At 64.7% G+C, this 223,725-nt stretch carries 219 protein-coding genes, 5 pseudogenes and 1 riboswitch (2 of these 225 only partly in view); of the genes and pseudogenes, 90 read left to right on the top strand and 134 right to left on the bottom strand.

All coding sequences use genetic code 11. The features are described from left to right. The 11 genes from V5279_RS29575 to V5279_RS29625 form a co-directional block, all read right to left on the bottom strand. Positions 1–671: the 5' portion of an ABC transporter substrate-binding protein gene (locus tag V5279_RS29575; protein ID WP_338690643.1), read on the bottom strand. It extends 346 nt beyond the left edge of the window; only the first 671 of its 1,017 coding nucleotides appear in the window; the start codon lies at positions 669–671; the stop codon falls past the left edge of the window. A gap of 1 nt (position 672) precedes the next feature. Continuing rightward, positions 673–2,775, bottom strand: coding sequence for an adenylate/guanylate cyclase domain-containing protein (locus tag V5279_RS29580; protein ID WP_338690645.1), 2,103 nt, complete (start codon positions 2,773–2,775; stop codon positions 673–675). A 21-nt stretch (positions 2,776–2,796) separates the two neighbouring features. Beyond that, on the bottom strand, positions 2,797–3,816 hold the full coding sequence (locus V5279_RS29585; RefSeq protein ID WP_338690647.1) for a SphA family protein: 1,020 nt from the start codon (positions 3,814–3,816) through the stop codon (positions 2,797–2,799). Positions 3,817–3,865: 49 nt separating this feature from the next. Then, positions 3,866–4,894 carry a DUF1254 domain-containing protein gene (locus tag V5279_RS29590; protein WP_338690649.1) on the bottom strand — a complete coding sequence of 343 codons (1,029 nt, stop codon included), beginning with the start codon at positions 4,892–4,894 and terminating at the stop codon, positions 3,866–3,868. Between the two features lie 74 nt (positions 4,895–4,968). Continuing rightward, positions 4,969–6,318, bottom strand: coding sequence for a DUF1214 domain-containing protein (locus V5279_RS29595; protein WP_338690651.1), 1,350 nt, complete (start codon positions 6,316–6,318; stop codon positions 4,969–4,971). Between the two features lie 35 nt (positions 6,319–6,353). Beyond that, positions 6,354–7,295, bottom strand: a complete 942-nt coding sequence (locus tag V5279_RS29600) for an efflux RND transporter periplasmic adaptor subunit (protein ID WP_338690653.1) — start codon at positions 7,293–7,295, stop codon at positions 6,354–6,356. After that, on the bottom strand, positions 7,295–7,537 hold the full coding sequence (locus tag V5279_RS29605; RefSeq protein ID WP_338690655.1) for a DUF3302 domain-containing protein: 243 nt from the start codon (positions 7,535–7,537) through the stop codon (positions 7,295–7,297). The genes V5279_RS29600 and V5279_RS29605 overlap by 1 nt, the downstream gene beginning before the upstream one ends. Continuing rightward, positions 7,534–8,577 carry an HAD family hydrolase gene (locus tag V5279_RS29610; RefSeq protein ID WP_338690657.1) on the bottom strand — a complete coding sequence of 348 codons (1,044 nt, stop codon included), beginning with the start codon at positions 8,575–8,577 and terminating at the stop codon, positions 7,534–7,536. Before V5279_RS29610 ends, V5279_RS29605 begins: the two co-directional genes overlap by 4 nt. A gap of 51 nt (positions 8,578–8,628) precedes the next feature. Then, on the bottom strand, positions 8,629–10,341 hold the full coding sequence (locus V5279_RS29615; protein WP_338690659.1) for an arylsulfatase: 1,713 nt from the start codon (positions 10,339–10,341) through the stop codon (positions 8,629–8,631). An 86-nt stretch (positions 10,342–10,427) separates the two neighbouring features. After that, the gene (locus V5279_RS29620) at positions 10,428–12,230 is read right to left on the bottom strand and encodes an arylsulfatase (RefSeq protein WP_338690661.1); all 1,803 of its coding nucleotides are present in this window, start codon (positions 12,228–12,230) and stop codon (positions 10,428–10,430) included. Between the two features lie 27 nt (positions 12,231–12,257). Next, positions 12,258–13,259, bottom strand: coding sequence for a formylglycine-generating enzyme family protein (locus tag V5279_RS29625; RefSeq protein ID WP_166298123.1), 1,002 nt, complete (start codon positions 13,257–13,259; stop codon positions 12,258–12,260). A gap of 1,405 nt (positions 13,260–14,664) precedes the next feature. Here V5279_RS29625 and V5279_RS29630 point away from each other — a divergent pair. From V5279_RS29630 to V5279_RS29645, 4 genes and pseudogenes are all read left to right on the top strand, one after another. Continuing rightward, positions 14,665–15,054, top strand: coding sequence for a cupin domain-containing protein (locus V5279_RS29630; protein ID WP_166206948.1), 390 nt, complete (start codon positions 14,665–14,667; stop codon positions 15,052–15,054). Between the two features lie 117 nt (positions 15,055–15,171). Then, positions 15,172–15,684 (top strand): annotated as a pseudogene (locus V5279_RS29635) (hypothetical protein). A gap of 270 nt (positions 15,685–15,954) precedes the next feature. Beyond that, positions 15,955–16,572 carry a 30S ribosomal protein S4 gene (rpsD, locus tag V5279_RS29640; RefSeq protein WP_029081651.1) on the top strand — a complete coding sequence of 206 codons (618 nt, stop codon included), beginning with the start codon at positions 15,955–15,957 and terminating at the stop codon, positions 16,570–16,572. A gap of 92 nt (positions 16,573–16,664) precedes the next feature. Next, on the top strand, positions 16,665–17,732 hold the full coding sequence (locus tag V5279_RS29645; RefSeq protein ID WP_166298129.1) for a threonine aldolase family protein: 1,068 nt from the start codon (positions 16,665–16,667) through the stop codon (positions 17,730–17,732). Between the two features lie 44 nt (positions 17,733–17,776). Here the strand turns inward: V5279_RS29645 and V5279_RS29650 are convergent, their stop codons facing one another. The 5 genes from V5279_RS29650 to grxD form a co-directional block, all read right to left on the bottom strand. Continuing rightward, a complete protein-coding gene (locus V5279_RS29650; RefSeq protein ID WP_338690669.1) occupies positions 17,777–19,282 on the bottom strand; it encodes a serine hydrolase in 1,506 nt (501 codons plus the stop codon). Positions 19,283–19,303: 21 nt separating this feature from the next. Continuing rightward, positions 19,304–20,566 (bottom strand): serine hydrolase domain-containing protein, encoded by a 1,263-nt coding sequence (locus V5279_RS29655; RefSeq protein WP_338701436.1) that lies wholly within the window; start codon positions 20,564–20,566, stop codon positions 19,304–19,306. Between the two features lie 97 nt (positions 20,567–20,663). Then, positions 20,664–21,944: a serine hydrolase domain-containing protein gene (locus V5279_RS29660; RefSeq protein WP_338690671.1), complete on the bottom strand. Its 1,281-nt coding sequence runs from the start codon at positions 21,942–21,944 to the stop codon at positions 20,664–20,666. Between the two features lie 49 nt (positions 21,945–21,993). Then, positions 21,994–22,545, bottom strand: coding sequence for an O-acetyl-ADP-ribose deacetylase (locus V5279_RS29665; RefSeq protein WP_338701438.1), 552 nt, complete (start codon positions 22,543–22,545; stop codon positions 21,994–21,996). Further along, entirely contained in the window at positions 22,542–22,874 is a 333-nt protein-coding gene (gene grxD, locus V5279_RS29670; RefSeq protein ID WP_166298133.1) for a Grx4 family monothiol glutaredoxin, read from the bottom strand. The genes V5279_RS29665 and grxD overlap by 4 nt, the downstream gene beginning before the upstream one ends. Before the next feature lie 293 nt (positions 22,875–23,167). On the opposite strand from grxD, the gene egtB reads away from it, so the two are divergent. From egtB to V5279_RS29685, 3 genes are read left to right on the top strand one after another with little or no spacing between them, the layout of a single operon-like run. After that, positions 23,168–24,421: an ergothioneine biosynthesis protein EgtB gene (gene egtB, locus V5279_RS29675; RefSeq protein ID WP_338690674.1), complete on the top strand. Its 1,254-nt coding sequence runs from the start codon at positions 23,168–23,170 to the stop codon at positions 24,419–24,421. A 53-nt stretch (positions 24,422–24,474) separates the two neighbouring features. Then, positions 24,475–25,443 carry an L-histidine N(alpha)-methyltransferase gene (gene egtD / locus V5279_RS29680; RefSeq protein WP_338690676.1) on the top strand — a complete coding sequence of 323 codons (969 nt, stop codon included), beginning with the start codon at positions 24,475–24,477 and terminating at the stop codon, positions 25,441–25,443. Positions 25,444–25,477: 34 nt separating this feature from the next. Continuing rightward, positions 25,478–25,873: a DUF4345 domain-containing protein gene (locus V5279_RS29685; protein WP_338690678.1), complete on the top strand. Its 396-nt coding sequence runs from the start codon at positions 25,478–25,480 to the stop codon at positions 25,871–25,873. Positions 25,874–25,887: 14 nt separating this feature from the next. Here the strand turns inward: V5279_RS29685 and V5279_RS29690 are convergent, their stop codons facing one another. Both V5279_RS29690 and V5279_RS29695 read right to left on the bottom strand, forming a co-directional pair. After that, on the bottom strand, positions 25,888–27,069 hold the full coding sequence (locus V5279_RS29690) for a low temperature requirement protein A (RefSeq protein ID WP_338690680.1): 1,182 nt from the start codon (positions 27,067–27,069) through the stop codon (positions 25,888–25,890). Positions 27,070–27,099: 30 nt separating this feature from the next. Next, a complete protein-coding gene (locus tag V5279_RS29695; RefSeq protein WP_016843470.1) occupies positions 27,100–27,336 on the bottom strand; it encodes a BolA family protein in 237 nt (78 codons plus the stop codon). Positions 27,337–27,546: 210 nt separating this feature from the next. On the opposite strand from V5279_RS29695, the gene V5279_RS29700 reads away from it, so the two are divergent. After that, positions 27,547–27,906 (top strand): DUF427 domain-containing protein, encoded by a 360-nt coding sequence (locus tag V5279_RS29700; protein ID WP_338690692.1) that lies wholly within the window; start codon positions 27,547–27,549, stop codon positions 27,904–27,906. Between the two features lie 105 nt (positions 27,907–28,011). Here V5279_RS29700 and V5279_RS29705 read toward each other — a convergent pair whose 3' ends face one another. Beyond that, on the bottom strand, positions 28,012–28,185 hold the full coding sequence (locus V5279_RS29705) for a DUF1328 domain-containing protein (RefSeq protein ID WP_166298137.1): 174 nt from the start codon (positions 28,183–28,185) through the stop codon (positions 28,012–28,014). Positions 28,186–28,378: 193 nt separating this feature from the next. Here V5279_RS29705 and V5279_RS29710 point away from each other — a divergent pair, with 193 nt between their 5' ends. After that, positions 28,379–29,563: an acyltransferase gene (locus V5279_RS29710; RefSeq protein WP_338690695.1), complete on the top strand. Its 1,185-nt coding sequence runs from the start codon at positions 28,379–28,381 to the stop codon at positions 29,561–29,563. Between the two features lie 194 nt (positions 29,564–29,757). Beyond that, positions 29,758–30,018 carry a GlsB/YeaQ/YmgE family stress response membrane protein gene (locus tag V5279_RS29715; RefSeq protein WP_166298139.1) on the top strand — a complete coding sequence of 87 codons (261 nt, stop codon included), beginning with the start codon at positions 29,758–29,760 and terminating at the stop codon, positions 30,016–30,018. 169 nt (positions 30,019–30,187) lie between these two features. Here V5279_RS29715 and purL read toward each other — a convergent pair whose 3' ends face one another. After that, on the bottom strand, positions 30,188–32,407 hold the full coding sequence (gene purL, locus V5279_RS29720; RefSeq protein WP_338690698.1) for a phosphoribosylformylglycinamidine synthase subunit PurL: 2,220 nt from the start codon (positions 32,405–32,407) through the stop codon (positions 30,188–30,190). 249 nt (positions 32,408–32,656) lie between these two features. Here purL and V5279_RS29725 point away from each other — a divergent pair, with 249 nt between their 5' ends. Both V5279_RS29725 and V5279_RS29730 read left to right on the top strand, forming a co-directional pair. After that, on the top strand, positions 32,657–33,130 hold the full coding sequence (locus V5279_RS29725) for a PaaI family thioesterase (RefSeq protein ID WP_338690700.1): 474 nt from the start codon (positions 32,657–32,659) through the stop codon (positions 33,128–33,130). Between the two features lie 92 nt (positions 33,131–33,222). After that, positions 33,223–34,200, top strand: coding sequence for a DMT family transporter (locus V5279_RS29730; RefSeq protein ID WP_338690702.1), 978 nt, complete (start codon positions 33,223–33,225; stop codon positions 34,198–34,200). Positions 34,201–34,368: 168 nt separating this feature from the next. On the opposite strand, the gene V5279_RS29735 is transcribed toward V5279_RS29730, so the two are convergent. From V5279_RS29735 to purC, 7 genes are all read right to left on the bottom strand, one after another. Then, positions 34,369–34,638, bottom strand: coding sequence for a hypothetical protein (locus V5279_RS29735; RefSeq protein ID WP_338690704.1), 270 nt, complete (start codon positions 34,636–34,638; stop codon positions 34,369–34,371). A 102-nt stretch (positions 34,639–34,740) separates the two neighbouring features. Continuing rightward, positions 34,741–35,478, bottom strand: a complete 738-nt coding sequence (locus tag V5279_RS29740) for a tetratricopeptide repeat protein (RefSeq protein WP_338690706.1) — start codon at positions 35,476–35,478, stop codon at positions 34,741–34,743. Positions 35,479–35,677: 199 nt separating this feature from the next. Then, complete coding sequence (locus tag V5279_RS29745; RefSeq protein WP_338701440.1) at positions 35,678–36,637, bottom strand: tripartite tricarboxylate transporter substrate binding protein BugD; 960 nt, start codon at positions 36,635–36,637, stop codon at positions 35,678–35,680. A gap of 63 nt (positions 36,638–36,700) precedes the next feature. Beyond that, complete coding sequence (gene purQ / locus V5279_RS29750) at positions 36,701–37,402, bottom strand: phosphoribosylformylglycinamidine synthase subunit PurQ (protein ID WP_338690708.1); 702 nt, start codon at positions 37,400–37,402, stop codon at positions 36,701–36,703. Positions 37,403–37,406: 4 nt separating this feature from the next. Beyond that, on the bottom strand, positions 37,407–37,706 hold the full coding sequence (locus V5279_RS29755) for a hypothetical protein (RefSeq protein ID WP_338690709.1): 300 nt from the start codon (positions 37,704–37,706) through the stop codon (positions 37,407–37,409). 283 nt (positions 37,707–37,989) lie between these two features. Further along, positions 37,990–38,232, bottom strand: coding sequence for a phosphoribosylformylglycinamidine synthase subunit PurS (gene purS, locus V5279_RS29760; protein ID WP_029083848.1), 243 nt, complete (start codon positions 38,230–38,232; stop codon positions 37,990–37,992). Positions 38,233–38,247: 15 nt separating this feature from the next. Continuing rightward, positions 38,248–39,015: a phosphoribosylaminoimidazolesuccinocarboxamide synthase gene (gene purC, locus V5279_RS29765; protein WP_016843454.1), complete on the bottom strand. Its 768-nt coding sequence runs from the start codon at positions 39,013–39,015 to the stop codon at positions 38,248–38,250. A 351-nt stretch (positions 39,016–39,366) separates the two neighbouring features. Here purC and V5279_RS29770 point away from each other — a divergent pair, with 351 nt between their 5' ends. Next, positions 39,367–39,690 (top strand): DUF1476 domain-containing protein, encoded by a 324-nt coding sequence (locus tag V5279_RS29770; protein WP_029083849.1) that lies wholly within the window; start codon positions 39,367–39,369, stop codon positions 39,688–39,690. A 32-nt stretch (positions 39,691–39,722) separates the two neighbouring features. On the opposite strand, the gene V5279_RS29775 is transcribed toward V5279_RS29770, so the two are convergent. Then, entirely contained in the window at positions 39,723–40,667 is a 945-nt protein-coding gene (locus tag V5279_RS29775; protein WP_338690717.1) for a LysR family transcriptional regulator, read from the bottom strand. A 111-nt stretch (positions 40,668–40,778) separates the two neighbouring features. On the opposite strand from V5279_RS29775, the gene V5279_RS29780 reads away from it, so the two are divergent. After that, positions 40,779–41,606, top strand: coding sequence for an isocitrate lyase/phosphoenolpyruvate mutase family protein (locus V5279_RS29780; RefSeq protein WP_338690719.1), 828 nt, complete (start codon positions 40,779–40,781; stop codon positions 41,604–41,606). A 53-nt stretch (positions 41,607–41,659) separates the two neighbouring features. On the opposite strand, the gene cynS is transcribed toward V5279_RS29780, so the two are convergent. The 7 genes from cynS to V5279_RS29815 form a co-directional block, all read right to left on the bottom strand. Next, a complete protein-coding gene (cynS, locus tag V5279_RS29785; RefSeq protein ID WP_050629156.1) occupies positions 41,660–42,148 on the bottom strand; it encodes a cyanase in 489 nt (162 codons plus the stop codon). A gap of 62 nt (positions 42,149–42,210) precedes the next feature. Next, positions 42,211–43,137 carry an ATP-binding cassette domain-containing protein gene (locus V5279_RS29790; protein WP_166298146.1) on the bottom strand — a complete coding sequence of 309 codons (927 nt, stop codon included), beginning with the start codon at positions 43,135–43,137 and terminating at the stop codon, positions 42,211–42,213. A 204-nt stretch (positions 43,138–43,341) separates the two neighbouring features. Beyond that, on the bottom strand, positions 43,342–44,181 hold the full coding sequence (gene ntrB / locus V5279_RS29795; RefSeq protein ID WP_338690726.1) for a nitrate ABC transporter permease: 840 nt from the start codon (positions 44,179–44,181) through the stop codon (positions 43,342–43,344). A gap of 157 nt (positions 44,182–44,338) precedes the next feature. Next, positions 44,339–45,730 carry a CmpA/NrtA family ABC transporter substrate-binding protein gene (locus V5279_RS29800; RefSeq protein WP_166298148.1) on the bottom strand — a complete coding sequence of 464 codons (1,392 nt, stop codon included), beginning with the start codon at positions 45,728–45,730 and terminating at the stop codon, positions 44,339–44,341. Positions 45,731–45,836: 106 nt separating this feature from the next. Next, positions 45,837–46,715: a sulfurtransferase gene (locus V5279_RS29805; RefSeq protein WP_166298149.1), complete on the bottom strand. Its 879-nt coding sequence runs from the start codon at positions 46,713–46,715 to the stop codon at positions 45,837–45,839. Positions 46,716–46,766: 51 nt separating this feature from the next. Beyond that, positions 46,767–47,900 (bottom strand): acyl-CoA dehydrogenase family protein, encoded by a 1,134-nt coding sequence (locus V5279_RS29810; protein WP_338690729.1) that lies wholly within the window; start codon positions 47,898–47,900, stop codon positions 46,767–46,769. A gap of 36 nt (positions 47,901–47,936) precedes the next feature. Continuing rightward, positions 47,937–48,479, bottom strand: a complete 543-nt coding sequence (locus tag V5279_RS29815; RefSeq protein ID WP_225647260.1) for an OsmC family protein — start codon at positions 48,477–48,479, stop codon at positions 47,937–47,939. A gap of 267 nt (positions 48,480–48,746) precedes the next feature. On the opposite strand from V5279_RS29815, the gene V5279_RS29820 reads away from it, so the two are divergent. Continuing rightward, entirely contained in the window at positions 48,747–49,409 is a 663-nt protein-coding gene (locus tag V5279_RS29820; RefSeq protein WP_338690735.1) for a TetR/AcrR family transcriptional regulator, read from the top strand. A gap of 11 nt (positions 49,410–49,420) precedes the next feature. Here V5279_RS29820 and V5279_RS29825 read toward each other — a convergent pair whose 3' ends face one another. Together V5279_RS29825 and V5279_RS29830 are read right to left on the bottom strand one after the other, a co-directional pair. Next, positions 49,421–50,149: an SDR family oxidoreductase gene (locus tag V5279_RS29825; protein ID WP_338690737.1), complete on the bottom strand. Its 729-nt coding sequence runs from the start codon at positions 50,147–50,149 to the stop codon at positions 49,421–49,423. 102 nt (positions 50,150–50,251) lie between these two features. Beyond that, positions 50,252–51,142 carry a LysR family transcriptional regulator gene (locus V5279_RS29830; protein WP_338690739.1) on the bottom strand — a complete coding sequence of 297 codons (891 nt, stop codon included), beginning with the start codon at positions 51,140–51,142 and terminating at the stop codon, positions 50,252–50,254. A gap of 86 nt (positions 51,143–51,228) precedes the next feature. On the opposite strand from V5279_RS29830, the gene V5279_RS29835 reads away from it, so the two are divergent. Beyond that, on the top strand, positions 51,229–51,690 hold the full coding sequence (locus V5279_RS29835) for a PACE efflux transporter (RefSeq protein ID WP_338690741.1): 462 nt from the start codon (positions 51,229–51,231) through the stop codon (positions 51,688–51,690). 229 nt (positions 51,691–51,919) lie between these two features. Further along, positions 51,920–53,146, top strand: a complete 1,227-nt coding sequence (locus tag V5279_RS29840; protein ID WP_338690743.1) for an ABC transporter substrate-binding protein — start codon at positions 51,920–51,922, stop codon at positions 53,144–53,146. A gap of 75 nt (positions 53,147–53,221) precedes the next feature. On the opposite strand, the gene V5279_RS29845 is transcribed toward V5279_RS29840, so the two are convergent. The 5 genes from V5279_RS29845 to V5279_RS29875 all read right to left on the bottom strand — a co-directional run bounded on the left by V5279_RS29845 (position 53,222) and on the right by V5279_RS29875 (position 62,179). Then, positions 53,222–54,139: an MBL fold metallo-hydrolase gene (locus V5279_RS29845; RefSeq protein WP_338690745.1), complete on the bottom strand. Its 918-nt coding sequence runs from the start codon at positions 54,137–54,139 to the stop codon at positions 53,222–53,224. 327 nt (positions 54,140–54,466) lie between these two features. Next, on the bottom strand, positions 54,467–55,771 hold the full coding sequence (locus tag V5279_RS29850; RefSeq protein WP_338690747.1) for an adenylate/guanylate cyclase domain-containing protein: 1,305 nt from the start codon (positions 55,769–55,771) through the stop codon (positions 54,467–54,469). A 194-nt stretch (positions 55,772–55,965) separates the two neighbouring features. Further along, the gene (locus V5279_RS29855; protein WP_338690749.1) at positions 55,966–58,575 is read right to left on the bottom strand and encodes an Ig-like domain repeat protein; all 2,610 of its coding nucleotides are present in this window, start codon (positions 58,573–58,575) and stop codon (positions 55,966–55,968) included. Positions 58,576–58,613: 38 nt separating this feature from the next. Further along, entirely contained in the window at positions 58,614–59,873 is a 1,260-nt protein-coding gene (locus tag V5279_RS47110; protein ID WP_414645961.1) for an Ig-like domain repeat protein, read from the bottom strand. Between the two features lie 1,106 nt (positions 59,874–60,979). Further along, positions 60,980–62,179: a TrmJ/YjtD family RNA methyltransferase gene (locus tag V5279_RS29875; protein WP_338690756.1), complete on the bottom strand. Its 1,200-nt coding sequence runs from the start codon at positions 62,177–62,179 to the stop codon at positions 60,980–60,982. 316 nt (positions 62,180–62,495) lie between these two features. Here V5279_RS29875 and V5279_RS29880 point away from each other — a divergent pair, with 316 nt between their 5' ends. The 3 genes from V5279_RS29880 to V5279_RS29890 all read left to right on the top strand — a co-directional run bounded on the left by V5279_RS29880 (position 62,496) and on the right by V5279_RS29890 (position 66,188). Further along, positions 62,496–64,223 (top strand): alpha/beta hydrolase family protein, encoded by a 1,728-nt coding sequence (locus tag V5279_RS29880; protein ID WP_338690758.1) that lies wholly within the window; start codon positions 62,496–62,498, stop codon positions 64,221–64,223. Positions 64,224–64,436: 213 nt separating this feature from the next. Next, positions 64,437–65,651, top strand: a complete 1,215-nt coding sequence (locus V5279_RS29885) for an NADP-dependent isocitrate dehydrogenase (RefSeq protein ID WP_338690760.1) — start codon at positions 64,437–64,439, stop codon at positions 65,649–65,651. Between the two features lie 36 nt (positions 65,652–65,687). Continuing rightward, positions 65,688–66,188, top strand: a complete 501-nt coding sequence (locus V5279_RS29890; RefSeq protein ID WP_338690762.1) for a DUF3455 domain-containing protein — start codon at positions 65,688–65,690, stop codon at positions 66,186–66,188. A gap of 1 nt (position 66,189) precedes the next feature. Here the strand turns inward: V5279_RS29890 and V5279_RS29895 are convergent, their stop codons facing one another. Then, positions 66,190–67,440 (bottom strand): cyclic nucleotide-gated ion channel, encoded by a 1,251-nt coding sequence (locus V5279_RS29895; RefSeq protein WP_338701442.1) that lies wholly within the window; start codon positions 67,438–67,440, stop codon positions 66,190–66,192. An 11-nt stretch (positions 67,441–67,451) separates the two neighbouring features. Next, positions 67,452–70,142, bottom strand: coding sequence for an alanine--tRNA ligase (alaS, locus tag V5279_RS29900; protein ID WP_338690764.1), 2,691 nt, complete (start codon positions 70,140–70,142; stop codon positions 67,452–67,454). A gap of 201 nt (positions 70,143–70,343) precedes the next feature. Beyond that, positions 70,344–70,433, top strand: a riboswitch (glycine riboswitch). Positions 70,434–70,572: 139 nt separating this feature from the next. On the opposite strand from alaS, the gene gcvT reads away from it, so the two are divergent. The 4 genes from gcvT (at position 70,573) to V5279_RS29920 (ending at position 75,654) form a co-directional block, all read left to right on the top strand. Beyond that, a complete protein-coding gene (gene gcvT, locus V5279_RS29905) occupies positions 70,573–71,718 on the top strand; it encodes a glycine cleavage system aminomethyltransferase GcvT (protein ID WP_338690766.1) in 1,146 nt (381 codons plus the stop codon). Positions 71,719–71,738: 20 nt separating this feature from the next. Beyond that, entirely contained in the window at positions 71,739–72,104 is a 366-nt protein-coding gene (gene gcvH / locus V5279_RS29910) for a glycine cleavage system protein GcvH (RefSeq protein WP_029083871.1), read from the top strand. 22 nt (positions 72,105–72,126) lie between these two features. Next, positions 72,127–75,000, top strand: a complete 2,874-nt coding sequence (gene gcvP / locus V5279_RS29915) for an aminomethyl-transferring glycine dehydrogenase (RefSeq protein WP_338690768.1) — start codon at positions 72,127–72,129, stop codon at positions 74,998–75,000. Positions 75,001–75,216: 216 nt separating this feature from the next. Continuing rightward, a complete protein-coding gene (locus V5279_RS29920; protein WP_338690770.1) occupies positions 75,217–75,654 on the top strand; it encodes a thioesterase family protein in 438 nt (145 codons plus the stop codon). Positions 75,655–75,713: 59 nt separating this feature from the next. On the opposite strand, the gene V5279_RS29925 is transcribed toward V5279_RS29920, so the two are convergent. Continuing rightward, complete coding sequence (locus tag V5279_RS29925) at positions 75,714–76,697, bottom strand: hypothetical protein (protein ID WP_338690772.1); 984 nt, start codon at positions 76,695–76,697, stop codon at positions 75,714–75,716. 105 nt (positions 76,698–76,802) lie between these two features. Further along, positions 76,803–77,891: a recombinase RecA gene (gene recA / locus V5279_RS29930; RefSeq protein ID WP_166207076.1), complete on the bottom strand. Its 1,089-nt coding sequence runs from the start codon at positions 77,889–77,891 to the stop codon at positions 76,803–76,805. 600 nt (positions 77,892–78,491) lie between these two features. Between recA and V5279_RS29935 the strand changes: the two genes are divergently transcribed. Together V5279_RS29935 and V5279_RS29940 are read left to right on the top strand one after the other, a co-directional pair. Next, entirely contained in the window at positions 78,492–78,647 is a 156-nt protein-coding gene (locus V5279_RS29935; protein WP_338690777.1) for a hypothetical protein, read from the top strand. A gap of 532 nt (positions 78,648–79,179) precedes the next feature. Next, the gene (locus V5279_RS29940) at positions 79,180–79,383 is read left to right on the top strand and encodes a hypothetical protein (RefSeq protein ID WP_338690779.1); all 204 of its coding nucleotides are present in this window, start codon (positions 79,180–79,182) and stop codon (positions 79,381–79,383) included. Between the two features lie 571 nt (positions 79,384–79,954). Here the strand turns inward: V5279_RS29940 and istB are convergent. Then, positions 79,955–80,797 carry an IS21-like element helper ATPase IstB gene (istB, locus tag V5279_RS29945; RefSeq protein ID WP_176535476.1) on the bottom strand — a complete coding sequence of 281 codons (843 nt, stop codon included), beginning with the start codon at positions 80,795–80,797 and terminating at the stop codon, positions 79,955–79,957. After that, a complete protein-coding gene (gene istA / locus V5279_RS29950; protein ID WP_422389058.1) occupies positions 80,794–82,326 on the bottom strand; it encodes an IS21 family transposase in 1,533 nt (510 codons plus the stop codon). Before istA ends, istB begins: the two co-directional genes overlap by 4 nt. Positions 82,327–83,124: 798 nt before the next feature. On the opposite strand from istA, the gene V5279_RS29955 reads away from it, so the two are divergent. Continuing rightward, complete coding sequence (locus tag V5279_RS29955; RefSeq protein WP_338690781.1) at positions 83,125–83,346, top strand: hypothetical protein; 222 nt, start codon at positions 83,125–83,127, stop codon at positions 83,344–83,346. 549 nt (positions 83,347–83,895) lie between these two features. After that, positions 83,896–84,102 carry a hypothetical protein gene (locus V5279_RS29960; protein WP_338690783.1) on the top strand — a complete coding sequence of 69 codons (207 nt, stop codon included), beginning with the start codon at positions 83,896–83,898 and terminating at the stop codon, positions 84,100–84,102. Between the two features lie 75 nt (positions 84,103–84,177). Here V5279_RS29960 and V5279_RS29965 read toward each other — a convergent pair whose 3' ends face one another. The 3 genes from V5279_RS29965 to V5279_RS29975 form a co-directional block, all read right to left on the bottom strand. Beyond that, a complete protein-coding gene (locus V5279_RS29965; protein ID WP_166207085.1) occupies positions 84,178–84,408 on the bottom strand; it encodes a hypothetical protein in 231 nt (76 codons plus the stop codon). 95 nt (positions 84,409–84,503) lie between these two features. Next, positions 84,504–84,806: a hypothetical protein gene (locus V5279_RS29970; RefSeq protein ID WP_338690785.1), complete on the bottom strand. Its 303-nt coding sequence runs from the start codon at positions 84,804–84,806 to the stop codon at positions 84,504–84,506. 74 nt (positions 84,807–84,880) lie between these two features. After that, positions 84,881–85,012: a peptidylprolyl isomerase gene (locus V5279_RS29975; RefSeq protein ID WP_338690787.1), complete on the bottom strand. Its 132-nt coding sequence runs from the start codon at positions 85,010–85,012 to the stop codon at positions 84,881–84,883. Positions 85,013–85,168: 156 nt separating this feature from the next. Between V5279_RS29975 and V5279_RS29980 the strand changes: the two genes are divergently transcribed. Together V5279_RS29980 and V5279_RS29985 are read left to right on the top strand one after the other, a co-directional pair. Beyond that, positions 85,169–86,644, top strand: coding sequence for an amidase (locus V5279_RS29980; RefSeq protein ID WP_338690789.1), 1,476 nt, complete (start codon positions 85,169–85,171; stop codon positions 86,642–86,644). A gap of 45 nt (positions 86,645–86,689) precedes the next feature. Continuing rightward, positions 86,690–87,151: a PaaI family thioesterase gene (locus V5279_RS29985; RefSeq protein WP_166207109.1), complete on the top strand. Its 462-nt coding sequence runs from the start codon at positions 86,690–86,692 to the stop codon at positions 87,149–87,151. 85 nt (positions 87,152–87,236) lie between these two features. Here V5279_RS29985 and V5279_RS29990 read toward each other — a convergent pair whose 3' ends face one another. The 4 genes from V5279_RS29990 to V5279_RS30005 all read right to left on the bottom strand — a co-directional run bounded on the left by V5279_RS29990 (position 87,237) and on the right by V5279_RS30005 (position 91,611). Further along, complete coding sequence (locus V5279_RS29990; protein WP_166298175.1) at positions 87,237–87,530, bottom strand: HdeA/HdeB family chaperone; 294 nt, start codon at positions 87,528–87,530, stop codon at positions 87,237–87,239. A 199-nt stretch (positions 87,531–87,729) separates the two neighbouring features. Beyond that, positions 87,730–89,754, bottom strand: a complete 2,025-nt coding sequence (locus V5279_RS29995) for a pyrroloquinoline quinone-dependent dehydrogenase (protein WP_338690795.1) — start codon at positions 89,752–89,754, stop codon at positions 87,730–87,732. Between the two features lie 72 nt (positions 89,755–89,826). Next, a complete protein-coding gene (locus V5279_RS30000; RefSeq protein WP_338690797.1) occupies positions 89,827–91,266 on the bottom strand; it encodes a caspase family protein in 1,440 nt (479 codons plus the stop codon). A gap of 114 nt (positions 91,267–91,380) precedes the next feature. After that, positions 91,381–91,611 (bottom strand): hypothetical protein, encoded by a 231-nt coding sequence (locus tag V5279_RS30005; RefSeq protein WP_166207121.1) that lies wholly within the window; start codon positions 91,609–91,611, stop codon positions 91,381–91,383. Between the two features lie 181 nt (positions 91,612–91,792). Between V5279_RS30005 and V5279_RS30010 the strand changes: the two genes are divergently transcribed. Beyond that, positions 91,793–92,224 carry a hypothetical protein gene (locus V5279_RS30010; RefSeq protein ID WP_338690799.1) on the top strand — a complete coding sequence of 144 codons (432 nt, stop codon included), beginning with the start codon at positions 91,793–91,795 and terminating at the stop codon, positions 92,222–92,224. Between the two features lie 143 nt (positions 92,225–92,367). Next, entirely contained in the window at positions 92,368–93,552 is a 1,185-nt protein-coding gene (locus V5279_RS30015) for a GNAT family N-acetyltransferase (RefSeq protein ID WP_338690801.1), read from the top strand. 66 nt (positions 93,553–93,618) lie between these two features. Here the strand turns inward: V5279_RS30015 and V5279_RS30020 are convergent, their stop codons facing one another. The 5 genes from V5279_RS30020 to V5279_RS30040 all read right to left on the bottom strand — a co-directional run bounded on the left by V5279_RS30020 (position 93,619) and on the right by V5279_RS30040 (position 100,718). After that, positions 93,619–95,088, bottom strand: a complete 1,470-nt coding sequence (locus V5279_RS30020) for an HlyD family type I secretion periplasmic adaptor subunit (RefSeq protein ID WP_166298180.1) — start codon at positions 95,086–95,088, stop codon at positions 93,619–93,621. After that, the gene (locus V5279_RS30025; protein WP_338690804.1) at positions 95,088–97,265 is read right to left on the bottom strand and encodes a type I secretion system permease/ATPase; all 2,178 of its coding nucleotides are present in this window, start codon (positions 97,263–97,265) and stop codon (positions 95,088–95,090) included. Before V5279_RS30025 ends, V5279_RS30020 begins: the two co-directional genes overlap by 1 nt. Next, entirely contained in the window at positions 97,237–98,568 is a 1,332-nt protein-coding gene (locus V5279_RS30030; RefSeq protein WP_166298182.1) for a glycosyltransferase, read from the bottom strand. The genes V5279_RS30025 and V5279_RS30030 overlap by 29 nt, the downstream gene beginning before the upstream one ends. Positions 98,569–98,598: 30 nt before the next feature. After that, positions 98,599–99,336 carry a hypothetical protein gene (locus V5279_RS30035; protein ID WP_224496859.1) on the bottom strand — a complete coding sequence of 246 codons (738 nt, stop codon included), beginning with the start codon at positions 99,334–99,336 and terminating at the stop codon, positions 98,599–98,601. 257 nt (positions 99,337–99,593) lie between these two features. Next, positions 99,594–100,718: a calcium-binding protein gene (locus V5279_RS30040; protein ID WP_338690812.1), complete on the bottom strand. Its 1,125-nt coding sequence runs from the start codon at positions 100,716–100,718 to the stop codon at positions 99,594–99,596. A gap of 1,044 nt (positions 100,719–101,762) precedes the next feature. On the opposite strand from V5279_RS30040, the gene V5279_RS30045 reads away from it, so the two are divergent. Beyond that, positions 101,763–103,070: a glycosyltransferase family 4 protein gene (locus tag V5279_RS30045; RefSeq protein WP_338690814.1), complete on the top strand. Its 1,308-nt coding sequence runs from the start codon at positions 101,763–101,765 to the stop codon at positions 103,068–103,070. 207 nt (positions 103,071–103,277) lie between these two features. After that, positions 103,278–104,053: pseudogene (locus V5279_RS30050) on the top strand (IS5 family transposase). Between the two features lie 140 nt (positions 104,054–104,193). Here V5279_RS30050 and V5279_RS30055 read toward each other — a convergent pair. The 3 genes from V5279_RS30055 to V5279_RS30065 all read right to left on the bottom strand — a co-directional run bounded on the left by V5279_RS30055 (position 104,194) and on the right by V5279_RS30065 (position 106,486). Beyond that, positions 104,194–104,832, bottom strand: coding sequence for an NIPSNAP family protein (locus V5279_RS30055; protein WP_338690816.1), 639 nt, complete (start codon positions 104,830–104,832; stop codon positions 104,194–104,196). A 101-nt stretch (positions 104,833–104,933) separates the two neighbouring features. After that, positions 104,934–105,599 (bottom strand): DsbA family oxidoreductase, encoded by a 666-nt coding sequence (locus tag V5279_RS30060; protein ID WP_338690818.1) that lies wholly within the window; start codon positions 105,597–105,599, stop codon positions 104,934–104,936. Positions 105,600–105,661: 62 nt separating this feature from the next. Further along, positions 105,662–106,486, bottom strand: coding sequence for a helix-turn-helix transcriptional regulator (locus tag V5279_RS30065; protein ID WP_338690820.1), 825 nt, complete (start codon positions 106,484–106,486; stop codon positions 105,662–105,664). A 94-nt stretch (positions 106,487–106,580) separates the two neighbouring features. Between V5279_RS30065 and V5279_RS30070 the strand changes: the two genes are divergently transcribed. Continuing rightward, positions 106,581–106,805: a hypothetical protein gene (locus tag V5279_RS30070; protein WP_338690822.1), complete on the top strand. Its 225-nt coding sequence runs from the start codon at positions 106,581–106,583 to the stop codon at positions 106,803–106,805. A 33-nt stretch (positions 106,806–106,838) separates the two neighbouring features. Continuing rightward, the gene (locus V5279_RS30075) at positions 106,839–107,237 is read left to right on the top strand and encodes a hypothetical protein (RefSeq protein ID WP_166306140.1); all 399 of its coding nucleotides are present in this window, start codon (positions 106,839–106,841) and stop codon (positions 107,235–107,237) included. Positions 107,238–107,294: 57 nt separating this feature from the next. Here V5279_RS30075 and V5279_RS30080 read toward each other — a convergent pair whose 3' ends face one another. Both V5279_RS30080 and V5279_RS30085 read right to left on the bottom strand, forming a co-directional pair. Next, positions 107,295–107,453 carry a hypothetical protein gene (locus V5279_RS30080; RefSeq protein WP_338690825.1) on the bottom strand — a complete coding sequence of 53 codons (159 nt, stop codon included), beginning with the start codon at positions 107,451–107,453 and terminating at the stop codon, positions 107,295–107,297. After that, positions 107,450–107,911, bottom strand: a complete 462-nt coding sequence (locus tag V5279_RS30085) for a group III truncated hemoglobin (protein WP_338690827.1) — start codon at positions 107,909–107,911, stop codon at positions 107,450–107,452. Before V5279_RS30085 ends, V5279_RS30080 begins: the two co-directional genes overlap by 4 nt. A gap of 84 nt (positions 107,912–107,995) precedes the next feature. Between V5279_RS30085 and V5279_RS30090 the strand changes: the two genes are divergently transcribed. Continuing rightward, a complete protein-coding gene (locus V5279_RS30090) occupies positions 107,996–108,421 on the top strand; it encodes an RrF2 family transcriptional regulator (protein ID WP_029085440.1) in 426 nt (141 codons plus the stop codon). After that, positions 108,418–108,708, top strand: a complete 291-nt coding sequence (locus V5279_RS30095) for a DUF6522 family protein (RefSeq protein WP_338690832.1) — start codon at positions 108,418–108,420, stop codon at positions 108,706–108,708. The genes V5279_RS30090 and V5279_RS30095 overlap by 4 nt, the downstream gene beginning before the upstream one ends. Before the next feature lie 93 nt (positions 108,709–108,801). Here the strand turns inward: V5279_RS30095 and V5279_RS30100 are convergent, their stop codons facing one another. Continuing rightward, positions 108,802–109,473 (bottom strand): SET domain-containing protein, encoded by a 672-nt coding sequence (locus V5279_RS30100; protein ID WP_338690834.1) that lies wholly within the window; start codon positions 109,471–109,473, stop codon positions 108,802–108,804. Between the two features lie 163 nt (positions 109,474–109,636). Between V5279_RS30100 and V5279_RS30105 the strand changes: the two genes are divergently transcribed. Then, the gene (locus tag V5279_RS30105) at positions 109,637–110,239 is read left to right on the top strand and encodes a hypothetical protein (protein WP_338690836.1); all 603 of its coding nucleotides are present in this window, start codon (positions 109,637–109,639) and stop codon (positions 110,237–110,239) included. 22 nt (positions 110,240–110,261) lie between these two features. Here the strand turns inward: V5279_RS30105 and V5279_RS30110 are convergent, their stop codons facing one another. Then, the gene (locus V5279_RS30110) at positions 110,262–110,984 is read right to left on the bottom strand and encodes a TetR/AcrR family transcriptional regulator (RefSeq protein ID WP_338690838.1); all 723 of its coding nucleotides are present in this window, start codon (positions 110,982–110,984) and stop codon (positions 110,262–110,264) included. Positions 110,985–111,096: 112 nt separating this feature from the next. Between V5279_RS30110 and V5279_RS30115 the strand changes: the two genes are divergently transcribed. From V5279_RS30115 to V5279_RS30130, 4 genes are all read left to right on the top strand, one after another. Further along, positions 111,097–112,500: a carotenoid oxygenase family protein gene (locus V5279_RS30115; RefSeq protein WP_338690839.1), complete on the top strand. Its 1,404-nt coding sequence runs from the start codon at positions 111,097–111,099 to the stop codon at positions 112,498–112,500. Between the two features lie 323 nt (positions 112,501–112,823). Beyond that, positions 112,824–113,399: a hypothetical protein gene (locus tag V5279_RS30120; RefSeq protein ID WP_338690840.1), complete on the top strand. Its 576-nt coding sequence runs from the start codon at positions 112,824–112,826 to the stop codon at positions 113,397–113,399. A gap of 55 nt (positions 113,400–113,454) precedes the next feature. Then, positions 113,455–114,009, top strand: coding sequence for an inner membrane-spanning protein YciB (locus V5279_RS30125; protein WP_029085433.1), 555 nt, complete (start codon positions 113,455–113,457; stop codon positions 114,007–114,009). Between the two features lie 179 nt (positions 114,010–114,188). Beyond that, positions 114,189–114,485 (top strand): hypothetical protein, encoded by a 297-nt coding sequence (locus tag V5279_RS30130; RefSeq protein WP_029085432.1) that lies wholly within the window; start codon positions 114,189–114,191, stop codon positions 114,483–114,485. Between the two features lie 83 nt (positions 114,486–114,568). On the opposite strand, the gene V5279_RS30135 is transcribed toward V5279_RS30130, so the two are convergent. From V5279_RS30135 to V5279_RS30150, 4 genes are all read right to left on the bottom strand, one after another. Beyond that, entirely contained in the window at positions 114,569–115,150 is a 582-nt protein-coding gene (locus tag V5279_RS30135; protein WP_166306110.1) for a hypothetical protein, read from the bottom strand. 25 nt (positions 115,151–115,175) lie between these two features. Next, the gene (locus tag V5279_RS30140) at positions 115,176–115,718 is read right to left on the bottom strand and encodes a hypothetical protein (protein WP_338690841.1); all 543 of its coding nucleotides are present in this window, start codon (positions 115,716–115,718) and stop codon (positions 115,176–115,178) included. A 158-nt stretch (positions 115,719–115,876) separates the two neighbouring features. Further along, a complete protein-coding gene (locus V5279_RS30145; RefSeq protein ID WP_338690842.1) occupies positions 115,877–116,551 on the bottom strand; it encodes a DUF429 domain-containing protein in 675 nt (224 codons plus the stop codon). 9 nt (positions 116,552–116,560) lie between these two features. Further along, on the bottom strand, positions 116,561–118,216 hold the full coding sequence (locus V5279_RS30150; RefSeq protein WP_338690843.1) for a fumarate hydratase: 1,656 nt from the start codon (positions 118,214–118,216) through the stop codon (positions 116,561–116,563). A 233-nt stretch (positions 118,217–118,449) separates the two neighbouring features. Between V5279_RS30150 and V5279_RS30155 the strand changes: the two genes are divergently transcribed. Together V5279_RS30155 and V5279_RS30160 are read left to right on the top strand one after the other, a co-directional pair. Next, complete coding sequence (locus tag V5279_RS30155; protein WP_338690844.1) at positions 118,450–118,764, top strand: Kazal-type serine protease inhibitor family protein; 315 nt, start codon at positions 118,450–118,452, stop codon at positions 118,762–118,764. A 176-nt stretch (positions 118,765–118,940) separates the two neighbouring features. Then, the gene (locus tag V5279_RS30160) at positions 118,941–119,402 is read left to right on the top strand and encodes a hypothetical protein (RefSeq protein WP_338690845.1); all 462 of its coding nucleotides are present in this window, start codon (positions 118,941–118,943) and stop codon (positions 119,400–119,402) included. 4 nt (positions 119,403–119,406) lie between these two features. Here V5279_RS30160 and V5279_RS30165 read toward each other — a convergent pair whose 3' ends face one another. Together V5279_RS30165 and V5279_RS30170 are read right to left on the bottom strand one after the other, a co-directional pair. Continuing rightward, positions 119,407–119,847: an SRPBCC family protein gene (locus V5279_RS30165; protein ID WP_166306092.1), complete on the bottom strand. Its 441-nt coding sequence runs from the start codon at positions 119,845–119,847 to the stop codon at positions 119,407–119,409. Continuing rightward, the gene (locus V5279_RS30170; protein WP_029085424.1) at positions 119,847–120,173 is read right to left on the bottom strand and encodes an ArsR/SmtB family transcription factor; all 327 of its coding nucleotides are present in this window, start codon (positions 120,171–120,173) and stop codon (positions 119,847–119,849) included. The genes V5279_RS30165 and V5279_RS30170 overlap by 1 nt, the downstream gene beginning before the upstream one ends. A gap of 150 nt (positions 120,174–120,323) precedes the next feature. On the opposite strand from V5279_RS30170, the gene V5279_RS30175 reads away from it, so the two are divergent. Next, positions 120,324–120,998 (top strand): isoprenylcysteine carboxylmethyltransferase family protein, encoded by a 675-nt coding sequence (locus tag V5279_RS30175; RefSeq protein ID WP_338690846.1) that lies wholly within the window; start codon positions 120,324–120,326, stop codon positions 120,996–120,998. A gap of 9 nt (positions 120,999–121,007) precedes the next feature. Further along, the gene (locus tag V5279_RS30180) at positions 121,008–121,367 is read left to right on the top strand and encodes a GFA family protein (protein WP_338690847.1); all 360 of its coding nucleotides are present in this window, start codon (positions 121,008–121,010) and stop codon (positions 121,365–121,367) included. Positions 121,368–121,418: 51 nt separating this feature from the next. Here V5279_RS30180 and V5279_RS30185 read toward each other — a convergent pair whose 3' ends face one another. Further along, positions 121,419–122,126 (bottom strand): glutathione S-transferase, encoded by a 708-nt coding sequence (locus V5279_RS30185; protein ID WP_338690848.1) that lies wholly within the window; start codon positions 122,124–122,126, stop codon positions 121,419–121,421. Positions 122,127–122,282: 156 nt separating this feature from the next. Here V5279_RS30185 and V5279_RS30190 point away from each other — a divergent pair, with 156 nt between their 5' ends. Continuing rightward, complete coding sequence (locus tag V5279_RS30190) at positions 122,283–122,678, top strand: DUF3606 domain-containing protein (RefSeq protein WP_338690849.1); 396 nt, start codon at positions 122,283–122,285, stop codon at positions 122,676–122,678. Positions 122,679–122,743: 65 nt separating this feature from the next. Here the strand turns inward: V5279_RS30190 and V5279_RS30195 are convergent, their stop codons facing one another. From V5279_RS30195 to flgB, 9 genes are all read right to left on the bottom strand, one after another. After that, positions 122,744–123,421, bottom strand: a complete 678-nt coding sequence (locus V5279_RS30195; RefSeq protein ID WP_338690850.1) for a lectin — start codon at positions 123,419–123,421, stop codon at positions 122,744–122,746. A 151-nt stretch (positions 123,422–123,572) separates the two neighbouring features. Then, the gene (locus V5279_RS30200; RefSeq protein ID WP_338690851.1) at positions 123,573–124,535 is read right to left on the bottom strand and encodes a Tim44-like domain-containing protein; all 963 of its coding nucleotides are present in this window, start codon (positions 124,533–124,535) and stop codon (positions 123,573–123,575) included. Between the two features lie 312 nt (positions 124,536–124,847). After that, the gene (gene cckA / locus V5279_RS30205; RefSeq protein WP_166308508.1) at positions 124,848–127,424 is read right to left on the bottom strand and encodes a cell cycle histidine kinase CckA; all 2,577 of its coding nucleotides are present in this window, start codon (positions 127,422–127,424) and stop codon (positions 124,848–124,850) included. Between the two features lie 140 nt (positions 127,425–127,564). After that, positions 127,565–128,638: a flagellar biosynthesis protein FlhB gene (gene flhB, locus V5279_RS30210; protein ID WP_166306074.1), complete on the bottom strand. Its 1,074-nt coding sequence runs from the start codon at positions 128,636–128,638 to the stop codon at positions 127,565–127,567. Between the two features lie 9 nt (positions 128,639–128,647). Further along, positions 128,648–129,418: a flagellar biosynthetic protein FliR gene (fliR, locus tag V5279_RS30215; protein WP_338690852.1), complete on the bottom strand. Its 771-nt coding sequence runs from the start codon at positions 129,416–129,418 to the stop codon at positions 128,648–128,650. A gap of 18 nt (positions 129,419–129,436) precedes the next feature. Next, complete coding sequence (fliQ, locus tag V5279_RS30220) at positions 129,437–129,700, bottom strand: flagellar biosynthesis protein FliQ (RefSeq protein ID WP_024580945.1); 264 nt, start codon at positions 129,698–129,700, stop codon at positions 129,437–129,439. Positions 129,701–129,835: 135 nt separating this feature from the next. Next, positions 129,836–130,156, bottom strand: coding sequence for a flagellar hook-basal body complex protein FliE (gene fliE / locus V5279_RS30225; protein WP_338690853.1), 321 nt, complete (start codon positions 130,154–130,156; stop codon positions 129,836–129,838). Positions 130,157–130,182: 26 nt separating this feature from the next. Next, positions 130,183–130,608 (bottom strand): flagellar basal body rod protein FlgC, encoded by a 426-nt coding sequence (gene flgC / locus V5279_RS30230; RefSeq protein ID WP_338690854.1) that lies wholly within the window; start codon positions 130,606–130,608, stop codon positions 130,183–130,185. Between the two features lie 108 nt (positions 130,609–130,716). Next, positions 130,717–131,127 (bottom strand): flagellar basal body rod protein FlgB, encoded by a 411-nt coding sequence (gene flgB, locus V5279_RS30235; RefSeq protein ID WP_166306062.1) that lies wholly within the window; start codon positions 131,125–131,127, stop codon positions 130,717–130,719. A gap of 351 nt (positions 131,128–131,478) precedes the next feature. Between flgB and V5279_RS30240 the strand changes: the two genes are divergently transcribed. The 4 genes from V5279_RS30240 (at position 131,479) to V5279_RS30255 (ending at position 135,364) form a co-directional block, all read left to right on the top strand. Then, positions 131,479–132,438, top strand: a complete 960-nt coding sequence (locus V5279_RS30240) for a flagellar biosynthetic protein FliO (RefSeq protein WP_338690855.1) — start codon at positions 131,479–131,481, stop codon at positions 132,436–132,438. Continuing rightward, the gene (gene fliP, locus V5279_RS30245; protein WP_029085410.1) at positions 132,435–133,187 is read left to right on the top strand and encodes a flagellar type III secretion system pore protein FliP; all 753 of its coding nucleotides are present in this window, start codon (positions 132,435–132,437) and stop codon (positions 133,185–133,187) included. Before V5279_RS30240 ends, fliP begins: the two co-directional genes overlap by 4 nt. A gap of 86 nt (positions 133,188–133,273) precedes the next feature. After that, the gene (locus V5279_RS30250) at positions 133,274–134,161 is read left to right on the top strand and encodes a hypothetical protein (RefSeq protein ID WP_338690856.1); all 888 of its coding nucleotides are present in this window, start codon (positions 133,274–133,276) and stop codon (positions 134,159–134,161) included. A gap of 51 nt (positions 134,162–134,212) precedes the next feature. Further along, the gene (locus V5279_RS30255; RefSeq protein WP_338690857.1) at positions 134,213–135,364 is read left to right on the top strand and encodes an aminotransferase class V-fold PLP-dependent enzyme; all 1,152 of its coding nucleotides are present in this window, start codon (positions 134,213–134,215) and stop codon (positions 135,362–135,364) included. Here V5279_RS30255 and V5279_RS30260 read toward each other — a convergent pair. The 6 genes from V5279_RS30260 to V5279_RS30285 all read right to left on the bottom strand — a co-directional run bounded on the left by V5279_RS30260 (position 135,361) and on the right by V5279_RS30285 (position 142,939). After that, complete coding sequence (locus V5279_RS30260) at positions 135,361–136,602, bottom strand: YbfB/YjiJ family MFS transporter (RefSeq protein WP_338690858.1); 1,242 nt, start codon at positions 136,600–136,602, stop codon at positions 135,361–135,363. The genes V5279_RS30255 and V5279_RS30260 overlap by 4 nt on opposite strands. 119 nt (positions 136,603–136,721) lie before the next feature. Then, positions 136,722–136,976: a 4-oxalocrotonate tautomerase family protein gene (locus V5279_RS30265; protein WP_338690859.1), complete on the bottom strand. Its 255-nt coding sequence runs from the start codon at positions 136,974–136,976 to the stop codon at positions 136,722–136,724. Positions 136,977–136,996: 20 nt separating this feature from the next. Beyond that, positions 136,997–137,707 carry an SDR family NAD(P)-dependent oxidoreductase gene (locus V5279_RS30270; protein WP_338690860.1) on the bottom strand — a complete coding sequence of 237 codons (711 nt, stop codon included), beginning with the start codon at positions 137,705–137,707 and terminating at the stop codon, positions 136,997–136,999. An 88-nt stretch (positions 137,708–137,795) separates the two neighbouring features. Beyond that, on the bottom strand, positions 137,796–138,755 hold the full coding sequence (locus tag V5279_RS30275) for a LysR family transcriptional regulator (protein ID WP_338690861.1): 960 nt from the start codon (positions 138,753–138,755) through the stop codon (positions 137,796–137,798). Between the two features lie 26 nt (positions 138,756–138,781). Beyond that, complete coding sequence (locus V5279_RS30280) at positions 138,782–139,018, bottom strand: hypothetical protein (RefSeq protein ID WP_166207248.1); 237 nt, start codon at positions 139,016–139,018, stop codon at positions 138,782–138,784. Between the two features lie 69 nt (positions 139,019–139,087). After that, on the bottom strand, positions 139,088–142,939 hold the full coding sequence (locus V5279_RS30285; RefSeq protein WP_338690862.1) for a tetratricopeptide repeat protein: 3,852 nt from the start codon (positions 142,937–142,939) through the stop codon (positions 139,088–139,090). Positions 142,940–143,232: 293 nt separating this feature from the next. Here V5279_RS30285 and V5279_RS30290 point away from each other — a divergent pair, with 293 nt between their 5' ends. Continuing rightward, complete coding sequence (locus tag V5279_RS30290; protein ID WP_338690863.1) at positions 143,233–143,406, top strand: hypothetical protein; 174 nt, start codon at positions 143,233–143,235, stop codon at positions 143,404–143,406. An 8-nt stretch (positions 143,407–143,414) separates the two neighbouring features. On the opposite strand, the gene V5279_RS30295 is transcribed toward V5279_RS30290, so the two are convergent. The 4 genes from V5279_RS30295 to fliL are packed head-to-tail and all read right to left on the bottom strand — an operon-like array spanning position 143,415 to position 146,391. After that, a complete protein-coding gene (locus tag V5279_RS30295; protein WP_338690864.1) occupies positions 143,415–144,227 on the bottom strand; it encodes a flagellar protein FlbB in 813 nt (270 codons plus the stop codon). After that, the gene (locus V5279_RS30300) at positions 144,224–144,688 is read right to left on the bottom strand and encodes a DUF6468 domain-containing protein (RefSeq protein WP_166207257.1); all 465 of its coding nucleotides are present in this window, start codon (positions 144,686–144,688) and stop codon (positions 144,224–144,226) included. The genes V5279_RS30295 and V5279_RS30300 overlap by 4 nt, the downstream gene beginning before the upstream one ends. Continuing rightward, positions 144,685–145,884 carry a flagellar motor switch protein FliM gene (gene fliM, locus V5279_RS30305; RefSeq protein ID WP_076858773.1) on the bottom strand — a complete coding sequence of 400 codons (1,200 nt, stop codon included), beginning with the start codon at positions 145,882–145,884 and terminating at the stop codon, positions 144,685–144,687. The genes V5279_RS30300 and fliM overlap by 4 nt, the downstream gene beginning before the upstream one ends. A gap of 18 nt (positions 145,885–145,902) precedes the next feature. After that, entirely contained in the window at positions 145,903–146,391 is a 489-nt protein-coding gene (gene fliL, locus V5279_RS30310; protein WP_338690865.1) for a flagellar basal body-associated protein FliL, read from the bottom strand. A gap of 382 nt (positions 146,392–146,773) precedes the next feature. On the opposite strand from fliL, the gene flgF reads away from it, so the two are divergent. From flgF to V5279_RS30345, 7 genes are all read left to right on the top strand, one after another. Beyond that, on the top strand, positions 146,774–147,538 hold the full coding sequence (gene flgF, locus V5279_RS30315) for a flagellar basal-body rod protein FlgF (RefSeq protein ID WP_029085396.1): 765 nt from the start codon (positions 146,774–146,776) through the stop codon (positions 147,536–147,538). Positions 147,539–147,554: 16 nt separating this feature from the next. Next, the gene (flgG, locus tag V5279_RS30320) at positions 147,555–148,343 is read left to right on the top strand and encodes a flagellar basal-body rod protein FlgG (protein WP_029085395.1); all 789 of its coding nucleotides are present in this window, start codon (positions 147,555–147,557) and stop codon (positions 148,341–148,343) included. Between the two features lie 2 nt (positions 148,344–148,345). Then, positions 148,346–149,401, top strand: coding sequence for a flagellar basal body P-ring formation chaperone FlgA (gene flgA, locus V5279_RS30325; RefSeq protein WP_338690866.1), 1,056 nt, complete (start codon positions 148,346–148,348; stop codon positions 149,399–149,401). 5 nt (positions 149,402–149,406) lie between these two features. After that, positions 149,407–150,159 (top strand): flagellar basal body L-ring protein FlgH, encoded by a 753-nt coding sequence (gene flgH / locus V5279_RS30330; protein WP_166207275.1) that lies wholly within the window; start codon positions 149,407–149,409, stop codon positions 150,157–150,159. 350 nt (positions 150,160–150,509) lie between these two features. Continuing rightward, positions 150,510–150,944, top strand: a complete 435-nt coding sequence (locus tag V5279_RS30335) for a hypothetical protein (protein ID WP_224741760.1) — start codon at positions 150,510–150,512, stop codon at positions 150,942–150,944. A gap of 96 nt (positions 150,945–151,040) precedes the next feature. Then, positions 151,041–151,334: an antibiotic biosynthesis monooxygenase gene (locus V5279_RS30340; RefSeq protein WP_166306027.1), complete on the top strand. Its 294-nt coding sequence runs from the start codon at positions 151,041–151,043 to the stop codon at positions 151,332–151,334. A 154-nt stretch (positions 151,335–151,488) separates the two neighbouring features. Continuing rightward, positions 151,489–151,827, top strand: a complete 339-nt coding sequence (locus V5279_RS30345) for a hypothetical protein (protein WP_166306024.1) — start codon at positions 151,489–151,491, stop codon at positions 151,825–151,827. Positions 151,828–151,872: 45 nt separating this feature from the next. Here V5279_RS30345 and V5279_RS30350 read toward each other — a convergent pair whose 3' ends face one another. From V5279_RS30350 to V5279_RS30380, 7 genes are all read right to left on the bottom strand, one after another. After that, a complete protein-coding gene (locus tag V5279_RS30350; RefSeq protein WP_338690867.1) occupies positions 151,873–152,376 on the bottom strand; it encodes an N-acetyltransferase in 504 nt (167 codons plus the stop codon). Between the two features lie 40 nt (positions 152,377–152,416). Further along, positions 152,417–152,848 carry a DUF1801 domain-containing protein gene (locus V5279_RS30355; RefSeq protein WP_166306018.1) on the bottom strand — a complete coding sequence of 144 codons (432 nt, stop codon included), beginning with the start codon at positions 152,846–152,848 and terminating at the stop codon, positions 152,417–152,419. 55 nt (positions 152,849–152,903) lie between these two features. Continuing rightward, positions 152,904–153,128: a hypothetical protein gene (locus V5279_RS30360; RefSeq protein WP_338690868.1), complete on the bottom strand. Its 225-nt coding sequence runs from the start codon at positions 153,126–153,128 to the stop codon at positions 152,904–152,906. A 34-nt stretch (positions 153,129–153,162) separates the two neighbouring features. After that, the gene (locus V5279_RS30365; RefSeq protein WP_338690869.1) at positions 153,163–153,594 is read right to left on the bottom strand and encodes an SRPBCC domain-containing protein; all 432 of its coding nucleotides are present in this window, start codon (positions 153,592–153,594) and stop codon (positions 153,163–153,165) included. Continuing rightward, on the bottom strand, positions 153,591–153,914 hold the full coding sequence (locus V5279_RS30370; protein ID WP_338690870.1) for a metalloregulator ArsR/SmtB family transcription factor: 324 nt from the start codon (positions 153,912–153,914) through the stop codon (positions 153,591–153,593). Before V5279_RS30370 ends, V5279_RS30365 begins: the two co-directional genes overlap by 4 nt. Positions 153,915–154,211: 297 nt before the next feature. After that, complete coding sequence (locus V5279_RS30375; protein ID WP_338690871.1) at positions 154,212–155,057, bottom strand: c-type cytochrome; 846 nt, start codon at positions 155,055–155,057, stop codon at positions 154,212–154,214. Positions 155,058–155,124: 67 nt separating this feature from the next. After that, positions 155,125–155,355 (bottom strand): hypothetical protein, encoded by a 231-nt coding sequence (locus V5279_RS30380; protein WP_338690872.1) that lies wholly within the window; start codon positions 155,353–155,355, stop codon positions 155,125–155,127. Between the two features lie 474 nt (positions 155,356–155,829). Between V5279_RS30380 and V5279_RS30385 the strand changes: the two are divergent. The 3 genes and pseudogenes from V5279_RS30385 (at position 155,830) to V5279_RS30395 (ending at position 158,441) form a co-directional block, all read left to right on the top strand. Further along, a pseudogene (locus tag V5279_RS30385) lies at positions 155,830–156,605 on the top strand (IS5 family transposase). A 597-nt stretch (positions 156,606–157,202) separates the two neighbouring features. Continuing rightward, complete coding sequence (locus V5279_RS30390) at positions 157,203–157,955, top strand: carbonic anhydrase (RefSeq protein WP_338690873.1); 753 nt, start codon at positions 157,203–157,205, stop codon at positions 157,953–157,955. Positions 157,956–158,084: 129 nt separating this feature from the next. Next, complete coding sequence (locus tag V5279_RS30395; RefSeq protein WP_338690874.1) at positions 158,085–158,441, top strand: ClpXP protease specificity-enhancing factor SspB; 357 nt, start codon at positions 158,085–158,087, stop codon at positions 158,439–158,441. A 36-nt stretch (positions 158,442–158,477) separates the two neighbouring features. On the opposite strand, the gene V5279_RS30400 is transcribed toward V5279_RS30395, so the two are convergent. Continuing rightward, positions 158,478–159,263 (bottom strand): 2-keto-4-pentenoate hydratase, encoded by a 786-nt coding sequence (locus V5279_RS30400; RefSeq protein WP_338701445.1) that lies wholly within the window; start codon positions 159,261–159,263, stop codon positions 158,478–158,480. A gap of 108 nt (positions 159,264–159,371) precedes the next feature. Next, positions 159,372–160,400 carry an aldehyde reductase gene (locus V5279_RS30405; RefSeq protein WP_338690875.1) on the bottom strand — a complete coding sequence of 343 codons (1,029 nt, stop codon included), beginning with the start codon at positions 160,398–160,400 and terminating at the stop codon, positions 159,372–159,374. Positions 160,401–160,512: 112 nt separating this feature from the next. On the opposite strand from V5279_RS30405, the gene V5279_RS30410 reads away from it, so the two are divergent. Further along, a complete protein-coding gene (locus V5279_RS30410; protein ID WP_338690876.1) occupies positions 160,513–160,923 on the top strand; it encodes a helix-turn-helix domain-containing protein in 411 nt (136 codons plus the stop codon). Between the two features lie 204 nt (positions 160,924–161,127). On the opposite strand, the gene V5279_RS30415 is transcribed toward V5279_RS30410, so the two are convergent. The 3 genes from V5279_RS30415 to V5279_RS30425 form a co-directional block, all read right to left on the bottom strand. Beyond that, positions 161,128–161,934, bottom strand: a complete 807-nt coding sequence (locus V5279_RS30415; RefSeq protein WP_338690877.1) for a phytanoyl-CoA dioxygenase — start codon at positions 161,932–161,934, stop codon at positions 161,128–161,130. Positions 161,935–162,171: 237 nt separating this feature from the next. Further along, positions 162,172–162,537 carry an RNA polymerase-binding protein DksA gene (gene dksA, locus V5279_RS30420; protein WP_170991616.1) on the bottom strand — a complete coding sequence of 122 codons (366 nt, stop codon included), beginning with the start codon at positions 162,535–162,537 and terminating at the stop codon, positions 162,172–162,174. Positions 162,538–162,771: 234 nt separating this feature from the next. Then, a complete protein-coding gene (locus V5279_RS30425) occupies positions 162,772–163,383 on the bottom strand; it encodes an NAD(P)-dependent oxidoreductase (protein ID WP_338690878.1) in 612 nt (203 codons plus the stop codon). Between the two features lie 103 nt (positions 163,384–163,486). Here V5279_RS30425 and V5279_RS30430 point away from each other — a divergent pair, with 103 nt between their 5' ends. Next, positions 163,487–163,873: a winged helix-turn-helix transcriptional regulator gene (locus tag V5279_RS30430; RefSeq protein WP_029085377.1), complete on the top strand. Its 387-nt coding sequence runs from the start codon at positions 163,487–163,489 to the stop codon at positions 163,871–163,873. A 57-nt stretch (positions 163,874–163,930) separates the two neighbouring features. On the opposite strand, the gene V5279_RS30435 is transcribed toward V5279_RS30430, so the two are convergent. Further along, positions 163,931–164,344, bottom strand: a complete 414-nt coding sequence (locus V5279_RS30435; protein WP_338690879.1) for a flagellar assembly protein FliX — start codon at positions 164,342–164,344, stop codon at positions 163,931–163,933. A gap of 264 nt (positions 164,345–164,608) precedes the next feature. On the opposite strand from V5279_RS30435, the gene V5279_RS30440 reads away from it, so the two are divergent. The 4 genes from V5279_RS30440 (at position 164,609) to V5279_RS30455 (ending at position 167,156) form a co-directional block, all read left to right on the top strand. After that, a complete protein-coding gene (locus V5279_RS30440) occupies positions 164,609–165,733 on the top strand; it encodes a flagellar basal body P-ring protein FlgI (RefSeq protein ID WP_166305982.1) in 1,125 nt (374 codons plus the stop codon). Continuing rightward, a complete protein-coding gene (flgJ, locus tag V5279_RS30445; protein WP_166207321.1) occupies positions 165,733–166,089 on the top strand; it encodes a flagellar assembly peptidoglycan hydrolase FlgJ in 357 nt (118 codons plus the stop codon). Before V5279_RS30440 ends, flgJ begins: the two co-directional genes overlap by 1 nt. 22 nt (positions 166,090–166,111) lie before the next feature. After that, entirely contained in the window at positions 166,112–166,609 is a 498-nt protein-coding gene (locus V5279_RS30450) for a hypothetical protein (RefSeq protein WP_338690880.1), read from the top strand. Between the two features lie 160 nt (positions 166,610–166,769). Next, complete coding sequence (locus V5279_RS30455; RefSeq protein WP_166207326.1) at positions 166,770–167,156, top strand: hypothetical protein; 387 nt, start codon at positions 166,770–166,772, stop codon at positions 167,154–167,156. 18 nt (positions 167,157–167,174) lie between these two features. Here the strand turns inward: V5279_RS30455 and V5279_RS30460 are convergent, their stop codons facing one another. From V5279_RS30460 to V5279_RS30470, 3 genes are all read right to left on the bottom strand, one after another. Beyond that, the gene (locus tag V5279_RS30460) at positions 167,175–167,540 is read right to left on the bottom strand and encodes a hypothetical protein (RefSeq protein WP_029085371.1); all 366 of its coding nucleotides are present in this window, start codon (positions 167,538–167,540) and stop codon (positions 167,175–167,177) included. A 24-nt stretch (positions 167,541–167,564) separates the two neighbouring features. After that, complete coding sequence (gene flaF, locus V5279_RS30465) at positions 167,565–167,930, bottom strand: flagellar biosynthesis regulator FlaF (RefSeq protein ID WP_029085370.1); 366 nt, start codon at positions 167,928–167,930, stop codon at positions 167,565–167,567. A 204-nt stretch (positions 167,931–168,134) separates the two neighbouring features. Beyond that, positions 168,135–169,310 (bottom strand): flagellin, encoded by a 1,176-nt coding sequence (locus V5279_RS30470; RefSeq protein ID WP_414645848.1) that lies wholly within the window; start codon positions 169,308–169,310, stop codon positions 168,135–168,137. Positions 169,311–169,673: 363 nt separating this feature from the next. On the opposite strand from V5279_RS30470, the gene flbT reads away from it, so the two are divergent. After that, positions 169,674–170,105, top strand: coding sequence for a flagellar biosynthesis repressor FlbT (gene flbT, locus V5279_RS30475; protein WP_166305970.1), 432 nt, complete (start codon positions 169,674–169,676; stop codon positions 170,103–170,105). A 142-nt stretch (positions 170,106–170,247) separates the two neighbouring features. On the opposite strand, the gene V5279_RS30480 is transcribed toward flbT, so the two are convergent. From V5279_RS30480 to V5279_RS30500, 5 genes are all read right to left on the bottom strand, one after another. Further along, the gene (locus V5279_RS30480; protein ID WP_338690882.1) at positions 170,248–172,128 is read right to left on the bottom strand and encodes a flagellar protein; all 1,881 of its coding nucleotides are present in this window, start codon (positions 172,126–172,128) and stop codon (positions 170,248–170,250) included. A 7-nt stretch (positions 172,129–172,135) separates the two neighbouring features. Continuing rightward, on the bottom strand, positions 172,136–174,013 hold the full coding sequence (gene flgK / locus V5279_RS30485; RefSeq protein ID WP_338690883.1) for a flagellar hook-associated protein FlgK: 1,878 nt from the start codon (positions 174,011–174,013) through the stop codon (positions 172,136–172,138). Positions 174,014–174,059: 46 nt separating this feature from the next. Continuing rightward, a complete protein-coding gene (locus V5279_RS30490) occupies positions 174,060–175,871 on the bottom strand; it encodes a flagellar hook-basal body complex protein (RefSeq protein ID WP_338690884.1) in 1,812 nt (603 codons plus the stop codon). Between the two features lie 292 nt (positions 175,872–176,163). Then, positions 176,164–176,664: a peptide-methionine (R)-S-oxide reductase MsrB gene (gene msrB, locus V5279_RS30495; RefSeq protein WP_029085364.1), complete on the bottom strand. Its 501-nt coding sequence runs from the start codon at positions 176,662–176,664 to the stop codon at positions 176,164–176,166. A gap of 76 nt (positions 176,665–176,740) precedes the next feature. After that, entirely contained in the window at positions 176,741–178,228 is a 1,488-nt protein-coding gene (locus V5279_RS30500) for an FAD-binding oxidoreductase (RefSeq protein ID WP_338690885.1), read from the bottom strand. A gap of 95 nt (positions 178,229–178,323) precedes the next feature. Here V5279_RS30500 and V5279_RS30505 point away from each other — a divergent pair, with 95 nt between their 5' ends. Together V5279_RS30505 and V5279_RS30510 are read left to right on the top strand one after the other, a co-directional pair. Beyond that, positions 178,324–178,866, top strand: coding sequence for a SixA phosphatase family protein (locus V5279_RS30505; RefSeq protein ID WP_029085362.1), 543 nt, complete (start codon positions 178,324–178,326; stop codon positions 178,864–178,866). A gap of 157 nt (positions 178,867–179,023) precedes the next feature. After that, positions 179,024–179,449, top strand: a complete 426-nt coding sequence (locus V5279_RS30510) for a universal stress protein (protein ID WP_166305952.1) — start codon at positions 179,024–179,026, stop codon at positions 179,447–179,449. Positions 179,450–179,472: 23 nt separating this feature from the next. On the opposite strand, the gene V5279_RS30515 is transcribed toward V5279_RS30510, so the two are convergent. Continuing rightward, a complete protein-coding gene (locus V5279_RS30515; protein ID WP_338690886.1) occupies positions 179,473–179,709 on the bottom strand; it encodes a DUF1127 domain-containing protein in 237 nt (78 codons plus the stop codon). 181 nt (positions 179,710–179,890) lie between these two features. On the opposite strand from V5279_RS30515, the gene V5279_RS30520 reads away from it, so the two are divergent. After that, positions 179,891–181,234, top strand: a complete 1,344-nt coding sequence (locus tag V5279_RS30520) for a PLP-dependent aminotransferase family protein (protein ID WP_029085359.1) — start codon at positions 179,891–179,893, stop codon at positions 181,232–181,234. A 21-nt stretch (positions 181,235–181,255) separates the two neighbouring features. Here the strand turns inward: V5279_RS30520 and V5279_RS30525 are convergent, their stop codons facing one another. Continuing rightward, complete coding sequence (locus V5279_RS30525) at positions 181,256–181,867, bottom strand: hypothetical protein (protein WP_414645962.1); 612 nt, start codon at positions 181,865–181,867, stop codon at positions 181,256–181,258. Between the two features lie 83 nt (positions 181,868–181,950). Here V5279_RS30525 and V5279_RS30530 point away from each other — a divergent pair, with 83 nt between their 5' ends. Then, positions 181,951–182,385, top strand: a complete 435-nt coding sequence (locus V5279_RS30530) for a hypothetical protein (protein ID WP_029085357.1) — start codon at positions 181,951–181,953, stop codon at positions 182,383–182,385. A gap of 19 nt (positions 182,386–182,404) precedes the next feature. Here the strand turns inward: V5279_RS30530 and V5279_RS30535 are convergent, their stop codons facing one another. The 4 genes and pseudogenes from V5279_RS30535 to V5279_RS30550 all read right to left on the bottom strand — a co-directional run bounded on the left by V5279_RS30535 (position 182,405) and on the right by V5279_RS30550 (position 188,463). Then, a complete protein-coding gene (locus V5279_RS30535; protein ID WP_338690888.1) occupies positions 182,405–184,810 on the bottom strand; it encodes an EAL domain-containing protein in 2,406 nt (801 codons plus the stop codon). Between the two features lie 147 nt (positions 184,811–184,957). Continuing rightward, complete coding sequence (locus V5279_RS30540) at positions 184,958–185,413, bottom strand: alpha/beta hydrolase family protein (protein WP_338701448.1); 456 nt, start codon at positions 185,411–185,413, stop codon at positions 184,958–184,960. Next, a pseudogene (locus V5279_RS30545) lies at positions 185,301–186,965 on the bottom strand (alpha/beta fold hydrolase); the annotation flags it as partial. The gene V5279_RS30540 and the pseudogene V5279_RS30545, both read right to left, overlap by 113 nt. 79 nt (positions 186,966–187,044) lie before the next feature. Then, positions 187,045–188,463, bottom strand: coding sequence for an MFS transporter (locus V5279_RS30550; RefSeq protein WP_414645849.1), 1,419 nt, complete (start codon positions 188,461–188,463; stop codon positions 187,045–187,047). A gap of 614 nt (positions 188,464–189,077) precedes the next feature. On the opposite strand from V5279_RS30550, the gene V5279_RS30555 reads away from it, so the two are divergent. The 7 genes from V5279_RS30555 to V5279_RS30585 all read left to right on the top strand — a co-directional run bounded on the left by V5279_RS30555 (position 189,078) and on the right by V5279_RS30585 (position 198,084). Further along, positions 189,078–190,154, top strand: a complete 1,077-nt coding sequence (locus V5279_RS30555; RefSeq protein WP_029085353.1) for a lysylphosphatidylglycerol synthase transmembrane domain-containing protein — start codon at positions 189,078–189,080, stop codon at positions 190,152–190,154. Positions 190,155–190,257: 103 nt separating this feature from the next. Further along, positions 190,258–192,216: a hypothetical protein gene (locus V5279_RS30560; protein ID WP_338690889.1), complete on the top strand. Its 1,959-nt coding sequence runs from the start codon at positions 190,258–190,260 to the stop codon at positions 192,214–192,216. Between the two features lie 380 nt (positions 192,217–192,596). Beyond that, complete coding sequence (locus V5279_RS30565) at positions 192,597–194,186, top strand: ABC transporter substrate-binding protein (RefSeq protein ID WP_338690890.1); 1,590 nt, start codon at positions 192,597–192,599, stop codon at positions 194,184–194,186. Between the two features lie 60 nt (positions 194,187–194,246). Next, entirely contained in the window at positions 194,247–195,182 is a 936-nt protein-coding gene (locus V5279_RS30570; RefSeq protein ID WP_338690891.1) for an ABC transporter permease, read from the top strand. 67 nt (positions 195,183–195,249) lie between these two features. Next, positions 195,250–196,071: an ABC transporter permease gene (locus V5279_RS30575; protein WP_338690892.1), complete on the top strand. Its 822-nt coding sequence runs from the start codon at positions 195,250–195,252 to the stop codon at positions 196,069–196,071. Further along, positions 196,068–197,048, top strand: coding sequence for an ABC transporter ATP-binding protein (locus tag V5279_RS30580; RefSeq protein WP_338690893.1), 981 nt, complete (start codon positions 196,068–196,070; stop codon positions 197,046–197,048). The genes V5279_RS30575 and V5279_RS30580 overlap by 4 nt, the downstream gene beginning before the upstream one ends. Beyond that, a complete protein-coding gene (locus V5279_RS30585) occupies positions 197,041–198,084 on the top strand; it encodes an oligopeptide/dipeptide ABC transporter ATP-binding protein (RefSeq protein ID WP_338690894.1) in 1,044 nt (347 codons plus the stop codon). The genes V5279_RS30580 and V5279_RS30585 overlap by 8 nt, the downstream gene beginning before the upstream one ends. A 95-nt stretch (positions 198,085–198,179) precedes the next feature. On the opposite strand, the gene V5279_RS30590 is transcribed toward V5279_RS30585, so the two are convergent. Together V5279_RS30590 and V5279_RS30595 are read right to left on the bottom strand one after the other, a co-directional pair. Continuing rightward, complete coding sequence (locus tag V5279_RS30590; RefSeq protein ID WP_338690895.1) at positions 198,180–198,755, bottom strand: DUF2147 domain-containing protein; 576 nt, start codon at positions 198,753–198,755, stop codon at positions 198,180–198,182. Between the two features lie 125 nt (positions 198,756–198,880). Continuing rightward, positions 198,881–199,909 carry an NAD(P)/FAD-dependent oxidoreductase gene (locus V5279_RS30595; RefSeq protein ID WP_338690896.1) on the bottom strand — a complete coding sequence of 343 codons (1,029 nt, stop codon included), beginning with the start codon at positions 199,907–199,909 and terminating at the stop codon, positions 198,881–198,883. A 163-nt stretch (positions 199,910–200,072) separates the two neighbouring features. On the opposite strand from V5279_RS30595, the gene V5279_RS30600 reads away from it, so the two are divergent. Then, positions 200,073–200,534 carry a thioesterase family protein gene (locus V5279_RS30600; protein ID WP_338690897.1) on the top strand — a complete coding sequence of 154 codons (462 nt, stop codon included), beginning with the start codon at positions 200,073–200,075 and terminating at the stop codon, positions 200,532–200,534. A 6-nt stretch (positions 200,535–200,540) separates the two neighbouring features. Here the strand turns inward: V5279_RS30600 and V5279_RS30605 are convergent, their stop codons facing one another. Together V5279_RS30605 and V5279_RS30610 are read right to left on the bottom strand one after the other, a co-directional pair. Next, positions 200,541–200,861: a 2Fe-2S iron-sulfur cluster-binding protein gene (locus V5279_RS30605; RefSeq protein WP_029085343.1), complete on the bottom strand. Its 321-nt coding sequence runs from the start codon at positions 200,859–200,861 to the stop codon at positions 200,541–200,543. A gap of 158 nt (positions 200,862–201,019) precedes the next feature. Continuing rightward, a complete protein-coding gene (locus tag V5279_RS30610) occupies positions 201,020–201,397 on the bottom strand; it encodes an Hpt domain-containing protein (RefSeq protein ID WP_338690898.1) in 378 nt (125 codons plus the stop codon). Between the two features lie 380 nt (positions 201,398–201,777). Between V5279_RS30610 and V5279_RS30615 the strand changes: the two genes are divergently transcribed. Then, positions 201,778–207,837, top strand: a complete 6,060-nt coding sequence (locus V5279_RS30615) for a negative regulator of septation ring formation (protein ID WP_338690899.1) — start codon at positions 201,778–201,780, stop codon at positions 207,835–207,837. A gap of 193 nt (positions 207,838–208,030) precedes the next feature. Then, on the top strand, positions 208,031–208,537 hold the full coding sequence (locus tag V5279_RS30620; RefSeq protein ID WP_338690900.1) for a hypothetical protein: 507 nt from the start codon (positions 208,031–208,033) through the stop codon (positions 208,535–208,537). Between the two features lie 42 nt (positions 208,538–208,579). Here the strand turns inward: V5279_RS30620 and V5279_RS30625 are convergent, their stop codons facing one another. The 3 genes from V5279_RS30625 to V5279_RS30635 all read right to left on the bottom strand — a co-directional run bounded on the left by V5279_RS30625 (position 208,580) and on the right by V5279_RS30635 (position 211,464). Beyond that, on the bottom strand, positions 208,580–209,449 hold the full coding sequence (locus tag V5279_RS30625) for an MlaD family protein (RefSeq protein ID WP_338690901.1): 870 nt from the start codon (positions 209,447–209,449) through the stop codon (positions 208,580–208,582). A gap of 108 nt (positions 209,450–209,557) precedes the next feature. Beyond that, the gene (locus tag V5279_RS30630) at positions 209,558–210,328 is read right to left on the bottom strand and encodes an ABC transporter ATP-binding protein (protein ID WP_166305904.1); all 771 of its coding nucleotides are present in this window, start codon (positions 210,326–210,328) and stop codon (positions 209,558–209,560) included. A 2-nt stretch (positions 210,329–210,330) separates the two neighbouring features. Next, the gene (locus V5279_RS30635; RefSeq protein ID WP_166305901.1) at positions 210,331–211,464 is read right to left on the bottom strand and encodes an MlaE family ABC transporter permease; all 1,134 of its coding nucleotides are present in this window, start codon (positions 211,462–211,464) and stop codon (positions 210,331–210,333) included. 144 nt (positions 211,465–211,608) lie between these two features. Between V5279_RS30635 and dgcA the strand changes: the two genes are divergently transcribed. Both dgcA and V5279_RS30645 read left to right on the top strand, forming a co-directional pair. Then, entirely contained in the window at positions 211,609–212,610 is a 1,002-nt protein-coding gene (gene dgcA / locus V5279_RS30640; RefSeq protein ID WP_166305898.1) for an N-acetyl-D-Glu racemase DgcA, read from the top strand. Positions 212,611–212,781: 171 nt separating this feature from the next. After that, positions 212,782–213,557 (top strand): annotated as a pseudogene (locus V5279_RS30645) (IS5 family transposase). A 12-nt stretch (positions 213,558–213,569) separates the two neighbouring features. Here V5279_RS30645 and V5279_RS30650 read toward each other — a convergent pair. Beyond that, positions 213,570–214,742, bottom strand: a complete 1,173-nt coding sequence (locus V5279_RS30650; protein ID WP_338690902.1) for an MFS transporter — start codon at positions 214,740–214,742, stop codon at positions 213,570–213,572. A 75-nt stretch (positions 214,743–214,817) separates the two neighbouring features. Between V5279_RS30650 and V5279_RS30655 the strand changes: the two genes are divergently transcribed. Next, complete coding sequence (locus tag V5279_RS30655; RefSeq protein ID WP_338690903.1) at positions 214,818–216,089, top strand: hypothetical protein; 1,272 nt, start codon at positions 214,818–214,820, stop codon at positions 216,087–216,089. 107 nt (positions 216,090–216,196) lie between these two features. Here the strand turns inward: V5279_RS30655 and V5279_RS30660 are convergent, their stop codons facing one another. After that, entirely contained in the window at positions 216,197–217,123 is a 927-nt protein-coding gene (locus V5279_RS30660) for a DMT family transporter (protein ID WP_338690904.1), read from the bottom strand. A gap of 88 nt (positions 217,124–217,211) precedes the next feature. Here V5279_RS30660 and V5279_RS30665 point away from each other — a divergent pair, with 88 nt between their 5' ends. Further along, positions 217,212–217,814 (top strand): CGNR zinc finger domain-containing protein, encoded by a 603-nt coding sequence (locus V5279_RS30665; protein ID WP_338690905.1) that lies wholly within the window; start codon positions 217,212–217,214, stop codon positions 217,812–217,814. A 69-nt stretch (positions 217,815–217,883) separates the two neighbouring features. Here V5279_RS30665 and V5279_RS30670 read toward each other — a convergent pair whose 3' ends face one another. The 4 genes from V5279_RS30670 to thiD form a co-directional block, all read right to left on the bottom strand. Beyond that, the gene (locus V5279_RS30670; RefSeq protein ID WP_338690906.1) at positions 217,884–218,873 is read right to left on the bottom strand and encodes a threonine/serine dehydratase; all 990 of its coding nucleotides are present in this window, start codon (positions 218,871–218,873) and stop codon (positions 217,884–217,886) included. Between the two features lie 117 nt (positions 218,874–218,990). After that, positions 218,991–220,082 carry a glycosyltransferase family 1 protein gene (locus V5279_RS30675; RefSeq protein WP_338690907.1) on the bottom strand — a complete coding sequence of 364 codons (1,092 nt, stop codon included), beginning with the start codon at positions 220,080–220,082 and terminating at the stop codon, positions 218,991–218,993. After that, positions 220,079–220,891, bottom strand: a complete 813-nt coding sequence (locus V5279_RS30680; RefSeq protein ID WP_026193024.1) for a UDP-2,3-diacylglucosamine diphosphatase — start codon at positions 220,889–220,891, stop codon at positions 220,079–220,081. Before V5279_RS30680 ends, V5279_RS30675 begins: the two co-directional genes overlap by 4 nt. Before the next feature lie 356 nt (positions 220,892–221,247). After that, positions 221,248–222,045 carry a bifunctional hydroxymethylpyrimidine kinase/phosphomethylpyrimidine kinase gene (gene thiD, locus V5279_RS30685; protein ID WP_338690908.1) on the bottom strand — a complete coding sequence of 266 codons (798 nt, stop codon included), beginning with the start codon at positions 222,043–222,045 and terminating at the stop codon, positions 221,248–221,250. 181 nt (positions 222,046–222,226) lie between these two features. Between thiD and V5279_RS30690 the strand changes: the two genes are divergently transcribed. Further along, on the top strand, positions 222,227–222,472 hold the full coding sequence (locus V5279_RS30690; RefSeq protein WP_016845986.1) for an Lrp/AsnC ligand binding domain-containing protein: 246 nt from the start codon (positions 222,227–222,229) through the stop codon (positions 222,470–222,472). Positions 222,473–222,597: 125 nt separating this feature from the next. On the opposite strand, the gene V5279_RS30695 is transcribed toward V5279_RS30690, so the two are convergent. Further along, complete coding sequence (locus V5279_RS30695) at positions 222,598–223,530, bottom strand: cytochrome c (RefSeq protein WP_338690909.1); 933 nt, start codon at positions 223,528–223,530, stop codon at positions 222,598–222,600. Positions 223,531–223,695: 165 nt separating this feature from the next. Between V5279_RS30695 and V5279_RS30700 the strand changes: the two genes are divergently transcribed. Beyond that, positions 223,696–223,725 carry the beginning of a CHRD domain-containing protein gene (locus V5279_RS30700; protein WP_029085329.1) on the top strand. 393 nt of this gene lie beyond the right edge of the window, so the window shows 30 of its 423 coding nt (coding positions 1–30); it begins with the start codon at positions 223,696–223,698; its stop codon lies off the right edge, out of view.

Genomic DNA, 223,725 nt, shown 5'->3' on the forward strand with positions numbered 1-223,725 from the left:
CCGACGACGGCGGATTGCGGATAGTAGGCGGATGCGTCGACCAGCTTGACCGCGCCGGGCGCCTTTTCACGCACCGTGATATTGAACGGAACCCACAGCGCGACGGCGGGCACTTCGCCTGCGATGAACGCGTTTACCGCCGCGGACATGCTGCCGTTTGCGATTTCGACGTCGGCCGGCGCGAGCCCGTTGGCGCGCAGCGCGCGGTCGAGGAAGATGTGGGCGGTGGTCATCCTGGTGGTCGCAATGCGCTTGCCGCGCAGGTCGGCGAATGTCGTGACGCCCTTGTCGGGCCGCACCCAGAGCTGAGCGGTCGCGATCTCGATGTCGTTGACAAGGAACGCGGTGTAACCGCCGCGCGGCAGCAGGCTCGAGATGACGCCGCCGGCCGAGAGCACGTCGAGCTTGCCCGCGGCCATCGCCTCTACCACCTCGAAACCGGTGTTGAACTCGACCAGATCGAAATCGATCCCTTCCCGGTCGAACGAGCCGCGGTCGAGCCCGGTCAGGATCTGGCCGTCGACCGCGATGACACGGAGATAGCCGAGCCGCAGCCGGGCTCGCTCTCGCGCAATCGCAGGCGTCCCGAGCGCCGCGGCGCCCAGCGCTGATCCGATGAGAAAGCGCCGCCGGCTGGTCCTGCGAGACAATAGCCTGGCCCCGACCTGCATCTCAGTGCACCGGATGATCGAGCAGCGGTTGCAGGAAGACATCGCGCAGCCGCTCAGCGTGGTATTGCGCGACGCCATCCCCGGGATATTCGGCCAGGAAGTCGGCAATGTGCAGCAGCGCCGTGGCGGGCTCGGCGCCGCGGATCGCAGCGTAGACGGCCTCCCAGCACGCGCAGAACGTCAGCTCCGAATCGCCGCGCTCGCCGCAAAGCTCGTAGACGGTGATCGCCTCGGCAAAGCCCTTCGGCCGGATCTCGTCGACGCTGCGGAACGCGAATTTGTGTTCGGCGCGCGCCCGCACCGCGGCGCTGACCAGCACCTGCGTGCCGTAATTCTTGTTGAGGCCTTCGAGCCGCGAGGCGAGATTGATGGTGGCGCCGAGCGCGGTGTAGTTCATGCGGTCGGCGGAGCCGACATTGCCGACCACGGCGTCGCCGAGATGCAGGCCGAACCGCGTGGTGTAGGCCGGCCAGCCCTCGCTGCGGAACGCCCGGTTGAGCTCGGCGTTGCGCTGCAGGCAGTCCAGTACGGCCTCGCAGGCGTGAATGGCGTGATCGAGATCCTGGTCGGGCGCGTTCCACAGTGCCATCACGGCGTCGCCGATGAATTTGTCGATGGTGCCATGGTGTTTCATGATCGCCTCCGACATCGCGGCGAAATAGCGCGAGGTGAAGATCATGACCTGCGACGGATCGGCTTTCTCCGTCTTCGCGGTGAAGTCGGCGACGTCGGTGAAGAGCACCGTGACCTCGCGCCTGACGCCGCCGAGCTGCAGCGAGGCGCCGGAGGCCATCAGCTGGCGGACGATCGGCTGCGGAATGAAGCTGGAGAAGTTTCGCACGACGGTGCGCATCGTGAACACCGAACGGCCGAGCTCGTCGAGCTCGTCGATCGCCGATCGCATCCGCGGCCGGTCGGCGAGCTGAAAGCGCTGGATCTCGTCGGTCTGCCGCGCCAGCTCGCGCAGCGAGCGGGCGAGCAGCGAGCCGAGCCAGAATGCGAACGGCAGCATCGCGGCCACAAAGCCGAGCGCGATGGCGAACAGCGCGCGCCGCTCCGAGATGATCTGGGCAAAGAATTCGTCGAGCGGCGCGATCACCGCGAGACGGATGTTGGCGGCGCCGGCGGTCTCGATGCGGTGGAAGGCCGCCACCAAAGTCCGCCCGTCGGCATCGGTGAAGAACTGCTGCGCGCCCCCATCGCTGCGCCAGGACTGGATCGCCGCGGACAGGCCGGGAAGCTTGAGGGCGTCGACCCTGGGCAGCGCGTCGCGGCGTTCGGCCATCAGGTCGCGCATCTCGGGATGGCCGACGATCCGGTCGGCGTCGTTGAACAGGAAGGCCAGCCCGGATTTGCCGAGCTTCTGCCGGCTCAGCATCTCCTCCAGCCGGTTGAGCAGGAGGTCGGCGGCCACCACGCCGCGGCGGCCTTCCTTGAGCGGGATGCGCAGCGTGTAACCGGGCTCGCCGGTCGCATAGAACACATAGGGCCCGGTGAGCAGCGTCTTGCGATCCTTGAACGCCTCGACATACCAGGGCCGCTGCCGCGGGTCATAGCTGTCCGGCCCCGCCACCTCGCCGACCTGGATCAGGTTCTCCGACAGGAACAGCGTCACCGGCGCGGCCGCGGCAGCACCGGTGCGGGCGATCACCACAACGCGGTAGACCGCGTCGGCATCGACATTCAGCGCGGCGCGGAATTGCGGCTTGGCGCGATCGATGACGTCCATCTCCAGGAACGAGCCGTCTTCATAGCCGACATAGAGATTGAAGATCTGCGGATTGTTGCGCAGCATCGAGGCCAGCAGGGCGTAGAGCCGGCTGTTGTCGGCGATGTCGGCCTCCTGGATCGCCGGCAGCCCGGCCAGGATATCGAGATTGTCGCGCACGTTCTTGAACTGCGCGTCGATGCGGTCGGCGCCGAGCTGCCCCACCTTGTCGATGAAGGTGCTCGCGGCCATCTGCGTGATCGACGAGACCCGGCGGAAGCTGAGATAGACCAGCGTCAGACCGACGACCAGCACCGCGGCGATGAACACCGTGATGATCGAGGTGCGGAAACCGATCCGAACCGGCCTCCGGCTGGTCGCACGCGCGTCACTCATCGGGCTGGTTGTCCGCCTCCCCTAATACTTCCGTACGATCGGCTTCGCCGGCGCGGTCTGCGGCGCGGCGGTCGAGAGCTGGAATGTCACCCAGGCCGTCCATCCCTCCGCGCGGTTTTCGGCGGCGAAATCCTTGTAGCCCCGGAGGTTCAGATAGCCCTGATAGCCCTCGCCAACGGGAAAGATGAATCCGACCTGCGGGCCGATACCGGCGATGCGTCCCTTGAAATCGCCGAGCTTGGCGCCGGCGCCGCTGTCGCCGGTGAGCTGCTGGAAATAGTAGCCGGCGACGCCGACATGGACATTCTTGGCGACGAACTTCGACAGTCCCCAGTCGAGGTGGAAGTCGATGCCATTCTGGTATTGCAGATCCTTGTTCATTCCATTGTAGGTGACGCCGGCCAGCACCGAGAACTCCTGGCCGGATTCCGAATTGAGATAGGTGTAAGCGCCGCCAACGTCGATCGCGACAAATCCAAAGCTGAGATTGGCGAGGCGGGTGCTGTCATAGGTCCCGCTCGGGATGTTGCCGAAAATGTAGAACATCTCGTTGTTGACACCCTGATTCCATTTCAGGGTGCCCTGGTAGAACACGTCAGAGACCGTGTTGCGGTTGTCGGTTGCGACGCCCGAGATGGTGTTGCCGCGCGGGCCGGTCAGCGTCGCGTCGACGCCGACACCGATGTTCCCCGGCGCGGCCAGGAAGGTCACGGCCGCCTGCCCGCCAAGCACGGACTGCGCCCAGGTGTAGGTGAAGCCTTCAATCAGCACGTCCGCATGGGCGTTGAGACCGGCGACGACCGATCCCGGCACGCGGTTGCCGATGACGAAATTCTTGCTCGCGTTGGCGCTTTGATCCAGGTGGATATAGATCGTCTCATAGGCCCAACCGGGCATCGCCGGTGCCGCCGTCAGGCTTGCGAACGCGCCGGGGAGCCAGAAGCTCAGTCCACCGGCGTCGGCCAACGCTGCGCGCGGCATCGCCGACAGCGCCAGTGCGCCAACAATGCCGAGCACCGCACGCTTGTGACGTTTGACCATTGTCGTCCCGACCTCCCCACTTCGCTCAAGACATCGTAACGGATTCGCATCAGCTCGCTGGCTGCGGCTCCGGGAATTTCCACTTGCCGTTCAGGATTTCGGCGCGCGGCCGATAGAGCCGGACCGTGTAGTTCCAGCCCTTGGTGATCGGCAGGCAGTTCACAATCTTGCCGTCGCAGCCGCCAAACTGGATCGCGATCGCGCCGTCGTCACTGCGCCTGGCGGTGAGGTTGTTCAGCGTATAGGCGTTGTAGGAATTCTTCTCGTAATAGCCCTGCTCGTTATAGACGCTGACCGACCAGAAGCCGTCGACGGGCACGTCCTTGACCTTGAGCTTGTAGACGGTGGTGCCGTCGTTCTTCGCGGGCGTGATGTTGAGGTAGGTCGCGTCCTTGTCCGGATTGCCGCCCCAGCCGAGAGCCGTGCCAATCAAGTGCCGGATCGGATCAACCTGCTGTTTTGAGCCGAACGCCTTCTTGAAATCGGGGATCGTGGATCCCAGCACCAGCAGCGCGTCGCGAACCTTCTTCTGGCTGGCCGGATCCCAGTTCGGCACTTCGAACTTGCCGGCAGTCTTCTGGCTGACCTTGATGGCGTCCTGAAGCTTGTGGACCGCATCGACATCCTTGGCGTCCGTTGGATCGACCAGCGTGCGGATGGCGAAAACGACGTAGCGCGTGCCGACCTTGTCTTTCGACAAGGTCCGGGTGCCGGCGCCATAGTCAACCTCCACGACGTAGTGATCCTGATTGATCACCTCCATCGACATGAATCGCTTGCCTGCATCCGGCAGCGTAATCGAGACCGGTCCCGCGTCGAGATCGAAGACCGCGCCGGAGTAGAGCGTGTCGCGGTTGAGGCGGATGACAGCCTGCTTGTCGAGAGAAGCGGGTTCACGATTATGATTGAACCTGCCGAAGCCGTTCTCCCGGGCGATGTTGCCGAGATAGAGGTCCGTTTCGGCGCGAATGAAGTTGTCAACGGTCACCGGCACAGCGCCGCCCGTGGGCGGCTCAGCCTGTGCGCCCGTGATCAGGGTGAACGCCACCAAGCCAAAGCCAATCTTCCTGATCATCATGAACCAGCTCCACTACTTGCACGTAGAACGAGAATCTGCTCCGGGCGCCGGCAATCCGTCCGGCCCCCGAAAACTCAATTGACCTTTGTCAGAGCCGGCGGTGTCCATTCACACGTCCTTGCCGGCTCCTTCGGCACATATGTCCGGAATGTCAGCGAGAACGGTTTGCCGTCGGCGGCCGGCAGCCAGTTAGCCTCGGGAACGCCGGCCACCGGCTTCGCTCCGATGCCGATCTTCAGCGAACCATCCGCCTCCTTCACCAACGGCGAGTGATTGTTAAAGTTGTATCGTTTCAGGGGATTCTGCACCACACGATAGTCCGGCACGCCGACCAGGATGACGGACCAGTACGCATCGACTACCGATTGCGGCAGTCCATTGGCCGGAAAGTGCATGACATAGCTGTTGCTGCCATTGAGCGGCTGCTCATTGGCGTCGCGGGTCGCCGGAAAGTACACGACCTCGGCGGGGTTGTTCGCCCAGATCCCCGCATAGTTGGCCGACGAGCGCAATCGATAGCCTGCGCCATAGTTGCCACCGGACGACGCGCACAGCCAATGATTCACGTATGGCGCGGTCTTGGTCAGGGCATCCTCGCGAAACTGCGTCGAGACCTTCTTGAGCTGCGCATCGATCGATGCGCGCGCCTCCTTGCCGGACGCGACATAGGCCGCGACGGCGCGGACCTTCTGCTGCATCTCGGCGGCGTTCGGCGAGACATCGAGCGCGCTCCCGAGCTTGGCGTCGACGTCGTCGAAAATCTCGACGCCAATCAGGTCCACATTGCTGAACATCGGAATGGCCGGAGGCGGCGCAATCGCCGGCTTCCCGAGCGCTGTCACGGTGAACGCACGCTGAAGCTTCACGGCACCATCCGGATCGCCCTTCAACTCGACGCGGCCGAGCATTTTCGCCTTGCTGGAATGCAGCTCGATGCGGCCGGCGTCAGCGGGGATCTTTGCGGTGGAACCCGGCTTCACCAGAGCGAACTTGCCGTATGGTTTGGTCGGAAAGATGCGCTCGTTGATATTGGCGATGACCTCGCCCCACTCATCCAGAATCTGCGCGGTGTAGTAGCGCCCCTTGATCTCGGGTACCTCCAGGATGACAGGCGTCTTGTCGTCGACCGCGAACCACGCCTCCAGATAGGCAACATCAAAGTTCGGGTTGACGAAATCGGCCGAGCCGAGCGGATTGTACTTGATCTTGTTGTAGGCGAAGCCCTCACCCTTGCGATCTATGTGCTCCTGGCGGTTCACGAGGACGCGCCCGAGCAGATAGATATAGGCATCGGCGACGGTCTTCTCGTCTGGCGTCACGCCGAGAACTGTGGCCGCCTGCTGCGCGGCAGCCGGCGAACTCGGCGCAGCCAGAACCGTCGATACGCAGAATGCCGCCGTGATCGCTTTGGAAATGTGTCTCACCCGTACTGCTCCCTGCATTTGTCAATCCGCTCCCCTCAGAACGGATTGACGTAATTGACGATCGCGACCTGGCGCAGAATCACGCGCCGCACGACATGCGTCGGTTTGAGATGCTCCGTGTAGATCGCCGCCGTGCCGGTTGCGCCCGCGGGCAGCCGGTCGGCGAAGGCAGCATCGTCGAGCTTGACACGCACGACGAATGGCGCAGCCTCGATCGCCTTCGGCGCCACGGCCGTACCCGAGGTCTGGGTCTGACCGGTCGCGATCGCCTGCAACACACTTTCGACCTTGCCGGAATAAATTTGCCCGGGAGCGAACTTGAACGTGACTTCGGCCTCCTGTCCCGGCGCGACATACCGCGCATCGATCTGGTTGATCTCGACGCCGATGATCGTGCTCGAGGTGTCGATGAACGCCATCACCGGCGACAGCGGCAGGTTCGCCACCCGCGCGCCCTTGCGCAGAGCGAGGTTGGTGACGTAACCGTCGGCCGGCGCGCGGACCACCGTCTTGTCGCTGTTCCACTGTGCTGCCTCGAGCTGGCCGCTGAGCTGATCGACCTCGGACTGCCGCTGCTCGACGTCAAAGCCACGCCCGGCGTCGCGCTCGTAGAGCGTCGTCATCTGGGCGAGCCGCGTCCTGGACAGCTTGAGCTGCGCCTCGATCGCCTTGACCTGTGCGTCGTACGGCGTCGGATCGATCTTGAAGAGAATGTCGCCCGCCTTCAGCGGCGTGTTGGCGACGACGGGCACCTCGGTCACCTCACCCGCGACGTTGGGCACGATCGACACCGCATTGCGCACAACCAGCGCCGAACCCTGCGGCGCGCCCCAGCCCATCGGCACCAGCAGGCCGAACAGCAGGAGCACCAGCACGATGAAGGGCGACGCCTTCCAGAACAGGTTGAAGCGCACGATCCTGAAGTGCACCAGCAGGAACAGCAGCACCAGATAGGTGTTGAAGATCGCGACACCCATCACGCGTCTCCCGCCCGGCGCGGCGCCGGCACGTCGACATAAGCCCAGACGAAAGCCACCGGCCACAGTGCAAAGCCGCAGATCAAGGTGATCCAGCCCGCGACGGTCACGGCCTGCGCGTAAGGGTGATTGCGGGATTTCGCGATATGCCCGGGCAACCAGCCGGCGATGCAGAACATACTGATCGCGCTCGCGACCAGGATAAGCAGCACGATCCAGGCGAAGATGTCGTAGCCGCTCATGGCTTCGCCTCCTTCGCAGCACCTGTTGTGGCCAGGGGCGGAAAGACCTCTTTCCAATCCTGCTTCATGTCGACCACGGTCCAGCCGCCCGCAGTGGCCGCGTCGAGCGCCTTGTCGAGCTTGCCGATCTTCGATTGCCGGTCGTAGGCGTATTCGCGCTCAGCATCGGTGTGGTGCACGATGCCGGCGAAACGCGTGCCCTGCCCCGCCGCGGTCCATTGCAGCATTTGCAGATCGCCATCCGAATTGCCGAAGGCGAAGATCGGGCGGCGACCGATGAAGCGGTTGATACCGACCGGCTTGCCCGGGCCGTCATCGATGAACTCGACCTTGGCTTCCTTCATCAGCACGGGCTTGCCGTCAGCACCGATCTGGAATTTCACCACGCCCGAAGAGCCGACCACCTGCTCCGGCGGAATGCCGTAGACCCGCTCCGTCCACGGCCGCATGAACTCGACGCCGCCGCCGGAGACGACGAAGGTCTTGAAGCCGTTGGCCCTGAGATAAACCAGCAGCTCCAGCATCGGTTGATAGACCAGGCTGTCATAGGGACGGTTGAACCGCGGATGCCTTGCCGTCGCGAGCCAGTCGCGGACGGACTGCGCAAACGCCTCCGTGGTCATGCCGGCATGCGTGACCGCCAGGATTTGCAGCAGCCCTTTCTCTCCGCTGGCCGCAAGCGCCTTGGTGTCCTTCTCCAGCAGCGCCTTGAAGGGTTGCCGCGTCTTCCAGTCCGGATGCTCCGGCGCCATCGCCTTGACGCGGTCGAACGCGAAGGCGAGTTGGAAATAGAGTGGCTGCTCGGTCCACAGCGTGCCGTCATTGTCGAAGGTGGCGATGCGCTCGGCCGGCGGCACGAAATCCGCTCCGCCTTGCGTCGTTACGCGCACGACGAAATCGGTGATCGCCTTCTTCGCCGCGCCGTCGTTCCAGGACGGCAGCGGGTCGGTCTGGGCACGGGCACCGACAACGCTGCACAGCACGAGAGCGACGAGCGCCGCAACGGCCGCTCGTCGGTTCAGTCCTGTGCATCCAGCCATCACTGCAATCCGCAACGGATTTCCCCTACCGCCTCTCGTTGAGCTTCATGCCTATTGGGTCACCTCGAAGCTCTTCTGCATCTTCTCGACCAACTGGTCGATGCTGAAGCTCGATGGCCGCTGGCTCGGAGGATAATCCTTGAAAGTCGCGAGAAAGTCTCCGACGACCGCCGAGGACGCCAGGAATGCGCCGGCAGCGTCCGACATGAACCAGTCGTAGTAAGTGTTCGAGGTGACGTCCGCACGTTCGTACGGATCGGAACGCAGATTGAAGAATTTCGGCACCCGCAGCTTGGTGAACGGCTCCGCCCAGATCCGCATGGTGCCGTTGACGCGCTGCTCTTCGAACACCGCTTTCCAGTTCTCATAACGCATCGCCACGACATCGCCGTCGTCGTTGAAGTAGATGAATTCCTTGCGGGCGCCGCGATCCTGCTGGCCGGTGAGATATGGAAGCTGATTGTAACCGTCGAGGTGAACCTTGAATGTCTTGCCACCGACGTTATGGCCGTTGAGCAGCTTCTGCTTGATCTCAGTGTCGCCGGCCGCGGCCATGAGTGTGGGGAACCAGTCGAGTCCACTGATCATTTCGTTCGAGACCGAACCCGGCTGGATTCGTCCCGGCCAGCGGATCATGCAGGGCACGCGGAACGCGCCTTCCCAGTTGGTGTTCTTCTCGCTGCGGAACGGCGTCGTGCCGGCGTCCGGCCAGGAGTTCTGATGCGGGCCGTTGTCGGTCGTGTAGAGAACGATCGTATCATTGGCGACGCCGAGATCGTCCAGGGCCTTGAGGATCGTGCCGATCGTCGCATCGTGCTCGATCATCCCGTCGGCATATTCGGTCCGTGAAGTCAGGCCCGGCTTGTCGCGATGCTCCGCCCGCACATGGGTGCGGAAATGCATGCGGGTGGAGTTGAACCAGCAGAAGAACGGCGTGTTCGCCTGAACCTGACGCCGCATGAAATCGACCGCCGCGGCCGACGTCTCATCGTCGATGGTTTCCATGCGCTTCTTGGAGAGCGGCCCGGTGTCCTCGATGGTCTGCTTGCCAACCCTGCCCCAGCGTGGCTGCTCGGTCGGGTCGTCGCGGTCGGATGCCTTGCAACGCAACACGCCGCGCGGTCCGAACTTGTCGAAGAAGCCGGGGTCTTTCGGGTAGAACCGGTTCTCGGGGTCTTCTTCGGCGTTGAGGTGATAAAGGTTGCCGTAAAACTCGTCGAAGCCGTGCACCGTCGGCAAATATTCGTTGCGGTCACCAAGGTGGTTCTTGCCAAACTGGCCGGTGGCGTAGCCCAGCGGCTTGAGCACTTGGGCGATCGTGACGTCCCTGGCCTGCAGGCCAACGGTCGCGCCGGGGACGCCAACCTTCGAGAGGCCGGTTCGCAACGTGCATTGGCCGGTGATGAAGGATGATCGCCCTGCCGTGCAGCTTTGCTCGGCATAATAGTCGGTAAACATCATGCCTTCTTTGGCAACGCGATCGATATTCGGCGTGCGATAGCCCATCAGGCCGAATGAATAGGCGCTCAGGTTGGTCTGGCCGATATCATCGCCGAAGATGATGAGAATATTCGGCTTGCGCCCCGAAGCCGCCGCAGCGGCCGGACTTGCAGCCGGCACCGGGGCAGCCTTCTGCGCCTGTGCCAGCGCGTCTGATGTCAACGCCGCTGCTGCGACCAGCGAGGATGTACCGAGCAGCAGATTTCGGCGATTGATCGCCTGTTCCGCTTCGGTCTGGCTCTTGCTCCTGGTTTCATTGCTCATTCGACACTCCTTACTTTTCAGAAGGCCGTTGCGACGGTCGAGAAACTGCAGGCCGGCTCACCGAAGGATGAGCCGGGTGCGCAGAGTTAGCGATTTTGCAGTTGCTGCTGGATGATCCGGTTCAGTCCGGCGCGGACCTTGTCGACATCCATTCCTTCGGTTAGCGCCTTCTTCTGCTTGATCCCGTCCATCATGCCTTCCAGGATGTTGGCGGGATTGAAGCTCGGCGGGAAGGCGCGCGGCGGAAACTCCTTGAACGTCGCGACGAACTGGAACACCTCATCCATCATGCCGTAGGCGCTGCCGACATGATTCAGATTCCAGTCCCAGAAGGTGTTGGAGGTGATGTCGGCGCGCTCGAAGGGGTCCTGCATCAGGTTAAAGATCTTCTGCAGGCGGAGCGTGGTGAAGGGTTCGGCCCACAGCCCCATCGTCCCTTCCTTGCGCTGCTCGGAGAAGACGTATTTGTAGTCGCCCTGCCGGAAGCACACCAACAAGCCGTCATCGTCCGAGTAGAAAAACTTGTCGCGCGCGCTCTTGGTGCCGTTGTTGTTGGCGGCGGTCCCGCTGACGTTGCGGAGGAACGCCGACTGGTCATAGCCGTCGAGATGGACCTTGTAGTTGGTGCCGTTCGCGGTGTAGCCGGCCCTCAGCTTGTTGACGATGTCGGGTTCGCCGGCGATCGAACACAACGTTGGGATCCAGTCGTTGTGGCTCATGAGTTCGTTGCTGACCGTACCGGGCTTGATCACACCGGGCCAGCGGACAAGGCAGGGCACGCGGAAAGCGCCCTCCCAATTGGTGTTCTTCTCCGAGCGGAACCAGGTCATGGCACCGTCGGGCCAGGTGTTCATGTGGGGCCCGTTGTCGCTCGAATAGACCACAATGGTGTCGTTCGCGATTCCCAGATCGTCCAGCGCCTTGAGCAGTGAGCCGACGGTGTCGTCGTGCTCCATCATGCCGTCGATATACTCGCTGTCGCCGTGGGTGTAGCGGCCCCGATGGTCGGCGCGCACGTGCGTGCGCAGATGCATGCGCGTCGCATTGAACCAGCAAAAGAATGGTTTGCCGGCCGCCTGCTGCCGCTTGATGAAATCGATCGCCGCCGCGGACGTTTCGTCGTCGACCGTCTCCATGCGCTTCTTGGTCAGTGCGCCGGTGTCCTCGATGGTCTGCTTGCCAATCTTGCCGAACCGCGGATCGACCGTGGGGTCGTCGCTATCCGTCGCCTTGCAGCGCAGCACGCCGCGCGGGCCGAACTTGGCGCGGTAGGCCGGGTCCTTGGGATAGTCAGGCAGCTCCGGCTCTTCCTCGGCATTGAGATGGTAGAGGTTACCGAAGAACTCGTCGAAGCCGTTCACGGTCGGCAGCGACTCGTTGCGGTCGCCGACGTGATTCTTGCCGAACTGACCGGTGGTATAGCCGAGATTCTTGAGCAGACCGCTGACCGACGGATCGAGCTGGCTCATCCCCATTGGCGCACCGGGAAAGCCGACCTTGGTCAGACCGGAACGAATACCATGCTGGCCGGTGAGAAACGCAGCGCGGCCGGCCGTGCAAGACTGCTCGCCGTAATAATGCTGCATCTTGAGGCCTTCGCGCGCAATGCGGTCGATGCTTGGCGTCTCGTATCCCATCAAGCCATTCGAATAGGCGCTGATGTTCGCGATGCCGATGTCGTCACCCCAGATCACCAGGATATTCGGCTTGCGGCCCGAGGTCGCCGCAGGGGACGGACTTGCAGCCGACGAAGGCGCTGCCTTCTGCGCCTGCGCGAACGCATCGGACGTCAATGTCGCCGCGGCCACCAGGGTGGATGTGCCCAGCAAGAGATTGCGACGGTCGATAGCCTTGTCGGCCTGTTTGTTGTTGTCGGCGTCGTTGCTCATAAGAAACTCCTTACATTGCAAAGGCCTTCATTTCGGCGGGTGAGAAACGGCTGGCGACGACCGCACCACGCAGCGGAATCCGACATGGCTGGTCGAGGTATCGACCGGCTCGGCATGGCGCGCGGCCGGGCGATAGCGGCGGCAGTAGTTCGGCGCGCAGAGATGCGAGCCGCCTTTCAGGACCTTGCGGGGAATCCTGATCGCCGGCTGGGCGGGGTCGTAGCTCGCGCTCTCGCGGCCGCCGCGCGGATTCTGCGGAATGCAGCAAGGTTTCGCGGCATCGGCCTCATGGCGGGCCGACCACCAGTCGGCGGTCCACTCCCAGACATTGCCGATCATGTCGTGGACGCCATAGCCGTTCGGCGGGAACGCGGTCACCGGCGAGGTCCGGTCAAAACCGTCCTCGCAGAGATTCTGCAGCGGGAAATTGCCCTGCCAGGTATTGGCCATGTGCTTGCCGCCGGGCGTCAGGGCATTGCCCCAGGCATATTCCTCATCCTCGAGCCCGCCGCGTGCCGCGAACTCCCACTCCGCTTCGGTCGGCAGCTCCTTGCCGGCCCATTTGGCGTAGGCCAGCGCATCGGCATAGGCGACGTGGACGACGGGATGGCTGCCGAGCACGTTGATGTTGCTGCGCGGGCCATAGGGGCGACGCCAGTTCGCGCCCCGCAGGTAGGTCCACCATTGGCTCCAGTCGCGCAGGGTGTGGACGCGGCGCGGCGGAGAAAACACCAGCGAGCCGGCATAGAGCATGTGCGGCAGCGCGCCCGGATATTGCGCGGGATCGGGCGGCCGCTCGGCGAACGTGATGTGGCCGGTCTCCCGCACGAAGTCGCGGAATTGGGCGTTGGTCACCGGCGTGCGGTCGATCCAGAAACCATCGACCGACGCGCGATGCGACGGCGCTTCCTCGGGATAATGCTGGTCCGATCCCATGCGGAACGTGCCGCCGGGAATCCAGACCATGTCGTCGGTCTGCATGCGGTCGTCCGGCTCTGCTTCAGCGGAAGCGATCTCGGCCCGGGACATGGCGATACACCTGTTCGCGCATTACCGCGGGCAACAGTCCCAAAAACCCTGTGTTCTCGATGGGTCGGTGATTTCGTTGAGTGCTACGCGGAAGATCTTGCCGAAGATCGCAGGCTTGAAGATCGCAGGATTGGCTTCTCGGTGATCGAACGTCGTGCTCGATTGCATTGTCGCGCCCTTCCATTTTTTGATGCTGCACTTTTCGGCAGCGTTGATTGCGTCAGGCCTTCTTCCCTTTGTCTCCTCGTCGCCATCTACGCGAGCGCTCGCGTGCGCAGCCGCCCATGCGGCGCGTGATCCGTCCCGCCGGACGTTGTCACGAGCTGTTTCGCTTTGAGATCAAACGATAGCGCAACGTGTTATGCGTGGCATGTGCACTTTGTGCCAATCTCAACCCCAAGGCGTGCAGCCTTAACGAACGATGTCCCAATTCCATCAATCCGATGCCGCGGGCATCATTGCCTTCTTGGAAAAACAAGCGAAAATTTGCACGTCGGCAAATCCGCGCCACGATCTCGCCGTGCAAATCAAACCGGCGTTGTCGCGGGGGAAGTTCTTGTCCTGACTTCAAGCACTTGGTCTCGGCAGATCAATCGCACTCTCCAGTTGTGAACCTGAAAATAAGCGAGCACCTCTCGGTCAGCACCAGCGAACTCGTCGGCTTCGAAGGACTTCACGACGCCGCCAAAGGCTCGCACGTCGGGGCCATGCAGCTTGAGCGCGGCAGGCTGCGCGGCACATTGTCTCACGCGAATTGAACGCCCTGCACGAACCGGAACTCAGCGCGCCGCGGGTACCGCGCAGCGAGCCGGCGTCGTCCAAAATCGCGATCACTGAGTTGCCCGACGTGGCAAGACCCTTCGTCAAAAATATTTCTGTTTATCGGCACACCCAACTCAGTGTATAGATTTGCCCGTCTCACCCGATCGAGGGGCGCTTGCGCATCGTCACGGGTGTTGCGGTGAGATGCGGTGGACGCTGAGGTCACGACCGACGAAGCGTGATCGATGCGGACGGCGAAATCGTGTGGTCCTGACGCCCTAGCGGCAGGTGTCTCGTCGCAATATGCGAAAGCGTTTTGCGAGGGCGGTGAGAAGCAAGCCCAGTCTCGCCGGGGAGAGCACGTATAAGCCGTAACCCATCGCGCGGGGAAAGCCGGAGTTCCCGGTTACACCTGTGGTCCTACCTCCCGTGCTTTTTGTTGCACGGGACCCATGGGTGCGATCGGCACCTGGCTTTCCCTGCGCCCTCTGATAATCGAGGGCGGACAAATGATGCAGAAACTCGGGTGGTTCGCGCCGCGAGATGAACGGACTTATCCGAACGTCGCAAGCGCACATCACACTTCGCAGGCTTTCCGCCGCGAGTCCGCGCTGCTAGGCTTTGGCGCCTTGGGAGAAAATGCATGTTCAGGAAATTGCTGATTGGTCTCACCGTGATCGCCTTTGCCGGTGCCGGCGCTGCTGTTGCGCAGCAGAGCGGCATCAAGCGCACGCCGCTGCAAAAGGTCGATTTCCCGGCGGGCTACAACACGGTGACCGCGATCGCCGAGGTTCCGGCCGGGGGCGCGTCGGGGCGTCACAGCCATCCCGGTGCTGAAACCGGCTATGTGCTCGAAGGCGAGCTCGAACTTGTGATCGACGGCCAGCCGCCGTTGAAAGTGAAGGCGGGCGATTCCTACCAGATCCCGGAAGGTGCGGTGCACGACGCCAAGGCCTCCGGCGATAAGCCGCTCAAGGTGCTCGGGGTCTACGTGGTCAAGGCCGGCGAGCCCCTGGCAAAACCGGCGCCGTGAGCAGAACCAATTGGCTTACCGCCAGTTGGTTCATCTGAACTTCAGGTACGGCGAGCGACAATTTGCGCTCGCCGGACATTGATATTTTGCCGGTTTATAGGGACTTGAACTGAACGGATGCGCGGTCGATTTCGTCGAATTTCATTGCCGCGCCGTCCCGTCGCCGATCTGATGTACGCGTCGGCCGGCGTGCCGTTCGTTTCCCTGACACGCTCCCTGAATGTCCGCGCCGTGGTCGAGGCCCGCGCTGGCACCCGGCTGGGCCGCGATCTTCGTCAAGGCGTTCGCGCTGGTCGCCAAGACCGAGCCGACCCTGCGCACGCTGCACGTCAAATGGCCCTGGCCGTGCCTCTATGAGCTGCCGCGCAGCGTCGGCATGGTGGCGATTGCGCGGGTAAATTGCACGCGCTGAGGCCGGGCCCATTCCTGCTGAGCTATGGCGTGATCAAGCCGGATCACACCGTCGATGTGGTGCTGCGCTGGGACCATTTGGTCTGCGACGCGGCGCTGATCGCCCGGACGCTGGCCCGGCTCGAGCAGGTATTGAGCGGCGTGATTGCCCCCGAATTGGGCGCGATCCGGCCGGAAACCGGCACTCGGCCGGTCCGGGCGGCGGCAACCAGGCTTTGAGGGGCGAAAACAGCCGATTTTGGCGTCGATTCGGCCCAAACCGCCCCGCGTTTTGTTTGACAGACCCGGACTTTCTCCTTAAGATCACCCTTGCTCGCGGGCCGGTTTCGGCCCGCGATGCGTTTCGCGACCCGTGGTTCTCCCCGAGCTTTCGAGGCGGACCTGTCGGTACAGGCCTTTTGGCCGGTACACAGGAGGGCGCGTCTCCTCAAACCTGAAACTGACAAAACGCCGGGCGCGACGCAGCGACGGCTATACAAAGAGGACGCGATGACAAAGCGCAGTGAGGCGAAGTACAAGATCGATCGCCGCATGGGCCAGAATATCTGGGGCCGCCCGAAGAGCCCCGTGAACCGCCGCGAATACGGCCCCGGCCAGCACGGCCAGCGCCGCAAAGGCAAGCTCTCCGACTTCGGCGTGCAGCTCCGCGCCAAGCAGAAGCTCAAGGGCTACTACGCCAACATTTCCGAGCGCCAGTTCCACGGCATCTATGTCGAAGCCAGCCGCCTGAAGGGCGACACCGGCGAGAACCTGATCGGCCTGCTGGAGCGCCGTCTCGACACCGTGGTGTACCGCGCCAAGTTCGTCGCCACGATGTTCGCCGCGCGCCAGTTCATCAACCACGGCCACGTCAAGGTGAACGGCCGCAAGGTCAACATCGGCAGCTACAAGCTGAAGGTCGGCGACAGCATCGAGGTCAAGGAAGCCTCCAAGCAGCTCACCCCGGTGCTGGAAGCCGCCCAGCTGCCCGAGCGCGACGTGCCCGACTTCCTCGAGGTCGATCACGGCAAGATGACCGCGAAGTTCGCCCGCATCCCGGCGCTCGGCGACGTGCCGTTCCCGGTGCAGATGGAGCCGCATCTGATCGTCGAATTCTATTCGCGCTGATCACGGCACGCATGCGAGATCCGAAAGGCCCCGGTTTTGCCGGGGCCTTTTTGTTTGGCTAAAGTCAGCACACATCGACCGAGAGAGACATCATGCACTACACCCCTGCCCCGCCCGATCCGAAGGCGCCGCCCGTCCGCATCAACCTGCTGTCGGACACCCAGACCAGGCCGACGCCGGCGATGCGCGAGGCGATGGCGAAGGCTGAGGTCGGCGACGAGCAGGTTGGCGACGATCCGACCACCAATGAGCTCTGCGCCCGCGTCGCCGATCTGCTCGGCAAGGAGGCCGCCGTGTTCATGCCGTCGGGCACGATGTGCAACGTCGCAGCGACGCTGGCCTATTGCCGCCCCGGCGACGAGATCCTGGCGCACGCCACCGCGCATATCATCGCACGCGAGGGCGGCGCGCATGCGGCGCTCGGCGGCTTCCAGATCACGCAGCTCCCGGGCGACGACGGCCAGTTCACGCCGGACGCCTTCCGCGCCGCGCTGCATCCGCGCACCCGCTACCAGCCGCCGCAGGTGCTCGTCAGCGTCGAGCAAACCGCCAATATCGGCGGCGGCACGATCTGGAAGAAGGCCGCGCTGGACGAGGTCGTGAGCATCGCCAAGGCGCACGGCCTTATCACCCATATGGACGGCGCGCGGCTGCTGAATGCGACCGTGGCGTCAGGCATCTCGCCGCGCGACATGACCGCGGGCTGGGATTCCGCCTGGATCGATTTCTCCAAGGGCCTGGGCGCGCCGATCGGCGGCGTGATCGCCGGCACCCGCGCCTTCATCGACGACGTCTGGCGCTGGAAGCAGCGGCTCGGCGGCTCGATGCGGCAGTCCGGCGTCTGTGCCGCCGCCTGCATCCATGCACTCGATCACCACGTCGACCGCCTCGCCGACGACCATGCCAATGCACGGGCGCTGGCGCGCGGGCTGTCGCAGATCAACGGCATCGCCGTGCAGGCGCCGGAGACCAACCTAGTCTTCTTCAAGCCTGACGGCGCCGGCGTATCAGGCGACAAAATGGTCGCCGAGCTGCGCAAGCGCGGCGTGACGCTGGCGATGATGGATGGCCGGATCAGGGCCTGCACGCATCTCGATGTCACGGCGGCGATGATCGAGGAGATGATCGGCCACGTCAGGGACATCGTGCGCGCGGCGTAGCCCCCACAGCCCGGATGGAGCTCCACAAAATCCGGGCTACCAGACTACGGCAACCGCTTTCCGACGTAATCGGTTCCTTCCTGGTGAAGGGTCACTTGCATTGCCGCGTTCTGACCGTCCGTGTCGAATGACAGCACGGCATCGACGACCTTGAAAAAGAACTCGCGATCGCTGGCGGCGAAGATTTCGCGCCGCTCCTGCCCTGTCGCCTCGCTGAACAGGCGATCTCCTTCCCTTGTAACGTGGATCGAAAATTCGGGCGTGAACCGATAGGTCCCGACCAGACGGTCCAGCGCCTGCGGGCTCACCGTGGCGAGCTTCCCGACCTTGGCCTGACGATCCGGCCAGCCGTACTCGGCCGCGATGCTACGCAGGATTTCGTCGACGAGGATCCGCCCGCCCCAGCCGTTGGTCATGACAACAGCGCCATCGCCATTCTCGAAAATGACCATGGTGTCGATGAAGCCCTCGTTCACCCCGTTGTGCCAGAATTGCCGGTTGGGCGCCGAGCCGCGAACCAGCCAGCCCATCCCACGTCGTCCTATCCCGGGGGGTAGCCCGTCGGCACTGCCCAGAACCGGCGAAAGCATCTCGGCCGTCATCGATTGCGACAGAACGGGATTGCTCCGACCGGCCAACGAATCCAGCATGGCGAGCAAGAGACGGGCGAGATCGCTCGGCGTCGTCCATAATCCCGCCGCGGCCAGCTCGGGATAGACATGCGCCCCTCCGGGCACCGGCGCGCCGTCCGCCCGGTACGGCGTCGCGGCCATCGGCAAACGAGCCGCAGGCAATGGCTGCGCGAAGCTGGAATGCGTCATGGCGAGCGGCTTGAAGACAATGTCATCGAGCAGCGCCGGAAACGGCCGCCCCGTCACGTCGATGAGCAATTGCTGGACGATCGTGTAGCCGCCGCCGGAATATTCAGTCTGCTTGCCGGGTTCGTGCTCGACCCGAACGGGCGCAGTGTTCGCAGGCGGCCTGCCGTCGAGGATCTCGACAAGCGAGGGGACCGGCTGGCCGGCCTGATAGCCCGGGTAGAAGGGCACGTTCGTTCCGGCCGTATGGCTCAGCAACCGCCGAACCGTCACCTGGGATTGGGAATACGGATGGTGCGGGATCTTCCAGCTCTTGAGCGCGACGTTGACGTCGGCATCGAGATCGAGCTTGCCGGCCTGAACGAGCGCGAGCGCGGCAATGGCGGTCACCGGTTTGCTGATCGAGGCCGCCTGGAACAGCGTTTCCGGCACCACGGGCGGACCGCCGATGGCGACAGAGCCAAAACCGCGCGCCCATTCGATGGCGCCGCCATGAATCACCGCGATGCTGACACCGGGAACGTGCAGTTCGTTCATGCGATCGGACAACGTCATCGGCGCATCGCCATCGACGACGATCGCCGTCCTCAGGCCGTTTACGACGTGGTCGATCCGCTGCACGACGTCGGCATCACCCCGTTCTTCGGCCAGAACGGGCCGACACGCGGCCACCGCGGCAAGCGTGACGGCCACCAGGATGAGCTTGCGGAAGGTGAATGTCATTGCCTGCATGACCACCTCCGCCCACCACCTCTAGCGCCCCATCGCCTGGTAGATCAGCAGCTTGAGCTCCTGCTGGATCCGGCCGCGCTGTGATGGCGTCTGCACCATGAAGATTCCGAACAGATCGTCTGCGGGATCGATGAAGAAGAACGTGCCCCCGACACCGTCCCAGCGATACTCGCCCAATGGCCACGACGTGTTCGGCGGCACCGAGGTGCGGACCGCGAAGCCTAGGCCGAAGCCGGAGTTCGGACCCGGGTAATAGTTCTTGTCGCGCACGACCCCGGTCTCCGGACCGATATGGTCCGACGCCATCAGCGCGATGGTCTCCGGCTTCAGATAGCGCCGGCCGTCATAGCTGCCGCCGTTGAGAAGCATCTGCGAGAAGCGAGCATAGTCGCCGATGGTGCCGACCATCCCGCCACCGCCGGATTCCCAGCGCAGCGGCTTGCGCGGGTCGCGAATTTCGGCCACCGGACTGATGGTGCGATCCTTCGGCATCGGCTCGGCGACCAGCGGCCATTTGGCGCGGTCGGCGACATAGAACGCGGTTTCGTTCATCCCGAGCGGACCGAGCAGCCGCTCCTTCTCGACCTGAAACAGGGATTTCCCTTTGATCACTTCGATGATGCGGCCGAGCACGTCGGTGGAATGACCGTAGTCCCATTGCGTACCGGGTTGCTCAGCAAGCGGCAGCGCCGCGAGCCGCGCCACGAACTCGGCATTGTCGGGATCGTTGTTGAACAGGCCAGCATCGGCGTAGGTCGTGTTCACGATACCACCACCGTAATAGCCGTACGGCAGGCCGGCGGTGTGGCGCATCAGGTCCTCGATGGTGACGGGACGCTTGAGCGGCGCCAGCATCATCGTCGCCTTGCCCTCATCGCCGCGCTTTTCCACGCCGACCTTCATGCCGGCAAAGGCCGGGATGTATTTCGACACGGGATCGCTGAGCGCGAGCTTGCCTTCCTCGACCAGCATCATCGCGATGACGGTGGTGATCGGCTTCGACATCGAATAGAGGCGGAAGATGGTATCCGCGCTCATCGAGAGCTCGGTGGCGACGTCGCGAACCCCGAACTTCTCGTAATAGACCGGCTTGCCGTGCTGCTGCAGCAGCAGGATCGCGCCGGGAATCTTGCCGGTTACGATCTCGTTCCTGACATAGTCGGAGACCTTGGCGAGGCCTTCCGGCGAGAAGCTGTGCGCGGCCGGCCCCGCGGCGCCGGCCTTCGCACCCGTTGCGACGAACGCGACCGCGAGTGCCGCGACGACTGCGCGGCACCCACGCATGTAAGAGCATGACCGGTTGAATCCGGTCATGCTCTTGTTCCTTTGTTTTGACGCGTTTTCTCCACGCGAACCGGTATCCACTTCGCTCGAAAACGCTCTAGTTTTCCATGGCTTCATAGACGAGCAGCTTCAGCGTCCGCTGGACGCGCTGGCGCTCGGTCGGCGTCTGCTCCAGGAGGATGAAGAAGAAGTCCTGCTTGCGGTCGATGACGAAATAGCAGCCGCTGGCGCCATCCCATTTCAGTTCGCCGAGATCGCCGGGCGGCGGCGGCTTGGCGTTGCCGGGATCGGTGCGCACCCCGATCCCGAGCCCGAAACCGAAGCCGTCGCCGGGGAAGTAGAAAACGTCGCGCCCGACGCCGGAGCCCGGGCCGACCTGGTCGGTCGTCAGCTGCTTGAATGTCTCGGGCTTCAAAATGGTCTTGCCGTCGAGGGTGCCGCCATTGAGCAGCATCTGCGCGAAGCGCGAATAATCCGCCATGGTCGAGACCATGCCGCCGCTGGCGGACTCCCATTTCTTGACCTTGGTCGGATCGTTGACCCGGCCGACCCGGAAATCGCTGTCGTTCGGCATCGGCTCGGCCATCAGCTTCTGCTTCTCGGGATCGGTGACGAAGAAGCGGGTGTCGTTCATGCCGAGCGGATCGAGCAGCTTCTCGCGCTCGATCGTCAGCAGCGGCTTGCCGGTCGTCACTTCCATCACGCGGGCCAGAATGTCGGTGGAATGGCCGTATTGCCAGAGCGCGCCGGGCTGGTTGTGCAGCGGCAGCTTGGCGATCCGCTCGGCGAATTCGGCGAGGTCGAAATCGCCGCCATAGATGTTGGCTTCCTTGTAGGCCTTGCGGACCAGGCTATCGCCATAGAAGCCGTAAGTGATGCCGGAGGTGTGCCGCATCAGGTCGAGGATCGTGATCGGCCGCTCCAGCGGCACCAGCTCGAGCGTCTTGGTGCCGTCCTCGGCCTTCTTCTCGACGCCGACCTTCATATTGGCAAAGGACGGGATGTATTTCGAGACCTGATCATCGAGCTTGTACTTGCCATCCTCCAGAAGCTGCATCGACACCACGGCGGTGATCGCCTTGGTCATCGAAGCCAGACGGAAGATGGTCTTGTCCGTGATCGGCGCCTTGCTGACCACGTCCTGCACGCCGAAGGATTCGTGATACACTGGCTTGCCGTGCTGCTGGATCAGGACGATGGCGCCGGGAATCTTTCCGGTCGCGACCTCGTTCTTGAAGAATTCGCCGATCTTGGCGAGCTTGTCGGGATTGAAATGCGCACCCGCCGGAATCTCATAGGTGCCCTCGGCGCGGGCCAGCGGCGCCGCAAGCACCACCGCGGCGGCCGCGGCCACCCGCCAAAATCCAAATAAACTCATTCGGTCTATCCCTCCCCGAAAATCACGAGGAAGTGTAGCGGCGGTATCATCAGGCACAAGGGCTACCGAGGGTGTCCAGGACCTTCTGATGAAGCTCGCCGCTCTGGGCCGAGAAGCAGCAGAAGATCACATGCGTGAGGTCGGGTGCCGCCGCCAGGGTATCGACGACGGCCTTGACCGCGATACCGGCGGCTCGGACCGGCGGGAAGTGATAGACGCCGGTCGAGATGGCAGGAAATGCGACCGAGCCGAGACGGTTGGCGTGGCAAAGCTCGATGCCGCGGCGATAGCAGGATGCGAGCAGCGCGTCCTCGTTTTGGGTGCCGCCATTCCACACCGGGCCGACCGTATGGATGACATGCTTGGCAGGCAGCCGATACCCTTTGGTGATCTTGGCATCACCGGTCTTGCAGCCATGGAGCGTGCGGCATTCGGCGAGCAGCTCCGGGCCCGCGGCGCGATGGATCGCACCGTCGACGCCGCCGCCACCGAGCAGCGACGAATTGGCCGCGTTGACGATGGCGTCAACGCGCAGGGTCGTGATGTCGGTAACGATGACGTCGAGCCGCGCCTTGCCGATTTGGCGCGCGGTCAAGGTCAGGCAACCACGTCGACCGGGATGCCCTTGTCGGCAAACAGCTGCTGCAATTCACCGGCCTGGAACATCTCGCGGATGATGTCGCAACCGCCGACGAACTCGCCCTTCACATAGAGCTGCGGAATCGTCGGCCAGTTCGAATAGACCTTGATGCCGTCGCGCAGCTCGGCCGATTCAAGAACGTTGAGGCCCTTATAGCCGACACCGATGTGGTCGAGGATCTGCACGACCTGACCGGAAAACCCGCACTGCGGGAATTGCGGCGTGCCCTTCATGAACAGCACGACGTCGTTCGCCTTCACTTCGTTGTCGATGAATTGCTCGATGCTCATTTTCGCTTCCTTCGGGGGCGGCGCTCTCAAGCCCTAACGGACCGGCCCGCCCTTCTAACCCGTGACTGGCTATATATGTAGCTCAAACCATTGTGCATCCAAAGCAAAATGGCGGAAATCTGGCATGCGGCAGGAGCCGGGCGGCGCCCCAAAAGGGGCCGGGATTACCTGACGATCCCAATATCATCATGGGGGAGGCTTTTTTCCTGTAACCGAACCCCTATCTAGGACGAACTGTCCGTCTGGAACCAGTTTGCCGAAGCAACGTTCTCCCCTTGAATCGGAGACCATCGTTGACGAAACCAGCCTCTGCCGCGGCCGCCATTCCCGGCGCCTCCCCGTCATTGTCCTCCGAATCCGGGTCGTCAGCCCAGCGCTTGGTGGATGCCTATCGCGCGGTCCGTGACGAGACCGAGCGCCGGGCCGCGCCGCTGTCCGCGGAAGACCAGCTGATCCAGTCGATGCCGGATGCGAGCCCCGCCAAGTGGCACCGCGCCCATACGACCTGGTTCTTCGAGCAGTTTCTGCTCGGCGAGCACGTCAAGGGCTACACGCCGTTCCACCCGGACTACGCCTATCTGTTCAATTCCTATTATGTCAGCGCCGGTCCCCGGCACGCCCGCCACCAGCGCGGCCATCTGACCCGACCGACCGCCGACGAAGTCACCGCCTACCGCTGCCATGTCGACGCCGAAGTGGTGAAATTCTTCCAGACCGCCGCAGCGGACAAGCTCGACGCGCTGGTGCCGCTAGTCGAGGTCGGCCTCAATCACGAGCAGCAGCATCAGGAGCTGATGGTCACCGACATCCTGCATGCCTTCGCCCAGAACCCGATCCCGCCGGCCTACGATCCGGCCTGGCGCTTCCCGGCATCGCAGCGCGGCACCGAGGAATGGGTGACGCTGAACGAAGGCATCCACACCGTCGGCCACGCCGACGACAGCTTTCATTTCGACAATGAGAAGCCCGCGCATCGCGCTCTGGTTGGTCCGGTCAAGCTCGCCAAGAACCTCGTCAGCAATGCCGACTGGCTCGCCTTCATGAAGGACGGCGGCTATTCCACCGCCACGCTGTGGCTGATGGACGGCTTCGGTGCCGTGAGCAACGAGGGCTGGCAGGCGCCCGGCCACTGGCGCGAGATCAACGGCGAATGGAAGATCATGACTCTGGGCGGCCTGCAGCCGATCGATCCGGCAGCGCCGGTTTGCCATGTCAGCTATTACGAGGCCGACGCCTTCGCCCGCTGGGCCGGCAAGCATCTGCCGACCGAGATGGAATGGGAGGTCGCGGCGCGCGCCGGCCTGCTCAACGATGCCTATGGCATCGTTTGGCAGTGGACCCGGAGCTCGTATTCGCCGTACCCGGGCTATCGCGCGATCGAGGGCGCGCTCGGCGAATACAACGGCAAGTTCATGGTCAACCAGCTGGTGCTGCGCGGCTCGTCGCTGGCGACGCCATCAGGTCATAACCGTGTCACCTACCGCAACTTCTTCTATCCGCACCATCGCTGGCAATTCACGGGGTTACGCCTCGCCGACTATGCCTGATTGAGTCCTGTCGACATCAATATCGCGCCGGTAAGCGCGTTCGGGAGAGTATCATGAATGTGCATGCCGCCGCTTTGGCCAAAGCGTATCCGTTCGACGAAGCGACCTCGGCGTTTGCCGGCGATGTGATCGGCGATCTCGCCCGTCACCCGAAGCGGCTGTCGCCGAAATATTTCTACGACGCCACCGGCTCGGAGCTGTTCGAGCAGATCACGGTGCTGCCGGAATATTATCCGACGCGCACCGAGCTCGGCATCCTGCGCGACCGCGGCGACGAGATCGCCGCGATCATTCCGGAAGGTGCTGCGCTGGTCGAGTTCGGCGCCGGCGCGACCACCAAGGTGCGCCTGCTGCTCGAGCACTGCGAATTCGCAGCTTACGTGCCGGTCGACATCTCCGGCGATTTCCTCAAGGCCCAAGCCGATGGCCTGCGCAAGGATTTCCCCGGTCTCGGCATCTACCCGGTCGCAGCCGATTTCACCACGCCGTTCGCGCTGCCCGAGGCCGTCGCCACCATGCCGAAGGTCGGCTTCTTCCCGGGCTCGACGCTCGGCAATTTCGAGCCGAGCGAGGCCTTGGCCTTCCTGCGCAGCGCGCGAAAAATCCTCGGCCACGGCGCGCAGATGATCATCGGCGTCGACCTCGAGAAGGATGAGCGCGTGCTGTACGACGCCTATAACGACGCGGCCGGCGTCACCGCGCGCTTCAACCTCAATGTGCTGGTGCGGATCAATCGCGAGCTCGGCGGCAATTTCGACCTCTCGGGCTTCACCCACCGCTCGATTTACAACCGCGACCGCCATCGCATCGAGATGCACCTGATCAGCCGCAAGGCGCAGACCGTGCGCATCCTCGGCAACACCTTCGCATTCCGCCCCGGCGAGAGCATTCACACCGAAAACAGCTATAAATACTCGCTCGAGCGTTTCACCGCGCTGGCCCGCAGCGCCGGCTGGACGGTGCGCAACAGCTGGACCGACGCCAACACGATGTTCTCGGTGCACGCACTGGTCGCCGATTAGCCAGGACCAGAACCGAGGGGATGGGGCAACGACCATGGGCAGGCGCGGGCTGCAGATCGCAACGGGCTTGCTCGCCCTCGTCCCGATCCTGACCGGCATCATCACGATGCTCGGCGTCAGCGACCCGCTCTACGCCTCGTCGGGCGTCCCGGCGCTGCCGGTGCTGGACAGCAATCTGCGCTTCTTCGGTGGGGTCTGGCTCGGCCTTGGTCTCGCGCTGATCTGGCTGGTGCCACGCATCGAAAGCGAGAGCGTGCTGTACCGCGTGGTCTGGGGCGGCATCTTCCTCGGCGGCGTCGGCCGGCTGCTGTCGATCGTGATGGTCGGCGCCCCGCCGATCCCGTTCATCGGCTTCACCGCGCTCGAATTGATCGGCGCGCCGCTGTTCGTCTATTGGCAGCATCGCGTGGCGACCGCCACCCGCAGGTAGCGCGGACCGCGCCCCTACGCCTCGCCTTCCGTCGACCGCAGCGAGATCGACTCCCAGGCCGCGACCATGATCATGATCGCGGTGGTGACGAGCGAGAGCACCAGTGGCGACATGTCGTGACCAAAATAGGCGGTGATCGCCAGCGCGATGAGGCCGACGCCGTGCGAGAGCTGCAGGAAGTTGCGGATCACGAATTTGAACAGGATGGTGCCGACCAGGAACAGCACGGGACCGCCGACCGAGCTCACGATCGTCTTCAAATCGGAGTGTCCGCCAGGATGCTTGAGCACCAGCTCGTCGGCGACCGCGGTGAGGATGATGCCGCCGACGATCGGCATGTGCAGATAGGTGTAGGCGATCCGCGCCACGCGGCCGGATTGCTCGGATTTCGAGATCATCTCCGAGCCGGCCTCGGCGCCCTTGTGGAAATAGATCCACCACATCGCGATGCTGCCGACCAGCGCCGAGATGAACGCGGCGACGTTCTCCGGCGTCCAGGTCAATTCGGCGAAGGTCGCGCCATCGACCACGATGGCCTCGCCGAGTGCGATGATGATGAACCCGGCGCAGCGTTCGGCCATGTGGCCGCCCTCGACCGACCAGGCCTCCATCGAGGAGAAGCCGAGTCCCGGGGTCCAGAACCGGGCGGCCGGCGCGACATATTCGATTGTCAGCGCCGCGATCCACAGCCACATCCGCGTCTCGTGCTCGGCGAAGCCGCCGAGAACCCAGAGCACGGCTGAGCAGGACAGCCAGGTCAGGATGCGGATCGCATTGTGGCGCACCGCCGTCCGCCGCCGCGGCGTCACCAGCAGCCAGAACGCGGTGCGGCCGACCTGCATCGCCGCATAGGTGCCGGCGAACCACAGCCCGCGCCCCTCGAAGGCGGTCGGTATCGAGGTCGACAGCAACAGCCCGCCCAGCATCAGCACGAACAGCAGCAGGCGGACCGGCGTCAGGTCGGGATTGAGCCAGTTGGTCACCCAGGTGGTGTAGACCCACACCCACCACACCGCGAGGAACAGCAGCGTGACCTGCACCGCCCCCAAAGGGGTGAAGTGGTGCAGCAGCGTATGCGACAGCTGCGTGACGGCGAAGACGAAGACGAGATCGAAGAACAGCTCGGCATTGGTGACGCGGCTGGGCTGGTTCGGCACGATGACGCGAAACATCGCGCCGCGCGGATTATCTGCCATCGCTTGGGGCCCCCGCCCGGTTGCCGGGGACTAGCCTTCCGGCACGCCGGTTTGCAGGGCCAACGCGTGCAGCACGCCGCCCATCTGGCCCTTCAGCGACTGGTAGACGATCTGGTGCTGCTGGACACGGGACTTGCCGCGGAATGACTCGGATATGACAGTGGCCGCATAGTGGTCGCCGTCGCCGGCCAGATCGCGGATCGTCACCTCGGCATCGGGGATCGCTGCCTTGATCATCGATTCGATATCACGGGCGTCCATCGGCATCCCAGTCCACCTCCGTCAGGTCGTTCGAATCAGGCCGGCTCGGCCAGGATAAAACCCAAGATAAACCTAAGACAAAACCTAAGATAAAACCTAGCGCCTGGGGTCTTCTAGGTCATCCCGGGCACACTATATTCCCATTCCCAGCGATTTAAACCTGCATCAATCGGTCACAAGCCATCACGCCGAAATGACCAGAAGAGGCGCAGAATCATGAAGCTCCCCGGCCCCGACCATCCGATCACGATCACGCCCAATGCCAAGCGCATCCGCGTCACCGCCGACGGCGTCGTGATCGCCGAGACGACCCATGCGCTGACCCTGAAGGAAGCAAGCTATCCTGCCGTGCAATATGTCCCCCGGCAGGACGCCAAGATGGAGCTGTTGACACGCACCGAGCGGACCACGCATTGCCCTTATAAGGGCGATGCGAGCTATTTCAGCATCAAGGCCAATGGCAAGACGTTGGACAACGCGATCTGGACCTATGAGGAGCCGTTTCCGGCCATGACCGAGATTGCCGGCCATCTGGCGTTCTATCCGGACAAGGTGAAGATCGAGGAAGTGGCCTAAGGCCGTCTCGGCTGCCGCAAGCGCCTCGCGTCATCCAAGCCTGAAAAACGTAAATGCCCGGGCCTCGCCCGGGCATGACGACGACAGTGTTCGGCCGGATCTCCGCTAGGCTCTGAAGATCGTGAGCCCGAGGACCAGGAGTACCAGGAAGATCACGACGAATACGTAGAACAGGAAGCGGGCGATATCGGCGGACGCGGCGGAAATGCCGGTGAAGCCCAGCAAGCCCGCGATGATCGATACAACAAGAAAGATCAGCGCCCATTTCAGAAGTGTCATTGCTTGCTCCTCATTACCGCGCGTCCGCACGGCCGCCTGTTCTCCCGGTAACGCCCGCTCCCGATCACAGTTCCAAAAACGAAACAGATCCGCTGAAATGACCGACCTCGACACCCGGGAAGCAAGACAATTGGGCCTTGCTGAATCGAGTTCCCGGCTGCAACATCCGGGTGCAGACCCGGCTGGGGGCACCATGAAATCGATTGCTCACGCGGCTCCGGCCGTCGACATCCAGGCAGCACCGAAGCTCCACAAGCGTAACGTCGCGTTGGACCGTGCGCGCACCTTCCTGACCCTGGTCGTGCTGCTGCATCACGCGGTGATCCCCTACACCCATTTCGGGCACACCGACCCGACATCCTGGATCGGCTTCGACTGCGTGGTGCTCGCCACCGACAGCTTCTTCATGGCGATGTTCTTCTTGCTGTCGGGGCTGTTCGTCTGGCCGGGGCTCGGCCGCAAGCCGTGGCTGATCTTCCTGCGCGACCGGCTGCTGCGGCTCGGCCTGCCGTTCGTGATCTGCGCGGTCACCGTGATTCCGATCGCCTATTACGCGATCGCGCTACGCGCGACGCCGGAGGTAACCTTCTCTGAATTCTGGCGGAAGACCATGACGTTCGGGCCGTGGCCGAGCGGCCCGATCTGGTTCGTCTACGTCTTGATGACCTTCGACCTGACGGCGAGCCTGCTGTACCGGGTGTCGCCGCATCTGCTCGATCCCATCAACCGTCTCTCGATCATGGGATTCGAACGTCCCTCGAAGTTCTGGCTCTTCCTCGTCGTCGTCAGTGCCGCCGCCTACCTGCCCATGCTGGTCCATTACGGCCAGAACTACTGGTTCGAACTCGGACCGTTTTCGGTGCAGGCGAGCCGCGTGCTGCTGTATGCGTCCTATTTCTTCATTGGCGCGGGGATCGGGGCGGCCAACTTCGAGAACGGCGTGCTCGGCGCGCACGGACGGCTGACCGAGCGGCGCTGGTTCTGGACGGGCATCACGCTGATTCCCTACTGCATGATGTGGGTCATGATCTACATCAAGCGCGAAATCATCGGTAACCCCGATCCGCTGCCGGGCTGGTATCTTGCGATCTACGGCAGCTTCTACGTGCTGTTCAGCGCCTCGATCCTGTTCGCGATCCTGGCCTACTTCCTGCAATCGAGAGACGGCGGGCCGACGCTGCTCGACCGCATGCAGGGGGATGCCTACGGCATGTTCCTGGTGCACTATCCGATCGTGCTGTGGCTGCAATACTGGCTGTTTGATTTCGACCTGCCGGCGATCGCCAAGGCTGCGATCGCGTTCTTCGCCACCGTGGCACTGAGCTGGGCCGCCACCGCCGTGCTGCGCAAGCTGCCGGGCGCCAATTACGTGCTGTAGCTTCGGCCATGATGCGTAATCGCATCATGACCTCGCTCGTTGGTGCGCGGCCGGCGCGCATCAGCCGCGGACCCAGTGCGTTGCAGCAGGCCGGTTGTGAACCGGAATTTGCGCGCAACCTGCCTTTGGTCACATGCCGCCGGGCGATTCTCGTTTATGCTCGCCGGACTGATTGACCTCAGGGAGTCCAAGGGATGAACGACCCTCAAGTTGGATGGATCGCCGCCATCATCGTCGGCGGATTGGCCGGCTGGCTCGCCGAGATGTTCATGAAGACCGGAACCGGCATCGTCATGAACATCATCCTCGGCATCGTCGGCGCCGCGCTCGCGAACTGGCTGTTGGGTCTGCTCGGCGTGTCGCTCGGCGGAGGATGGATCGGCTATCTCGTTGCCGGATTCATCGGCGCCTGCGTGATCATCTTTGCCTGGCGCGCGATCCGCGGTGCGACCTAAAGCATGATCCGGAAAAGTGCGAAGCGGTTTTCCGAAAAGATCATGCTTAAAAAGTGAGCTAGAGCGTGATCCGGAGCGATCGTGCTTGAACGAAAAATAGCGCGATGATGGCTTCATCGCGCTATTGAGGTCTTCTTCGCTTGACGTTGCAGCGCCTGGTCCGCCCGGATCAGGCGGCCGTGCTGTGCATGTAGTTCGGCAGCCAGTGCTCGAACGCGCGCGACAGGTTCTCGACCGAGACCTGCGGCTCGCCGGCGACGGCAATGGCATCGCCACCCGTGGTGCCGATGCGCGCGCAGGGCACGCCAGCGCCCTTCATCTTCGCCAGCACGAGGCCCGCGTCGGCCGCCGGTACGGTGACGATGTAGCGGGCCTGATCCTCGCCGAACCAATAGGCATGCGGGACAATCGATGACGGCGCGGCGAGGAGCTGCGCGCCGATGCCGCTTGCGATCGCCATCTCGGCGAGCGCGATCAAGAGCCCGCCGTCGGAGACATCATGCACCGCGGTCGCGGTGCCGGCGCGGATCATGCCGCGCACCACATCGCCGTTGCGCTTCTCGGTGGCGAGATCGACCGGCGGCGGAGCACCCTCCTCGCGGCCGCAGACATCGCGCAAATAGACCGACTGGCCGAGCCAGCCTTGCGTATCGCCGACCAGGAGGATCGCCTCGCCCGCCGCCTTGAACGCCAGGGTCGCCGACTTGGTGAAGTCGTCGAGCAGACCGACACCGCCGATCGAAGGCGTCGGCAGGATGCCGCGGCCGTTGGTCTCGTTGTAGAGCGAGACGTTGCCGGAGACGACCGGGAAGTCCAGCGCGCGGCAGGCTTCCGAAATGCCCTTCAGGCAGCCGACGAACTGGCCCATGATCTCGGGGCGCTCGGGGTTGCCGAAATTGAGATTGTCGGTGATCGCGAGCGGCCGGCCGCCGACCGCGGTGATGTTGCGCCAGGCTTCGGCGACCGCCTGCTTGCCGCCCTCGAACGGATCAGCCTCGCAATAGCGCGGCGTGACGTCGACGGTGAGCGCGAGGCCCTTCGGCCCGTCCTCGACGCGGACCACGGCGGCATCGCCGCCGGGACGCTGCATGGTATTGCCGAGGATGACGTGGTCGTACTGCTCCCACACCCAGCGCTTCGAGCACAGTTCGGGCGTGCCGATCAGCTTTTCCAGCGCCTCGGCGATTCCGAGCGGCGGCTTGACGTCCTGGCCGCGGATCACCGGCAGCGCAGTCGAGGCGACGTGCGGACGGTCATAGACCGGCGCCTCGTCGCCGAGCTCCTTGATCGGCAGATCGGCCATCACGTCGCCGCCATGCTTGACGACGAAGCGCTTGCTCGGCGTGGTGTAGCCGACGATGGCGAAATCGAGCCCCCATTTGCGGAAGATCGCCTCGGCCTCTTGCTCCTTCTCGGGCTTGAGCACCATCAGCATGCGCTCCTGGCTCTCCGAGAGCATCATCTCGTATGCGCTCATGCCGGTCTCGCGGGTCGGCACCGCGTCGAGGTCGAGGTCGACGCCGAGGTCGCCCTTGGCGCCCATCTCGACCGCCGAGCAGGTCAGGCCCGCCGCGCCCATGTCCTGGATCGCGATCACGCAACCCTTTTCCATGATCTCGAGGCAGGCTTCCAGCAGCAGCTTTTCGGCGAAGGGATCGCCGACCTGCACGGTCGGCCGCTTCTCCTCGGAGGCGTCGTCGAACTCGGCCGAGGCCATCGAGGCGCCGTGGATGCCGTCGCGGCCGGTCTTGGAGCCGAGATAGACGATCGGCATGTTCACGCCGGAGGCCGCCGCATAGAAGATCTTGTCGGCATCGGCGAGGCCCACCGCCATCGCGTTGACCAGGATGTTGCCGTCATAGCGGGTGTGGAAGCGGACCTGGCCGCCGACCGTCGGCACGCCGAACGAATTGCCGTAGCCGCCGACGCCCGCCACCACGCCGGACACCAGATGCCGGGTCTTGGGATGCTCGGGCGCGCCAAAGCTCAGCGCGTTCAGGCAGGCGATCGGCCGCGCGCCCATGGTGAAGACGTCGCGCAGGATGCCGCCGACGCCGGTGGTGGCGCCCTGGTACGGCTCGATGTAGCTCGGGTGGTTGTGGCTCTCCATCTTGAAGACCACGGCCTGGCCGTCGCCAATATCGATCACGCCGGCATTCTCGCCGGGGCCCTGGATCACCCAGGGCGCCTTGGTCGGCAGGCCGCGCAGATGGATCCGGGACGACTTGTACGAGCAATGCTCGTTCCACATCGCCGAGAAGATGCCGAGCTCGGTGAAGGTCGGAACCCGCCCGATCAGCTTGAGGATGCGCTCGTACTCGTCCGGCTTCAGCCCGTGGGCGGCGACGAGTTCGAGGGTGATCTGGGGCTCGTTCTTGGGGGCGTTCATGGGTCCCTTAATAGGTAGATCGAACGGGGGCGAAAAGGCCTTTTACGGGGCATTTTCGGCCTGTCCAGAGCTTTGCGGCGATCAGAGCCCCGCGCGACGGGGCTCTGGATTTCTGTTTTGACGCGTTTTCTACGCGCAAACCGGTGCCCACTTCGCGCGAAAACGCTGCGCCCCGCGGGGTGCGGGATTTGCACAATGGGGATGGATCGGATTTAAGGACCCGAACCCGATAATTGAAGGCTATATTTCGTGAACGAGCTCGCCAAAACCGCATTCAACCGCCGTCCCGACCTCCACGTCGAAACCGAGGGCGAATTCGCCGGCTGGCGGACCTGGACCCGGGACAATTTCGAGACCCATGCCGGCCCCTTTTACCACCGCATGGACGAGAACGGCCGCATCAGCTGCGCGTTCCGGGTAGGCAAAAAGCACCTCAACGGCTCCGGCAATGTCCATGGCGGCTGCTTCATGACCTTTGCCGATTACTGCCTGTTCGCGCTGGCCGGCTCGGTGCTCCAGGGCCCCGGCGTCACGGTGTCGTTCGCCTCGGAGTTCCTCGACGCGGCCCGCGAGGGCGACCTGATCGAATGCACCGGCGAGGTCACCCGCGCCGGCATGTCGCTGATCTTCGTTCGCGGCATGCTGACATCGGCCGAGCGGCCGCTGTTCACCTTCTCCGGCACCATTAAGCGGGTGAAGCGCAAGGCGGCGGCTGCCGGTTGACGCATTGGCTGCGTCCGCAAGCCTCTGGCTCCAGTACCGGTCCCGAAGTATCAGTGTCCTCGCCCGCCAAGGCGCGAAGGGAGCCAATCAAGGTGCCGAAGAGCACAGCGAAGACGGGCGGCGTGACGGCTCCCGCGATCACACCCACTCCGTCGACGTCTGCGCCGGGCGCACGCGGCTGGCGCGACTATGCGTTGCTCGTGGCGCTGGCCTGCTGCTGGAGCTCGACCTATCCGCTGACCAAGATCGGGCTCGGCTCGATCCCGCCGGTCACCTTCATCTCGGCGCGCTCACTGGTCGCCGCAGCCTTCCTGCTCGTGGTGCTGCGGATCCGCGGCATCCGCATCCCGACCGACCTCAAGGCGTGGAAGCTGTTCGCCTTCCAGCAGACCATCAACTCGACGATCCCGTTCCTGGTGATCACCTGGGCGCAGCTCTATGTGCCGGCCTCCAACACCGTGGTGCTGGCCTCGACGACGCCGATCTTCGCCTTCCTGATCACCTGGGCGATCACGCGGCACGAGCCGGCCTCGCTGCTCAAGCTGGTCGGCGCGATCCTCGGCCTCGCCGGCACGGTCGCGATCATCGGCCTCGACGCGCTCTCGGGCTTCGGCAAGGAGATCTTTGCCGAGATCGCGATCCTGCTTGCCACCGTCTCGTTCGCCTGCGCCACGATCTTCGGGCTGCGGCTGTCGGACTACGATCCGATGGTTGTCGCGGCCGGCTCGCTGTTGTTCGGCGGCACCGTGCTGCTCCCGGTCGCCCTGATCGTCGATCATCCCTGGACGCTGCACCCGACGCCGCAGGCGATGGTCGCAACCGTCACCATGGGCATCTTCTCCAGCGCGTTCGGCTTGATGCTGTTCTACATGTGCCTGACCCGGCTCGGCACACTCACCACCAATGCGCAAGGTTATCTGCGCATTCCGATCGGCGTCGCGCTGTCGGTGCTGCTGCTCGGCGAATCCGTGCCGTCGAACCTGGCGCTCGGCCTCGTGCTGGTCATGGCCGGCGTCGCGGCGATGACCGTGCCGGCTCAGGCCATCAAGCGTTGGTTGCGAAAGTTCTAGTGGATCGAATCTAACGGATGTGTCCCGGCAATGGCCCATCCAGAACTCTGCCTTGGCGGACCTATTCGTCGATACTCCAGGTGCTCCGATCATCGATCGGATTTGGCAATCGACCGGCAAGGCAATCTGCGAGTGATTGCGGGGAGAACCGGCGATCTCGACACTCGATTACCCACAAAGGAAGTCGGCAGGTCCGCCATTGAGATACGGCGGTGGCGACACCGGCATGAAGACAGTCGGAAGGCGCTCTGTCAGCGACAGGTAATTGAGAACATGCCCAAGTTCTTGGACCACGCGCCAAGCAAGCGGATCGGAGATATCGATAACGAATTTAACCGACCAAGCCGCGTCGTCGCGTCCTGTCCCGATCCGCCCCTTGATGGCCGGAATTCGGTTCAACAGTGTCGTTAGCGCGATGAATTCCGAATCTTCGCTCAAGGGGCCGCCATTACGTTACGCCCGCCAAGGCTTGGTGCCCTCGCCTGACGGCGGCGATGATCTTATCAGGGCCTGCGATCGAGACGAAGGGTCTGGGGCCGCTCACGCCGACAATTGCTTCTCGGCAATCGAGAGCCACTCGGCCTGGGCATCGCGCAGGTATTTCGGCGCGCGCCGCATCTGGATCAACAGCTCGTTGAACACCATGCGCGCCTCGGCGGTGCGGCCGACCAGCTGCAGCAACAGGCCGTAGCGGACCCGCGCCTCCGCGCCGGGAAAATACTGCGTGACCGCCTGATATTCTTCCAGCGCCTCGTCGAGCCGGCCGATTTCGGCGAGCGAGCGGGCATAGAGCAGATGCCCCTCGGCGGACTCGAAATCCGGCCAGCGCTCGCGCAAGGCATCGAGCGTCGCCAGTGCTTCGGCCGGCTGCTTGCGGGCGAACTGCGCCTGCGCCTTGGCCAGCGCGTAAGCCGGATCGTCGCCCTGTGGCAGACCCAAGACGTGGTCGTAGTGGCTCTCGGCCTCCTCGAAGCGCCCGACATTCTGGCACTCCGCGGCAAGCGCCGCGCGGTTGGCGATCGTATCCGATGTGGCAAGCCGGTCCGACAGCTCGCGATAGCGCTTCTCCGGATCGAGCCGGTTGGCGACGCGCTTGCGCGCCTGCGCGGCGCCCGGCCCGCCCCACCATTCCGGGATCAGTTCGACGACGATGTAGGCGAGCGCGCCGATCAGCGGCACCATCAGGATGATGAAGGCCCAGGGCTGCAGGCGCCCGGTGCGCGCGGCGTGATAGATCAGCGAGATGTCGAGCAGCAATATGACCAATGCAACAGGCATTGCGGATCCCCGCGAAGCGGACAGTTCATCCAAACGCCTCCGTCATAACGTGCCCTTCATGCTGCGACAATCCTCGGTTGTTGCGCCGGCCGCCTTAGCGTGAAGAGATCGTGAAGCGGAAGCCGCTATGCTGGATTGGTCTCTGACGGAACCGGGCAGGTTCACGGCACAGCGCCCCCGAGGGCACCGCGGGTAGCCGCTACTTCTTGTCGTCCGCCAGCAGCGTGCGGTATTTCGCGACGTCGCGCGTCACCAGTTGCTGCAGCACCTCGGGCGCGAGCTCGTTGGCGTCGGGCGCGACCGTCGACAAATCGACAAACCGCTTCTTCACCGCCTCGCTCGCGACCGCGGTGCGCGCGGCAGCGTTCAACTTGCCGATGATCTCAGGCGGGGTCCCCTTCGGCGCGAACAGGCCGTTCCAGCCCTGCGCCTCGAACTCGGGCAGGCCGGCCTCGGTCGAGGTCGGCAGCTCCGGCAGCGAGGCGAGCCGCACCGTCGAGCCGACCACGACCGCTTTCACGAGCTTGTCGTCGATCGCCTGCGACACCGAGGCCGCGGCATCGCAGACGCCGTCGATCTGGCCGCCGATCGCATCCGTCAGCGCCGGCGCCGCGCCGCGATAGCCGACCAGTTGCACGTCGACGCCGGCGGCATGCACGAAGCTCTTGCAGATCAGGTAGTTCGAGGAGCCGACGCCGGCATGGCCGAGATTGATCTTGCCCGGATTCTTCTTCGCGTAGTCGATGAATTCCTTGAGGTCCTTGGCCGGAAAATCCTTGCGCAGCGCGACGATGCCGAAGGTCTTGGCGACCACCGCGATCGGCGCGAAGGAGTCGGGCGTGAACGGCAGCTTCGGATAGATCGTGTAGGTCGCAGCGTTGGTGCCGGCATTGCCGATCGCGATCGTGTAGCCGTCCGGCTCGGCGCGCGCCGCGCGGGTCAGCGCGGTCGAACCGCCGGCGCCGCCGACATTCTCGATGATGATGGTCTGGCCGAGCGCAGTGCCCATCTGGTCGGCCACCGCGCGGGCGATGACGTCGGAGGTGCCGCCTGCCGCAAACGGCACGATCATCGTGATCGGACGCTTCGGAAAGTCCTCGGCGTGTGCCGCCGTCGCAAGCAACAGCGCTGCGGCCGCCGCGAACCACCGTCCGAGCATTTTATTCTGACGCGTTTTCTTCACGCGAACCGGTCCCCACTTCGCTCGAAAACGCTATGATTGTCACGCCGCCTTTTCGAACTGCTGGACGAGGCCCGCGAACAGGCCGCGGCCGTCGGTGCAGCCCATGATCTCTTCGACGTGGTTCTCCGGATGCGGCATCATGCCGAGCACGTTGCCTCGCTCGTTGACGATGCCCGCGATCGAATGCGCGGCGCCGTTGAAGTTGGAGGCCTCGTCGACCGCGCCATCGGCAGAGCAGTAGCGATAGAGCACCCGCCCGTCGCCTTCGAGCCGCTTCAACGTCTCCTCGTCGGCCTCGTAATTGCCCTCGCCATGCGCCACCGGCACCCGGATCACCTGGCCGGCATTGTAGCCGCGGGTGAACGGCGTGTCGGAGCGTTCGACCTTCATGTGCACGTCGCGGCAGACGAATTTCAGCCCGGCATTGCGCATCAGGACGCCCGGCAGCAGCCCGGACTCGCAGAGGATCTGGAATCCGTTGCAGACGCCGAGCACGAGCCCGCCCTTGGCGGCAAAATCGCGCACCGCGTCCATCACGGGCGCGCGCGCCGCGATGGCGCCGCAGCGCAGATAGTCGCCATAGGAGAAGCCGCCGGGCACCACCACGAGGTCGGTGCCTTTGGGCAGCGCGGTTTCGGCGTGCCAGACCATCGCGGTCTCATTGCCGGAGGCGAGCTTCAGCGCGCGCGCCATGTCGCGCTCGCGGTTGATGCCAGGGAAGACGAGGACGGCTGATTTCATCGGATCACCGGATTTTCGACGCTAGTGCAACCATGAATTTTGCGTAGTTGTCATTGCTGGCCTTCTCGTCGCGCGCCGAACTGATCAGGCTGGCAGAGGCTCGCGCACCAAACAGCAAGCCATTGACTTGGTACTCGCTGGCACCGTTGGGCGTCACCGTCAGGCGCCGCGCCCGGAACATCCGCGGCACCGCAGTGCCTTTGTCGCCATCGACACCGATAATCGTGATGCGCTGTCCCGGCGTTCGTTGCTGCAGCGCCTTGATGATCTGATCCTGGCTGTCACGGAACTGCTCCAGGGTCATCGGATTGTCGGCAGCATAAAGCCGATAGCTGACCTTGGACCCCGCACCGCAGCTCGCTTGCTCGCAGTGGAAGATGTGCCTGTCAGGACCGCTGCGCTCGTAGCGCCATCCGCTCACCGCAACCGGCGGCGGTTGTGTCGCGGTGGCGGCAGGCGCCGGCTTCGGTTGAGCCGACGCAGCGCCGATTCCGGCAGCCGTCAGCAGGGCAAGCAGGAACGATCGGACCAATGCGCGATTGCGGCCGGAAAAGGCGGGAGCGGCTGATGTCATTTGGCTCGCTCGGTTAGCTGAGAACCTCGACCCGGTAGTTCTCGATCACGGTATTCGCCAGGAGCTTGTCGGCGGCGGCTTTCAGCGCCGCCTCCGCCTTGGCCTTGTCGGTCGCGGCGAGCTCGATGTCGAACACCTTGCCCTGGCGGACGCTGGCGACACCGTCGACGCCGAGCGATTTCAGCGCGCCCTCGATCGCCTTGCCCTGCGGATCGAGGATGCCCGACTTCAATGTCACAGTCACACGTGCCTTCACGGTCGCCCCTTAAGTCTAGCTCTTCACCAGCACCGGGCCGCTGCCGGCCGGCCGCTCGTTCTCGATCAGGATGCCGAGGCGTTTTGCCACCTCGGTATAGGCTTCGAGCAAGCCACCCAGGTCCCGGCGGAAGCGATCCTTGTCGAGCTTCTCGTTCGACTTGATGTCCCACAGACGGCAGGAGTCCGGCGAAATCTCGTCGGCGACGATGATCCGCATCATCTCGTTCTCGAACAGCCGCCCGCACTCCATCTTGAAGTCGACGAGGCGGATGCCGATGCCGAGGAAGAGGCCGGTCAGGAAGTCGTTGACGCGGATGGCAAGCGCCATGATGTCGTCGATCTCCTGCGGCGTGGCCCAGCCGAAGGCGGTGATGTGCTCTTCCGACACCATGGGGTCGTTGAGCTGGTCGTTCTTGTAATAGAACTCGATGATCGAGCGCGGCAGCTGGGTGCCCTCCTCGATCCCGAGCCGCTGCGACAGCGAGCCGGCGGCGACGTTCCGCACCACCACCTCGAGCGGCACGATCTCGACCTCGCGAATCAGCTGCTCGCGCATGTTGAGCCGGCGGATGAAGTGGGTCGGCACCCCGATGTCGTTGAGGTGCTGAAACAGGTACTCCGAAATCCGGTTGTTGAGGACGCCCTTGCCCTCGATCACCTGGTGTTTCTTGGCGTTGAACGCGGTCGCGTCATCCTTGAAGTGCTGGATCAGGGTTCCCGGCTCCGGGCCTTCATACAGGACCTTGGCCTTGCCTTCATAAATGCGGCGTCGACGGCTCATTGGGATGTACCGTGTTTTGTTGAAATCCATGGATTTGGGTGCTCCGGATGATCAGGGGTTACGACCCACGACGGAGCTGCCGCGGAGGCCTGGAACCTGGGCAATCCAACTGGAAACAGAACAAGAACCATGCCTGTTCGCAACCTATCTGATTGGGCCATCCAGCACAATCGATACCGCCCCCTTGGGGGCACTTATACCGCCCTAACATAAAGGGCCGATTCCGCCTGTTTTGCCTGCGGCTTAACGGCTCGTTGTCTTGCCGATTCCTCCCCCCTATCTAGGCAGGCATTGGGGCTGCCGCAACGCGCGGCGGCCCTTCATTCAGCAAAGGGAACTGGAACTTCAGCCATGAACGAATTCAACAAGCGCGAGGAAGGTTTCGAGAAGAAGTTCGCCCTCGACGAGGAACAGAAGTTCAAGGCCGAAGCCCGCCGAAACAAGCTGCTCGGCCTGTGGGCCGCCGAGAAGCTCGGCATCTCAGGTGACGCCGCCAGTGCCTATGCCAAGGAGGTGGTGGCCGCCGACTTCGAGGAAGCCGGCGACAATGACGTGCTGCACAAGGTTCTGAAGGACCTCACCGCCAAGGGCCAGGCCGTCACCGAGCGCGACGTCCGCGCCAAGATGGACGAACTACTGGCCGTGGCGGCGGCCCAGGTAAAGGCGGGAACGTAATCCCCGGCAACGCTGAACGCCAACCTGGCTGGTTACCCGCGCCGGACACCGTTCCGGCGCGATCCGTTTGTGGACCTCGCCTTGGTGAAGTCGGCGCGGATGATATCGAGGAGACGGCGTGACGCGGCGCTGAGGAAGCCGCCATGCCGCGTCACCGCGACGACCTCGTGACTTGCCGTGAGATTGCCGACGCGGATCGTCGCGATCGTTCCGGCGCGCAATTCCTCCGCCGCATTGCTCTGCGACAGCAGCGCGATCCCGAGCCCGGCCTCGACCAGCCGCTTCTGGGCCGTGAGGCTGTCGACCGGCGTCCAGTCGACCTCGCCGAGCCCATGGGTCAGGAACAGGGCGAACACGTGCGAGGCGGTGATCTCGCGGCGGCCCGGCACCTCGGGAAAGGCGATCCAGCGCTCATCCCTGAGGTCCGCGAGCTTGCCGATCCTGCGCCCGGCCAACGGATGGTCCGGCGCGCAGACCACCTGGAGCGGCTCGGCGAACAGCACCTCGCAATCGAGTTCGCGTGAACGGTCGCGGTCGTAGCGCAGCCCGATCGTCGCCTCGCCGCGCTGGATCAGATCGCTGACCTCGGCGCTGGTTGCGGTGCGCAGCGTCAGCGCGACGTCCGGATGCGGGCGGGCAAAGCGCTTCAGCACCTTCGACAGCCGCTCGCCGGCCAGCGTGCCGGTCACCGCCAGCGCAACCGGTCCGGAATTGTCGCGCAACAACGCCCGCACCACATTCTCGGCGTCCTGCGCCGGGGCCACCGCGCGCTCGGCATAGGGCACCATCACCCGCCCGGCATCGCTGAGCCGGGTCTTGCCGGCGATCCGCTCGAACAGCGGCACGCCGAGCTCCTGCTCGAGCAGCGCGATGCGCCTTGAGATCGCCGGCTGCGAACGATGCAGCGCCTTCGCGGCATTGGAGATCCCGCCGCGCCGATGCACCACCAGGAACGTGTTGAGCGCCTCGCTGTCCATCGCCGACCTCATGCAAAAAGCTGATGATATCGAAAGAAATAACAAATTTGTCTGATGGGCGAAACCGCCCTATCGCTACGGCCAGCGGCATTTGCAAGGACAGGAGCTCACATGCGCAGCCAGGCAGACAAGGCAGCACGGTTTCGCGAGCTGCATCAGCGGCCCGGCGCCTTCATCATTCCCAATCCATGGGACGCCGGATCGGCAAAGCTGCTCGCTGCGATGGGTTTCGAGGCGCTCGCGACCACCAGCCTCGGCCTCGCCAACACGCTGGGACAATCGACCGTCGGCCTCGACGCCATCATCGAGAATTGCCGCGCGATCACTGATGCCACCGACCTGCCGGTCAACGCCGACCTCGAGAATTGCGGCGCTGACATGCCGAAGCTCGCGGCCGAGGCAATCCGGTTCGCCGCGGAAGCCGGCGCAGTCGGTGGCTCGATCGAGGACTCGACCGGCAATCCCGAGCATCCGATCTACGATTTCTCGCTCGCGGTCGAGCGGGTGCAGGCCGCGGTCGAGGCCGCGCGCGCCCTGCCCTTCCCGTTCACGCTGACGGCGCGGGCGGAGAATTTTCTCTGGGGACGCAAGGACCTCGACGACACGATCAAGCGGCTGCAGGCCTTCGAGGCTGCCGGCGCCGACGTCTTGTATTCGCCGGGCCTGTACGACCTCGCCACCATCAAGACCGTGGTGTCGTCGGTGAACAAGCCGTTCAACCTGGTGATGGGCTTTGCCGACCCGACCCTGACGGTCGCGCAACTCTCCGCCGCCGGCGTCAAGCGCATCAGCGTCGGCGGCGCGATGCAGCGTCACGCACTCGCCGCGTTCCTGCGCTGCGCTCGCGAGATGAAGGATCACGGCGCCTTCACCTTCGTGCGCGACATGGCGCCGGTGAAGGAGGTGCGCGAAGCGTTCGCTGCCGCGAAAGGCGAATAGGGAGTGGCGAATAGCGAATAGAGAACTCCATTCGCTATTCGCCTTTCGTGCCCTCAACCTTCCTTGAAGCCGTATTCCGGCACGTTGCCGCTCGCCCCGTAATATTTGTACGGCAGGAACTTGCCCGACATCGTGATCTTGACGCGGTCGCCCTTCGGATTGGCGACGCGTTCCATCGCCATGTCGAAGTCGATCGCCGACATGATGCCGTCGCCGAACTCTTCCTCGATCAGCGCCTTCCAGGCCGGGCCGTTGACCATCACCATCTCGTAGAAGCGGTAGATCAGGGGATCGGTCGGCGGCATCGGCGTGCCGGTGCCGCGCATCGGCACCTCGTTGAGCATCGCGGTCTCGGCCTTCGACAGTCCGAACAATTCGCCGGCATTGGCCGCCTGCGGTTTTGTCAATTTCATCTGGCCGAGGATCGCGCCGACGATCAGGACTTCGGAATAGCCGCCGATCTTCTCGCAGATGTGCTTCCAGCTCCAGCCCTTCTCGCGCTTGATGTCGAGCAGCTTTTCGGTGAGGTCTTCGCGTTTCATGGCAGGGTCTCCCTTGTTTGTCATGCCCGGGCTTGTCCCGGGCATCCACGTCTTTGGTTGGCTCAGGCAGACGTGGATGGCCGGGACAAGCCCGGCCATGACGCCTGTGGATTTGGTTCGGCTCCGGCCGCAAGCGCCAATTCCGGCAAGCCCGGCCGCACCGTCGGCACGTCGCGCGGATCGTGGCCGGTCACGTCAGCCGCAAAGCTCTTGCTGCGGCTGACCAGGAAATCGACGATATGGTTGCGGAGCGCATAATAATAGGGGTGGCGGTGCAAATCGATGCGGCCGCGCTCCTTCGGCAGCGGGTTCTCGACGATCTCGGCCAGCACCGCGCCGGGTCCGTTGGTCATCAGGAAGATCTTGTCGGCGAGAAAGATCGCCTCATCCACGTCATGGGTGATCATGAAGGTGGTCTGCCCGGTCTCCAGGCAGATGCGCCGCACCTCGTCCTGCAGCGTGCCGCGGGTCAGCGCGTCCAGCGCCGAGAACGGCTCGTCCATCAGCATGATCTTCGGCGTGATCGACAGCGCCCGCGCGATGCCGACGCGCTGCTTCATGCCGCCGGACAGTTCCGACGGATGCTTGTGCTCAGAGCCGGTCAGCCCGACCAGATCGATGAACTTCTGCGCATGGGCCCTGACCCGGGCGCGGTCCCATTTGCGCCATTTCGAGCTCACGGCGTAGGCGACGTTGCCCAGCACCGTGCGCCACGGCAGCAGCGCATGGCTCTGGAAGATCACGGCGCGGTCGAGGCTGGTGCCTTCGATGCCCTGCCCGTCGACAATCACCGTCCCCTCGCTCGGCTCGTCGAGCCCGGCCAGGATATTCAGCACCGTGGTCTTGCCGCAGCCGGAATGGCCGATCACGCAGCCGAACTCGCCGCGCGTCATCGACAGCCAAAAATTCTCGAACACCGTGGTGGTGCCGCCGCCGGCGCCGGGATAGCGCCGGGCGATGCCTTCGATCGAGATGAACTTGTCGGTCATCCGCAGTAGCTCCGCGAACGAGCTGCGCTCCCTCGCCCCGCTCTTCGCGGGGAGAGGGTTGGGGTGAGGGGCTCTCTCGGCGAGGACGGAGACAGCTGGACTCGCGGAGAGTCCCCCTCACCCGATCGCTTCGCGATCGACCTCTCCCCGCAAGCGGGGCGAGGTGAACATGCGGCGGCGCTCGTGGACGTCATCAGCACTGCATCACTCCGGAAACGTCACCATGCGCGTGACGCGCGCCAGCACCTGGTCGAGCAGCATGCCGACGAGGCCGATCAGGAGAATCGCGATGATCACATTGGTGATCGACAGGTTATTCCACTCGTTCCAGACGAAATAGCCGATGCCGGTGCCGCCGACCAGCATCTCGGCGGCGACGATCACGAGCCAGGCGATCCCGATCGATATCCGCATGCCGGTCAGGATCGTCGGCGCCGCCGCCGGCAGGATCACGGTGAAGGCGCGCCTGACGGTGCCGACCTCGAGCGTCCGCGCCACGTTGATCCACTCCTTGCGCACGCTCGCCACTCCGAAGGCCGTGTTCAACAGCATCGGCCACACCGAGCAGATGAAAATGACGAAAATCGCCGAGATCGAGGAGTCCTTGATGGTGTAGAGCGCGAGCGGCATCCAGGCCAGCGGCGAGATCGGTTTCAATATCTGGATGAACGGGTCGATCGCCTTGCTGATCAGAGGCGACATGCCGATCATGAAGCCGAGCGGGATCGCGACGATCACCGCGATGAGATAGCCGAGCCCGACCCGTCCGATCGAATAGGCGAGCTGGATGCCGAGCCCCTTGTCGTTCGGCCCGTTGTCGTAGAACGGCCGTTTCAGATGCTCCCACAGCTTGGCCCCGACATCGAGCGGCCCGGGCATCGCCGACTTACCCTGGGTCGCGGTCAGCCCCATCAGTTTTGCATACTCGGGACTCATATTGGCCGTCGTCCCCGCGCTGCGGGTCGCGAGATGCCAGGCGCCGAGAAAGGCAGCGAGCAGCGCGATGGAGACGATCGCGGCGCGAAGGCGGAGGGAGAGTGTCATGCGCGCTCCCTCAACCCGTCGTCCCGTCGAAGGCCGGGACCCATACGCCGCGCTATCGCGGTGAGGCACGCGGGGAGACATCGTGCAAAATCACCGAGAACAGTGGTTATGGGTCCCGGCCTTCGCCGGGACGACGACGCGGAGAAAGCCTCCCTCCTCACGACGACTTCCTGATCTTGAAGCTCGCGAGATAATCGTCGGGCTTGGCCGGATCGAAGCTCTTGCCCATCACCGAGAACGATTTGTACGAGGTGGCGGGCGGCGCGAGCCCCATCTCGGCCATCACCTTTTTGGTGTCGGTCGCGAGATAGACCTGCTCGGCAACCGCGTGATAGTCGACGTCGCCCTTGATCTGGCCCCAGCGCTTCATCTGCGTCAGCATCCACACCGCAAAGGACTGCCAGGGGAACGGATCGAAATCGACGCGTTTCGGATCGGTCTTCACGCCGCCGAGGCCGTCAGCATAGGTGCCGGTCAGGACCTGCTCCAGCACCGTCACCGGCGCGTTGATGTAGTTGGCCGGCGCGATCGCCTCCGCGATCTGCTTGCGGTTCTCAGGCCTAGACGCATAGCCGGTGGCGTCGACGATCGCGCGGGTCAGCGCCGCGAAGGAGTTCGGCGCCGTCGTGATGAATTCGCGGCTGGCGGCAAAGCTGCAGCAGGGATGGCCGTCCCAGATCTCCTTGGAGAGAATGTGCAGGAATCCGACGCCGTCATAGATCGCGCGCTGGCAGATATTGTCGGGCGCGAGGAAGCCGTCGATGTTGTCGGCGCGCAGATTGGCAACCATCTCTGGCGGCGGCACCGAGCGGAGCTGCACGTCGGTATCCGGATCGAGCCCGTGCTCGGCGAGATAGTAGCGCAGCAGGTAGTTGTGCATGGAGTAGTCGAACGGAATGGCGAACTTCATGCCCTTCCAGTCCTTCGGATCGCGCCTGTCCTTGTGCTTCATGGCAAGCGTGATGCCCTGCCCGTTGATGTTCTCGATCGCGGGCACGGTGAACGGAATCGCATCGGCGCCCAGGCCCAGCGAGATCGCGATCGGCATCGGCGCCAGCATGTGGGCGGCGTCGTATTCCTTGTTGATGGTCTTGTCGCGGATCACGGCCCAGCCGGCGGTCTTCACCACCTCGACGTTGAGACCCTGCTTGGCATAGAAGCCGAGCGGCGCCGCCATGATGATCGGGGTCGCGCAGGTGATCGGGATGAAGCCGACCTTGAGGTCCTTCTTCTCTGGCGGACCGGCATCGGCGAACGCGTCGGTCGCCGTCTTCAGCGGGAAGAATTGCGACAGCGCGGCAAGCGCGGTCGCGGCGCCGACCGATTTCAGGAAGGCGCGGCGCGCGATATCCTGCGGAAACACCGCCCGCATCACTGCCGACGCGACGATGCTTTCGTAACGCTTCTCATCGCTGACATCTGCGACCGGCTCGCAGCGCAGCGCGCGCGCCGCATGATCGTGCTCGGCCGCGGTGCGATGCAGCCCGCAGCCGCAGGGCGATCGCGCAAGCGCGCGGTCGGCGTCGAAGGCATCATCTGACGTGGACATGCTGCGCCCCATAGTCGCACCGAAGCACGGAGACCGCCGCGATCCGGTTCATTGATCGGCGTCCGGCCGCGTTTTGCGCCGCCGGACGCCGACAAACATGCAGGTTCTATGCCGCCTTGCCTGTTACGACGGCAGCGGTCGGCAAGCCTTCGTCGATCGGCAGCGACGGGTCGCGCGACCACTCGTTCCAGGAGCCGAAGTACATCCGCACGTCCTTCACGCCGGCGTTCTTCAACGCCAGGAACGTGTTCGAGGCGCGCGCACCCTTGAAGCAGTAGAGATAGACCGGCGTGGTCTGCGAGATGCCGACGGTGGCGCATTCCGCGAGGATCTCGTCCTTCGACTTGAAGCGCGGGCCCTCGCCGGTCGGCTTCATCATGCGGTACCATTCGAGCCAGACGGCGCCGGGGATGCGGCCCTTGCGCGGGCAGAAATCCTTACCGTAGGGCGAGGAGCTGTCGCCGATCCACTCGTCGACGTCGCGCACATCGAGGATCGCGATCCCTGGCTTGTCGAGCGCCGCCAGCATCGCCTTGGCGTCGATCATGATGTCGCCGGCCTCGGGCACGATCGCGAAGGAGGCCTTCGCCGGCACCGTCACGTCGGTCGTAACCGGCAGGTCGGCCGCCTTCCAGGCATCGAAGCCGCCATGCAGCACCTTGATCTTTGGATAGCCGAGCATGGTCAGCAGATAATAGCCGCGGCAGGACTGGCCGAAGCCGGAATTCATCGACTGCTCGTAGATCACGGCGGTCTCCTTGCCGGAGAGACCGGCGGCGCCGAACGCGTCGGCGAACTTGGTCTTCAGCTCGTGGATGCCTTCCGGCGTCGAGGTCGCAAGGAACGTGAAGATGTCATGCACATTGACGGCACCGGGCAGATGTCCCGCCGCAAAGGCATCCGGATTCCGCGTGTCGATGATGACACACGGTTCTTTGGTGATGAACCCGGCAAGTTCGCCGGCGGTGATCAGAACGTCCGTCATGGCAGCCTCTCCTGTTGCGTGGTTGCAGTTGTGGTGGTCCCGAACTCTCTCTCACCCATCCGCCAGCATCTTGCGCAGCTGCTTGGTGGCAGGCGTGACGATGGCGACGAAATAGGCTTCGCGCAGCCTGCGCTGGGCGCGGTGGCTCATCAGGTAGCCGCGCGCGCCGCAATGGAGCATCGCGGCATGCGCGACCGCGACGCTGGCATCGCCGATCCGCAAGCGCAGCGCGACGACACGGCGCCAGTAGCTGTCGTCGGCATTGTAGGGATCGTGCGCCAGCGTCATCGCCTCCTTCTCGAACTCGGCATAGAGCTCGCGGAATTGCACCGGCTGCTGCGGCAGATAGCGGTTGACGTGACCGAGCGGCGCATGGACCTCGTCCATGATGTTGATGCAGTCCTTCATCAGGCCGAGGCCCATGCCGGCCTGCAGCAGGATGAATCCGGCGCGGATCTTCTTGACGAACGGCGCGGCCGGCTCGGCCAGGATCAGATCGTCAGGCACGAACACATTGCGGAACTGGACGCCATAGGTGCCGGTGCCGTCCATCGCCAGGAACGGCTTGCACGGCGTCAGTGTGATCGCGGGGTCTGAGCAGTCGGCGAGGAACATCACGGTGCCGCCCGGCTCGCCCTTGGCGATGCCGCCCTCGTCCTCGCGCTCGAAGATCGTGCCGAAGTAATGGTCGGGGCCGAGATTCGACACCCAGGGCAGCGCGCCGCGCACGATGTAGCCGCCATCGACCTTGCGGCCCTTCAGCTTCAGCCGCTCGATGCCGAAGAAGCTCTTCATCGGGTTGGAGAGCCCGGTGCCGCCGAGCGCGCGCCCGCTGGAGAAGCAATTGCCGAAGCGCGCGGCGAGCTTCATGTTGGTGGAATTGGCGACGTACCAGACCAGCGTGTTCTGGCACCAGGCCATGAAGGCGGTGGCACCGCAGACCTCGCCGAGCGCGGCCATCGACTGGATCGCCCAGCGCAAATCGGCGGGGCCCTCCTGTGGCACGTGGCTGCTCCACGCGCCGACCTTGCCGAGCCGGCGCAGGAAATCGCCGGGATAGACCGAGCCGGCATCGATCGCGGATGCAAGCGGTGCCAGCTCCTGACGCGCGAGGCGCGCGACCTCGTCCGTGATGGTCGGTGCGGGATCTTGAGCTACGACCCGCGATAAAGCCAGTGAACCCATGGATGGTCTCCGCACCTTAAAATTGCCGGTCGAGTGCTACGCGCTGACCTCGAGATTGACGGGACGGGTGAAGGTGTTGGCGACCGGCGACCACTTCTTCACATGCGCCACCAGCGCGTCGATCTCGGCCTGCGGGACGCCCTCGCATTCCATGTCGACCTTGACGCGGACGTCGGTGAAGCCGACCGGCTTCTCGCTGACATCGCCGGTGCCCCACACCGCGGTGATGTTGAGGTCGCCCTCGAGCTCGAGCTCGAGCTTGTTGACGATCCAACCGCGATGCACCGCGTTGGCGTGCAGGCCGACCGCAAGGCAGGAGCCGAGCGCGGCGAGCGAGGCCTCGGAGGGATTCGGCGCAGTGTCGTCACCGAGCAGCCCCGGCGGCTCGTCGACGATGTAGGGCGCGAGGTTGCGGATGTAGTTGGCGTGGCGGAACTTGCCCTCGGCCACCGTCTTGCATTTCAAGGTCTTGATCACCTTCGGGTTGGCCTTGCCGTTGGCAATCAGCTGCTCGAGCCCGCCTCTGTCGATCGGCGCGAGGCAGCCGGTCAGTGCGGTTTTTTGAGCGACAGCGGTCATCAGTTTTCTCCCTGGGAGCGATTGAAATGGTCAGGATACCGAACGGTCTGTTTCCTGCATGAAGCGTGCCAGTCCGCCGTCAAATCAAAAGCTGAAATCGCGCAGGTGCTTAGCCCTGCCTGCCTGCGGATTGATCAGGGTGCGGCTGCTCAAACGCGGTGCATCTGCCGCGCTGCCGCGATTATTTTCAGCGCAGGACCGCGCAGATAACCGCCCCCGCGAAGATGCGGCTTGATGATTTCACCGCGCTCCGATTTACTGCCGCGCATGGCCAAATCGCTTGCAAAGAAAAAACCTGCCGCCGCGTTCGCCGCCGGCGATGACGAATCCGCGCGCGGACGCCTGCTCAACGCGGCGACGCATCTGTTCTGCAAGAACGGCATCAACGCCACCGGCATCGATGCGATCATCGACGAGGCCGGCACCGCCAAGACCACGCTCTACAAATTGTTCGGCTCGAAGACCAACCTCGTGCACGCGGTGCTGGAGAGCGAAGGCAAGCAGTGGCGCGAATGGTTCATCGGCGCGATCGAGGCCGGCGGCGGCGATCCGCAGACCAAGCTGTCGCGGATCTTTCCTGCGCTGAAGGTCTGGTTCGCCGAGGAGCGCTTCTATGGCTGCCCCTTCATCAACGCGGTCGCCGAGCACGACAAGGACGCGAAGCAGTTCCGCAATATCGCGCTGAAACACAAGAAGGTGGTGCTGGCGCATATCGAAAAGCTCGCCGCCGAGATGGGCGCGGCCGAGCCGGCCGTGCTCGCGCACCAGCTCGCGCTATTGATCGACGGCGCCATCGTCGCCGCGATGGTGTCGTGTGATCCCGCTGTCGCCGACACCGCGGGCCTCGCCGCGGGCAATCTGTTCGCGCCGGCCAAGGTGAAGAAGCCGAAGCGCGCAGGCGGCGCGGCCGAGCAGCTGGTCGCGGTGTAAGGCAGATACTCCTACAGATCGAAATTCGTCGGCATCATCACGACGTCGCGAATCGTCATGCCGCGCGGCCGCGTCAGCATGAACATCACGACTTCGGCGACCTCGCTGGCCTCCAGCAGGCTGCCCGCCGCCTTGGCCTCCTGCAGCTTCTCCGCCGGCCAGTCGGCCAGCAGCGCGCTGATCACCGGCCCGGGCGAGATCGAGCCGACGCGGATGCCGTGCTTGAACACCTGGCGCCGCACCGTCTGCACGAAGCAGTTGACCGCCCATTTCGACGATGCATAGACCGGCTCCCACGGCGTCGGGAAATGCGCGGCCAGCGAACTGGTGACGATGATGTCGCCGGAGCCGCGCGCGATCATGTGCGGCAGCACGTCGTGCACGTTCTTCATCACGACGTTGACGTTGAGGTTCAGCATCCGGTCGATCGCTGATGTGTCGGCATCGACGAGGTCGCCGCCGACATAGCTGCCGGCATTGGCGTGCAGGATGTCGAGCCGGCCGGTCCTCGCCAGGATCTTCGGCAGCAGCGTCGCGCAATCCTTCGCATCGAGCAGGTCGATGACCAGCGGGATCACGGCATCGCCGTGCTTGGCCGCGAGCGCCTGCAGCGCCGCGGCATCGCGGTCGACCATCACCACGCGCGCGCCCGCACCCAGCATCGCCTCGCTGCTCGCCAGCCCAATGCCCGACGCCGCCCCGGTCACGGCCGCGACCTTGCCTTCCAATTGCTTCGCCATCGTCTCCATCCTGTCAGGTCAGTGCGGCGCACATGGCAACACATCACGGTCGCAATGTCAGCTCCCATGCGACGCGCGACGTTGTCTGACGCGCGCGCCCTGTCACATGCGGAGCATCGGCGGTCGCGTGGCGAAACGGCGACGCAGCCATTTTGCCGCCGGCCCCGCCGGCCGCTGCTTGTGCCAGATCACTTCGAGCGCGACCGGATGCGCGCCCTCGTCGAATTCCAGTTCGGGAATTGCCAGTTCTTCGGCAACCGACGAACTCGCCATGATGTGTGCCGGGATCAGCGCCCAGCCGACGCCTTGCTTGAGGATTTGCAGGATCACCCAATGGCTCTCGACCCACCACACCTCGGCCGCCACGCGCAGCCGATGCCGCTCGGTGCCTTCATTGCGCACCGTGACCATGATCTGGCGATGCCGCTTCAGTTCCTCCCAGTCCACCCGCCCATGCGCCAGCGGATGGTTCTTGCCGCAAACGAGCTGCAGCGGCACCCAGCCGATGGTCTTGAAGCCCAGTTCAGGCGGCAGATGCTCCTGCCGCCACATCACACCGACATCGGCCTTGCCGTCGAGCACGAGACGGCTGACGTCCTCCATGATCGGAAACAACAGCTCCAGTTCGACATGGGGAAAACGCCCAGCGAATTCCGCAAACAGCTCCCCGACCGCGCTCTCCGGATAGAGCTCGTCGATCGCCACCACCAGCCGCTTCTCGACATGCGCCTCGAAACTGCTCGCAACACCGATCAGGTGCTCGCGACGATCGAGGATCAGTTTTGCTTCCGGCAACAGGCGCGCCCCAGCTTCGGTCAGCACCGGGTTGCGGCCGGCGCGATCGAACAGCGCGATGCCGAGGTCGGTTTCCAGGTTGGCGACGTGGGTGCTGACGGCCGATTGCGCTTTCTTCAGAAGCCGCGCCGCACCGGAGAACGAGCCCTGCTCGGCAGCCGCCACGAAGGATTCGAGTTGGTCCATGGAAACGGCCATCTATCTCTTTTCCAGATATTATCTCACTTTGTTATCGCACAATATCAGATAGAAACCCGGTCACAACGACAAGAAAGGGTTTCACCATGTCCATGCGTTCCTTCTCCGATCGGGTCAGGCACGCAGTCCTGTTCGAGCTGATCGGTATCGCCATCTTCACGCCGGCGGCCGCCTGGCTGTTCAATCAGCCGATCGCCCATATGGGCGTCATCGGCGTCGTCTCGGCGACGGTGGCGACGGCCTGGAACTTCATGTTCAATCTCGGCTTCGACCACGCACTGGTCCGCCTCACCGGGCGTGTCGTCAAGACGATACCGATCCGCCTCGTGCACGCGATGCTGTTCGAGGCCGGTCTGATCGTGCTGCTGATCCCGTTCGTCGCCTGGTATCTCGGCGTCTCGCTGTGGGCCGCGCTGATGATGGATATCTCCATCGTCGCGTTCTATCTGGTCTACGCGTTCGCGTTCAACATCGCCTACGATCGCGTCTTTCCGGTGCGCCAGTTCGGCGCGCACGGTCGCGCGGCAAGCCGCGCGCTGCCGGCCTGATCGGCCTCAGCGTTCGGCGCGGTGGATCAATTGATCTGCCGCGCCGGACCCTGACACCGCAGCAATATTCCTGATGGTAGCGACTGCGCACAAGTTCCGCCGTGCAGCGCTCATACACTGGTTCGATCCGGCTTGAGCGCTGTACGGTGCTGGAAGCCGGCATGCCCGTCAGAGGCTGCCAAACGGCCAACAATGCCAAACGGCCAACAACAAGAAGCGGAGGACTCCAATGACAACAACCCGTTCAATCCAGCCAACCCGCCGTCATCTCATCAAGGGCGCAGCTGCGACGTCAGCCGCGCTGCTGCTCGGCAAGCCCGCGCTCGCCAAAGGCAAGACCGAGATCGTGATCGGCAACATCGATGCCTATTCGGGACCGGCTGCGGTCTATTCGTCGATCGGCCGCACGCCGGGCGGCTATTTCAAGATGATCAACGAGCAAGGCGGCATCAACGGCCGCATGATCCGGTACATCACTTATGACGACGCCTACAGCCCGGCCAAGACGGTGGAACAGGCGCGCAAGCTGGTCGAAGGCGACGAGATCGACGTGCTGTTTGCGCCGCTCGGTGCGCCGACCAATGCGGCGATCATGAAGTACATGAACCAGAAGAAGGTCCCACACCTCTTCATCGCCTCGGGCGCCACCAAGTTCGGCGACTACAGGAATTTCCCCTATACCATGGGCTTCCAGCCCTGCTACCAGATCGAGGGCCGGGCCTTCGCGCAGCATGTGCTGTCGACCCAGGCCGACGCCAAGATCGGCATCGTCTACCAAAACGACGATTTCGGCCGCGACGTCTTGAAGGGCTTCAAGGACGGCCTCGGCGCCAAGGCATCCGCCATCGTGGCGGAGCTGTCCTACGAAACCGCTGATCCGACCATCGACAGCCAGGTGGTGCGCTGCAAATCCGCCGGCGCCAACGTGTTCATGAGCATGACCACGCCGAAATTCGCAGCCCAAGGCATCAAAAAGATCGCCGAGCTCGGCTGGCAACCGGCGCATTACATCGGCAACAACGCCTCGTCCGCGGGCTCGACGCTGAAGGCCGCGGGGTACGACGTGTCCAAGGGGATCATCTCCAGCGCCTATTTGAAGGATCCGGTCGACGCCGCCTGGGACAGCGATCCCGCGATCCAGAAATGGCGGGCCTTCCTCGACAAATACGATCCGGCAGCCGCCAAGAACGACATCTATGCCGTCACCGGCTATCTCACCAGCCAGATCCTGGTTCAGGTGCTGAAGCAATGCGGCGACGACGTCTCGTCCGACAGCATCATCAAGCAGGCGGCGAACCTGAAGGATTTCGAATCCGACATGCTGCTGCCGGGCATCAAGATCAACACCTCGCCATCAGACTATTATCCGCTCGAGCAGTTGCAACTGGTGCGCTTCAGCGGCGAACGCTACGAGCCGATGGGACCGGTGATCGACGGCGGCATCTCGAAGGCCTGATCGCGGCGCCACCCAGGGCGTGAACTCATCAACGCGATGAGCACGCGCCCTGGCTTGGCCTAACCCGACAAGCGCTCAGTAGTCCCAGAACACCGGCACCCAGCGGAAGGCGTCGCCGTCGGCCGCCACATGGCCGACGGAGGGGAACGGCAGGTGCGTGGCCACCAGCAGCCCACCGGTCTCCACCAGCTCGCGCAAGAGACGGATACGAACGCGGGCCGCCTCCTCGGGGTCGTGCTCGAAGCCGTTGTACCAGTCGGGGTGCTCGAACCCGGCCGCGAACACGGCGTCGCCTGCGAATGTCAGGCTGTCGCCGCCGGACGCGAGGCGAACCACGCTGTGCCCGGGGGTGTGGCCGCCGGTGCGATGGACGACCACCCCCGGCGCGATCTCATGCTTGTCCTCGAACGTGCAGAGCTGGCTCTGGTACTCTTTCCTGAACCGCTTGGCGGTCGCCCGAAGCGCGTCCGGGAATCCCGGCGGCATCGAGACGTGGGAAAAATCAGGCGCCTCCCAGAACTTGACCTCGGCGGCCGCCACGTGGATCCGCAGGTCCGGACGCAGCTGCTCCTTCACCCCGTCGACGAGCAGCCCGCCCACGTGATCCATGTGCATGTGGGTCAGCACCACGTCGGTCACGGACCCAAGATCGATGCCGGCGGCCTCCAGCCGCTTGATCAATTGCCCGGCCCGCGGCAAGTGCAACTCCGGATCGAGCCCCAGCCCGGCGTCGACGAGGATGGTCTGCCCGCCGCTCCGCACCACGACCACGTTCAGCGCCCAATCGAAGGCGTCCGCCGGCAGGAACATGTCGTTCAGCCAGGCCGCCCGGACGGCCGGCGCGGCGTTGTGTGCCAACATCGCGGTTGGGAGCGGCAGCACCCCATCGCTGACCACCAGCACGTCAATCTCTCCGATCCGCAACGCGTAGCGCGACGGAACCAGCTCTTCGGGCCCCGGCCGACCGAGGTGTGAGGTGTTGTGTAGGTTCATGGTTCTCTCCAGCTGACCGACCACGCTGCGTTGCGGCGTGGTTGCGTTAGAATGGAGAGATGTCTAGCGAACCGCCTCTGCTGCTGCGCCAGAGTGATTGTCGTCAGTGTAGAGAGATTGCTGCCGATGCGCGCAAAGGCGACGGCCCGACAGCGCGGCGCGCCCGAGGAAAATGAGCACGAACGATCACAACGCGAACGCGAATGGACCTTCGCGCCACCCGGTGATGGCATTTTCAACCTGCTGTAGAAATGACAACTTGACTGACACGAGGTGTGGCAAAGATGAGCGCGGGGAGCGCCGGCGTCCCGCCACGTGGTCATGCATTCACCTTTCGACAGCGAAAATACGCCATTCGCCTGGAACGCCTTTGAGCGAATGACTGCCTCGGTCACCAAAGCGCAAGCCGGACCCCGCCACCAGATCCTTGACCGTACCCGACACCAGCACTTCGCTTGCACCGGCAAGGGCCGCGACGCGAGCACCGATGTGAACAGCAATTCCGCCGACATCATCGCCCATCACTTCGCACTCGCCTGTGTGCAGTCCGGCTCTGACGTCAATGCCCAAGCCCCTGACCTCGTCGGCAATTGCGCACGCGCAACGCACGCCGCGGGCCGGTCCGTCGAAGGTGGCGAGCACGCCGTCGCCGGTCATCTTGACTTCGCGGCCGCGGAATCTGGAGAGGCTGCGCCGGATCACGGCATGATGATGATCAAGCAGGTCGCGCCATCGATGGTCGCCGAGCGTGGCGGCTTTCTCTGTCGAACCGACGATGTCGGTAAAGAGCACCGTGGAAAGCACGCGATCGACCGCAACGGGGGGCCGTGAGCCGGTCAGAAACTCCTCGATTGCATCGGAAATGTCACCGGCATTCTCACCGAAGAAAGGGAGATGGTCTTCCCCCGGCAACTCCAGATAGCGCGCACCTGGAATATGCTTCGCGAGAAACCGGCCCCCCTCGACGCTGACGACCCTGTCGTCGGTCCGATGGATAACAAGGGTAGGAACCCGAATTGTGGAGACGATGTCGCTGACGTCGATCAGGTGGTTCATGCGGGCGAACGCCGCGGCACCGGCCGGGCTATTCGACATCCGTTCGTTCCTGGCCCACCAGCGAGTGACTGCCGGATCATGCGCGCGGGAGGGCGCGTACCGCGTCAGGCTGAGGCCGCTTCCCCAGGCGCGCCGGATATATTCGAGGCTTTGCTCCAGCCTCACCTGCGCGAATGTCGATGCAGGATAGGCGTTGCAGAGCACCAGTGCGCGGCAGCTATCGGGATAGGTCGCGGCGAACAACGCCGACATCGTGCCACCCTCGGAGTTGCCGAGGAGCGCCGCCTGCTCCATGCCCGCGGCATCCATCACCGCCCGCAGATCGTCCATGCGCTGGTCGAGACCGGGGAAGTCGGTCACGCGATCCGACAGGCCGGTGCCACGCTTGTCGAACATGGCGACCCTGGCGTAGCTGCCCAAGCGGAGCAGCCAACGCGTAACGTCCGGCTCCTCCCACCACTGCTCGACATTGGTGAAGCCAGGGGGCACGAAAACGACGTTGACGGGGCCTTCGCCGAAGGTCTGATAGGCGATGTGAACGTCGCCGCTCTTGGCGTACCGCGTGTCCGGCTGCATTAACGCCCCCCACGCTTCCAGAGGTTTTCACGGCCAGCGTGGAATTATAGCGAAAGATCGGATCGTCCGAAACGGCTCAAGGTCGCCTGCCCAAGCGCGTCGAAAGCCAGCTCGGTACGCTGTCACAGCCGCCCATGTTCGATCGAGACCGAACGCGTACCCAGGCGCCGAAGGTGACTGTGTGGAAACCCTGCCTATTGCGCGCTGAAGGGCACCTGCCCCCTCGCCTTGAAGGTCCAGGTCTGGAAGTTCGCGCCGATGCCACCATATTCGGCGCCGACGCCGAGGGCGGCGCCGCCTTCGAATTTGGCACCAAGTCCCGCGGTCACGCGCGCCGACCAGCCGTCAAGCAGCGGCGTCGAGGCGAGCGGAACGCCGCCGGCCGCGACGATCGCGGCCGCATTGTCCTGGTTGAAATAATAGTCGCCGTAGATGCCGAGATACGGCGCGAGCAAGACGATATCGGTCCAGGCGAATGGATAGATCGCCTTCATGCCGGCCGAGGCGCGGCCGCTCGAGAAGCGGCGGCTCGCCTGCTGGGTGCCGAGTGAATCGACATAGGCGCCTTCATTCTCCCACAACGCATAGACCTTCGCCGACGGCTCGAAGGCAAAACCCCACGCCTTGTAGGTCCCGGTCAGACCGGTTGCGACCATCCAGCGATCGCCGCTGAAATTGCCCTGGGCCGTGCCGGCAACGCTGTTATAGCCGATGCCGGAATAGGTCACGGCGGCGTCGTAGCGCAGCGTCGGCGTGATCTTCCAGCCGAGATAGGAGCCGATGGTCCAGCCGTCGCCGGTCAGCTTGCCGTTGATGTCCTGCTCGGTATAGCTGAAATTCTCGTAGCCGCCGACCACGCCAACCAGGAAGTCCGGCCGCATCCGGTAGGTCAATCCCGCCAGCGCGTTGATCTGCTGGCCATAGAGCGGCGCTGCTGCGGTGGTGGTGCCGGCGGCCGTGGTCGTCGAGGTCAGGCGGTCGATCCCCGAGCCGCGGACATCGACCCAGAACAGCCAGTCCTTGTCTTCGCGGAAATTCTTCGTCGGCGCCTTGCGCGGCATCTGCTGGTCGATCGCCGCGAAGGCATCGTCGACGCGGCGGCTGCCTGTCTGGCCCGTTCGCCCATTGCCGGTGCCTGCAAGGTCGCCGCTCGCACTGTATGCGCTGCGGGATTGCGCGGGATTGACTCCGGCTTCGCCAACATCGTTGCCATCGGCGGCGAAATTGAATCGCATGCCCGACGGGCCCGGGGTGGCAAAGTTGCCGCCATTGTCGTTGAAGCCGTCGGAGATCGCCGAGTCGATTGCCCCCGAAATCGCCTGACCCGAGGCCTGCGCCACCACCTTGGTGACGTTGACCTGCAACTCACGCAGCTTGGCGCTGTCGGACGGCGTATTCACCGTCTGCGCCAACGCTTGCGAGGCGCTCGGGTTGAAATTGGCGCCGCCGCCATAGCTCGCCATGATCGAATGGCTGCCGGCGGCGAGCGTCGTCGTGGTGATAGTCGCGACGCCGGCAGATAGCGTGGCGGTGCCGATCGCGGTCCCGCCGTCGCTGAACGTCACCGTGCCGCCGGGCGTTCCGCCGAGACCCGTGACGACAGCGGTGAACGTCACCGGTTGCCCGGATGGGCTTGGATTGAGCGAGGAGGTCAGCGTCGTGGTGGTGGCGCCCTGCACCACCTGCGATACCGCAGCCGAGGTCGAACCGGTGTAGCTGCCGTCACCGCTGTAGACAGCAGTCACCGCGTGCGTACCCGCGCTCAGCGCATTGGTCGAGAAGGTTGCGGCGCCGCCGCTCAGCGGCACCGGTCCGCCGATCGTCGTTGCGCCGTCCTTGAAGGTCACCATCCCTGTCGGCGTGCCGCTGGCGCCCGTCACCGTGGCGGTGAAGGTCACGGACTGCCCGGCCTTGCTCGGGTTCGCCGAAGACGTCAGCGTCGCGGTCGAGGACGTGACATTGACATTCTGGGTCAGCGCCGACGACGTCGAGCCGGTGAAATTGGTGTCGCCGGCGTAGACCGCGGTGATGGAATGCGCCCCGCCGGTCAATGCGGTGGTGCTGAAGGTCGCGATGCCGCCGGCCAGCGTGACCGGCGCGCCCAGCGCCGTGGCGCCGTCCTTGAAGGTCACCGTGCCGGTCGGCGTGCCGCTGGTGCCCGTCACCGTGGCGGTGAAGGTCACGGACTGCCCGGCCCGGCTCGGGTTCGCCGGCGACGTCAGCGTCGTGGTCGAGGGCGCGACGTTGACGTTCTGGGTCAGCGCCGACGACGTCGAGCCCGTGAAATTGGGGTCGCCGCCGTAGTCCGCGGTGATGGAATGCACCCCTGAGGTCAACGTGGTGGTGCTGAAGGTCGCGATGCCGCCGCTCAGCGTGACCGGCGCGCCAAGCGTCGTCGCGCCGTCCTTGAAGGTCACCGTACCGGTCGGCGTGCCGCCCGACGCCGTCACCGTGGCGGTGAAGGTCACGGACTGGCCCGTGCTGCTGGGGTTGACCGAAGACGCAACCGAAATGGTGGTCGCCCTGGTGCTGACACTGATGTTACCGGTGCCGGTGATGGCGCTGCTCGCCGTATCGATCGCCGTGACGGTGCGATTGCCGGCGGAGTTCAACACGACCGAAAACGTATGCGCGCCGGCGTCGCCGGGGCCGAACGTGTAGTTCGCGGGCAAGACCGCCGCGCCGTCATTGCTCGTGAAATGCACCGTGCCGAGATAGCTCGTGGCAATATTGCTTGAAGCATCCAGCGCCGTGACCGTGACGTTGAACGCCGTTCCCGGCGCGGCGGACGCAGGCGCAGACATGGAGAAGTGCGTGGCCGGTCCGGCGTTGATGGCCTGGCTCAACGCTGACGACGTCGACGTGGAATGGTTGGCATCTCCCTGATAGACGCCGGGATCGAACGGCTCCCGATTGGAAGCGACGAAGTCGTGAAGCTCGCAGACCCGCCGCTCAACGTGCCGGTGCCCAACAGGGTCGCACCGTCGAAGAATGACACGGTTCCGGTCGGCGCGCCCGACGTCGGCGACGCCGGAGCAACGGTTGCTGTGAACGTCACCGCTACGCCCGCCGTGCCCGGATTTGCCGACGATGACAACGTCGTGCTCGTGGCGTCCTGGTTGACGGTCTGGGGAACGCTGAAGACCGAGCTGCCGTTGAAGTTGGTGTCGCCGCCATAGGAAGCGCGGAGCGAATGGTTGCCTAGCGAGAGCGACGAGGTGGTGAAAGTGGCAACGCCGCCGCTCACCGTGCCGGTGCCGATCGGCGTCCCGCCGTCGGAAAACGTCACCGTTCCCGTCGGCGACAGCGAGGTCGAGATCGCAGGCGTGATGGTTGCCGTCAATGTCACGGACTGGCCGACCGTGCTGGGGTTGGCCGACGATGCCAATGCCGTTGTGGTGGAGTTGGGATCTACCCGCTGCGCGACAGCAGAAGACGTGCTGGTCGTGTAATTCGAGTCCCCGACATAGACGGCCGTGATCGTGCGGCTTCCCGTCGGGAGCGACGAGGTCGTGAAGGTGGCCCTATTGCCGCTCAACGTCCCGGTGCCGATCAATGTGCCCCCGTCAAGGAAGTTCACGGCCCCGGTCGGCGTACCCGTGCCCGGCGCCGTCACGCTGACGGTCGCCGTGAAAGTGACCGGCTGTCCTGCGACGCTGGGATTGAGCGATGAGGTCAGCGCCGTCGTCGTGCTGGCCTGAACGGCAGTGAGGTTGACGGACCGGGTGTTGGAGATGTTGTAGGCGGTCGTATTATCCGGAACGAACCGGGCTATGATCGAGTGAGGTCCCGCGCTGGAGAACGTCGAGGTCAGGGTGACTGCCCCCGCAACGACAGTGCCAGCTGGGTTCAAGGGGCCTGCGTCGATCGCAACCCGCATGGTCCCCGAAGGCACCGAGCTATCGGCGGCGCTCACGGTTCCGTTGATGGTGACCGTTTCTCCAACGACAGGGCTGAAATTGGACACCGATTGAATTGTAAAGGTCGTGTTGGTCTGTGCATGCGCCGCAGCGGCAGAAAGAAGCATCGCAAGACAGATCGCCGTGACGTACCGTCCGGCTTGCGCCGAACTCGCGCGCAACATGCGCGCAAAGGCGCTCATCCCCAAAAAGGCAGCCACCGGTAAACCCCAACCCCACGAAACGGCGGAGGCGAGCGAGCCCGCAACGCGCCAAACTCATCAATTATTTTCAGCCAGAAAGTCGCCGCCACTTAGCAACGACAACGATGCAAAGACAATTGGCACACGCACAGATCTCGCTGCATCCACCCGGAGAACAAGCAATTCTCTCGCCGCGTTACTCAACTGCAACAACGCGAACTCGCGGCTCACTGCCGACAGTTTGCATCTCGTGCGGTGCATGCGCTGAATGAGAATATCCCGTGCGCAAAGTGATATTCATCGGCGCTGACGATCGACGAGAAACGTCTGACTGCAGATGATGCGAATCGAAATTGGAGACGGCGGACACTCGGCACGTCAGGCGACAACGAGTGCAAAGGCGACCCGACGGGCAACTCAGCAAAACCTGTCAAGCCCACGCGCTGAAAATATTTCGCTTTATCAGAAAAACAACTCAGTGTATGGTTCGCCCGTCTCACCCGATCGAGGGGCGCTGCGCATCGTCACGGGTGTTGCGGTGAGATGCGGTGGACGCTGATTGCGCAACTGACGAGTGCGCATGACGCGGACGGTGAAGTCGTGTGGTCCTGACGCCCTAGCGGCCGGTGTCCTTTTGTGAGACGCAACTGCGTCTTGCGAAGGCGGTGACAAGCAAGCCCAGTCTCGCCGGGGAGAGCACGAAGTAAGCCGTAACCCATCGCGCAGGGAAAGCCGGATTGCTCCGGTTACACCTGTGGTCCTACCCCCGAGCTCTCTACCCTTTTGCTCGGGGCCCATGGGTGCGATCGGCACCCGGCTTTCCCTGCGCCCTCTATTCTCAGAGGGCGAAACGAAGAGCAAAGCTCGGACGATTCATATCGCGAGAACGCGGTTGTGTGAGTCACAAATCGCGCCACACATTCACCGTCGTCCCGGCGAAGGCCGGGACCCATAACCACAAATGCCGATTGTTATGCACCGTTGGAACGACGAGTCCCGTCAACCACATCTGCCGCGGCGTATGGGTCCCGGCCTTCGCCGGGACGACGTGTGGAGAGTATCCGGGCCTCAAATCGATTCTTGCGCGAACGGAACGCCCGCAAACCTCACCGCCCCTGCCGCAAACTCCCCTCCAGCCGCGCCAGCTCGCCGTCGAGATCGCGCTCGACGTCGGCCACGTGCATGTCGACCACCCGATAGTCGCGCGCCTCGAGCCAGGCGCGGCGCTTGGTGCGGTCGGCGCCGATGGCCTCGCTCTCGTTCGGATTGACCAGCTCGATCGCGATCCGGTGCACGAAGGAGACGAAGTCGGGGATGTGGCGGCCGACCGGGGTCTGGCGCTTGAACTGGCCGGCGAAGCGGCGGTCCCGCGTCAGCGCCTGCCACAGGATGCGTTCGGCGTCGGTCGGGTTGCGGCGGAGCAGCCGGGCGAGGCCGCGCACCGTGCTGGAGTAGTCGGCGACGGCGCCGCCCCCTCCCTGTTCCGCGAGCAGCGCCCGCAGCCGGGTCGCCTGGGCGCCGTCGAGCACGCCGCCCTTGGCCGGGCCCTTGCGCCCCTCGGCGATCGCCATCACCACCCCGTGCAGCGTGTGCATGTCCTGCTTGGTCGGGTCCATCCGGGTGAAGATGTTGCGCAGGTTCACCAGCATGGTGTCGCGCTTCTCCGCCGGCCGCAGGAACTCGACCTTGTCGAGCTCGGCGACGAGGTTGTCGAAGAATGCCTGCATCTGGTGCTGGGAGGCCGGCTCGGAGCGCTCGGGCATCGCGAACGGCAGCGCGCCCGCGGTCGAGAGCTTGAACCACTCGTAGCCCATCAACAGCACCGCCTGCGCCAAATTGAGCGAGGCGAAACCCGGGTTGACCGGGAAGGTGATGATGCGGTTGGCGAGCGCGACCTCCTCATTGGTCAGGCCGGCGCGCTCCCGCCCGAACAGGATGCCAGCCCCGCCGCCGGAGGCGACATGGCCGACGATCTCGCCGGCCGCGCCTTCCGGCCCGACCACCGGCTTGGCCTGGTCGTGGGCACGGGCGGTGGTCGCAAACACCAGCGTCAGGTCGGCGATCGCCTCTTCGACGGTGTCGAACAGTTCAACCGAACCGATGATGTGGTCGGCGCCGGCCGCGGCACGCTGCGCGGCGACATTCGGCCAGCCGTCACGCGGATTGACGATGCGCATCCGGGTCAACGCGAAGTTGCCCATCGCGCGCGCGGCCATGCCGATGTTCTCGCCAAGCTGCGGCTCGACCAGGATGACGACGGGACCGGCAAGGTCGTGCCCTGCCTTGGTCTTGTCGGTGCCGGACATCTCACTTCGCTTTCTGATTCAACGTCTGAAGGTTTTGAATCAGCTTCCGAAGAGCCTGATTCAAAGTCTCATGCAGGCGGCCCAAGAGCAGCATCGACCAGCTGTGTACCGGTTTTGCGCGGGACCATTTTCTCCAAGGAGATAACAGGGTTAGCGGCGATTGCGAATCCTCAATCGGAGTCCAGGTCGCACGCAGCGCAGGCTGCCGCTTGCGCGCGCTTCGCCTTCGGATAGGCTATCAACCACAACCAAAGCGAAGCTGTAAAGGCACGCTTGAGACGCCGGTTGAACGGCGAGGCACCTTGGGGGGACGACGATGCGGGGCAGATGGACGCTGGCGATTGTGGGCCTGGTTTTGATCTTGGCGGGGGGCCTGCTCGCCCACCTCACGCAGACCGCAGGCGGCATCCGGATCGAGGAAGTCAGGTTCAAGGGCGCCAAGGGCAACACGATGAGTGCCCTGCTCTATATCCCGGCGAATGCCACGGCGCAGATCCCGGCGCCCGGCATCCTCGCGGTCCACGGCTACATCAATTCGCGCGAGACCCAGGACGGCTTCGCCATCGAATTCGCCCGCCGCGGCTATGTCGTGCTGGCGCTCGACCAGACCGGCCATGGCTACAGCGACCCGCCCTCCTTCGCCAACGGCTTTGGCGGACCCGACGGCCTTGCCTATCTCCGCAGCCTGCCATTCGTCGACAAGGAGAACATCGGGCTCGAGGGCCATTCGATGGGCGGCTGGACCGTACTGGCCGCCGCCGCCGCGATGCCCAACGACTACAAGTCGATGGTGCTGGAGGGGTCTTCGACCGGCAAGCCGTTCGCCGCCGAGGGCACCGCGAGCTGGCCGCGCAACACCGCTTTGGTGTTCGCCCAGTACGAGGAATTCTCCACCCTGATGTGGGGCGTCGACCTCGCCCGCGACGTCGCCACGAGCCCAAAGCTCTGGGCGCTGTTCGGCACCCAGGGCGCGGTCGAGCCGGGCAAGGTCTATGGCGATCCTGCTGCGGGCACCGCACGGGTGCTGTACACGCCGGCGATGACCCATCCGGCCGAGCACATCTCGCATGAGGCGATCGGCTACAGCCTCGACTGGTTCGCCAAAACGCTGAAGGGCGGCACGGCGCGCCCCGTTGACGACCAGATCTGGTTCCGCAAGGAGATCGGGACCCTGATCGCGCTGATCGGCTTCGTCGCGCTCGTGATCGGGACGTTCGACGGGCTGCTGGAGGCACAGATGTTCTCCCGCCTGCGGCTGCCGGCGGTCGCCGACGGCACCATGCCGCCGCATGAGGCCGCGAGCGGCCGGCGCTGGACCACGGCGTTCATCCTCTCGGCCTTCATTCCGGCGCTGACCTATTATCCGGCCTTTGCGCTGGGCGGCACCTTCGTGACCCCGAGCACGTTCCTGCCGCAGGGCATCACCAACCAGATCCTGGTCTGGGTCATCATCAACGGCCTGATCACGCTCGCCCTGATGCGGTTCGCGCCGAAGCGCGCCAGCCGGGCCGGCCTCGTCGGTCAATCCGTCGTGATCGCGGTGATTTCGGTTGCGGTCGGCTATGCCGCGCTCTGGCTCGCCGACCTCGCGTTCAAGATCGACTTCAGGTTCTGGATCGTCGCACTCAAGTTGATGAGCGCGAAGCAATTCCTCATCTTCCTGATCTATCTGATTCCGTTCACGACGTTTTTCGTCGTGGCGCTGCACGTGCTGCACCGGAATTTCTCGACCATGGATGCCCCGCGCGGGGCGCTCTATCTGACCAACATCCTGGCGCTGACGTTCGGTTTCATCGTGTTGCTGGTCCTGCAATACGGCACGCTGTGGCTGACCGGAAAACTGTTCAATCCGATCCCGGACCCCAGTTTCGTGCCGCTCTCGACCATCGTTGCGATCCAGTTCGTGCCGCTCCTGGCGATCGTCGCCGTGATCGCGACCTTCACCTGGCGGCGGACCGGATCGAGCCTGCCGGGGGCCCTGATCGCAGGCCTGTTCGTGACCTGGTACATCGTGGCGGGGACGGCGACCCAGGTCCCATTTTAGAGGGTTTTCAAGCGAAGTGGGCACCGGTTCGCGTGAAGAAAACCCGTCAAAGACAAGGACCGGGAGCCGCCATCAGAATGGCGGTTCTCGATGAAAAGATGGGCTTAAAGTGCATAACCGGTCCGCTTCCGCCCGCCCCCGGGCGGTGCTATAGCGCAGGCGTATTCCAACCCGCGGTCAAAAGCGCGCTGTTCCCAAGAGGGCCCCTCCGTCATGGCAAAAATCAAGGTATCCAATCCCGTCGTCGAGCTCGATGGCGACGAGATGACCCGGATCATCTGGCAGTACATCAAGGACAAGCTGATCAACCCGTTCCTGGATGTCGAACTGCTCTATTTCGATCTCGGCATGGAATACCGCGATGCGACCAATGACCAGGTGACCATCGACGCCGCCAACGCCATCAAGAAGGTCGGCGTCGGCGTCAAATGCGCCACCATCACCCCGGACGAGGCCCGGGTGAAGGAATTCAACCTGAAGGAAATGTGGAAGTCGCCGAACGGCACCATCCGCAACATCCTCGGCGGCTGCATCTTCCGTGAGCCGATCATCTGCAAGAACGTGCCGCGCCTGGTTCCCGGCTGGTCCAAGCCGATCATCATCGGCCGCCACGCCTTCGGCGACCAGTACCGCGCCACCGACATCAAGTTCCCCGGCAAGGGCGTGCTGACGATGAAGTTCGTCGGTGAAGACGGCGCCGTGATCGAGAAGGAAGTGTTCAAGGCGAACGGTGCCGGCGTCGCGATGCAGATGTACAATCTCGACGATTCCATCATCGATTTCGCCCGCGCCTCGTTCAATTACGGCCTGATGCGCAACTACCCGGTCTATCTGTCGACCAAGAACACGATCCTGAAGGTCTATGACGGCCGCTTCAAGGACATCTTCCAGGACGTATTCGACCGCGAGTTCAAGAAGGACTTCGACGCCAAGGGCCTGACCTACGAGCACCGCCTGATCGACGACATGGTGGCCTCGGCGCTGAAATGGTCCGGCGGCTATGTCTGGGCCTGCAAGAACTATGACGGCGACGTGCAGTCCGACACCGTGGCCCAGGGCTACGGCTCGCTCGGCCTGATGACCTCGGTGCTGCTCACCCCGGACGGCAAGACCGTGGAAGCCGAAGCCGCCCACGGCACCGTGACCCGCCACTATCGCGAGCACCAGAAGGGCAAGGAGACCTCGACCAACTCGATCGCGTCGATCTTCGCCTGGACCCGTGGCCTCGCCCACCGCGCCAAGCTCGACAACAATCCGGAACTGGCGAAGTTCGCCACCACCCTGGAGAAGGTCTGCGTCGCGACCGTCGAGGAGGGCTACATGACCAAGGACCTGGCGCTCCTGGTCGGTGCCGACCAGCGCTGGCTCTCGACCACCGGCTTCCTCGACAAGGTTGCCGACAACCTCGGCAAGGCGATGGCGGCCTAAGGCCGCCTGTTGCCGAACGTTGCAGTGAGCGTGACCATGACCCTACTCGGCCGGGTGACGCTCGCATCCTTGTTGCTGACCGGATCGGCGGCGCTCGCTGCCGATCCCCTGCCCGCCCCCGTTGCGGCGCCGGACGAGACCGCGGTCCTCACCGTCCACGCCGAGGGCGCCCAGGTCTATGAGTGCAAGCCGGTCACCGACGGCAAGCTCGCCTGGTCGTTCCGCGAACCCATCGCCACCCTGATCGCCGGCGGCCGCACGGTCGGCCGGCACTATGCCGGCCCGAACTGGGAGCATGTCGACGGCAGCGCCGTGACCGCCCGCACCGCCGGCAGCGCACCCGGCGCCACCGCATCAGATATTCCCTGGCTGAAACTCGAGGTGATCGCCCACCGCGGCAACGGCGTGCTGACCAGCGTCGCCACCGTGCAGCGGATTAACACCTCGGGTGGTGCGCTCGACGGCGCCTGCGACAAGGTCGGCGCGTTGCGGAGCGCCCCCTATTCGGCGGATTACGTGTTCCTGCGCCGCGACTGAGCTAGTCGCGGATGCCGCCGTCGGTCTCGCTCGGCGCCTGGGCAATTTCGCCGGCGGCTAGGTCGCCACCGGCCGTGAGCGGATCGGCGAGCCGCGCCTCCGCCGTTTCCCGGACATGCGCGGCGAGCGCCGGCATGCGCTCGATCAGGGCATGGAAGTCCTGCGCGTCGAGCGCCAGCAGCTTGGTCTTGCGCGTCGCCGTCACCGTGCCGGAGCGGTTGGTCCGCCGCAGCAGCGCGATCTCGCCGAAGAACGCGCCGTCGGCAAGCCGCACACGCTGGCTCGGCAGGTCGATCTCGACCTCGCCCGCGGTGATGAAATACATCGACGACGCCGCGTCGCCGCGCCGCACCAGCACCTCGCCGGCCTCGATGGTCTGCGACCGCAGCAGGCGCATGATGTCGGCGATATCGGCGGCGTTGAGATGCGAGAACAGCGGCACCCGCGCCAGCATGCCCCAGGTCACGACGAAGTCGCGGCGCCGGACCTCGTCGGCGAACGCGGTCGAGACGATCGCGACCGGCAGCGCGATCATCGCGAAGCCGACCACGATCGCAACCACGGTGACGATCCGCCCGAGCGGCGTCACCGGGACGACGTCACCGTAACCGACGGTGCCGAGCGTCACGATCGCCCACCACATCGCCTGCGGCATGGTGCCGAACTTGTCCGGCTGCACCTTGTGCTCGATGGCATAGAGCAGCGAGGCGAACAGCAGCACCGCGCCGGTCAGGATCACGACGCAGCCGAACAGCGTGCGCCGCTCGGCGTGCAGGGCCGCCAGCAGCGAGCGCATCGCGGTCGAATAGCGCACCAGCTTCAGGAACGGCAGCATGCCGAACAGCACCAGCGCGGTCTTGTCACCAATCGCAAGCGCGATGGCCGACGGCAGGAAGGCGAGCAGGTCGATCACGCCGAGCGCCGAGAAGGCGTATTCGAGCCGCGCCTGCAGCGGCGTCATGTCGCGCAGCGAGCGGCCGACCACGCTCCAGAGCCGCGCGGCATATTCCAGCGCAAAGGCGATGACGGCGGCGATTTCGATCGCCGTGAACGGCCACCACAGCTGCGCATCGAACTCGGGCACCGATGCCAGGATCGCCGCCAGCACGTCGACACTGATGATCGCGATGACCAGCCGGACAAAGCGCGAGCCGACCGAATGCGGCAGGTGGTCCTGCTCGAGCAGCGCGTAGAGACGGTCGCGCAGCCCGGGATCGCTGATCGTGGGCTTGCCCGGAGCCGTCGCCACGATCAGCCTCTCCGTCAGGCGCCGGCCGATGCCTGTTGAGTCATCGCCTGCTCGATCGCCGACAGCGCCGCATCCGCCTTGGCGCCGTCGGGCCCGCCCGCCTGCGCCATGTCGGGCCGGCCGCCGCCGCCCTTGCCGCCGAGCGCCTCGGAGCCCTTGCGCACCAGCTCGACCGCGTTGAAGCGCGAGGTCAGATCGGCGGTAACACCGACCACGATGCCGGCCTTGCCGTCCTCGGTGACGCCGACGATCGCGACCACGCCCGAGCCGATCTGCTTCTTGCCGTCGTCGACGAGGCTCTTCAGGTCCTTGGTCTCGACGCCCTCGACCGCGCGGGCGAGCAGCTTGACGTTGCCGACCTCGCGCACGCCCGAGGCCGCGCCGTTCGACGACGCGCCGCCACCGCCCATCGCGAGCTTCTTGCGGGCGTCCGACAGGTCGCGCTCGAGCTTCTTGCGCTCTTCCATCAGCGCCGTGATGCGCGCCGGGACATCCTCGATCGTGGTGCGCAGCTCCTGCGCCGCGGTCTTGGCCAGCGCCATCGTGTCATTGGCGTGCCTGCGCGCATGGCGCCCGGTCAGTGCCTCGATGCGGCGCACGCCCGACGCCACCGCGCCCTCGCCGGTCACCGAGATCAGGCCGATATCGCCGGTGCGGCGGACATGGGTGCCGCCGCAAAGCTCGACCGACCAGCCGAGCACGTTCTGACCGTGCTCGCGGGCGCTCTTGCCCATCGAGACGACGCGGACCTCGTCGCCATATTTCTCGCCGAACAGCGCGCGAGCGCCGGCCTCGCGGGCGTCGTCGACCCCCATGATGCGGGTCGTCACCTCGTCATTCTCGAGCACGACGTCGTTGGCGATGTCCTCGACCCGGGCAAGCTCGTCCGGCGTGATCGGCTTCGGATGCACGAAGTCGAAGCGCAGCCGGTCCGGCGTGACCAGCGAGCCGCGCTGGGCGATGTGATCGCCGAGCACCTGGCGCAGCGCCTCATGCAAGAGGTGCGTCGCGGAGTGGTTGGCGCGGATCGACGAACGCCTCGCGTGATCGACCTCGAGCTGCAACGCGGTGCCGACGTTGAGCGTACCCTGCTCCACCGTGCCCAGATGCACGAACAGATCGCCTGCCTTCTTCTGCGTGTCGGTGACGCGGAACTTGACGCCGTCACGCGTAAGGATGCCGATGTCGCCGACCTGGCCGCCGGACTCCGCATAGAACGGGGTCTGGTTCAACACGATCGCGCCGCTCTCGCCGGTCTTGAGAGTGCCGGTCTCGGCGCCGTCCTTGACCAGTGCCGTCACCACGCCTTCCGCGCTCTCGGTCTCATAGCCGAGGAATTCGGTCGCGCCGAGCTTCTCGCGCAGCGGAAACCAGATCGCTTCGGTCGTCGCCTCGCCCGAACCTGTCCAGGAGGCGCGCGCCTTGACGCGCTGCCGCTCCATCGCATCGGTGAACGCCGCCTGGTCGACGCTGATGCCGCGCGACTTCAGCGCGTCCTGCGTCAAATCCAGCGGGAAGCCAAAGGTATCGTACAGCGTGAACGCGGTGTCGCCGTCGAACATGTCGCCCTTCTTGAGGCCGGCGCTCTTCTCGTCGAGGATCGACAGGCCGCGCACCAGCGTCTTGCGGAAGCGCGTCTCTTCCAGCCGCAGCGTCTCCTCGATCAGCTTCTCCGCACGCACCAGGTCCGGATAGGCCTGACCCATCTCGCGGACCAGCGCCCAGACCAGCCGGTGCATCAGCGGCTCATGCGCGCCGAGCAATTGGGCATGGCGCATCGCACGGCGCATGATCCGGCGCAGCACGTAGCCGCGGCCCTCGTTCGACGGCAGCACGCCGTCGGCAATCAGGAACGCCGACGAGCGCAGATGGTCCGCGATAACCCGATACGACGCAACGGTCTGCTCGTTCGGACCGTGTCCGAGCGCGGATGCGGCCGCATCGATCAAATGGCGGAACAGATCGGTCTCGAACACGCTTTCGGCGCCTTGCAGGATCAAGGCCATGCGTTCCAGGCCCATGCCGGTGTCGATCGAGGGACGCGGCAGCGGCACGCGCTCCTCCTTCGTCACCTGGTCGAACTGCATGAACACCAGGTTCCAGAACTCGAGGAAGCGATCGCCGTCCTCCTCCGGACTGCCCGGAGGTCCGCCCCAGATATGCTCGCCGCGGTCGATGAAGATCTCGGAGCACGGACCGCACGGCCCGGTATCGCCCGCCGCCCAGAAATTGTCCGACGTCGCGATGCGGATGATGCGGTCGTCCGAGAAGCCGGCGATCTTCTTCCAATGGCCCGCCGCCTCGTCGTCGTCGTGGTAGATGGTGACGAGCAGCTTGTCCTTCTTCAGCCCGAAATCCTTGGTGACCAGGTTCCAGGCGAGCTCGATCGCGCGCTCCTTGAAGTAATCGCCGAACGAGAAGTTGCCGAGCATCTCGAAGAAGGTGAGATGGCGCGCGGTGTAGCCGACATTGTCGAGGTCGTTATGCTTGCCGCCGGCGCGCACGCACTTCTGCGCGGTGGTCGCGCGCTGATAGGAACGCTTCTCGACGCCGGTGAAGACGTTCTTGAACTGCACCATGCCGGCCGCCGTGAACATCAGGGTCGGGTCGTTGCGCGGCACCAGCGGCGACGACGGCACGATTTCGTGGCCGTTCGCCTTGAAGTAGTTCAGAAAAGTCGACCTGATGTCGTTGACGCTGCTCATGTTCATCCAATCGGAAATAGGGGCCGGTCAGCCGCAAAAAGGCGTCATTTCCGGCCGAACGCTTTTAGACAAGGCCAGCTGCGGTGTCCAGAAACTGTGCAGGCGGATCATGGGCTTGCCGCGGCAGCACAAAGCCCACTGGATAGTTGCTGCAGCTGCGTTGACAGTCTTGGCGGCGCCGTGTTTTCTACCTACCTATAGCTAAGTCACGTCGGGAGAGACCGGCCTTGCGCCGGCGCCGAAGGAGCAACCGCCCCGGAAACTCTCAGGCAAAAGGACCGCGTGACGTCTGACATCTGGAAAGAGGCGCTGGGTCATCCCCGATGCGTCCGCCGACGGGATAATACTCTCAGGCACAGCGACAGATGGGGCTTTCTGCAGGTTTCTCAAGGGGAAATAGGTCCCCTGCGGGAACCGCGAGGGCCCTGTGATGCTTGCGCGCGAAACTTCCCCGCTGAAACAGACCCCGCTGCACGCGCTGCACCTGGCGCGCGGCGCCAAGATGGTGCCGTTCGCCGGCTATGACATGCCGGTGCAATACACCGCCGGCGTGCTCAAGGAGCACTTGCACACCCGCAGCAACGCCGGCCTGTTCGACGTGTCCCACATGGGCCAGCTCGCGCTGAAGCCCAAATCCGGCAAGGTCACTGATGCAGCGCTCGCGCTGGAAAACCTGGTGCCGCAGGACATTGTCGGCATCGCGCCGGGACGGCAGCGCTACGCCCAATTCACCAATGACGACGGCGGGCTGCTCGACGATTTGATGGTCGCGAATTTCGGCGATCATCTGTTCCTGGTGGTGAACGCCGCCTGCAAGGCCGAGGACGAGGCGCATCTGCGCGCGCATCTCTCCGACGCCTGCGAAATCGTGTCGCTGGCCGACCGCGCGCTGATCGCGCTGCAGGGGCCGACAGCCGAATCGGCGCTGGCGAAACTTTGTGCAGATGTCAGTTCGATGAAATTCATGGACGCCGGCCCGCGCCGCGTCGCCGATATCGACTGTTTCGTCTCGCGCTCCGGCTACACCGGCGAGGACGGCTTTGAAATCTCGGTGCCGGCGGACAAGGCCGAAACCCTGGTCACCGCACTGCTGGACAATTCCGACGTGCTGCCGATCGGGCTCGGCGCGCGTGATAGCCTGCGGCTCGAAGCCGGGCTCTGCCTCTATGGCCATGACATCGACACCACGACGACGCCGGTCGAAGGCGCGCTGGAATGGTCGGTACAGAAGGTTCGCCGCAGCGGCGGCGGCCGCGCCGGCGGTTTTCCGGGCGCCGACAAGATCCTCGCACAGTTCGCGCAAGGCGCTTCCCGCCGCCGTGTCGGCTTGCGACCGGAAGGCCGCGCGCCGGTGCGCGAAGGCGCCGTCCTGTTCGCCGACCCGACCTCCACCGAGCCAATCGGCAAGGTGACGTCGGGCGGCTTCGGCCCGAGCCTCAATGCCCCCGTTGCGATGGGCTATCTGCCGACCTCGCTTTCCGCGCTCGACACCACCGTTTTCGCCGAGGTGCGCGGCCAGCGACTGCCGCTGAAGGTCGCCGCCACGCCCTTCGTTCCCAATACCTACAAACGCTAGACGCCAAAGGATCGATCCCCATGACGACGCTGTACACGTCCGACCACGAATGGCTCCGCATCGAGGGCGACGTCGCCACGATCGGGATCACCGACTACGCGCAATCGCAGCTCGGCGACGTCGTGTTCGTCGAATTGCCGAAGGTCGGCCGCAGCCTGAAGAAGGCCGAGGCCGCCGCCGTCGTCGAATCCGTCAAGGCCGCCTCCGACGTCTACGCGCCGATCACCGGCGAGGTGATCGAGGTCAACGAAGAACTCGCGGCCGAGCCCGCGCTGGTCAATTCGGATGCCGGCGGCAAGGCCTGGTTCTTCAAGCTGAAGATATCAGACAAGAGCGAACTCGGCGGCCTGATGGATGAGGCCGCCTACGCCGCCCACACCGCCTGAGGATCAGCCCGAGGATCAAGCCATGAACGCGCCCTTCAAGCCGATCAACGAAGCCGCCACCGATTTCGTCCGCCGCCACATCGGACCGTCGCCGCGCGACGTCAACGCGATGCTGGAGACGGTCGGCGCTGCGAGCCTGCAGGCAATGATGGACGAGACGCTGCCGGCGTCGATCCGCCAGAAGGCGCCGCTCGATCTCGGCCGCGCGCTGAGCGAGACCGAGGCGCTTTCGCATATGAGCGAGCTCGCCGCGCAGAACCAGGTGTTCACCTCGCTGATCGGCCAGGGCTATTCCGGCACCATCCTGCCCGCGGTGATCCAGCGCAACATCCTGGAGAACCCGGCCTGGTACACCGCCTACACGCCGTACCAGCCGGAGATCAGCCAGGGCCGGCTCGAAGCGCTGTTCAACTTCCAGACCATGGTCTGCGACCTCACCGGGCTCGACGTCGCCAACGCCTCGCTGCTCGACGAGGCGACCGCGGCGGCGGAGGCGATGGCGCTCGCCGAGCGCCACTCGCAGGTCAAGGCGAAGGTGTTCTTCGTCGACAAGGAGGTGCATCCGCAGACGCTTGCCGTGATGCGCACGCGCGCAGCGCCCTTGGGCTGGGCGCTGGTCGTCGGCGATCCCCTGACCGAACTCGACAAGGCCGACGTGCTCGGCGCGCTGCTGCAATATCCGGGCACCTCGGGCGCGGTGCGCGACCTCAGGCCCGCGATCGCGTCGCTGCGCGCCAAGGGCGCGCTTGCGATCGTGGCGGCGGACTTGCTGTCGCTCACGCTGCTCACCTCGCCCGGCGAGCTCGGCGCCGACATCGCAATCGGCTCGGCGCAGCGGTTCGGCGTGCCGATGGGTTATGGCGGCCCGCACGCCGCCTACATGGCAGTGCGCGACACGCTGAAGCGCTCGCTGCCCGGCCGAATCGTCGGCCTGTCGGTGGATTCCCGCGGCGCGCCGGCCTATCGGCTCGCGCTGCAGACCCGCGAGCAGCATATCCGCCGCGAGAAGGCGACCTCCAACATCTGCACCGCGCAGGTGCTGCTCGCCGTGATCGCCTCGATGTATGCGGTCTATCACGGCCCCGAGGGCCTGACCCATATCGCACGCAGCGTGCATCGCCGCGCCACCGTGCTTGCCGCAGGCCTGCGCAAGCTCGGCTTTGCGCCTGTGAGCGAAGCGTTCTTCGACACCGTGACCGTCGAAGCCGGTGCGAAGCAGATCGAGCTGGTCTCCCGCGCGCTGGCGGAGCGGATCAATCTGCGCATCGGCGCGACCACGCTCGGCATCGCGCTCGACGAGACCACCACGCCTGAGACCGTCGAGGCGGTGTGGCGCGTGTTCGGCGGCAAGCTCAGCTATGCCGAGATCGAGGCGGCCGCACGCGAGGCGCTGCCGAAGGAGCTGCGGCGCACCAGCGCCTTCCTCACCCATCCGGTGTTCAACACGCACCGCTCGGAGACCGAACTGCTGCGCTACATGCGCAAGCTCAGCGATCGTGACCTGGCGCTCGACCGCGCGATGATCCCGCTAGGCTCCTGCACCATGAAGCTGAACGCCACCACCGAGATGATCCCGCTGACCTGGCCGGCGTTCGGCAATCTGCATCCGTTCGCGCCTGCGGATCAGGCCAAGGGCTATCACGCGCTGTTCCAGCGGCTGGAGCAGTGGCTGTGCGACATCACCGGCTATGACGCGGTCTCGCTGCAGCCGAACTCCGGCGCGCAAGGCGAATATGCCGGGCTGCTGGCGATCCGCGGCTATCATCTCGCGCGCGGCGAGCCGCACCGCAAGGTGTGCCTGATCCCCTCCTCCGCGCACGGCACCAATCCGGCCTCCGCCGCGATGGTCGGCATGGACGTCGTGGTGGTGGCCTGCGATGCGCGCGGCGACGTCGACGTCAATGATCTTCGCGCCAAGGCGGAGAAGCACTCGAAAGACCTCGCCGCTGTCATGATCACCTATCCGTCGACCCACGGCGTGTTCGAGGAGCATATCAGCGAGATCTGCGACATTGTGCATGCGCATGGCGGACAGGTCTATCTCGACGGCGCCAACATGAACGCGCAGGTCGGGCTGTCGCGGCCCGGCGATTACGGCGCCGATGTCAGCCATCTCAACCTGCACAAGACCTTCTGCATCCCGCATGGCGGCGGCGGTCCCGGCATGGGCCCGATCGGCGTCAAGGCGCATCTGGCTCCCTATCTGCCCGGCCATCCCGCGACAGACGGCACGGTTGCGCACGCCATCGGCCCGGTGTCGGCCGCGCCGTTCGGCTCGGCATCGATCCTGACCATCTCCTACATCTACATCCTGATGATGGGCGGCGAAGGCCTCACACGCGCCACCGAGATCGCGATTCTCAACGCGAACTACATCGCCGCGCGGCTGCAGCCGCACTTCCCGGTGCTGTATCGCAACGCCCGTGACCGCGTCGCGCATGAATGCATCATCGACCCGCGGGCGCTGAAGACGACCAGCGGCGTCACCGTGGACGACATTGCCAAGCGGCTGATCGATTACGGCTTCCACGCGCCGACCATGAGCTTCCCGGTGGCGGGCACGCTGATGATCGAGCCGACGGAATCGGAATCCAAGTTCGAGATCGACCGCTTCTGCGACGCCATGATCGCGATCCGCAACGAGATCGCGGAGATCGAGAAGGGCCGCTGGAAGGTCGAGGCCTCGCCGCTGCGCCACGCGCCGCACACCGTCCACGACATCGCCGACGATGCCTGGAACCGGGCCTACAGCCGCGCCGAGGGCTGCTTCCCCGCGGGCGTGTCACGTTCCGACAAATACTGGAGCCCGGTCGGGCGCGTCGACAACGTCTATGGCGATCGCAATCTGGTGTGCTCGTGCCCGCCGGTGGAGGATTACGCGCAGGCGGCGGAGTAGCGCGGGCGATTAGCGTAGGTGCCGTAGGATGGGTAGAGCGCAGCGAAACCCATCACCAGTGCCAATCACGCTCAATGAACGATGGGTTTCGCTTCCGCCTTCGCTCTTCGAGCTACGGCGGACAAGTCGCGGTACCCATCCTACGGTCTGGCAATCATAAGGCCCGGCGAGACTGCGGGGCGAACGACGGCGAGCAATGCCGCGGCAGGAGGATTCATGCGCCAGGAATTCTGGTTTCACTTCCCGTTTCGCGTCCGCTATTCCGAAGTCGACGCGCAGGCGGTGGTGTTCAACGCCCACTACCTGACCTATTTCGACACCGCGATCACCGAATATTTTCGCGCGATGGGCTACGACTATCTCGGCGAGGTGGCGCGGACCGGCGTCGACTTTCATACCGTGAAGTCGGTCGTCGAATACAAGGCGCCGATCCGGTTCGACGAGGACATCGAGGTCTGCGTGCGGGTCGCGCGGATCGGCCGCTCCTCGATCGTGCTTGCGCTTGCGATCTTCGCCAAGGGCTCCGACGACCTTCGCGCCACCGGCGAAATCATCTGGGTCGCCACCGACCAGAAGACGCAGCAATCGGTCGCCGTGACCGAGGACTTGCGCGCGCTGATCGCGAGCCGGGAAAAGGCGCTGGCGCAGGGGTAAGCCGACTGCCAATCCGCGTTGCGCGGATTGAGACACAACGGCCACTCCGCCATCGGGCGCTAGTGCTTCACCAAGGTTGGGCTCCAGCGCCAGAGATTGTCGTTGGTGAGGTGCGTGCCGCCCCACCAGCGATCGATCGGATTGTGACGACTGAAGTCCTCCTTATGGGCGAGGACAGCTTCGCCAAATTCAGTCAGCGACAGCCGGCTTCGCCGATAGGCCTCCATGCGCGCTCGCAAATTCTCAGGGGCGATCACGCGTAGCTCATCATCGAGCCCAGCGATCGCGGGCTGCGGCCCATGCGCGAGCCCTTGAAGCAGCGTCCCGATTTTCATGTCGGTGAATACCGCGCGTTGACCGAACCCGCGAAGGTAGAACAACCCGTTCGTACCCATGAAGCCCGCCGCAATCAGTTCGAGCAGTCGTAGTTCGGTCGCGCCAAGTCCCGATCTGCTCCACGGAAGCTCCTGGAGCAGGTCAAGCAGGGCCGGCCTCAGCAAGGGAAAGCCGCTGAGGTCTCGACATAGCGCATCGAAGCAAGCCTCGGGCGTTGCCGCGCGATAGGCCTGCCAGCAGATGCTTGCGGTCTCGAGGTCGGCAGGCCGTATGTTGATAAGCGGCACTTCGTTCCATCCGCGCCATGTCTCGTGCAGCGTCGACAGAGCGAAAGCGACCAGGCGCAATTTCAACTTGGCCGCCATCGCCGGGTAAGCCCGGAAATGATCGAGCAACCAAATCAGCTGCAATTGATCATTTGGGTCCGGATCGAACCAAAGCTCGACAATCTCGTAAGGTTCGCAGAATTCGATCAGCGCGAGATCCCTGCGCGCCCTGGCATCCTGAGGCCACTGGCTCCGCGTGCTCCAGTGCGACCAATGTCCGACCGGATCCTGGTCCGACCGTAATCCGAAGTAAGTCTCAAGCTCTCCTAGCGGCGGCAGTGGTCCGCCGACAAATCGAAAGCCGGATGTAATAGCGACCTCGGCGAGCCCCGAACGTGTGAGGCTAAGGCCGGACGGACTGGTCAGGATCAGGCGCTTCATCGGCACAACTCTCTCAACGCCAGACCAAACGAAACGGGCGCCGAAGACGTCGGCAACTCAACGTCCTCAGCGCCCGCTTGCAACGAAATCTTGCAGCCTTACGGCTTACTCCTCGGTCGGCTCCTCGCCCTCGGCGTCGCGCTCGGGCGTGCCGGCGAGAATCTGCTCGGAGATCAGGCCGGAGTTCTGCCGGATTGCGGCTTCGATCTTGGCGGTGATGTCGGGGTTCGCCTTCAGGAAGGCCTTGGAATTCTCGCGTCCCTGGCCGAGCCGCTGGCTGTCATAGGAGAACCAGGCGCCGGATTTCTCGACGATGCCGGCCTTGACGCCGAGGTCGAGGATTTCGCCCATCTTGGAGACGCCCTCGCCATACATGATGTCGAACTCGACCTGCTTGAAAGGCGGCGCCAGCTTGTTCTTCACAACCTTGACGCGGGTGGTGTTGCCGACGACCTCGTCGCGCTCCTTGATCGCGCCGATGCGGCGAATGTCGAGGCGGACCGAGGCATAGAACTTCAGCGCGTTGCCGCCGGTGGTGGTCTCCGGCGAACCGTACATCACGCCGATCTTCATGCGGATCTGGTTGATGAAGATCACCATGGTGTGGGACTTGTTGATCGAGGCGGTGAGCTTGCGCAGCGCCTGGCTCATCAGGCGCGCCTGCAGGCCCGGCAGTGCATCGCCCATCTCGCCCTCGAGCTCGGCTTTCGGCACCAGCGCCGCGACCGAATCGACCACCAGCACGTCGACCGCACCGGAGCGCACCAGCGTGTCGCAGATTTCCAGTGCCTGCTCGCCGGTGTCAGGCTGCGAGATCAGCAGCTCGTCGATGTTGACGCCGAGCTTGCGCGCATAGACCGGGTCGAGCGCGTGTTCAGCGTCGATGAAGGCGCAGATGCCGCCCTTCTTCTGGCCTTCCGCCACCGTGTGCAGCGCCAGCGTGGTCTTGCCCGAGGACTCCGGCCCGTAGATCTCGACGACGCGGCCCTTCGGCAGCCCGCCGACGCCGAGCGCAATGTCGAGCCCGAGCGATCCCGAAGATATCGTCTCGACATCCATCGAGCGGTCGTTCTTGCCGAGCTTCATCACCGAACCCTTGCCGAACTGGCGCTCGATCTGGGAGAGCGCGGCTGAGAGGGCCTTGGACTTGTCCATGGAGGATCCTTCGACGATACGCAGGGCAGTAGCAGACATTGGGATGTGCTCCTTATGGCGGGGATTCGCTAGCGGGACAAACGGGTGATGAGATCGGGCGGAATGCGTTTTTGATTGGAACCTCGTACCACGTTTGTTCTATGTTCGCAATATGTTCTTTCTGGCAAATCGGTGCTGGCCTGCTTTATCCCCTGGTGGCCCGGTTTGAATCTTGGCGTGGTCCGTTTTGGATTAAGCGAACAGAAACCAAGGCTTGGCCGATGTTCTCAGTAGGACTACTGAGCGGCCCTATTCACTGTTCTGGGCATATAAATCTTGATGATGCTCAATCCGTTCTTGCGAGAACAAAAGATAGGGCCGTCCGTGACCGGGATGGACCGAACGGCCCCAGCCAGCCCGTAGTACCAAAATGGAAGAATGGGCCGACACTCCTAGTTACGGGACATCGGGCAACCGGTTGCGCGAGAGGCGTTGCTGAGCCCCTTTCACCGAGTGGCCAATGTCCCCAGGATTAGGATCGCCCAGCCCGAAACTAACCCACGATAACTTGGTTATAGAACATCACCGACACGATTTTGGGCGTCGGTGGCTGAGAGACCTATCGGGCTCCCGCCTTTCATTGGAATGGGAGCGCACTCCATGTGTGCGAAGTGTGTCGAGTTGGACGAAAGAAGCGTCCATTACGCTGCGCTCGCCCGAACGATCACGGATCGGCAGACCATCGACGGCATCGCGCAGTTAATTGCAGAGCACGAAGCCCAGAAGCGCAAGCTGCATCCGGAGCCGAAAGAGTAAGACCGCCCTCAGTTGGCGAACGCGCTTCGTTCCTGTTTTCAATTGATAGCCCCGCAAACGTCTCTGATATCCGCAGATTGTGCCAACGAGAGAAGCGGCGCTCTATTTGGCGACCGGCTGTGAACCTTTGGTTGCTCCGGCAAGACCGACCATCACCGGGATTTTGTTCGTACCCTCTCGGGGCTAGAGCCCAACGCCGTCTGCAGGTTTTTCAAGCGGGCGGCGCTGTGCTGTCAGGGCGGCCTGTTCGATCATCGAAACGGCCCCAGCGCGCGGGCCTAGGGGATACGCGCCGGGGCCGCCTCCTTGGGCGCTCCGTCCGGAGAGCGCAATTCACTGTATCGGGAAAAAGTGGCAACGGAATGCGCCCTCGCGGATTACCTCATTTTGACAAGTGTCCTAATTGCCCGCAGCGCGGAACATCCCGTCTTTCGATCCGTTGATGATTCATCACCGCACCGCCCGTGGGCATCGACCGGGGATGAGATCGCCCGGTTAGTGCTCCCGCCCAATACCAGCAGGGTGCAGCGCCATGCAGAAGCGGCGTCGTTCCAGGCACTCGCAATCACTGCAAGAACGTCTTGCCGACGAGGCCATGCGCCTGCGCGAGGAAGCCAGCACGCTTCCCCCGATCCACCAAAAGAAGGAGACCTTGCTGAGGAAGGCGCGGCATGACGAGACCACCGCTCACTTGACGGAGTGGCTGATGTTCCAGGGTTTGCGGATGCCCCTCTAGATCAGGGAGGACGACCATGCAGGCGAACCACCACCATATCGATGGCGTGGAGGTTGCCTTTGTCTGCGCTGCGGCGGTGTCGCTGGTGGCCCTGTTCGTCAGCGTGGCCTGGCTCTTGCTGCGGTGACATCCAGCAGTGACATCCAGCGGGGCAATGCGGACGGCTGCCAATGCGGCGGGCTGTTCTCCGCTGCCTCATACCTCGCTTCGACGATCCGAACGAAAAGGGCCCCGGCGAGGGGGACCCGCCGAGGCCAGAACAACTTAGTCACTCGATTCTAGACCTCACACCGACACTTTGCTGGGAGCGTTTGGAGTACCGGAGTCATACGGACCAAAGATGTGAACCTTGCGCCCTCCTCGTCCGTAGCTATCCAGGTCAGGATTTTGCCAACCCTCCTGGGGCTAGAACCAACGCCGTCCGTCGTATTTCAATGCGGGCGGCGTTGCTTATAGCGCGACAATCAGGATGAGAGCGGCGCGTCAATCAAGATGAGACGAGGCGGCCGAGTCAGGAGATAATTGACGCTGGCCGCCTACTTGGCAAGCGTTGATTGACGCTGCGCGACAATCAAGCGGCGCTGCCAGCGTCAATCACAGTCTTGTCGAGTTCGTTGGGGGTCGTGTGAACAGGTGGCCGGCCTGGACCGCGCTTGCGATCGAGGGCAACTTTTCGACGGTAACTTTCGACGTTCATCTCGAGGATCGTGGCGTGGTGGACCAAACGATCGATGGCAGCCAACGTCATTGCCTGGTCCGGGAAGATACGCCCCCATTCGCCAAATGGCTGATTGGCCGTGATCAGCAGCGAGCGTCGTTCGTAGCGGGCGGCGATCAACTCGAACAGCACACTGGTTTCCGCCTGATCCTTGCTCACATATGTGATGTCGTCGAGGATCAGGAGGTCATAGCGATCGAGTTTGGCGATCGCGGACTCCAGCGCCAGCTCGCGCCGCGCGACCTGCAGCCGTTGCACCAGATCAGTGGTGCGCGCGAAGAGAACGCGCCAACCGTTCTCGACGAGAGCCAGGCCGATCGCCGTGCCGAGATGGGTCTTGCCGCCGCCCGGTGGACCGAACAAGAGCAAATTGGCGCCGGCCTTCAACCAGGCGTCGCCAGCGGCGAGCGCCATCGCCTGTGCCTTTGATAGCATCGGCACGCTTTCGAAGTCGAAGGTGGCGAGCGTCTTGCCGGCGGGCAAACGCGCTTCCACCATGTGTCGCTCGATCCGACGGCGGGTGCGATCGGCCGCCTCGTGCTCGGCAAGGGCGGCGAGGAAGCGGGCGGCAGGCCACCCTTCCTTGTCCGACTGTGCGGCGAGCTTCGGCCAGATCGCCTTGACGCCCGGCAGGCGGAGCTCATTGAGAAGCAGCTCGACACGGGCAGCATCGACGGAGGTAGCGATACCGGTCATGCTGCCTCTCCCAGGTTCGAGCGGCCCGACATGACGCTGACGGAGGCGAGTTCATCGTAGACGTCGAGCGGCGCCAGCTTGACGGCGACACGCGGGATCGAGGCCGCCTCGGGTCGGAAGCGGTCGCGCAGCGCGGCAAGATCGGGTAACTGTCCGGCGTCCAGATCCATCGCGATCACCTCGGCGAGTTCTGCTTCGCAGGCGCGCTCGTGAGCCAGCGCCAGAAGCTCGACCGTCACCTTGCAGGCGCGCCGGTCATCACCATGCTCCCGCAAGGTCTCGAACAGACGTTTGTAAGCTGCACGCGGGAAGAGTTGGTCGCGATAAACGAGATTGAGGAGCGCCATCGGCTTGCGCCGCAGGGCATGGATGACGTGCCGGTAATCCACAACATGACCGCCCTGGCTCTCGGACACAGGCCGACCGCGCCGCAGCGTCACGACCGGCGTGACGCCAAGGAAGCATTCGAGCCGGTCGTCGAAGATGCGCACACGCAGGCGATGGCCGATCAATCTTGAAGGCACGGTGTAGAATACGCGCCGCAGGATGAAGCCGCCTGACGACGTCACCGGGATCACTTTCTCCTCGAAGTCGGTCGTGCGGCCTTTTGGCAGCGGCGCCAAGGCCTCCTTCTCGAGCGCGATCGGCTTGGCGAGGTTGGCGTTGCGCCGGCCGACAATCTCGTCGACAAAAGCCCGGTACGCATCGAGACTGGCGAACTCGCGCGTCCCCCGCAGCAACAGCGCATCTTCCAGTGCCCGCTTGAGATGGCCGTGCGCGCTCTCGATCGAGCCGTTCTCATGTGCGATGCCCGCATTGTTGCGCGTTGGCGCCATGCCATAGTGGCCCATCAGCCCGGCGTAGCGCTGCGTCAGATCCCCCCGTGCGTCGGCGGCCAGATTGCGGAATGCTGCCGACAGGCTGTCGCTGCGATGCTCCCGCGGCACGCCGCCAAGCGCCCACAGCGCGTTCTGCAAGCCCTCCGCCAGGGCGACGAAGCTTTCGCCGCCGAGCACGACATGGACATGCTCGAAGCCGGAGAACGCCAACCGGAAGTGATAGAGCCGGTGATCGAGCGGCTCACCCGCGATGGTAATACCGAGCGCGCTCACGTCGGTGAAGTCGGACAGACCCAGGCGGCCGGGCTCGTGCTGCTGGCGGAAGATCACGTCCTGTTCGGGGCCGTTGAGCGCCCGCCAGGCGTTGATGCGCCGCTCCAGCGTGCGGCGGATGTTCGGGTTCAAGTCATGATGCCGTCGGCGCAGCTCGTCCAGCACGCCGATCACGCGGATGCCGGGCGCAGCCTTCAGGATCGGAACGATCTCGGCGTCCCAATACTGCCCGAGCGGATCGGACCGGCGCCGGCCCCTCGGCGTCTTCTTCTGCGATGGCGGGCGACAATCGCCCTCGATTCGATACGCGCTTGCCTTCGAGAACCCCGCCTTGGCCGCGGCGGCCTCGGGGGACAGTGTCAGTCGGTACGTCATGTACAGCCTCATCTGGTGGTCGGTGATGTGGAGGCCAGGCAAGGCATCGATTCCCTCTTGTCGAGACGAACCAACAGCTTGCACCAGCCGCACCCGGCCGCCAGACGGGTCCAAAAACGCGCGACGCCGATGGGGACGGTCCTCCGGTCGGGCTGCGCCCTCCCTTCGGTCCGTCCCCATCGGCGCAGTCTCACCTTGATTGTCGCTGGAGTCTCACCCTGATCGCCGCCGCGCAGTTGCTCATTTTTGGGCTCTGGACCAGCAGTCCGAGGAACGAACCGGAACCTGGAGAGTCGGTTCTCAAGCTCCCGGCCTTAGCCCCCAAGCCCACCGGGAGTAGCGATCCCCGGCGCCGTAAAACCTCCGGCGCCCGGGGATCGTTGGTTGGCGATAAGGGCGATGCAATCTTCAACGGGAATGACGAATGCGATGACGGGTACAGACCAAGCAATCGGCTGACGAAAGCCGCCTGCTCCACTAGGCTCGCCCCATGACCTGCTTGTCTCGTCACAAAATAGACGACCCCAGCGCGGGGGCCACGCTGAGGCCGAACTTCCCACATCGCCCGGTGCCGTCGGCGGACAGCAACCGAACCTGTAACAACTGGGCGCTGCCCATGTCGGTTCCTGTTCAGCGAACGTCGTCCGCATATATTTCAAGCGGGCAGCGTTGTGCCGGAAGACACGCTGAGGCCGGAAAACCGGCATCGTCGCGCGGCATCCTCACGCGGGACGCATTGCCGAAATCAATTAACGGGTTAAGATTTATCGACTCCGACAATCAGCCGACAAGAGCCCGGAGCGACGTCAATGCTGGCACCGCGGACCAGAGTTTTCCCAGATGCTCGAACGGCCGTCAGAAGAGGAAGCGCTTAAGCTCGCGATTGCGTTCTTCTGTATCCTGGAGCCCGACAGGCGCGCGGAGGTTTTGGCGCTCGCGGAAAAATACGCCAGAGAAGCTCCGGTTGTCGCGGATCGCGTTCACTTCAGCCTGCTCGACCACGTGAGGCACGAAAGCTATCCGGCTTCCGAGCATCCTCATCCGAAGAAATCGATGTCCTGACCGGGACGCCCGCAGGTAACCAGAACCTGCGCCCGGCCATCCTGACGGCTATCGCCGCCCCTGCTCCGACCCGAGTTCCCGGTTCGAGCGGTTGGATGAAGCCGGTACGGAAAGGCGGCCATCCAGCGATGGCTGGCCGCAATCCGTAGTTCTCCGGGCGAGAACAAAGTTCCTGCGGCGGATGGTCTCACACACGCCGTGTGCCGCTTGGATAATCAACAAGTTACCGGCAGGCCTGATCACGCCGGACAACGGGCTTGGCACAATCTGCATAATACCTTAGTACCTCTCCTGACCCCCGAAAAAACTACGTAGCCTTCACAGGAACACTCGAGGTTCCGCCAGTGTTCGTAACATTGGCGCGTCCAGCCGGCGCTGCCTGCGCGTCGCGAGGCAGGCGATGCGGCCGGCGGATGGATCCTCTTCCAGGGTCCACAACGAAGAGCAAATGGGCGCAATTTTCACATTATCGTTTGACGGGTGTTGGTTATTGATACAACTTTTAGTTTAAGATTCGAAGACCGCCTTTCAATTGCGGAACCGGTCCAGATGATCCACAGGGGCGTCGAATTCAGTGTCACGCAGCTGGTGGCCGGCGTCTGGAGATGGCGCTTCCAGATCGGCGATCAGATCTTCACGGGCAGGACCGAGGCGAAACTCGACCTGCTGGCGATCCGCCGGGTGCAGCTGCGGATCGACCGCGAGCTGAACAAAGTCGGGCGGGGACGGACCCGCGGACGCAGCGATTGCGATTGAGGCGCAGTCTGTCCGGCAAGCGCCGGATGATTGTCTTGACGCGTTTTCTTCACGCGAACCGGCGTCGAAAACGCTCTAATCCGCGCTGGCCAGCCGCCGCATCGTGAACTCGATGTCGCCGCCGGGCAGCTCACGCCAGCTCTCGACGGCGCTCATGTAGGCCGCCTTCGGGTAGCGCTTGAGAAAGTCACGCGCCCGCAGGCGGGCCTGATCACGCGGCAGGCTGAAGGTCTCGCGCAGATAGCCGTCATCCGGCTTGCGCCGCTCGGCCATCCGGCTGGCGAGATCGCGCGGACGAAACACCATTGCCGCAACTCCGGACCAACTGACGCCCCCAATATAGGCGCGGCGCCAGGAGATTCCGAGTCTGGGGGAGACGGACGAAGCCGCCCGAACCGGCGCTACTGGCTGCGCTGCGCCGAGCCTGCCGGCTGCGTGGAGCTTCCGGTCTTGGTCTTCGGCTTGACGGGATGGGCTGTCGCCTTCGGCGCGTCGCTGCGCACGACGCCCCAGGGATCGGACGCCCCCTTGGCATCGGGAATCTTGCTGAGCGAGTCCTTGTAGGCCTTGTCGTTGACCGCGTCCCGATCCTTCTCCTCCTGGGTCTTGCTTTTGACCTCAGGCATCAGGTTGACATTCGGCATCTGCGCATAGGCCGGCGCCGACAGCAGCACCGCAACCGCAACCGCGCACAAAACTCTCATAACAACGCTCCTTGCATTTTCAGCAGCGGTATATCACCACAAGAAAGCCGCCGCCAAGCGCGCCTGCCCCTGCCCTAGAGATGGTCTGACTTGCAGGATTTCGGCGACTGCATCCAGTCGTCCCAGATCGGACCGCAGCGCGTACAACCACTCAGCACAAGCCCGATCGCAATCATGCCGCCCAGCATCGCCAACCTGCGGACCATGGTACGCCCCCACCACTGACGAGGGGCAATTGGGCTATAGAACTGGGGCATTTTCAAGCCGGGCACGGCGCTTGCACGCCGCGCACGCGCACATCGGTTTGACCGGGCGGCCGCGCAAATTACACTGCGCAACAAAGCAGAAAAGGAATCGATCAAATGACTTTGGCGATGAGCTGGGACGAATGGACGCGGCACGACGGGACGGCGCTCGCCGAGCGCGTCCGGAACGGCGAGCTGACGCCCGGGGAGCTGGCGTCCCAGGCCGCCGCCGCGGTCGCCAAGGTCGATCCCGCGCTGTCGGGCGTGGTCGAGCTGTTCGACGACGTGATCGCCGATCCCGCACGCGACGGCGCCGATCCAAACGGACCGTTCGCCGGCCTGCCCTTCCTCATGAAGGATCTCGGCCCGACCTTGAAGGGACGGCTGCAGGAGATGGGCTCGCTGATGATGCGCGGCAATCGCGCGGCGGCGGATACCTTCCTGACGACGAAGCTGCGCAAGGCCGGCCTCAATTTGATCGGCCGCACCACCACGCCGGAGTTCGGGGTCTGCAGCTCGGCCGAAAACCCCGCCGTCTATGTCACGCGCAATCCCTGGAACACCGACTACACCACCTGCGGCTCGTCGGCCGGCAGCGCGGCGATGGTCGCCGCCGGCACCGTGCCGATCGCGCATGCGACCGACGGCGGCGGCTCGATCCGGATTCCCGCCGGCGTCAACGGCAATATCGGATTGAAGGTGTCGCGCGGCGTGTTCTCGCTCGCGCCGCATCTGTCCGATCTCACCGGGCTGGTCTCGATCCAGGGCTGCCAGTCGCGCACGGTGCGCGACACCGCTGTCTTCGTCGATGCATGCCGCGGCCCGGCGCCCGGCGAATTCATGCCGTTCTGGACTTCGGCGGAGCCCTATACGGCGATGATCGCGCGCGATCCCGGGCGGCTCAGAATCGCGCTGTCGCACAGCTGGGGCGACTATCGCGCGACGCCGCATATCACAGCCGAGCTCGCACGGGTCGGACGCTTCCTCGAGGGCCTCGGCCATCAGGTCGATTACGCACTGCCGTCGATCGACTACGGGGACGCCTTCGCGGCCCAGACCACCTGCTACATCAGCAATTTCGCCGTCGTGATCAGCAACATGCTCGCCGCACGCGGACTGGAGCGGCCGCCGGCGGATTTGATCGAGCCGATCAATATCCGCATCTGGGAACATGGCAGGCACTTTAGCTTCGCCGATCGCGCGCGCATGCAGGCAACCTTCAACACGACGGCGCGCGGCTTCGGCGCCTTCTTCGAGGATTGGGACATCATCCTGACGCCGATCACGGCGCTGCCGACGCCGAAGGTCGGCACCACGGAATATCTCACCATCAGCGACAATCCGTCGGTGCTGGACTGGTTCGGCAATCTCTGGCGCAACTTCGCCTTCACGCCGCTTGCCAATCTGTGCGGCATCCCGGCGATCTCGCTGCCGCTTGCAACCAACGAGCACGGCCTGCCGCTCGGCATTCAGGCGATCGGAAAGCAGGCCGATGACGGGTTGCTGCTGCAGCTCGCGGCCCAGATCGAACGGGCGATCGACGGCAAGTGGAATGACGGCAAGCGGCCTGGCGTGCATGTCACGCGCGACTAGGCAATAAAGAGCAAGCAAGAAACCAAGCGGAGGAAACGGAACGTCATGCAGCAGGCCGGTGAATTCGGGATCGACGACGCGCGGCGCGTGCTCGGCGACGTCTTTGCGCCATGGGTGCAGGACCTCAATCTGTCGATCGAGCAGTTCGACTTTGCGCCGCCCGCCGGTGGCGGTGCCGACTGGCAGCCCGGCGCCATCCTGCGCATGCCGTTTTCCGAGCGGCTGTGCCGCCAGGGCGGCATCGTTTGCGGCCAGGCGCTGATGGCGTTCGCCGACACAGCAATGGTGCTCGCCAATCTCGCGGCCAACAAGGGCTATCGTCCGATGACGACGGTCGACCAGACCACGCATTTCATGCGCGCGGCGACCGCGTCCGATGTGCTGGCCGACGCCCGTGTGGTCCGGCTCGGACGCACCATGAGCTTCGGCCGCGTCACGCTGCTCTCCGCCACCGACAACAAGCCGGTGGCGATGGTGTCGAGCGCATTCGCGATGCTGCCGGGATAGAGCACAATCCGGAAAAGTGCGAAGCGGTTTTTCCTCGCGACAAACGCAAGGCGTTTGCGCGGGGTTTATGCTCAAACGAGAAACGTCATTTGCCGAGAACGGCCTCGGCGGCATTGACGATGCTGATCGTCGGATTCTTTCCGCAATAGGTGCCGAACTTCTTGGCGTTCTCGACGAATACATCGGTGTCGATGATCGCCTCGTCGGAATCGCCCTTGTACCAGCCGTCCATCCAGATCAGCACCATCTTGATGGTATCGTCGCCACCTTCGACGAACTGCTTGCAGGTCATGGTCGACAGATCGAGGACGGTGGCCTTGGCCGGCGCGGACGAGAGGGCGAGCGAGGCGGCAAGCATGATCGAGGCAGTGAACTTCATCGCAATCTCCATGGGCAATGATCTGAAATGAACAGGTCGCCGGAAGCCCAGCGCATCCGCTCGCGACCTCGTAAGCGAAGCATTGCAGCGAACGCAAGCATGGCATCGCGCAGATCGTTCTGCACGTCGTTTCGGTGCACGGAGTGAGAATCCATGTCGCCGATTTGTCATGTGACGCCTCAGCGAACGCGCAGTCGAGCTACACGACCTTGACGCGACGCCTCCTGCGCCAGCGCCAGAACAAGCCGACAAGCACGATCAGCACCGCGCCGGTCGCGAATGCCTTCGCGGCAAATCGTCCGCCGGGACGATCAATCAAGCGCGCGAGAAGCGAAACACCCTCGCCCTGACGCGGCAGGCGAAACGCGACCACGCTGTCGCCGACCGATGTGCCGGCTTCGGAATGGCCGCCGGCGCCGATGACGACATATTGATCGCCCTTCCAGAGATAGGTCATCGGATTGGCGACGCCTGGCACCGGAAGCCGGCCGAGCCACAATAGCCGGCCCGATCTGGCATCGAACGCCCGCAGATAGGCATCCATCGCGCCGGTGAAGACGAGCCCGCCCGCGGTGATCGCGACGCCATTGACCAGCGGCGTGCCGGTATCGAGCGCGATGCCGAGCGGCGCGAGATCTTCGCTGGTGCCGACCGACGAATGCCAGAGAATCTTGCCGGCCTTGAGATCGACCGCCACCGTCTCGCCCCACGGCGGCTTGTTGCACGGCGATCCAACCGCCGACTTCGCCAGCGCCCGCGACATCGCAAACGGCGCCCCTTCCTGCTGGCCGAAATCATGGCCGGGCGGCGGATCGAAGCCCTTGGCCTGGTCGCGCGGAATCAAGGTGATGATGTGCGCCGCATGGCTGACATTGGCGTAGAGGATCTGGTTGACCGGATCGAACGCCGCGCTGCCCCAGTTCACGCCGCCGCCGGTCATCGGAAAGACGATCGTGCCTTGCGTCGACGGCGGCGTGTAAAGCCCCTCATTGCGCGATTGCGCGAGCAGCTTCTCGCAAGCCGAGCTCCTGACGCCCGGCAGCATGCCGGCGATATCATCGGCCGTGATCCGCTGCGTCAGCAGCGGCGGCACATGGGTCGGGAACGGCTGCGTCGGCGACAGCTGCTCGCCCTCGGCGCCGTTCTGCGGCACCGCGCGCTCCTCGACCGGCCACACCGGCTTGCCGGTGTCGCGATCGAGCACGAACACAAAGCCCTGCTTGGTCGGCTGGATCACGACATCGCGCATATCAGAACCGGCGTCGATCCGCGCCAATGTCGGCTGGGCCGGCAGGTCGTAGTCCCAGACGTCGTGATGCACGGTCTGGAATGCCCACACCAGCTCGCCGGTCTCAATCCGCAGCGCGACGACGGAATTGGCGTGCTCGTCATTGCCGGGGCGCTTGCCGCCCCAGAAATCGGGACTGGGCGAGGTCGTCGGCAGGAACACCATGCCCCGCTCCTCGTCCACCGACATCGGCGCCCAGACATTGCTGTGGCCGGCCTCGACGGCGTCATGCACCAGCGGATCGAACGTCCAGCGTGGCTGGCCGGTCCGCGCATCAAAGGCCCGCACCGCGCCGAGCGGCGCATCGACCCGCCGGTTGTCGCCGATCGCGGAGCCGACCACGACCAACCCGCGTCCCGTCACCGGCGCCGACGTGATCTGGAACTCGCCGGGCCATGCGAGCTTCATCCCGGCATCGATCTTGATCTCGCCGCCGTTGCCGAAATCGGCGCAAAGCTTGCCGGTTCTGGCGTCGAGCGCGATCAGGCGCGTGTCGTTGGTGCCGGTGAAGATGCGTGATTTGCAGGCCGTGCCGTCAGCCGCACGATCATCCGTCCAGTGCGCGACACCGCGGCAGACGAAGCGGTTGGCAGGCCGCTGCGCCATGCTGATCTTCGGATCGAACCGCCATTTCTGCGCACCGGTGCCGGGATCGAGCGCGATCACCTCGTTGAACGGCGTGCAGAGGATCAGGCTGTCCTCGACCAACAGCGGCGTCACCTCGAACTTGGTCCGCTTCATGACCTCGGGCGGGCGCGCGTCGAGATCGCCGGTGCGGAATTCCCAGCCGCGCACCAGCGTGCCGACATTGTCTGATGTGATCTGGGTCAGCGGCGAGAAGCGCTGTCCGCCGCGGTCACCGCCCCAATATTCCCAGGCGAGCGCCGGCCGGGTACACAGCACCACCGCGGCAACCAGGCGAAACAACGACCGCATTGCGTCCTCCCGCGAGATGCGATCATCAGGCGCTGCATCTCAAGCGGGGAAAGCCTTTACGCGATCGGCGCGTCAGTATCCACCCCTGTGATATCCGCCGCCATCATTGCCGCGATAACCACCACCACGACCGCCGCCGATGCCGATTCCGATTCCAACGGGCGGCCCGACAGGCTCGTAGACCACGGCAGGAGGCGGACGGCGCACCACCACGACGTCATCCTCGACCACGACGCGCGGCGGGCGCTTGCCTGCGCGCCGCGGCGGATCGGGATCGACGCGCTTCTTGGCCGGCGCGTCGGCCTTCTGCAACTGCGGCGGCGCGGCGTTGCAGGGACAGGTCGGCGCCGCCAGCACGACATTGGTCGCGGGCACACTGACCGCAGCGGCCGGCGTCAGATCGGGACGATAGCGCAGCCGTTCGATCATCTTGCGCGCGGTGGCTGTAAGGTCGGTGTCAGGATATTGCGCGAGGAAGCCGCGATAGGCGGCCGCCGTGTTGGCGAGAATGGCGTCATTCCACGCCACCATCCGGCGATGCCGGTCGAGCCAGTCGCGCGCCTGCAGGCCGCGCGGCGTGGCAGCGAAGACCGCGGCGAAGGCTTCATAGGATTCGTCGGTGCCGTCAACCACGATCAACTCGTTTGCGGCCTCGATCGGCTTGCCCTGCAATTCGCGTTTCCATTCGTCGACGGTGCGTTTGGCGGCGGCGGGTTGCGGCGTGGCCGCGGGCGACGCCGCAGCCGAACCTGCCATGAAGCGGAAGTCGTCGGTGAGCGAGGAGGAGTCCCATGGTGTCTGGCGGCCGTCGGTCGCCTTGTACACCGCAAGGCGAACGCGCTTGAAGGTGTCCTCGATCGAAATGCCCGGCTCCTTCGCCGAGGCCAGCAACGCAGTCGTATACGGGCTGTTGGCGCCGCTGCCGTCCTCGGCTTCCGCGCCCGGCGACGTCGAGAACGACACGAAGGTGCCGGGCGCGCCGACCCTGGCATCTACGATGGCAAGCCCGTGCCCCGCGGTCTTGCTGAGCTCCGGGAAAGGATTGTTGCGGCAGGCATCGAGCAGCACGATGCGCATCCGGCTCGGCACCGAGGTCAGCGTGTTCAGGATGTCGTTGAGGCGAACCGCCTGGATCGGGATGTCGGCCTCGCGCTTCGGATCGACATCGACCGGCACCAGATAGTTCTCGCCGTCGATCTGCAGGCCATGCCCGGCATAGAACACCAGCGCCACGGTGTCGGCGCCCTTCGCCGCCACTTGTCCGGCGAAGTCGCTGATCCGTGCCCGCATCTCGTCCTGCGACAGGTCAGATGCCGCCGTCACCGCAAATCCGGCATCGGTCAGCATCTGCGACATGGCCCTGGCGTCGTTGGCTGGATTGGGCAGCGCCGGCACGGACTTGTAGGCCGATTGCCCGATCACCAGCGCCAGACGGTTTTCCGCCAATGCCGGCACGGTGCCGAGCAGGATCGCAGCCGGAACGATCAGGCTGAGGAACGAACGGCGAAACATGGCGGCCTCCGGCGGTGACGTCGGAAATGGGTCGAAAGCCGTCAGACCAAGGTTCAAGCCACGCGGCAACCGACGCCGGTTCGCTGCAGAACTGTCGCGGGGTCCGACGAGCGCTTACTGTTTCGGTTTCTTGGCCGGATCGGCGGCCGGCTTGGTGACGCCCCAGGGATCGTATTTCTCCTTGGGCTCGGGGATCCGATCGAGCGCGGCCTTGTAGGCCTTCTCGTCGACCTTTGGCTTCTGCTCGGTCTTCGCGTCGCCGCCCCCGCCCCCTCGCCGGCCTTGGGCCAGGGTTGGTGTCGCGACCAGCGCCAGAATGACGGCAGCAACCGTGAAGCTTTTCATGTCAGTCTCTCTCCCCCGCGGCCGCAGAAACATCCGGCAATACCGCCACCCCAAACATAACTTGTCTCTCGACATTTGTTGATCGACAAAGCGCCGCGTGGCGCGAATTCAGCGTCACCAGGGGGGCGCAATCTGGGCGACGGCACATTAAATTAGCTCCATGGGACAGGGACAGGTACATGTGGCGGCGCTGCTGGCCGGCGCCGCCCTGATGTTGAGTGGCTGCGGGCTGGCGGACAGCCACGCGGTGTGGCCTGAGATATTGAAGGTCAAGTCCACCGAGCCGGCGCCGCTCGAGGCGCCTCCGGATGTCAAACGGCTGGTCGCGAGCAAGCTGGATTCGGTGTTCACCGCCGGCTCGCAGCCGACCCATGTGCGGGTTTCCGCCCCGCTGCACGACCCCGGCGGCACCGGCTGGACAGCGTGCGTGCAGGCCGAACTGACATCGGTGATCGGCAAGCCGCTCGGGACGCGGACCTATCGCGTGTTCATCAATGGTGGCGCGATCTTCGATCGCCGGCAGGTGGAGGCCGACGACAACTGCCTGACCGAGAATTACGAGCCGGTCGACAGCTCCGTTGCGGCGCAAGCGCAACAAAATGCCAAGCCGTGAGCCGCCCGCGGCATGCTGAACGCGCGGTTAACATGACCGCTCAAATTGCCTGATGGCCCCAACGGCATTTTCCATTTCTTTCCGCTAGCGTTTCCCTGACGAACGCAGGCCGATCAGGCTCGCGCACCGGGGAAAACAGGGACGTGGCCGATATTGCTGACCAGGCAATGATCCGCCGTGCATCGCATGACGATGCCACGGAGAGGCATGTGCTGCCGCCGCTGTCGGGCACACCGGTCAGCGCATGGCGCGGCCTCGCCGAACGCGCGATCGAGGCCAATGGCTACTACCAGCCCGACTGGGAATTGGCGGTCGATGCCTCCGCGCGCGGTCGCACCGGCGCGTCGCTGCTCAGCGCCACCGGCGATGCCGGGCAATTGATCGGGCTGTTGCCGGTCGTTCCGATGCGGCGGATCTATCGCATTCCCCTGCCCGCGCTGGTCGGCGCCGAGCCCTATGGCACGCTGTGCACGCCGCTGCTCGACCGCGACGCCGCCGAGCAGGCGGTCGGCAAGATGCTGCAGCAGGCGCGCAATGCGGGCGCGCATGCGCTGATCCTCCGCACCATGTCGCTGGAGGGCCCGGCCATGGCCGCGATCCGCGCGGTGCTCGCGCGGGACGGTTTGCAGCCGCGCCTGCTCGCCGCCTATCAGCGCGCGCAGCTCGATGCGACGCGCGATGCCGACCAATTGCTACGTGACGCGCTCGGGCCTAAGAAGCTGAAGGAGCTGCGCCGCCAGCGTCAACGCCTGGCCGACCATGGCGCGGTGCGCTTCGACGTCGCACGCACGCCACGCGAAGTTGCCACCGCGCTCGAGACCTTCCTTGTCCTCGAAGCCGGTGGCTGGAAGGGCCGGCGCGGCACGGCGCTCAGCCAGCATGCCGGCGATGAGGCCTTCATCCGCCGCGCGACGTCGGCAATGGCCGAAGCCGGCCGCTGCGAGATCCTCACGCTATACGCGGGCGCGACGCCGGTCGCAGGCGGCATCGTGGTGCGCCACCAGGACCGCGCCTTCTTCTTCAAGATCGGCATCGACGAGCGCTTTGCGAAGCATTCGCCCGGCGCGCAATTGACGCTGGAGCTGACGCGGCACCTCTGCGCCGATCCCGCGATCAATTCGGCCGATTCCACCGCAGCTCCCGGCCACCCCATGATCGATCCGATCTGGCGCGGCCGCTTCGCAATCGGCGACGTGCTGCTCCCGCTGCGACGCCACGATCCGCTGCTACCGGCCATTCACGGCGCGCTGAACATCCACAGGCGCGGCTACGAAGCCGCGCGTGACGCTGTCAGGTGGATCCGCCAACGGCGCGCAACGCCCGGATAGCGCGACGTCGCTTGCACCAGCCCGCGGATTCGAAAGATTGCGCGCGACGGCCTCGGAGCGAGGCGCTCAGCGTTCCCTGAATGCCTCGGAGGCGACCTTGGTGAGCGGCGACAGCAGATAGCTGATGATGCGGCGGTCGTCGGTCTTGACTTCCGCGGTGAGGGTCATGCCCGGGGTGAGCGGTATGATCACGTTATCGATCTTCATCGCCGATTCCTCCAGCGCCACCGTGACGAGGAACACAAAATTCTGCGGTTGCCCGGGAGCGCCCGGCGTGTTGGCCATCGCATTCACGGTGCTGGTGGGGTTGGCCTGCTGACGCCGCGCCGTCTGCTCGTCGATCGCATCGTTGGCGACGTTGATGACCTTGCCATGCAGCGAGCCGAACCGGGTGAACGGGAACGTGTCGACCTTGACCACAACGTCCTGGCCGACCTTGATGAAGCCGATATCGGTGTTCGACACATAGACCTCAGCCTGCAGCCGCCCGCCATCCGGCACGATGGTCAGAAGCTGTTGGCCGGTCGTGACGACCTGGCCAAGCGTCGTGACGGCAAGCGCCTGCACGGTTCCGGAGGTCGGAGCAAGCAGCTTGGTGCGGGCCAGCTTGGTACTGGCCTTGGCATATTGCTGCACGGCGTCGTCGAGCTTTTTCTCGGCATCGGCAAGCTTCGTGCTGTTGTCGGCGATGAATGTCGCGAGATCCTTGTCCTTCTCGCCGCGCAGCTCGACGATCGCAGCCTCGGTCTCGAGCAGCTGGCCCTTGTCGCTGGCAAGCGACGAGCGTGACTTGTCCAGCGACTCCAGCGCATCGAACAGATTGATCTTGGTGCCGACCTCGAGCTTGAGCGATGCCTCTCGAACCGCCACGCGGTCCTGCAGCGTTTTGATCAGCTCGGTCTGATAGGCGATGCTCATGTTGAGGCGTTCGCGGGTCGCGTGCTTCTGCGCGATCTGCTTCTCCAGCGTCCCGATGGTCTCGGCGAGCTGGGAAAGATCTGCCGCCAGCACACGATTTTCGCGGCTGCGGAACGCAGGCGGCACGTCATCCTGCCATTCGACGTCCGCCACCGGGAACAGCGGCTTGACTGGCCAGGCCTTCGCCTGATCGATCGCCACCTTGCGGCGGGCGACCTCCGCGCGAAGCGCACTCGCCGCCTCGCTTTGCCGCCTCGCCTCGGCCTCGGCCTCGGCGGCATCAAATGCCATCAATTCCTGTCCGGCCTCGACGCGCATTCCGTTGGTCACCGACAACGAAACCACCGTGCCCGGATCAAAGGGCTGAATGAACTTGGTTTGTCCGGAAGGAACAATCTTGCCGAGCGCCACCGCATGCACGTCCAGCCTGCCGAACACCGACCAGGCGAGCGCGGCCGCCACGAAGGCGCAGATCGTGAGCATCAGCGCCACCTTGACCGGCGACGCGGGGGTTTCCAGGATCTCCAGCGCGGACGGCAGGAACTCGCGGTCGGCGCCGCGAACGTCCGACTTGAATGGAAAAAGAACTTGGCGAGCCGGTGTGACTTCCTTGCCCATCACTTTGTCCAATCATTCTGCATCGACCACAGACGGCCGTAGAGGCTGCCGCTGTTTGCGATCAGTTGGTCGTGATTTCCCTGTTCGACGATCCTGGCGTCCGACATGCCGATGATCCGGCTGCATGGCCGCACCGCGGCGAGCCGGTGCGCGATGATGATGACGGTGCGTCCCTTGGTGATGGCGCGCATGTTGTTCTGAATGATGCGCTCGCTTTCGTAGTCGAGCGCGCTGGTCGCCTCGTCGAGGATCAGGATCCGCGGGTTGGTCGCCAGCGCCCGGGCGATGGCGATGCGTTGACGCTGCCCGCCCGACAGGTTGCTGCCGCGCTCCTCGATCATCGTGTCGTAGCCCTGCGGCAGCGCCCCGATGAACTCGTCCGCGCCGCCCAGACGCGCGACGTGCATCACCTGCGCCCGCGTCATCGCCGGATTCGCCAACGCGATATTCTCGTGGATGGTGCGGTTGAACAGCAGGTTTTCCTGCAGCACGACACCGATCTGCCGGCGCAGCCAGCTTGGGTCGAGCTGCGCCACGTCCACGCCGTCAAGCAAGACCTGACCGCGCTCCGGCAAATACAGCCGCTGGATCAGCTTGGTCAGGGTCGACTTGCCCGAGCCCGAAGGCCCGACGATCCCGATCACCTCGCCAGCCTTGATCCTGAGCGAGATGTTGCGGAGAACCTCTGGACGGCCCGGCTGATAGCGGAACGACACGTCGCGCAACTCGATATCGCCTTTCGGCGGCGGCAGGGTCGGCAGGCTCGCCGGGATCGGCTCGACCGGCGTGTTGAGGATGTCGCCGAGGCGCTCGACCGACACCTGGACCTGCTGCAGATCCTGCCACAGCTGCGACAGCCGCAGGATCGGCTGCAGCACCTGGCTCGAGATCATGTTGAAGGCGATCAGTTCGCCGACGGTCATCATCCCCGCGATCACCGCTTGCGCCCCGAACAGCAGGATCATCGCCGTGGTGAGCCTGCCGACATACTGGATCAGGTTCTGCCCGAGTGAGCCCAGCATCGACGCTTCGAAGGAGGTGCGGACATAGGCGGCCAGCCGGTCCTCCCACTCCGCCTGCATGATCGGCTCGACGCTCGCCGCCTTGAGCGTGAGGGCGCCGACGATCGACTCGACCAGGAATTGCTGGCTGCGTGCGCCGCGATTGAATTTTTCCCGGATCTTCTCGCGCAGGAACGGACGGATCAGGCCCGCGATCAGCACGTAGAGCGGCAGCGTCGCCAGCACCACGAGCGTCAGGGGCACCGAATAGAGGAACAGAACGCCGACAAAGACGAAGGTGAAGAACAAGTCGAGAAGCGACGTCAGTCCCTGGCCGGTCAGGAAGTTCCTGATGGTCTCGAGCTCGCGCACGCGCGCGATCGTCTGGCCGGTTGCGCGGGTCTCGAAATAGGCGATCGGAAGCCGGAACAGATGATGGAAAAGCCGCCGCCCGAGCTCGACATCGATGCGGTTGGTGGTGTGGCTCAAGGCATAGGTCCGCAGATATTGCAGCGTCGCCTCGAACAGGCCGAGCGACACCATCCCGACGACCAGCACGATCAGTGTCGACATGGCTTTGTGAACGAGCACCTTGTCGACCACAAGCTGGAAGAACAGTGGAGTGATCAGGCCGAAGATCTGCACGAAGAACGATGCCAGCAAGACGTGCGAGAGCACGCGCCGGTAGCGCCAGATCGACGGGAGGAACCAGCTGAAGCCGAACGTCTTCGGATTGACGCCGGCGCCGCCGGCGCGCCGCGTGATCAGGACGATGTTGCCGTCCCATTGCTGGGCCAACTGCTCGAGATCGACCTCGGCGCTGCTGCGGCGCACCGGATCGGCGAGACGGAACTGGCCGGCCTTGCCGCCTGGCGCGAGCACCAGGAAGCCGCCTTCCTTGAGCCCGATGACGGCCGGCAAGGGACAGCTGGTGAGGCGCTTCACCGTGGCATTGGCGATCCAGCGCGCCTTCAGCTCCAGGCGCTTTGCGGCCGCAACGAGGTCCGCGGACTCAGCGAGCCGTCCGGCCAGTCCCAGCTCGTGGCCGAGTTGCCGGGGATCGGCGGCGATGCGGAAATAGCCCGCCACCAAGGCCACGGAATACAGGCCGGTATCGACCTTCTCGACCGACGCCGGAGCGTCGTCGTTATCGCGGATTGCTGATTGCAACGTCATGACTATCCCTTGCTACAACCGCAAAACCGCTCTCAACACCGAGGACGCGCCCGACGCCGTCCTTTGCCGGTTTGCCGCGTCTGGCCGGATCGAACTGCCGGACAAACTCCGCCCATTCCGGCAGGCAGCGCCGTTTCAGGTCGTACCGATCGACGATCGTGCGGCGCGCGGCCTCCCGCAGGCTCCGGAACTGCGACGGCGCGGCCAGCGCCTCGATCGTGAGTTCGGCCAGCCTTTCTGAATCGAAGAAATTGACCAGCAGACCGTTCTCACCATCGACAATCACCTCTTCCACCGGCGCCGTCTTCGAGGCGATCACCAGCGCGCCGGCGCTCATCGCCTCCAGCATCGACCAGGACAGCACGAACGGATAGGTCAAATACAGGTGCGCGCTCGATATCTGCATCAGCGCAACGAACCTGTCGTACGGTATCGATCCGACAAAATGCACCCGATCGAGCGGCAGCGAATCCTGTACCTCTTCCAGGAAGATGTTCTTCCAGCTGCGGCCGTCCCTCGGCTTCGGTCCATACGAGGCGCCGTCGCCTCCGACGATCACGACCTGGGCGTTTTTCCGCTCTTCGAGGATCGCCGGCAGCGATCGCATGAAGATATGATAGCCCCGATAGGGCTCGAGATTGCGGTTGACGAAGGTGATGACTTCGTCCTGCGGGCCGAGCGACCGGCCGTTCGGCAGGACAAAGGTCGCCGCCGGATCGGGCGCCACCATGTCGGTGTCGATGCCCTCGTGCAGCACCTGGATCTTGGATTGCAGATGCGAGGGGTACCGCATCTTTTGCCATTGCGTCGGAGCGACCGCGGCGTCGGCGTCCGTCATCGCGAGCAGGATCGGCGCATTGTTCAAGCGCGCGGCAAAGCGCTCGTTGAATGACAATGTCGAGTGAAACTCGGGATCGAAACCGATATTCGCCCCGTCGGCCGAATAGTAGAACTCGGCATGGACGGCGAGCCTTGCAGACGGCCAGACATCGCGCACCGCCAGCGTTTCGCCCCAGCCGACATGGCCGAAAACCAGATCGGGCACGAACCCCTGCTCTCGCAACTTCAGCATCTCATCGGCGGCATGCCGCGCCCGCACCACGTGCTGCGAGAAGGAAGCCGCCAGCGGCGAGGGTTTGCCGACATTCGCGTCATTGAAACGGTAGCGCCGGACCGGCACGATTTCCGGCCTGGTGTTGCGACTGTCGCAAAGCGCCAGGACCTGGTCGCCGGAGCGCTTCAGGAGCTGAGCAATGTGCCTGAATTGCGCTGGAAAATTCTGGTGGATGAAAAGAATGCGCATGACAATCGGGGTTCGGGTTGAGGTGCTTTCCTAGCGCTGTTTCTCGACAAGCAAGGTTTTCGGCCGTCGCGATTTGGCGGTTTCGAACAATGAATAGGTCCGGCTGACGTAGTTGGTCACCGCCGACACGCCCTGCATGTATTCTCGCAGCTGCGGCGTCATATCCGCCTCGACCATGCGGACCGGCCGGGTTGGATCCTGGAATTCGAAGCGAACGTAGAACCAGGGATCGCCGCGCTTCAGCACCAGCTCCTTGCTGATGTCATGCCATTCGAAGGCCCACATCATCGGGCGCGGCCAGATATGAATCGGCAGCCGGCCGCCGATCATCACGCCCGGCAACGGCGTCGTGTAGTAGTGATTGAAGGCCGGTAACTGCATCATGTATACGAGTTCGTCGGCCAGGAAGACGTACGGGCTCCCAATTTGCAGAATTGGCCGCTTCGGATGACGCCATTCCTTGGGGGAGTTGAGCTTGACCAGTTCCGCGAGTGCCTTCGGCCGGATCGAGGACATGTCACCGGCCGTGCTGCTGAGCTTTGGCTCGTTGGTTTTCGGATCGATCGCGATCCGAAGCTGAATGTCGACCGGGCAGTTGACCTGGAAGATGCGCGCTTCGTGATCGATCACGGCGGGGCAGTATGTCACGGCCTTGGCGTGCGCGGTGCGCTTCTCTTCCCGGCTGAGCCGGCTCGGGGCCTCCCACATGAAGGTGGCCTTGTTGGTGTCAAGCGTCCAACCAACCTCGACGGCCCTGTTGAGAGACACCTTTCGCTTCAAGAAATCAAACATTCCCCTAACCTCATACCGGCCATCATAGTTGCTTCGGCCGGTTCATGCACTTCCAACTTCGTCGCGTCGAGATCCCGCAAAACCACGGGCTAACCAATTTGAAACGCTCCGCGCCCGACCGCAGTCAAAGCGGACGGGCGCTTTCGATCTGGGAAACTGGGGGTTTTGAACCATCCAGTCCGGATTGGCAGCGGCGAAAGGGGGCCCGGGAGAAAGCTCCCGGGCCCCACTCGTTAACTGACAATCGAGAAATTCGCCGCCGTGACCGTGGCTGCGGAAGCGCCGTTCAGCCAGACCGCAGTGTCGCCATCGACCTGGACGACGAAGTAGGCACCGTTCTGGTAGGAGTGCGACAGCACGTCAGCGAACGAACTGAAGCCGGTGCCATTCAGCTGCACGGTATCCGTGGCTGCGTTGAAGTCCTGAACCACCTCGACGCCCGGCACGTCGTTGGAGACGAACGTATTGTTGCCGCCGCCGCCGAAATAGTAGTTCACGCCGGTGCCGCCATCGAAATAGTCGTTGCCGGCGCCGCCGAGCAGAACGTCAACGCCGGCACCGCCGTACATGGTGTCGTCGCCGTTGCCGCCGTAGAGATAGTCGTTGCCCTGGTCGCCGTACATGACGTCGTTGCCGTCGTCGCCATTCTCGACCGCCGAGCCCTGGGTGGCGATGATGACGTCGTTGCCCGTTCCGCCGTAGGCATTGCTGAGGTTGCCACTGCTCATGTAGAGCCAGTCGTCGCCGGCGTCGCCTTCGAGCAGATCGGTGCCGGCATCTCCGGTGATGGTGTCGTTGCCGTTGCCGCCATACGACGTATCGTTGCCGGTGCCGCCATACATCAAATCGTTGCCGTCACCGCCGAACAGGAGGTCATCGCCGCCGCCGCCCGCAAGGACATCGTTGCCGAGGCCGCCGTACAGACCCGGCGTCACGGAACCGAAAGCGCCAGTGATGGCGGCGCCGCTGTCGCTACCGTCGCCACCGTAGATCGTGTCGTTGCCGTTTGAGCCATCCAAGCGGTCGCGGCCAGCACCGCCATCGATGATGTGGAGCTGCGTGGTCAGACCGCTCGAATCTTCCTGGATGTAATCGTCGCCGCTGCCGCCATACTCGAACTGGCTAACGGCGGTATTGCCACCCTGGATGAAATCGTTGCCGTCGCCGCCGTAGAAATTGCCGTAGGCCGTGCTGGACCAGAGGGCATAGATATAGTCGTTGCCCTGGCCGCCCTCCCAGTAGTCGAAACCGACGATGCTGCTTCCCAGCGTGTCGTTGCCCTGGCCGCCATAGAGTGAATCGAAGTTGGCTGCGGGGGTAACGCTGTTGTCGGTGCTGTCGCCGTAAAACACGGGCATGGAATATCTCCGTCAATATTGGCTCTTCGTCGAGCCGGCCAAAAACTTAGAGGCGGCCAAATATGGGGAACCGCCGGGGGACGAAATGGCCTCGAAAGGCCGGTCTTCAAACAAGGCGTTAACCTAGCATCCAACTGTTTTGGTATCGGCGATGGTTGCAAGGTTCAATGCAATCGAAAATCACCTGCTTTAATTTCCAAGGCCCGCCGTAGAGATAGGCGACCGGCGCTTGGCACCAGAAGCCGGAGTTGCGAGGCCGCCTGCCCCGGCTCAAAACACCAAAAGAGGCTCGGAAGAAGGGTCCCGGACCCCGCCTCGCCGACTAACAATAGGGGAATTCGCCGCCGGGCACTGTGGTCGCGCTCACATTTGCGCTGATCAACAAACTGCCGTGTCGCGGCCGACCATGAAACATCTCCGTCAATATGCAGGCTCTTCGTCGAGCCGCTAAAAAAAGCGAGGGCGGCCACAAATCGAAGCCAACCCAAACGATGCCGGCCACGGGGGCCGAACCTCTCAAATACACCGTTACGCTAACACGGCGTTCGGCGGGCACGCTATCGCCCTCAGGTTGCAGGTTCAAGGAGACTGAAAAAAGAAATCAGGTTCCACTGCAACCGCCCCACCTGCTATCAATCTCCGGTATTGTTGATTTTGGATGCTCCGATGTCGTTTCCCCCAGCCGCGATTTTCTATCTCCCCGAAGCCTACTCGCTTGGCGACAAGCGCATCATGGGACGTCAGGCTGCTGGAGCGGGATTTCTCAAGGCGCTGGCGCGCGAGAAACCGGAACGGCTGTTCTGCTACACGCCAAAGCGGGAATTCGTCGATCAGTTCGCGACCGATATAAGGCGTTCCGGATCGGATACCACCACCATCGAATGGCTGCCGCCGCCGGCGCATCGACGTCTTGGCGAACCAGGGCTGCTGTATCTACCCGACCCCGGCCTCGGCCCGTACGCCTGGCGGCGGGCGCGGCATTCGCCTCGCGCCTATAGCCTGTGCGGCATCACGCACACGACGATGACCCATGTTGCGATGGGGATGCTGTCGTCGATGCCGCTCAGTCCGCTCGAGCATTGGGATGCGGTTATTTGCACCTCGCTTGCAGTGCACAAGAGCGTCGACCAGTTGCTTAAGGCGCAGGCCGCATTCCTGAAGGCGAGGCTGGGCGCGCGCCGAATGCCGATACCGCAGCTTCCGGTGATCCCGCTCGGGGTCAACTGCGCCGACTTCACCTTTCGCGAAGGCGAACGGCAACGCGCCAGGCAGATGTTGGGAATCGACGACGATGAGATCGTCCTGCTTTACGTCGGACGGCTGTCTTTCCATGCCAAGGCCCACCACGTTCCCATGCTGCTGGCGGCGGAACAGGCCAGCAAGGGACATAAGGTCGTGCTGGTGCTGGCCGGCTGGTTCAGCCGCGACGCCACCGAGGAGCTCTATGTCCGCGAGTGCGCCCAATTTGGCCCGTCTCTGCGGCGCATCTTCGTCGACGGGCGCAAGGCCAAGGATCTGAAGGCCGCATGGGCGGCGGCCGACATCTTCACCTCGCTCGCCGACAATTTTCAGGAGACGTTCGGCCTCACGCCGGTCGAGGCGATGGCCTCTGGCCTGCCGGTCGTGGTGTCGGACTGGAACGGCTACAAGGAGACCATTCGTCACGGCACCGACGGCTTCCGGGTGCCAACCCTCACTTTGCCGCCAGGTTCGGCCGAGTTCCTCGTCGAGCGGGCAGACTTCGGCTTCGACAATTACGACACCTATACCGCCCTCGCGAGCCAGTTGATCGCGGTCGACATCCCCGCCGCCGCGACCGCCTATTCCACGCTGTTTGGCAATCCCGACCTGCGGCGGCAGATGGGGGCAGCGGGGCAGAAGCGCGCGCGCGATCACTATGACTGGTCGCAGATCATGAAGCTGTATGCACAGCTTTGGACCGAACTTGGAGCGCGCAGGCGAAGCAAGGTCGAAGGCACCGTGCCGGCAGGAGCAATCCGGCCGGACCGGCTCAATCCGTTCACGATGTTCAACTCCTATCCGACGCGAACGCTCGACGGCGCATGCGTATTCGCGCTGGGCGAAGGCGTGGACCGCAAGGAAGTGCAACGCAGGCTTTCCGCCGAAAGTATCGCGCGGGCCGCTCAGGTAGTTGCTAGGCCGCAGGTTGTGGACGAGATCGTCGGCGCCTTTGAAAAGCATGGCCCGTCGTTGTCGATGTCGGACCTGATCCGGCACATGCCCAACGTACCCGGTGAATCCGTGGAACGAACGGTGATGGTTCTGACCAAATGCGGCGTCCTCACCCTGCAGTCAAAACCGAAAGCGACGCCTTCCGCGAGCAGACCGTGATCCGGCGGCTGGCTCGAGCAATGGCGCACCGCGGTAGCCCACTCGTCGCCGCGAACGGTTTACCCTTTCCTAGCCATCCGGACACACCGGGAAACAATTGCCTCCCGCTGTCAGGTTGGTGTCAGCTGGCCCGACTAGGTGGTGTGGACTCTAAGGATTCCCTTTTAGGAGCAAATCAGATTCAAGGCTGCTTTTGGGGAGGCCGCCTTGGGTGTGATGGACCGTTTGGTATTGAGCGACGCGGCGTGGGAGCGGATAGCGCCGCTGATCATAGGGCGCCCCGATCAGAAGGGCTCCACCGGGCGCGACAACCGGATGTTCGTGGAAGGTGTGCTGTGGATCGTGCGTACGGGGTCTCCCTGGCGCGATCTTCCGGAGGTGTTTGGGGACTGGAACAGCGTGTTCCGGCGCTTCAGTCGATGGAGCATCAAGGGTGTTTGGTGGCGGATCTTCGAGGCGATGTCCGATGATCCGGACTTCGAATATCTGATCGTCGATTCCACCATTGTTCGGGCGCATCAGCACGCCGCCGGCGCCAAAAAGGGGGGTCTGAAGATCAAGCGGAAGATCAAGCGATCGGCCGCTCGCGCGGCGGCCTGAGCACCAAGATACATATGGCCGTTCGAGGCTTGGGATGTCCGGTGCGGTTCAAGCTTACCGCAGGTCAGAAGGGCGATGCACCGCAAGCCGCCGCATTGATCGAAGGCTTATCCGCCGAGGTCATCATGGCCGATACGGCCTATGACGCCGATCACTTGCGCCAAGCCATCGCCGCCAAAGGCGCGCTCGCCGTGATCCCCAACAACCCGTCACGCGCGCTCAAATATCCACTCGACAAGCATTTCTATGCCCAGCGTCATCTCGTCGAATGCTGCTTCTCAAAGCTCAAGCAGTTCCGCCGCGTTGCAACCCGCTTCGAAAAGACCGCCCGAAATTACCTGGCCGTCGTCACTCTCGCAGCCATCGTCTTATGGATGCGATAAGTGTCAACACCACCTAGCGTTGCAGCGCGCTGTTTCTCAGGCGGCGCGCGCCCTTGCTTGGAAGGCCTCATCCGATGGAAACATCGTGTGGGGCCTTCTGCCTGCGTGCCCGGCAGGACGACCGCGGATGATCGCCACCCTCACTGCAAGGGCGAGTGCGGCGCCGGCAGCATGATGGTCGAGTGCATCTCTTCCAGCAGCAGCGTGCCCTTGCTCAGGAATTCCAGCCAGGCCGGATCCTTCATCGCCCCGCCGCGCGCCGCGGCGCGGGCGTTGAGATCGGGATAGGCCCAGATATGGCAGACCTCGTTGGGCTGCCCGGAATCGGTGTGCCAGAGGCCGACGATCTTGGAGTATTTTTCGCGCTCCGGCAGCACGCCGGTGATCAGATCGAGCCATTGCTTGACGCCGCCGAGCGGCTTGGCGCGATAATTGCGGAATTCGTAGACGTTGCCTGTCGTCGCCGGCGCCACCGGCGGGATGATCGCATTCAGCAGCCGGACCTCCTGGCGCACCAAGAGCGGGCGGATCACCGGAATATACTCGCCGGTCCAGCGCGGATTCTTCGCGAGCTCGGCGCGCAGCCGGCTCCGCTCGTTGAGATCGGCGTAGCTCCACATGTGCATGACCTGATTGAGCGGACCGATCTCGGTGATCCAGTAGCCCTCGAGCTTGCCGAAATTGTCGCCGCGGATATCGCGCGAGATCGTGCTCGCCGCCTTCACCATCTCGCCGACGGTCCCTGGACGTACCGTGTAGATGCGCAGCTCATAGATCATGGTTGTCTCCCTGATTGTTTGCGATGGATCGTGTGGGCAAGATGAAATGGGCAAGACGAAAAAGCCCGGCGTGAACCGGGCTTTCGAAGAGGATTGCGGGACTACTCGGCCGCCTGTGCGTTGATCTCGGCCGAGACCTGCCGGATGGCGCGGGCGAGCTGCTCGGCCGGCTGGGCGCCTGATACCGCGTATTTCTGCGCGAAGACGAAGGTCGGCACGCCGGAAATGCCCTTCTCGGCGGCCTCCTGGGCCTGCGCAGAGACCAGGGCCGTGTCCTCGTCGGTGGCAAGGCGCTTGCGGACGTCGTCGGCGTCGAGCCCGACATCGGCTGCCGCCTGCACCAGCACGTTGGTGTCGGTGAGATCGCCACCATCGCGGAAATAGAGCTCCATCAGCCGCTGCTTCATCTCGGCCGCCTTGCCCTCGGCCTCGGCCCAGTGGATCAGGCGGTGGCAGTCGATCGTGTTGGGCTGCCGCTTGACGAGCTCGGGATGGTAGGTCAGCCCTTCCTCATTGGCGGCGGCGACCACGCGGCCGGCGATGCCCTTGTAGGCCTCGACCGAGCCGAACTTGGCGGTGAGGTATTCGTCGCGGCTGATGCCCTCGCGGGGCACCCAATTGTTGAGGAAGAACGGCCGCCAGTGCACCTCGACCGGCACATCCGGCACCAGCTTGAGCGCATCCTCGATGCGATGTTTGCCGATATAGCACCAGGGGCAAACGACGTCGGAGACGATATCGAGGCGAAGCGGCTTCAGATCGCTCATGGCGGGGTTCCCGGCGGAGATGGAACCCCAAAAGTAGGCCGAAAGTGCCCCGAGACAAGCCGCTATTTCATACTGGCTGCCATCTGCTGCATCCGCTCGGCGGTCAGCTCATCGGCCGGAAAGAAGGTCTCCAGCGCCAGTTCCTGCAGCGTGATGTCGACCGGCGTGCCGAACACCATGGTGGTCGAGATGAAGCTCAGGATCTCGCCATTGAGGCGCAGCTTGAACGGGAGCGCGACATTGTTGTCGGGGGCGATCGGAGCCGATCGAGCCGGGATCGGGTAGGACTTCAGGTCCCGATAGAGCTTCAGCAGCTCCGGATCGGCGGTGGCCTCGCACTGGCGGTGGAGCCGCTCGAGCAGATGCGCGGCCCATTCCGGCAGGTTGACGGTGCGCGGCGCGAGCCCTTCCGGGTGGAAGGCGAGCCGCAGGATGTTGAAGGGCTGGCCGAGCAGCCGCTGCGGCACGCCCTCGAGCAACGGCGCCACCATGCGGTTGGCCGAGACCAGATTGTAGTGCCGGTCATAGGCCAGCGCCGGATGCGGCTCATGCGCCTTCAAGACCAGGTTGATCGCCTCGCGCGCCGATTTCAGCGCGGGATCGTCCAGCGGGCGTTGCGGGAATGCGGGGGCGAAACCCGCGGCGACCAGCAGCACGTTGCGTTCGCGTAGGGGCACGTCGAGGCGCTCCGCCAGTTTGAGGACCATGTCGCGCGACGGCGCCGAGCGGCCGGTCTCGACGAAGCTCAAATGCCGCGCCGAGATCTCGGCATCGACGGCAAGGTCGAGCTGGCTGAGATGACGGCGCTGCCGCCATTCGCGCAGGTGCTCGCCGATCAGGACGGGTTTTGCGGGCTCGGCCCGCGCCAAGGATGCATGTGCGTTCATGGTGCAAAACCTACCATGCGAAATTCGGTCGTTCCATTACGCCTGAGGTAATCGAATTGGCGCGCGGGCCAGCTCATCTTCCACGGCACAGGAGATGACCATGCTGATGCTGTCCCTTATCCGCGCCTTCGCCGTCCTGATCCCGTGGTTGATCCATCTGGCCACCTGGCTCGTCGCGCGCTCGCTCAACATGCCGCAGCCGCTCGTGCACGACACCGGCCTGTTCGTGTTCGCGCAGGTCTATGCGGTGGAGATGAGGGTCGGCAAGGCACTCTGCCCGTTCCGCCTGTGGCGCCAGCTGCAGTCCCTGTTCCGCTGACCAACCCGATCCCCAACCAGAGGAGAACCTGCCATGATCCATTCGTCCCAGCTCTTGCGCCGCGCCCTGCTCGCCGATGCCATCTTCAGCGGCGTATCCGCCGTCGCGATGGTGCTCGATGCCGGTGCGCTGGCGTCATTCTTCAATCTGCCCGAAGCGCTGCTGCGCGAGACCGGGCTGTTCCTGGTCGCCTACACCGCGCTGGTCGGCTGGCTCGGCACGCGCGCTTCGGTGCCGAAGGCGGTGGTGATGCTGGTGGTCATAGGCAACGCCGCCTGGACGCTCGCCAGCATCGCGCTGCTGCTCTCGGGCGCGGTGTCGCCGAACCTGCTCGGGACGATCATGATCCTCGCCCAGGCGATCGCCACCGGCGTGTTCGCCGAGTTGCAATATGTCGGGCTGCGCCGCAGTGGCGAGACTGTCGCGGCTTAAGCCGAATGGAACGTGACGAGCGGCCGTCGCGGCAAACGCGGCGGCCGCTCCCGGTCGTCAGCTCAGAGCTACTGCGGCAATCATGCCCGCAAAGGTCAGCGCCAGGCCAATGATCAGCATCGGCACGAGGCTGGTGCCTGAGAACGGATTGGCCTGATCCTGTTGAAACTCCGTCCTGTCGATTGCACGCGCGATCGCTTTCGCCCTGTTCCTCATTGCACTGCTCCTGCTTCGTTTCGCCTGTAACGCTCGCCGACGCCGAGCATGACGCCTTGCCCGCTGGCGACGCCCATCTCCAGGCTGGCGGCGACGCGCCGCGCGCGGTCGATGAAATGCTCCGCCGCCACGGACGGGCACAGCTCGGCTGCGGTTGCCTCAAACAGTTGGAGCCAGCGGTCGAAATGCGCGGCATCGACCGGCAGCTTCATATGCTTGACCATCGGTGTGCCGTGGTAGCGCCCGGTCATCAGCGCGACCGAGGACCAGAACGCGCACATCTGCTCCAGATGCGGGTCCCAATCGCGGATCCTGGCGTCGAACACCGGCGCCAGCATCGGGTCGCGGCGCACCTTGGCGTAGAAGCCGTGCACGAGGCGCTCGATCATCGCCTCAGTGATCCCGGTCCGCTCGACGATCCGGGCCGTGATCTGCTCGCGCCGTTCTGCCCCTGTCATGGCGGGCCTCCATAAATAGGTATTTCAAATACCCATTTAGCGGGCTATATCAGCCCTGCCAAGTTCTGTTTTCGAGGGCCTCCCATGCGCCTGACGTCGTTCACGGATTTTGCCCTGCGCGCGCTGATGCGGCTGGCCGGCGAGCCGGACCGGTCGTTCGCCACCAGCGAGATCGCGGCCGAATTCGGCATTTCCCGCAATCACCTCGCCAAGGTGGTGCGCGACCTCGCCGAGGCCGGCTTCATCACCACCCAGCGCGGCGTCGGGGGCGGGTTTGCGCTGGCGCGGCCGCCGCAGGCGATCACCCTCGGCGAGGTGGTGCGCGCGCTGGAGGGCGACAGCGCACTGGTCGAATGTTTCAGGGATGATGGCGGAGATTGCGTGCTGCTGCCGCGCTGCCGGCTGAAGGCGAGGCTTGCGGCTGCGCGCGAGGCCTTCATGCGCGAGCTCGATGGCAGCACGTTGGCGGATTGCACCTACTTTCCGCGCCAGCCCGCGAGGGCATCATGACAGGAATCGCATTCGCTGACGGCACGTTCGAGGTCGATGCCAACGTCGTCGCCGAGGGGCTTGGCATCGCCGTTCCGTTGCTGCAGGCCGAGATGCGATCCGGAAAGATCACGACGCTGTCGGAACGCGGGGTCGACGCCGATGCGGGCCGGCATCGGCTGACCTTCTTTTCGGAACACCGCCGCTTGCGCCTCGTCATCGACGAGCGCGGCACGATCATCCAACGCTCGACACTCGATTTCGGCGACGCCCCGCTGCCGGCATCGGCGCGCAAGCCCGGCGGCTAAAAATTGTTGCACTCAGACGGACAAGCGGACATCGCGCGTGCCAAAAGAGACCACCAGCCATTTGGGCACACGGTCTCATTCCGGAGACCGGTGTCAGGCGTAGAGCGCCCGCGCGCCACCACGCTTCGAGGCGACGCCCTTCTTGCCTGCGGCCTTCATATAGGAATGGCCGTTCAGGTGCTTGCCATTCAGCTTGCCGTTCGCCTTGGCGCCGTTTGGCTTGACCATTGGCGCGGCTTTTTCCTTGGCCTTCGCCCTCTCCGCCGCAAGCTTCTCGGCCTTGCGCTGGGCCTTGCGCTCGGCCTTTTCCTTCAGCCGCAGCCGCTCCGCCCTCGCCTCCGCGCGCTTCTTCTTGCGCTTCTTCTCGCAGGCGTCGCACTTGCAGCCGATCGGCTTCAGATAGGCTTTGAAATAGTCGGTTCCATAATCGTAATTGATCTCGTCGCCCGGCTCGATGTTCTTGATCGCGCGGATGAACACCTTGCGCTTGCGTGGGCGGACGTCGGATTCCGCGTTCGGCCGGCAGGCATGGTTGATGTAGCGGGCGAGATTCTCGCGGATCGAGCCGTCGATGGTCCAGCGGTTGGTGAGCTCGAACAGATATTTGTTCTCGATCGCGTCCTCATCCTTCTTCTTCGAGTCGAGCAAGGGCCCGAAATAGCGGATGATCTTGTCGCCTTTCTTGATCGGCTTGGTGGCGAAAAGGCCAAGGCCGGTACGGGAACGGCCGACGCGATAGGGCTTGTTGGATGATATCGTGGGCATGACGATCGAGGTTACGGCACGCAAGGTGCACGCGACAAAAGTTGCGAAGCCGCCCTTCTAGGACGATTCCGCGCGTCTGTCAGGTGTTTCCCGCGTGTCTGTTGAACCTTCCCCAGATTGCGTATGTCAGAAACAAAGTAACGTGGATCGTAAGTCTCCCCTGATGAAATACCTTGCTTTTGCAACAGCCATTATGGCGCTTGCCAGCGCAAATCCTGGTCAGGCTGGCGCCGAAACGTTCAGCAGCAGCTACACCTCGACCGCACCGAAGGCCTGCCGCATGATCGGCAAGCCCAATGAGGAGGACGGCAGCGCCACGCGGGTCTGCCCGGGGAAATCCGGCCTTGTGGTGCTGATCAATGAGGGCGATCTGCGCGAAGTAGTCTCGGTCGGCCGAAATCGCGAGGCGGCAGCCAGGGAACCGGCGGCGCAAGCCTGGTTCGGCCCGTTCAGCTCGAGCGGCAACACCGTCGAATGGCGTGCGGCCGGCAGCAAGCCGTTTGCCATCATCCAGCGCTGGCTGATCGCCGACAACAGCGAGCAGGACAAGCGAGGCGGTCCCGTCTCGCGGGCGATGCTCGCTGTGACGCGGCTGCCGCCGGGCGAGGTCTGTCACGTCGCCTATGTCGACGTCGCGGCCAATCCCAACGCCAACGAGCTGGCGCGGCAGGCCGCCGAAGACTTCGCCCGCGATTTCAAATGCGGCGCGGATCAGGTGAAGACGATCGGCCAGAGCGGCCGCACCACGTCGCTGACAAAACGCTAGAACGCTACCGGGGCGACATCGGTTACGGCCGCGGCGGACGGCTTGAGGCCAACCGGAGCATCGCGATCAGCAACGTCTCCGGGGTCGTCCCCTCGGGTGACAGGTTCAGAATCTTGGAGAGCCGTCCGTCGAGCAGCAGCATGGTGAAGCCATGCACCAGCGACCAGGCCGAGGCGATCGCGGCAGCCTGCTCGAGCGAAAGCGAATCCCTGGAAATCTCCTCATGCCGGCTGACACCGACGCCGCGGGCCAATCCTGCGAACGAGGCTTCGGACGATTCATGCAGCGATGGTCGCGAGTAATCCAGCCGTTCGCTGCGGAACATCAGCCCATACATGCCTGGATGCGCCTGCGCATAGGCGACGTAAGCCTTGGCGCTCGCCATTCCCTTCTCCGGCGGCGTCGCTGCGGACGCGTTCGCCGCCGCCATCGCTTCGCCGAACTGCCGGAAGCCGATCGCAGCGAGTTCACTGAGCAAACCGGTGAGATCGCCGAAATGATGCGTGGGTGCGGCATGCGACACGCCGGCCTCGCGCGCCACCGCGCGCAATGTCAGCCCCGGCAGCCCGTCGCGCTCCAGCACGCGCTCGGCCGCCTTTAGCAGCGCCTCATGCAGATCGCCGTGATGATACGGCGCGTCATTGGCCCGGCGCCGCGCCGACCGGTCAGCGGTTGCACGCGCGACCCTGCGGGTGCGCGTCAGTGCCGGACGAGCGGCCTTGTTTTCCTTGGATAATCTTGTCATGCGGCTCTTATATGTCGCAATTTTTACACTGTAAAGATTTTGCTTGACGATCGGCCGCATCACCCGTACTGATATCTTTACGATGTAAAGATCATAATGGAGGGAGATGCGGATGCTCGATCAGGTGACATCAAATGCCGTGCGGACCAATCTGGCGCCAATCCCATTCGAGGCCGATGCGCCGTTCCTGAAGATCACCGGCGAACTGCCGCGCGAGCTGAACGGCACGCTCTATCGCAACGGCCCCAATCCGCAGTTCGACGCGCCGGGCGCGCATTGGTTCGTCGGCGACGGCATGCTGCACGCCTTCCATCTCGAGAACGGCCGCGCCAGCTACCGCAATCGCTGGGTCCGCACCCCGAAATGGCAGGCCGAGCACGACGCTGGCCGCGCCCTGTATGGCGGCTTCGGCCGCAAGCTGCCGGATGCGCCGGCGTCCGCACCGACCGATGGCGGCGTCGCCAACACCAACATCATCTTCCATGGCGGCCGCCTGCTCGCGCTCGAGGAAGGCCATCTGCCGACCGAGATCGAGCCGGACACGCTGAAGCGCACCGGCTATTGCGACTACAAGGGCGCGATCTCCGGCCCCTTCACCGCGCATCCCAAGATCGATCCGGTCACCGGCGAGCTGGTGTTCTTCGGCTACAACGCCGCCGGCCCCCTGACGCCCGCGCTGTCGTTCGGTTCGGTGAGTTCATCCGGCGTAGTGACCCGGTTCGAACGCTTTGAGGCGCCCTATGCCAGCATGGTGCACGACTTCATCGTCACCGAGAACCACGTGCTGTTTCCGATCCTGCCGATCACCGGCAGCATGCAGCGCGCGATGCGCGGCCAGGCGCCCTACGCCTGGGAGCCGGAGAAAGGCGCCTATGTCGGCGTGATGAAGCGCAGCGGCGCATCCAAGGACATCATCTGGTTCCGCGCCGAGACCTGCTACGTCTTCCACGTCATGAACGCATGGGAGGACGGCAACCGCATCATCGCCGACGTGATGCAGTTCGAGGAAGCGCCGCTGTTCAACCATCCCGACGGCTCGCCGACCGACCCGAGGAAGAACCGCGCGCGCTATTGCCGCTGGACCTTCGACCTCTCGGGCAACACCGACCGCTTCACGCAGACCTATCTCGACGACCTCACCGGCGAATTCCCCCGCGTCGACGATCGCCGCGCGGGGCTTGCCAGCAATCACGGCTGGTACGCCTGCGCCAATCCCGACCTGCCGATGTTCGGCGCGCTGTCGGGCATCGTGCATGTCGACGGCAGGGGCAAGCGGCTCGGTCACTATCTCCTGCCCGCCGGCGACACGATCTCCGAGCCCGTGTTCGTCGAGCGCGGACCTGATGCCGCGGAGGGCGACGGCTGGCTGCTCGCCGTGGTCTGGCGCGCCCGCGAAAACCGCAGCGACCTCGCCGTGTTCAACGCCACCGACGTCGAGGCTGGCCCGACGGCGCTGGTCCATCTCGGCCACCGCGTGCCGGACGGATTCCACGGCAATTGGGTGGGTGCGGAGTAAGCCGCGCGCCCGAGAGCCTCCATTCCTCCACGCGTCATGCCCGGGCTTGTCCCGGGCATCCACGTCTTTTTCAGCTCCTTAATGAAAGACGTGGATGGCCGGGACATAGGCGAGCGGAAGCGACGCCGTCCTTCGGACAGCTGTGCCCGGCCACGACGGCAGAAAGCGTGCGCCAAGCGGCACTACCAGCACATCAAATTGAAAATACTCAAGTTTTCTCTACGATCTCACGATTTTGACACTGTAAAGATTTCGCTTGACGCTTCCCTCGCCCACCTCTAGGGTATCTTTACGGTGTAAAGATTAGCCGGATGAGGCCAACCATGACGATCTTCCTGATCCTCGCTCCCTACGGCGCCTTCGCCACGCTGATGCTGGTGGCCTCGGCCAATTTGAGCCTGCTCTGTGCCGCGCTGATCTGCCTTGCCGTCATCGCCTTCGATATCGCGCGCGGCCGCAGCATCAAGATCCTCGGCGTCGGCTCGGTGATCGTGTTCACCGCGGTCGGCTGCTATCTCTCCTTTATCGACGCAACGCCGAGCAGCATCGCCGTGAAGATTGCCGTCGATGCCGGCATGTTGCTGGTGACGCTGTTCTCGATCCTGATCGGCCATCCCTTCACGCGGCAATACGCGCTCGAACAGGTCGCTGCCGAGATCGCGAAGCTGCCCGGCTTCACCCACGCCAACTACCTGATCACCGGGGCCTGGGCTGCCGCGACGCTGCTGATGCTGATCGGCAACATCGCGGTGCTCTACGTGCCGGCCCTGCCGCTGTGGACGGGTCTCCTGATCGCCTTCGCCGCACGCAACGCCGCGGTGTGCTTCACCCGCTGGTATCCGCAATATCGCGCGGCCAAGTACGGCGCACCGCCGGCCCGCGCGCTGCCGTCGCACTGAACGCTGCTATACAACACCAGAACAATCACCGCCCGAGGAAACGGAAACCACGACGATGAAGAGCGTATTTGCCAGGCTTGCGAGCGACTTTCTCTCCACCATCGTGTTCCTGGTGGTCTATCTCGCCACCGACAATGTCCTGATCGCTACCGGCGTTGCGATCGCGGGAGCGATTGCGCAAGTGGTCTATGCGCGCGTGAAGGGACAAGCGCTCGGCTACATGACCTGGGCAAGCCTCGCGCTGGTAATCGTGCTCGGCAGCGCGACGCTGCTGACCAACGATCCGCGCTTCGTGCTGGCGAAGCCCGCGATCGGCCACATCGCGATCGGCGCGATCATGCTCAAGCGCGGCTGGATGCTGCGCTATCTGCCGCCGATCGTGACCGAGACCATTCCGGAATACGCCACCCTCGCCGGCTATGCCTGGGCTGTGCTGATGTTCGTGCTCGCCGCCGGCACCATCGCGATCGCAGCGACCGGCGACATGAAGCTGTGGGCGTTCTACGTGTCGGTGGTGCTGCTCGGCGCCAAGATCGTTGCCTTCGCGATCCAGTACGTTGCCTTCCGCTTCCTGGTCGGAAGCCGGCTGCGCGCCGCCGCGCGCGCCTGATCGCCGCAGCCGCGAACTAGGCGCGCGCGGCAAGATGAGCTATACCCGCGCACGCCCTGGAGCACCGGCTCTGACTGCGTCAGAGCCAATGCTCCAGGTTCGTGTTTGACGCGTTTTCTTCGCGCGAACCGGTACCCACTTCGCTTGAAAACGCTTTTGCCATGAGGGGAGACATATCAATGGCGGTGGACGGAAACTGGAATCTGACGATGACGACGCCGATGGGCGAGCGCAAGGCGACGCTGTCGCTGGCAAGCTCGGGCGGCACGCTCACCGGCACGCAGGGCGCCGAGGGCAATTCCACCGAGATCTTCGACGGCTCCGTGAACGGCGACAACGTCACCTGGAAGGTTTCCATCACCAACCCGATGCCGCTGACGCTCGAATTCACCGGCAAGGTTTCCGGCGACGGCATCGCCGGCGAGATGGGCATCGGCCCGATGGGCAGCTTCCCCTTCACCGGCACCCGGGCGTAAGCGCCGGGTGCACACGCCGACCGGCTCAAACAAGAAGCCGAAGCGCGCTGACGATTCAACCTGACCTCAGCGCGCTTTGGCTCTCAGCGGCGGACGCTGGCGGGCTCGTTACGATAGGCCCTTTGAATGGTGCTGCGCTCGATCTCCGCGGCTGCGGCGGCTGCCTCGTCCGCCGATTTCCGTATATTGCCCATGTTCGCCACTGCCGCGGCCGCCATTGCGGGATGGATGCGCGACATCTCGAACTGCCGGCGCTCGAGCGTGGAAGCGACACGCTCCTGCATCGCGACGAGATACAGGTCCCGGATCTTGGGGTTATCCGCGAGGTTCTTGGCATAGTCCTCGGTGCGCCCCTTGGCGCCGTCCAGCCTCAGCTTGACGCGAGTCGCAGCGCCCTTTTCCTCCGGCGAGAGCTCGGCGGTGTAGCGGAACAACTCCTCGCTCTTCCTGCGGACGATCCAGACAACCTGCGCGTCGCCGATGTTGCGGACCACGTCCAGCGACTGGCTGCCGAAAACAAAGGGCGGCAGCTCCGCCTTCGCGAGGTCCTGCCGCGCCTGGGTGATCGGCACGGGATAGACCGTGCCATCCGCGGGGTTTGGAAAGATGTAGTACAGATAGCCCACGACGCAGGCCACGAGAAATGCACCGAAAGCAAACTTCATCGTCAACTCCCTTTATCGATTTCCATTAATCGTCGACGCGGAACACCAAGCCCGTCTCGAGCCCGGCGCGCTGCACTTGGCAAATCTTGTCCTTCCCGGGCCCGACGCGCTGGACGTCGAATTTGCGGCCTTCGAGGATCGCGGCGACCTGCTCCTGCACGGCCGGACGAAGCGGCTGCTGGAAGGCCGGCCGCCTGTAGGATTGCGACCCGTCATACGCCTCGCCGTTGCCGGCCGAAGGCATACGTATCTCGACCTTGGTCTGGTTCTCGCTGAACGCCGTCAGCACTGCGGTGAAACGCACGACCTCGCGTCCGCTGCTGTGAACCCGCCAGGTGACCTCGTAGCCCGGGATGCCTGACGGCGTCACATGGACCAGAATTCCGCACTGCTTGGCGTAGACCATGTCGGCAAGCTTGTCGTTGAACAGGCGCCGATAGGCTTCGCTGACGCTCACGTCATACACGCCGGGCGGCCGCTCCTTGTTGCAGCCGGCGAGGCCGAGTGCCGCGAACACAAGCGCCGCCCGTCCAATCCGCTGTATCGCCGAATGTGTCATGTCATCCACGCCCACTACCCTTGGATGAGCGCGGAGGGTCGACGACAAACGTTAAGGGTCCTTGGCCGAAATCGGTTGCTTTGCTCGCGCCCCACAACCCCGCGCGTGGCAGAACGTCGCAGTCGCCGCAGCGTGGTTAACAGCAGCGATACGGCGCGGGCTTGACGCTAGAACCAGATCTGCATCGGCAGGCCTTGCGCGTCCAATGGCGGCGTCCCTTCCGGAACGCTTCCGCAAGGCTCGCACGCGGCGAGCGCCACCGCGCAGGCGTCCAGCACATCGTCACGCTTGGCTCCGCTGCCGATCCGCGCCTCAGTGAGCCAGCGATCGATGTCGCGAAAGCCAACGCGCTTGAGCAGCCTGCAACGGAGTGCATCGCCCTCCTCCGACTTCTTGCGCGGCAGCGGCGTGCCGCCGTTCAGCCGCAGGAACACCAGTTCGGGATGTACCTCGCGGATGTCGCGCGCGGCGTTCGCGCGCACGAACGCGTCGACCTCCATGATCTTGTTGCCGAGATGCCAGAGCTGCCGTGAGACGCGGGTCTGGCCGCGGCGCAGCGCTTCTTCGTTCGCCTGACCGGGATCGCGAAACTCCTCCCACAGCCAGCGCCGTGCCCCGGTGAAGACGCGCGAGCCGTGCGGACGCAGGCGTTCGCGGGCGAGACGGTCACACGCGCGCTCGCCGTCATCAGTCACGCCGATGGGGATGTCGATCCCGGCACGATCGAACGGACGCGCCAGCGCGTCCGCAATATCGGTGTGAAAGGAAATCGTGCGCCGGTCGCCGTCGATGCTGACGGCGACCCAGCCCCTGGAGAATCCGTCGAGGCCTGTTGCCCTCAACCCGGATCCTCAACCGAGGTTCAGTTCCTTGAAGAAGTCGTTGCCCTTGTCATCGATGATGATGAAGGCCGGGAAGTCGACCACTTCGATGCGCCAGATCGCTTCCATGCCGAGCTCGGGATACTCGACCACCTCGACCTTCTTGATGCAGTGCTCGGCGAGGTTCGCCGCGGCACCGCCGATCGAACCGAGATAGAAGCCGCCGTGCTTCTTGCACGCCTCGCGCACCGCGACCGCGCGGTTGCCCTTGGCGACCATCACCATGGAGCCTCCAGCGGCCTGGAACTGATCGACGAAGGAGTCCATGCGTCCCGCCGTGGTCGGGCCGAACGCGCCGGAGGCGTAGCCCTCGGGCGTCTTGGCCGGACCCGCGTAGTAGACCGGGTGGTTCTTGAAATAATCCGGCAGCGGCTCGCCCTTCTCCAGCCGCTCGCGCAGCTTGGCGTGGGCGGAGTCGCGCGCCACGATCATGGTGCCGGTCATCGAGACGCGGGTCTTGGTCGGATATTGCGACAGCGTCGCGAGAATGTCCTTCATCGGCTTGTTGAGGTCGATCTTGACGACCTCGCCGCCGAGCGACTGCTCGACCGCGGGCAGATATTGCGCCGGGTTGTGCTCGAGCTCCTCGAGATAGACGCCGTCCCTGGTGATCTTGCCGAGCACCTGGCGGTCCGCCGAGCAGGACACGCCGAGCCCGATCGGCAGCGAGGCGCCGTGGCGTGGCATGCGGATCACGCGCACATCGTGGCAGAAATATTTTCCGCCGAACTGCGCACCGACACCGAGCGACTGCGTCATCTTGAGGATTTCCTGCTCCATCTCGAGATCGCGGAACGCATTGCCGTCGGCCGAGCCGTGGGTCGGCAGCGCATCGAGATAGCGCGCCGAGGCGAGCTTCACCGTCTTCATGCAGAGCTCGGCCGAGGTGCCGCCGATCACAATCGCAAGATGGTACGGGGGACAGGCCGCGGTGCCGAGCGTCAGCACCTTCTCCTTCAGGAAGGCCAGCAGCCGGTCCTTGGTCAGCACCGAGGGCGTCGCCTGGAACAGAAAACTCTTGTTGGCGCTTCCGCCGCCCTTGGCCATGAACATGAACTTGTAGGCGTCATCGCCCTCCGCGTAGATCTCGCACTGCGCCGGCATGTTGTTAGCGGTGTTCTTCTCCTCATACATCGACAACGGCGCGACCTGCGAATAGCGCAAATTGCGGCGCAAATACGCATCGCGCGCGCCTTCGGACAGCGCCGCCTCGTCGTCGCCGTCGCTGATGACGTTAAAGCCCTTCTTGCCCATGATGATCGCGGTGCCGGTGTCCTGGCACATCGGCAGCACGCCGCCGGCCGCGATGTTGGCGTTCTTGAGGAAGTCGAAGGCGACGAACTTGTCGTTGTCGCTGGCTTCCTTGTCCTCGAGGATCGAGCGCAGCTGCTTCAGATGGCCCGGCCGCAGATAGTGATTGATCTCGCCGAACGCGGCCTCGGAGAGCGCCCGCAGCGCCTCCCGCGACACCACCAGCATGTCCTTGCCCAGGACCTTCTCGACCCGGATGCCTTCGCTCGTGACCTTCTTGTAGGGCGTGGTGTCCGCACCGAGCGGGAACAGCGGGGTGTGCTTGTAGGGCGGAACGGGCTTCTGCTGGTCGGGAAAGGCGGTGGGGGCGTTCATGAGCTGCTCGTTTGGGCTGCGCGTCGGTTCGAAAGGCCGGTGCTGGCCGCGGGGCCGCCGGCAATGTAGAGCCGTTCTAAGCCTTTTTCGGACAAAGGAAAGGGAAGCCGGCCGCCGTCCAGCCATGCGCTGAAACGGCAATCCGCGTGCTATCTTTCATCGCGCCGTAATCTCAGGTTGCGACAACGCCGGGCAAATGCCGAGACGGCCAACGAGGCCACAAGGAGGCCATCATGAAGACAGCGCTTTTCGTCTGGTTCGCGGCGCTGGCCCTGTTGATGGCGGTTCCGATTGACGCCAACGCAGCCCGCCTCGGCAAGACGTGCGGCGGCATTGCCGGCCTGCAATGCGGCGCCGGCAAGTTCTGCCAGTTCAAGCCAGGGACCTGCGGCCGCTTCGACCAGACCGGCACCTGCGCCTTCCGCCCGACGATCTGCAACAAGATTTTCCTGCCGGTCTGCGGCTGCGACGGCAAGACCTACGGCAATGATTGCGAGCGCCGGGCCGCCGGGGCGTCCAAGGCGCGGGATGGTAAGTGCGCGTCCTGAGGCAGGTGGCTAACCGTCGGTCTTTTCGGGGAACGGAAAGGCACTGCCATCGCTGTGTGACCGCTCCCGCGGTCACCGCACATATTGACGCGCTCCGCGGGAGCCTGCATGTACCTTCGCGTATTTTTGTACCGCGGGGGTATTTCGTGACAGCATCGTTGCGCCGACGCTTGCCTTTGAGCATCCGCTCCATTTTGCCGGCCGCGCTGTTGGCGCTGGCGACAGCCTTCGCCGCGGCGCCAGCTCATGCCGATCCCTGCCAAGACATCGCCAAGCAGCTCGCCGGCCAGATCGACGGGCTGAAGGTCAATTTCACGGCCGCCAACATCACCTACCTGACGCATCCGGCGGCCAAGGAATTGTCGCTCGGCTGCCGCGGCAAGGACTATTCGATCGAGCTCTATGCCAAGACCGATCGCAAGATGAGGCCGGAGTTCTTCAACCTGGTCGGCTCCGCCACGGCGCTGGTCTTCACCGTGCCGAAGGACGACGCCGTGACCGGCACCTCGCGCTGCCTGAAGCGCATGGGCATTTTGCGAGGCAACACCATCACGATGCGCTATCGCCGCCTCAATCTGGAATGCACGCGCAACCGGACCGACGCCTCGATCACCGTCCGCCGCGGCAACAACGAGTGAGCCGTCAGGCTTCGGCGGCGACGCGTCCGATCGCATCGACGATCTTGCCCCAGCCCGGGCTCATCATGTCGAAGGCGTAGCGGTTGCCGGGGAACACGAAACCGTCATGCACCATGCGGACCTGCGTGCCGCCCTCGACAGTCGTCAACGTCCAGGTGACGACCGAGTCGAGCTTCGAGCCGTATTCCGGATTGGTGTCGGCGCCGCCCTTCCAGGAGTAGCGCAGCAGGCGCGGCGGATCGCAGTCCAGCACCTCGCAATGCACGACGCCGTCCCAGTCGCCGATCGGCCTGGTGCGGAAATTGAACCGGTGTCCGACCACGGCAACGAAATCGTTCGGCATCAGCCATTTCACCAGCAAGTCGCTCGTGGTCAGCGTCCGCCAGATCCTGTCGGCGGCGTAAGGCAGCACCTTCTCGACGGTGATCGCGTGCGTCTCAGGCATCACTCACTCTCCTTCAACAATTTCTCCAGATTTGCGAAGCGCTCGGCCCAGAACGTCTCGTAGTGCCCGAGCCAATCGATCAAGGGGCCGAGCCCCTTCGGCGCGACGCGATAATGGATATGCCGGCCCTCGCGCCGCTCGGCGACGAGCCCGGCATCGCGCAGCGCGCGCAGATGCTGCGACACCGCCGGCTGCGACACCTTTGAGCCCTGCACCAGCCCGGTCGCGGCCACCTCGCCTTCCCGTGCTATCCGCTCGAACACCGCCCGCCGCGTCGGATCCGCGAGGGTCTTGAGCACATTGGTCAGCTGCATGGCGGCGGTCATGAATTTATATAAGCAATTGCTTATATGTTTGTCAATGCAGAGGCAAACGACGCAGGAACGCCTCGCCTGCTCCGAAAGTTGATCGCTGCGGTCGCATGTCTGCCGCGAAAACAGTGCGATAATCGCGATCGGAATCGTGCGGAGCCGCCCATGATCGCAAAGCTCCTCCTGCAGAACACTTTCTTCGTCATCGCCATGGCCGCGCTGCTGTTTGCCTTCGCCGGCACGCCGCACTGGCCTGGCGCGTGGGCCTATCTGATCGCCTCGGCGCTGATCGGGCCGGCCTGCGGGCTGTGGCTCGCCAGGGTCGATCCCGGGCTGCTGGCCGAGCGCATGCGTCTCACCGCGCGTGAAGGCCAGCCCACCGAGGACAAGCGCTTCATGCTGGTGTTCGTCGTCGTCGCGGTGCTGTGGTTCGTCGCGATGGGGCTCGACCGGCGCTTTGGCGGCGCCAATGCCGGCGTGCCGCTGATCGTGCTCGGCCTCGTGCTGTATCTGGTCTCGACCGTGCTGATCCTCTGGGTGTTCCGCACCAATTCGTTCGCCGCGCCGGTCGTAAAGGTGCAGACCGAGCGCCACCATCAGGTGATCTCGACCGGTCCCTACGCGCTGGTCCGCCATCCGATGTATACGAGCGTGATGCTGTTCTTCATCGGCGTGCCGCTGATGCTCGGCTCCTGGTGGGGTCTTGCCTTCGTGCCGGTGTTCTTCGTGATGTTTGCGATCCGCACCGGGATCGAGGAGCGGACGCTGGTGGCGGGTTTGTCAGGCTATGCCGATTATGCGGCACGGGTGCGCTATCGCCTCGTGCCCGGGCTGTGGTGAGGAACGATCATGGCGGAGAACAAGACCTATACCGGCGGCTGCCATTGCGGCCAGGTCCGCTTCGAATGCACCACCGATATGGCCATGGTGACCGCCTGCAACTGTTCGATCTGCACCAAGAAGGGCCTGCACTTCGTGTTCATGCCGCCAACGAGCTTCCAGCTTCGCGCCGGCGCCGAGAATTTGAAGGAATATCTGTTCAACCGCCATGCGATCTGCCACCAGCTTTGCGTCGATTGCGGCGTCGAGGTGTTCGCACGCGGCAACAAGCCTGACGGCACCGACATCGTGGCGCTCAATGTCAACTGCATCGACGGAATCGATCTGTCGAAGATCACGATGACGCCGGTGGATGGGCGGAACCGGTGACTGCGAAGCAGTCATTCCGGGGCACGCGAAGCGAACCCGGAATGACGGCACCTACAAATCCAGCGCCTTGTAACGCCGGAAGATCCCCTCCTCGTTGAACGGAATCCGCCGCTCGCTGGCCAGATACGCCTTGATGTTCGGCCGCTCGGCGACGCGATCGCGCAGCGCGATCAGGCGCGGGACCTTCTTCTCAAACGCCGCCATCCGCTTCGGAAAAGCGTAGCGCAGGCCTTCCACGATCTGGAACAGCGAGAGGTCGACATAGGTCACCCGGCGGCCGGTGACGAACGCGCCGCCGCTCGCCTGCACGAGGTCCTCGAAATAGCCGAGATATTTTGGCACCCGCGACGCCCAGAACTCCTCGGTGCGCTTCTTGGCCGGCGCCTTCTGGTCCTCGTAGTACAGCGACGGGCCGAGCGGATGATGGGTGTCGTGGATCTCCAGCACGAAGTCCGCGATCGTGAGCTGCAACTCGTGCACCCAGAGCTTGCCGCCTTCCGCCTTCGGGGCGAGGCCGTGGCGCGCGCCGACATAGAGCAGGATGTTGGCGGTCTGCCCGATCACGAGGCTGCCGGCCTTGAGGAACGGCGGCGCAAACGGCGGCGTGCCCTTGTGCGCGTCCATCATCTTCATCATGGCGCCCGTGCCGCCCTTGCCGCGCGCGACGTCGGTGTAACCGGCGCCTGCATCCTCGAGCGCGAGGCGGACATATTCGCCGCGGCCCTGAATCATCGGCCAGTAGTAAAGCTGATAGTGCATGCACTTACCTCCAAGAACTTTCACCGCATCGCTTCTCGTCAGCTCGATCGTAGCCGTGCAGAGCTCGGATCGTCCACCGTGGACAGAGGCTGCCTGTCCGAACCACGCAGAGACTGCTAAGGTTCCGACGTCGAATCTTCGATGAAGGATCATCCGATGGCGGACAACAAGAAGAAGCGGGGCGGCGCAGATCGCGCCCTGATCGCGTTGAGCGAGTCCTACGAAGTTGCGTACTGGTCCAAGAAGTTCAAGGTCACGCCGGCGAAGCTCAAGGCCGCCGTCAAGAAGGTCGGGCATTCCGCCAAGAAGGTCGAGGCCTACTTCAAGGAGCAGCGGCACAAGGCGGCCGACCGCGCGCGGATCGCGATCAGCCAGCCCTACGAGGTCCGCTACTGGTCGAAGAAATTCAAGGTGACCCCTGCCCGGCTCAAGACCGCGGTGGCCGCAGTTGGACACTCCTCGAAGAAGGTCGCGGCCTATTTCGCGGCCAAGAAGAAAACCGCGAAGAAAAAGAAAACTGCAAAGAAGACCGTCAAGCGCAAGAAGGGCTGAGCGCTCTCGCAGATTCAATGAGCGGCGGCGCAAGGCGACCGCCGCTCAAGTCTCCTTGTATCCCCTCAGTTCGCCGCGAAGCAGTACAGCAGGCCGTCGCCGCCGGTGCTCTTCAGGTCGGCCTGCGAGCAGCCGCCGTCGGGGCCGCGCGAGGGATGCGACGTGTTCCAGGATTTTGACGGCTCGTCGTCGCGCAGGCCCTTGCGGTCGAAATGCCCGACCATGGCGGCGCCTTGCGTGCTGCTCGTCCAGTTCTTGCAGGTGCGGTCCTCACCGGCCGCAAACGCAGTGCCGTCCGCCTGCGATCCTGTCAGCACGTCGTGGCGGTTCGGCGTGTCGCCGGCACCGTTGATGACGTCGCCCTTCTCGGACAGGGCGGTCTGCTTGGTGAGATTGTTGCCGGCGCTGTGCAGGTCGGCGACGTCCTTGGCGACCACGACGCCCTTCACATTCTTCCACGGTCCCTTGCCGATGCGATCGCGCGCGTTCACCGCGACCTGGCCGTCGGCGGCCTGGGTCGAGAGATAGGCGCGCCATGTCTTCGGCGCGCCGAAGCCCGCGGCCTGCGCCAGCGTCTGGCAATGATTATCGGCACCGGCGAGGCCGCCGAGATTGCCGCCATTGCCAATGCCGTTGCTGGTCAAGAAGAAGCTGGTGTCGGCAGTCTGCGCCTGTGCCGGCGGCGCAGCCGTGACGACAAATGCAAGACAGACCGGAACCGCGATGCACGCAATGACCTTCATCTTAATCCTCCCGATGGTTGTTATGGTCCGCTGACATCAACCCGCAGCCCGTGCGGATATTCCGGCGCCGCGATGCGCCAATGAGGCGCGCAAAACAAAAGCGCCGCGGTTGATGCCGCGGCGCCTTGTACTTGTCATATCGGGTGACCGATCAGTTGGTCTGCTGGATCGCCGAGAGTTCCCAGTTGCCGCCGCGCTGGCGCACGAAAGTCCAGACTTCGGTGATCTCCTCCGGCTGCCCGTTGCCGCCGACCATCCGGCCGGTGCCGCGCTCGAGCATGGTGTCGACCAGCGTGTAGCGCATCGCGACGGTGGCGTATTCGCTGTCGCCTTCGCGCCAGGCTTCGGCGAGGTCGCCCTGCAACAGCTTCACATTGGAAGTCTTGTTGGTGACGTTGCGCGCCTTGTTCTCCTCGAGATCCTTCGAGAAGTACGACACCATCTCCGGCGACGCGAGCGTGTGCAGCTTCGCAATGTCCTCGTTCGACCACGCGGCCTGGATCTCGCCGAGCAGCCGCTCAAACGTCTCATAGTCGGCCGGCGTGATCTCGACCGGTGCATTCGATCCGCCGCCGAGGCCAAAGCCGAAGCCCGAACGGGCGTTGCCCTGCGGGCCGGGGCCGACGTCGGGGCCGCCCGCGTACGCGGAGGCCGGCGTATTGCGGCGCTGCCACCACGACATCGCGAGCCGGACCACGAGCACGATCAAACCGATCTGCAGCAGGAGGCCGAGAATCGACGAGAGGCCGCCGAGACCCGAGAATAGGCCGCCGCCGAACAGCATGCCGAACAGGCCGGCGCCAAGGAAGCCCGCGGCCAGGCCGCCGAGCAGGCCACGGCCCATTCCGCCGCGGCCGAACAGGCCGCCGGAAGTCGCCGCCGCCGGCGACCCCATGTTCGGGCTGCCAGGCTGGCTGAAGGTACGGTTCATCGGCGCAACCGAGCCGGGCGCCGTGCTCGTCGAGGGCGGCGCGGAGAATGTCCGCGAGCCGCGCGAGCCGCCGCCGCCGACGCGAGCGTCAGCCGCCGAAACGGTCATCATCACAGGCAGCGCCAGCGCCATCGCGACGGCGATCGCCCGGACCATTCCACGCGTGCGTTGCGAGAAATTCATGTTGGTTTCCTCAAAGGATTCCCCGGCATGGGGAAACGCCCCTAACATGGGCAGGGCCTGATAAAAGTGAAGCGGGAAACGGGAACCGCGGCTGCGGCCCTCGGTCGCGGAGATGTGACACTATGGTCCTTGTGGACGCGACGGCGCGTCCTACCGCGAGATGGGGCTCAGGTTCAACCGCGACCGCACCGCAACATCGCCTCTCCCACGCGGGACACGAAGGCGCATCGAGGCTCGTCGCCTGGGTTGGCGCTTCTTATCTGACGCGTTTTCTTGACGCGAACCGGTGCCCACTTCGCTCGAAAGCGCGCTCTAATTCGCCGTCATGGTTTCCTTCACCGCGGCGACCAGCTGCGTCAGCGTGAACGGCTTCGGCAGGAACGCGAACTGCTGGTTCTCGGGCAGGCTCTTCTCGAAGGCGTCCTCGGCATAGCCTGAGACGAAGATGATCTTCAGCTCCGCATTGCGGCTGCGCATTTCCTTCAGCAGCGTCGGCCCGTCCATCTCCGGCATCACGACGTCGGACACGACGAGATCGACGGCGCCGTTGTTCTCCTCGAACGCCTCCAGCGCCTCGACGCCGTTGGCCGCCTCGATCACGCTGTAGCCGCGCGAGCGGAGACCGCGCGCATTCAGCGAGCGCAGGCCGTCCTCGTCCTCGACCAGCAGGATGGTGCCCTGCCCGGTGAGATCGGGCTTCGGCTTGGCGGCTTCGGCGGCGGCATCCTTGGCCGCGCCGTTGCCGGTCTGCGCCTCCGGGGCGACCTCCTGCTCCTGGCGATGCCGCGGCAAATAGATCCGGAACGTGGTGCCCCCGCCCGGCACGGAATCGACATAGACGAAGCCGCCGGTCTGCTTGACGATGCCGTAGACCGTCGACAGGCCGAGGCCGGTGCCCTTGCCGACTTCCTTGGTCGAGAAGAACGGCTCGAAGATCTTGTCGATGATCTCGGGCGGAATGCCGGTGCCGGTGTCCGAAATCTCGATCTTCACATAGTCCGCCGCCGGCATGCCCTTGTTGGCGAGCTGGGCGGCTTCCTCGGTCGGCACATTGGCGGTGCGGATGATCAGCTTGCCGCCGTCGGGCATCGCGTCGCGCGCGTTGACCGCAAGATTGACCACCACCTGCTCGAATTGCGAAACGTCGACCTTCACCGGCCACAGATCGCGGCCGTGCACGAGGTCGAGCTTGACCTTCTCGCCGATCAGCCGGCGCAGCAGCATGGTGAGGTCACTCAGCGCATCGCCGAGATCGAGCACCTGCGGCCGCAGCGTCTGGCGGCGCGAGAACGCAAGCAGCTGCCGCACCAGCGTCGCGGCGCGGGTGGCGTTCTGCTTGATCTGCATGATGTCCTGGAACGACGGGTCGGTCGGCTTGTGCGCGTTCAGCAGGAAGTCGTTGGCCATCATGATGGCCGACAGCACGTTGTTGAAGTCGTGCGCGATGCCGCCGGCGAGCTGGCCGACCATCTCCATCTTCTGCGACTGGTTGATCTGGTTTTCCAGCGCGCGTCGCTCGGTGGTCTCGAGCATGTAGACGATCGCGGTCTCGGCGTCGCGTTCGTCCTTCTCGACGGTCGTCACGAAGAACTGGGCAAAGCGCTCCTTGGCGCCGTCGAGCATCACTTCGACCGGCGCGATATCGCCCTGGCCCTCGGCGGCCTGGTTGATCGCGGCGATCAGGAGGCCGCGGTCGCGCGGATTGACCGCGCGGAAGATCGACTTGGCCGCGCCGCCCTCGCCGTTCAGCCCCTGCGCCAGCTTGGCATAGCGCGCATTGGCACCGACCACATTGCCGCCGCGGTCGACGGTCGCAATCGCCATCGGTGTATGGTCGAAGAAGCGCATGAAGCGCACCTCGGCGGCGCGCTCCGGATCGGAATGCTCGTCGCGGGCGCGGCTGATCACCAGCGTGCGCGAGGCGCCCGCCGCGCCGTCGGCGCCGAAGGCGAGCTTGTGATAGAGCCGCACCGGCACGGTCTTGCCGCCGCGCATGCGCAGGTCGATGTCGAACACCTCGGTCTTGACCTCGCCCGGCACCGCCGCAATCGAGGTCAACAGCGCCGCGCCGTCGCCCGAGACGATGTCGGTCAGCTTCAGGCCGCCCGAACCGATCTCGGCCAGATCGTAGTCCAGCCAGTTGGCCAACGTGGCGTTGATATAAGCGATCTCGCCGGCCGGATTGACCGAGAAGAAACCGCACGGCGCGTGGTCGAGATATTCGATCGCGTGCCGCAGCTCCTGGAACACGTCCTCCTGGTCCTCGCGATCACGGGTGACGTCGGCGATCGACCACACCGCATATCTCGCGTCGCGCTTGCCCTCGCCGAGCGGGCGCACCCTGAGCCGCAGCCAGCGGCCTTGTTCACCACCTTGCCCGGCCTCGTGGCCGGCGACCCGGACCTCCTCCTGCTGCCGCCTGCCCTCGCGCGCCGCCTTCAAGAGGCGGAACACCGCCTCGGAGACGTCGGGGTTGCCAATGAAGACGCGCTCGACGGGGCGGACGTCCTGCGGCCCGGCCGCGCCGGTCAGCCTCAGATAGGCGGCGTTGGAATAGACCACGTGGCCGCGGGAGTCGGTGACCACGAGCCCTTCCTGGGCCTGGTCGGCGATCCGCGCCATCACGGGGTCGTCGGTGGCGCGGTCGGAGAAGCGGATGATGCCGGCGGCAAGCGCGAACAGGGTGAACAGGCCGACGGTGGCGAGCAGCGCCAGCACGCCGAGGATATAGGGCTGCGCCTGGGTACGGCCGATGGTCATCAGCCAGACCGCCACCGCGACGATGCCGACGGCGATCAGGACCACCAGCAGGATGCTGCCGCTGCGCCGCGCTGGCCCGTGGGCCACGAACGGCTCAGTCGCGGGTGGATCGTTGCTATCGGCGGTCATCTGGAGAGACATGGCTCGTCTGCATCACGAGGCGCCCGGCCGGCCGCCTCGTCCCTGAGTGCCTGAATCGGACCCGAAAACGCAAGTCCATCAGGCGGCAATTTCGCAAGTTACGCGCATTTCAAGCGGTTTTCCGCCCCTTACTGTCGCAGGCCGGACAGGCCGCGCTTCAGCCGCATCACGTAGCCGATGATTTCGGCAACCGCGTGATAGTGCTCGACCGGGATCTCCTGGTCGATCTCGACGGTCGCATAGAGCGCCCGGGCCAGCGGCACGTTCTCCACGATCGGAATATCGTGCTCCTTGGCGATCTCCCTGATCTTGAAGGCGAGGTTGTCGACGCCCTTGGCGACGCAGAGCGGCGCCGACATGCTGCGGTCGTAGGCCAGCGCCACCGAATAGTGGGTCGGGTTGGTGATGATCACCGAGGCCTTGGGAACCTGGGCCATCATGCGCTTCTTGGCGCGCTGGACCCGCAACTGCTTGATCCTGCCCTTGACGTGCGGGTCGCCTTCCGACTGCTTGAACTCCTCCTTCATCTCCTGCAGCGACATCTTGTGACGCTCGTACCAGGTCCGGTACTGGAAGAAGTAGTCGGCGATCGCGACCGCAGCGAGGATGGCGACCACCGCCGCCATCAGATGCACTGTCATGCTGGTGATGGCGGGCAGCAGCTCGGCGGGATCGACCCGCAGGAATGCTTCCATCCGCAACCGCTCGGGCCACAGCACCACGACCATCACGGCGCCGAGCGCGATCAGCTTGAACAGGCCCTTCAGGAAATTCGCCACCGCCTGCTTGCCGAACAGCCGCTTGAAGCCGGCGGCCGGCGAGATCTTGGAGAATTTCGGCTTCAGCTGCTCGCCCGACCACACCAGTTGGTGCTGGATCATGTTGCCCGCGACCGCGGCCAGCGCCAGCATCAGGAACGGCACCCCGATCGCGGCGACCACGGCGTAGCCAAGCGTCTGGGTCAGTTGAAGCAGCCCGGCGCCGTCGGTGCGGATCATCCACGAATTGGCGATCAGGTTGCGCAGCGGCATCAAGATGCCGCCGCCGATCGAGCCCGAGAAGGTCGACAGCACCAGCGTGGCACCGGCGATCACGAACCAGGTGTTGACCTCCTGGCTTTTGACGACGTCGCCTTTCTCAAGGGCTTCATCGAGACGTTTTTGCGTAGGGTCTTCTGTTTTGTCTTCGGTATCGTCGGCCATCGCTCTCCCCTAGTTCATCGGAGCAAGCTGGCGCATGACGCCGTTGAAGTAGTCGAAATAGGTATTCATCATCGCCGCGAGCACCACGCCGAAGATCAGGAAGCCGACCATGATCGAGAGCGGCACGCCGACGAAATAGACCTGCATCTGCGGCATCAGCCGCGCCAGCACGCCGAGCCCGATGTTGAAGACCAGGCCGAACACCAGGAACGGCGCCGAGAGCTGCAAGCCGATCTTGAAGGCGGCGGAGAACGCGGAGGTCGCAAGCGCGGCGACGTCGCCGATCGGCATGATCTCGCCCGGCGAGAAGATGCGGTAGCTCTCGCTCAGCGCCGCGATGACGAGATAGTGGCTGTCGGTGGCGAACAGCAGGGTGAGGCCGAGGATGGTGAGGAAGTTGCCGACGATCTGGCCCTGCTGACCCTGGGTCGGGTCGACCGCGGTGACGAAGCCGAGGCCGAGCTGCTGCGCGATCACGGAGCCCGCGACATTGAGCGCCGACAGCGTCACCCGCGCGGTCGCGCCGAGCACGATGCCGATGATGAGTTCATGCACCATCAGGACGCCGAGCGAGGAGATCGACGTCAGGTCGACATGATAGGCGTTGCGATGCAGGGGGAGGATGATCAGCGTCAGCAACAGCGCGATCGACAGCTTGACCCGTGCCGGGATGTTGCTCTCGCCGAAACCGGGCAGCAGCATCACCATCGCGCCCACGCGCGCAAAGACCAGCACGAAGATTGCGGCCAGCGCCGGCAGCAGGGAGACATCGATGCGCATGACCGCGGCATTAGTGCATCAACCGCCGATGATTCGCGACGAAATCCGCATCATGTGGCTGGCGAGCGAGTCGGCCATGAACGGTAATGCCAGCAGCAATGTGACGAAGATAGCGAGGATCTTCGGCACGAAGACCAGCGTCTGTTCCTGGATCTGGGTCAGCGCCTGGAACAGCGACACCACGACGCCGACCACGAGGCCGACCACCATGAGGGGCGACGACACGATCACGATGGTCCAGATCGCATCACGCGCGACGTCGAGGGTTTCAGGGCCGGTCATTGTTGTTCTCGCTTTCAGTTGTTTTCGTCATTCCGGGGCGCGAAGCGAACCCGGAATCTCGAGATCCCCCGATGTGCAATTGCACATCTGTGGCTCGATGCTTCGCATCGCCCCGGGATGACGTCGCTAGTGACATCAGATCGGCATCTTCATGATGTCTTCGTAAGCCTGGATGACGCGGTCGCGGACCGAGACCAGCGCCGACACCGCAACGTCGGTGTCGGCGACCGCCGTCACCACGTCCATCACATTCGCCTTGCCCGAGGCCATCGCCATGGTCTGTGCGTCGGATTTCTTGCCGGCCTCCAGCACGCTGCCGACGGAGTCCTTGAGCAGCGCGCTGAACGACGGGCCGGCGACGGCCTGCCCGCCCAGCCCGGCCTTCTCGGCGCCGCCGCGCTCCATCAGTTTCGCGAGACTGGCGTAGGCGTTGGCGGCGACTGTCGGTGTGGCCATGATTTACGTTCCCTGTTCTTGTTGCGTCAGGACTTGAGGATGTCGAGCGTGCGCTGGATCATCCGCCGCGTCGCGCTGATGATGTTGAGGTTGGCCTCGTAGGAGCGCTGGGCGTCGCGCATGTCGGTCATTTCGACCATCGGATTGACGTTCGGATATTTGACATTGCCGGAGGCATCCGCCGCCGGATTGCCCGGTTCCTGCTTGATGCGGAACGACGACCGGTCCGGCCGGATCCGGCCGAGGGTCACGACCTGGGCGTCGAGCGAGCGGTCGAGCGCGGACGAGAAGGTCGGCACCTTGCGGCGATAGGGATCGCCGCCCGCGGTCTGCGCCGTCGAATCGGCGTTGGCGATATTTTCAGAGATCACCCGCATCCGCCCGGCCTGCGCGCGCAGGCCTGATGTCGCGATGCTCATCGAGCGGGTGAAATCGCTTGTTCCATCTGCCATGGGATCCTCCTGCCGCCGTCAGGTGTCAGCTTGTTTGAGCATGATCTCCGCGCAAACGCCTTGCGTTTGCGCGAGGGAAAACCGCTCCACACTTTTCCGGATCATGCTCTAGCCCTTGCCGATCGCGGTTTTCAGCAGATGCAGGCTTTTGCTGTAGAGCGAGGTGACGGCCGCGTAGTCCATCTGGTTGGCGGACACTTTCAGCATCTGGTCCTCGAGATTGACCGCGTTGCCGGCCGGACGGGTCTGGAAGCCGCTCTTGCCCCGGTCGTTGTCGAAGGTATCAGGCGCGCCGGCCGCCGCCAGATGGGTGCCGCTGGTCTGCATCATCGGCAGCGTCCCCACGCCGCCGCCGACCGTGGCGCCGCCGCGGTCGAACTTCGGCTCGACCAAGTCGCGCGGCCGGAAGTTCGGCGTGTCGGAATTGGAAATGTTCTCGGCAAGGACGCGCTGGCGCTCCTGGTGCCACTGCATCTTGCTGCGCAGCGCCGACAGGATCGGGAGATCGTTCATGGACATCGCCGCGGCTCCGTTAACCTCTTGGACAACCCTTGGGCTCCCGAGGTAGGCAGAATTTGCCCGGTGTATGGTTAACGGGTGGTTAAAATGTTGGACTGATCCGTGGAGAACGCCGCAACTGAGGCCTGAGAGCGCATTTTCGCCACGAATGCTGCGTTAACCAGCACGGACCAAGACAGCGTGGGGCGCTGAGAAGTCGTTTTGGGACAAGCGATTCTTGGTTTATTAATAGAACAGCCGGCTGCAAGCCGCTGGGAATTAAGAAATAAGGCGAATCTCGGGCGCGATTCGCTGCGCAAACCGCACCTGTCAATCCGCGCTCGTTGATGGCGAAAGCTGAGGAAGGCCACGATGGCCGGGGACTCCAATATGCAGGTCGTTACATTCGTCTTGGCATTCGTGGTCGTGCTGGCGCTGATCGGCGTCACCGCATGGCTCGTCCGCCGCTTCGCCGGAAACCGCCTCGGGGCCAACGCCAATCGGGGGCGGATGCCGCGGCTGGCGGTGATCGACGCTGCCGCGGTCGACGGCCGGCGCCGGCTGGTGCTGGTCCGCCGCGACAATATCGAACATCTGCTGATGATCGGCGGCCCCACCGATATCGTCGTCGAGCCGAACATCGTCCGCGCCATGCCCGGGCGTGATCAGATGTCGGCCCGCCCCGCGGTCGGCCCCGAAGCTGCGCTGCCGCGCGCCGCACCGCTTCCGGACGCGGCCTGGAACGAGAGCGAGGCCGCCCGCTCCGACACTTTCGAACTTCCCGAGCCCGAGCCGCCGCCACGTCAGGCGCGCCCCTCCTTCGCCGACGAGTTGCGCCGGCCCCCGTCGCCGGTCGCCGAGCGTCGCAGCGATCCGCTCACGGGCTTCACGCCCGAGCGTAGCGAGCCGCGGCCCGATCCGATGCCGCCGCGCCTGCCGCCGCGCTCCGAACCCGTGATCCCGCGTGTGCCGCGCGCGGCCGAACCGCCGAAGGCGCCGCCGCCGCTGCGCGCGCCCGCGGCCGAGCGCGCCGTCACGCCACCGCCTCCCCCCGCTCCGCCACCGGTCGCGACGCAGGCGCCTCCGGCCCAGCCGCCCGCATCGAATGCCGACGCCAATCTCGCCGAGATGGCGCAGCGGCTCGAAGCTGCGCTGCGCCGCCCGACCGGCCCAGGCGAGACCGTCGCGCCGCCGGTTGCGCCCGAGGCGCCGCCGGTGCGTGCGCCGCGCAGCGAGCCGCCCGCCGCGCCTGCCCAGCCGAAGAGCGGGTTCGAGAATCTCGAGGACGAGATGGCCTCGCTGCTCGGCCGACCACCGAAGTCTCCTTCGTGAGATCAGGGTCCGTCCCGCGTAGAGTTTTTTTCATCGCTGTCCTGATCGCCGCCGGGTCCTTCGCTGATCCGGCGATGGCGCAGGATATCAGCATCAATCTTGGCGGCGGCAATGGCGGCGTGACCGAGCGCGCGATCCAGCTGATCGCGCTGCTCACGGTGCTGTCGATCGCGCCGTCGATCCTGGTCATGATGACGTCGTTCACGCGCATCGTGGTCGTGCTCTCGCTGCTGCGCACCGCGCTCGGCACCGCCACCGCGCCGCCGAACTCGGTGATGATCGCGCTCGCGATGTTCCTCACCGCCTTCGTGATGGGGCCCGTGCTGCAGAAATCCTATGACGACGGCATCAAGCCGCTGGTCGCCAACCAGATCGGCGTCGAGGAGGCGTTGCAGCGCGCTTCGGTGCCGTTGCGCGGCTTCATGCAGAAGAACGTCCGCGAGAAGGATCTGAAGCTGTTCATGGACCTCTCCGGCGAACCGCCGCCGGCGACGCCCGATGAGATGTCGCTGCGCATCCTGGTGCCGGCCTTCATGATCTCCGAGCTGAAGCGCGCCTTCGAGATTGGCTTCCTGTTGTTCCTGCCGTTCCTGATCATCGACCTCGTGGTCGCCTCGGTCTTGATGTCGATGGGCATGATGATGCTGCCGCCGGTGGTGGTGTCGCTGCCGTTCAAGCTGATCTTCTTCGTGCTGGTCGACGGCTGGGCGCTGGTCGCCGGCAGCCTGGTGCAGAGTTACGGGGGGTAGCCCCGCGAAACAATCATGGCCCGTCAGCTGGATCGGCCGTGCCGTTGCACTATCATACGGGGCACCGCATCCAGGGAGCCGTGCCCGTGCAGCAGCCATTCGACCGCGCCGCAGAAGATCTCGGCAATTCCATCCATCTCGAGCATGTCAACGTCCAGGTGCCGGACCAGCGCCTCGCCACGCTGTTCTATGTCGCCGGCATCGGGCTGACCCGCGATCCCTATCTGATGGTCTCCGACAGCAACATGTGGGTGAACGCCGGCCGCAGCCAGTTTCATCTGCCGACCGGCCGGCCACAGGTGCTGCGCGGCCATACCGGTATCGTGATCGCCGGACGGCAGGCCCTGCTGGCGCGGCTTGCCACGGTGGCCCCCAAGCTCGAAGGCACCGCATTCGGCTATCGCGAGCGCAACGATCATGTCGAGGCGACCTGCCCCTGGGGCAACTGCCTGCGCTGCTTTGAGCCGGACGCCGAGCGGTTCGGGCGCATCGCGCTCGGCATGCCCTATGTCGAATTCGAGGTGCCGCGCGGCACCGCCGAAGCCATCAGCCGGTTCTATCCCGAGATCATGGGCATCCCGGCGAGCGTTGTGAGCGGCGACGGCGTCGTCGCGCGCGCCAAGGTCGGCAAGGACCAGTATCTGCAATTCCGCGAGACCGATCAGGCGCAGGGCGAGTTCGACGGCCATCACGTCCAGATCTACATCACGGACTTCTCGGGTCCCTACAAGCGGCTGCGGGAGCGCAATCTGGTCTCCCGCGAGGACAATCAGTACCAGTACCGCTTCTGCGACATCGTCGATCCCGCCGATGGCCGGCATCTGTTCACCGTCGAGCACGAGGTGCGCAGCGCCACCCATCCGATGTATCTGCGGCCGCTGATCAACCGCAATCCGGCGCAGACCAACCGCACTTTCGCCAACGGCTACGACCAGGCGCCTTGGGCGATGGGACCGGATCAGTATGACGGGTGAGCGCACGCCTCCGCATCACGCCATCCTCCGCAATTTCAGCCACGAGACCACATGCTTCCCTCCCAGCGCCACCTCTTCGAGATTCCACGCGAGATCTGCTACCTGAATTCGGCGTCCTACAGCCCGCTGCCGCTGAAGACGCTGGACGCCGGCCGCGCGGCGGTCGAACGCAAGGGCCAGCCCTGGACCATCGATGCCGGATTTGCCGGCCGCCAGCATGAGCGCGCCCGCGCTGCGGCGGCGCGCCTGATCAATGCCGATGCAAATGACGTCGCCCTGATCCCGGCGATCAGCTACGGCGTCGCGACGGTGGCGAAGGCGCTGAGCATTCCGCGCGGCACCCGCGTCATCGTGCTGGAGAACGATCACTCCTCGCCGGTGCTGGAATGGCACGCCCGCGCCGAGGCGCAGGGGTTCGTCGTCGACACCGTGCGCCAGCCTGCCGACGGCGACTGGACGTCGGCCGTGCTGGCGACGATCGAGCGGTCAGGCGCGCCGCCGGTGGGCCTCGCCTCGATCTCCTCGGTGCACTGGTCGGACGGCGGCATGATCGATGTCGACAAGGTGCAGGCCGTGCTGCGGCGAAACGATGCGATGTTCGTGATCGACGCGACGCAGAGCGCCGGTGTCGTGGCGATGGACGTGACAAAGCTCGATCCCGACGCCGTGATCTTTCCGACCTACAAATGGCTGATCGGCCCCTACGGCCGCGCCTTCCTCTACGTCGCGAAACGCCACCAGAACGGCGTGCCGCTGGAGCAGACCTCCGCCGGCCGCCGCAACGTGAATTCCGAGAACCCGGTCTATTTCGGCGATCTCACCTATGTCGACGACGCCCGCCGCTACGACATGGGCGAACGCGATCATTTCATCACGCTGGAGATGGCGTCGATCGGCATGGAGATGATGGCGGACTGGGGCGCCGCTGCCGTCAGCACGCGGCTCGCGATGCTCACCGAGCGGATTGCCGACGGTGTGCGTGACCTCGGGCTCGACGTGCCGGCACGCAGCGTGCGCGCGCCGCACATCCTGAGCCTCGGCATGGCCGGCGGCATTCCGAAGGAGTTGATCGCGCGCCTCGCGGCCGAGGACATCCACGTCGCGTTGCGGCTCGGCCGGATGCGGATCTCGCCGCACGTCTTCAACGACGAGGCCGATGTCGACCGCCTGGTCGCTGTGTTGACGAAGGCGCTGCGCGGTTAACTCTGCTTGCGCCCCAGCGCAACGACGCTGAACAACTCAATCGCCAGCGCGACGGCGACGCCGGCCGCGCCGATCACGAACAGCAGCGCGTAATCGCCACCGCTGTGCGCGAACAAATAGGACAGGCCGTAGGCGCCGGCCGCCTGGAACAGCGCGAAGGTCGTGGTGGCCTGCGCCCAGGCGGAGCGCTGGCTCGCGGCCGAATGCGGGATCAGCTCGTGGATGCGGCCGATCACCAGCGGCACGATGCCGGGCGTGAAGCCGCCGACAATGAGGCTCGACACAATCATTGCGGCCGGTGACGTCGTCACGACAGGCAGCGCGACCGCTACGGCCTCGATCAGGAACGCCACACGGAGCGCAGCGGCAAAGCCTGCGCGATCGGCGAGATGTCCTGACAGCAGCGGACCGACCACGGCGCCGATGCCGTACAGCACCCAGTAATAGGAACCTGCCGCGATCCCCTGTCCGAGTCCGCGGGCCACGAAGTCGACCAGGAACACCATATGCGGCACCAGCGCCAGCGCATTGAGGCCGTATTCCAGGCACAGCGCGACCAGCAGCGGCGAGCGCACGCCATGCGACGCGACGTGCTGTTCTGCGGCAGCATGCGCGGCGGGCGCCTCGGCCGGCCACGCCTTCCAGCTGATCAGGGTCAACACCGCCGACAGGATTCCGAGCCCGTACCAGGCCTGCTTGACGCCCTGCTGCAGCAACAGCGGCACCAACGTGCCCGAGGCGGCGACGCCCAATCCGACGCCGGCGAAGATCACGCCGCCGATCAGGCCGCGCTTGCTCGGCGCGGTGTGCGGCAAAATCGCGGTCGCCGCCAGCACCATGATCACGCCGCCGCTGGCGCCGGCGAGGAAGCGGAAACCGAAGAACCAGATGAAGGAGACCGGCACCGCGCAGGCAAAGCAGGTGATCGCAGCCAGTGTCATCATACTGCGCAGCGCCCATACCGAGCCGATCCGCGCGCCGAGATCGCGCGCGATCAGCGCGCCGGCGAGATAGCCGGCAAGATTGGCGGCACCGAGATAGACCGCTTCCGCCGGCGTGAACCATTTGGCCGCGATCAGCGCCGGGATCAGCGGCGTGTAGGCAAAGCGCGCCAGCCCGAGCCCGACCAGCGAGGCGCACAGCCCTGCGGCCGCGGACAGCCACAGCGGTCCGCCTGCATCGCGATGGGGTCCGGCGTGATGGCGCCTGTCATGATCGACATTGGCTGACATGGACATCGCAGTAGGCCCTCCGGCCGTTCGTGAAAAATGATTAGTTGCGATCGCAGCAATCGTTGACAGCGATCACGCTCGCCTCTCCCGATCGGGAGAGGCGCCGGTTCGATTTTGCGCAGGGGTCAGCGGGAAGATGTCGGCGCCGCTGCAGCAGCCGCAAGCTTCTTGCGATAGTCCAGCGCGGGCAGCCCGCCCCAGCCCCAATTGTCGGTATCGACTTCCTCGACGATGACGAAGGTCGATTCCATGGGCTTGCCGAGCACGTCGCGCAGCAGCTCGCTGGCGCCCTTGATCAGCGCGGCCTTCTGCTCCCGTGTGGTGGACGACGCCCCCGGCGCCGTCCCCTCACGCGTGACCTGGATGGTGACGATAGGCATGACACGCTCCCGCTCGCACCTTAGTGACCTGCGCTCTGGCCGCCATCGACATGCAGGATCTCGCCGGTGACGAAGCCCGCGCCTTCCAGGAACAGCACGGCGTCGACGATGTCCTTCATCTCGCCCATCCGTCCGACCGGATGCTGCTTGGCGAGGAAGTCGTGGGTCTCAGGCGCGTGCATCGGGCTCTTGATCACGCCCGGCGCCACCGCGTTGACGCGGATGCCCCTGGCGGCATATTCGATCGCGAGCGACTTGGTCGCCGCATTCAGCCCGCCCTTGGTCAGCGAGGCCAGCACCGAGGGCACGTTGCTGTTGGCATGGTCGACCAGGCTGGTCGTGATCTGCACGATGTGGCCGGACCCTTGCTTCGCCATCTCCTTCGCCACGCGACGGGTGATGTAGAAGAAGCCGTTGAGGTTGGTCGCGAGCACCGACGCATAGTCCTGGTCGGTGTAGTCGATGAACGGTTTTGCGACGAAGATGCCGGCATTGTTGACCAGCGTGTCGACGCGGCCGAAGCGCGCGAGCGCCTGCTTGACGACGCGGTCGGCAACCTCGGGATCGCCGATGTCGCCCGCGACCGCCAGCACATCGGCATCGGAGGACGGCCTGATGCTGCGGGAATTGGCGACGACGCGGTAGTTGCGGTCGCGATAGCCCCTGACGAGCGCTTCGCCGATTCCCTGCGACGCGCCGGTGATAATGGCAACCTTCTGCTCTGCACCCATGGTCTCTCTCCATCTGTTGGTGAGGCTGCAACAGCGCCGCCCCGATGGAGAGCAACCTAAATACGTTCAGTTTCCGCGCGAATGCCCGCTATTCGGCAGACACTCTTCCGCGGCGCGAACGACTGGCCTGGCTGGCTTCGCGCGACAACCGCTCGAAATAGCGTTTCAGCCGCGGCGTCGCGAAGTCAACGAAGGCGCGCACCTTCGGCACGTCGAAGCGGCCCTGCGGCGCCAAGAGATGCACCGGAAGCGGCGGATGCTCGTCGCTTGCGAGCAGGATCTGCAGCCGCCCGTCGCGGATTTCCTCGGCGATGTGATAGGAGAACAGCCGGGTGATGCCGTGCCCTTCGCTGGCCGAGGTGACCGCCGCGCGCACCGTGTTGACCACCAGCCGCGGCGTGAACTGCACCGCGCGCGCGACCTTCGACTTCGCGGCCGGCGGAAAACTCCAGGAGTCGAGCCCGAAATGCGTCATCGCGATGATCTGATGCTTCGCGAGATCGGCCGGCTCGCCGATCACCGGGTGCTGCGCGAGATAGCCCGGTGATGCCGCGACCACGCGGCGCACCTCGCCGAGCTTGATCGCGACGAAATTGGAATCGGCGAGATGGGCGATGCGCAGCGCGACGTCGATGCCCTCGTCGATCAGATTGACGGTGCGATCGAGCATCACCAGCCGGGCGACCACCGCGGGATGCTCGGTCATGAAGGCATCAAGCACCGGCCGCAGCACATCCTCGCCGACCACGACAGGCGCCGTGATCGTCAGCGTGCCGCGCGGCGCCGAGCGCTCGCCGCCGGCCGAGATGTCGGCCTCCTCAAGCTCAGAGAGGACGCGCCGGCACGCCGCCGCATAACGCTGCCCGGCATCGCTCAGCTTCAGCGATCGCGTGGTGCGATGAAGCAGCTCGGCACCGACATGATGCTCAAGGAACGCGATGGCACGGCTGACCGCCGCCGGCGAGCGCCGCAACTTCCGGCCGGCGCCCGCAAGGCTGCCCTCGTCGACCGCCGCGATGAAAACCTTCATGGCGTCGATGCGGTCCATAAGCTTTCCTCGGCTCGCGGCTGCCGCTACCCCTGCACATCATACTGCTTGCTGAGGTGATCGCCGATCTGCACCAGCATCGCGACGCATTCGGGGTAGCCGGGCCTGGCCACCGTGGCCTCGTCGGCGCTGGCACGGAATTCCCAGCTGTCGCCGTCGCGCAGCACGGAGATGTCGATGCCATCAGGGCAATCGGCATGCACCTTCAGCTCGGCCCGCGCCATCGCGATAAGTTCGGCTTCGGTCTTGCTCGGCTTGCTCATATGACGACGTCCTCCCGGCTGGCGACTTCCGCCATGGTTGCCGATTTGATGGGCGTCTGTCGAGGGGCGCTACTGTGACGCGCTGGCGCGGCGCTCGCCCTTGATCGCCGGCAGCGTGCTCACCGGCGCGACCTTCGCACTGTCTGGCACCGATCCGGTCGCGACCGGATCGGGCAGCGGCGCGCGGGCGGTGGCGTCGGGGAAGCGGACCTTCATCTCGCGGATGAAGCCGTCGAGCGTGTCGACGCTGGCGGCCATCCGCGCGATCTGGGCGAATTCCGCGCTCGAGGTCGCAACGGGTTTGCTGGCCGCGTCGAACGCCAGCCTGTCGGCATCACCGGACATCAGCGGCGCGTATTTCTCGCGGAACCGGGATAGCCCGATGGCGTCCTCGGCGAGCGCGTAACCGACCACGGCACGGATGATGTCAGCCTTCTCGCCCGGGTTGAGCGGGGTGAAGTCGCGCCAGCGATCGCCGTAGTAGAGCTCGATCTGCTCGGACGCCTCGCGCCAGTGCCGCGACGCCCAATAGATGTCCGAGCGCAGCCGGATCGCCTCGCGGCCGGTGATGTTCGAGATGATGTCGAGCGCGAGGTCGTGCCGGCCGACGTCGCTCTGCGCGCGCGCCTCGAGCAGCAGCCGCTGCTGGCGCAATTCGCCGGAGAGGTCCGCGATCCGGGTCGAGCGCAGCGCGCCGATGGCGCGGTCGGGCTTGCGGTTCATCAGATAGACCATTGCAAGGCGCGCGGCGACCTGGGCGCGCGCCGCGCCTTCGAGACGCTTGTCGACCTGGTATTGCAGGAGGTCGGCGGCCTGGTCGAGCAGATCGACACCCACGAGACGGTCGGCGAGACGGCGGATCATCTCGTCGCCGCGGCGGCCGATCGGCGTCAGCTCGCGGTATTCGTAGAAGGTGCCGAGCGCATCGATCGGCGCCATCTCGTCGCCCTTGGGGCCGAGATAGAGCTGCACGAACAAGGCCGACGCGGCATCCTGCGCCAGCCGCGATTCCGGCGCGTTCGGCTGCAGCCGGGTCGCGGCACGCGTCACCGCGAAGGCGTCGGCATAGCGCGCGGTCTCGGCGTAGATCTTCGACAACACGTAGAGCGTCTTCAGCTCGATGGAGTCGCCGCGCCACAGCATCGACAACAGCTCGAGCTCCTTCAGCACATCGTCGCGCCCGATCTCGCCGCGCTTCTGCTTGAGCAGCGTCTCGAGCAGCCTGCCCTCGGCAGCGGCCTGACGGTCCGCCGAATTGGCGGCGAAGCGGTAGGCGTCAAGCGCGTCCTTCTCCTGGCCGAGCGCTTCGGCGAGCCGGCCGCGCAGCACCGCAACCGCGGGCTTGAGCTCATCGGGAACGCCGACCACGTCGAGATCGCTCTTGCGCCGCGCCGCGCCGGCATAGTCTTTGACCTCGAGCGAGGCCTTCATCGAGTCCAGGGTGACGATGCGCTGCAGGTCGGCAGGCAGCGTCGCGACGGCGAATTCGGCGTTCTTGAACTTCTCGCGCGCCTCGGCCCATTTGCCTTCGCGGGCAAAGGCGAGCCCCTTCCACAATTGGGAATCGTAGCCATTGCCGATCACGGGATTGGCAAGGTCCTTCAGCCCCTGCGCCGGATGCCCGATCAGGATGCTGGCGACCGCGTGCACCATCACCACAGGCGCCGTCTCGCTGCCGCGCTTGCTCTCGGACAGGATCAGATTGGTGACGCCATGCGCTTCGTAGTACATGCCGCGCGCCATGTAGAAATCGGCGAGATCGAGCCGTGCCTGCGGCAGTTGCTCGGCATTGGCGGCGCCGGCCGCCACGATCAGAGCGTCGAGCTGCTTGAGGAAGCTCTCCGACCGGTTCTTGCGCCACTCGTCCGGATCGAACAGCGGCTTCACCGCCGCAGTCGCGCGCTCGGCGGCGACATCGGCCGACGACAGCGTCAACCCGCCGGGCCGGCCCAGCATCACCTTGTCGGCGCCAACCTCCGCCTTGACGTCGTCGGCGTTGGGATGGACCACGACGCCGTGGATCGATTCTAGCAGCGAGAGCTCGACGAAATCCTGCCGCTTGATGATGCCGCGGGTCGGCGGCGGCGCGGTCACCACCCAGAGCGTATCGCCGGCGTCGGGATCAACCAGTTTATGGAGCTGGCCGGGATTGGCGAGCGGCACGCTGACATTGGCGAGCGCGGGCTCCGAGATGTTGCGCACCACGCTGAGCGGCAGCGGCGGCTTCTGCACCCGGTCGGCAAAGGTCAGCGTCCAGCTCACGCCGCGCGAGCGGTCGTCGCTCTCGAGCGACGGCATCTGCGGCCGGTTGAGGCGGAAGCGCACCGCCTGCCCCTTCTCCAGCGCAATCCGGCTGACGTCTGATATCAGCGAGCCGGCCTTGGCGCGGATCGGATCGACATCGATCGCCTCAGGCGTGTCAAACACCATCCACACCGTGTCGGCGCGGCGGAACAGCGCCGCCGGCGTCGCGCCGGGGAATGCAAAGGTCACCCGCAGCCCGTCGCTGTCGCGCTGGGCATCGACCGCGGGCTTGCCACCGGCACGGGCATCAGTGGGCGGCGATGGTGCCGCGGCCGGCTTCGGCGCTTCCGTTGCCGGCGCGGCCGCGACGGCAGGCGCGGGCTTTGGCGCATCGCTCACCGGCGCCATGTTCGGTTCAGCCGCGGAAGGGGCGCTGCCTTCGCGCGGGGCCGGCGCAGCAGCGTTCTCGACGCCAACAGCCGGAGCAGCTGCGATCTTCGGCAGCTCGGAATTGGGCAGCTCCGATCTCGGCTGTTCCGTTTTGGCGGGCGCGGCTGCCGGCTGTTCGGTCGTGGCTTGCTCGGGCTTGACCGGCTCGGCTTGCGGCGGTTCGGATTTGACCGGCTCCGCCTTGGACTGCTCAGGCTTGGACTGCTCAGGCTTGGGCTGCTCAGGCTTGGGCTGCTCAGGCTTGGGCTGCTCAGGCTTGATCTCGATCTTGGCCTCTCGCGCGATGCTTTCCGACGTCACCGGCGCGATCGCCGCAGCGCCTTTGGCCTTGCCGCGCGGCGTGGGCAGCAGCGCGCTCAGCGCGGGCTTTGCCGCCGGCTGCTCGTTCTGCTGGAACGCGACATCGACGATGTAGTTCTTCTCGTCGCGAAACGAATGCACGTCGACATCGCCGATCAGAGTCACGTCGACCGCCGAGGTGTCGGTGTCGGCGCGCGCGCTGATCGACGCGACGTTCGGGGGTGCGGCGATCTTGGCATCGGCAAGGTCGAAGCTCAGCACCGAGTTGAAGGCCAGCGTCAGCTTCTGTTCGTTCAGCACCGAGGAGACGCTGACACCGTCGGGGACCTCGAACACGAAGCGGACGAAGGTGGGCTGCACCAGCGCGCGAACGCGCACCGGCGGCTTTTTCTTGGCGGCGTCGGCGGCTCGCTGCGCGCGCAGCAACCGCTCGGCGGCGCGGGCGCGCTCGGCAAGCGCGCGGATCACCTCCTGCGGCAGCGACGGCGGCGGCCCGGTCCAGCTGTCGGGCAGGAAGTCGATGAAGATGCGTTCGCCGGCGGTCATGGTGTTGATGGTGACGCGGCGCGCCAGCGACAGGCGGATCGCCGAACCGTCCGGATCGCGGCGCGCGGCGCCGACATAATCGGGCACCGCATCCGACAGTTTCTCGACCGGGATATCGACCGGACGCTTGAAGCGGATCACGATGATCGTGCCGGCGGCGGTGACCTCGGACTCGACATCCTCCTTCAGCTTCAGCACCAGCCGGGCAAAGCCGTTCGCGGCCGAGAATGCCGCCTCACCCGGCACCGGGTCTTCGGCGCGCGCAGCGGGCGAATATGTGAGGATTGTGAGAGCGAGGCCGGTGGCGAACAGGCACAGACGCGCAGTCCGCGCCCAGGCGCGGCCTAGCGACCATGTTCCAGCGGCAGCCGTTCGCGCCATCTCGAAACGTTTTCTCGGGACCCCAGCCATACCAGCGCGAAGCGCCCTCGCCCACGCGTCCCGATCTTGGATCGGGCGGCGTTAAGGAGCTGTTAACGTCAACGGATTGTTTCGGAGGGGGCCAGCAAGGAGCGAGCAAGTCTATAGGCGGTTTCCGAGCTGGCTCCGCCCCGCGGTGCTCTGCCCCTAATGAGGCCGCGAGGTATTTCAGACCATTCTCGAATGCGTTTGCGGTATGGTTAAAGAATGCTTGCCATCACATTGGCCCGGCTCAAGGAAACTGGCGACTTGAGATGCCGCTCAAGACAGCAGGGTTCGGTATCAAGGATCATCTGAAGAGACTCGAGCAAGCCGCACCGGCGCTGGACGATGCCGATCCATCTTTCGTCGCAAGAGCCATCGCCGACCTCGCCGAGGCCCCGCCTGGCTCGCGGGCGCAAGCCTGCCGGAAGCAGGCCCGGCGCTAACGCTCCCCTCAATTCGTCTTCGGTGCGAGGATCTTGCCTTCGATCTTGGGGAGATCGTCTGTTGAGGCCGACTTGTCGCCGCCGGCGCGGCGGGCGAGCTCGACGGTGAGCCGCTCGGCGGCCTCCGGCTGCATCAGGCCCAGAATGTCGGACATCTTGCGCGGCTGGATTTGCGAGGCGATCTGGTAGAGCACGTTCATTTCCAGGCGATCGAACACCTTGGCGGCGTCCTTCGGCTTCATGTTCTCATACATGGTGACGATGCCCTTGAAGCGGGCGGCCTCGGCTTCCGCCTTTGCCGCCGCATCGGCGTTCGACTTGGCGTCATTGGCCTTGGCCTCCTCGACCTTGGCCTCGATGCGCTTCTCGGCTGCCTTCAACAGGCCTTCGCGGATATCGACCTCACGCGCGCGCGTCTCGAGCTCCTGACGGCGCGCCTGCAACCGTTCCAGGATCGCGCGCTCCGACGCCGACACCGGCGCGGGCGCATCCAGATTGACCACCACGCCGTCGGGCTTGGACGGCTCCGCGGCCGGGGCGGCCGGTTTCGGCGCCTCGTCCTTCTTCTCTTCCTTGCCGTGCACCGATCCCGTGATGTCGCCGGGATCGCCTTTGATCTTGCTGTCAGCCACCGCCTTGCCGGCGCCGGGGAAATTGAAGTTCTGCTGCGCCCAAGAGGGGCCAGCCGGGCCAGCCGGCCGCGCCTCGTCAGCGAACACGTAACCGCCATCGAGCACGAGGCCCGCGACCTTCAGCACCATCAGGCCGAAGATCGCGACCAGCACCACTGGCATCACTCTGATGTCACGAAGCAACTTCATGCAGCGAGGCCGCCGGCCCTCCTGCGCTCGGTGAAGGCTTCAGCCGCCGCGGCAACCGCGCGGGCGGCGGAAACCCTGGGCGCCGGCGCCGCCGGTGCAACGGCGGGAGCCGGGGCGTACGCGGGCTCGGACGGCCGCGCGGCCTGCGCGATCTTGGACAGGCGGCGCACCACGCCATCGCCTTCGGCCAGCTGGGTCTTCAGAAGCGCCGACATCTGCGTCGCCGCATCGAGCCGGTTGCCGAGGTTCTCGTTGACGTCGCGCACCGCGTGCTTCAGCCCGCCGATCGCCCGCTCGGCGATCTCGGTCGCGGTGATCAATTCCGCGATCGTCGCCTTCAGCGAATGCTCGTCCGCCTTCAGCCGCTGCAGGCGCTTGTTGAGCAGCCAACAATAGCCGATGGTCAGCATCAGCAGCACGGCCACCAGACTCTCGATCGCTAGTCCAAGCACATGACTCATGGTGCCTCCATCATCTTGGTCCGCTCATCCGCCTTCTCGAACATCGCGAAGGTGGTTTGGGGTTTGCGCAAATTCTTGGTGACGCGGATCGCGACGCGGTCGCCGACGCGGCCCATCCGCCCTTCCGTCAGCGTGACGTTGCCGCAGCGGACCGAGACCAGCGCGTCGGAGCGGATATCCAGCGGCAGCGTGTCGCCGACCTTGAGCTTCATCAGCTCCTTCAGCGGGATGTCGGCCTCGTACAGCACCGCGTCGACCGAAATCTCGGCCTGCGCCACCTCGGTGGCGAAATGGCCTTCCCAGATCGGGTCGCGGCCGAACTTCTCGCCCATGAACATCTGCAACAGCACGTTGCGGATCGGTTCGATGGTGGCGTAGGGCAGCAGCAATTCGACGTTGCCGCCGCGGTCTTCCATGTCGATGCGCAGGCGCACCAGGATCGCGGCATTGGCCGGCCGGCTGATCGCGGCAAAGCGCGGATTGGTCTCGAGCCGGTCGATCGTGAAGGTCACCGGCGACAGCGGCCGGAACGCCTGCTCGGCGTCCGACAGCACCACTTCGACCAGCCGCTTGACCAGATTGGTCTCGATCGTGGTGTAGGGCCGGCCCTCGATCTTGAGCTGGGTCTGGCCGCGGCGGCCGCCGAGCAGCACGTCGATCATCGAATAGATCAGGTTGGAGTCGACCATGGCGAGACCGAAATTCTCCCACTCCTCAGCCTTGAACACCGAGAGCACCGCCGGCAGCGGGATCGAGTTCATGTAGTCGCCGAAGCGCACCGAGGTGATGCGGTCGAGCGAGACCTCGACGTTGTCGGAGGTGAAATTGCGCAACGATGTCGTCATCAGCCGCACCAGGCGGTCGAACACGATTTCGAGCATCGGCAGACGCTCGTAGGACACCATCGCGGAATCGATGATGGCGCGGATGCCGGAATGGTCGTCGAGGCTGACGTCGCCGACCGTGAAGCCGAGGAGATTGTCGATCTCCTCCTGCGACAGCACGCGCTCGCCATTGGTCTTGCCGCCGAAGTCGCGGCTGCCGTCCTCGACCATGGCGGCCCATTGCAGCGCCATGTTCTCGGTGAGCTCGTTCTTGGCAGCTTCCGCCGCGGCCGCCGCGGGATCCTCGGAATCGAGCGAGGCTTCCCACTGCGCCGCAATGGCGTCCTGGTCCATCTGGTCGTTGCCGGCCATGGCTTTACATCCACCCCGTCACTGGATCACGACTTCCTTGAACAGCACCGCGTTCACCTGGTTGGGGGTGAGTGCGAGGTTGACCCGCTTGGTCAGCTCCTCCTTGAGGCGGAACAGGCCGGCCGAGCCGTTGAGATCGCTCGGGCGCAGCTCGCGCATATAGGTCTGGAACAGGTCGGTGACGCGCGGCAGCGCCGGCTTGATCGCCTCGGCCTGCTTCTCCTCCTTGACCTCGAGCACGAGCTTCAGCTTGAGATATTGCACCCGCTCGCCGGGCGCGCCGACCAGATTGACCAGCATGTCCGGCACGTCGATGAAGCTCGGCGGTTTCGGCGGCGGCGCCTCGGCGTGCTGATCCTCGCCGTGGCCGCGCACGAAGACAAACCATACGCCGGCGCCCGCGCCGAGCACGACGAGGAAGCCTGCGACGGCAATGATCAGCTTGAGCTTGCCCTTCTTCGGAGCGGCCGCGCCCTCGCCGCTATCCGTCTTTTCCTCGTCCGCCATCGTCCGCTCGCTTCACTCTGAAGGATGCGAACGCGATTTGCCCCAGCTTTGGCCTGAAGACGCGATACAAATGCCGCCAGCGCACACGCGCCCCAATGAAGGCAACGCTAGGGTCATAATGGTTAACGGAAGCTTAGGATTTACCATCCACTAGGAAAAAACTGCCGGGCAAACATGGTCAACAAGACCTTTCTGCCGCCCCGCGCACGACCCGGTCAAACATCTAAGATATTCAAATACCTGAATATTTCGAGTTGGCACGGCTTTCGCTCAGAGGACGTCGTAACGAACGGGTTTGGGAGAACCCAATGGTTACCGACGGTCCGGCGTGAAGGTTTGGGAGAACCTCTGCATCGGATCACCTCACAGGGGAGAACCACCGATGCAGAATACGCTTCTGGTCGGACTATCGAAGCAGATGGTGCTGGAACGGCAGATGGATGTCGTCTCCAACAACATCGCCAACATGAACACCAACGGCTACAAGGCCGACCGGTCGCTGTTCCAGGAATATCTGTCCTCGAACGCGCATGAGGACAATTTCGCGTCCTCCGACCGCCGCGTCTCCTTCGTGCAGGACCGCGCGACCTTCCACGACTTCTCGCAGGGGCCGACCGAAGAGACCAAGAACCCGCTCGACGTCGCGATCGACGGCAACGCCTTCCTGGTGGTGCAGACCCCGGCCGGCGAGCGCTACACCCGCGAAGGCAATCTGCAGATCAACGGCCGCGGCCAGCTCGTCACCGCCTCGGGCTACCAGGTGCTCGGCAACGCCGGCCCGATCACGTTCCAGCAGACCGACCACGACGTCAACATCGGCGCCGACGGCAATATCACCGTGCAGGAGGGCACGTCCCGCCTCGACTCGGTGCGCGGCAAGCTGCGCCTGGTCTCGTTCGCGCAGGCCCAGCGCCTGCTCAAGGAAGGCTCCAACCTCTACGCGCCCGGCGAGGGCACGCAGCCGCTGCCCGACACCAAGGCGCAGCTCCGCCAGGGCTTCATCGAGAAGTCGAACGTCAATTCCGTCGTCGAGATGAGCCGCATGATCGAGATCACGCGGACCTACACCCAAATCGCCTCGCTGCTGCAACAGCAGAGCGACCTGCACAAGTCGGCGATCGAGAAGCTCGCCGACGTGCCGAACTGATCCGGGGGATTGACCGATGCGCGCACTTTATACAGCTGCGACCGGAATGGCGGCACAGGAACTCAGCGTTCAGGTGATCTCCAACAACATCGCGAACCTGCGCACCACCGGCTACAAGAAGCAGCGCGCCGCGTTCCAGGACCTGATCTACGACCATGTGCGCCGGGTCGGCGCGCAGGCCTCCGATCAGAACACCATCATGCCGATGGGCATCGACCTGGGCGGCGGCGTCAAGACCGTCGGCACGCCGCGGATGATGACCCAGGGCACGCTGTCGCCGACCGGCAACGATCTCGACATCGCGATCCGCGGCGAAGGCTTCTTCAAGATCCTGATGCCGGACGGCACCTTCACCTACACCCGCGACGGTTCGTTCCAGATGGACAACCAGGGCCGCATCGTCAACGCGCAGGGCAATTTGTTGCAGCCGACCATCACGATCCCGCAGAACGCCTCCGGCCTCACCATCAATGCCCAGGGCCAGGTCTCGGTAACGCTGCCGGGCCAGACCGCATCGACCAATGTCGGCCAGATCGGCCTGACCCGCTTCATCAACAAGGCCGGGCTGATGCCGATCGGCGACAATTTGTTCCAGGAAACGCCGGCCTCCGGCCAGCCGCAGGACGGCATCGCCAACACCGACGGCTATGGCGACATGCAGCAGAGCAACCTCGAACAGGCCAATGTCGAGGTGGTCTCGGAAATCTCCGACCTGATCGCCGCGCAACGCGCCTATGAGATGAACTCGAAGGTGGTCTCCGCGGCCGACCAGATGATGCAGTCGACCTCCAACCTGTTCCGCTGAGGATGATGTTGATGATCGCCCGCTCACTCCTGATCGCAGCCGCGCTCCTCGCGCTCACCGTGGCACCATCAGCCGCGCAAAGCCGCAGCGAGACCATCGCGGTGCCGACGCTGCGCGCCAGCATCACGGTCGCGGACGACATCGTGCGGGTCGGCGACCTCATCGACAATGCCGGCAGCGCCGGCAGCATCGCGATCTACCGCGCCCCTGACCTCGGCACCACAGGCACGCTGCCGGTCGCCCAGGTGCTGAACGTGCTGCGCAGCCACCAGGTGATCGGCGTCGACACCCGCGAGCTGAAGGAGATCACGGTCACGCGGCTGGCGCGCACCATCGACAACAAGGAAATCGAGCAGCAGGTGTCGCGCGCGCTCGAGGGCCGCCACGGCCTCGGCCGGGCCGGCAATATCGCGCTGACCTTCGACCGCGATCCCGGCGACATTCGCCTCGAGGCGACCAACACGGGCGCGATGCAGCCGATCGGCGTGCGCTACGACGCGCGCTCGACGCGCTTCGACGTGACCTTCGAGATCAGCAACGACGCCGGGACGGCGCCGTACAAGCTGCGCCTCACCGGCACCGCGATCGAGACCATCGACGCCGCCGTGCTGGTGCGCAATGTCGAGCGCGGCGAGCTGCTGAAGGCCTCCGACGTGCTGATCGAGCGCCGTCCGAAGGCCGAAATCGGCAACGACGCGGCGGTGCGCGACAGCACCATCGGCATGCAGGTCCGCCGCCAGCTCCGCGCCGGCCAGGCCCTGCGCGTCGCCGACCTGGTGAAGCCCGATCTGGTCACCCGCGACCAGAACGTCACGCTGATCTACCGCACCTCCGGTCTCTACCTCACGATCCGCGGCAAGGCGATCGACGGCGGCGCCGAGGGCGACGTCGTCAACGTGATGAACCTGCAGTCCAAGCGCGCCGTCTCCGGCGTTGTCACCGGCCGCGGCGAGGTCTCGATCTCGGTCGCGACCCCGCGCGCCGCGCCGACCGCCGATGCCACCGATCCAAATTCCGCCTCCGTCAAGCTGAGTTCAGTCGCACCAAACGCCGAGTAAAGTTCATGTCCCAGTACCGTATCAACCGCCTCGTCCTGGCCGGTGCGCTGTTCGCACTCGGAGCGATCGCCAGCGGTTGCTCGTCGATCGACCGTCTCTCCCAGATCGGTGAAAAGCCGAAGCTGACGGAGATCGAGAACCCGACGACGCAGCCCGGCTACAAGCCGGTGCAGATGCCGATGCCGAAGCCCGAGGTCGCTTCCTACAGCCCGAACTCGCTGTGGCGCAGCGGCTCCCGCGCCTTCTTCAAAGACCAGCGCGCCGCGCGGGTCGGCGACATCCTGACCGTCATGGTGAACATCACCGACAAGGCCGCAATCGCCAACGAAACCCAGCGCAGCCGCACCAATTCCGAAGACTCCGGGGTCACCAACTTCCTGGGCTCGCAGACCATCACGCAGCCGAACAAGATCCTGCCCGGCCGCATCCTGACCGCCGACTCCACGGCCTCGAGCGACGGCAAGGGCTCGGTCAACCGCCAGGAAGCGCTGCAGACCAACGTCGCCGCTGTCGTCACCCAGCTGCTGCCGAACGGCAACCTTGTGGTCGAAGGCAAGCAGGAGATCCGCGTCAACTACGAAATCCGCGAGCTGATCGTGGCCGGCATCGTGCGCCCGGAGGACATCCAGAGCGACAACACCATCGACTCCTCGAAGATCGCCCAGGCCCGCATCGCCTATGGCGGCCGCGGCCAGATCACCGATGTGCAGCAGCCGCGTTACGGTCAGCAGGTCCTCGACGTGCTGCTGCCCTTCTAACGGCATGATCCCAACCCGAAGGGCCGCGTGAGCGCAAAGTGGAAACCGGTTTTCGGAAAAGGATCATGCCTAGGTAAGATTTTCACGAGCTCCCACATCTCGTCGCGAACCTAGGCGCGGCGCGGTGTACCAACACGGCCCTCTCGCTAGCTCCCCTGGCGAGGGCCGTGGCATTTTGTGACCGGTAGCGTGCGCTCGCGCGATCGGCGTGCACCAGTCGGATACCGCTTTCCGAAAGTCACGCGATGGCTTTCTCGGTTCGTTAACCGTCGCAGCAGCGCGCAGTGGAAGTCCGATCGATTGCAACGTAGCTAGGCGACAACGCAGGGTTTTCTATTTGTATGACAGTCATGCAAAGAGACGGTCGGTATGCGGCGTGGTTCCGGACGCCGCGCGGCGAAGGCACCGGAATAGTCCAGCTCGCAAATGGCAGGATCTCGGGTGGCGACGCCATGTTCACCTATGGCGGTAGCTATCAGCTTGAGGATGACCGCTTCACCGCGATCCTGACGACGCACAGATATGCCGACGGCCCGTTCACCACGGTGTTCGGCTGCGACGAGGTCGAGGCGCAGCTGACCGGCTCGTTCAACGGCAACCGGGCGGTGTGCTCGGGCACCGCCAAGCAGGCCCCCGGTGTGCTGTTCGAAGCCACGCTGTTTCTACAGCAGCACGAGCCGGAGCCCACCCCCGGCCCAAAAGCCACGACAACACGCGCGGATGTCGCGAGACTGCCAAAACTCCCCGACCGCCGCACGACCGTCGTAACCAGGCGTTTCAGCTGACCCGTCCGCAATGGCGATGGCGTCCCCGCCCTATCAGGCGTAGCATTGCGCATGCGCGAAGCGCAGCACGATCGATGCAGCCGGAAGGAGGACCGCATGTATGCCGCCATCCGTCACGCCAAGGCGAAGACTGGTAGCGCCGAAGAACTCGCGCGCCGGATCAAGGAAGGCGCTATTCCGATCATCAGCGACGTCGAAGGCTTCATGGCCTATTACGTGGTCTATGCCGGCGACGACACGGTCACCGCGATCAGCGTCTTCAACAATTACGCCGGCGCCGAGGAGGCCAACCGCCGCGCGCTGGCCTGGATCGACGACAATCTCGGTCCATTGCTGATCGGGCCGGCCACCGCTGTAGCGGGTCCAGTGATCGTGCATACGAAGGCGTAAGGGCCGCGCCAGGCAGACTTCGCCCGGCAGAAGCTGCCTGCCGCGCGCCGTACGCGCATGGGAGCGCCGCGATCTCCTTGAAATCACTGGCGCGCCGGATGGCACGCCAATTGCTCCGCGCTTGCAGCATTGCAAACGGGGACCGCGCGCACAGATGACGTCGATCTCAGCCTTCGGATCGGTCGCGGCCGGCATGACGACCGGCACGTTGAAGAAACCGCTGACCGCCGACGCCACCGGATCCACGCAAGCCGCAAGCGGCAGTTCGCTCGATGACAGCGTCGAGCAGAAATTTCTCAAATACGCGCAGATGAGTCCGATGGACCGCATGCGCGCCAACATCCTCAAGAGCATGGGCATGTCGGAGGAGGACCTCAAGAACATGACGCCGGATCAGCGCGCAGCGGTCGAGCAGAAGATCAAGGAGCTGATCGAGCAGTCGTTCCAGAAGAACGCCGGCAAGGCCGGCCAGGCCATCGACATCTCGGCGTAGAATGCTCGGTACCCGCTGCCCAGAGTTGTGCCGCGAGAACGACGGCTATGGCGGGGCGTCGGGCCGGTCGCTCAGCACAACGAACGCCTTGCCGTTAAAGTCGTACCGCGCGACCTCGCGCATACCGAGCCGCAGATGCGCCTTGAGCGAGCGCGGATTGTCGTCCCTGATGAAGAGGATCGCCTCACGGCCGGGAAAATTTGCCTGCAGCCTCGCGTACAACCCCTCCAGGACTCCAAGGCCGCGCGCGTCCTGCGAGATGCATACGGGACCATACACATAGGCATCTGGACGCCCCGGCCAGGCCTGCAGCATGGCCTGCACCGGCGGAGCCTCGTCAAATCCCTTCTCCGACGTCAGGAGCGCGCCGAGCAGTCTGCCCGCTTCGTCGGTCGCGATGACGATCGATTGCCCGCTTGCAATGCGCGTTTCGATCACATCGCGCGGCCATTGCCCGAGCAGCATGCCGCCCCGGTCACCGCTATTGGCCATCAGCAACGCGGAGACGGCTTCCGCGTCCGACGATGTGGCGAGCCTGGTCCTGATCATCTCAGCTCGATCGAGTCAGCGGGCAACGCACGATCACAACTCACGCCTTTTTCTTCGCGGCCGCGCGGGCACCCGCCGCCGCTTTCGCAGCTTTCTTGGCCGGCTTCTTCGATTTGGCCTGATTGAGTTCGATCGCGGCGCGGATCAGGGCCCTAAATGCGCGGTCGTTGATCTTGTCGCCCTCGAACAGGTCGATCGCGCGCCGCACATTGCCCTCGAAGCCGGTGTTGAACAGCTTGTCGGGGTCCGGCAGCTGCGCGCCGTACATGAAGGTCAGCTTCACCTTGCCCTTGTGCGCGTTGCCGACCGCGATGATTCCGTCACGCGACCACACCGGGCTGCCCATCCACTTCCACTCCTCGATGATGCCGGGATCGGCGGCGAGGATGCTCTTGCGCAGGCTGGCCAGCGTCTTGCCGCGCCAGTCGGTGAGATCCTCGATCATCCGGTCGATACGTTCCGATGCCGTCATGTCCGCCTCGTGTTCCTCACCTGCGTCATGCAATCATATTTGAGATGCCCGGGCATCACACTTGTGATGCCGAGGTCGGTCCCCGCCGCGGTGCCAGATAGGGCAGCGCGAACAGATACAGGCCGCTGAGCAGCATGAAGATCAGCGGAAACAGCGCGAGCAGACCGATCCACACGGCTTGCTGCTGCTGCACCATGGCGATGATGTTGATGATGACGGCGACCGTGAAGGCAATCGAAAGCCAGCGGTGAAGTTGCCTGATCCAGTTGTTCCAGTTCAATGTGACCTCCTGTTTGATGGGTGTTGTGCGGGCCTCACTCCGGCCGCGTCATCAGCTGATCGAGATTCTCCAGGAACTGCTTCCATCCGGCATGGGCGCCGCCATAGGCCTGCTTCTGATGCGGCTGGAAGCCGGACTGCTCGACGCGCAGATGGGTGCCCTTCGCCGTCGGCGTCAGCGTGAAGACCACCACACTCTCGAGATTGTAGGCGGGATCTTCGTGCGCGAAATTCCAGGTGTAGGACAGCGTCTTGTGCGGCTCGACGGCCAGCACCTTGCAGTCCAGCACGCCGCCCCACTCGCCGCGCAGATGGAAGCTGTGCCCGACCTCGGGCTTGAAGTCGTTCTTCATCAGCCACTCCTCGATCAGATGCGGTTGCGTCAGCGCGCGCCAGAGCTTTTCCGGCGCATGGGGAAATTCGCGCTCGACGATCGCGGAGCGCGTCTCAGCGGTGGTCTTGTTCATTGGTCCATCCTTTTGAGGAGATCTTCGAGGTGGTCGAACCGGTTCTGCCAGAAGCCCGCCATCTGGCTGGTCCAGTCGATCAGCGGCGCCAGTGCGCCGAGTTGCGCGCTGTAATGCGTCTGCCTGCCTTCATGGCGATCGCGCACCAGCCCGGCGTGTTTCAGCACGCCGAGATGTTTCGACACCGCCGGCTGCGAGATTTTCCCGCGGGCCGTCAGCGCGCCGACGGTCTGCTCGCCCTCGCGGCACAGGCGCTCGAAGATCGCCCGGCGGGTCGGGTCCGCGAGGGTTCGAAACAGCATGTCGTGGGCGTCAGGCATTTTGTGATCCATAACCTAATGGCTATGGATTAACTCATAATCGGTCAGTTATGGTTATGTCAACGGGAAACTTGCGGGGTGCGATTGCGATGAGACTTGTCTCGTTAAGGCTTTTGCGGCTCCATTCCGAGCAATGATCGCTCCAGCCTTTCATAGCCCGCGGGTTATTCGCCGAAGCCGATTTGTCCGCTGGAGCAAGTCGGCCAGATCCGTCAAGCCTGCCGAATGCGGCCGCGCCAATTCGGCTCGGCCAACAACAGACCGTCCCGCAAATGCAAGGCCCAAGAGACTTTCGGACTACTCTTTTGGCGGCACCGTACGCAGATAGGCGACGATGGCATCGAGATCGGCAGCTGACACGGTGGCGTAGTAGTGGAAACCCATCGGCGGATTGAGCTTGCTGCCATCCTTGCTGACGCCCTGAGTGATGGCGCGTTTGATCTCGTCGTCGGTCCAGCCGCCAATGCCGTTCGTCTTGCTGGAGCTGATGTTCCTCGAAACCGATACACCCCAAGGTCCCGGAAACTTGCCGCCACCAGCGCCCAGCCTGGTTGCAAATTCTCGCCCTTGCGGCCCCATCGGCGTGTGGCACTCCATGCAGTGCGCGATCGTGGTGAGGTAGAACCCTTGCTGCACCTTGTCGCCCAACATCGCCTCGGTGTACGCGCTATCACCGCCCGGGGGGACGGGATGTCGTTGCACCATCCTGTAGATCGGGTCCGGCACCGCATTCTTGATCGGCTTGATCGTGCGCAGATAAGCGATCACCGCATCGAGATCGCGCTCGGTCATAATCTCGTAGAAGCCGCTTGGCATGATCATGGCGACCGGTGCGCCGTTGCGCTTGATGCCCTTGCGCAGGAGTTGCCTGAGCTGGGCGTCGGTGTAATTGCCGATGCCGGTTTCCTTGTCCTGCGTGATGTTCGAGGCGGTGACCTTGAAAGGTGGCTCGTCCCATGACGCGCCGCCGGAAAATGCCTTATCCGTGATCTCGCCCGATGGCCCCTTCGGCGTATGGCAGTTGCCACAGGTCAGGATGCCATTGACCAGATAATCACCCCGCGCGACCAGGTCCGATGCCGCGCTCACCGGGCTGATCAATATCGCACCGATAACGAGTGCTAACGATCCGCTGCGGATCATGACGATGCCTCCAATCAATTAAATATGTTGATCGAGCACTGATCGATTTCTGGATTCAAAATGTACGTCAGCGAAATGTGCGCGCCGCTGTCGACACTGCGAAAGCCGGCGCAAAAACTACGTATCTGGTGCGCTCGAAAATGCCGTGCGCGAATCGATGGTACGATCGCCAGCCTTCTTTTGGCAGGACCAATTGCCCGAGGGCCAGCTGCACGAAGCTATCAGATTTCACTGCGGTGAGAAGACGGGTCTTCGAATCAGAACGATGCGATGCGTTTCGATCCAGAAACACTTCCATCGTCACTCCGGGCTCGCCAACGGGTCCGTGCAGAGCGCGGCCCGATGACAGGCTCCGCGAGAACCCGGAATCCATCGGGCCGCACATCTCGCGGATGAATGGTTTCCGGACTAAGCTCGAGCCTGTCATCAAGCGTGCATCGCGCGAACCGCTGAAACTGTCCCGGAATGATGAGGGGATAGCGGCTGGCCCCTGCTACTGAGTTGCCCGACGGCGCAAGCCCCCGCAGCAAAAATATTTCGGTTTATCGGAACGATAATTTGATGTATGGTTCGCCCGTCTCACCCGATCGAGGGGCGCTTCGCGGTCGTCACGAACGCGGTGTGGGATGCGGTGGACGCCGAGCGTGGCACTGACGAGGACGCGCAAGGCGGACGGTGAAGTCGTGTGGTCCTGACGCCCTAGGTGGTGTGGACTCTAAGGATTCCCTTTTAGGAGCAAATCAGATTCAAGGCTGCTTTTGGGGAGGCCGCCTTGGGTGTGATGGACCGTTTGGTATTGAGCGACGCGGCGTGGGAGCGGATAGCGCCGCTGATCATAGGGCGCCCCGATCAGAAGGGCTCCACCGGGCGCGACAACCGGATGTTCGTGGAAGGTGTGCTGTGGATCGTGCGTACGGGGTCTCCCTGGCGCGATCTTCCGGAGGTGTTTGGGGACTGGAACAGCGTGTTCCGGCGCTTCAGTCGATGGAGCATCAAGGGTGTTTGGTGGCGGATCTTCGAGGCGATGTCCGATGATCCGGACTTCGAATATCTGATCGTCGATTCCACCATTGTTCGGGCGCATCAGCACGCCGCCGGCGCCAAAAAGGGGGGTCTGAAGATCAAGCGGAAGATCAAGCGATCGGCCGCTCGCGCGGCGGCCTGAGCACCAAGATACATATGGCCGTTCGAGGCTTGGGATGTCCGGTGCGGTTCACGCTTACCGCAGGTCAGAAGGGCGATGCACCGCAAGCCGCCGCATTGATCGAAGGCTTATCCGCCGAGGTCGTCATGGCCGATACGGCCTATGACGCCGATCACTTGCGCCAAGCCATCGCCGCCAAAGGCGCGCTCGCCGTGATCCCCAACAACCCGTCACGCGCGCTCAAATATCCACTCGACAAGCATTTCTATGCCCAGCGTCATCTCGTCGAATGCTGCTTCTCAAAGCTCAAGCAGTTCCGCCGCGTCGCAACCCGCTTCGAAAAAACGGCCCGGAACTACCGGGCCGTCGTCACTCTCGCAGCCATCGTTCTATGGATGCGCTAGTGTCCACACCACCTAGCGGCCGGTGTCCCCTTGTGAGACGCAATTGCGTCTTGCGAAGGCGGTGACAAACAAGCCCAGTCTCGCCGGGGAGAGCACGTATAAGCCGTAACCCATCGCGCAGGGAAAGCCGGATTGCTCCGGTTACACCTGTGGTCCTACCCCCGAGCTTTCATCCTTTGCTCGGGGCCCATGGGTGCGATCGGCACCCGGCTTTCCCTGCGCCCTCTGTTCGAAGAGGGCGGAACGAAGAGCAAAGCTCGGGCAAATCATGTCGCGAGAACGCGAAGTTGCGTCCCCACCCACACTGTCATCGCCCGGCTTGACCGGGCGATCCAGTACGCCGCGGCCCCTCGGCTCAAGCACTAGCGTCTCTGGAATACTGGATCGCCCGGTCAAGCCGGGCGATGACAGCGAACAAGCTGTTTGACAGGTTGAATCGAGAACCATCCTCATCGTCGTCCTGGCTCCCGTGCGCAATTGCGCGCTAGGCCAGGACGACAACGGTGTATGTCGCGCGACATGAGAGCCCGTTGCGATGGCGCTGCGCATGATTTACAACCATTGCGCGGATGCAGTCCTTGTTCACGGAGATCCTTGATGTGCCAACTCTGCGACGTCACTCTTCCCACCCAGACCTCACGGCGCCGCTTCCTCGCTGCCGCGGCGTGCACCGCAGCCAGCCTCGCCCTTGCGCCGCAGGTCTCCGCCAAGGAGACGAAACCGCCGCCGAAACCGCAGAACGTGCTGTCGCCGGACGCGGCGCTGGACCGGCTGGTGAAGGGCAATCTCCGTTATGTCGAGGGTGTCTCGCGGCGGCATGATTTCAAGCACGAGCGCGAGGCGCTGGCCGGCGGACAGAATCCGTTCGCCGGCGTCCTGAGCTGCGCCGACTCCCGCATCGCGCCGGAGTACGCCTTCGACACCGGCCGCGGCGATCTGTTCGTCTGCCGCGTCGCCGGCAATTTCGCCAGCGATGAGATGATAGCAAGCCTCGAATATGCGGCGGCGGTGCTCAACGTGCCGCTGTTCATGGTGCTCGGCCATGACGCCTGCGGGGCAGTCGACGCCACCATCAAGTCGCTGAAGGACAACACCACCCTGCCCGGCCATCTGCCTTCGCTGGTCAACGCGCTCGCGCCGGCCATAAAGGCGACCGAAGGCAAGCCCGGCGACCGGCTCGCCAACGCCATCACGCAGAACGTCATCGACAATGTCGCGAAGCTCAAATCGGCGACGCCGATCCTCAGCGCCGCGGTCGATCAGGGCAAGCTCAAGATCGTCGGCGCGGTCTATCGGCTGGCCGACGGCAAGGTCGAGCTGGTCACGGACGCGAAACGACCGGCGACGTGAACCTCGGCGTGGACTCCGGCCACTGAAACCATGCGAGCGGCATGGAGAGGTCGGATGTGGCACGGGCAGCGAAGGATTGGGCCCCGAAGGATTGGGCAGCGAAGGATCGGGTGCGGAAGGATTGCTTTGGTGCTGCTGCTGGCGGCCTCGTTCACCGGGAGCGCCGGCGCCGAACCCTGCAACACCGCGCCGAAGCGAATCGAGATGGCCTCATCGCTCCGCCATGCCGCGGAGGACCGGCCGGTCAACATCACCTTCGCAACCAGGGCCGATGGCGTGAAACTGCCTGCCGCCGTGATCGAGCAATACCCCGAGGAGATCACGATCATCCTGCAACACGAGTTCGATCGCCTGGTGGTGAAGGATGACGGCTTCGAGGTCGGGGTCTGGTTCAAGCGCAAATATGCGCGGCTGACCGTGCCGTTCGAGGCGGTCAGGGCCGTGTGGGACAGTTCGGTTCAGACATGTTCGAGCGGTCACCCCTAGGGAATGGCGACCATTCGACATGGCGAGCATGGCAAGTCAGGTGAACGTCGCTTCCACCTTGCCGAGCCCCTCGAGCTCCATCACGACCGCATCGCCGGCCTTCAGCCATATCGTCTTGACCAGGCTGCCGGTCAGCACGATCTGCCCGGCATGCAGGCCGCGGCCTTCGGCGGCGAGATGATTGGCGAGCCAGGCGAGCGCATTGTGGGGATGGCCGAGCACGTCGGCGCCGGTGCCGCGCCCCTCCTCCTTGCCGTTGACGAGCGCGCGTCCGGTGACCTTGCACAGATCGGGCACGGTGATGCGCGGCACCGCCTCGCCGAGCACGCAGCCGGCCGCGAAGAAGTCGTCGGCGATCAGCGTCGGCGCGCCCAGCGTCTCCCATTTGACGTAGCGGTCGTCGACGATCTCGATCGCCGGATAATAGGCCTCGATCGCCTCCGCGACCCATTCGGCGGTGAACGGCGCTTCACCGGGAGCGAGACTGCGCGCGAGCCGCACCGCGATCTCGCACTCGACGCCGACATGGACGAAATCGGCCGCCGGCAGCTGCACGCCGCTGTCATGCACGACCTTCTCGAACACCCCGCCGCCGCAGGGGTGCGGGATGTTGATGTATTCCTGCATCACGGCGCTGGTGCAGCCGATCTTGTAGCCGACCAGGCTGCCGACCTGTTCCAGCAGCAAATCGTGCAGCGCGCGCTGCACCTCGTAGCCTTCGGCCTCGTCGCGCGGCACGACGTCCTTGGCGAGCGCCTTCAGCGGCGCGCGATTGCGGCGCGCGCTGGCGATCGCCTTTGCGGCCGCGACGACCCGGTCCATCTGCGCAGCCTCCCTGATGTTCTCGGCGGCGCCGTGGCGCGCCTGTCTGCTCACAGCAATTCAGCACTCGCCGACGCATCTGGCAAGCACGCTGGACGTGAGCTGCCGTCAGGCCTTGACCAAACCGAGCCTGATCAAGCTCTCGGCGGTCGCCACAATCATCTCCTCATTGCCGCGCGGCCTCCAGCCGAGCAGGTTCTGCGCCTTGGCGCTGGTGGAACGCCGCACCTTGCCCAGCAGCGGCAAGGCTGCGCGGGCCAGCGGATTGCGCCGGGCGGCGAGCCGGATCAGCCAATCCGGCGCCTGGAACCGCGGCACACGCCGCGCCTTGCTGCCGAGTTTTTCGCGCAGCAGGCGGGCAACGGCAAGCACCGACAGGGTCTCGCCGGCGACCGCCAGGAAGCGCTCGCCCCTGGCTTTGGGCGAGGTCATGGCGCGCAGATGCAGGTCGGCGACATCGCGCACGTCGACGAGCCCGAAATGGATCCGCGGCACCGCCGGCATCGCGCCGTCGAGCAGCGCCTTGATGATGCCGATCGACTCGGAGAAGTCGGGCCCCAGCGCCGGGCCGAACACCGCGGTGGGATTGACCACGGCAAGCTCGAGGCCATTGCCTTCGCGCGCGATGAAATCCCAGGCGGCGCGCTCGGCCAGCGTCTTGGATTTGGGATAGGCCTGCACATCGCCGCCATCGAGATTGGACCACACGGTCTCGTCGAACGGCGCCGCCTGCGGCGGATGGCCATAGCCGATCGCGGCAAACGACGATGTGATGACGACGCGCTTGACGCCGGCCTCGCGCGCCGCGCGCAACACCCGCAACGTTCCTTCACGCGCCGGAACGATCAGCTCGTTCTCGTCCTCAGGCACGTGGGCGCCTAGCGGCGATGCGACATGCAGCACGTAATCGCAACCCCTGACCGCCTCGCGCCAGCCGTCGTCGCGCAGCAGATCTGCGGTGACGAAGCCGACCTGGTCGGGCGTATCAGCACCGCCCTCGCGCAGCATCGCGATGACGTCCTTGCTGCGATCCGGATTGCGCAGCGTGGTGCGCACCGCGTACCCGGCGGCAAGCAGCTGCAGAATCGTATGCGCGCCGATGAAGCCCGTTCCGCCCGTGACCAAAACCGTGCTCATGCCCTCGCCTCTCCATGGTTCAGCGGGTCCGGACGTCGCGCCGCCCACCCTGCACAGACCGCATCTGGTCACTATCTCTGTTCGGGCAAGTAGAATGAAAATCGAGACCGGTATGGAAAACAATACCAGCGATCTGTGTGACGGCAGTGACTGCGAGAGTTGCCCGACCGACCCCGCGTTGCTGCTCGAGTTCAAGCACGCGATCCACGCGCTCAGCGGCAAGTGGAAGCTCGAGATCCTGTTCACGCTGATGAATGGCGGCGTGCGGTTCGGCGCGCTGCGCCGCGCGCTCGCGCCGATCACCCAGCATATGCTGACCGCGCAGCTGCGCGAGCTCGAGCGCGACGGGCTGATCGCGCGCAAGGTGCTCATCGAGAAGCCGCTGCAGGTCGCCTACGAGCTGACGGATTCGGCCTGGAGCCTGACGCCGGCCTTCCGCGAATTGCTGGCGTGGTCGAAGATCTTCGGCGCCCGACGAAGCGCCGTAGCAGGCGAGACGCAGCTTGGAGTTGGAATTGGCTGAGTGAGGACCGATTGCATCGGCACCGGGACTCGGCCCCCTCTCCCGCTTGCGGGGGAGGGTTGGGGTGGGGGTATCACCACGAGTCGTATTGCGGAGAGAGCCCCCACCCGGATCGCATCTAACGATGCGATCCGACCTCCCCCGCAAGCGGGAGAGGTGGAGCCAGCGCGTGGCGCGGCCGCTTCACCAAACGGCCATCGCACTTCACCCCAAACCGAGCGCGCGCCGGATCGCGATCTCGACCGGCGAATACGCGCCGTCGTCACGCGCGAGCCGATACGGCTCGCCGCTGCCGAGCGCCGGCTGGGCCATGAAGCGCGGCCTCGTTCCTCGATGCATCTGCGCGGCATGCACGAGGAAGGGATGGCACAGATAGACCGTCCCCGCCTCGCCCGTCGCGAGCGCGACCTCGCAATCGGCGCCCATCTCGTCGAGCACCATGCGCGCACGTCCTGCCTCGCCCGCCGGCGCAAGATAGCGCGCGATCGGCAGGTGCGATCCGACCCTGATCCGGGTCGGCGCGTCGGGCTCGCCGACATCGGAGAACAGGAACAGCATCAGCAGCGCCCGGCCGCGCGAGACGATGTTGACCCGCCAGGCGGAGAAGTCGCTGCGTTCGTTCGGGTCGCAATCGTCGCCGGGAAAACTGACATCGATATGCCAGCCGGCATCGCCGGGATCGTCCGGATGCGGAAACCGCACCGGAAAGGTCCCGATGTTGTGGCGCGGAGACCAGCGGCCGAGGCCGGCAATCTGGTCGAACACCCGATACAGCACCGGCGTGTTGATCGCCTGCCGGAACGGTTCCTCGCCATAGCCGGGCAGCCGCACCACCGGATGCGTCCAGGTCGAGGGATCGTGCTCGCTGCACGGCAGGTCGCGCCACATGATGGCGCGTCCGGCATCGGCGAGTTCGCGGGGAAAGGCGTTGTCGATCCGGACAAAGCCCTGTTCGATGAATTGCTCAATCTGCGCGCCGTCAAGCGCACGCGCGTCGTCTCGATGAATCATGACTGTCTCTCAAACTGTCGCCAGCCATCGCTGCTCCGCGATGCGCGGAACCTGACCGGCTCATTCGGTTCACTGGAACCCGGCCAAGCAGATCTTGCCGGGGCGATCAGCGCTTCCTCGTGGAAGCGGGATCAACCCAGGAAGAAGACCGAGGCGATGTTGAGAGTACGTGTCATCATGGCGGCGCGAACCTACAACCGGTGCGCACCGGGATCAATCCGTGGCGATCGGCCGCCACTATTCGTCGCGATAGACCTTCTCGCGCTTCTCGTGGCGTTCCTGCGCCTCCACCGACAGCGTCGCGATCGGGCGGGCTTCGAGCCGCTTCAACGAGATCGGCTCGCCGGTCTCTTCGCAATAGCCGTAGGTGTTGTCTTCGATGCGTTGGAGCGCCGCGTCGATCTTGGAGATCAGCTTGCGCTGACGGTCGCGGGCACGAAGTTCGATCGCGCGGTCGGTTTCCGAGGACGCTCGGTCCGCGAGGTCGGGGTGATTGACGTTCTCTTCCTGCAACGTCTGCAGCGTGACCTTCGATTCGCGGAGGATCTCATCCTTCCAGGCCAGCAGCTTGGCGCGGAAATAGTCGCGCTGCCGCTCATTCATGAAAGGCTCTTTTTCAGTCGGCCGGTAGTTCTTCAGCTTTTCCAAAGGCAGCCATGTCCCTGTCAGGCGGTGGGAACAAAACCCCTCCGCGCGGCGCCTTATATAGCCACGACATGTGACAGACAATATCTGCAACCAGGAAAGGCGGGCTGCCCCCAAGGCCTTGCACAGGCAAACTTATCCGCCCTGCCTGGGGGCCGCCCTGCGCCGTCTCTTGCGCCCTCTCCCGGCCCTTCAATAACCGACCGTGAAACGCCTGCGGATATGGGCCGGGCGCTCGATTTCGTCGGCGAGTGCAACTGCGAAATCCTCGAACGAGATCCAGCTTTTTCCGTCCATGGCGGTCAGAAGCTGGTCGGTGCCGAGGCGGAACTTGCCGGTCCGCTCGCCCGCCACGAACAGGGCCGAGGGCGACAGAAAGGTCCAGTTCAGGTCCTTTTCCTGGCGCAGCAGGTCGAGGAACTCGGCCCCCTTCGAGGCCTCGGCGTTGTACTGGGCCGGGAAGTTCGGGGTGGTCACCAGGCGGACGCCCGGGGCCACTTCGAGGCTGCCGGCGCCGCCGACCACGAGATAGCGGCCGACCCCGGAGGCCTTGGCCGCCCCGATCAGCTTGGCGGGGTCGCTGACCGAGAAATGGACGGAACTGATCGCGGCATCGTGGCCGGCCCACAGCGCGGCCAGGGCGGCCTCGTCGTTCACGTCGCCCTTCGTGGCGGTGACACCGGGCAGATCGGCGATCTTCTCCGGGTTGCGGGCGATGGCGGTGACGGCGTGGCCGCGGCGGGCGAGTTCCGCCGTGATGCGCGAGCCGGCCTGGCCGGACGCGCCGGCGATGGCGATCTTCATCTCAAGTCTCCGATTGATGGTTTCCAATGGTGACTAGATAGCGAAATGGATGTAGGTGTGAAGAAGGCACTCTTGTCTCACCTGATTACGCCGGAGTAACCCGATGAAAGCCGCCAGCCTGAAGCCGGACGCCTATGCCGCCAATTGCCCGACGCGCCAGATCCTCGACCGGGTCGGCGACAAATGGGCGGTGCTGATCCTGCTATTGCTGCGCAGCGAGCCGATGCGATTCAACCAGCTCCGCCGCGCCATCGAGGGCATCTCGCAGAAGATGCTGTCGCAAGTGCTGAAAAGCCTGGAGCGCGATGGGCTATTGCGCCGCCGTGCGATCGCGACCGTTCCGGTCACCGTGGAATATTCGATCACGCCGCTCGGATCGACGCTCGCCGAAGCGGTCGATCCGCTACGCGATTGGGCCGAACAGAATCTGAAGGAAGTGCTGGCCGCGCAACGCCGCTACGATACGCAGCGCAAGGCACTGGCGGCCTGAAGCAGTGACGGCGTGAGGCGTCAGTTGCGGAAGACAGGTGAGTTGATCGGGAGGAGCCTAGTACTGCCCGGCCTTGGCGAGCTCGACCTCGACGCGCAGCTCGATCTCGCCGAGCACCGCATCGAGACCGGGATCGCCGGAGGATTCCTTCAGGCTCGCCGCGGCACTGCGCAGCTGGCTCACGGTGGAGGGATCGAAATTGCCGGACAGCAGTCCGAGCTTGAGCGCGTCGAGCACGTCGAGCGCCCCCTTGCCGCGGGCCACCGAGCGCTTGCGGCGTTCGGTCGGGTCTTCGACGCCCTGCAGCGCGAGCAGCGCATCGAGGCTGGCGGCGGCCTTCGGCGCCGCACTGGAGCGGACCTCCTCCTGCGCGGTCGTCGCGTCCGGCAGCGAGAAGCCGCTCGACGAGGTCCGCCGCGTGGAACTGGTCGACGTGCCAAGCGTGGTGCCGTTCGGTCCGTAGATGCGCATCGTGGTGATCCCGCAGGCCTGAATGCCGCGAGCATCGCCGTTTTATGGTTAACGGTGCGTAAACGACCCGGCAATTTCTGCCGCCACACGGCAGTTTCGCGCGCCCTGGCGAACCGGTGGCGAATGGCCATCCGACAATTTCTATAAATATATCAACACATTGCCCCGCCAAAGCGATGTGGCACGCCACTCGCATGGTTAATGGCGGATCGCCGTCATGGGAGTGTCGCGTGATCCGCGAGTTAGGTCTGAGGGGAGTTTGGGATGCCCGGCATCCGGATCGCACGTTTATTCGGGATGGCCTGCGCCGCGCTGCTGGCGCTGGCGGCGTCCGCCGGGCCTGTGGCCGCAACGTCGCGGATCAAGGATCTCGCCAATATCGAGGGCGTGCGCCAGAACCAGCTGATCGGCTACGGCCTCGTGGTCGGCCTCAACGGCACCGGCGACACGCTGAACAACATCCCCTTCACCAAGCAGTCGCTGCAGGCGATGCTCGAGCGCATGGGCGTCAACATCCGCGGCGCCACCATCCGCACCGGCAACGTCGCCGCCGTGATGGTGACCGGCAATCTGCCGGCGTTCGGCACCCAGGGCACGCGCATGGACGTCACCGTCTCCGCGCTCGGCGATGCCAAGAACCTGCAGGGCGGAACCCTGCTCGTCACCCCCCTGCTCGGCGCCGATGGCAATGTCTATGCGGTGGCACAGGGATCGGTCGCGGTCGCCGGCTTCGCGGCCGAAGGCGCCGCCGCCAGCGTCGTCCGGGGCGTGCCGACCGTCGGCCGGATCGCCAACGGCGCCATTATCGAGCGCGAGATCGAGTTCGCGCTCAATCGCCTGCCTAACGTGCGGCTCGCGCTGCGCAATGCCGACTTCACCACCGCCAAGCGGATTGCCGCCGCGGTCAACGACTATCTCGGCGTCAAGACCGCCGAGCCGATCGATCCCTCCACCGTGCAGCTTTCGATCCCACCGGAGTTCAAGGGCAACGTCGTCGCCTTCCTGACCGAGATCGAGCAGTTGCAGGTCGATCCCGACCTCGCGGCCAAGATCGTGATCGACGAGCGCTCCGGCATCATCGTGATGGGCCGCGACGTACGGGTCGCCACCGTCGCCGTGGCGCAAGGCAATCTCACCGTCTCAATCTCCGAGAGCCCGCAAGTCAGCCAGCCCAATCCACTGTCGCGCGGCCGAACCGTGGTGACACCGCGCACCAGCGTCGGCGTCAGCGAGGATGGCAAGAAATTCGCGGTCGTCAGGGACGGCGTCTCGCTGCAGCAGCTCGTCGACGGCCTCAACGGCCTCGGCATCGGGCCACGCGACCTCATCAGCATCCTGCAGGCGATCAAGGCCGCCGGCGCGATCGAAGCAGATATCGAGTTGATGTGATGGCGAGCCTGATCAACAGCACCACGGGCAGCATGCCGAACAAGGCGCTGATGCCGATGTTCAACGGCCGCCCCGATCCCGTGCTGCAGGACGCGATGAAGAAGGTCTCGCCGCAGCAGATCACTAAGGCGAAGGCGACCGCGACCGATTTCGAATCGATGTTCCTCAATTCGATGTTCTCGCAGATGACGACTGGCCTGAAAGGCGACGGCCCGTACGGCGACACGGTCGGCACCGGCGCGTGGCGGTCGATGCTGACCGACGAATATTCGAAGAACTTCGCCAAGGCCGGCGGCGTCGGCATTTCCAACGAGGTCTTCCGCTCGCTGATCCTGCAGCAGGCGAACAAGAGCTGATACGGTCCCAAGGAGAAGCGCGATGAACCAGCGTCCACCGCAGCGGCCAGCGCCCGCCCCCGCCGCGCGTCCCGCGACGTCGACGCCTCCGGACGTCGCACGGCTCGCCAACGAGCTGACGGAAGTGATGAGCGGCCTGCTCGCCGTCATCGAGCAGGAGACCGAATTCGTCCGCGCCGGCAAAATCCGGGAAGGCATGCGGCTCGAGGCGCAGAAATCCGATCTGTCGCGGCGCTACATGCTCGCGGTGGAGCATCTGAAATCGATGCAGAAGACGCTGACACAGACCGACCCCGAACTGCTCGCGACGCTGCGGCGTCATCACGAGACGTTCCGCGCCATGCTGCAGGTCAACTTGACGGTGCTTGCGACTGCGCACGCCGTCTCCGAAGGGATCGTGCGCGGCGTCAATGCCGAGGTGCAGCGCCGCAACATTCCGAACACCTATACCGCAAGCGGACAGCGCGCCACGCCGGGCCCGCGCAACATGACGCCGATCGCGGTCAGCCGCACGCTCTGACGCGCATGCTTGCAATTTAGCTCAATTCGACGCGGCCGCGGCAGCGTGGCATTCAGCGTGTTTTCTAACACCGTATTGAGAGGTTCCCCGTAGAGTTGCGGATCGTGAGGGGTTGGGATTTGACTCAAGCAAACTAGTGCCTGTGCACTACGAGGCTGCCATGAGTACAGATTTCAACATCAAGCCGGTGGGGGCACCGGTCGCGGCGCCGATGATCACTCCCGTGAGCGATGCGGCGCAGAAGGCGGTCAAGACCGAACTGCCGGCGAGCCAGAGCGTCACCGCTCCGGAGCCGAGCGTGCGCGTCACGATCGACCCCAACGCCGTCAACGCGTCGATTTCAAATCAGGCGCCGTCGGTCACCGACCAGGTCATCATCGACCGCGACGCGCGCGCCGTGGTCTACCAGGTGGTCGACAATCGCACCAACCTGGTGGTAAGGCAGTTTCCGGAAGAAGCCGTATTGCGACGCCGCGCCTATTTCCACGCGCTCGATCTCAGCAAGGATGCGCCGACGCGGGCGCGCGCGACCGACCGCCGCGCATAAGCGCAGACGAACGCCCCGTCAGGTCTGCTGGGTGGCGTAGGCCTTGTCGAGATAGGTCGATCCGGTCGCCGGGTCGGTGACGACATTGGCGATCAGCGCCGTCCCCTGCTGCACCAGCGAGAACTTGGTATCGCCGATCCGGAAGGCACCGTCCTTGATCAGCACGTCCTGATACTTGCTGGTGCCATCGCTCTGATAGTGGACCTTGGCGCGGAAGCCATCGACGTTCGACACCGAGATGTTGAACGACTTGTTGTTGGCGTATTTGCCGCTCCAGCTGCCCTCATAGAGGTTCGGATCGACGGCCACATAGGGCGTCTTCGACGGCACCGTCAGGCCGGCGGCCTTGTAGTTGGCCGACAGGATGCTCAACACGTCGGCCATGCCGAGGGCTCCGCTGCCGGTCGATCAGCCGCGGCCCGACAGGCCGGCGGCGATGTTGCAGTTGATGTCGATCAGCGACTTCAGCTTCGCCGGGTCCGGATTCATCTGGATGTCGATGGTCTGCTTCATCACGAACACGCTGATGTTGGCGATGTTCTGACGCACCTCGAGCGGCTGCGGATTGTCGTCGCCCTCTGCCGCGCTGAGGAAGATCGACCACAGCCGGCGGTTGAACAGCAACGCGTGATCGAGCGCCTTGTCGAGGCCGTTCCAATTCGCTTGGACTTCCTGCAACTGCCGGGCCGCCTTCAGGAGCGCCTGCGCCTCGATTTCACGTGGGGACGCCGTCGTCGTGGACGTACGAGCGTAGGCCTGGGCTGCATTCGACATTCAATGACCTCGATGGGATGCGGATTTCTCGAGCCGCGGAGACGCAATTCTAGCGCCCGATATTTATGCATCGGCCGCCTTTAAATATGGTTAGCAGGCGTTACGAACTGCGTCGTTCTGACGGCATAGACAGATACCGTAATATCCCGGAGACAAAAGAAAACGGCGGGGTTTCCCCCGCCGTTCCCAGACTGCTTGTCGCGCTTAGCGGAGCAGCTGCAGCACGCTCTGCTGGCTCTGGTTGGCGAGCGCCAGCGCGGAGACCGCGATCGACTGGCGGGTCGACAGCGCCTGGCTGTTGGCCGCTTCCTCATTGGTGTCGGCCAGCGTCAGATTCGACGAACCGGTCTGCAGCACGTTGATCAGGTTCTTCGAGAAGTCCTGACGGATCTGCACGATCGACAGGTTCGAGCCCAGCGTCGAGGCTTCGCTGCGCAACGAGGAGCTCGCCGTGCCCAGCGCCGTCAGCACCTTGTTCGCCGAGTTGTTGTCGAGGAAGTCGGTGCCCGCGGTCAGCGAGTTCAGGCCGAGGCCGGCGGCATTGAAGGTGACGCCGGTGATGGCCAGCGTGGACTTGCCGGTCTCGTTGAAGGTCAGCTTCAGGCTGTCGCCGTTCAACAGGTTGATGCCGTTGAACGACGCGTCCTGCGCCGTGGTCGTGATCTGCGCGATGGTGTTGTTGTACTGCGTCACCAGGGCGGCGCGCGCCGACTGCGAGGCCGAGTCGGCAACCGGAGCCGTGCCGGCGGCGCTGAGCGTCGCGGTGCCGCCGCCGGTGTTGGTGAAGGTCACCGCACCGATCGTCGAGGACGCCGCGTCATTGGTCGTGGAGATGACGAGCTTGTTGGAGCTGTCGAGCGTCGCCGTCAGGTTGCTGGCCGCCAGCGACGAGTTCAGCTGCGCGAGCGAGTTGCTGGCCCCGAAGGTGAAGGTGAAGGCGGGCTGGCCGGCCGACGCCGCGATCGACAGCACGTCGCCGCTCTTGATGGTGGTGCCGTCGACGAGGTTGGCGGAGGTGCCGCCGAGCGCCGCGGTGGAGGTGACCTGCGACCTGGTGGTGTAGCCCGTCGGGCTCTGCAGCACCTGGTTGGCGATCGACTTCGCGGTATCGACCAGCTTCTGCAGCGAGGTGATGCCGGTGTTGGCAGCCTGCAGCACCTGCACACCGTTGCCGATGCCGTCGAGCAGGTTGTTGATGTCGCTGGCACGGTTGTCGAGCGACTGCGCGGTGAAGAAGTTGGTCGGGTTGTCGAGCGCCGTATTGACCTTCTTGCCGGTGGCAAGACGGTTCTGCGTGGTGGAGAGCAGATCGGCGGTGGACTGGAGGGAGAGGAGGTTCTGACGAACGGAGGAGGAGAGAATGATATCGGACATTTTCATACCTTTCTGGTGTGAAACTGAGGAAAAGCCCGCGCCAATCCTTTCTGATCGGGCGGATGAGCCGATCCTGCGGTCAAGCCGCCAAGGAAAAAGAAATCTCCAACACGGCATTTGAGACGAATGCCGAAGAATAAAATTGTCGCTATTGGGCGAAGTTCGCTGCGAAAACTACTGAGACAATTGCCGATTCCGGACGAGCGGCGACACCCGCGCCCGCCCTTTGTTTACGAAGCATTAACCATCATGGGAAAGGATCGCTGTCGCATCGGCACCTAGCCGCATCGGCGGCTGCTAAGCAGTGCCGAACACAATTTCGTTCCGCTAGCGACGACATCGCGCGACTGCCGGCAAAGGAGAACGGTCATGGCCCTGAAGGTCGAACTGAAACCGAACGAGCGCATCATCGTCGGCAATTGCGTGATCACCAACACCGATCAGCGGGCCCGCCTCTTGATCGACGGCGACCGGATCCCGATCCTGCGCGAGAAGGATATCCTGACGCCCGAGACCGCAGACACGCCGGCGAAGCTGATCTATCTCGCCGTGCAGCTGATGTACCTGTCGCCGGACCCGATGGCGCACCACCCGACCTATTTCAGCCTGGTGCGCGACATCATCACCGCGATGCCGAGCGCCTGGCCGTTCATCGAAAGCGTCAACAATTTCATCCTCAACGGCGATCTCTATCACGCGTTGAAGGAATCCAAGAAGCTGATCGCGCATGAGGAGAAGCTGCTGGAAAGCGCGCGCAGTCAGCAAAACGCCAATCAGGACGACTCCCGCAAGAGCGCGTAGAGCATGATCAGGAAAAGTGCGAAGCGGTTTTCCGAAAAGATCATGCTCAAACAAGGAGCTAAAGCGCGATGATGATTCACAATCTCATCGCGCTTTAGCCCCCCTCACCCGAAACGAAAAAGGCCTCCGCGAGGGCGGGCGATCAGCTAATCGGCAGATATTTCAGCAGCGTGGTCTGATACAGCATCGACGTCGTTTGGTACGACGCCTGCAGGCTGGTCTGCAACGCCAGGATCTTGGTCGCGACCTCGTCCTGATTGACGCCCTCGACCGAGTCGAGCATCGTTTCCGCCATGCCCTTGAGCTGGGTCTGGCGATCGGTCGCCGCCTTGGTCGCCGTCTGGGCGCCGGCGAATTCCGCCTGCACGTCCTGGATCTGCTGCTGGCCGTTCTGCGGAGCGAGGTTCGCACTGACGCGCTGCGCCAGCGCCGTCACCTGCTGGCTCGCATTCGGATTGCTGGCATTGGTGGTGACAGCCGCATACACCGCGACGTTCTGCAGCAGATAGCGGAAGGCCTGCTCGTTGGCGCGCGCGCCATACTGCACGGTGATCGATTGATCGACCTGCGCGACGGCGGTGCCGCGCGCTGATCCCGGGCCGTTCTCGCCGGTGTACCAGTAGACGGTGCTGGCCGGCGTGCCCGCGACCAGGTTGGTCGCGGTGTCGAATGGCGGTCCGCCGACCCTGAGCGGCGCCGGAGTTGCGGTCGTATTGTTGGCGATGCCGAGCGCGCCGAGCGCTGCCGCATTGGAGCTCGAGACCGAGAGGCTCTCACCGTCGGCGCCGTGTAGCGTGATCGCACCATTGCTGATGGTCGACGGGTTCTTGGTGCCGCTGATCTGGTCGATCTTGGCCATCAGCGTCTGCACGCTGTCGGTGACGTTGACCTGGTTGCCAGTGGCACCCGAGGCAACGAAGGTGATCGGGGTGCCGTTCACCGTGATGGTGTCACCGGCCGCGAAGCTCGTGGACAGCGAGTCGGTGCCGGCCGCGCCCGAAAGCGCCGTGGCACCGCTGATCGGCGCCGGCGGCGTATTGTGGTTGTTGACGGCGGCGCCCGAGACGGTCGCGACCGGATTGAAGAAATTGTTGGACGCCGCGACCGCGGAGGCCGCGACCAGCGAGGTGTCGCTCAACGTCTTGATCGACGAGGTCAGCGTCGACTGCAGGTTGGCCGTCGTCGCCGCAGTGTCGGCGCCGATCAGGAACGAGCCCGCGGGCGGCGGGTTCGTCGTCGTCGCCGTCAGCTCGATCGCATCGGTGGTGCCGTCGGGCAGCGTGAAGTTGAACTTGATCTTGTCGCCATCCTTCGGATTGACGGCGCCGAGATCGACCGAGGTCGCCTTCGGCGTGCCGGTCGGCTGCGTCACGGTGGCGCCGGTCAATGACAACTGCACCGACAGGAGCTTGAGGCCAAACGGCGAGCCGTCCTCGGCGACGCTTGTCACCGTCGTGGTCGCCGGGGGCGACGAGACGCTCAGCCGTCCCATCAGGTTGACGCCCTGATCGGCCTGCTTGCGCTCATTGATGAGCTGGGTGAGCCCGGCCTGGGTCGCCGTGCCCTTCAGCATGGTGTCGGCGGACACCGTGGCCGGCGTATCCATCGCGCGGCCCGAGAACAGATAGCGGTCGCCGGACTGGCTGTTCAGCATCGCGACCGCATTGGCGAAGGCCGCCTGCGCCGTGATCTGTCCCGAGGTCTGGCCGCTGTCGTTGAGGGTCAGCGTCGCCGTCGTCGCGGAGTTCTTCACCTGGGTGCCGACGTCGGACAACCCCTGCAAGGTGAGGTTGGCGACACTCAGGCGCGTGTTGAGGTTGGTGGCCGTATCAGAGAACGCATTGATGCCGCTGATCTGCGCGCGCAGGCTGAGCGCAAAGCCGCGATCGAGCCCCTGCCCCGCATAGGTCGTCGAGACCTTGCCGGTCGCAAGCTGCGTCGTCAGGTCATTGAGCTGATTGCGCAGGTTGAGGATCGTGGTGCCGATATAGGAAGTTCTGCCGCTTACGCCGTCGATCGACATGTTACCCTCACGTGAGCTGCAGCAGCGCGTCGTACATCTGCTTGATCGACGACATCACGCGCGCATTGGCGGAATAGGCGTTCTGCAGCGAAAGCAGATGCGCCATCTCCTCGTCCATGTTGACGCCGGAGGTCGAGTCCATCTTGGTCTGCAGCGTGTTCAGCACGACGTCCTGACCGTCGGCCAGTTGCTTGGCGGCGGTCGCCGACTCGCCCTGCTGGCTGATGAACTGCTTGGCAAAGTTCAGCAGCGTGCCGGTGAACGGCGCGCCCGTGGTGCCAAGGCCGGTTTGCGGCGAATAGCTGTACGAGGCGTTCGACAGCTGGTTCAGGATGAGGTTGGCGCGCGTGGTGTCGCCGGCCGGGGTCTGCGGATTGGTCGAATAGATGACCATGCGCGAGGGATCGCCGACCAGCGCGGTGTTGACGCTGATCCGCGCGGCAAGGCCGGTGGTCTGCGAGCCGTTCGCTGTGATCGCGCCGGTGTAGAGCCCGCCATTGTCGGTGAACAGCGGAAGCTGCGGATCGCCCGATGTCAGCGACGAGACGGTTGACGTGACCGACGCCGCGGTCACATCGGCCTTGTTGGCGGCGCCGTCGTCGAGTACGCGCAGCGTCGATCCGGACGGATTGGAGAACTGCAGGCCGGTTCCGCCGAGCGCCCCGTTGAGCTGCGACAGCACCGAGCTCATGCCGCCGGAGAAATCCACTCCCAGCACCTCGTCGTTCGGATCGACGGTCGCAGTATTGCTCAGCGGCAATACGCTCGGATCGTTGACGCGGATGATCGACAGATTGTGCGTCAGGCCGGTGGTGTTGTCCTTGTAGGAGACGTGGATGGTATTGCCGCTCTGCAGTCCCGAGAGGTCGAGGTCGAAGCCGGACTGCGCCCCCGCCGTCGCGGCAGTGCCCGCGGTCGTCTTGTCCGACAGCGCGCTCGACATCGCGGCGGCGAACTGGTCGATCTGCGTCTGGGCCTGCGCCAGCGTGTTGTCGCGCAACTCGAGATAGGCGGCGATCTTGCCGGAGCGGATCGAGTTGGTCGACACCATGTCGTAGGTGCCGCCATGCGGGAATGTGATGGTGATGGTGCCGACGGTGCTCTTGGTCGGGTCGGTATTGTACAGCGTGTTGGGCGTCATCGTGCCCTGGGCGTTGAAGCTGAGCGCCGCCGCCTCGGTGCCGACCAGCTGCACGCCGGAATTGGTAAACACAGTCACCTGATTCTGGCTGTTGGTGACGGTACGGATGTCCATCAGCTGCGAAAGCTGCGTGACGTAGCGATCGCGCTGATCGAGCAAGGCCGCGGTCGACGCGTCGGCCGTGCCGCCATTGGCCTGCAGCTGGACATTGAGACGCGCGATCTGCTGCAACGCATTGTTGGCGGTGTTGATGGAGTCGCTGATGCCGGCCTCGGCGTTGGCGCGCAGCGTCTGGATGCCCTGCGAGGTCGCGTTGAGCTGCTGCGCCATCGATTGCGCGGCATTGACGACGCCGATGCGTGCCGACTGCGATTCCGGGCTGGTCGACAAGCCCTGGACCGCAGTCAGGAACTTGTTGTAGGCGTCCTCGATCGTGCCGGTGGAGTCGGGATTACCGTACACGCCCTGCAGATTGGAAAGGAAGTCCGAGCGGACGTCGGCGTAGGCGGCTCCCGAGGTCTCGGTGCGAAGCTGGGTCTGCAGGAATTCGTCGAGCTGGCGGTTGACGCCGGTGATGAGGACGCTCGATCCGTACTGGCCGGTGGTGCCAGTGACCTGGTTGAGCGTCTTCCTGACGTAGCCGGGCGTCTCCGCGTTGGCGACGTTCGACGACACGAGCGAGAGCGAGGCCTGCGTGGCGCGCAGGCCCGACATCGCGGTGGAAAGGGCTTGGCCCAAACCCATGATCTGTACTCGCCTTTACTGCTTCACTCGTGCATCGTCGATGCGATCAGCGCACCACGTTCAGGAGATCCTGCACCATCGAATTGGTTGTCGTGATGACCTTGGTGTTTGCCGAATAGGCCTGCTGGGTCACGATCAGCTTGGTGAACTCGTCGGCAATATCGGTGTTCGAGCTTTCGAGCGACGAACCGACGATGGTGCTGCCGCCCTTGCCGAACAGCGCGCCACCGGACTCGTCGGTCGCCTCGAACGCACCGCCGTCGATGCGCTTGAGGAAGTTGGTGCCGTTGAAGGTCGCCACCGATATCTCGGCGAGGTCGATGTTGCGGCCGTTGGTGTAGTTGCCGACGATGCGGCCGTTAGTGGAAACGCTGACCGACTGCAACTGGCCGGCGGGAAAGCCGTCCTGCTGGATCTGGTTGACCTGGACGTTGCCGTTGGCATCCGCGAACTGGGTCACGCCGCCGGAGCCGAAATTGATCGCGGGGTTGCCGAGCGATACGCCGTTGACGACCGCATTGTTGAGCGTCACCGAGGAGATCGCCGGCGACATCTGGCCGTTCGAGGCGAAGGTGAAGTTGATGTTGGCGTTCTGCCAGGAGACCTGCGTGCCGGTCGCATTGGGATTGACCTGATAGAACAGGTTCCAGGTATCGGTATGCCCGGAGCCCAGCGAGGAGCTGTCGGTCTTGGCCCAGCGGAATTGCAGGTTCACCGGCGCACCCGAGACGTCGTAGGCCGTGACCGCGCCGCCCGAGACGGATTCGTTCAGGAAGGTCGAGTTGTCGTTGCCGACGACCTGGCCGGTGCCGACCGTTCCGCCACCGCCGCGGTTCGCAACCGCTGAGCCGGTGAAGCCGAGCGCCGCGAAGGCTGCGGTGTTCGAGCTCGTTACGTTGAGGTCGGCCGCGGTGCCGGAGTGCATCGTGATCGAACCGTTGCTGGCGATCGTCGACGAGATCCCGGAGGCAGTGATGGTGTCGATCTTGTTGAGCAGCGTCCCGATCGTGTCGGTGATATTGAGCTGGTTGCCGGTGGCGCCCGAGGCGACAAAGGTCAGGACGGTGCCGTTGACCGTGATGGTGTCGCCCGCCACGAAATTGGAGGCGATCGAGTTGCTGGGCGCGGTACCGTTCAGCGTGGTGGCGAGCGTATTGGCGACCGACGGGGTCGCCTTGTTGTTTTGTGCGGTGCCAGTGACGGAGGAGTCGGTCGGGGGCGCGGCCGGCGTACCGATCACCAGCGGGTTGTGACCGGCACTGAACGCGCCCGGCCGCAGCAACTCGGAGCCGGGAACCGAGGTGTCGTGCGCGGTGGTCAGGGGGTAGGACGCAAGGTTGGCGCGATAGTCGATCTTGGTGGTCTGCTGCGCCGGCAGGAAGTCGTTCTTGAATTGCAGCACTTGCGGCGAGCTGCCCGCGGGGTTGCCCGTGGTCGGGTCGATCGGCACGCCCTCGAGATAATAGCCGGCGCCGTTGACCAGATAGCCGTCCTTGTTGAGCTGGAAATCGCCGCGGCGGGTGTAGCGGTCGACGCCGTCGAACACCGGCGCACCGTCTGTGAAGCTGCCGGGCTTTTGCACCGCAAAGAAGCCGTTGCCGTTGATCGCCATGAAGGTCGCGACCGATGCCGACTGCACGTCGCCCTGCACCGAGTTGGTCGAGCGGGACTGCGCGGTGACGCCGCCGGCGAGTTGCGCAGTCAGCGCGGTCTGCGGGACGAGGTCGAGGAACGAGGTATCGATGCGCTTGAAGGCCGTGGTCTGCGAGTTGGCGATGTTGCCGGAGATGTTTTCGAGCGCGTACGACCCTGCGCGCAAGCCACCGACCGCCGTCGTAAGAGCGCCGAAGATACCCATGACATGTTCTCCAATTCGATTCCCGGCGGCTGGCAATCACAAGAGTGGCCGCATCGGCCGAGCATGTCGCAAGGGTCGTGCCAGGAAACGAATCGTAACAAAATCATGCGCTTGAAAAAAAAGCCCCGGCCGTTTAACCGGGGCACAATTGCCGGGCAGGCAACAATTGCCGGGACGGAGCGCCGTTCCGACCGCGCTCTTTCATTCCTATTTTGACGCGTTTTCTTGACGCGAACCGGCACCCATCCCGCATCAAGTGCGGGACAGGCTTCGCTCGAAAACGCGATGGCCGTCAGGTCGCCGACGGCGCCGCCGGATGAAACACCAGCGCAAAACCGTCCATGCAGTAGCGCAGCCCGGTCGGCTTCGGGCCGTCGTCGAAGACGTGGCCGAGATGGCCGCCGCAGCGACGGCAATGCACCTCGGTGCGCGCCATCCCGAAGGTGCGGTCGGTCGTGGTGCCGACCGCATTCTCCAGCGGCTTCCAGAAGCTCGGCCAGCCGGTGCCGCTCTCATATTTGGTCTCGGACGAGAACAGCGGCAGGTCGCAGCCGGCGCAGGCGAAGGTGCCCTTGCGGTGCTCCTTGAGCAGCGGGCTCGATCCCGGCCGCTCGGTGCCTTCCTTGCGCAGGATCTCGTATTGCTGCGGCGTCAGCTGTGCACGCCATTCGGCGTCGGTCTTCTCGATCTCGAATTTCTCGGCGGCCTGCGCCGGCGAGGCGCGCAGCCAGCGGAAGGCGGCAAGGCCGAACAGGCCGGCGACGGAAGCAAGCAGGATACGGCGATCGATCATCAATCAGCTCCGTTTGCGGAGGGCCCAGGGTACGTGCCCACGGTTCGTTACCAGGTACGAACACCGCCCTCCGACGTTACATCCGCCCGTCGGAGATCTGCTCACTTTCTTGCGAGGCGGGAGGATGCGGCTCCTCGGCCGGCAGGGTTGCCGGTGGCGGCATTGGCCGCGCCACGGGCACCGGCGGACGGCGCGGCGCCGGCCCCCTGGTTCCCGCCTTGAAATTGGCCTCGGCCAGCCGCGCCTCGCGGAGGCGTTCCTTCGCACGTGCACCCTCGCGGTAGCGCGCTAGGACGCCCGCGGCGGACGAGGCTCCCCTCGCCCACAGGCCGATGAAATGACCGGCAACCCGGCCGGTGGTGCCGCCGGCCCAGACCAGCTCGAACGGCGAAAATAGCCGCCAGCGGTCGTCGCCCCACAGGATGCTGCGCGCAATCAACTGTCCGGCCAGCGCCGAGGTATTGAGCCCCTGCCGGCCAAAGCCGCTCGCCACCCACAGGCCTCTTCGCAACTGGCCGATCTGCGGCATGCCATGCACGGTGACGCCGACCGCGCCGCCGAACATCTCGGCGATCGGAACCTTGCCGAGCTGTGGAAACACCGTGGCGATGCGGCGCTGCACCGCCGCGCCCAAGCGCCGCGGCCGTGCGTTCCAGGTGGTTTCAGGACTGGCCCACAACAGACGATCGCCATCGACGATGCGGAAATGGTCGATGCCGTCGCTGTCGGCGACCGAGCCGGAAAACGCGATCGTCTCCGAAAGCCGTTCCCCGAGCGGCTCGGTCAGCGCCGCGTAGCGCCACACCGGCAGCAGTGTATCGGACAAGCGCTTCAGCGGCGCACCGAGATGGATATTGCCGGCGAGGACAATATGGTTGGCGCGCAGCCGCGCCGTCGGCGTCACGATGCGTTTGCGGATGCCGGAAAAATCGATGCTGACGACCGGCGTCTCCTCGAAGATCCGCACCCCCGCCCGGGTCGCCAGCGCGGCGAGGCCGTGCACATATTTGCGACCATCGATCTGGAACGCCTTCGGATAATAGATGCCGTGGAAATAGCGGCCGGTCTTCAGCACGCTGCGCACGCGGTCGACCTGCCAGCCTTCGACCTCGGTCGCAAAACCCACACCCAGCGTCTGCAGCCGGCTGATCAGCGCCTCGCCGACATCGACATTGGAAACCTCGAGCGCGCCATCGCTCGGGTTGATGCCCGGGATCAGATCCTCGGTTGCGGTGGCGCGGACATAGTCGGCGCCCTCTTTCGACAGCGCCCACAATTCGCGGGCATCGTCGAGGCCGACACGCTCGATCACATCTGATATCGGCAGGCCGAAGCCCGGCATCACGGTGCCGAGATGGTGGCCGGAGGCGTTCCAGCCGACCTGGCGGCCCTCGAGCACGGCAACGCTCGCGCCAAGCCGCGCCGCCTCGCGCGCCACCGTCAGGCCGGCCAGCCCCGCTCCGACCACGCAAATGTCGACGTCGAGGTCGAATGCCAGGCGGTCGCGGAACGGCGATGCCGTCTCGTCCGGGCCGTCCGCCGCACTTGTGGAAGTCTCGCTCATGGCGTTTCTTACGAACCGCTGTGGCGCTTGTCACCTTGTCCGGGGCATGAGCCTGTAGAATTAATGCGACCAGACCGAATCGAGAATGGAAGTCCATGCGCCGTTTGCTGCTGCTGCGTCACGCCAAGACCGAAACCGACGCGCCTTCGGGGCAGGACCAGGACCGCCGTCTCGACGAGCGCGGCCACCGCGATGCGGCGGAGATCGGCGGCTGGATCGCCCGCCATCCACCCCTGCCCAACCTGGCGCTGGTGTCGCCGGCGGTCCGCACCACGCAGACCTGGGAGATCGTGCGCGAGGCGCTGAAGGGTGTTGGAGCTGCGCCGAAGGTCGAATTCGTGCCGGACCTCTACGGCGCCGATCCGGCGCAGCTACTGACCGCGATCCGGATGGCATCGGTCACCGATCCGAAGCGGCTGATGCTGATCGGCCATAATCCCGGCATGCACGAACTCGCGCTGACGCTGACCGGCAGCGGCGACGAGGCCGCGAAGCGCGCGCTCAGCGACAATCTGCCGACCTCGGGGCTCGCCGTCTTCGACTTCGCGACCGACGACTGGAACGACGTCTCGTTCCGACGCGGCAAGCTCGTCCTGTTCGTCAGCCCTAAACTGTTGAAGCAGGCCTCGCGCGGCTGACGCAAGCGGACAGCGCCGCTCCGCCATGCTATATTGATGTCGGCGCGACAGGGGGACCGGTTCGCGGCGACACTACAAGCTATTTCAACAAAAAGAAGGCGCGCGTCCCGGCACAGGGACCAAACGGCTCCAGACCAATCGCGGACAGGAGGCGCAAATGTACAAGTCCATTCTCGTGCCGATCGACCTCTCCGATACCGATCTGGCGAAGCCAGCGATCGCAACCGCTGCGACGCTGTCGCAGACATGGAACGGCTCGGTGCGCCTGCTCAACGTGCTGCCGATGACGCCGGTGATGCTCGCCGAATATGTGCCGGCGGATTTCGACAGCCAGCAGCGCGAAACGTCGGAAGAGGCGCTCGCGATCGTGGCGCGCGAATCCGGCATTGCGCCCGAGCGCATCTCGGGCGTGGTCCGCCAGGGCGGCATCTATCACGAGATCCTCGAGGAGGCCGCGATCATGAAGGCCGACCTGATCGTGATGACCTCGCACCGCCCGGCGATGCGCACCTACTTCCTCGGCTCAAACGCCGGCCACGTGGTGCGCTACGCCAAATGCTCGGTGCTGGTGGTGCGGCATTAGTCCAACGCCGCACCACTGACGCCTCAACGGATCCGCACCAGCTCAAGGTTGAGATCGCCGGTGACGGCGGGCTCGATCTGGCAGCGCGAGATTCCGATATCGCGCAGCGTCCGGTCATCGAGCTGGCGCAGCGTCTTGATCGCCTCGCGGCGCACCCAATGGGTCGCGAGTGCATCGCCCCACACTCGGAGCAATCGGAGCAATCCGCCCAACATGCTGGGCCGCGCGGGCGCCACGGCGGTTGAGGATAGCGTCGTCATTGTCATCTCCTTCGATGCCCCTACGGCAAGGCTATGCCGTTGACGCAAGTGCCATTTTGGCACCTGCACCGTCGTCACCTCGGATTGCTTGCGCGCTCCTCGGTACAATCAGGGGCTTGTTCCCTCTTAAATGATCCGGTACATTGCTCGGAGCAAGTAAAACATTGCTCTCGGTGCAATAATGTCGCGATTCGAGTACCTGAAACTGGCGGATACGGTGGCCGCCGAGATCGCCAGCGGCGCGCTCAAGGCGGGCGACCGCCTGCCGCCGCAGCGCCATTTCGCCTATGACCGCAACATCGCCGTCTCGACCGCGAGCCGGGTCTACACCGAGCTGTTGCGGCGCGGGCTGGTGGTCGGCGAAGTCGGCCGCGGCACCTTCGTGTCCGGCGAGGCGCGCCGGGGCATCGCGGCTCCGACTGAGCCGCGTGGCGCCCGCATCGACCTCGAATTCAACTATCCGCTGCTGCCGCATCAGGCGACGATGATCGCCAAGAGCCTCGAGGGGCTCGAACGCCCCGAGGTGCTCGAGGGCGCACTGCGGCCGGCGACCAGCTTCGGCACACGGGCGGCGCGGACCATTTCCGCGGAATTCCTCGCGCGCAAGAGCTGGGCGCCGAATCCCGACCAGATCGTGTTCACCGCCAACGGCCGGCAATGCATCGCCGCCGCGCTCGCCGCCGTGGTGCCGCCCGGCGGACGCTGCGGCGTCGAGGCGCTGACCTATCCGTTCGTGAAGGGCATCGCCGCACGGCTCGGCATCGCGCTGGTGCCGCTCGCGATGGACGAGCATGGCGTGCGCCCGGACGCGGTGCAGAAGGCGCACCGCGAGGCGCATCTGTCCGCGCTCTACATCCAGCCCACGATCCAGAACCCGCTCAGCATCACGATGCCGGCCGAGCGCCGGGCCGAGCTGCTGCGCGTGACGGAGAAGCTCGGCCTCGTCGTCATCGAGGACGGCGTCTACGGTTTCCTCGACGACCAGGTGCCGCTGGCCGCGCTCGCGCCCGACAGCTGCATCCTGCTCGACAGCCTCTCGAAGAAGGTGGCGCCGGGCCTCGCGCTCGGCTTCATCGTCTCGCCGCCGCGGCTGCGCGAGAGCATCATGGCCGCGGTGCGCTCCGGCGGCTGGACGGCGTCGGGCTACGCCTTCGCCGCGGGGCAGCGGCTGATGGCCGACGGCACCGCCGCCGAATTGTCACGGCTGAAGCGGATCGACGCCGGCCGCCGCCAGCAGCTGGCAGCGAAATATCTGGCCGACTTCGAGATCCAGACCAACCCAAAATCCTATCACCTTTGGCTGACCCTGCCGCCGCATTGGCGCTCGCAGACGCTGGTCGCCGCCGCGGCGCGCCGCGACATCGCGCTGACGCCGTCGACGACCTTCGCCGCCACGCCGGGACACGCGCCCAATGCGGTACGGCTCGCGCTCGCCGCACCGCCGCTGGAGCAGCTCGAGCTCGGCCTGCGGACACTGGCAGGAATGCTCGGCGCGACCGAAGAGGATTTTGATTCGACGGAGTGAACGCGACGATGTCGCGGTTCATCACGCTTGATTGCGGGGTCGCTTCGGCAGCAGCGCATCGGGCAATCGATCGAAGCTGTAGCGCCGCGGCCGGTTGCGCGTGATGAAGCCGCCGACCTGCCAGGCGAACAGCGCGGCAAAGCCGACCAGGAACAGCGCCCCCATCCAGTTCGATGTCAGCAGCGCCATCAGCAGCAATCCGATCATTGCGACCGCAAGGCATGCCAGCAGCGCCAGGGCGGCGGTGTAGGTCTTCGGCCCGAGACCTCCGACCAGCCGGGCGGTGCTGCCCGCGGCCTGCATCCGGCGATGCAGCTCGACGATGAAGGCGCGATACAGATCTCCCTGCGGTGCGACCAGCGTCGCGGTCTGCCAGGTGGTCGAGAGGACCGCGATCCGCCCGCCGCGGGCATTGTCGATGTCGGCGCGAAATCGCTGCTGCTGCATCGAGACCGGGCGATACGACAGTTTCACGGCGGAGATGTCGGCGTAATCCCACACGCCAGACCTGCCGGCGATCCGCCACGCCAGCCCGTCCTCGGTCAGCTCGAACTGGTGCGCCGAGCCGACCAACGAGGCCTTGTAGGCATAGCGCACGGCTGAGCCCTCGCCTGCCTCCGACCGATCCTGCAACGTTGTTGGCAATCCGCCGTTCCACCCGTTCAAGCCCGTTCGCGCGCTTGCGCGGAGCGTCATGCCTATCCTACAAGCGAGCCATGCCCGAGACGACCTATTTTCCGCGTTACCTCATCCTCGGCGGCGCGATGATTTCAGGCGTGCTGCTGGCGCTTGCCGTGCATATGCTCGGCGCGCGCTACGGGCTCGATCTCGGCGGCCTGTGGCGCTCCGATACCCACGAGTTCATGCCGGCAGGTGCTGCGATTGCGTGGTGGTTGATCGCGAGCGTCGGGTTTTCGGGGGGCTACTTCACCGCCAACCTGATGCACAGCGCGGTGGCCGGCCAGATTCCGCAGCGGATGCGGCAGTTCCTGATCGTCGTCGGCGTGCTGATGCTGGCGGGCGCCGGCCAGGCCGCGGCGGCGCCGAGCACGGTCTCGACCATCTCCGCCGTGCTGGCCGGCCTCGCCGCGCTGTGCCTCGGCGCCGTAATGGCGTTTTGCGGCGCCTATTTTGCCCTGCGCAAGAGCTAAGCGTCCTCGCCGTCGTTGATCAAGCCACCGATCGTTCCGGCAGCCTGCGCAGCAGCATCTTGGCGACATCAGCCGCCGGCCGCGGCGGGCTGAACAGATAGCCTTGCGCCTGCGTGCAGCCCTCCTGCCGCAACAAGTCGAACTGGGTATCGGTCTCGACGCCCTCGGCCGTGGTGACGATGCCGAGACTCTTGCCGAGGCCGGTGACCGCGCGCACGATCGCCATCGAGTCCTCGCGCGTCGCAAGGTCCGTCACGAAGGAACGGTCGATCTTGATCTTGTCGAACGGGAAACTGCGCAGATAGCTCAGCGAGGAGTAGCCGGTGCCGAAATCGTCGAGCGAGATGCGGACACCGAAACCACGCAGCTCGTGCAGCACCGCAAGCGTCGCCTCGCTGTTCTGCAGCAGCACCGATTCGGTGATCTCGAGCTCAAGCCGGTCCGCCGACAGGCTCGATGCTTCCAGCGCCGCCTTCACCGACGACACCAGGTTCGGGTTCTTGAACTGCACCGGCGAGAGGTTGACGGCGACCGCGATGTCCTTGGGCCAGCCTGCGGCATCGGCGCAGGCCTTGCGCAGCACGATGTCGCCAAGCGGAACGATCAGCCCGGTTTCCTCGGCGACAGGAATGAAATTGTTGGGCGCGATCAGGCCGCGCAGCGAATGGTTCCAGCGCGCCAGCGCCTCGAAGGCAACCACCTGTTCGCCCACGACATCGCGGATCGGTTGGTAATAGACCTCGAACTCGTCGCGCTCGAGCGCCAGCCGCAGGTCGCGCTCCAGCAGGCGGCGCGCCTGCGCGCGCGCGTCCATTCCGGTCTCGAAGAACCGATAGGTGCCGCGGCCGTCGGCCTTGGCGCGGTACAGCGCCAGATCGGCCTTTTGCAGCAGTTCGTCGGGACCCTTGCCGTCTTCGGGTGCGAGCGAGATGCCGATGCTGACGCCGATCACGAGCTGATGGCCGCCGATCTCGTAGGGCGCGGCGATCCGCTCGACCACGAGACTTGCCAGCTGCGACACCACTGATGGTTCGCAGTTGCTGCAGAACTGCACGATGGCGAATTCGTCGCCGCCAAGCCGCGCCACGGTGTCATGCTCGGTCACGCATTCGCCGAGCCGCCGCGCGACCTCGCGCAGCAGCGCGTCGCCGATCGGATGCCCGAGCGTGTCGTTGATCTCCTTGAAATGATCGAGGTCGAGACAGAGCACCGCGAGCTGGTCGGAGCGCTTGGCCAACCTCGAGGCCTTCTCGAGCTGCTCGCGGAACAGCGTCCGGTTCGGCAGGTTGGTCAGCGCGTCATGCCGCGCCATGTGCGAGATCTGTTCCTGCGCCTGCTGCCATTCGGTGATGTCTTCGAAGGTTGCGACCCAGCCGCCGCCCTTCATCGGCTGGTCGACCACGCGGATCGCGCGGTCATTCCGGCTGACGATCCGCGTCGCGCTGTGGCCAGCTTTTGCCTCGGCAACGAGAACATCGCAGAACTCCTCGGGATCGCCGTCCCACTCGCCGTTGGAATGCAGGTCCTGCAGGACGTCGATCAGCAGGCGTCCCTTGAGCGGCACGCGGTTGCGCCCCATGATCTCGCTGTAGCGCTCGTTGAACAGCATGATGCGGCCATCGGCATCGAACATGCACAGCCCCTGCGACATATTCTCGAGCGCGGTATCCAGCACCACTTTCTGCTTGTGAAGCTCGGTCTTGGCGCGACGATCGAGGATGGAAGCGATCAGCGACAGGCCGAGGATGGCGAAGGCCGCAACCGCAGTCATGAACGAAAGCACGCGCGGCGAGACCGAAAGCCCGTCCGGAACGATCGTCGGATCCGGGACCAGGGTGACCGCACCCATCGCGGTGAAATGATGCGAGACGATCGCAACGGTCAGAAGGCCGGTCGCAGCCGCGGTGGTGCCGAGGCGTTCGCCACGCGTGGCGACGACGAGTGCGAGCGCGCCAAACAGGCTTCCGAATGCGATCGACGCGGCCACGATGCCGGGCGACCAGATGATCCGCGCAGGCAACTGCAGGCCCAGCATGCCGGTGTAATGCATCGCCGCGACACCTGCGCCGACGATCGCGCCACCAGCCGCCACCGTCCACCAGCGCTCGTCGAGCGTGGCGACGGCCAATCCGACGGCCAGGATCGCAACCGCAAGCACCAGCGACAGCAGCGTGATGGGAATGTTGTATCCGGCCTCGATGCCGGGATCGTACGCCAGCATGGCGACGAAATGGGTGGCCCAGATCCCGCAACCGCCCACCGCCGCATCAAGACCGATCCAGATCTCGCGGGCGCGGCCCTCTGCGGCGCGGGCACGGTGAAACAGGCTGATCGCGACGGCGCTGGCAAGCAGGCAGATCACTCCGCCAAGGACGACCAGCCGCCAGTCATGTTCCAAAGTGAGACAGGTCAAAACGCGATACATTATAGGCCCCATTTATGGACCTATAAAAACCAGCGCATTCGTGTACGAACGGTAACCGCACTGCAACAAGGTTCCACGCATGGTGAAGAAGCCTTGAACGCAGGACATATCGTGAGGGAAAACGGCAATCCCGAGTTGCAGTTCGTCTCAGCCGCGCAGCCCGGGCACCAGTTCAGCTCCGGTCTCGACCTTGAGTGACGAGCCGGCGAAATCGTTTCCGATTGGCTGGCAACGGCCGCCGAGATGCTTGGCAAGGAACGCTTCGGTGACGCCATAGAAGGCAAGCCGATTTTCCGGCCGCACAAAACCGTGCCCTTCGTCAGCGAATGTGACGTAGGTCACGGGTATTCCGCGCTGCTTGAGCGCATTGACCATCTGCTCGGACTCGGCAGCCACAACCCTGACATCGCGCAGGCCCTGGGCGATCAGGATCGGCTTGATGGCACGGTCGATGTGGGTCAGCGGCGAACGTTCGACCAGGAATGCGCGGCCGGCCTCGGTGTCGGGATCGCCAAGCCGGTTTTTCCAGACACTGATTCCACGGGCCCCAGTAGGGCGGGATCGTTGCCATGAAGGTGACGAGGTTGGAAATGCCGAACAGATCGACGATGCAAGCGAACACGTCGGGCGTCTTGGTCGCCGCCATCAATGCCGAATAGCCGCCATAGCTGCCGCCGAAGAAGCCGACGCGCTTCGGATCGGCGATACCTTGTGCGATCGCCCAATCGACCGCATCGATCAAATCGTCATGCATCTTGCCGCCCCATTCGTGGTCGGCGGCGGTGACGAAGGCTTTGCCGAAGCCGGTCGAGCCGCGGTAGTTGACTGCGAGCACCGCATAGCCCCGGCTGGCGAGCCATTGATGGACCGGGCTGAATCCCCAGCTGTCGCGATAATACGGCCCGCCATGGATCACGAGCACCAGCGGCACCCGGCCAGCCTCGGCCTCGACCGGCCGGGTCAGATAGCAGTTGAGGCGCAGCCCGTCGCGCGAGGGGATCACGACCGGCTCGAGCTTGCGCAGCGCAACGCCGTCGAGCGCGCGGCGCTGCGTGAACAGCTTGCGCACCTCACGCGTTCGGCGGTCAAGCAGCGCATATTCACCGCTCTCGGTGTCGCGCTCGAAATGGACCGTGCCCAGCTGGAGATCATCGCTGTTGCTGACAAAACTGATGTCGCCGGCGCCATAGCGGCCCAGATCGGCGAGGTCCCTGGCGACGCTTTGATCCACGGTGTGCCAGCGCATCCGGTCGGTGATCGCCAGCGCCGCCAATGGCCGGCGATTCTCGTCGAAGATCGCTCGCACGATGTCGGCATCATCATCGGCAGCAAGCAGTGTGGTCTGGCGCGTGGCCATGTCGAGGGCGAACAATGCCGCCTTGTCGCGGCCGCGTGAATCGATCAGATACAGCGTCTTGCCGTCGGCGCTGAAATCCAGCATCTGCGTCGTATCGGTGTCGGCGATCGGCACCGTCATAAAGGGCGCCCAGCTGCCGTCCGGACGGCGCTCGAACACCTCGGCCGAGCCGTCGGCGATCAGGCGCGATGCCAGGCGTAGCTGGAATGCGCTGTCGGTGATCAAGCCGACATAGTCGTGGTTCTCGTAGACGAGCTCGCTCGTGCCGGTCACGACGTTGGCGCGGTACAGGTCGAAGTAGCGCTTGTCGCGCTGGTTGTGCCGCAGCAGCATCTCCTCGGGGAATTTGCGGTCGGACTCCTGCAGGAAGGCTTTGACACCGGTCTCGGGCGTCAAGGGCACTATCTTCCCGTCGGTGATGTCGACGCTGGCGGCACGCCAGTTCTCGTCGCCGTCACGCTCGCGGAAGAACACCACATGGCGGTTGGTGTGTGCCCAGCGATAGCCGGCCGAGATGTTGCGGTCCGTGACGCGCGTGACCGGCCGCGCCGCCTTGAGATCGGAAAGCGGGGCGACCCAGAGATTGTTCACACCGTCGAGCGGCGCGACATAGGACAGCTGCGTCCCGTCCGGGCTGAGACGGACGTTGATGTAGTCGGGATTGTCGAAAAACACCCTCCGGGCGATCAATTCGGACGACTGGCCGCGCGCCGGGCCGATCAGTTTGACCAGCGGCAGCGAAGCGCCGAGCAAGGCGGCGCGGCGCAGCAAGAGGCGACGGTCGATTGACACAGGCATCTGATCGGACCCCGTCGTCGGCGGCCGCCGACGACGCAACGTTAGATGCAGGCGGGCGGCCGTGCAATCGCCGGTTCAATTATTGCCGCGCTTGTGAAGACGCGCCGATCCAGATCAGCGCGGCGGCCGTCAGCAACACGCCGACACAAATGACGAGCGCCGTATGCAGGCCGGCGATGAAGGCTGCGGACCGGCTGACCAGCGAGCCGAACAGCGCAACACCGAGCACGCTGCCGGTCTGCCGGGTCGCATTCAGCACCCCGGCCGCGACGCCGGCATGCTGCGGCTCGGCACTGCCGAGCAATGTCGATGTCAATGGCGGCACCAGCAGGCCGAGGCCGGCGCTCATCGCGAGCAGTTGCGGGCAGATCGCCGGGTAGCTGGTGCCGGGACCGATCAACAGCAGTCCGACACATCCGGCGGCCGAGGTCGCGGCGCCGAGCGCGATTGCCCGCGGCGCGCCGATCCGCTCCGCAACATGCGGCGCGATCAGGTTGGCGGGCAGCACGGCGCCGAGCATCGGCACGAACGCCAGACCGGTTGCGAACGCCGACAGGCCGTTGACCTGCTGGAAGTAGAGGCTGAGCACGAAGATCAGCCCGTAAAACGCGACGTTGACCAGGAGGCCGACCATCGAGGTCAACGCAAACATCCTGTGGCCGAACAGCGAGAGCGGCAGCATCGGCTGCGCCGCGCGAGCCTCACGCCAGACGAACAGCACGGAGAACACGGCGGCGAGAATAAAGCCTGCAACCACGAACGGGCTGCTCCAGCCAAGCGCGCCGCCCTCGATGAGCGCGCCGGCCAGCGTGCCGAGCGCGGCGATCGCTGCGAGCTGTCCCGGCAGATCGAGCCGGTGCTGCTGATGGCGGATGGTTTCGCCGGCAAAGCGCCAGGCGAGCCACAGCCCGGCCAGGCCGATCGGCAGGTTGACCAAGAAGATCGCCCGCCAGCCGACCAGTGTGATCAGCGCGCCGCCGACGAACGGGCCGGCGGTCAACGCAAGGCTCGCGCCCGCGGCCCAGACGGCGACCGCGCGTCCCCGCGCCTTGTCATCCGCATAGGCATGGCGGAGCAGCGCGAGCGAGTTCGGCACCAGGATGGCCGCGGCCAGTCCCTGCACGCAGCGCGCGACGATCAGCGTCACGGCGTCGGGCGCGATTGCGCAGGCAACCGACGACGCGGTGAAGATCGCAAAGCCCGCCATGAAGACGCGCTTGGCGCCGATCCGGTCGCCAAGCGCGCCCGCCGTCAGGATGAAGGCGGCAAAGGCGATGGTGTAGGCGCTGACCACCCATTGCAGCTCGGCGACGCCGCCGCCGAGCGAGCCGCCGATGGCATTGAGCGCCGTGTTGACGATGGTAACGTCGAGCTGCACGACGCCGTAACCGAGACTCATCGCGGCCAGCGTCAACGTTGCCGCAAGGCCGGTCGACTGCCGATGGGACGCTGCGCTCCCGTCCGGCATGCGCCGGACGTTCAGGGATGTCTGCTGCATGGTCTTGTCCTCGCTCTGGGCAACCAATGCGAGAGATAGGCCTTCGTTTCGACGCAATACTTCGCCATCGATCGAAGTGTGCTGTCGTCATGCCGGCCGGCCCATGCGCTGTGGCCATCTTGCGCGGCGTTTTGCCTCAATAGACCTACGGACCGGGTCTTGCGCGACTCATCCGGGCCCGCGCGGCGGTCTGCCGCCGGACCACGCAGATGTGCACGGCGACTTCACGCTTTGGTAAACGCCGCAGCCGCGCTCCGGCGTCCCCGTGCTGATGCATATCGTCTATTCGCTTCGCGCCGACTGCCCCGCGCCGGTGCCGAGACGGCGGCAAAATCGGCAAAAATGCCGATGAAATCGCCGGGAACGGCCGCAGAACGGCGGAACGTGCCGCATCCCCGCCGCAGCGGACGGATACAGGCGACTCACATTCCGCAGAGCGAGACCATATGTAGCCAATATGACAATGACGCTGAACGTGAGCCGAAGGTTGGCTTGTCAAGGGCTGCACAACGCATCGGTTTTGCCTTATGGGTCATCGCGTACGGTGCGTTTGCCCGTTACCCGTCGCTATCCGTGACCGGGTCCCACTGAAATTGTCCCTGCCGGGAGGATGAATGCTTCGGCTGCTGACCACGCTTGGGCGTGGCTTCAAGGAAAAGATCGGCTGGAAACGGCTCGGGATCGCTGCGAGCGTGCTCATCATCGCGTTCGCAATCACGACGCTGGTCCACACCCTGAAGGGCGTCGATACCGGTATCATCCTCACCGCGCTGACCGACATCGCACCCCACCGGATCGCGCTGGCGGCGCTCTGTGTGGTCGGGGCGTTCTGCACGCTGACCTTCTATGACTTCTTCGCGCTGCGCACGATCGGCAAGACCCACGTCCCCTACCGCATCGCAGCGCTATCGAGCTTCACGAGCTACACGATCGGCCACAACATCGGCGCCACCGTCTTTACCGGCGGCGCGATCCGCTTCCGGATCTATTCCGATTACGGCCTTTCCGCGATCGACGTCGCCAAGATCTGCTTTCTGTCGGGCCTGACGTTCTGGCTCGGCAATCTGTTCGTGCTCGGCTTCGGCATGGCCTGGCACCCCGCGGCGGCATCGGCAATGGACCTGCTGCCGCCGGCGATGAACCGCCTGATCGCGCTCGGCTGCCTTGCCGGCATCGGCGCCTATTTCGTCTGGCTCCTGACCGGCGAGAAGCGCCGCGAGCTCGGCCAGAACGGCTGGAAGGTGGTGCTGCCCTCCGCCAGGCTGACGCTGCTGCAGATCATCATCGGCGTGGTCGATCTCGGCTTCTGTGCGCTTGCGATGTACCTGTTGATGCCGACCGAGCCGCATATCGACTTCGTCTCGCTCGCCGTCGTGTTCATCCTGGCGACCCTGCTCGGCTTCGCCAGCCATGCCCCCGGCTCGATCGGCGTGTTCGACGCCGCAATGCTGGTGGCGCTGCCGGAGTTCAGCAAGGAACAATTGCTGGCGACGCTGGTGGTGTTCCGTATCCTCTATTTCCTGATTCCGTTCGGAATTTCGATCTCGATCATGGGCATGCGCGAGCTTTGGCTCAACGTGGTGAAGCCCTGGCAAGAACGAAAGCGACTGAGCCAAGCCTGCACGGCTTCGGCGACCGTGCGGCAACCGATCGAAAGCCGGCAGCAGCAGATCAGGCGGCTGAGACGGTAACAGCGACGTTATGGGCCCCAGGTCCCAGCTCTTCGATGCCGGTATTTCGATCCCCGCACCCGCTTCTCTTATTTTCGCCGTACCGCTCACGTCAAACCGCGCCATGATTGGCTCTTTGGTTCGATTTTCGTTTCGTGTGACGGTCTGCAGCGTGCTGCTCGGCAGCGCACTGCTGGCGGTATTCGCATCAGGCGCAGACGCGCAGGACAGTCAGCTGCAGATCTCCTGGGAGGTCCGCAACCGCTTCCGTCTGTTCCGCGAGGAGCGCGACTTCCGCCTGCATGTCGAAAGCGGGCTTGGCCGCAGCGTGCTGGCCACGGAACAGGCGCTGGAACTGCAAAGCGATGGCCGCGGCTGGGCGCGCAACATGGTCAACCGGCTCTGCATCGACCTGCAGGGCCGTGTCAGCGAGCCCTGCACCCGCGACAACGTCAAGGAAAGCTACCTGACGCCGATCGATCACCCGATCGTGGTTCGCCTCACCGGCCCGGTTCCGGTCGGTGCGACCTGCGCCTGGTCGTTTGACGACGGCGACGGGCCGCAATCCTCGACCTTCGATTGCGCCGAGCCGGTCAATCTGCGCGTCCGTTACGGCCGCACCACGGTCGCAACCGTCGATGTCGCAAGCGGCGCGGACGCCAATCAGCGCCTGACGACGCAGATCGCGGTGCGCGATCTGCTGATTGCGGGCCTCGGCGACAGTATCGCATCCGGCGAAGGCAATCCCGACCGCGCGATTGCGCTCTCCGACGAGGGCTTCTGCTTCCGCTCCTATCTCGGCGGCGCGCAGTATTACCGGCCGAGCCGCGCCGGCTACAAGGGCGGCCGCGCCTGCGAGGCGCCGGACACCCTGACCAACTGGCAGCGCCAGAGCGCACTGTGGCTCAACTCGGCCTGTCACCGCTCGCTGTACAGCTACCAGACCCGCACCGCCCTTGCGCTTGCCGTGCAATATCCGCACATCGCGGTGACCTATCTGCCGCTGGCCTGCACCGGCGCCACCATCGCCGACGGCCTGCTCGGCTCGCAGCAGGCGCGGGAATGCCTGCCGACCAAGACCGCCAACACCTGCTCGGGCACCGTCAACGGCCAGATTGCGGAGCTGCGCACGGCGCTGGCGGCCGCCAAGCGCCGGCAGCCGGACCGCACGCTCGACCTCATCTTGCTCTCGGTCGGCGCCAACGACATCTATTTCTCGGGCCTCGTCGCCAACGTGATCGTCGACACCCCGACCGAGCGCACGCTGTTCAGCCGCGGCGGTTCGATGGCCAGTGTCGACGATGCCCGCTCCGCGCTGGCGCGCGATCTGCCGGCCGATTTTGCCAAGCTGCGCGATGCGCTGAAGCCTTTGGTCGGCGGCGACCTCTCGCATGTCGTCTACACCGCCTATGCCAATCCGGCGCTGGCCAATGGCGGCGCACCCTGCCCCGGCGGCCGCGCCGGCTTCGAGATCCATCCCTCGTTCAACGCCGATCCCAAGCGGCTCGCGTCGGTCTCGGGCTTCGTGCAGAACGAGTTCCTGCCGCAGCTCAAGGCGATCGCGCAGTGCCAGTCCGGCATCATCTGCCGCAATCCGCAGGCCGACCGCATGACCTTCGTCGACGCGCATCAGGATGCGTTTGCGAGCCATGGCTTCTGCGCGCGCGCGTCGACCGATCCGGAATTCGACCGCGACTGCTTCGCCGCCAACGGCGACAGCTTCGTGTCCGACATCGTCGCCGCGGCCAACCAGCCGCTCAAATGCGGCCGCAGCGCCGGCGAATATCGCGCCTATCTGCCGCGCGCGCGCTGGATCCGCGATGCCAATGACAGCTATTTCGCGGCGATGACCTATCCGCAAGGCCTGCCGTCCTCGATGCAGCCGACCGACATCCACGACGCGACGTGGGGCATTTTGTCGGCGGTGTATGGCGGCGCGGTGCACCCGAGCGCAGAAGGCCATGCGGCGATGGCCGATGCCGCGGTCCCCGCGGCGGCCACCGTGTTGCGATTGAACACCGTCGTGCCCGAGGTGACGTCCGAGCCGGTCGCACCGCTGCCGATTGCGCCGGAGCAGCGCTGAAGTCGTGAGCCGTTCCTGAAGTTGGCGAGCTTCAAGGATTCGGCGCAGAACTAGAATTCATTCAGTCGCAATTACTTACAGGCTCCGCGCAAACTGCGGAGAAGGGCCGAGAACGATTGAATCAATTCAAGCGAGCATCCTGCCGATGCAACCCTGGATATCAACTTCCGCGCCCTGCCCCTATTCATTCGACACGCGCCCTGGTCGCCTTGCGAGCGACGTGCCGGACCAGATCGCGCACCACGTGCCGCCTTGATGGTCGGACGCCCCCTCGCTTTTGAGGCTGCACACGTATTGGACCCGATCGCCATCAACGTGTGCTTGCGCTTGACGTGCTGCGAGTGGTCAACTCGCTGATCAATACTCCCGTTTGGAGAAGCATGATGTTCAAGCAGATTGCGATAGTGGCAGGTTTGGCACTGGCACTATCCGCCGCAGCGGAGGCCCAGACACCGCGCAAGGGCGGTACCATTCGGATGACCGCGCCCTATGGCTCAAGTTTCACCAGCATGGACATCCATACGACGCAGCGCGCTCAGGACGAGATCTACGCCAAAGCCCTGCATCGGTCGCTCTACATCTGGAATTCCGCCGAAGGCAAGCCGGTGCTGGAACTGGCCAAGGAGGACATCGTCTCCGGCGGAGGTCTCGTTCATACCTTCAAGCTGCGCGACGACGCTTATTTCCACCATGGCCGCAGAATGACCGCCGATGACATCATCTGGAGCTACAATCGCATCATGGACGGCAGCAAGGCCTATCCCGGTGCGCGTTTTGTCCGCGTGATCGAGGGCGCCGCCGGGGTCGAGAATGGAACAGCCAAGGAGATCTCCGGCCTCAGGAAGATCGACGACTTCACCCTCGAAATGAAGCTGACCGAGAAGGTCGATCCGGGCTTCTACTTCTTCACCGCGCTGACCTCGATCTATCCCGCCGACGAGGCCGCGAAGGAGGGCTTCCTGCAAAAGCCGATCGGTCTCGGCCCATTCAAATTCGTCGAGCACGTGCCGGGATCGCGCATCGTGCTTGAGCGGTGGGAGAAATTCTACAAGCCCGGCAAGCCGTACGCCGACAAGCTCATCGTGTCGCTGATGGGCGAAGCCGCGGCACGCGATGTCGCCTTCCGCAACAAGGAAATCGACACCTCGGTGCTCGGGCCCGCGCAGTATGTCGCCTATCAGGCCGACCCCGATCTCAAGGGCACGATCGTCGAAGTCGCCGAAGTCTTCACGCGTTACATGGGGATGAATCCCGCATTCAAACCGTTCTCCGACAAGCGGGTCCGGCAGGCGATCAACCATGCGATCGATACCGATCTGATCATCAAGAAACTGGTCAAGGGCAAGGCCTATCGCGCCACGAGCTGGCTGCCCCTGACCTCGCCGTTCTACGACAAGGCCATGAAGCCCTACGCCTTCGATCCCGCGAAGGCGAAGCAGCTGCTCGCGGACGCAGGCTATCCCTCCGGCTTCGAATTCGAATGGACGACCAGCCAGAATGAAAGCTGGGGCCTGCCGATCGTCGAGGCCATTATCCCGATGCTGGACAAAGTCGGCATCAAGGTGAAGGTCAAGCAGGTCGAGACCGCGGTGTTGTCGGAAGTCATTCGCAAGGGCGACTTCCAGGCCTATATCTATTCCCAGTCGACCGGCCCGGATCCCCAGGCGGCCCTCAAATGCTTTCACTCGGCGACGCCGCAATCAGCCTGCAACTATATGAGCTTCAAGAACGCGGACTTCGACAGACTGATCGATGAGGCCGGGCAGACCGATGACGCCGCCAAGCGGGGCCAACTGCTGCAGAAGGCCAATGCGCTGCTCTATGACGAAGCGCCGGTCTGGTTCTTCAACTACAACAAGGCGGTCATGGCGGTGCAGCCGTGGCTCAACGGGATCCAGTTGAACGCCACCGAACTGACCCACCAGAACGTCGAAGACCTCTGGGTCGACGAGACCTCGCCCGCGAAGTGACATGTGCTCTCGCCCTCCCTCCATCGCAGCGACTGATGGAGGGAGGGAGGAAAACGTCCAATGCTCGCCTTCCTGATCCGTCGAATCCTGCAAACCATTCCGACCGTGCTGGCCGTCGTGCTGGTGATCTTTGTGCTGTTCAGCGTCGTTCCGGGCAGCATCGTATCGAGCATGGGCGATGACGGCAGAGGGCCGACGGACCCGCAGGTCGTGGAGCGCATGAAGAAGCAGCTCGGCCTCGACGATCCCGTCTACATCCGCTTCGGCTCCTATATCTCGAGGCTTGCGACAGGCGATTTCGGGACGTCGTTCCGGACGCGCGAGCCGGTCACCACCATGATCGCCAAACGGATGTGGCCGACGCTGCAACTGATATTCGCAGCCATGACGTTTGCGATCGTGATCGGCGTGCCGCTCGGTTTCATCGCGGCACTGCGGCCAGGCGGCATCGTCGACACGGTCTCGATGGTCGTGGCGGTGTCCGGCCTCTCGATGGCGAAATTCTGGCTCGGCCTGCTGCTGATGTACCTTTTTGCGTTGAAGCTCGGCTGGCTGCCGAGTTTCGGCTATGGCGATGGCGGGCTCAAATATCTGATCCTGCCTGCCGTCACACTCGGCGTCTCGCCGATGGCGCTGCTGGCACGGACGACGCGCGCCGCGGTCCTCGAGATCATGACCGCAGATTTCGTGCGGACCGCGCGCTCGAAGGGCATGAGCGAGACCCGGGTGGTGAAATGGCATGTGTTGCGCAATGCGCTCGTGATCATTCTCACGACCATTGGCCTGCAATTCGGCGCGTTGATGGGACAGGCGGTCGTGGTCGAGAAATTGTTCTCCTGGCCCGGCATCGGCTCACTGCTCGTCGACAGTGTCCTGCAGCGCGATATTCCCACCGTCCAGGGCTCCATTCTCGTGGTGGTGCTGTTCTTTCTCGCGGTCAATACGTTGATCGACGTGGCCTATGCCGTGATCGATCCGAGGATCAGATACGCATGAGCGCCGGTCGGCTCTCTCACAGCTGCGCGCGATTGACCGTACCGCCTGTAGCGGCGGAGCGGCCGCGATGAAGCTCGGAACCAGTCTCATCATCGGCGGGGCGCTGTTTGCGCTTGCGGTCTTCGTCGGCCTGTTTGCGCCCTGGCTGGCACATACCGATCCCGTCATGGATGCCAACCTCTTGAATGCGGAGGAGCCGCCGAGCTGGATCTGGTGGTTCGGCACCGACGCGCAGGGCCGCGACATCTATTCCCGCGTCCTGTACGGTGCGCGCATCTCGCTGACCGTCGGCATCGTCTCGCAGCTCGTCAACAGTGTGATCGGCGTGACGCTGGGCCTGACCGCCGGCTATTGGGGCGGCTGGTGGGACGACGTCGTCAACGGGCTGACCAATCTCATGCTCGCAATTCCCTCGCTGATCTTCGCGCTTGCCATCATGGCGGTGCTTGGACCCGGCCTGACCAGCCTCCTGATCGCGCTCGGGCTGACCAACTGGTCGTTCTCCTGCCGGATCGCACGGGCGTCGGTGCTGTCGCTCAAGAGCCAGGGCTATGTGCAGGCGGCGAAGGTGCTGGGCTACGGCGATTTGCGTATCATGATCACGCAGCTGCTGCCGAACATGCTCGGGCCGATCATTGTCATCAGCACGCTCGGCATGGGCGGCGCGATACTGGCCGAAGCCGCCCTTTCGTTCCTCGGCCTCGGAATCCGCCCGCCCTTTCCAAGCTGGGGCAGCATGCTGTCGGAGGCCCGCGACCAGATCACCACGGCGCCGTGGCTGTCGGTTTTCCCCGGCCTCGCCATCTTCCTGACGGTGCTCGGCCTGAATCTGCTCGGCGATGGCCTGCGTGACATTCTCGATCCACAGTCGCGGAGCCGGCGCACATGACGGGCCGTCCTCTGATCGAAGTCGAGAACCTGCGTATCGACCTCGACAACGGGTCCAGCCGGGTTGCGGCGGTCGAGGGCGTTTCATTCCGCATCGATCGTGGCGAGACATTCGGCCTGGTCGGCGAATCCGGCTGCGGCAAGAGCATCTCGGCGCTCGCCTTGATCGGTCTGTTGCGCCGGCCGCTTTCGATCGGCGCCGGCGCCATCCGATTTGAGGGCCGGGAGATCCAGGGGCTTCCGGCCGCCGAACAACGCGCGCTGCGCGGCAATCGCATCGCCATGATCTTCCAGGAGCCGATGACGGCGCTCAACCCGGTCTCGCCCGTTGGCCGGCAGATCGCGGAGATGTTCGTGCTGCACCAGGGCAAGAGCTGGCGCGAAGCCGACCAGCTGGCCGTCGAGGCGCTGGCGAGCGTCCGCGTCCCCGCCCCCGAGCGACGGGTGAAAGATTACCCGCACCAGCTTTCGGGCGGCATGCGTCAACGCGTGATGATCGCCATCGCGCTCGCCTGCGGGCCGGACCTGCTGATTGCCGACGAGCCGACCACCGCGCTTGATGTGACCGTGCAGGCGGAGATCATCGAGCTGATGCGGAATCTATGCGCCGAGAGAGGCACGGCGATCCTGATGATCAGCCACGATCTCGGCTTGGTCGCCAACCTCTGCCGCCGCGTCGCCGTCATGTATGCCGGCCGCATCGTCGAGGAGCGCGGCTCGGACGATGTCTTCCGCGCCTGCGCGCATCCCTATACGCAGGGCCTGGTCGACGCGTTGCCGCGGCTGGGCACGCGTGCCGCACTCGGCCGTAGCAGGCTCAAGGAGATCGCGGGCGTCGTCCCGGCGATTGCGGATTTCCCGGCGGGTTGCCGATTCAATCCACGTTGCGCGCGAGCGACCGAGATTTGCCGGACCACCGCGCCAGAGATGACACTGCTCGGGGAAGACGGATTTGTCAGGTGCCATCACCATGCATGAACCTGCGCGCGGGTCCGGCGGCGATGTCATCCTCAGCGTGGAGGATCTCGCGGTCCATTTTCCGATCGGTGGCGGCTTCCAGGGCGGCGGCCGGAGGCTGCTGCGTGCCGTCGACGGCATCGATCTCGAACTGAAACGCGGTGAATGCCTCGGTCTCGTCGGCGAATCCGGCTGCGGCAAGTCAACCGTCGCGCTTTCGATACTTGGCCTGCTGCCGCCGACGCGCGGCCGCATCGTGCTGGACGGGCAGGTCGTGACCGGGCGGCAATCGATCGATCGAAAGGCATTGGCCCGCATCGTCCAGATCGTGTTTCAGGATCCCTACGCTTCGCTCAATCCCCGCCAGACCGTTCGTCGCACGCTCGAGGCCCCGCTGCGGCTGCATGGCGTGACGGCCAGAAGCGAGATCGACGGACGCGTCGAGGCAATGCTCAAACATGTGGGCCTGCGGCCCGAGCAGGCCGGCCGCTACCCACATGAGTTCTCGGGCGGCCAGCGTCAGCGCATCGGCATCGCTCGCGCGCTGATCCTCAATCCCAGGATCGTCATCTGTGACGAGCCGGTATCGGCGCTGGATGTCTCCATCCGCGCCCAGATCATCAATCTGCTGCTGGAGCTGAAGGAAACGCTCGGTCTTTCATACGTCATGATCAGCCATGACCTCGGCGTCGTCGAGCACATGAGCGACCGGGTCGCCGTCATGTATCTCGGCCGCATCGTGGAGACCGGCGGCTGGCGCGAAATCTTCGAACGGCCGGCGCACCCGTACACGCAAACCCTTATCGCAGCGATTCCCGATCCGCTGCGCCGCGCGCCGCTTGGGACGACAAGGGGCGAGCCTCCCAGTCCGCTGAACCCGCCGGACGGATGTGCATTCAATCCGCGCTGTCACTATGCCGAGGCGATCTGCCGCCGCGAGCCTGGGCCATCGCTGGAAACGCGCCCCGATGGACACGCGGTCCGGTGTTGGCGAACTGACGAGATTGCCGGTCGGGCTTTCGCCGACCCTGCCCCAGCCTTCAATCGAGATATCTGAAGTTCTTTGGACCTAATTCAGACGTCAGCGCTCTCGCTCCAAGGAAATCCTTGGCACGCACGGGAGCACAACTCAAACCAGGCTGAGAGAAGGCCTTACCGCTTCTTCAGCGGCTGCGGCGGTGGCGGCGGAGGCGGCTTCACCGCTGCGGCTTGCGCCGGCAGATATTTGGCGACGATCGCGGGATCGAGCTGGGCGATCGCGGTATCCGGCAGCCGGGTCCAGACCTCGTCCTTGCCGAACAGCGAGATGCCGAGATAGCCGCGCATGGTTAGCGTCTGTCCATCGGCGCTCAGCGTCATCTTGGCCTTGTAGATCTTGCCGTCACGAGGATCGAGCACGTTGCCGTTCTCGTACTTCAGGCCATCGCGCTTCATGTCGCGGATAAAGGACAGACCAAGCCACGGCGCGTTCCTGCGGTCATCAGTGCATTTCGAGCAGACCGGATTCGGCGGATCATCCGGATCGGAGAAAATCTTGGCGATCACGCCCTCGAAGATGCCGTTGTGGTCGATCACTAGGAACCAGCCGTCGGGCTTGCCGTCCACTAGCTTCTGCCAGAGGCCGGCCGCGGATGATGGGTCGGCCGCCTTGGCTGAAAGCGGAGCAGCGAGAGCGAAGGCTGCCGCGATCGCAAAGATCAGCCGAAATCTGGACAGCGTATTCCGCATCGTCATCACCTGATCAATCGACCACTCGGATAGCAGCAAACTACGGCCATTTCACGGAGTGTTCCAGTACCCGCACCGCGCAGTCATGGCCGATGCCTCCGGCATTGGTCGCTATTGGAGTGGAATCAGTTCACTCCAAGCTTTTTCTGCAAACTCGATGACGAGGTTGTGTACTGGAACACCAGCCGCTTGTCAGGATACACGTAGCGGTGGGCCTTCTGCGCCATCAGCGCGCCCTCGTGGAAGCCGGAGAGAATCAACTTCAGCTTGCCCGGATAGGTATTGATGTCGCCGATCGCGAAGATACCGGAAACGTTGGTCTCGAACGCCGCGGTGTCGACCGGTACCAGATTGTTCTCCAGCGCCACGCCCCAGTTCGCGACCGGGCCGAGCTTCATGGTGAGCCCGAAGAACGGCAGCATCGTATCGCAGGCAATGGTCGAAAGCGCGTTGTCGTTGCCCTTCAACGCCGCGCCGGTGAGCTGGCCATTGGCGCCTTCGAGTCCCGTGACCTGACCGATCTTCAGATCCATCTTGCCGCCGGCGACCAGCGCGCGCATCTGCTCGACGCTGTGCGGCGCTGCGCGGAAATCATCGCGCCGGTGCAGCAGCGTGATGCGCTTGGCGATCGGATGCAGGTTGAGCGTCCAGTCGAGCGCGGAATCGCCGCCGCCGACGATCAGGATGTTCTTGTCGCGAAACTGCTCCATCTTGCGCACGGCATAGAACACCGACGTGCCTTCATAGGCCTCGATGCCGGGCACCGGCGGCCGCTTCGGCTGGAACGAACCGCCGCCGGCCGAGATCACGACGACCTTGCACTCGAACTCCTTGCCGGCGTCGGTCTTCACGCGGAACAGGGGATCGCCGATCTTCTCGATCGACTCCACCATCTCGTTGAGATGGAAGGTCGGGTTGAACGGCTTGATCTGCTCCAGCAACTGCTCGGTCAGGCCATGGCCGGTGACGAAGGGAATGCCGGGAATGTCGTAGATCGGCTTCTCCGGATAAAGCTCGGCGCACTGCCCGCCGATCTTGTCGAGGATGTCGACCAGATGCACCTTCATGTCGAGCAGGCCCAGTTCGAACACGGCGAACAGTCCGCAGGGACCCGCGCCAATAATCAGCACATCGGTTTTGATCACTTCGCTCATATCCGCTTCTTTTCAGTTGAAATCGGCCGGACGGCTTTCGCCTGCCCCAGCCAAGTATGGCCGGACCGGGACATGCATAATAGGGACAGCGGCTGGCGCGGCAACCCCTTGCCGAGCCTGCGCAACTCGGCTGTATGGGCGGAAACCGACGGAGATCCCCCTCGTGAACGCCCCTGTCCGCGCTGACGATGCGCCGCGCCTGGAAGACTTTCCCTACCGCCTGTCCGACAATGTGCGCTTTGCCGATCTCGACCCTAACGGGCACGTCAACAACGCCGTCTATGCAAGCTATTTTGAAACCGGCCGCGTCACGCTGGTGAAGGACCGCAGCATGGGGCTGATGCCGGCGGGGCTCGGCTGGATCATGGTGCGCCTCGACATCCATTTCCGCGCCGAGTTGCACTGGCCCGGTCAGATCGAGCTCGGGCTCGGTCTCGTCAAGTTCGGACGGACGTCGACCACCTTCGATCAGGTGGTGTTTTCGGAAGGCAGATGCGTGGCGTCGGCGAAGGCGGTCACGGTGATGATCGATGAGGCCACGCGCAGGCCGACGCCGCTGCCGGCGGAGGTCAAGGACAACTTCCGCCGCTGGGTCCGTCGCGGTCTGAACCCGGACGGCGAATAAGGGACCTTAAGCTTGCCGCTCCGGCGTCGACACGACCAATCCGTCGAGGTCGTCGGTTACCTTGATCTGGCAGGACAGCCGCGAGTTCGGACGCACGTCGAAGCCGAAATCCAGCATGTCCTCTTCCATCGGCGACGGCGCGCCGACCTTCTCGCGCCAGGCTTCATCGACATAGACATGGCAGGTTGCACAGGCGCAGGCGCCGCCGCATTCGGCTTCAATGCCGGGAATGGCGTTGCGGATCGCGCCTTCCATCACCGTCGCGCCGTTCTCGATATCAATGGAGCGTTTCTCTCCGGAATGGTCGATAAAGTGGATTTTGGCCATGATTGCTCGTGCTGCCGGAATGCGCCGGACGATGGTTGGAAAGGTCCCGGCAGTCGTATAACGGGTCGATCCGCACTGCGCTAGCGCGGAGACCGAAAACCTGCCGGCCGGCCCGGACGGGCGCTCAGGCCGCGGCGGGCCGTGGAAGCGTTGTAAGGCTAGGAACGGCGCAGGATCAGCTCGATCGCCGTGCGCGCCTCGGCGATCGCAGCCCCGAGCGCGGCCAGCGGCTGGGCCGGATCGGAACCGCCGGTCAGCGCGGTTTCGAGCTGGGCGGCAGCCTCGGCGACGCCGAATGCGCCGATCGCCCGCGCCGATCCTTTCAGGGTGTGGGCATGGGTCGCCGCCTCGGGCGGCAAGGCAGCCAGCTCGCCGAGGATCCGGGCGGACTGGGTCGAGAACATGGCCAGGACTTCCCGCTCCAGCCCCGGGTCGCCCAGCGTCATGCGCTGCAGGTGATCGAGGTCGATCGGCCCGTCGCCGGGCGCGAGCGGTGGCGATTGCGTCCATTCAACCCGTTCGAGATGAAGCGGCATGGCCTGTCCCTGTCGTCTCCGCCGGGCCTCGCCGGCGGCGCGTTGGCCAAGCCAATCACGAAACTGGTTAACGGATTGTTGTCGGGATGATCGGCAAAACCGCCCCATTCTGGACAATTTCCGGACACAATCGACGTCCTAACGCAGGAATTTCGAGTACCCATAAGGCCTTATGGCGCAAAGCTGTTAACGATGATTAAGAAAGTATTAATCGCAAGCATTTCATTCGCATCGCTCAGCCAATAGGATGTTTGCGGATGTAGCGGACAAGCCGCCGAGGGGGGCGCTTGCGCTCCGCTTGTGGGCACCGGCTTCGAGCTTGCGTGGGGACGATCGCAGGCTCGCCGACGCGTAAAATAGTGAGAGGGCTTGGACTGAACATGGCGAACACTCCCAAGAAGGTCAAAGATCCCACCGAAGTCGCGCTTTCTGCCATCCAGGAAGCCCTCAACATCAGCGAACAAAGCGCGGAGAACCGCAGCCCCCTCAACGAAGGCGCCGCGCCGCCGAATCTGCCGCCGCCTGCGCCCGATTTTTCAGCTGCATCATTCGATCAGCGTCCGAATTCCGATCGCCCGGCGTTCGAGCCGATCGAGGAGCCGCGTGCCCCGCGCCGCGCCGCCAACGATGATCGCGAGACCATCGGCCAGATGCTGCAGACGCTGCAGGGCGGCCGTTCCGCACGCAATGCCTTCACGCTGTTCTTCGTCTGCTCCGGCGCCTGGCTGCTCGGCGGCGCGATCCTGACCATCGCGTTCTGGCCCGCGCTGCAGGCTTCGATGGCCCAGGGCACCGGCGTGCTGGTGCTCGCCGGCCTCGCCGCGCTGTTCGCCGTGCCGATCCTCCTGTTCTACTATCTCGCCAGCCTCGCCGCGCACGGTCAGCGCATGCAGATGATCGCGCAATCGATGGCGCAGGTCGCAATGCGATTCTCCGAGCCGGAAAACGCCGCCGCCGATTCCATGGTGACGGTCGGTCAGGCGATCCGGCGCGAGGTCGCGGCGATGGGCGACGGCGTCGAGCGCGCGATCGCGCGCGCCGGCGAACTCGAGACGCTGGTTGCCAACGAGGTGGCGGCGCTGGAACGCGCCTATTCCGACAACGAAGTGCGCATCCGCGCGCTGCTGCAGGACATCGCCCACCAGCGCGACAATCTGGTCGGCCAGGCCGAGCAGGTGCGCAGCGCGATCTCCGGCGTGCAGATCGACCTGCGCCACGACATCGCGCTGATCTCGGACGCGATCGCCTCGCGCGTCGACGAGGTCGCCAAGAGCATCACCGGCGCGCTGGAAGAGCGCGGCCAGCACATCACGACGGCGCTGAGCCATGCCGGCGACAACATGATCCTCGCGCTCGGCGAGCGCGGCGGCGACCTGCTCGACCGCCTCGAGGAAGCCAGCGCCGAGACCACCCGCGCGGTGATGGACGCCTCCGAGCGGCTCACCACCAGCCTCAACTTCAAGACCGGCCACGTCCATGACGAGTTCGTCGATCTGGCCGATCGCGTCCACGAGATGCTGAACGAGCGCGTCGACCGCATCACCGGCGAGTTCGAGCAGCGTTCGTCTGCGATCGTCGACGGCATCTCCGACCGCACCGAAGAGGTCCACGATTCCCTGAAGAACTCCGCGGACTCGCTGCTGCTCGAGCTCGAGCTGCGCAGCAACGACCTCGTCAGCAAGATCGACGACGCCGGCAACCGCCTCGCCGGCCAGATCATGACGTCCGGTGACAAAGCGAGCGAGGCGCTCGACGTCACCGTCAATTCGCTGGTCGCCAAGGTGGTGGGCCAGACCGAGACCGCGCACGATTCGCTGTCGCTGCAGATGAGCGCGTTCGACGACCTGGTGAAGAACCACGGCAGCGAGCTCGCCGAGAAATTCGCCCGCGACTCCGGCACGCTCGGCGCGCTGATTACCCGCCACATCTCGGAATTCGACCGCACGGTGAAGACCTTCGGCGGCGATATCGTCGAACGCATGGGCCAGCGCACCCAGGACATCGCCGACAGCCTGAAGACCTATGTCGACACCTTCGACCATCGCGTCACCACGAACAGCGGCGATATCACCGCCTCGCTCGACCAGCGCCTGCTGCAGTTCGAGACCACGCTCGGCAGCCGCGTCACCAATCTCGACGCCTCGCTGAACGACAAGCTGTCGTCGTTCGACTCCTCGCTCGCCAGCAGGATCGGCTCGTTCGACGGCCGCCTGCAATCGCTGGATGACACGATCGACGGCCGCATGAGGACGCTCGAAGTCACCTTCGAGAGCCGCGCCAAGTCGGTCACCGACACCATCGACGGCCATCTCGGCACGCTCGCGACGCAACTGACCGACGGCGCCACCCAGGCGATCCAGTCGATCGACTCGCGCCTCGGCCTGCTCACCACGACCCTGACCGAGGGCACGGTGCAGGCGATCGCTGCGGTCGACCACCGTATCAACGGCGTCACCGAGACCATCGACAACCACAGCAACCGGCTTGCCGACACCATCAACGGCCACAGCACCCGCCTCGCGGAGACCATCGACGGTCACAGCACTCGCCTCGTCGAGACCATCAGTGGTCACAGCTCGAACCTGACCGACACCATCACCGCGCGCTTCACCGATATCCGGCAGGGCATCGAGAGCCGCGTCGGCGTCATCGCCGGCGACATCGACACCCGCGTCGCGCAGTTCGAGGACCTGCTGGGCTCGCGCGTCGAGGCCGTCGCCGGCCGCATCGAGAGCAGCGGCCGCCAGGCGAGCGAGGACCTGATGTCCCGCGCCGAGCTGTTGTCGTCCAGCATCAAGTCCCATGTCGAGGACGCCGAGCGCTCGCTGACCAACCTCGTGGTCAACACCAGCGAGACGATCCAGACCGGCGCGCGCACCGCGCAGCAGGCGCTGCTCTCCGTGTCTTCGGACGTTGGCAACCAGCTCAAGCAGAGCTCGGCCGAGGTCGAGAGCGTGCTGACCGCCGTCGGCACCAGCGCCGCCAATTCGATCCTCACCAGTGCCCGCGACGCGCAGGTCTCGCTGGTCTCCGCCTCCGGCGACGTCGCCTCCCAGATCAAGGCGCTGTCGGAGGATGTCGAGCGCACGCTGCAGGCCGCCGGCAGCGCCACCGCAGCCTCGGTGCTGTCGGGCGCCCGCGACGCGCAGACCACGCTGGTCTCGGCCTCGGCCGAAGCCGCCAGCCAGGTCAAGTCGCTCGCCGCCGACGTCGAGCAGTCGCTGTCGATGTCCGGCTCGGCCGCCGCCGAAGCGATCATGACCGGTGCGCGCGAGGCCCAGACCACGCTGATCGCGACCTCGACCGACGTCACCGGCCAGGTGAAGTCGCTCGCCAGCGACGTCGAGCGCTCGCTCTCGATGGCGGGTTCCGCGACCGCGGAAGCCGTCGTCGCCTCCGCCCGCGAGGCCCAGAGCACGCTTGCCGGCGCGTCCACCGAAGCCGCCAATTTGGCCCGCACGCTCGCGGCCGACGTGCAGCACTCGCTCTCGACCGCCGGCACCGCGACCGCGGAAGCCGTCGTCGCCTCCGCCCGCGAGGCCCAGAGCACGCTTGCCGGTGCGTCCACCGACGCCACCAATCTGGTCCGCACCCTGTCGGCCGACATCGAGCGCTCGCTCTCGATGGCCGGTTCCGCCACCGCGGAAGCCGTCGTCGCCTCCGCCCGCGAGGCCCAGAGCACGCTTGCCGGTGCGTCCACCGAGGCCACCAATCTGGTCCGCACACTGGCGGCCGATATGGAACGCTCGCTGTCGATGGCCGGCTCCGCCACCGCGGAATCGATCACGTCAGGTGCGCGTGAAGCCCAGAGCATGCTGGTCAGCGCATCCGCCGAGTCTGCGACACAGGTGACGGCGCTTGCCGCCGACATCCAGCGCGCGCTGTCGATGGCCGGCAGCGGCACCGCCGAGGCGCTGACTGCCGGTGCCCGCGAGGCGCAGAACACCCTGGTCGCTGCGTCGACAGAAGCCGCCAACCACGTCAAGTCGCTGGCAGTCGATGTCGAGCGTGTGTTGACGTCGGTCGGCACCAGCACCGCGCAGTCGATCCTCGGCAGCGCCCGCGACGCCCAGAACTCGTTCGTGGCAACGTCGAGCGAGGCCGCAAGCCAAATCCGCTCGATCTCCGCCGAGATCGAGCGCTCGCTGACCACGGCCGGTGCGGAGACCGCGCAGAGCGTCCTGGGCAGCGCCCGCGAGGCCCAGAGCTCGTTCGCGGCGATCTCCACCGAGGCGGCGACCCAGATCCGCGCGATCTCTGCCGAGATCGAGCGCTCGCTGACCACGGCCGGCGTGGAGACCGCGCAGACCGTGCTGGGCAGCGCCCGCGAGGCGCAGAGCTCGTTTGCGGCGACCTCGGCCGATGCCGCCGCCCAGATCCGCACGCTCTCGACCGATATCGAGCGCGCGCTGGGCGCAGTCACGGCCAAGACCACCGACAACATCCAGACCTCGGCGCAGAACGCGCAGGCCGCACTGATCAACATGTCCAACGAGGTCTCGACCAAGGTCAAGACGACCTCCGCCGACATCGAGCGTTCGGTGCTGTCGGCTTCCAGCGCGTTCGGCTCGGCGATGACCGGCAAGACCGACGAGATCGTCACCTATGTGCAGCAGCAGACCGAGCGCCTGTCGCAGATCGTCGACGGCCGCCGCGGCTCGCTGGTCGAGGCGCTGACCGCCAAGACCACGCAGCTTGCGACCGACATGGATCGCGCCACTGCCGACGCGCTGAAGGCGATCGAAACCCGCGGCCTCGCCTTCTCGCAGTCGATGTCGGCGCACGGCGGCGATGTCGCGCGCAACATCACCTCGGCCGGCGACCAGGCGACCGGCGCGGTGGCGAAGTCGCTCAAGGAGCTCGAGCAGGCCTCGCGCGCGGCGATCGATCAGTCGCGCCAGGTCTCGATCTCGGCCGTCACCGAGATGCAGGAGACCAGCAAGATCCTGCGCACCGATACGGTCGCGCTGTTCGAGCGGCTGCGCGAGGGCAACATCCTGCTGCAGGAAGTGTTGACCGGCGCCCACGACAACCTCAACTCGCTGGAGCGCGCGCTGGTGACCCGCGTGGCCGACTTCGTGTCCGCCATGAACGACGTCACCTCGCGCAACGGCGTGGCGACCCAGACGCTGGAAGACCAGCTCACGGTGTTCAACAGCAAGACCGGCAAGGCGCTGGAAGATCTTGGCGCGCTGTCGAGCCAGTTCGAGACCCATGGCAAGGCGCTGATCGACGCGGCTGCCGTGGTCGAGCAGGCCAACCGCTCGACGACGGCCTCCGTCAGCGAGCGCAAGTCGGCGCTGGAATCGCTGGTCACCACCATCGACCTGCGCACCACCGATCTCGACCAGCGGCTGTCGCGCTTCACCGGGCTGCTCGATGAATCGCTTGCCGCGGCCGAGGAGCGCGCCCGCGACATCGCACGCGTGGTGGCGGAGACCGCAGGCGCCGGTTCGGCGGCGATCAGCAAGCAGTTCGAGGCGGTGCGCATGGCGGCCGAGAACGAGCGGCAGCAGACCGTCGACGCCATGAACGACCTGTACCAGCAGAGCAACGCCGAGACCGATGCGATGTTCAAGGACTCGACGGAGAAGTTCTCCGCGATGGTCACGGCGATGAAGCAGATGGCGAGCGAGATGCACAACGAGCTCGAGGCCACCCGCAACGAGCTGCGCCGCGGCGTGCTCGAAATGCCGCAGGAGGCCGCCGAGAACACCGCGCAGATGCGCAAGGTGATCGTCGACCAGATCGAGGCGCTGGCCGAACTGAACCGCATCGTCGCCCATCACGGCCGCGGGCTCGACGTGGTCAGCACCAATCGCGCCAGCGTCCGCCACGAGGAGCCGGTGATGGCTGCCACCGGCGGCCGCGGCGACGTCCGGATGCGGGACAATGGCAACAGCGCCGCGACGCTGCCGCCGCCCGATCTCGGCATGGCCAGTTCGCGCCGCACCGAGGCCCCGTCGGTCAGTCCGGCAGGCCCCAACAACAACAACAACGGCGACGGCTGGCTGTCCGACTTGCTCAACCGCAGCGACGCGCCGCCGCCGGCACAGCCGGTCCGCGAGGCCCAGCGCCCGCGTCCGCAGCAGCAGCCAGCCGCCAATCCGCTGGAGTCGCTGTCGCTCGACATCGGCCGGCTGATGGACCGGACGCTTGCCGCCGAGATGTGGGATCGCTACCAGCGCGGCGAGAACAAGGCGTTCAGCAAGCGCCTCTACACGCCGGCCGGCCAGAAGGCCTTCGATGAGGTGGCCCGCAAGTACCGCGCCGACCGCGGCTTCAAGCAGACGGTCGACCGCTACATCGCGGAGTTCGAGCGGCTGCTCGACGAAGTCGCCCGCGAAGGCCGCGGCCAGCAAGAGCTGGCTGGCCACCTGACCTCGGAGACCGGGCTGGTCTACACCCTGCTCGCGCATGCGGCAGGACGGCTGGGGTAAGCGTTCGAACCAATCGCGGGACAAGAAACGGGGGCAGCGATGCCTCCGTTTTGCTTTTGACCGACGCAAGAATAGGATTGCGGGAGAACGAGAGCTCAACCCAAAGTCTTTAGCCCAACTCTTCAACCAAGGTCCTTCAAGTCCTCCGGAATCATCCTGGCAACGGCGCCAGAACACGGCTGAGAGGGTTCAGATGTTGCCATCGCATCGCGCACACCGGCACTCCATCGTCGCGTTGACGGTGCTCGGGACAATCGGGTTGGCCGCGGTTGCGATGGCGGATCCGATGGAGCCATCCAAAATCCGGACCATCAGAGTAACGCCGCAGTCGGCCGATGATCTTGGCGATCCATCGAAGGCGCCTGCAAAATCGAACCGCCTTCACGTGTTGACGGTACGGCCAAGACTGCCTGACGAACAACGCGACGCTGCTGGCCACGAGTTGTCAACAATACAGCAGACAAGCAAACCCGCGGCCGATGCGCATGTCGTTCGAACGATGCCCGTCAGGCTGGAGCCCCAGCAGCCCCGCAATACATTCGGCCGCGAATGGTCGGGGACACCGGGTCTTATCAACGGCGCATCCAATGCCCACCACATTCGCACGTTGACGATCCGCTCGGAGCGGACGGACATCTGTCCCGGCTATAACCGCTTCGTTCCTGAGGCAGGTGAACCGACACAGTCACCGCCCCGATGAAAGGTGCGCCCCTCGTCGGAACCGAGAGGAGACCCGCCTCGCCTACTGCCGCCGTCGCGGTCCGGGTGCTGCGGCCGGAGCCGGCGCGGGCTCGGGTGCGGCGTTGTTGCTGCCGCCGAAGATCACCCGGCTCGGGTTGCGGTCGAAATTGTTCACGGCGCGGCTGATGTCGGAGAGCGTGCGGCGGCCGTCGGTGATCAGGGCGGTGGAGCGCTTGTCGAGATCCTCGGCGAGTTCGCGGATCGACTTCACCATCAGGTTCAGCTCGCTGCCGCTGTTGCCGCCCGCGATCGCATTGAGGCCCAGCATCAGACTGTCGGCCTTGCCCATCACGCCGTCGACCTTGAGCATGACGTTGTCGATCTTCTCGGAATTGCGCGCCAGCGCCTGGGTGAAGACCTCGAGATTCTTCAGCGAATTCTTCACCGACTGCTGATTGTCGGCGACGATGCGGTTGACGTTTTGCAGCGTGGCGCGGATCGCCTCGGTGACGTCCTGCAGCGCATTGGGGTCGGCGGTCAGAACCGGGATACCGTCCTCGTCGAGCGGCACCGGCGGGGCGGCCTCCTCGCCGCCCTTCAGTGAGATCGCAGCGACGCCGGTGAGGCCCTGGAATTCGAGACCGACCAGGGTGTCCTTGCGGAGCGGCGCGTTGTTCTCGATCATCGCCAGCGCGACCACGCGTCGCGGGTTGTCGAGCTTCACTGAAACCACTTCCCCTATCCGGATACCGTTAAAATTGACGTTGCCGCCATTGCGCAGGCCCGACGCCGGCCCTTCGAAGATCACCCGCAAGGGGCTGCGCAGCTTGGTGGTGTGCAGGCTCTGGAACCACAGCACGAAGCCGAACGCGGCGGCAATTACCGCCAGCGTGAAAGCCCCGATCAAGACGTAGTTCGCCCGCGTTTCCATCAATCACTCCTGAGCTCTCGCGCAGTCAGCCTGCGCTCGAGCCCGTCGAATTCCCTGTTGGCGCATGATCTCGTCCGAAAACCGGTCTCCTCGCTTCGGGATCATGGGCTAGGCCACAACGGCACGGGCGCGCTTGCCGTTGAAATATTGCTGCAGCCATGGATGCTGCGATGCCTTCATGTCGGCGATCGATCCTGCAGCAATGATCTTACCGTTCCCTAACACGGCGATACGGTCGCACGCGGTGTAAAGACTGTCGAGATCGTGGGTTACCATGAAAACGGTCAGCCCCAAAGTACGCTGCAGGGTGCGCACCAGCTCGTCGAAATCGCCGGCGCCGATCGGATCGAGGCCCGACGTGGGCTCGTCGAGAAACACCAATTCAGGATCGAGCGCGAGTGCGCGCGCCAGCGCGACGCGCTTGATCATGCCGCCGGACAGCTCCGACGGATAGCGATCGGCGACCTCGGGCTTCAGCCCGACCATCACCAGTTTCGCCACCATGATCTCGTCGAGCAGCCGCTGCGAGACGCGCAGATATTCGCGCGCCGGAAACTGGATGTTCTGGCGCACCGTGAGCGAGGAGAACAGCGCGCCCTGCTGGAACAGGATGCCCCAGCGCCGCTCGACGGCTCGGCGCTGCGCCGAACTCGCGGCATCGAGATCGACGCCGAACACTTCGATGCGGCCGGAGACCTTTGGCACCAGGCCAATGATGGTGCGCGTCAGCACCGATTTGCCGGCGCCCGACGGACCGACGAAGCCGAGGATCTCGCCGCGCTTGACGTCGAGGTCGAGGCCGTCGAGCACGCGCGTCTTGCCGAACTGCACCGTGATGTCGCGGACCCGGATGATGGCGTCGTCGTCCTGCTCGGCCATGATCACATCCCGATCGAGGCGAAGAAGATCGCGAACACGCCGTCCATCACGATCACGAAGAAGATCCCTTTCACCACCGAGGCGGTGGTGTGCTGACCGAGCGACTCCGCCGAGCCCTGCACCGCCAGCCCCTCGACGCAGGCGACGATGCCGATCACCGCCGCCATCACCGGCGCCTTGACCATGCCGACGATGAAATGGTCGATCGATATGGCATCACGAAGGCGGAGCAGGAAGGCTTCCGGATCGACGCCGCCATAGAGCCAGGCCACCAGGCCGCCGCCATAGAGCGCGGCCATCGCGCCGAGGAAGGCCAGGATCGGCAGCGCCAGCACCAGCGCCAGCATGCGCGGCAGGATCAAGACCTCGATCGGATCGAAGCCCATGGTGCGCAGCGCGTCGATCTCCTCGCGCATCTTCATCGAGCCGAGCTCGGCGGTATAGGCCGAGCCGGAGCGGCCCGCGACCATGATCGCGACCAGCAGCACGCCGATCTCGCGCAGCACCAGCACGCCCAGCATGTCGACGACGAAGATGTCGGCGCCGAACCTGCGGAAATGGAAGATGCCCTGCTGCGAGATGATGCAGCCGATCAGGAAGGTGATCAGCACCACAATCGGCACCGCGCGCCAGCACACCTGCTCGAGGTGATGCACGGTCGAGGTCAGGCGGAAGCTGCGCGGATGGATCAGCACATTGCCGGCTGCGGCAATCACCGCACCGAGCATGTCGATGAGGCCGATGATGGTACCGCCGATGCCGGCCACGGTGCGCCCGATCTGCTCGAGCATGCCTGATATCGAGAGCGGGTCGCTCACGACCTTGGGCGCTGCGCCGACGCGGCGGACCTCGTCGACCAGGCTGGAATAGTTGGCGGAGAGGCCCGCGATCTCGGCTTCGGCGCTGGCGTTGCTGAGGCTGCGGCGCAGCCGCTCGATCAGCCAGGCGCCGAACGTGTCGAGGCTCGCGACCTGCGACACGTCGATGAAGATGTGCGGGCGGCTGCCGCGCAGCTTCTCGGCGTCGGAGACGATCCGCTCGAGCGCAGGGGCAAAGCGGGCGGTCCAGTTGCCCGCCGCGCACAACGCCAGTCCTTCGCCTTGGGCTATCCGCTCCAGTGTCGGGTCGCCGCTCACCTTTTGCCTACCCCTTGAAGCCGGCTGGCCGCCGCTCACGCAGATCTCCGGCGGCTTGCCGGATCGGCTTGTCGAATCTGCCACTAACCAGCCATAGTTGGTTGCGCGTCGCAAGCTACGGTTCAGGAAATAGTAGACTTTAAAATGACTTCCACCCCATCCCGAGCTATTTCCCTTAACGTGGGGATCGAGCGCTGGCCGATCGCCGGGACGTTTACGATCAGCCGCGGCGCCAAGACCGAGGCCGTCGTCGTGGTGGCCGAGGTGAGCCAGGGCGGCGTCATTGGCCGCGGCGAATGCGTGCCCTACCCGCGCTATGGCGAAACGCCTGAGGCGACGCTGCAAGCGATCCAGGCGATGCAGGAACCGCTCGCCGGCGGTATCGACCGGATCGCCCTGCAGGCCCGGATGCCATCAGGCGCTGCCCGCAATGCACTGGATTGCGCGCTGGCGGACCTCGAGGCCAGGCTCAGCGGTCAGCGCATCTGGAACCTGCTCGGACGGCCGGCGCCGGAGCCCCGCACCACCGCCTATACGATCTCGCTCGGAACGCCGGAGGCGATGGCGGAAGCCACTGCCAAGGCCGCACACCGTGCGCTGCTCAAGATCAAGCTCGGCGGCGAAGGCGACGGCGCACGGATCGCCGCCGTGCGCAAAGCGGCGCCGGCATCCGAACTGATCGTCGACGCCAATGAAGCCTGGACCGACGATAACCTCGCCGCCAACCTCGCGGCCTGCGCCGATGCCGGCGTCACGCTGATCGAGCAGCCGCTGCCAGCGGGCAAGGACGAATCGCTGGCGCGGATCAAGCGCCCGGTTGCGGTCTGCGCCGACGAAAGCGTACATGACCGCGCTTCGCTTGCGGGCCTGCGCGGCCGCTATGACGCCGTCAACATCAAGCTCGACAAGACCGGCGGGCTGACCGAGGCGCTCGCGATGGCGGATGCCGCGAGCGCGCTCGGCTTCGAGATCATGATCGGCTGCATGGTCGCGACCTCGCTTGCGATGGCACCGGCGATGCTGATCGCGCAAGCCGCGCGCTTCGTCGATCTCGATGGCCCGCTGCTGCTGGCGAAGGACCGCGACAACGGGCTGCGCTACGAGGGCAGCCTGGTCTACCCGCCGGACGCCGCGCTCTGGGGCTAGAGCATGATCCGGAAAAGTGTGTAGCGGTTTTCCGAAAAGATCATGCTCAAATCAAAGAGCTAGAGCGGGATGACGATTCGAAGAAGAGTCATCCCGCTCTAGGTGGTGTGGACTCTAAGGATTCCCTTTTAGGAGCAAATCAGATTCAAGGCTGCTTTTGGGGAGGCCGCCTTGGGTGTGATGGACCGTTTGGTATTGAGCGACGCGGCGTGGGAGCGGATAGCGCCGCTGATCATAGGGCGCCCCGATCAGAAGGGCTCCACCGGGCGCGACAACCGGATGTTCGTGGAAGGTGTGCTGTGGATCGTGCGTACGGGGTCTCCCTGGCGCGATCTTCCGGAGGTGTTTGGGGACTGGAACAGCGTGTTCCGGCGCTTCAGTCGATGGAGCATCAAGGGTGTTTGGTGGCGGATCTTCGAGGCGATGTCCGATGATCCGGACTTCGAATATCTGATCGTCGATTCCACCATTGTTCGGGCGCATCAGCACGCCGCCGGCGCCAAAAAGGGGGGTCTGAAGATCAAGCGGAAGATCAAGCGATCGGCCGCTCGCGCGGCGGCCTGAGCACCAAGATACATATGGCCGTTCGAGGCTTGGGATGTCCGGTGCGGTTCACGCTTACCGCAGGTCAGAAGGGCGATGCACCGCAAGCCGCCGCATTGATCGAAGGCTTATCCGCCGAGGTCGTCATGGCCGATACGGCCTATGACGCCGATCACTTGCGCCAAGCCATCGCCGCCAAAGGCGCGCTCGCCGTGATCCCCAACAACCCGTCACGCGCGCTCAAATATCCACTCGACAAGCATTTCTATGCCCAGCGTCATCTCGTCGAATGCTGCTTCTCAAAGCTCAAGCAGTTCCGCCGCGTCGCAACCCGCTTCGAAAAAACGGCCCGGAACTACCGGGCCGTCGTCACTCTCGCAGCCATCGTTCTATGGATGCGCTAGTGTCCACACCACCTAGTGGACTAGTCGCTTCCGCGCGAACCACATCACGAGCCCGCCCAGAGCCGCCATCACAGCCATCATGTCGTAGACGCCGAGCCCGATGCGCGCATAGACCAATCCGCTGACGATCGCAGTCGTGCTCGCGACGATGCCGGCGCAAGCGGTGAGATAACCTTGTGCCCGCGCCATCACGTGAACCGGCACGTGATGCACCATCAGGCCCATGATGCCGACCTGGGTCAGACCGAAGCTCAGCCCGTGTCCGAGCTGGACCACCGCCAGCACCGCAAGCGGCGGGTCCTGCGCGGTGATCGCCCAGCGCGCCATGGCGCTGGCGGCCGCGATCATCACCAGCACAGCCGACGGCAGCGTGAAGCGCGGCGAGAGCGCAAACAGCACGATCTCGGCGATCACGCCGAGCACCCAGAGACAGGCGATGGTCAGGCCGCTGAACCCGGCCTGCTGCCAGGCGATCGATGCGAAGATGTAATAGGCGCCATGGCTGCCCTGGATCAGCGCCGAGGACACGATGATGGCGAGGAAGGTCGGATTGCGCAGCAGCTTCGGCGCGCCGGCTGCAGGCGTAGCGGCCGCTGCCGGACGGCCGAGCGGTCGCAATGTCAGCCCGACCAGCGCCCCGAGCACGGTCACCGCCGTGATGATCCAGATCAGATCGACCTCCGCGACGTAGCGGAGCAAGAACCCGCTGACGAGCGCGCAGACCGCGAAGGCCGCCGAGCCCCAGAGCCGCAGCGGCCCGTAGCTGAGACCGAATTGCCTGACGCCGCGCAGCGCATAGGCGTCGGTCAGCGGCACCATCGGCGTCCAGACGCAGCAGGTCAGCGCATAGACCGCGAGCAGCACGAACGGCTGATGCTGGGTGCCGATCACGGCAAAGCCGCACACCGTGGCGAAGCCGGTGGCGATGATCGCGCCGCGCAGCATCTGGCGCCGTTCCGCCACTGCTGTGACCAGCGGCAGCACGGTGAAGCGCGTCACCGGCGGCACCGCCGTGATGATGCCGATCCAGGCGGCATCGATGCCGATCACCTTCAGCCACACCGTGAAAAACGGCAGGTGAACCCCGGTCATGCCGAACAGCGTGGCATAGAATGCCGCAAGGCTGACAGCGAATCGCCGCGATGCAAGCTTTGCTGCAATGGGGATTTGTGATTCGGAAGACATCAATTCAATTGCGATTCGCGCGATATCGTGATGATCGTTAGCGTAACGCGCAGTGATTTGCGCGAAGAGATTGTGATGGCCGAAGAAGCATTCGCCCTGTCGCCGATATCCGCCCGCGCGGCCCTGCCGAGCGAGGAGGACTATGCCGCGATCAGCGCGGCCTTCATGGAGACCTCGCGGGGCCGCTGGTTCCTCGGCGAATATGCCAAGCGCAACCGCAACGCCGACACAAGCATGGTGCTCGATGCGGTGGCGCGGATCGAGGAAAGCCTCAGTGCGCAGCGGCAGGCCGCCGCGGACGCCATCCGGGACGAGCAGCTGGCACAGGCGCTGGCCGCCCTGCGCGGCGCGATCGAGGCCGCGCAGGTCTCCGCCATCACAGCGCTCGACGGCGTCAGCTTCGAGCAAAACCTCGCGCCGGTGCGCAAGGGCGTGCGGGTGATCAGGGAAATCTCCTGGCGGCTGCGCGAGATCGGCAATGACGGCCGGATCTGCGACATCATCGATTCGCAGGCCAGCGCGATCGAGGCCGGCGCCGCTGAGGTTTCGATGGACGACGCCAAGGCCGTGCTGGATGCCGCCTTCGCGGCGCTGGCCCGCCGGCTCGGCGAGTTCGATCCGGACAAGGCGGCGCCCCCTGCGGCCGAACCTGATGTGGCCGAGGCTCCGGTTGCGGAACCGCCTGCGGCCGCGCCCTCACCGCCACAGGTGACCGAGAGCGCTGCCGCCGACGCCGCGGTTACCACGCCGCCAGCGCCGCCTCAGGAGGCCGCTGCAACGCCGCCCGCCGAAGCTGCGATGGCCGTCACGCCGCTGCCGAGCGAAGCTTGGATCACGGCCGAGACCGCGCTGGCCGAAGCAGAGGCCGCAGAGCTCGCCCGCGTCGCCAACGATGCGGCCGCCGACGCCCAGGACGAAGCGATGCTCGATCTCATCGCGATGGAAATGGGCGCGCCCGATCCGATCGACGAAGAGGCGATCGCCGAGGAAATGCGCGCCGCCGAGGAGATGCGCGTCGCCGAGGCGATGGCGGCCGAGCCCGAAATGGCTGAACCCGAAATGGCTGCACCATTGGCTCAGGCCGAGCTCGCGGCGGCGCCCGAGCCGAAGATCGAGGTCAGGGTCGAGCCGCCGCCGGTGGCCGCAGCGCCGGTTGCCGAAGCCCCGGTCGTGGCGCCGCCTCTCCCGCCCGCCGTTGAGGCTGCCGCCGAACCTGCAAGAGAGATCTCGCTTGGCTCGACCATCATCGCCAGCGGTCTCCTGAAAAGGCCAAGCGTCGCGGCCAACGATCCGCTCGCGCCAATCCGCCGCATGAGCCAGGCCGAGAGGATCGCGTTCTTTTCGTAAGCGCGGCGTATTCGCACCTCGTGCGCGAGCATTTTTCTCACATTGGTCACCCGCGAAGCGTGACCCAACTCACGTACCGCCGATGGCCATGGGTAGAGGTCACGGCTTCAGGTGTTGATTCGGGGCGTGGTCCACGTTGCAAATCGCGGAATTGGACCGCCGCTAACGATATAGACGCCCGCTGAGATCAGACCGATCGCCCCCCAGTCAAGCGGTCCAGGCCATTCGCCGAGGACCGGAATTCCCAATAGCGCCGTGATGGCCGGGCAGAGCGCCGCGAAGGCGGCGCCGCTCGAGGCGCCGAGGATGCTGACGGCTCGTCCATAAAGAAGCAGGGAGATGATCGCGGTGAACACGCCCTGCACCACAGCCTGCAGCGCCACGTCGCCCCACGGTGCTGCCGCAAGTGTTGTTCCAGGCAACAACGTGAAGACAGGCAGATACAGGATCATGGCGCCGACGGCGGATATGGCCGCGGCATGCAATCCATCCAGACGAGCCTTTCGCAGAGCGACCGTGTAGCAGGCCCACGCCAGTGCGGCGCAGAGAAACAGCCCCTGACCGACATTCTGCAGCGATCCCAACTCACCGCCGGAGCCCCACGCGATGACGAGCACACCCGGCAGAATGAGGGCGAAGCCGATCTTCTTCACCGTCGTGAACACCTCCTTCAAGAGCGCCGCCGCAAGCAGCGCGACCATCAACGGCATCACACCCGGAAACAGAGCGCCCGCATGCGCTGCCGGAGCGAACAGAAGTCCGGAGTTGGCGAAAAAGACCGGCCCCGCGCCGCCAAGCACAATGGCCGCCAGTCCGAACCAGCCGAGACGATCGAATGCCAGTCCGTTCTTGACCAGGTAGGGCAACAGCAGCATCCCGGCGACGCCGAAGCGCAACGCCGCGATATCCCAGGGTGTGAGGCTGGTCCGAAGGCCAAGGCGCGCCACGACGATCCACCCCGACCAGATGCTGACGGCCGCGAGACCGCAAAGCGCACCTTGAAGGTATTGCCTGGCGTCGCGTTCGCTCGACATTGCCTGTGGTCACCTTGGACGCCGCAATGGTACATAACCCTTATAACGTGTATTATGGGTTATGATCGCATCGCAGGCAACGTCGGGGATGACCGGACCAACCAACCCATTCGACTGGAGCGGAGGTCATCCCGCCCTGGACCTCGTCAACACGCTGGACGAGCGGCCCTCCGACGCACCGATCGAGACTCTGACCGCCTACGGCGGTTTGGTGAGTTTCACTAAGCTGGCCGGGCTTATCGAGCCTTCCGCGGCGAAGCGGTTGCGATCGCTCGGTGGGCCCGCTTGCACACGCGTCATACGGCGCGCTCGCGAATTGAGGGAACACCTGTACACAATCGTTGGCGCAATCCACGATGGGCTATCCGTTCCGCAGAACGATCTGGACGCGATTGCCGTGGAAGTCCGTCGGGCACACGCCGCCAGAGCCCTCACCGCAACCGGAGCATCAAGCGCCATCATATCCGGCTGGAGGTTGCCCACCTCCCCGGAGATACCCGTGCATGCCTGCGCCCTGGCGATCGAGGATCTGCTTCTATCCACAGACCACAGCCGCATCCACAAGTGTGGCGCGGCCGACTGTGAAGTCTACTTTATAGATACCAGCAAGGCGCACCGGCGACAGTGGTGCAGCATGAAGAACTGTGGCAACCGCGAGAAGCAGAGGCGCTGGCGCTCGGCGGCAGAATAGATTTCTGTGCAGCGACACGGGGGAGCGCGATAAGCCGCCCTCGCCTGCCCCTTCGAAAACATGCTGGTCTCAGGCGACGAGCTTCGCGAACAGATCGGCGTCGACATTGCCGCCCGAGAGCACGATGACGACGTTCTTGCCCTTGACGTCGATCCGCCCGGCCAAGAGCGCGGCAAGCCCAACCGCGCCGCCGGGCTCGACCACGAGCTTCAGCTCGCGATAGGCAAAGGCCACCGCGGCGCCGACCTCATCATCGGAGACGCTGACGCCATTTGCGAGCAGCTTGCTGTTGATGGCGAAGGTCAGTTCGCCCGGCATCATCGCCATCAGCGCATCGCAGATGGTGCGCGCCGCGACCGGATGCGCCTCGCGATGCCCGACCTTGAGCGACAGAGCGTGATCGTCATAGCCCGCGGGCTCGGCGACGATCACCTGGGCCTGCGGATATTTCGCCTTCACCGCGGTGGCAACGCCGGCAATCAAGCCGCCGCCCGAGGCCGGCGCGACCACGATATCCGGCACAAGCCCGAGCGCCGCCATGTCCTCGGCGATCTCGCGGCCGGCGGTGCCCTGGCCTGCGATCACGAAGGGATCGTCATAGGGACGCACCAGGGTCGCGCCGCGCTTGCTGGCGATGCCGTTGGCGATCGCCTCGCGGTCGTCGCGATCGCGATCGTAGAGCACGACCTCGGCGCCATAGGATTTGGTCCGCTCGCGCTTGGTGAGCGGCGAGTCCGCAGGCATCACGATGGTCGCCTGCATGTTGAGGATCTTGGCCGCCGCGGCGACACCCTGCGCATGGTTGCCCGACGAGAACGCGACGACGCCGCCGCTGCGCTTGTCCTGCGGAATCGAGGCGAGCTTGTTGAAGGCGCCGCGGAACTTGAACGATCCGGTCCGCTGCAGCATTTCGGGCTTGAGGAAAATCTGGCTGCCAACGCGTTCGTTGAGAACGGGGAAGGTCAGGAGCGGCGTGCGCACCGCGAACGGCGCGACCACCCTGGCAGCGGCATCGATGTCCGCGGCAGCGACGGGTGGATTGAGAGTGGTGTCCGTCATCCACGATTTGTATCGCGGGGGGACGCGGCCCGGCAAGACGCTTTATAGCGTTTTCGAGCGAAGTGGGTACCGGTTCGCGTGAAGAAAACGCGTCAAAACAAAGACGCATGAGATCGTTCAGCGTGACGTGGGATGGGGGGCCGGCAGGGCCGCGAAATGGTGCTCTTCGGCGCCGAATTCGAGCGCTTCCCCCTCGCCGTCGGGTGCCACGGGGCGAACGTTCATGCAGCGGTCGATGAACACCCGGGCCGACGCCTGCCAGGTATGGAGCGCGGCGAAATCGACGCAGGCCTGGCGCGAGATGCCGAGCGCCTCCAGGCAGGCGTGGTGCAGATCGTCGTCAAGCACGCCAACCGGCGCCGCGCCGATCACGTCGCGGGGACCGGTGACCGGAAAAGCGGCAACCGGCAGGCCGCTCGCCAGCGCCTCGAGCAGCACCAGGCCGAACGTGTCGGTCCGGCTCGGGAACACGAATACATCGGCGGCGGCGTAGATTTCGGCCAATTCCTCGCCGTGGCGGGCGCCGAGGAAGACGGTTTCAGGATATTTTCGCTCCAGCGTCGCCCGCGCCGGGCCGTCGCCGACCACGATCTTGGTGCCGGGCAGATCGAGATCGAGGAACGCCTCAAGATTCTTCTCCACCGCCACCCGGCCGACGCTGAGATAGACCGGCTGCGGCAGGCAGAGATCGACGTCGCGCGGATGGAACAGCGCGGTATCGACGCCGCGCGACCACAGCACCACGTTGCGGAAGCCGCGTTGGCGCAGCTCGGCCGCCAAGGCCGAGGTCGCCGCCATCACCGCCCGGCTCGGCCTGTGGAACCAGCGCAGCGCACGCCACACCCAGGCTTCGGGGACAGGCGTCCGTGCCGAGACATATTCGGGGAAGCGGGTGTGGAAGCTCGTCGTGAACGGCAGGCCGCGCTTGCGGCAATAGCGGCGAACCGCAAGCCCGATCGGGCCTTCGGTCGCGATATGGATGCTGTCGGGCCGGGCCGCCTCGATCAGGCTGGCGACCTTGGCCTGGTACGGCAGCGCGAGCCTGAGATCGCGATAGCTCGGCATCGCAAAGGTACGGAACTCGTCCGGCGTCAGGAAGCTCACCTCGACACCGAGCGATTTCGCCGCCTGCGCCATCATGGTCAGCGTGCGGACAACCCCGTTGACCTGGGGATGCCACGCATCGGTCGCGACCAGGATATGCGTCATGCAGCGCGTGCCGTCACTCGCGGAACCGGCGCGATCCGGCGCACCGGATCGGTCCAGGTGATGATCTCGAAATGGCCGTCCTCATGCTCGGCAAGCGCGGTGCAGCTCTCCACCCAGTCGCCGCAATTCATGTAACGGATGCCGTGCTCGTCATGAATTGTCGCGTAGTGGATATGGCCGCAGATCACGCCGTCGCAGCCATGGCGCCGCGCCTCACCCGCAAGCGTCGCCTCGAACGCGCCGATATAGTTCACCGCCTTCTTGACCTTCAGCTTGGCCCATTGCGACAGCGACCAGTACGGCACGCCGAACATCTTGCGGAAGAAGTTGACGAAGCGATTCATCTGGATCGCGAAGTCGTAGGCCTTGTCGCCGAGATGGGCGAGCCAGCGCGCGTTCTGCACCACGAGATCGAAGATGTCGCCGTGGATCACGAGGTAGCGCTTGCCGTCGGCGCCGGTGTGAACGGTGTTCTCCACCACATCGATGCCGCCGAAATGCGTGCCGTAATATTTGCGCAGGAACTCGTCGTGGTTGCCCGGGACGTAGATCACCTTGGCGCCCTTGCGCGCCTTGCGCAGCATTTTCTGCACGAAATCGTTGTGGGTCTGCGGCCAGTACCAGTTCGACTTCAGCGCCCAGCCGTCGACGATATCACCAACGAGGTAGATCGTGTCGGCATCGTGAGAGCGGAGGAAGTCCAGCAGGCGGTCGGCTTGCGAACCGCGGGCTCCGAGATGGACATCGGAGATAAACAAAGTGCGAAAGTGCCGCTCGGGACTTTCTTCACTCAAGGAGTCACTTCCCATGCCTGTGCACCTAACAGATTCCTGTGACAAGGCGATGACGACCCCCGTGACCCACGGCCTCACTAACAGTTAACGAGAATCAGCAGCACGCCCCTTCCCTGCGGATAACAGCGGCGTGCGACAATCTGGCGACATGGACGGTCGCGGCTGTGCGGAACAGGCGGCGTGTTGCTCGCATATCGCGGTGGAACAAAGCGTGCAGTCGAAGAATCGATGAATGCGTGCCCGGATGAAGCGAAGCGCAATCCGGGGTCTTATATCCGCGGACGAGTTGGTCCCGGATTTCGCGGAGCCTGTCATCGGGCGCGCATTCGCGCGACCCGTTGGCTTCATCCGGGCTACGAAGCTACGAAGCCTCAGTAATATTTGTGGAAGTGATGCACCGGCCCGTGGCCGTGTCCGACGGCGAAGCGATCGGCAGCGGCGATCGCGTCCGTGATCCAGGCCTTGGCGTTGCGCACCGCGGCCTCCATCGCCTCGCCCTTCGCAAGCCCCGCTGCGATCGCCGACGACAGCGAGCAGCCGGTGCCATGCGTGTTTGATGTGGCGATGCGCGGCGCCGCCAGCGCGATGCTGCACTCGGCATCGATCAGATAGTCGATGCTCTCGGCGCCATGCCCGTGGCCGCCCTTGACCAGCACCGCGCGGCATCCCAACGCCAGCAATTGCCTGCCCTGCCGCGCGACGTCGGCCTCGCTGGAGGCAACCGGCTGGTTCAGCAGCGCCGCCGCTTCTGGCAGATTCGGTGTGATCAGCGATGCCAGCGGAAACAGCATGGTCCTCAGCGCATCGACGGCCTCGGCCGCGAGCAGCCGATCGCCCGAGGTTGCGACCATCACCGGATCGAGCACGACATGGCGCGGCGCCCAGCGCTTCAACCCGTCGGCGATCGCAGCGATCGTCTCGGCCTGCGCCACCATGCCGATCTTGACCGCGCCGACGTCGAGGTCGGAGAACACCGCATCGATCTGGGCCGTGACGAACGCCGCGGGCACCGGATGGATACCGCTGACGCCCCTGGTGTTCTGCGCGGTCAGCGCCGTGATCGCGGAGGCCCCGAACACCCCGAGCGCGGCAAAGCTCTTGAGGTCGGCCTGGATGCCCGCCCCGCCCGAGGAATCCGAGCCTGCAATGGTGAGCGCGACCGGCGTCATTCTGCGGCACCGGCGGTTGATACGAATGAGACCTTTACGATCAAGACCATGGCCTGTCCTAGCCCGGCCGCCCATCGGCAGCAAGTTCGCCTGACTTTACCGCGAGTTGGCCTTGAGTTGGCCTTGCCTTGGCGGCCCGTTTTGGGCCTATAGTCGCGAAAATCCCCCGGAGACGACTTTGATGGTTCCTTTCTTCGTCCAGATCAAATGCAAGCTCGGCCAGTCCTACACCGTCGCCAATGCGCTGGCGGAAGCCGAGATTGCGTCCGAGATCTACTCCACCGCGGGCAATTACGATCTGCTGGTCAAGTTCTACGTCGACCACGACACCGACATCGGCCATTTCATCAACGAGAAGGTTCAGGTGATCCCGGGCATCCAGGACACCCTCACCATCATCACCTTCAAGGCGTTCGGCGCGAAGTAGACTTCGACTCCACTTTCGTCATGGCCGCGCAGATTCGCGAAGCGGGTCTTCGCGCTAAATGTCCCGGGCATGACCAAGCCAGCTGAAAGCGCCTGACGACATGGATCACGCTCTGAGCAAACCTCTCAGGAATCCTTCGCGGGCTTCTTCACCGGCTTCGGTGGTCCCTCGACCGGCGGCAGCGACTTGATGTATTCGGCGATTGCGTCGCGATCGTTCGGCGAGAGCTGCGAGGTGTTACGGATCACGCGCACCATCGATCCGCCGGCGCTGTCGCCGTCCGGCGTCTGCCCGCTCTCGAGGAAATAGGCGACATCCTTCGCGCTCCAGTCCGAGAGCCCCCTCGGCGTGATGTTGGGCACCCAGCCCTCGCCCTCCGGATTCGGGCCGCCGGCGAAGCGCTGCGCGCTGATGATGCCGCCGAGGAAATTCCGCGGGCTGTGGCACTCGGCGCAATGGCCAAAGCTGTTGACGAGATAGGCGCCGCGATACCACTGCGCCGAACGGCTGGGGTCCGCGATGAACGGCTGGCCGTTCATGAACAGGAATTTCCAGACGCCGACATTGCGCCTGATGTTGAAGGGAAACGGCAAATCGTGATCGCGCACCTTGCCGGCGACCGGCGGCAGGGTCTTCAGATAGGCAAACAGGTCACGCACGTCATTGAGCTTGGCGTATTGATAGGACGTGTAGGGAAACGCCGGGAAATAGTGCGCCCCCGATGGCGAGGTGCCCTTCATCACCGCGGTGACGAAATCCGCCTCGCTCCAGCGGCCGATGCCGTCGTTCGGATCGGGCGAGATGTTCGGCGCATAGAAGGTGCCGAACGGCGACGGTATCGCAAGGCCGCCACCGAGCTTCGTGCGGTCGTCCTGCTTCGGCACGGCGTGGCAGGAGGAACATCCCCCCGCATTGAACGTTGTGAGGCCGTTGGCCAGGTTGGGATGGTAGGCGGGCAGCGCGCTTGCGGCAACGGTCGCGGGGATCGTCAGCCACCAGAACACGCCGAAGCCGATTAAGCCGGCCAGGATGGCCAGGAGAAGAATTCGTCGCAACATTCACCGATCCGTCATTGGTCGCTTCAGCCTCTCAACCAGTATGATGGCAACCCGTCGCACAAGCTCGCATCAAATTTGCCGCAGGCACGATCAATTTGGGAATAAATCCGAAAAGCCGCTGTTTGAAGACTGCAACCATCGTGTGACGTCAAAGGGGAGAGAACCATGTCCAACAAGACCTTGCTTGCCGCGCTG

The sequence above is a fragment of the Bradyrhizobium sp. 26S5 genome, assembly GCF_036923295.1.
GTDB lineage: Bacteria > Pseudomonadota > Alphaproteobacteria > Rhizobiales > Xanthobacteraceae > Bradyrhizobium > Bradyrhizobium septentrionale.

Coding starts and splice junctions, on each gene's coding strand:
- V5279_RS30260 (WP_338690858.1), bottom strand. CDS start 136,602: ATGTCCATGTCAGCCAATGTCGATCATGACAGGCGCCATCACGCCGGA.
- flgJ (WP_166207321.1), top strand. CDS start 165,733: ATGGCGAGCCTGATCAACAGCACCACGGGCAGCATGCCGAACAAGGCG.
- V5279_RS30565 (WP_338690890.1), top strand. CDS start 192,597: ATGATGTTCAAGCAGATTGCGATAGTGGCAGGTTTGGCACTGGCACTA.
- V5279_RS30285 (WP_338690862.1), bottom strand. CDS start 142,939: ATGGCGCGAACGGCTGCCGCTGGAACATGGTCGCTAGGCCGCGCCTGG.
- V5279_RS30075 (WP_166306140.1), top strand. CDS start 106,839: ATGATCCATTCGTCCCAGCTCTTGCGCCGCGCCCTGCTCGCCGATGCC.
- flaF (WP_029085370.1), bottom strand. CDS start 167,930: ATGTCGAATGCAGCCCAGGCCTACGCTCGTACGTCCACGACGACGGCG.
- V5279_RS30500 (WP_338690885.1), bottom strand. CDS start 178,228: ATGAGCGAGACTTCCACAAGTGCGGCGGACGGCCCGGACGAGACGGCA.
- fliL (WP_338690865.1), bottom strand. CDS start 146,391: ATGGCGGACGAGGAAAAGACGGATAGCGGCGAGGGCGCGGCCGCTCCG.
- V5279_RS30290 (WP_338690863.1), top strand. CDS start 143,233: ATGCCGCTCAAGACAGCAGGGTTCGGTATCAAGGATCATCTGAAGAGA.
- V5279_RS30345 (WP_166306024.1), top strand. CDS start 151,489: ATGACGTCGATCTCAGCCTTCGGATCGGTCGCGGCCGGCATGACGACC.
- V5279_RS29605 (WP_338690655.1), bottom strand. CDS start 7,537: ATGAGCGGCTACGACATCTTCGCCTGGATCGTGCTGCTTATCCTGGTC.
- V5279_RS29660 (WP_338690671.1), bottom strand. CDS start 21,944: ATGAGTTTATTTGGATTTTGGCGGGTGGCCGCGGCCGCCGCGGTGGTG.
- V5279_RS30370 (WP_338690870.1), bottom strand. CDS start 153,914: ATGCCTGACGCCCACGACATGCTGTTTCGAACCCTCGCGGACCCGACC.
- V5279_RS30190 (WP_338690849.1), top strand. CDS start 122,283: ATGGCGGACAACAAGAAGAAGCGGGGCGGCGCAGATCGCGCCCTGATC.
- V5279_RS29590 (WP_338690649.1), bottom strand. CDS start 4,894: ATGATGATCAGGAAGATTGGCTTTGGCTTGGTGGCGTTCACCCTGATC.
- V5279_RS30510 (WP_166305952.1), top strand. CDS start 179,024: ATGTACAAGTCCATTCTCGTGCCGATCGACCTCTCCGATACCGATCTG.
- V5279_RS30045 (WP_338690814.1), top strand. CDS start 101,763: ATGCTGTCGTCGATGCCGCTCAGTCCGCTCGAGCATTGGGATGCGGTT.
- V5279_RS30490 (WP_338690884.1), bottom strand. CDS start 175,871: ATGGGTATCTTCGGCGCTCTTACGACGGCGGTCGGTGGCTTGCGCGCA.
- V5279_RS29585 (WP_338690647.1), bottom strand. CDS start 3,816: ATGGTCAAACGTCACAAGCGTGCGGTGCTCGGCATTGTTGGCGCACTG.
- V5279_RS30355 (WP_166306018.1), bottom strand. CDS start 152,848: ATGACGGCATCGGAACGTATCGACCGGATGATCGAGGATCTCACCGAC.
- istB (WP_176535476.1), bottom strand. CDS start 80,797: ATGACCGGTATCGCTACCTCCGTCGATGCTGCCCGTGTCGAGCTGCTT.
- V5279_RS47110 (WP_414645961.1), bottom strand. CDS start 59,873: ATGAGCGCCTTTGCGCGCATGTTGCGCGCGAGTTCGGCGCAAGCCGGA.
- V5279_RS29830 (WP_338690739.1), bottom strand. CDS start 51,142: ATGGCCGTTTCCATGGACCAACTCGAATCCTTCGTGGCGGCTGCCGAG.
- V5279_RS30535 (WP_338690888.1), bottom strand. CDS start 184,810: ATGTATCGCGTTTTGACCTGTCTCACTTTGGAACATGACTGGCGGCTG.
- ntrB (WP_338690726.1), bottom strand. CDS start 44,181: ATGACACTCTCCCTCCGCCTTCGCGCCGCGATCGTCTCCATCGCGCTG.
- V5279_RS30120 (WP_338690840.1), top strand. CDS start 112,824: ATGACGATCTTCCTGATCCTCGCTCCCTACGGCGCCTTCGCCACGCTG.
- V5279_RS30520 (WP_029085359.1), top strand. CDS start 179,891: ATGTCGCGATTCGAGTACCTGAAACTGGCGGATACGGTGGCCGCCGAG.
- V5279_RS30090 (WP_029085440.1), top strand. CDS start 107,996: ATGCGCCTGACGTCGTTCACGGATTTTGCCCTGCGCGCGCTGATGCGG.
- V5279_RS30295 (WP_338690864.1), bottom strand. CDS start 144,227: ATGAAGTTGCTTCGTGACATCAGAGTGATGCCAGTGGTGCTGGTCGCG.
- V5279_RS29710 (WP_338690695.1), top strand. CDS start 28,379: ATGAAATCGATTGCTCACGCGGCTCCGGCCGTCGACATCCAGGCAGCA.
- V5279_RS30625 (WP_338690901.1), bottom strand. CDS start 209,449: ATGGAAACGCGGGCGAACTACGTCTTGATCGGGGCTTTCACGCTGGCG.
- dksA (WP_170991616.1), bottom strand. CDS start 162,537: ATGAATGAGCGGCAGCGCGACTATTTCCGCGCCAAGCTGCTGGCCTGG.
- V5279_RS29625 (WP_166298123.1), bottom strand. CDS start 13,259: ATGTCCCGGGCCGAGATCGCTTCCGCTGAAGCAGAGCCGGACGACCGC.
- V5279_RS30630 (WP_166305904.1), bottom strand. CDS start 210,328: ATGGCCGAGCAGGACGACGACGCCATCATCCGGGTCCGCGACATCACG.
- V5279_RS30025 (WP_338690804.1), bottom strand. CDS start 97,265: ATGACGTTGCAATCAGCAATCCGCGATAACGACGACGCTCCGGCGTCG.
- V5279_RS30125 (WP_029085433.1), top strand. CDS start 113,455: ATGAAGAGCGTATTTGCCAGGCTTGCGAGCGACTTTCTCTCCACCATC.
- V5279_RS29820 (WP_338690735.1), top strand. CDS start 48,747: ATGGCCAAATCGCTTGCAAAGAAAAAACCTGCCGCCGCGTTCGCCGCC.
- V5279_RS30575 (WP_338690892.1), top strand. CDS start 195,250: ATGAAGCTCGGAACCAGTCTCATCATCGGCGGGGCGCTGTTTGCGCTT.
- V5279_RS29935 (WP_338690777.1), top strand. CDS start 78,492: ATGTGTGCGAAGTGTGTCGAGTTGGACGAAAGAAGCGTCCATTACGCT.
- V5279_RS30085 (WP_338690827.1), bottom strand. CDS start 107,911: ATGACAGGGGCAGAACGGCGCGAGCAGATCACGGCCCGGATCGTCGAG.
- V5279_RS29835 (WP_338690741.1), top strand. CDS start 51,229: ATGTCCATGCGTTCCTTCTCCGATCGGGTCAGGCACGCAGTCCTGTTC.
- V5279_RS30165 (WP_166306092.1), bottom strand. CDS start 119,847: ATGCCTGAGACGCACGCGATCACCGTCGAGAAGGTGCTGCCTTACGCC.
- V5279_RS30560 (WP_338690889.1), top strand. CDS start 190,258: ATGATTGGCTCTTTGGTTCGATTTTCGTTTCGTGTGACGGTCTGCAGC.
- V5279_RS29740 (WP_338690706.1), bottom strand. CDS start 35,478: ATGCCTGTTGCATTGGTCATATTGCTGCTCGACATCTCGCTGATCTAT.
- flgB (WP_166306062.1), bottom strand. CDS start 131,127: ATGTCCATGAACGATCTCCCGATCCTGTCGGCGCTGCGCAGCAAGATG.
- V5279_RS30055 (WP_338690816.1), bottom strand. CDS start 104,832: ATGATCTATGAGCTGCGCATCTACACGGTACGTCCAGGGACCGTCGGC.
- dgcA (WP_166305898.1), top strand. CDS start 211,609: ATGACTTCCACCCCATCCCGAGCTATTTCCCTTAACGTGGGGATCGAG.
- flgK (WP_338690883.1), bottom strand. CDS start 174,013: ATGGGTTTGGGCCAAGCCCTTTCCACCGCGATGTCGGGCCTGCGCGCC.
- rpsD (WP_029081651.1), top strand. CDS start 15,955: ATGACAAAGCGCAGTGAGGCGAAGTACAAGATCGATCGCCGCATGGGC.
- flgC (WP_338690854.1), bottom strand. CDS start 130,608: ATGGCAGATGGAACAAGCGATTTCACCCGCTCGATGAGCATCGCGACA.
- msrB (WP_029085364.1), bottom strand. CDS start 176,664: ATGATCGATCGCCGTATCCTGCTTGCTTCCGTCGCCGGCCTGTTCGGC.
- purC (WP_016843454.1), bottom strand. CDS start 39,015: ATGAGCCGTCGACGCCGCATTTATGAAGGCAAGGCCAAGGTCCTGTAT.
- V5279_RS29980 (WP_338690789.1), top strand. CDS start 85,169: ATGACTTTGGCGATGAGCTGGGACGAATGGACGCGGCACGACGGGACG.
- V5279_RS30180 (WP_338690847.1), top strand. CDS start 121,008: ATGGCGGAGAACAAGACCTATACCGGCGGCTGCCATTGCGGCCAGGTC.
- V5279_RS30690 (WP_016845986.1), top strand. CDS start 222,227: ATGGTTCCTTTCTTCGTCCAGATCAAATGCAAGCTCGGCCAGTCCTAC.
- V5279_RS30375 (WP_338690871.1), bottom strand. CDS start 155,057: ATGATCCGCAGCGGATCGTTAGCACTCGTTATCGGTGCGATATTGATC.
- fliQ (WP_024580945.1), bottom strand. CDS start 129,700: ATGACCGGCCCTGAAACCCTCGACGTCGCGCGTGATGCGATCTGGACC.
- V5279_RS30590 (WP_338690895.1), bottom strand. CDS start 198,755: ATGCGGAATACGCTGTCCAGATTTCGGCTGATCTTTGCGATCGCGGCA.
- V5279_RS30150 (WP_338690843.1), bottom strand. CDS start 118,216: ATGAACGCCCCCACCGCCTTTCCCGACCAGCAGAAGCCCGTTCCGCCC.
- V5279_RS30425 (WP_338690878.1), bottom strand. CDS start 163,383: ATGAAGATCGCCATCGCCGGCGCGTCCGGCCAGGCCGGCTCGCGCATC.
- V5279_RS30175 (WP_338690846.1), top strand. CDS start 120,324: ATGATCGCAAAGCTCCTCCTGCAGAACACTTTCTTCGTCATCGCCATG.
- V5279_RS30430 (WP_029085377.1), top strand. CDS start 163,487: ATGAAAGCCGCCAGCCTGAAGCCGGACGCCTATGCCGCCAATTGCCCG.
- V5279_RS30255 (WP_338690857.1), top strand. CDS start 134,213: ATGCTTCCCTCCCAGCGCCACCTCTTCGAGATTCCACGCGAGATCTGC.
- V5279_RS30405 (WP_338690875.1), bottom strand. CDS start 160,400: ATGAGCACGGTTTTGGTCACGGGCGGAACGGGCTTCATCGGCGCGCAT.
- V5279_RS30200 (WP_338690851.1), bottom strand. CDS start 124,535: ATGAATTTCTCGCAACGCACGCGTGGAATGGTCCGGGCGATCGCCGTC.
- V5279_RS30615 (WP_338690899.1), top strand. CDS start 201,778: ATGGCGAACACTCCCAAGAAGGTCAAAGATCCCACCGAAGTCGCGCTT.
- V5279_RS30580 (WP_338690893.1), top strand. CDS start 196,068: ATGACGGGCCGTCCTCTGATCGAAGTCGAGAACCTGCGTATCGACCTC.
- V5279_RS30240 (WP_338690855.1), top strand. CDS start 131,479: ATGGCCGGGGACTCCAATATGCAGGTCGTTACATTCGTCTTGGCATTC.
- fliM (WP_076858773.1), bottom strand. CDS start 145,884: ATGGCCGGCAACGACCAGATGGACCAGGACGCCATTGCGGCGCAGTGG.
- V5279_RS30515 (WP_338690886.1), bottom strand. CDS start 179,709: ATGACGACGCTATCCTCAACCGCCGTGGCGCCCGCGCGGCCCAGCATG.
- flgF (WP_029085396.1), top strand. CDS start 146,774: ATGCAGAATACGCTTCTGGTCGGACTATCGAAGCAGATGGTGCTGGAA.
- V5279_RS29990 (WP_166298175.1), bottom strand. CDS start 87,530: ATGAAGTTCACTGCCTCGATCATGCTTGCCGCCTCGCTCGCCCTCTCG.
- V5279_RS30005 (WP_166207121.1), bottom strand. CDS start 91,611: ATGAAAAGCTTCACGGTTGCTGCCGTCATTCTGGCGCTGGTCGCGACA.
- V5279_RS30670 (WP_338690906.1), bottom strand. CDS start 218,873: ATGACGGACACCACTCTCAATCCACCCGTCGCTGCCGCGGACATCGAT.
- V5279_RS29620 (WP_338690661.1), bottom strand. CDS start 12,230: ATGAGCAACGACGCCGACAACAACAAACAGGCCGACAAGGCTATCGAC.
- V5279_RS30130 (WP_029085432.1), top strand. CDS start 114,189: ATGGCGGTGGACGGAAACTGGAATCTGACGATGACGACGCCGATGGGC.
- gcvH (WP_029083871.1), top strand. CDS start 71,739: ATGACGACGCTGTACACGTCCGACCACGAATGGCTCCGCATCGAGGGC.
- V5279_RS30675 (WP_338690907.1), bottom strand. CDS start 220,082: ATGACGCATATCCTGGTCGCGACCGATGCGTGGCATCCCCAGGTCAAC.
- V5279_RS29810 (WP_338690729.1), bottom strand. CDS start 47,900: ATGGGTTCACTGGCTTTATCGCGGGTCGTAGCTCAAGATCCCGCACCG.
- V5279_RS30155 (WP_338690844.1), top strand. CDS start 118,450: ATGAAGACAGCGCTTTTCGTCTGGTTCGCGGCGCTGGCCCTGTTGATG.
- egtD (WP_338690676.1), top strand. CDS start 24,475: ATGAATGTGCATGCCGCCGCTTTGGCCAAAGCGTATCCGTTCGACGAA.
- V5279_RS29600 (WP_338690653.1), bottom strand. CDS start 7,295: ATGGGTGTCGCGATCTTCAACACCTATCTGGTGCTGCTGTTCCTGCTG.
- V5279_RS30080 (WP_338690825.1), bottom strand. CDS start 107,453: ATGAGGAACAGGGCGAAAGCGATCGCGCGTGCAATCGACAGGACGGAG.
- V5279_RS30380 (WP_338690872.1), bottom strand. CDS start 155,355: ATGGAAGTGTTTCTGGATCGAAACGCATCGCATCGTTCTGATTCGAAG.
- gcvP (WP_338690768.1), top strand. CDS start 72,127: ATGAACGCGCCCTTCAAGCCGATCAACGAAGCCGCCACCGATTTCGTC.
- cckA (WP_166308508.1), bottom strand. CDS start 127,424: ATGACCGCCGATAGCAACGATCCACCCGCGACTGAGCCGTTCGTGGCC.
- alaS (WP_338690764.1), bottom strand. CDS start 70,142: ATGAGCAGCGTCAACGACATCAGGTCGACTTTTCTGAACTACTTCAAG.
- V5279_RS30450 (WP_338690880.1), top strand. CDS start 166,112: ATGAACCAGCGTCCACCGCAGCGGCCAGCGCCCGCCCCCGCCGCGCGT.
- V5279_RS30065 (WP_338690820.1), bottom strand. CDS start 106,486: ATGAACGCACATGCATCCTTGGCGCGGGCCGAGCCCGCAAAACCCGTC.
- V5279_RS30650 (WP_338690902.1), bottom strand. CDS start 214,742: ATGTCTTCCGAATCACAAATCCCCATTGCAGCAAAGCTTGCATCGCGG.
- V5279_RS30000 (WP_338690797.1), bottom strand. CDS start 91,266: ATGTTTCGCCGTTCGTTCCTCAGCCTGATCGTTCCGGCTGCGATCCTG.
- V5279_RS30100 (WP_338690834.1), bottom strand. CDS start 109,473: ATGCCCACGATATCATCCAACAAGCCCTATCGCGTCGGCCGTTCCCGT.
- V5279_RS30020 (WP_166298180.1), bottom strand. CDS start 95,088: ATGGGCAAGGAAGTCACACCGGCTCGCCAAGTTCTTTTTCCATTCAAG.
- V5279_RS29705 (WP_166298137.1), bottom strand. CDS start 28,185: ATGACACTTCTGAAATGGGCGCTGATCTTTCTTGTTGTATCGATCATC.
- thiD (WP_338690908.1), bottom strand. CDS start 222,045: ATGACGCCGGTCGCGCTCACCATTGCAGGCTCGGATTCCTCGGGCGGG.
- V5279_RS30110 (WP_338690838.1), bottom strand. CDS start 110,984: ATGACAAGATTATCCAAGGAAAACAAGGCCGCTCGTCCGGCACTGACG.
- V5279_RS30350 (WP_338690867.1), bottom strand. CDS start 152,376: ATGATCAGGACCAGGCTCGCCACATCGTCGGACGCGGAAGCCGTCTCC.
- V5279_RS29690 (WP_338690680.1), bottom strand. CDS start 27,069: ATGGCAGATAATCCGCGCGGCGCGATGTTTCGCGTCATCGTGCCGAAC.
- V5279_RS29580 (WP_338690645.1), bottom strand. CDS start 2,775: ATGAGTGACGCGCGTGCGACCAGCCGGAGGCCGGTTCGGATCGGTTTC.
- V5279_RS30610 (WP_338690898.1), bottom strand. CDS start 201,397: ATGCCGCTTCATCTCGAACGGGTTGAATGGACGCAATCGCCACCGCTC.
- V5279_RS29655 (WP_338701436.1), bottom strand. CDS start 20,566: ATGCGTGGGTGCCGCGCAGTCGTCGCGGCACTCGCGGTCGCGTTCGTC.
- V5279_RS30440 (WP_166305982.1), top strand. CDS start 164,609: ATGCCCGGCATCCGGATCGCACGTTTATTCGGGATGGCCTGCGCCGCG.
- V5279_RS30195 (WP_338690850.1), bottom strand. CDS start 123,421: ATGAAGGTCATTGCGTGCATCGCGGTTCCGGTCTGTCTTGCATTTGTC.
- V5279_RS29805 (WP_166298149.1), bottom strand. CDS start 46,715: ATGACGGACGTTCTGATCACCGCCGGCGAACTTGCCGGGTTCATCACC.
- V5279_RS29970 (WP_338690785.1), bottom strand. CDS start 84,806: ATGAGAGTTTTGTGCGCGGTTGCGGTTGCGGTGCTGCTGTCGGCGCCG.
- V5279_RS30115 (WP_338690839.1), top strand. CDS start 111,097: ATGCTCGATCAGGTGACATCAAATGCCGTGCGGACCAATCTGGCGCCA.
- recA (WP_166207076.1), bottom strand. CDS start 77,891: ATGTCTGCTACTGCCCTGCGTATCGTCGAAGGATCCTCCATGGACAAG.
- V5279_RS29715 (WP_166298139.1), top strand. CDS start 29,758: ATGAACGACCCTCAAGTTGGATGGATCGCCGCCATCATCGTCGGCGGA.
- flhB (WP_166306074.1), bottom strand. CDS start 128,638: ATGGCCGACGATACCGAAGACAAAACAGAAGACCCTACGCAAAAACGT.
- V5279_RS30335 (WP_224741760.1), top strand. CDS start 150,510: ATGCAAAGAGACGGTCGGTATGCGGCGTGGTTCCGGACGCCGCGCGGC.
- V5279_RS30435 (WP_338690879.1), bottom strand. CDS start 164,344: ATGCGCATCTACGGACCGAACGGCACCACGCTTGGCACGTCGACCAGT.
- V5279_RS29890 (WP_338690762.1), top strand. CDS start 65,688: ATGACCCTACTCGGCCGGGTGACGCTCGCATCCTTGTTGCTGACCGGA.
- V5279_RS30530 (WP_029085357.1), top strand. CDS start 181,951: ATGCCCGAGACGACCTATTTTCCGCGTTACCTCATCCTCGGCGGCGCG.
- V5279_RS29790 (WP_166298146.1), bottom strand. CDS start 43,137: ATGACCGACAAGTTCATCTCGATCGAAGGCATCGCCCGGCGCTATCCC.
- V5279_RS29940 (WP_338690779.1), top strand. CDS start 79,180: ATGCAGAAGCGGCGTCGTTCCAGGCACTCGCAATCACTGCAAGAACGT.
- V5279_RS29755 (WP_338690709.1), bottom strand. CDS start 37,706: ATGACCCTGGAGCAGTTCCGTGACAGCCAGGATCAGATCATCAAGGCG.
- V5279_RS30680 (WP_026193024.1), bottom strand. CDS start 220,891: ATGGGAAGTGACTCCTTGAGTGAAGAAAGTCCCGAGCGGCACTTTCGC.
- V5279_RS30135 (WP_166306110.1), bottom strand. CDS start 115,150: ATGAAGTTTGCTTTCGGTGCATTTCTCGTGGCCTGCGTCGTGGGCTAT.
- V5279_RS29825 (WP_338690737.1), bottom strand. CDS start 50,149: ATGGCGAAGCAATTGGAAGGCAAGGTCGCGGCCGTGACCGGGGCGGCG.
- V5279_RS29995 (WP_338690795.1), bottom strand. CDS start 89,754: ATGCGGTCGTTGTTTCGCCTGGTTGCCGCGGTGGTGCTGTGTACCCGG.
- V5279_RS30070 (WP_338690822.1), top strand. CDS start 106,581: ATGACCATGCTGATGCTGTCCCTTATCCGCGCCTTCGCCGTCCTGATC.
- V5279_RS29700 (WP_338690692.1), top strand. CDS start 27,547: ATGAAGCTCCCCGGCCCCGACCATCCGATCACGATCACGCCCAATGCC.
- V5279_RS30030 (WP_166298182.1), bottom strand. CDS start 98,568: ATGCGCATTCTTTTCATCCACCAGAATTTTCCAGCGCAATTCAGGCAC.
- V5279_RS30060 (WP_338690818.1), bottom strand. CDS start 105,599: ATGAGCGATCTGAAGCCGCTTCGCCTCGATATCGTCTCCGACGTCGTT.
- V5279_RS30585 (WP_338690894.1), top strand. CDS start 197,041: ATGCATGAACCTGCGCGCGGGTCCGGCGGCGATGTCATCCTCAGCGTG.
- V5279_RS29770 (WP_029083849.1), top strand. CDS start 39,367: ATGAACGAATTCAACAAGCGCGAGGAAGGTTTCGAGAAGAAGTTCGCC.
- V5279_RS29850 (WP_338690747.1), bottom strand. CDS start 55,771: ATGCAGCCGGACACGCGGTACGCCAAGAGCGGCGACGTTCACATCGCC.
- V5279_RS30570 (WP_338690891.1), top strand. CDS start 194,247: ATGCTCGCCTTCCTGATCCGTCGAATCCTGCAAACCATTCCGACCGTG.
- V5279_RS29960 (WP_338690783.1), top strand. CDS start 83,896: ATGATCCACAGGGGCGTCGAATTCAGTGTCACGCAGCTGGTGGCCGGC.
- V5279_RS29975 (WP_338690787.1), bottom strand. CDS start 85,012: ATGGTCCGCAGGTTGGCGATGCTGGGCGGCATGATTGCGATCGGGCTT.
- V5279_RS30280 (WP_166207248.1), bottom strand. CDS start 139,018: ATGAGCAAGCCGAGCAAGACCGAAGCCGAACTTATCGCGATGGCGCGG.
- V5279_RS30410 (WP_338690876.1), top strand. CDS start 160,513: ATGGAAAACAATACCAGCGATCTGTGTGACGGCAGTGACTGCGAGAGT.
- V5279_RS30170 (WP_029085424.1), bottom strand. CDS start 120,173: ATGACCGCCGCCATGCAGCTGACCAATGTGCTCAAGACCCTCGCGGAT.
- V5279_RS30365 (WP_338690869.1), bottom strand. CDS start 153,594: ATGAACAAGACCACCGCTGAGACGCGCTCCGCGATCGTCGAGCGCGAA.
- V5279_RS29880 (WP_338690758.1), top strand. CDS start 62,496: ATGCGGGGCAGATGGACGCTGGCGATTGTGGGCCTGGTTTTGATCTTG.
- V5279_RS30455 (WP_166207326.1), top strand. CDS start 166,770: ATGAGTACAGATTTCAACATCAAGCCGGTGGGGGCACCGGTCGCGGCG.
- flbT (WP_166305970.1), top strand. CDS start 169,674: ATGGCCCTGAAGGTCGAACTGAAACCGAACGAGCGCATCATCGTCGGC.
- V5279_RS29840 (WP_338690743.1), top strand. CDS start 51,920: ATGACAACAACCCGTTCAATCCAGCCAACCCGCCGTCATCTCATCAAG.
- V5279_RS30665 (WP_338690905.1), top strand. CDS start 217,212: ATGACCGGACCAACCAACCCATTCGACTGGAGCGGAGGTCATCCCGCC.
- V5279_RS29685 (WP_338690678.1), top strand. CDS start 25,478: ATGGGCAGGCGCGGGCTGCAGATCGCAACGGGCTTGCTCGCCCTCGTC.
- V5279_RS30275 (WP_338690861.1), bottom strand. CDS start 138,755: ATGGACCGCATCGACGCCATGAAGGTTTTCATCGCGGCGGTCGACGAG.
- V5279_RS30095 (WP_338690832.1), top strand. CDS start 108,418: ATGACAGGAATCGCATTCGCTGACGGCACGTTCGAGGTCGATGCCAAC.
- V5279_RS29885 (WP_338690760.1), top strand. CDS start 64,437: ATGGCAAAAATCAAGGTATCCAATCCCGTCGTCGAGCTCGATGGCGAC.
- cynS (WP_050629156.1), bottom strand. CDS start 42,148: ATGAAACGCGAAGACCTCACCGAAAAGCTGCTCGACATCAAGCGCGAG.
- V5279_RS30470 (WP_414645848.1), bottom strand. CDS start 169,310: ATGAAAATGTCCGATATCATTCTCTCCTCCTCCGTTCGTCAGAACCTC.
- V5279_RS29815 (WP_225647260.1), bottom strand. CDS start 48,479: ATGACCGCTGTCGCTCAAAAAACCGCACTGACCGGCTGCCTCGCGCCG.
- V5279_RS30040 (WP_338690812.1), bottom strand. CDS start 100,718: ATGCCCGTGTTTTACGGCGACAGCACCGACAACAGCGTTACCCCCGCA.
- V5279_RS30390 (WP_338690873.1), top strand. CDS start 157,203: ATGTGCCAACTCTGCGACGTCACTCTTCCCACCCAGACCTCACGGCGC.
- flgH (WP_166207275.1), top strand. CDS start 149,407: ATGTCCCAGTACCGTATCAACCGCCTCGTCCTGGCCGGTGCGCTGTTC.
- V5279_RS29610 (WP_338690657.1), bottom strand. CDS start 8,577: ATGGCTGGATGCACAGGACTGAACCGACGAGCGGCCGTTGCGGCGCTC.
- V5279_RS30505 (WP_029085362.1), top strand. CDS start 178,324: ATGCGCCGTTTGCTGCTGCTGCGTCACGCCAAGACCGAAACCGACGCG.
- V5279_RS30300 (WP_166207257.1), bottom strand. CDS start 144,688: ATGAGTCATGTGCTTGGACTAGCGATCGAGAGTCTGGTGGCCGTGCTG.
- V5279_RS30695 (WP_338690909.1), bottom strand. CDS start 223,530: ATGTTGCGACGAATTCTTCTCCTGGCCATCCTGGCCGGCTTAATCGGC.
- V5279_RS30605 (WP_029085343.1), bottom strand. CDS start 200,861: ATGGCCAAAATCCACTTTATCGACCATTCCGGAGAGAAACGCTCCATT.
- V5279_RS29650 (WP_338690669.1), bottom strand. CDS start 19,282: ATGCAGGCAATGACATTCACCTTCCGCAAGCTCATCCTGGTGGCCGTC.
- V5279_RS29965 (WP_166207085.1), bottom strand. CDS start 84,408: ATGGTGTTTCGTCCGCGCGATCTCGCCAGCCGGATGGCCGAGCGGCGC.
- purQ (WP_338690708.1), bottom strand. CDS start 37,402: ATGAAATCAGCCGTCCTCGTCTTCCCTGGCATCAACCGCGAGCGCGAC.
- purL (WP_338690698.1), bottom strand. CDS start 32,407: ATGAACGCCCCCAAGAACGAGCCCCAGATCACCCTCGAACTCGTCGCC.
- V5279_RS29775 (WP_338690717.1), bottom strand. CDS start 40,667: ATGGACAGCGAGGCGCTCAACACGTTCCTGGTGGTGCATCGGCGCGGC.
- V5279_RS29845 (WP_338690745.1), bottom strand. CDS start 54,139: ATGAACCTACACAACACCTCACACCTCGGTCGGCCGGGGCCCGAAGAG.
- V5279_RS29745 (WP_338701440.1), bottom strand. CDS start 36,637: ATGCTCGGACGGTGGTTCGCGGCGGCCGCAGCGCTGTTGCTTGCGACG.
- V5279_RS30555 (WP_029085353.1), top strand. CDS start 189,078: ATGCTTCGGCTGCTGACCACGCTTGGGCGTGGCTTCAAGGAAAAGATC.
- V5279_RS29800 (WP_166298148.1), bottom strand. CDS start 45,730: ATGTCCACGTCAGATGATGCCTTCGACGCCGACCGCGCGCTTGCGCGA.
- V5279_RS29920 (WP_338690770.1), top strand. CDS start 75,217: ATGCGCCAGGAATTCTGGTTTCACTTCCCGTTTCGCGTCCGCTATTCC.
- V5279_RS29925 (WP_338690772.1), bottom strand. CDS start 76,697: ATGAAGCGCCTGATCCTGACCAGTCCGTCCGGCCTTAGCCTCACACGT.
- V5279_RS30105 (WP_338690836.1), top strand. CDS start 109,637: ATGAAATACCTTGCTTTTGCAACAGCCATTATGGCGCTTGCCAGCGCA.
- V5279_RS29630 (WP_166206948.1), top strand. CDS start 14,665: ATGTTCAGGAAATTGCTGATTGGTCTCACCGTGATCGCCTTTGCCGGT.
- V5279_RS29615 (WP_338690659.1), bottom strand. CDS start 10,341: ATGAGCAATGAAACCAGGAGCAAGAGCCAGACCGAAGCGGAACAGGCG.
- V5279_RS29695 (WP_016843470.1), bottom strand. CDS start 27,336: ATGCCGATGGACGCCCGTGATATCGAATCGATGATCAAGGCAGCGATC.
- V5279_RS30550 (WP_414645849.1), bottom strand. CDS start 188,463: ATGCAGCAGACATCCCTGAACGTCCGGCGCATGCCGGACGGGAGCGCA.
- V5279_RS30415 (WP_338690877.1), bottom strand. CDS start 161,934: ATGATTCATCGAGACGACGCGCGTGCGCTTGACGGCGCGCAGATTGAG.
- V5279_RS29875 (WP_338690756.1), bottom strand. CDS start 62,179: ATGTCCGGCACCGACAAGACCAAGGCAGGGCACGACCTTGCCGGTCCC.
- V5279_RS30460 (WP_029085371.1), bottom strand. CDS start 167,540: ATGGCCGACGTGTTGAGCATCCTGTCGGCCAACTACAAGGCCGCCGGC.
- V5279_RS30480 (WP_338690882.1), bottom strand. CDS start 172,128: ATGTCGATCGACGGCGTAAGCGGCAGAACTTCCTATATCGGCACCACG.
- grxD (WP_166298133.1), bottom strand. CDS start 22,874: ATGAGCATCGAGCAATTCATCGACAACGAAGTGAAGGCGAACGACGTC.
- V5279_RS29955 (WP_338690781.1), top strand. CDS start 83,125: ATGCTCGAACGGCCGTCAGAAGAGGAAGCGCTTAAGCTCGCGATTGCG.
- gcvT (WP_338690766.1), top strand. CDS start 70,573: ATGCTTGCGCGCGAAACTTCCCCGCTGAAACAGACCCCGCTGCACGCG.
- fliR (WP_338690852.1), bottom strand. CDS start 129,418: ATGCGCATCGATGTCTCCCTGCTGCCGGCGCTGGCCGCAATCTTCGTG.
- flgA (WP_338690866.1), top strand. CDS start 148,346: ATGATGTTGATGATCGCCCGCTCACTCCTGATCGCAGCCGCGCTCCTC.
- V5279_RS30270 (WP_338690860.1), bottom strand. CDS start 137,707: ATGGGTGCAGAGCAGAAGGTTGCCATTATCACCGGCGCGTCGCAGGGA.
- V5279_RS30185 (WP_338690848.1), bottom strand. CDS start 122,126: ATGCACTATCAGCTTTACTACTGGCCGATGATTCAGGGCCGCGGCGAA.
- V5279_RS29780 (WP_338690719.1), top strand. CDS start 40,779: ATGCGCAGCCAGGCAGACAAGGCAGCACGGTTTCGCGAGCTGCATCAG.
- flgG (WP_029085395.1), top strand. CDS start 147,555: ATGCGCGCACTTTATACAGCTGCGACCGGAATGGCGGCACAGGAACTC.
- V5279_RS30265 (WP_338690859.1), bottom strand. CDS start 136,976: ATGCCTATCGTCACCATCCAGGTCACGCGTGAGGGGACGGCGCCGGGG.
- V5279_RS30660 (WP_338690904.1), bottom strand. CDS start 217,123: ATGTCGAGCGAACGCGACGCCAGGCAATACCTTCAAGGTGCGCTTTGC.
- V5279_RS30595 (WP_338690896.1), bottom strand. CDS start 199,909: ATGAGCGAAGTGATCAAAACCGATGTGCTGATTATTGGCGCGGGTCCC.
- fliE (WP_338690853.1), bottom strand. CDS start 130,156: ATGGCCACACCGACAGTCGCCGCCAACGCCTACGCCAGTCTCGCGAAA.
- V5279_RS30620 (WP_338690900.1), top strand. CDS start 208,031: ATGTTGCCATCGCATCGCGCACACCGGCACTCCATCGTCGCGTTGACG.
- V5279_RS30340 (WP_166306027.1), top strand. CDS start 151,041: ATGTATGCCGCCATCCGTCACGCCAAGGCGAAGACTGGTAGCGCCGAA.
- V5279_RS30655 (WP_338690903.1), top strand. CDS start 214,818: ATGGCCGAAGAAGCATTCGCCCTGTCGCCGATATCCGCCCGCGCGGCC.
- V5279_RS30400 (WP_338701445.1), bottom strand. CDS start 159,263: ATGGACCGGGTCGTCGCGGCCGCAAAGGCGATCGCCAGCGCGCGCCGC.
- V5279_RS29985 (WP_166207109.1), top strand. CDS start 86,690: ATGCAGCAGGCCGGTGAATTCGGGATCGACGACGCGCGGCGCGTGCTC.
- V5279_RS29645 (WP_166298129.1), top strand. CDS start 16,665: ATGCACTACACCCCTGCCCCGCCCGATCCGAAGGCGCCGCCCGTCCGC.
- V5279_RS29855 (WP_338690749.1), bottom strand. CDS start 58,575: ATGTCTGCGCCTGCGTCCGCCGCGCCGGGAACGGCGTTCAACGTCACG.